The following is a 181,289-nucleotide window of genomic DNA, read 5'->3' as shown; positions in this document are numbered from 1 at the left end:
CAGACCAACCTGCTGGCGCTCAACGCCGCCATCGAGGCTGCGCGCGCCGGCGATCAGGGGCGAGGGTTTGCCGTGGTGGCCGACGAGGTGCGCCAGTTGGCGACCCGCACCCAGAGCTCGACCGGGGAGATCCAGACTATCATCCATCGCCTGCAGAGCAGTGCCAGCGAGGCCGAGCATGCCATGCAGGCGGGCTCGGCCCTCTCGTCCGGTTGTCAGATCAAGGCCAAGGCCAGCGGCGAGCTGCTCGAGCAGATCAACGCCATGTTGCTTCAGATGGCGGCCAGCAGCACCCAGATAGCCCAGGCCGTGGACGAGCAGTCTCAGGTGACGACCGATATGAACGATCGCATCCACACCATCAAGGTGCTGGCGGATGACTCCCGTGAGCGCAGTGGCGAGGCGGCCCATGGCATCGATCAGAGGGTGGTGCAGCTGGGTGAGCTGGAGCGGTTGGTGCGGCAGTTTATTCGGGGAAAGGGGAGAAGGGGCGCATAAACAACTCGGGCCCCTCGCGGGCCCGAACTGTTCTTTTGGCTTAGGCCAGCAAGAGATGGGGATCAGTAAACTCCAACCCGTGCGCTTCGGCCACTTCCTTGCAGGTGAGGCGGCCCTCCAGCACGTTAAGCCCGGCCAGCAGGTGGCGGTCCGCGCGCAGCGCGCCGCGCCATCCCTTATCGGCCAGCTTGATGATGTAGGGCAGGGTGGCGTTGTTGAGCGCGAAGGTCGAGGTGCGCGCCACCGCGCCCGGCATGTTGGCCACGCAGTAGTGCACCACGCCGTCGACGATGTAGGTGGGATCCTCGTGGGTGGTGGCGTGAGAGGTCTCTACGCAGCCGCCCTGATCGATCGCCACGTCGACGATGGCCGAGCCCGGCTTCATGCGTGCTATGTGGTCACGGGTGACCAGTTTCGGCGCAGCCGCGCCCGGAATGAGCACGCCGCCTATCACCAGATCGGCCGCCAGCACGTGGCGCTCGATTGCCTCGGCGGTGGAGTAGACCACCTTGGCCGCCCCCTGGAATTCGGCGTCGAGACGGCGCAGGGCATCGATGCTGCGATCCAGAATCGTCACGTCGGCGCGCATGCCGATGGCCATGCGGGCGGCGTTGGAGCCCACCACGCCGCCGCCGATCACCACTACCTTGGCCGGCTCGACTCCCGGCACGCCGCCGAGCAGCATGCCGCTACCCCCGCGGGACTTTTCCAGCGCCTGGGCACCGGCCTGGATCGACATGCGGCCGGCGACCTCTGACATGGGGGCCAGCAGGGGCAATCCACCCCGATCGTCGGTCACGGTTTCATAGGCGATGCAGACGGCGCCGCTCTCAATCAGCTCTTTGGTCTGGGGAAGATCCGGCGCCAGATGCAGGTAGGTGAAGAGAATTTGACCTTTCCGTAACATGGCGCGTTCCACTGTCTGAGGCTCTTTCACCTTCACGATCATCTCGCTTTGGCTGAATACCTCAGCAGCGCTTTTCAGCACCTCGGCACCGGCGGCCCGATAGTCATCGTCGCTGAAGCCTACCCCAAGGCCGGCGCGGGTCTCGACAAAAACTTTATGGCCTCTGGCCGTCAGTTCACGTACACTGGCCGGAACCATGCCTACGCGATATTCATGGTTTTTTATTTCTTTCGGTACGCCGATTATCATGTTGTCCCTCACATACGTCGCTGGTGGTTTATGTTGCCATTTTGTTAAGCAACATTTTGCGCCAAGTATACTGGGGTGTTGACAGGATTTGTCACTATTATTATAAAATCATTGGTGATTCTTACCAAAAAATAGCCAAAGGATGGAATAAATGATGGAAGTTAAGAGTCGACTGAAAGATTTGGACAGGATCGACCGCAACATTCTCAATGAACTGCAAAAGGATGGCAGGATCTCGAATGTTGAACTGTCCAAGCGTGTTGGTCTGAGCCCCACCCCCTGTCTTGAGCGTGTCCGCCGTCTGGAGCGCCAGGGGTATATCGAAGGCTATGCGGCCATTCTCAATCCCCATTTTCTGGATGCCTCCCTGCTGGTGTTCGTCGAGATCACCCTCAACCGCGGTGCCCCCGACGTGTTCGAGCAGTTTAACAAGGCGGTACAGGTGCTCGAAGAGATCCAGGAGTGCCATCTGGTCTCCGGTGACTTCGACTACCTGCTCAAGACCCGGGTAAGCGACATGTCGGCCTACCGCCGTCTGCTGGGGGAGACCCTGCTGCGCCTGCCCGGCGTCAACGACACCCGCACCTACGTGGTGATGGAAGAGGTCAAGCAGAGCAGCCGCCTGGTGATCAGCACCCGCTGATCCGATGGGAGTGCCTTGAGCAGAAACGAGCGGCCAGTCCGCTCGTTTCTTCTTCTGTCGTCCGCCGGGTGGCTGACAGGGAGGGGGGCTTTCAGTGATACTAGGGGCCCCCGGGCATAATGACGAGTACAAGGAGCCGGCGTTTGGCTGTCAAACCTCACATTTTCACTCCCCTTTCAGGCATGGCGCGCATTGGTGAAGCCCTTCTCATCGCCGTGACCATAGGGGCGGCGTTTCTCATGCTGGCCCTCATCAGCTATAACCCGGCCGATCCCGGCTGGTCCCAGACCGCGTGGGAGGGGGAGGTGCACAACCTCGCCGGCACCACAGGTGCCTGGGCGGCCGATATCACCATGTTTACCTTCGGCGCCTTCGCCTACCTGCTCCCGTTTGTCCTGGTGCTGCTGGGCTGGGGCCTGCTGTGGAAACCCAAGCGGCTGCTCGATGTGGACTACCTCACCCTGGGCGTGCGCATCATCGGCTTCATCCTGACCGTGTTCGGCATGTCGGCCCTGGCCAGCATGAATTTTAACGATCTGCACAACTTCTCTGCCGGTGGCACCGTCGGGGATGTGATCGTCAGCGCCGTGACCCCCCTCTTCGGACGGGTCGGCGCCAACCTGATGCTGCTCTGCTTCGTGGCAACCGGCGTGACCCTGTTCACCGGCTGGTCCTGGCTCACCATAGTCGAGCGGATCGGCGCCCTGGCCATCGGCACCGTCACCGGCATCTACACCTTCCCCATGACCCTGGGCAACTGGCTCACCGGCGGCTGGCGCCGCGATCCCCGTGAAGAGGGACCCGATCCCCTGCTCGATACCGGCGGGGTCGTCCTGACCCCGGAGGATGAGCAGGAGCTGGCACCCGAGCTGGGGCTACCGCGCGCCGCCTCCTCCAAGCGCCGTAAGGCTCAGGTGTTGCCCGAGCTCGACGAGGACACCTTCCAGTTTGATCCCGGCTTCGACGATGACGATGAACTTCTCCTGCCACGCAAGGCCGCGCCCAGCGCTGTAGAGGTAGACGAAGACGCCTTCGACGACGAGCTCGAAGAGATGCCCTGGGCCGGCGAGGCCGAAGCGCCCGACCCGGTTGCGCCCCTGCGCGCCTCGGCCCTCAAACCCAAGCCCAAGCGCCCGGCCAACCTGGCGCCGCTGCCCTCTCTCGAGCTGCTCGACCGCCCGCCGGCGCGCACCCAGTCCATGAGCAACGACGAGCTCGAACGCATGGCCCGTCTGGTGGAGGCGAAACTCGCCGACTATAACGTGCAGGCCAAGGTGGTGGGGGTCTATCCGGGCCCGGTCATCACCCGTTTCGAGCTGGACCTGGCGCCGGGCATGAAGGCGAGCAAGATCACCAACCTGTCGCGCGATCTTGCCCGCTCGCTCTCGGCCAGCAGCGTGCGCGTGGTCGAGGTCATTCCCGGCAAGACCTTCGTCGGCCTCGAGCTCCCCAACCGGGTCCGCCAGACCGTCTACCTGCGCGAAGTGCTCGACTGCCCGGGTTTTCGCGAGACCGACAACCCGCTGACCATGGTGCTCGGGCAGGACATCGCCGGCTCCCCTGTGGTGGTGAACCTCGGCAAGATGCCACACCTGCTGGTGGCCGGTACTACAGGCTCGGGTAAGTCGGTGGGGGTCAACACCATGATCCTCTCCATGCTCTACAAGGCGTCGCCGGACGAGCTGCGTTTCATCATGATCGATCCCAAGATGCTGGAACTGTCGGTCTACGAAGGCATACCGCACCTGCTCACCGAGGTGGTGACCGACATGAAGGACGCCGCCAACGCCCTGCGCTGGTGTGTGGGAGAGATGGAGCGCCGCTACAAGCTGATGTCGGCGGTCGGGGTGCGTAACCTCAAGGGCTATAACGCCAAGGTGCAGGCAGCCATCGACGAGGGTGATCCCCTGCTCGATCCCCTGTGGCGCCCGGGCGACTCGATGGATGCCATGCCGCCCGAGCTTGAGAAGCTGCCCCACATCGTGGTGGTGGTCGACGAGTTCGCCGACATGATGATGATCGTCGGCAAGAAGGTCGAAGAGCTCATTGCCCGCATCGCCCAGAAGGCGCGGGCGGCAGGTATTCACCTCATCCTCGCCACCCAGCGCCCGTCGGTCGATGTGATCACCGGCCTCATCAAGGCCAACATCCCGACCCGCATCTCGTTCCAGGTGTCGAGCAAGATAGACTCGCGCACCATCCTGGATCAGGGCGGCGCCGAGTCCCTGCTCGGCATGGGTGACATGCTCTACATGCCGGCCGGCACCTCGGATCCGGTGCGGGTGCACGGCGCCTTCGTCGATGACCACGAGGTGCACAAGGTGGTGGCCGACTGGAAGCTGCGCGGTGAACCCAACTATATCGAGGAGATCCTCGCCGGCGAGAGCGGCGAGGGGGGCGGCGGCGAATACGGCGGCGAGGGGGATGACGAGCTCGACCCTCTGTTTGACGAGGCGGTCGCCTTCGTGGTGGAGTCACGCCGTGGCTCGACCTCCAGCATCCAGCGCAAGTTCAAGATCGGTTACAACCGCGCCGCCCGCATCATCGATCAGATGCAGGACCAAGGGATTGTCAGCGCCCCCGGCAGCAACGGTCAGCGCGATGTGCTGGCCCCGGCGCCGATGCGTGACTAACGAGACGGCCAACCGAACGGTTGGCCCACTAACAGAGAGAATTTGATGAAAAAAGTCGTCGTCATGGGAGCCCTGCTGCTCGCCAGCACTCAATCCTGGGCCGCTGGAGCGGCCGATCAGCTCAAGCAGAAGCTGGCCGGGGTCAAGCTCTTCTCCGCCCAATTCGAGCAGACCGTGTATGACGTCAAGGGTCGCGAGCTGCAGAAGGCGGCCGGGACCCTGACCGTCTCCCGCCCTAACTGTTTCAACTGGCACACCACGACGCCGGACGAGAGCCTGATCGTCTCCGACGGCAAGGATGTCTGGCTGTGGGATCCCTTCGTCGAGCAGGCCACCGCCATGAGCCTCAAGGATGCGGTGGTCAACACCCCCTTCATCCTCATCTCGGGTACCGACGACCGATTCTGGAAGAACTACGACGTGACCCGTGAGGGGGATGTCTTCACCGTCGCGAGCCGCAACCAGAGCGAGCTCATCGCCTCCTTTCGGGTGACCTTTGATAGGCAGGACAACATCAGCCGCTTCGACGTGAAGGAGGCTCAGGGCCAGTGGAGCGAGTTTCGCTTAAGCCACTTCAACCGTCAGCCGGTGCTCAAGGGCAACGAGTTTATCTTTACCCTGCCCAAGGGCGCCGAGCTCGACGATCAGCGTCGCTGAGGCGCCCATGAGCAACCTCTCCCTCGATTTCTCCTCTGACTTTCGTCCCCTGGCCGCACGGATGCGGCCAGAGACCCTCGAGCAGTACATCGGCCAGCGCCACATCCTGGGCGCCGACAAGCCCCTGCACAAGGCCATTCGCGCCGGCCACTGCCACTCCATGATCCTCTGGGGCCCCCCCGGCACCGGCAAGACCACCCTGGCCGAGCTGGTGGCGCGCTACTGCAGCGCCGAGGTGGAGCGGGTCTCGGCGGTCACCTCCGGCATCAAGGAGGTGCGTGCCGCCATCGACAAGGCCAAGGAGAACGGTTGGCGCGGGGTGCGCACCATCCTCTTCGTGGACGAGGTGCACCGCTTCAACAAGAGTCAGCAGGATGTCTTCCTGCCCCACATCGAAGACGGCACCATCACCTTCATCGGTGCCACCACCGAGAACCCCTCGTTCGAGCTCAACAACGCCCTGCTCTCCCGCGCCCGGGTCTACCTGCTCAAGCGGCTGGAGGAGGAGGACATCCTCGCCATGATCGATCAGGCCCTGAGCGATCCACGCGGGCTGAACGACCCCGGCCTGACCTTTGCCCCTGGGGCCAAGGAGGCGCTGGCACGGGTGGTGGACGGCGATGGTCGCAAGGCCCTCAACTACCTGGAGCTGCTGGCCGACATGGCCGAGCCGGGGGAGGGGGGAAGCAAGGTGATCGACGCCACCCTGCTCTCGGCCGTGGTGGGGGAGCACATCGCCCGCTTCGATAACCGGGGCGATCACTTCTACGACCTCATCTCGGCGGTGCACAAGTCGATCCGCGGCTCGGCCCCCGACGCGGCCCTCTACTGGTATGCCCGCATGGTGAGCGCCGGCTGCGATCCGCTCTACATCGCCCGGCGCCTGCTGGCGATTGCCTCGGAGGACATCGGCAACGCCGATCCGCGTGCCATGCAGGTGGCGCTGTCGGCCTGGGACTGCTTCCATCGGGTGGGGCCGGCGGAAGGGGAGCGCGCCATCGCCCAGGCGATCGTCTATCTGGCCTGTGCCCCCAAGAGCAACGCCGTCTATACCGCCTGGAAGGCGGCCCTGAGCGATGCCAAGGCGCTGCCCGACTTCGAGGTGCCGCCGCACCTTCGCAACGCCCCGACCAAGCTGATGAGCGAGCTCGGCTATGGGGCCGAGTACCGCTACGCCCACGACGAGCCGGGTGCTTACGCCGCCGGGGAGGAGTATTTCCCACCCGAGCTGGCCGGTCGGCGTTACTACCAGCCGAGCGATCGCGGGATGGAGATCAAGATTTCGCAAAAACTCGATTACTTGCGGGATCTGGATGCACAAAGTTCGCGCAAACGCGGCAAATAGCCGCTGTTCGGGTAAGGTTGCTGCTGATACACTGTTTCGACTGCGCCGCGGGCACACCCGGGGCGAGCCAACCGAAGGTCAAATCAGGGATCTGTGTTTTCTGCCCGGTGCTTGGGCCCGGATCCCGTTTCATTACAAGTAGGATATATAATGCTGGATCCCAAATATTTGCGTGGCGATATCGAGGAAGCAGCTGCACGTCTTGCCACCCGTGGCTATACCCTGGACGTCGCTGCAGTGACCGCACTGGAAGAACAACGCAAGGATCTGCAGTCCCGTACCCAGGAGCTGCAGGCAGAGCGCAATGCCCGCTCCAAGTCCATCGGTGAGGCCGCCCGCCGCGGGGAAGATGTGGCTCCCCTCAAGGCCGAGGTGACCAAGATCAATGACGAGCTGGATGCCTGCAAGGCCAAGCTCGACGTGTTGCTCGCCGATATCAAGGCCATTGCCGATGCCATCCCCAACCTGCCGAGCGAGACCACTCCGGTCGGTCGCGACGAGAACGAGAACGTCGAGGTGCGTCGCTGGGGGACTCCCCGTGAGTTCGACTTCCCGGTGCGCGATCACATCGATCTCGGCGAAGGGCTCAAGGGAATCGATTTCGCCAATGGCGTCAAGCTCTCCGGCTCTCGCTTCGTGGTAATGCGCGGTCAGATTGCCCGCATGCACCGTGCCCTGGCCCAGTTCATGCTGGATCTGCACACCCAGCAGCACGGCTACACCGAGTGCTACGTGCCCTATCTGGTCAACCCGGACAGCCTGTACGGCACCGGCCAGCTGCCCAAGTTCTCCGAGGATCTCTTCAATACCGGGATCGAAGGGGAAGGGGAGCTGGAGGGGACGACCCGCAAGTTCTCCCTGATCCCGACTTCCGAAGTGCCGCTCACCAACACCGCCCGCGACGAGATCTTCGACGAGCAGGAGCTGCCCATCAAGATGACCGCCCACAGCCCCTGCTTCCGCTCCGAAGCCGGCTCCTACGGGCGCGACACCCGCGGCCTCATCCGCATGCACCAGTTCGACAAGGTCGAGATGGTGCAGCTGGTGCACCCGGCAAAATCCTGGGACGCCCTGGAAGAGATGGTGGGTCACGCCGAGAAGGTGCTGCAACTGCTGGAACTGCCCTATCGCGTCATGGCTCTGTGCACCGGCGACATGGGTTTTTGCGCCGCCAAGACCTATGACCTCGAGGTGTGGCTGCCGGCCCAGAACACCTATCGCGAGATCTCCTCTTGCTCCAACTGCACCGACTTCCAGGCGCGCCGCATGCAAGCCCGGGTCCGCATCGACGGCAAGCCCCAGCTGATCCACACCCTCAACGGCTCTGGCCTGGCGGTGGGTCGTACCCTGGTGGCCGTGCTGGAGAACTACCAGCAGCCTGACGGTCGCATCGAGATCCCGAGTGCGCTGCGTCCCTACATGGGCGGCCTGACCCACATCGGCTGATCTCCCCTGTGTTGATAACAAGGCCATGGCTCTGCCATGGCCTTGTTCGTTATGCAGGCTGTCAATCGTTTTCGTATGGAAAAAATGCGCATTAATCGGCGCTTTTTTGGTCATTTAACACATTTTTATCAAGCAATGCGCAATCGTTTTTGTTAGACTGCGCCGCAATTTGGAAGGACATCCGTTTCTATGGTCTGGATTGATTACGCCATCCTCGGCATCATCGGTTTCTCCGCCCTCATCAGCCTGGTGCGCGGCTTCGTCAAGGAGGCCATGTCGCTGGTCACCTGGTTTGTCGCCTTCTTCGTCGCCAGCCGTTTTTATCCCGACCTCGCCGTTTATTTCACCAGCTTCTCCGACGCCCTCATTCGCAACGGCCTGGCCATCGCGGCCCTGTTCGTCGCGACCCTGATCCTCGGTGGTGTGGTGAACTATGTGGTGGGTTTGCTGGTCGAAAAGACCGGACTCTCTGGCACCGACCGGGTGCTTGGCATCTGCTTCGGCGCGATCCGCGGGGTGCTGATCGTCAGTGCCCTGCTGTTTTTCATGGACACCTTTACCAGCCTCTCCCAGACCCCCTGGTGGCAGGCGTCGAGGCTGGTGCCCGAGTTTGGGTTGGTGATCCAGTGGTTCTTTGATTTCATGCAGAACTCATCGAGTTTTCTTAAACAGGTAACCTGACTTCGAGGTAGCAAGGACATGTGTGGCATTGTCGGTATTGTTGGCACTACTCCCGTTAACCAGGCGCTCTACGACGCCCTGACGGTGTTACAGCACAGAGGGCAGGATGCGGCCGGTATCGTGACCGTCGATGAGGGGCACTTTCGTCAGCGCAAGGCAAACGGCCTGGTGAAGGATGTCTTCGAGGTGCGTCACATGCAGCGCCTCAAGGGCCATATCGGCATTGGCCATGTCCGCTATCCCACCGCCGGCAGCTCCAGCGCGGCCGAGGCCCAGCCCTTCTATGTGAACTCCCCCTACGGATTGGCGCTGGCCCACAACGGTAACCTGACCAACGCCCAGTTCCTCAAAGAGGAGCAGTTCAAGCGGGCGCGTCGTCACATCAACACCACCTCCGACTCCGAGGTGCTGCTCAACGTGCTGGCCCACGAGCTGGATCTGCTCGACAAGATCTCCCTCTCGCCGGACGATGTCTTCACCGCGGTGCGCCGCACCCACGAGCAGGTGCGTGGCGCCTACGCCGTGGTGACCCTCATCATTGGCCACGGCCTGCTGGCGTTTCGCGATCCCAACGGCATTCGTCCCCTGATCCTGGGTCGTCGCAGCGATGAGCTGGGGCGCCAGGAGTATATGGTCGCCTCCGAGAGCGTGGCCCTCGATGCCATCGGCTTTGACACAGTGCGCGACGTCGCGCCGGGTGAAGCCATCTATATCACAGAGCAGGGCCAGCTCTTCTCCATGCAGTGCAGCGAGGCGCCCCAGCACAGTCCCTGCATCTTCGAGTACGTCTACTTCGCCCGTCCCGACTCGTTCATCGACAAGGTCTCGGTGTACGGAGCGCGCCTCAACATGGGGCGCAAACTCGGCGAGAAGATTGCCCGCGAGTGGGAAGATCTCGACATCGACGTGGTGATCCCCATTCCCGAGACCTCCTGTGACATCGCCCTCGAGATCGCCCAGCGCCTCGATCTGCCGTATCGCCAGGGGTTCGTGAAGAACCGCTACATAGGCCGCACCTTCATCATGCCGGGCCAGATCCAGCGCAAGAAGTCGGTGCGCCGCAAGCTCAATGCCATCAGCTCCGAGTTCAAGGGCAAGCGAGTGCTGCTGGTCGACGACAGCATAGTGCGCGGCACCACCTCGGAGCAGATCATCCAGATGGCGCGGGAAGCTGGCGCCGCCAAGGTCTACTTCGCCTCGGCCGCCCCCGAGATCCGTTTCCCCAACGTCTATGGGATCGACATGCCGAGCGCCAACGAGCTGATCGCCCACGGCCGTGAGGTGGAGCAGATCTGCAAGCTGATCGGCGCCGATGGGCTCATCTTCCAGGATCTCGAGGATCTGCAGGAGGCGGTGCGCGAGCTCAACCCCGACCTGCGTCACTTCGAGACCTCGGTCTTCAACGGCCACTATGTGACGGCCGACGTGGATCAGGGCTACCTCGACCACCTCAATGCCATGCGCAGCGATGACAGCAAGGCGGTGCGCGAGTGGCAGGAGGGAAGCAGCAACCTGGAGATCTTCAACGAGGGGAGTTGAGGGGGCACAGGGTGAAAGCGGGAGCCTTCGGGCTCCCGTTTTACTTGGTGGATAGCCGCAGATCCGCTAGGATAGCGCCCCCATGAAGTTGCCGATGAGACAGATGTGATGATGGATGAGTTGCTGGCGCCGGTGCGGGCCTTCTTGCACTGCGATACCCCGGATGAGTGGGTCGAGGTGGCCAGGCGCCCCGAGAACCTGCCGGTGCTGCTTATCGATCACGCCAACTGCGAGAATAAGGCCGCGCTCACTGCTCACAGCCTGGTGCGTCGCTACTGCCTGCCCAAGGGTAAACGCCACCTGCTGCCCAAGCTCGACTTCTATCGCGAGCTGGAGGCCATCCCCGAGAAGGCCGAGGTGCTCGGCAAGCGAACCCAGGGTGAGGCAGAGCGCAGCGTGTTTGCCGAGCTCGAGCGCAATCCGTTGCTGTTTCCCATGGTGCGCCTCATTCAGGAGGAGCTGCACCACTTCGAACAGGTGCTGGAGATCATGCAGGCGCGCGGTATCGAATACGGTGCCGTCACGGCCTCTCGCTATGCCCGTGGCCTGTTCAGCCATATTCGCACCTACGAGCCGGCGGCCATCGTCGACAAGATGATCATCGGGGCCTATATTGAGGCGCGCTCCTGCGAGCGATTTGCCAAGCTGGCGCCTTTCCTTGACGAGGAGTTGGGACGATTCTATGTCTCCTTGCTACGCTCGGAGGCGCGCCACTATCAGGACTATCTGGCCCTGGCCGAGGAGTTTTCCGGCGAGGACATCAGCGAGCGGGTCGCCTTCTTCGGCGCGGTGGAGGCGGAGCTGATTCGCTCGCCTGACCCGCAATTTAGGTTCCATAGCGGACTTCCTGTCAGATCTGACAGTTGTTGACGCGCGGTCTGACCACTACTCTTATTCGTGTTCCTACTACGAGCGACTCAATTTGTGTTTTTTCACTCAAGCCCGGCATTGCCGGGCTTTTTTTCGTCCTCGTCACCTTGAGGGAGCCGTTCGGGATCAACGCCGGTATTCGTTATCGTAGTTTTGAATCAGGCGTTTGGTGACGTCATGCTGGGGATCGGCGAACACCCGCAGGGTCTTGCCGCGCTCGACGATACGCCCCTCGTGCATCACCAGCACCTCGTCGCTGATGTGGCTGACCACCCCCAGATCGTTCGCCACCATGATGTAACTGAGCCCCATGCGCTCTTGCATCTCGAGCAGCAGGTTGATCATCTGGGAGCGCACCGAGATGTCGAGGGTGGCCAGGGTTTCGTCCGCGACCACGATCAGGGGATTGAGGATGATGGCACGAGCCAGGGCGACCCGCTGCTTCTGACCCGCCGCCAGCATGGAGGGGTAGAAGAGGGCGTGATCGGGCAACAGCCCCACCTGACGCAGGGTCTGCATCACGCGCTCCTCGCGCTCCTCCTCGCTCAGGCTGGTGTTCAGCCGCAGGGGGGTCTCCAGAATGCGTCCTATCCTCAGCTTGGGGTTGAGTGAGGAGCTGGGGTCCTGGAAGATCATCCGTAGCAGCTTGCAACGAGTCTGGTAGTCCCCGTGGATCATGGGGTCTCCGTTGATCCGGATCTCGCCACCGCTCGGCTCCACCACGCCGGCCAGGATTTTGGCCAGGGTGCTCTTGCCCGATCCCGCCTCGCCGACGATGGCCAGGGTCTGGCCCACGTCGAGATCGAAAGAGAGGGGCTTGATGGCCTCCACCGTCTGGCGTCTGAACAGGCCGATCTGGTTGTGGAAGGTCTTGCACAGACCCCGTACCTGCAGCAGGGCATTCTCTTCACTCACTTCTTGCTCTCCTCTAGGTTCAGGGGAAAGTGGCAGCTGAACTGATGGCCCTTGATCTTGACCATGACGGGGGTCTGTACGCACAGCTTCTGGGCGTAGGGGCAGCGCGGCCCGAGGCGACAGCCGATGGGCAGGTGCTGCAGGGGAGGGATGACGCCCGGCAGGGTGTGCAGGCGCGACTTGTGGCGTACCAGCTCGTCAAAATCCGGGCTCGACTTGAGCAGGGCATCGGTATAAGGGTGATGAGGGGCCGCCAGGATCTGCTCCCGGGTGCCCACTTCCACCATCTGGCCGCAGTACATGACGTTGATGTTGTCGGTCAGGTTGGCGATGGCATCGATGTCGTTGCTGATGAGCAGGATGGTGGTATTGCCCAGCTTGTTCATCTTGTCGAGCAGGCGCAGGATCTGGGATTCGGCCGTCGCCTCCATGGTGTTGGTCGGTTCGTCGGCCACCAGCAGGCGCGGCTGGTTGGCGATCGCCATGGCGATCATCACCTTCTGGCAGACGCCATCGGATAGCTCGTGCGGGTAGGCGCGCATCACCTTCTTGTGATCCTTGATGCCGACCCGGTGCAAGAGGGCCACGGCCTGTTTCTTGCGCCACTGGAAGCGCTGCCAGAAGCGCCCCTCGAAGGCCTCGGTCGGGATGGCCTCCTCAAGCTGTACGCCTATCTCTTCGGACGGGTCCAGGCTGCTGACCGGGTCCTGGAAGATCATGGCGATCTCGCGGCCCATCAGCTTGCGGCGGGCCCGAGGATCCATGGTCAACAGATCCTGGTCGTTAAAGCGCATGCGATCGGCACGCACCGTCCAGTTGTCCTTGGCCAGCCCCATGATCACTTTGGCAATCAGGCTCTTGCCGGAGCCGGATTCACCTACCAGGCCGCGGATCTCGCCCTCGGCCAGGGTCAGGCTCACCTTGTCCACCACCCTGACCTTACCCTGGGGCGTGTCGATCTCGATGGTGAGATTGCGAATATCGAGCAGGGGCATCAGTCCTCTCCCTCTTTGAGCGCTTCGCGGATCCCTTCACCCACCATGTTGGTGACCAGCACGGTAAAGAAGATGGCGATGCCGGGCAGGGTGACGGTCCAGGGGGCCAGATAGACCAGATCCCCCGACTCGGCGAGCATGGCGCCCCACTCCGGCTGAGGCGACTGGGCGCCGAGGCCCAGGAAACCCACCGCCGAGATGTCGAGGATGGCCGCCGACAGGGCCCGGGTGGTCTGGGTGACCAGGGTATCGACGATATTGGGTAACACGGCCAGACGCAGGATGCGAAGGGGAGGTGAGCCGTCGAGCTGACTGGCGATGACATACTCCTTCTGTATCTCGTCGTGCACCGCATTATGGGTGGCGCGAATAAACTGGGGGATCAGCGCCAAGGTGATGGCGATCAGGGTGTTGCCAAGGCCGGGACCCAGGATCGCCACCATGATGATGGCCAGCAAGAGCGACGGGATGGAGAGCAGGGTATCGAGCAGGTGATTGAGCACGCTCGACTTGATCCCGCGCGTCATGCCCCCCAGCACGCCGATCCCGGTGCCCAGCAGCAGGGCGATCACCACCGCCAGCAGGGCGCAGCCGAAGGTCAGTCGGGCCCCGACCACCAGGCGCGAGAGGATGTCTCGTCCCAGATCGTCGGTACCCAAGAAGTAGTCGATGCTCCCCTTGGTCGACCAGGAGGGGGGCATCAGCAGGGCACTGTTGTGCTGCTCATCGATGCCGTAGGGGACCAACCAGGGCCCCACCAGGGTGACCACCAAGAGTCCCAGCAGACACCAGAAGGCGGCCATGGCGAGGGGTTTCTTGCGAAACGAGGCCCAGGTCTGCTCGAAAGGCGAGAGGATCCGCAGCTCAGGGTAGAGATTATCTTGCATACAACTCCTTGCGGCGAACCGGATAGATCAGGGTCGCCAGCAGCTCGGTGACCACGTTGGCGAGGAGCACGAAACTGGCCACCACCAGGGTCCCACCCTGAATGGCAGCGTAGTCTTGCAGGGCGATGCTGCTCACCAGCCAGCGGCCAATCCCCGGCCAGTCGAAAATCACCTCGGTGATCATGGCGGCGGTCAGCATGCTGCCAAACTGCAGGCCGAGCAGGGGGATCACGGGCGGAAGGGCATTCTTGAGGCCGTGGCGCCAGACTATTTGTGGGCGCGAGAGGCCGCGGCTCGCCGCGGCCTTCACGTAGTTCTGCTTCATCACCACGATAAGGGCGCTGCGGACATGGCGAATCACCTCTGTGGTGGGGACGATGGCCAGCACCAGGCAGGGCAGTATCATGTGGCGCAGTGCATCCATCAGCGCCTCACGTCGCCAGGGCTCATCGCTGAGCACGATGTCGAGTATGGGAACGCCGGTGAGGGAGGGAAGGTCGTAACGCAGATCCAGCTGCCCCGACGAGGGGAGCCAGCCCAGCTCGAGGGAGAAAAACGACACCGCCAAGAGGGCGAGCCAGAAGATAGGGATCGAGTAGCCGATGAAGGCCCCCCCCATGATGGCCACATCGACCCCCTTGCCCTGGTTGAGCCCGGCCAGGGCTCCCAGAGGGACACCGACCAGCAGCGAGATAATGAAGGCGCTGAAGCAGAGCTGCAGGGTAACCGGGAAGTAGCGCTCGATAAGCTGGAGCACGGGCAGGCCTGAGGCCTGGGAGAGGCCGAAGTCACCGGAGAGGATGCGGGCCAGGTACTCCGGATAGCCGCTTAGCAGGGGGAGCTCCTGACTGAGCAGGCGATGGCCGAGCAGATAGGCGACCAGAGTCAGGACCAGTATGGTGATCAGCAGCAGGCTGATACGACGCAGGGTGTAGATCAGCATGATTTACTCCTGATAGGCTCCGTTAAAGAGGGTGCCGCCCAGCGGGTTCATCTGCACGCCCTGGATGTCGTAGCGACTGGCCTGGGTTTGCAGGGCATGAGCCAACGGGATGAGCGGCACCTCCTGCGCCAGCACCTTCTGGGCGTAATAGTAGTTTCGAATGCGAAAGCCGAGCTGCTGGGTGCTGACCGCATCGTCGAGCAGCTGCTCGAAGGAGGGGCTGCACCAGCGGCTCATGTTGCTGCCGCTGGCGATGGCCTGGCAACCGAGCAGCTGGCGAAAGAAGTTGTCCGGGTCGTTGTTGTCGGCCTGCCAGCCACCGAGTACGGCATCGTAACGGCCGTTGTCGATCGCGTGATCGAGTACCGACTGCTCGAGTTTCTGGATTTTCACCTTCACACCGATGAGCGCCAGATCGTTGCGGATAAGCTGGGCGGTCTTGAGCGGATCGGGATTGTAGGAGCGCGAGCCCACCGGGGCGAGCAGGCGCATCTCGAAGCCCTTGGCCATGCCCGCCTCCTTGAGTAACTGCTTGGCCGCCGCCACATCGCGGCGTACCGGCGGCTGCGCGGGGTCAAATCCCCAGGAGAGCGGGGGAAGCAGGCTGCGTGCCGGCTCGCCGGTGTCGTAATAGACGGCGTGCAGCAGGTTATCGCGATTGATGGCCAACGAGAGGGCCTGGCGTACCCGCACATCGTTCAAGGGCGGCTGGCGGGTATTGAGCGCCACAAACGCCACGTTCATTCCCGACTGCACCGAGAGGCTCAACTCGGGGTGGGATTGGATCACCCCTATCTGGCTGGCGGCCGGATAGCTCATCACGTCGCACTCACCGGTGAGCAACTTGGTCAGCCGTTTGGCCGAGCGAGGGATGATGTCGAAGATGAGCTGACCGGTACGGGCCGGTCCTTTCCAGTAGGCGTCGTGGCGCACATAGCGAATAAACTGGTTGTCTCTGTACTCCTTGAGCCGATAGGGGCCCGTACCGACCGGCGCCTTGTCGATACGATCCGGCGTACCCGCCAGCAGCAGCTTGTCGGCATATTCGCTCGAGAGGATCACCGAGTTGGCACTGGCCAGATCGGCCAGGAAGGCCGCATTGGGGCGCTCCAGCTCGAACTCGACCACCCGTTCCGAGCGTTTGTGGACCCCTTTTATCAGCCTGTCCAGCCCCAGATTCTTGAAGAAGGGGTAGCGCCCCCCCGAGACGTGGTAGTAGGGGTGACGCGGGTCCAGCACCCGGGCGAAGCTGAAGATCACATCGTCCGCATTGAGGGGGCGCGTTGGCACGAACTCGGGGCTGGCGTGAAACATCACCCCTTTACGCAGGGTAAAGCGATAGCGCAGGCCATCCTCGCTGACCGACCACTCGGTGGCGAGGGCGGGCTCCAGAGCCAGGGTGATGGGGTTGAGCTCGAGCAGCCGGTCATAGAGTGGATAGGAGACGGCATCGAGGGTCGTCCCCTGGTTGGTCAACTGGGGGTTGAAGGTATGAGGAGCCCCTTCCGCGCAGTAGATCAATCCCTCTGGACGGTGTTCGGTCCCTTGCGCCTGACCGCAGGCGATCAGCAGGCTGCAGGCGAGCAACAGCGGTGTGTTGGTGATCATGATTCAACCGTAGTGTGAAAATGGCTCAGGCATCGTCGCCATCTTGCAGTCGATATTTGCGTATCATGCCACGAAACTGGTGATAACTCAGCTCGAGCAGGTCGGCGGCCTTGCGCTGGTTGTATTGGGCCGTGCTCATGGCTTGTCGGATCAACCCCATCTCGAAGGCGGCCACCGTCTCTTTAAGCGGCAAGGGCAGTGTCAGGCTCTCTCCCTCGCTGGCCGGTTGTGACGCGCGGCGACGAGGGCGCCATGGCGAATCGAACGGGTCCAGCACCAGCTCGGCGATAGGCTCCTGGCTGCTGCCGTGGCGATAGAGGCTGCGCTCGATCACGTTTTTGAGCTCGCGCACGTTGCCTGGCCAATGATAGTCGCGCAGCGTCTGGCGAACCCGGGGGGTAAAGCCCGGAAACAGCTCGAGTTCGAGCTCCCTGGCCATCTGCAGGGCAAAATGGTCGGCCAGCAGCTCTATATCCTCGGGGCGCTCGCGAAGGGGGGGCAAGGTTATTACATCAAAGGCGAGGCGATCCAGCAGATCGTGGCGAAATTTTCCATCATCGGCCAAATGGGGCAGGTCCTCGTTGGTGGCACAGATGAGTCGCACATCGACCTTGACCGGGCGCGAGCCACCCACCCGCTCAAACTCGCCATATTCGATGACCCGCAGCAGCTTCTCCTGCACCCTGGCCGAGCTGGTGGCCAACTCATCGAGAAACAGGCTGCCGCCGTCGGCACGCTCGAAGCGTCCCTGGTGGCGCTTGCTGGCGCCGGTAAAGGAGCCGGCCTCATGACCAAACAGCTCGGTCTCAAGAAGGGATTCGCTCAGGGTGGCACAGTTGATGGCGACAAATTCCTGATCCCAGCGGCTCGAGAGATAGTGGAGGCGGTGGGCGATCAGCTCCTTGCCGGTGCCGCGCTCGCCGATGATGAGCACGGGCTTGCGCAGGGGGGCGAGGCGAGAGACTTGCTCGATCACCTCGAGAAAGGCATTGGACTCTCCGAGCAGGCTTTCCATGGCCGGTTGCATTGGGGCTCCTTGGTCAGTTGAACCAACAGTTGGTCTATTTAACCATGCTGCTCTAATTGTCACCAGAGCCTGAGAGGTGTTAGGCTTGATAAATCAGGGAATTAAGCATTTTTCATGAGTTGGCACAGGCTTTGCTCTACTGTGATGCACAGGATTACGCCAACCCATGAACGTATTACAGGAGTCTATAATGGGCATTTTTTCCCGGCTTGCCGACATCATCAACTCTAACCTCTCTGCCCTGCTCGACAAGGCGGAGGATCCCCAGAAGATGGTTCGTCTGATCATTCAGGAAATGGAAGATGAGCTGGTCAAGGAACGCTCTAACCTCGCTCGTTTCCTCGCCAACCAGAAAGAGCTGGCCCGCCAGATCGCCCGCCACGAGGAAGAGGTGCAGGCCTGGCAAGACAAGGCCGAGCTGGCGTTGACCAAGGGACGTGAGGATCTGGCCCGTGCCGCCCTCATCGAGAAGAAGAAGCAGGGCGAGGTGGTGGAGGCGCTCGGTCGTGAGCTGGCCGCTGCCGACAGCGGGATCGCCAAGCTGAGCGAGGAGATTAGCCAGCTGCAAGCCAAGCTGGAAGACGCCCGTGCCCGGCAGAAGGCGATGACCCTGCGCAGCGAGGCCGCCAGCAGCCGCATCAGCGTGCAGAGCACCCTGGAGCGGGGCAGCGGTCAGGCCGCCATGGAGAAGTTCGACCGCATGGAGCGCCGCATCGACGAGATGGAGGCCCGCGCCGACCTGGGAACCGACCGCACCCTCAAGGCGCAGTTTGCCGAGCTGGAGGTCGACGATCAGATAAGTCGTGAACTGGAGGCCCTGCGCAGTAAACTCGGTCAGGGCGACAACAAGCAAGGGGAGTAAAGGATGGAAGATCTGCTCGGAATTTTGATGGTCCCCATGGTGGTCTTCATGGTGGTGGTGGCACCCATTTGGCTCATCCTCCACTACCGGGCCAAGGGGCGTCTGGGAGAGGGGTTGGCCGAGGAGGAGCGGCTGCAGCTCCATGGCCTCGTCAGCCGCGCCGAGAAGATGCAGGAGCGGGTTGCCGCCCTCGAGTCGATTCTGGACTCTGAAGTCCCGGGCTGGAGGAGCCGCGTATGACCGGCCCCTACACCAGCGACGGGGGGCGTCGCCTCTACCGGGATCCCCGTAACGGCAAGATAGCCGGCGTCTGTGCCGGTCTGGCCGACTACTTCGGGCTCGAGACCTGGATCGTCAGACTGCTGGCCATCTCCGGGCTGATCTTCGCCGGCGTCATCGCCTTTACCGCCTACTGCGCCGCCTGGCTGCTCCTCGACAAGCGCCCGCCGCGCCTGATGGAGGAGGGGATCTTGATGAAAGAGCGCAGCTGGCAGTCGGGGGCAACTCCGCGCCAGGCGCTGGGCAAGGTGAGTGCCGAGCTCGATCGCCTCGAGCCCAGGCTGCAGGCCATCGAGAAGCTGGTCACCTCGCGCGAGTTTCATCTGCAACGGGAGTTTCGCAACCTCTGATGAGCCTCGAACACACACTGAGGCGTTGGCAGGACAAGGCCACGGATGCGGTCAACCGTGGCCTCGATCGACACGTTCGCCTCGCCGTCACCGGGCTGTCGCGCTCGGGTAAGACGGCCTTCATCACCGCCCTGGTCAATCAGCTCGAGCACGCCGCCCTCGATGCCCGTCTCCCCCAGTGGGAGGTGGTGCGCCAGGGGCGTCTGCTCGGGGCGCGCCGGGTGCCTCAGTTAAATCACCATATCCCCACCTTTGCCTACGAGCGGGGCATGCACTCCCTCTATGGTTCGCCCCCCGCCTGGCCGCAGGCAACCCGGGGGGTGGCCGAGATCCGGCTCGAACTGCGTTACCAGAGCCGCCATCTGCTGCGCCGCCAGTTTGCCGAGAGTAGCACCCTCTATCTGGATATCGTCGACTATCCCGGCGAGTGGCTGCTCGATCTCCCTCTGCTGGAGCAAAGCTTCGAGCAGTGGAGCGAGCAGGTGCGCCGTCAACTCGACGATCCTGCCCTGCGCCAGCTCGCTGCCCCCTGGCTCGATACTCGTTGGCAGCCGGATGCGCCGCTCGATGAGGGGCAACTGGCCCGGGTGGCCGAGACCTATACCCAGTGGCTGCATAGTTGCAAGGAGGCACTGGGACTGCACCTGATCCAACCCGGCCGCTTCGTGCTGCCGGGCGAATATGCGGGGGCACCCATGCTGCAGTTTGTGCCCTGGGTCTGGGCGACGCCGGTGGGCGAGTGCCCGGTGGGGTCTCTCTATCACACCCTGCGCGAGCGCTTCGAGCACTATAAGCAGCATCTGGTCAAGGGATTCTATGAGGAGCACTTCGCCGGCTTCGATCGCCAGATAGTGCTGGTCGACTGCCTGCAGCCCCTCAACGCCGGTCCCGGCAGCTTTGCCGACATGCAGCAGGCGCTCTCACGCATCATGGAGAGCTTTAGCTACGGCAAGAGCAGCTGGTGGCGACGCCTCTTCTCCCCACGTATCGACAAGCTGCTGCTGGTGGCCAGCAAGGCCGATCACGTCACCCCGGAGCAACACCCGGCGCTGCTCTCCCTACTGCAATCCCTCATTCGTACCGGCCGCGGTCAGGCGCGCTTCGAGGGGATCGAGACCGAATGCATGGCGCTCGCCTCGGTGCGGGCCACTGAGGTGGGGCAGGGACAGAGTCAGGGGCGCACCTTTCCCGCCCTCAAGGGGGAGGATCTGGCGGGTAATGCCTTGCTGCTCTTCCCCGGCGAGGTTCCTGCCAGCCCTCCCACCGCGGCCTGGTGGCAGAAGGGGTGCTTCGATTTTCATTCGTTCCGGCCCCTGCAAATGGATCCGCACAAGGCCATGCCCCATATTCGTCTCGATGCCGCGCTGGAGTATCTGCTCGGCGACAAGCTCACCTAAGGAGCCCCATGATCCAGGAAAAGCCTCGCGGCAAGATAGTCCTCGATACCCTGCCTCCCGAGCCGGAGCCCGCCCGCCCGGCGCCCGGCGCCCGGCTGGAGGCGTCGAGCTTTGCCCCTCTGGAAGAGGAGGTCGAGCAGACGCTGCGCCGTCCGGCGCGTCCCCGTCGTCGCCACCGGCTGCTCGCCTGGGGCGCCGCCGGGCTTGGGCTCCTCTCTTTGGCCCAATATGGTCACTTCTTATGGCAGCAGTGGTTGAGTGAGCCCCTCTGGGGCGGTGCCTGGTTGCTTGCCTCCGGGCTGGTCGTGTGCGGCGCCTCGTTGGCGCTGGGACGGGAATGGCGCCGGCTGCGCCGGCTGAAGAAGCGCCAGGACGTGCGCTCGCGCGCCGAGGATCTGCTGGCCCATCAGGGGGTGGGGAAGGGCGCCATCCTCTGCGAGCAGCTGGCCCGGGAGTCGGGTGAGCAAGGGAGCGAGGGCTATCGACGCTTCTGCGATCAGCTTGAGGCGACCCACAGCGATCGGGAGGCACTCACCCTCTACAGTCAGCTGGTGCTGGCCGAGCGGGATCGCCAGGCCCGGGGGCGGGTGGTCAAGTGGGCTGCCGAAGCGGCCGTCATGGTCGCCGTGAGCCCGCTGGCAGTGGTCGATATGGCCCTGATCCTGTGGCGTAACCTGCGCATGATCGATGATATCGCCGATGTCTACGGGATAGAGCTCGGTTACTGGAGCCGCATTCGCCTCATCCGTCAGGTGCTGCGTAATCTCATCTACGCCGGCGCCACCGAGCTGGTGACCGACGTGGGGATGGACGTGCTGGGGGCCGATCTGGCCGGTCGACTCTCGGTGCGGGCGGCTCAGGGGGTGGGGGCCGGCCTGCTGACCGCCCGCCTCGGCATCAAGGTGATGGAGAGCTGTCGCCCCATTCCCTGGCAGGGAGAGGAGCGCCCCCGTCTGGCCAGCTATCGCAAGGCGTTGGTGGAGAAGGTGACAGGCTACCTGACCCGGCGTGATGCGGAGTCAGAATAGACCTGTAACAATTTGATTACATCTTCGAGGGGCAGCCACCGTCAGCGGGTGGCTGCTTTTTTTCCGGCCGACTCGTTAACCTGACAACTAAGGGGGCGCTTGCCCTTGTCGGATCAGGATGATGTGATGAAAGGAACCCAGTATCACGCCAGGGAGAGTGGCCCGGATGGCCACATCGCCTGGAGCGAGCAGGAGAATGCCACCTGGCATACCCTGATAACCCGCCAGAGCATGGTGTTGCCGGAGCGGGCCTGCGACGAGTATATCGCCGGCCTGGATCGCCTGGCGCTGCCCAGCGGGCGGATCCCCCAGCTCGACGAGATAAGCCGGGTGCTGCGCGAATGCACGGGGTGGTCGGTGGCGGCGGTGCCGGCGCTGATCTCGTTTGATCGCTTCTTTTCCCTGCTGGCGGATCGCCACTTCCCGGTGGCTACCTTTATCCGCACCCCACAAGAGCTCGACTACCTGCAAGAGCCCGACATCTTTCACGAGATCTTCGGTCACTGCCCTCTGCTGACCAACCCGGCGTTCGCCCACTTCACCCACGTTTACGGCCAGTTAGGGCTGGCGGCGAGCAAGGAAGAGCGGGTCTTTCTGGCTCGCCTCTACTGGTTTACGGTGGAATTTGGCCTGCTACAGACCCCGCATGGTCCCCGGATCTACGGCGGCGGCATCCTCTCTTCCATCGGTGAGACCCGCTATGCCTTGAGCGAGACGGCGAGGGTGGAGCCCTTCGATCTGCTGGAGGTGCTGCGCACCCCGTATCGCATCGATATCATGCAACCTGTCTATTTCATGCTGGAGCGGCTCGAGACCCTGTTCGAGCTGGCCGACAGCGACATCATGGGGAGGGTGCGCGAGGCGATGCGCCTCGGGCTGCGTCCTCCCCTCTATCCCCCCAAGCCGGTGGTGACCGGTAACAAGGAGTTGAACCTATGAGTGAACTGGCTGCCGAGCGCTGTGAAGCCTGCCGTGCCGATGCCCCCAAGGTGAGTGAGGCCGAGCTCGCCGAACTGATGGGCGGCATCCCCGACTGGCAACCCGTGGTGGAGCAGGGGGTGCTGATGCTCAGGCGTGAGTTTGCCTTTCGCAACTTCAAGGAGGCGCTCGCCTTCACCAATCGCCTGGGTGAGCTGGCCGAGGCCGAGTTCCATCATCCGGCGATCCTCACCGAGTGGGGCAAGGTGACCGTCACCTGGTGGACCCACAAGATAGGCGGGCTGCATCGCAACGACTTCATCATGGCGGCGCGTACCGACGGCCTGCTCTGAGCCGGCAAAGAGCCCGGGCCTGACGGCAAATCGCCGTCGGGCCCGCATTTTTTCGGGTCAGGGCTCGCCCCGACAAGAGTGAGTCTGTATCATCCGCCGGTATTGAAAAGTCAGTAAGGAATTGACCCTCACATGCGTCTCGAAGTGAGCTGTGAAGACCGCCTGGGGCTGACCCGGGAGCTGCTTGACCGCCTGGTGGAGCGCAATATCGATCTGCGTGGCATCGAGATCGACACCTCCGGCATCATCTATCTCAACTTCCCCGAGCTGGAGTTCTCCGATTTTCAGCACCTGATGCCCGAGATCCGGCGCATCCCCGGTGTCTATGACGTCAAGACCATTCCCTATATGCCCTCCGAGCGGGAGCATCACGAGATCCGGGCCCTGCTCAAGGCGCTGCCGGATCTCATCTTCTCGCTGGATGTGCGTGGCCGTATCACCCAGGCCAACCAGGCGGCGCTGAGCGCCCTCGGCACCACCATAGAGGAGCTCAGGGGCGGTGCCCTTGGTCACCATATCAAGGGCTTTGCCTTCAGCCGCTGGTTGGAATCGAGCGACCCCAGGGCTCAGACCTGCAAGTTGGGACTCGGTGGGGAAGAATATCTGGCCGATCTCATCCCCCTGTTTGTCGATGAAGACAAGGGGCGTCAGGCGCTGGCCGGCGCCGTGGTGGTGCTCAAGTCTGCCCGCCGCGTCGGACTGCACTTCAGTGCCCTGCATGCCGACGAGATCGGTGGCTTCGAGCACATTCAGGCCCAGAGCAGCCGCATGAAGCAGGTGCTGGTCGAGGCGGCCAAGCTGGCGATGCAGGATGCCCCCTTGCTCATCATGGGTGAGACGGGCACCGGCAAGGAGCTGCTGGCCCGCGCTTGCCACGGCGCCAGCCTGCGCTCTAGCCACCCCTTCATGGCACTCAACTGCGCCGCCATGCCCGACAACGTGGCCGAGAGCGAGCTCTTTGGCTATGCCCCCGGCGCCTTTGGCAACAACACCGAGGGCAAGCGTGGCGTGCTGGAGCTGGCCAGTGGCGGCACCCTGATGCTCGACGAAATAGGCGACATGTCGCCGCACCTGCAGACCAAGTTCTTGCGGGTGCTGCAGGACGGGGTGTTTCGCCGGGTGGGTGACGAGCAGGAGGTGCAGGTCAATGTGCGCTTCATTTGCACCACCCAGAAGAACCTGCGTGAGCTGGTGGCCGAGGGTAAGTTTCGCGAGGATCTCTTCTATCGCCTCGACGTGCTCACCCTGAACCTGCCTCCCTTGCGCGAGCGCAAGGCCGATATTCTGCCCCTGGCCCAGCACTTCGTGGCGCGTTTTGCCAGCGAGCAGCAACGCAGCCGGCCACGGCTGACCCGCAACCTGGGTGACGTGTTGCAGGCCTATCGCTGGCCGGGCAATGTGCGCCAGCTGCGTAACTGCCTCTATCGGGCCATGACCCTGTTGGAGGGCGATGAGCTGGGCCCCGAGCAGATCGAGCTGCCCACCGAGAGCGACCCCATCCCCGTCATCGACGAGTGGTTCGAGGGGGATCTGGACGAGGCGGTCAAGCGCTTCGAGCGCCGCCTGCTGGAGCGGCTCTATCCCGCCTTCCCCTCCACCCGGCAACTGGCCAAGCGGCTTGGGGTCTCCCACACCGCCATCGCCAACAAGCTGCGCGACTATGGGCTCGGCAAGAAATAGCTGAGCCGGCCCCTGACCGATGGATGCTAGTAAAAAATCCGACCCCGTCTATGGGGTCGGATTTTTTCGTTTCAGGCAGGATGAGCGACAGATCGCTCAGGGCCTGGCTCTCACGGCTGAGGGCGCCAGCTGGCGGTCAGACGCACCAGCTCCACCAGGGTTGCCACCGCTTTTTCCATGGAGGGCACGGGGATGAACTCGTGCTTGCCGTGGAAGTTATGGCCACCGGTGAAGAGGTTGGGGCAGGGGAGGCCCATGAAGGAGAGGCGCGCCCCGTCGGTGCCACCACGGATTGGCTTGACTCTGGGGGTGACGTCGGCCGCCGCCATCGCCGCCCTGGCCAGCTCGATGATATGCATATGGGGCTCTATCTGACTGCGCATGTTGCGGTAACTGTCTTGCTGCGTCAGGGTGATGCGGGCCCCCGGGTTGGCCTGTTGCAGCTCCTGGGCTCGCTGCTCCATGAGGCGTTTGCGCGCCAGGAAGGCGTCATCGTCGAAGTCACGGATGATGTACTCGAGCCGGCTCTGCTCTACCGTCCCCTCGCTCAAGGCCAGGTGATAGAAGCCTTGATACCCTTCGGTGCACTCCGGGGTCTCATCGCCTGGCAGGCTGAGATGGAAGCGGGCGGCCAGGGTCTGACTGTTGATCATGGCGCCCTTGGCGCTACCCGGGTGCACGTTGTTGCCGGTGATGACCAAGGTGGCGCTGGCCGCGTTGAAGTTCTCGTACTCCAGCTCACCCAGCTCACCCCCATCGACCGTATAGGCCCAACGGGCCTTGAAGCGATCCAGCGGGAAGCGGTCGGCACCACGCCCTATCTCTTCGTCCGGGGTGAAGCCTATCCAGAGATCGCCGCGCGGGATCTCGGGGTGGGCGATCAGCTCCTCCACACAGGTGAGGATCTCGGCGATCCCCGCCTTGTCGTCGGCGCCGAGCAGGGTGGTGCCGTCAGTGGTGATGAGATCCTGCCCCAGATAGTTCCTCAGGCAGCGAAACTGACGCAGCGAGAGCACCTCGTCTCCCTTGCCAAGGCAGATATCGCCCCCTTGATAATTTTCCACCAGCTGGGGGCGCACCGCGCGGGCCTCATAGTCGGCGGTATCCAGGTGCGCAATCAAACCGATGGCAGGTGCCTCGGGGCAGTTGCCGGGCAGGCGGGCAGTCAGGTAGCCGTGCTCATCGAGCACTATCTCCTCGAGGCCAAGGGTCGTCAGCTCCTCTTTCAGGGCGCGGACAAGCTCCCATTGCCCGGGTGTGCTGGGACAAGCGGAGCTGGCGGCGTCGGAGCGGGTGTGAAACGTAACGTAATGCAGGAAGCGATCGACAACGCGGGTCATAAACGGGCTCTGAAAAGGGATTGAGAGTCGGCCATTGTGGGGAGGGTAGGCCGAGAAAACCTTGTTCCAAGACAGGGTTTGTGACGTTTTTGGCGCATTCGTAACAAGTCGGCAAAGGTCGAGGTCGCCGTTGCCGGCGGCAATAGAGGGCGCGGCTTGCGATGATTAGCCCTGTATAAATTGTGGTTGTTGCTGGTATGGTAGGGGCTGGACGCAAATCAATATGCAAGGAGAGTGCATGAAATATTCAGCATTGAATGACCAGCTTCAGGATAACCACCTCGATGAAGTGGCGGCCTTGAGCCTGCTCGACTGGATCGGGGAGTGGGGACAGCACTCCCCGCAAAGTGCCCTCAATCAGTCGCAATCCCTCGCGACGGTGGACTTCCACTGGCCCGAACGTCACCCCAAACCACTGCTTCAGGTCGATGGATATGGTCGCATCTGGTTCTATCACGAACGGATGGCTACCTCGGTGCTGCAACCCGAGCTGGAGGCCCACTTTGGCGATGTATTCGGAGAGCTGGAAACGGGGCCGGTCAGCTGCCTGCAACCCCACGACTGGCAAGGGCGGCTGCAGGATTTGACCCACTTATTAAAACGCCATCTTTGAACGCTATTTTTTATTGTCACTGAGCCGACTCTATGTGTAAACTCCGCGCCGATCCTGCTCCCCAACGGGAACGGGATCGAGCGCCTATAGGGCGAGGCATGCAGAAACGACAGACACTGCAGGGATCTGGTTTCTTTTATACCGGTCAGGATCCGGTATCAGGGAGAACAACAGCGACACGATGCAACCGATTGACCGAGTGAGCGACGCAGCTCAATCTTATCCCCTTGTCATGGGCGGTCAGTGGTCGTGGAGTGTGCTGTGGTGTGTTGTCGTCAACCCCTCCGCAATGGCGGAGCGACGCCGCGTCCCTCTCCTTTCGACCAATCCCGTCTGACGGCTCTGCGGCCAACCGGATGAGACGGCAGCGTGGCAACGAGCTGCCTCCATCAAAGCGTCGCGGAATACAGTTGTATCCCCCGCATACCGTTGAGCTTGATGTAAAGCCACCAGCCCCACATCAAGACTCGTTACTTCCCAAAATCCACCAGGCAGCCTTGGCTTGCCGCAAATGGTCTGGATGTGATCGAGGGTAACGAAGGCGGCCTTAAGCCGCTCATTAGCGAGGCATAGCCCATGACTAACTGGTCCAGCAAGGACTCTCTCAAGGTCTATAACGTCCCCTACTGGGGAGCCGGTTTTTTCGGCATCAACGAAGAGGGGCACGTCACCGTGTCTCCGGACAAGTCCCGTCCTGACGCGAACATCGTCATCTCCGATGCCATCGAACAGCTGCGTCAAGCCGGCTTGACCACTCCCGTACTGCTGCGTTTCCCCGACATTCTCAAGAGTCGGGTCGATGCCCTGTTCAATGCGTTTGGCCAGGCCATCGAGAAATCGGGCTACGAGGGTGACTACCTGTGTGTTTACCCCATCAAGGTGAACCAACAGCGTCGCGTTATCGAGACCATCAGCTCCGCCTATACCGACAAGCCGCGTCTCGGCCTCGAAGCCGGCTCCAAGCCGGAACTGTTGGCGGTGCTCTCCCACCATCACGAGCAGGGCTCGGTGATCGTCTGCAACGGCTACAAGGATCGCGAGTACGTGCGCCACGCGCTGCTCGGTAACCTGATGGGCCACAAGGTGGTGATCGTCGTCGAGAAGCCCTCCGAGCTGGATCTGGTGCTCGACGAGTCGGCCCGTCTCAACATCCGCCCGCACATCGGTGTGCGCGCCAAGCTCGCCTCCACCGGCTCCGGCATGTGGGAATCGAGTGGCGGCGCCATGTCCAAGTTCGGTCTGAGCGCCACCCAGATCCTCAAGCTGGTAGAGAAGCTGCGCAGCATCGGCAAGCTCGACTGCCTCGAGCTGCTGCACTTCCACCTCGGCTCCCAGATCGCCAACATCCGCGACATCCAGGGCGGTGTGCGCGAGTGCGGCCGTTTCTACGCCGAGCTGCGCCGTCTGGGCGCCAACGTCACCATCGTTGACGTCGGCGGTGGCCTGGGCGTGGACTACGAAGGGACCCGTTCCCAGAGCCACTGCTCGGCCAACTACAGCCTCTCCGAATACGCCAACAACGTGGTGTGGGGCATCGGCGACGTGTGCCGCGAGTTCGACTTGCCGCACCCGACCATCATCAGCGAGTCGGGCCGTGCCCTGACCGCGCACCACGCCGTGCTGGTCACCAACGTGATCGGCGCCGAAGGGGTGCAGATGAACGACATCAAGGCACCCGGTGACGACGAGCCGACCATACTGCAGAACATGTGGCAGAGCTGGGTAGACCTGCACGAGGAAGACCCCTCCCTGCTGGAGATCTTCCACGACTCCCAGGCCGATCTGTCGGACGTCAACGCCCAGTACACCATGGGCCTGCTCAACCTCGAGCAGCGCGCTTGGGCCGAGAGCCTGCATCAGAACATCAGCCTGGCCATCAAGGAGCGCCTCAACCCGGTTAACCGTAACCACCGGGATCTGGCCGACCAGCTCAACGAGCAGCTGGCCGACAAGTGCTTCGCGAACTTCTCCCTGTTCCAGTCCCTGCCGGACGCCTGGGGGATTGGTCAGGTGTTCCCTGTGCTGCCGCTCTCCGGTCTGGATCGCCCGCTGACCCGTCGCGGTATCCTGATGGATATCACCTGCGACTCCGATGGTCAGGTGGAGCACTACGTGGACGGCCTGGGGGTCGAGAGCACCCTGCCGATGCCCCACTACGGCGAGAACGAAGATTGCCACATCGGCTTCTTCTTGGTCGGTGCCTATCAGGAGATCCTGGGGGATCTGCACAACTTGTTCGGCGACACCCATTGCGCCGAAGTCTGGCTCGATGACGAAGGCCAGATGGACATTCGCAACATCGTCCGCGGTGACACCGTCGATCAACTGCTGCGCTACGTGAATATCGATCCGTCGGTCATTCGCGAGAACTACCAGAAGATTGCCAGCCACCCCTCCCTGAGCGACGACATGCGCAAGGCGCTGCTCGACGAGCTGGAGCTGGGCCTGCAGGGTTATGCCTATCTGGAAGAGGAGTGATCCTCTTCCCCTGACTAAAAGCGGCGCCGGATGGCGCCGCTTTTTTTATGGGTGGCCGCGCCGTGTTGCTCCGCTCGGACAGGGCGTTAGAATGGGTGCCGGTTAGACCAAAGGAGTTGGCATGTTTCGTCTCGGATTGATCATCAACCCCGTCGCCGGGTTGGGGGGAAGTGTGGCCCTCAAGGGCTCAGATGGCGTCGTCGAGCTGGCGCGCCGGCTCGGGGCCGTGCCGCGCTCGGCCGAGCGCGCCAGGGCGGCCCTCGCCGAGCTCGCCGGGCTCGATTATGAGCTGGTGACGGTGGCGGGCCCCATGGGAGAAGAGCTGGCCCGGGAGATGGGGATCCCCCATACCCTGATCGACCATCACCCAGCGGCCGAGAGCTGCGCCAAGGATACCCGCAGCGCGGCCCGTCTCATGGCCGAGATGGGGCTCGATCTGTTGCTCTTCGCCGGCGGCGATGGCACGGCGCGGGACATCTGCGCCGCCGTGGGGGAGCACGCCCATGTGCTCGGCATCCCGGCCGGTTGCAAGATCCACTCCGGTGTCTACGCCGTGACGCCCCAGGCGGCGGGGAGGGTGGTGGCCCGCATGATAGGCGGCGAGCTGCTCACCCTGGCGCAAGGGGAGGTGATGGACATCGACGAGGAGGCGTTTCGTGCCGGTCGGGTGCGGGCACGCCATTTCGGCGAGTTGATGGTACCCCAGGATCTGCGCTTCGTGCAGGCGGTCAAGGCGGGGGGAAGGGAGTCCGAGCCGCTGGTGCTGGCCGATATCGCCGCCGAGGTGGTCTCCAGGATGGAGCCGGACACCCTCTACCTGATGGGCTCTGGCACGACGGTGGCCGCCTGCATGGCGGAGCTGGGTCTGGAAAATAGTCTGCTCGGTGTGGATCTGGTGGAAAATGGCCGGCTGATCGGGCAGGATCTGCGCGCCGACGAGATCCTTACCCGGATAGCGGGGCGCCCCTGTAGCCTGATCATTACCCCGATCGGTGGGCAGGGACATCTGTTCGGACGAGGCAACCAGCAGTTAACTCCTGCCGTGCTTCGTGCGGTGGGCCTGGATCGCATCCTGGTGATCGCCACCAAGAGCAAGTTGGCTACCCTGGCGGGGCGGCCCCTGCTGGTGGATACGGGTGACAGGACGCTGGATCAGGCCCTGCAAGGCTATCGGCGCATCGTCACCGGCTGGCGGGATCAGGTCATCTATCCGGTCGCCAACCCGGCCTAGGTCCGACGCTTAACATCATAACCCTGTGTGCCGGAGATCCCGGCCAAAGAGGCTGTTCCATGTCGATTCTTAATTCCCTGTCGATTCAAGAGTATGAACACAAGCTGCTGGGGCTGATAGACAGCCAGGTGGCGACCGCTACCGATGACGAGCTGTTTGCCGGCGGGTATCTCAGGGGGCATATCTCCCTGGCGGTGGCCCGCGCCGAGCTGGAGGGGAAGACGCTGGTGCGTGATGTGAAGAGCTACGTGCTGCGCAGCCTCAACGAGGCGATCCTGCAAGGAGAGCTCTCCGATGAGGATCAGGCACATGTGATGGCGATGTGGGAGCAGTTACAGGAGCATGCTGAGTCCTGAATCACAATTCAAACTCGGGTTTGAATTAGTTCTTTCCTGAGTCTTTACATAGTGTTAATAATTGGGTTGCCTATTGTTGCAGGGAATTAACCATGGCCACCCGATCCAAGATTGCCCACAAGTTGCCGCTCGAAATGCTCTACCATTGGGAGCGGCAATGTCCCGATAGAATCTATCTGCGTCAGACCATCAACCGCCAGTATGAGGATTACAGCTGGGCGAGGGTGGCCGACGAGGCGAGACGCATCACTGCGGCCTTGCGTGCCCTGGGCCTGGTCCCGGGTGACAAGGTCGCACTCCTCTCCAAGAACTGCGCCCACTGGTTTATCGCCGATCTGGCGATGCAGATGGGGGGCTATGTCAGCGTGCCCATCTACCCGACCGCCAACAGCGATACTATCGAATACGTACTTCGCCACAGCGAAACCAAGGCGATCTTCGTCGGCAAGCTTGATGATTGGAAGAGTCAGGCGTCGGGGATCCCGCAGGAGCTGCTGCGGATCGCCTTCCCCTATGAGACCATGCCGGCCCAGCATCAGTGGGCCGATCTGATCCAGGCCCATGAGCCGATTGCCGAGAGCCCGGTGCAGGAGCCCGATAGCTTGCTGAGCCTGGTCTACACCTCGGGCAGTACCGGCAAGCCCAAAGGGGCCATGCTCTCGGTCGAGCGTTATGGCTGGTCTTGCGAGAAGCTGGTCGAGACGGTTGGATTGTGCGAGGAGGATCGCGGTTTCTCTTACCTGCCGCTCGCCCACATCACAGAGCGGGTCTATGTCTACGGTGGCAGCCTCTACAGTGGCGCCGTGATCGCGTTTCCCGAGTCCCTCGACACCTTCGTCGAGGACATCAAGCGTTGCCGCCCCACCGTCTTCATCTCTGTGCCCCGTCTGTGGGCCATGTTCCGCATCAAGATCTACGAGAAGCTCCCGCCCCAGAAGCTGGCGTTGCTGCTCAAGATCCCGCTCGTCTCTACCCTCATCAAGCGCAAGCTGCGCGAGGGACTGGGGCTGGATAAGGCCAGGGTGCTGGGCTGTGGCTCGGCGCCGGTCGCCCCCTCACTGCTGCAGTGGTATCGCAGCATAGGGCTCAACATCACTGAGGCGTGGGGCATGACCGAAAATCACGCCTACTCCACCCTCAACTACCCCTTCCGCGGTGACAAGATTGGCTCGGTCGGCAAGGCGGGGGCCGGGGTGACCATCCGCATCTCGGAAGAGGGGGAAATCCTCTGCCGCTGTGAGGGGATGATGGTGGGCTACTACAAGGATCCCGAGAGCAGTGCCACGGCCATCGACGCCGATGGCTGGTTGCACACCGGCGACATGGGCAAGATCGACGGCGAGGGTTATCTCACCATCACGGGTCGCATGAAGGATGTGTTCAAGACGGCGAAAGGCAAGTATGTGGCCCCTGTCCCCATCGAGGGCATGCTGGGTCAGGAGCCTCTCATCGAGCAGCTCTGCGTCATCGGCTATGGCATGCCTCAGCCCATTGCCCTGGTGCAGCTGACCGAGAAGGCGATGAAAGAGGGGCACAGCGAGATCGAGCGAGCCCTCGATCTGGCCCGGGCGCGGGTCAACGAGAAGCTCGAGGCTCACGCCAAGCTCAAGGGGCTGTTCGTGGTCAAGACCCCGTGGAATATCGAGAATGGGGTGCTGACTCCGACCATGAAGATCCGCCGCCACCTGCTCGAGCAGCGTTATGCGGATCTGGATAATCAGTGGCCTTCGAACAAGAGCATCGTCTGGGAGTCTTGATCCCGGGGCACACTGCATGGATGAGGGGAGCAGCAGGCTCCCCTTTTTTTATTTCGGCGGAGCGAACAGGTACAAATAAAAAAAGGGGCCCTGGTGGGCCCCAAAGCACATCACACGCATCCTTGGGTAAGGATGCGCATCATATCTGCACCGGTTAATAATGACAGTTGACGGATGTTGCCATTGACAGATTGGCCATTCATTGTTAGCCGAAAATGACAAGGTTTTCATATTTGATCTGTGTGGATGAAAACGAAATCATGCGGTTTTTCAGCGTGTTGAGTCGTGAGTCCATGGCCGGCTGACCTATATTTAATTCGATGCCATCCTGGTGAATTAAATAATCGATATGTCCATGTTGATTAAATCATGGGTGGATTTTTATCGATGCGGTGATTCGAGAGAAATAACGAGAGAAGATCGCCCCCATGATGGGGGCGATGTGATGAAGGTCAGAGCCAGAAGCTGATAATAAAGGAGCCGGCGAGGGTCAGCATGACGTTGGCGACCGCATAGGTGCCGGCGTAGCCGAGCGCGGGGATAGAGCTGTTGGCGGCCTCGTTGACCACGTCCATGGCCGGGGCACAGGTCCGCGCCCCCGTGATGGCCCCCAGCAGCAGGGCCGGGTTCATCTTCAGCACCCAGACGCCAAACAGATAACCGATGAGCACGGGCAGCGCCGTGACTATCATGCCGGAGAAGAGCACGATTCCCCCCACTTCACTCAAGTGATCCAGGATGCCGCCCCCCGCCTTGAGGCCTGTGCTCACCATGAAGACGGCGAGCCCGAGATCCTTGGCCAGCCGCAGGGCGCCCGGCGGCACATAGCCCACGGTCGGGTGGTTGGCTCTGAGGTAGCCCATCAGTATGCCCGCCAGCAGCAGCCCAACCGCATTGCCAAGGCCAAACTCGATCTGGCCGAACACCAGAGAGACAGAGCCTATCAGCAGCCCCAGCACGAAGAAGGTGGTGAAGGCGACCAGATCCGTGGTCTGGCTGTGGATGCTGATAAAGCCTATCTTGCCCGCCAGCTGTTTCACCCTCAGCTTCTCGCCGCTTATCTGCAGCACGTCGCCCTTTTGCAGCATGATGTTGCGATCAAATGGCATCTCTATCTGGGAGCGGACGATGCGGTTGAGGAAGCACCCCTTCTCGGTCAGGTTGAGCTCGGCCAGGTGGCGGCCGACGATGGCGTCGTTCTTGACCACTATCTCCTCAGTGACGATCTGCAGATCCAGCAGGTCCTTGTCGAAGACCTCCTTGCCGTTGCGATAGTTCACGTCCAGCTTCTCGTGGCTGGTGGGGTAGCCCACCAGGGCTATCTCGTCGCCTTCCTGAATGATGGCGTCCCCATCAGGGCTGGCCAGAATGCCGTTACGGCGGATCCGCTCCACATAGCAGCCGGTGTGAGGATAGATGCCGGTCTCACGCAGGGTGCGTCCGCCAATCCAGGCGGCGAGCTCGGGGCCGACCCGATAGGCGCGGATGATGGGCAGGTAGGTCTTGCGATTCTCGTTGTCTGACAGGCCGCGCTCGCGGGCGATCTTCTGGGCCTCGGTGGAGAGATCGAGGCGGGCCAGTGCCGGCAGGTAGCGCACCACCACCATGAGGCCGACCAGCCCCACCAGATAGGTCAGGGCATAGCCGATGCCCATGTTATCGAGCACCGCCTGCATGTCGGTCTGGTGAGGCAGGTTCAGCAGGCCGCTACGCAGGGCATCCTGAGCCCCCACCAGGGCCGGGGTCGAGGTGAGCGATCCCGCCAGTATGCCGGCGGCGAGACCGGGCCCCAGATTGAAGACCTTGGCCAGCCCCACCGTCAGCAGCAGGGCCGAGAGCAGGATCACCAGAGTCAGGGTGATGTAGTGGATCCCGTCGCGCAGGAAGACACTGAAAAAGTGCGGACCCGCTTCGATGCCGACGCAGAAGATGAAGAGCATGAAGCCGACGTTCTCGGTCGATGCCGTGAAGTGGAATCCCATCTGGCCGAACAGCAGGGCGGTGAACAACACACCTATGGTGTTGCCTATCTGAAAGTTGCCGATGCGCACCTTGCCGAGCAGCAGGCCGAAGGCCAGCACCACAAACAGCAGCAGGGAGTCGCTTTGATGAAGCAGGGTCACAAAATCAATGGTCATGCCCGGTGTAACCGAGGAAAGTTGCAAGGGGCCAACAGTATGCCCTGAAGCATGCCAACAAAGAAGCCAAAGCCCACGTTTTATCCCGTTTCAACCGGGTATAGCGGCAAGAGACGCTGTCATCAGGTAGCTACATTGTTTTGCAAATGTTGCGCGAGCTCACGCCGGGACGAGGCAGGAAGGTGCGACAATCTGGCCGCCCGATTCTCGGGTGGCTTTTAGGGTGCGCCTCCCGCCTCACCGCCTGTTGCACACCAGCGTGGTGAACCGGGTGGGAGAGTACGGAATACAATCACAAACAATAAGGAACAAGCATGTCAGGAAGATACACACTGCTCGCCTCGGCGGTGGCGTTGGCATTGGCCGGTCAGGCCCACGCCGAGCTGCTCATCACCGAGTATCTGGAAGGGAGCAGCAACAACAAGGCGGTCGAGATAAGTAACCTGGGGTCGGCACCGGTTGAACTGGCCGAGTATCGCCTCGCCCTCTACGCCAACGGTCTGGCCATCGACAAGAGCCCGACCGCGACGGTGACCCTGCAGGGCACCCTGGCCCCCGGCGCCTCCCTGGTGCTGGCGCACGGTAGCTCCAATGCCGAGATCCTGGCCAAGGCCGGTGTCAAGAGTAACGCCCTGACCTTCAACGGGGATGATGCCCTGGTGCTGTGGCATGGCAGCGAGGTGGCCGACAGCGTCGGTCAGGTCGGCGTGGATCCGGGCACAGCCTGGGTGTCGGGCAGTGTCAGCACCCTCGATCAGACCCTGCGCCGCAAGGCTACGGTGAACCAGGGGCGGGTAGATGCCGCCGCCTCCTTCGATCCGGCCGCCGAGTTTGTGGCCTACCCCAAGGATGACGCCAGCGGCCTCGGTTGCGGCGGGGAGGGGGCCTGCTCCGACGTGCCCCCCCCAGTCACCTTCGTCTGCCCGGTGGACAACCTCACCCCGATCCCGGCCATTCAGGGCAGTGGCGTGACCAGCCCCCTGGTGCCGGCCGGCAAGTTTGAAGCCGATGGCACCACCGCCACCCGCGGCGTGGTGACCCAGGTGGTGGGTGGCCTCTACAAGGGCTTCTTCCTGCAAGATGCGCAAGGGGACGGTGACCCGGCCACCTCGGACGGGATCTTCGTCTACACCACCAAGAGCGACCCGGCCATCAAGGTGGGGGCCGAGGTGTGTGTCTCGGGCAAGGTCAAGGAGTACTTCAACCAGACCCAGCTCGGCGCCGACCAGTGGGCGGTGAGCCCCACCCCGGCCACCCCGATTGCAGCCACTCCCCTTGTCGCCGAGCCGGGCGAGACCCTCGCCGCACTGCTCGAGCGCCACGAGGGGATGAGGGTGCGCCTGATGCCCGAGAGCAACCTGGTGGTGACCCGCAACTTCGGTTTTGACTACGACGGCAAGCGCAACAACCTGGCACTCGCCTACGGGGCGCCGCTCATCAAGTCGACCCAGAAGTTCCCGGCCATGAGCCAGCAAGCCAGCGACTGGCAGGCGCGCAACCTCGCCAACCAGCTGGTGGTGGAGACCGACGCCAAGGCACCGGACGGCGTGCTGCCCTGGTATCCGGGCTTTCACCCCGAAACCGGCTATCTGCGCGTCGGCGACAAGCTGAGCGGCCTCGAGGGGGCGCTGGGTTTCTCCTATAACCTGTTCCGTCTGGTGGCGGACAACACCATCACATCGAGTCAGGTGGATCATACCGGCTGGGATCGGGTGGAGACCCCCGAGCTGGCCCAGGCCGGCGATCTGCGGGTGGCGAGCTTCAACGTGCTCAACTTCTTCACGACCGTGGTCGGCGGCGACGCCAACCCGACCGGTGACAACCGTGGTGCCCTGACACTGTCCGAGTTCGAGTTGCAGCGCACCAAGATCGTCAACGCCATCACCCGCCTCAACGCGGACGTGGTGGGGCTGATGGAGATCGAGAACAACGGCTACGGCCCCAACTCCGCCATCGCCAATCTGGTCGATGCCCTCAACGCCGGTCTGCCGGGCGACGAGCAGTACCGCTTCGTCAGCTCCCCCGACGGTCAGCCCATCGGCGGCGATGCCATCACGGTGGGGCTGCTCTATCGACCGGCCCGGGTGTCGCTCTCGGGCGGTGCCGAGCTTATCGAGATGCCGCTGCAGGTGGCCGAGGCGGTGGACGCCAGCGGCAAGACGGTGAACATCAAGCAGGGGATGCGCGAGTCCTTGTTGCAACGCTTCACCTCGCCCAAGGGGGATGTGCCGCTCACCCTGGTGGTCAACCACCTCAAGTCCAAGGGCTCGGCCTGCTTCGAGGACTACCCGGACTACGCCAGCGCCGATCCCCTGGATCAGCAGGGGCACTGCAACGCCCTGCGCGTCTCGGCGGCCCGGGTGCTGGGTGAGCGCCTCAAGGGCGAAGGCGGCGATGTGCTGCTCATCGGCGACATGAACGCCTATGGCATGGAAGATCCCATCCGCGCCCTGACCGACTACGATCCGGCCAACACGCCGCGTCCCGTGGTCACCGCCTCCCACACCCGCCTGGCCGGTGTCGACTATCAGGTGCAGGGTGAGGCCATCGGCCTGGGGGCCGGCCTGGTCAACCTCAACACCCGCTTCCACGGCAGCGACACCTTCTCCTACAGCTATGAAGGGGAGCTCGGCAACCTGGATCACGCCCTGGCCAGTCCCGGGCTCGCCGCCAAGGTGATCGGGGTCGAGGATTGGCACATCAACTCGACCGAGAGCAACCTGTTCGAGTACGGCGTCAAGTACAGCGGCAAGCTGGCCAAGTCCGACAATCCGTTCAGCGCCTCGGATCACGATCCCCTGCTTATCGCCATCACCTATCCCGAGCCGCCGCGCGGCACCCTGAGCCTGGATCAGGAGGATGCCTTGGTGAAGGAAGGGGAGAGCCTGACCCTCGGCGTGACCCGTCGTGACGGCAGCTTCGGCGAGGCCAGCGTCAGCTGGCGCGTGGTGCCGGGCACGGCAGGGGCCGAGGATCTGGCGCTGGCCAGCGGCACCCTCAGCTGGGCTGACGGGGAGAGCGGCGGCAAGACACTGGTGGTGCCGACCAAGCCGGATGCCCTGAACGAAGGGGACGAGACCTTCACGGTCGAGCTCACCGACGCCAGCGGCGCCGTGCTGGGCGAGACCAGAGTGACCCGCGCCACCCTGAGCGATGTGGCCGCGCCGGCCAGCATCCAGATGGGGGCGAGTGAACTGACGACTCGCGAGGGGCTGTGGTTCGTCGAGATCCCCCTGGTGCGCAGCGGCGATCTCTCCCAGAGCGCCCAGGCCAGCGTCAGCTTTGCCTCGGGCTCGGCCAGCTGGCTGCTCGACTACCTGCCCTGGGGCAGCAGCACGGTGCGCTGGGCCCCGGGTGAGGGTGGCGTCAAGTCGGTGCGGGTGCTGGTGGTCGACGACTGGTTTGTCGAGAAGGCCGAGACCTTCACCGCCAGGCTCGCCCAGGTGCGTGGCGCCAAGGCCGGCAGCCCTGCCGCCACCCGTGTCACCATCGAAGATAACGACAAATCCTGGTGGCCCTTCTGATAGCACCATGATTATGGGGCGCCGCGGCGCCCCTTTTTTTATGCTGCCCGGATGCTTTTTGATGGCCGATCGCTAGAATGGCCGCGATTTTATCTGATGTGGACCTGCCCCTTGCTCGCCCAACGTTTTGCGCGTCTCGACGCCCTGCTTACCGCCACCGCCCCCTGGTGGCAGACTCAGCCCTATCATCACACGCGCCTCTGCTTTGCCGATGAGGCGCCTGCGCTGGCGGAGGCCCTGCTGGCCATGGATGATGAAGAGGTGCTGCGTCTGGATGGGGACGGCGCCGCCCTGTGCGATTTTCTCTCCCCTTGGATCCCCCAGGGGCACGAGCTGCATGCCCTGGCCGTCCTGCCCCCTCTGAGGGGGGAGCCCCCCGAGGTGGACGCCTTCCTGGCGCGCCATACGCCGGGGCGCAAGTGGTCCCAGATCCTCGCCTTCACCGGCGCATTGCCACAGCACGAGGGCCCCTGGCTCGAGTGGTGTGCCGGCAAAGGGCACCTGGGGCGTCTGGTCTCGCTCACCCGACACCAATCGGTCACCAGCCTGGAGTGGCAGACCGCCCTGTGTGAGGAGGGGCGACTGCTCGCCGAGCGAGACGGCGCCCATCAGCGCTTCGTGCAGGGGGATGCCTTCACGGCGCCGGCGGCCGACCTCATCACGCCAGCGCATCACGCCCTGGCCCTGCATGCTTGCGGCGAGTTGCACACCACGCTGATCGAGCAGGTGGCCAGGCGGGGGGCGCACGGGGTGACCCTTTCCCCTTGCTGTTATCATCTGATCCGCGGCGAGCACTATCGGCCGCTCAGTCGGGCGGGGCGAGAGAGCGCCCTGCGTCTGGGTAAATCGGATCTGCGCCTGCCTTTGCAAGAGACGGTGACCGCCGGCGCCCGGGTACGGCGCCTGCGCGAGCAGGAGGTGGTGTGGCGTCTGGGCTTTGACAGCCTGCAACGTGCGGTCCGTGCCGTCGATGCCTATCTGCCGGTACCCAATACCCAAAAGAGCCTCTTTAACGGCAGCTTCAGCGATTTTTGCCGTTGGGCGGCGGGGCTACGCGGCGTGACACTGCCGGATCGGATCGACGAGGCGCACTGGCTCTCCGTGGGACAGGCGCGGGCCGCGCTGGTCCTTCGTATGGAGCTGGTGCGCCACCTATTTCGTCGTCCTCTGGAGATGTGGCTGGTACTGGACCGTGCCCTGCGTCTGGAAGAGGAGGGATATGGAGTCGAGATCGGCGAGTTTTGCGATCGTCCCTTGACGCCGCGCAACATCCTGATCCGCGCCGTGCGCCGCTAAGTCGCCCCAAGCTGGGAGTTGGCCTGGGGCGCGCCATTTGTTAGGCTCGAAGGCCCTTGAAGGGAAGCAACGAACAACAACAAGAGCCAGCCTATGCGACGACTCGTCTGCGCCGCCTCCTTGTCACTCCTGTCGGCCTGCGCCGGGCAGGAGCGGGAGGCTTCATCCACTCTGTCAGGAAGACCCATGAATCACGTGACCTATCCCGCCACCCGTCAAGGGGAGGTGGTCGATACCTATTTTGGCACCCAGGTGGCCGACCCTTACCGCTGGCTCGAGGATGATCGCAGCCCCGAGACCGCCGCCTGGGTGACGGCGCAAAACGCCGTGACCTTCGATTATCTCGACCAGATCCCCTACCGGGCAGCCCTGCGCGAGCGCCTGGCCAGTGCCTGGAACTTCCCCCGCGAGGGGGCGCCCTTCACCGAAGGGGGGGTGAGTTATCTCTTTAAAAACGACGGGCTGCAGAACCAGTCCGTGCTCTATCGGCAGGGCGCGCAGGGGGAGGAGCTATTCCTCGACCCCAACGACTTCAGTCAGGACGGCACCAGTTCGCTTGGCGAGCTCGGTTTCTCCCGCGACGGTCGTTTGCTCGCCTATTCGGTTTCGGCCGGTGGCAGCGACTGGCGTACCGTGCAGATCATCGACACCCGCACCAAGGCGCCGGTCGATGCGCCGCTGACCGACGTCAAGTTCAGCGCCATCAGCTGGCTCGGTAACGAAGGCTTCTTCTATTCGAGTTATGACAAGCCCGGTGGCAGCGCGCTTTCGGCCAAGACCGACCAACACAAGCTCTACTTCCACCGCCTTGGTACCCCTCAGCGCGACGACGCCGTGATCTTCGGCGCCGCCCCCGGCGAGAAGCACCGCTACGTCGGGGCCCAGGTGACCGAAGACGATCGCTACCTGCTGATCTCGGCGGCCGAGGCGACCTCGGGTAACCGGCTCTATCTACGCTCTCTCCATCGTCCCGACGCGCCGCTGGTGACGATACAGGCGAGCCTGGAGGCCGACACCCACCTGGTGGGCAGCGACGGCGAGCGCCTGTTCCTGCTTACCAACCTCAATGCCCCCAACTACCGCCTGGTGGTGGCCGAGGCGAGCAACCCGTCGCCTGCGGCGTGGCGCGATCTCATCCCTGAGCGCGGCGAGGTGCTGAGCGTCACCACTGGCGGTGGTTACCTCTTCGCCCACTACCTGCGCGATGCGGTGGCTCGGGTCGAGCAATATGACTATCAGGGCAAGCGGGTACGCGAGGTGAGCCTGCCGGGGCTCGGCACCGTCAGCGGATTCGAGGGCAAGCGGGGTGAGACTGCGCTCTATTACAGCTTCACCAACATGGTGACCCCCTCCAGCGTCTATCGCTTCGATCCCTCCAGTGGTGAGTCGATGCTGCATAGCCGCCCCAAGACCCGTTTCAGCCCTGATGACTATGTCTCAGAGCAGGTGTTCTATCGCTCGAAAGACGGCACCCGGGTGCCCATGATCGTCAGCCATCGCAAGGGGCTCAAACTCGATGGCAAGGCGCCGGCCATTCTCTACGGCTATGGCGGTTTCAACGTCAGCCTCACCCCCGCCTTCAGTGTCGCCATTGCGGTCTGGATGGAGATGGGGGGTGTCTATGCGGTGGCCAATCTGCGCGGCGGTGGGGAGTACGGCAAGGCCTGGCACGAGGGCGGGATCCAGACCCGCAAGCAAAACGTGTTCGACGATTTCATCGCCGCGGCCGAGACCCTGATCGCCGAGGGGTATGCCACACCCGACACCCTGGCCATTCGCGGCGGCTCTAACGGTGGCCTGCTGGTGGGGGCGGCCCTGACCCAGCGCCCGGACTTGTTCCGGGTAGCGGTGCCGGCGGTCGGGGTGCTCGACATGCTGCGCTACCACACCTTCACCGCCGGTGCCGGCTGGGCCTATGACTATGGCACCGCCGAGCAGAGCCCCGAGATGTTTGCCTACCTCAAGGGCTACTCGCCCCTGCACAACGTGCGCACCGGGGTGAACCATCCGGCCACACTCATTACCACCGCCGATCACGACGATCGGGTGGTGCCGGCGCACTCGTTCAAGTTTGCCGCCGAGCTGCAGGCCAAGGATGGCGGCGCATCGCCCCAGCTCATCCGCATCGACGTCAATGCCGGCCACGGCGCCGGTATGCCGGTGTCTATGCTGGTGGATCAGGCTGCCGACGTGCAGAGCTTCATCCTCTGGAACATGGGCGTGAAGACGCTCGCGACAGAGTAAACCAGGGCCGGTCACTGACCGGCCTTTTTATTGCGGTCCTCATCGCCTGTCGGGCTGGATATACTCAGGGAGAGACACAGGGAGGGCGAGAAGATGGAACGATATCTGATAACCGGCAGCGATTTGGCACGCCTCGAGGGGATCCGCAAGACCCATTTCCTCAACCCCGAGGCCAAGCGGGTGAACAAGTCTCTGGGGGACATGACAGGCTTGACAACCCTTGGGATCCACCTGGTTGAGCTCGCCCCCGGTGCGCTCACCTCGGAGTTTCACCGCCACCACATGGAAGACGAGGCGGTCTTCATCCTCGAGGGGGAGGCCGAGGCGCGCATCGGCGATGAGACGGTGCGGGTGTCGGCGGGGGACTTCATCGGTTACCGCGCCGGGGGGCTGGGCCACAACCTGCGCAACTGCGGGGAGGGGGTGCTGCGCTGTCTGGTGATGGGCGCTCGCCTGGCGAGCGACGTGTGCGACTACCCCGACAAGCAGCAGCGGCTGTTTCGCCACACCGGCCTGCCCTGGAATCTGGTCAACATGGCCGATATCGACGAGCCGGCCGCAGGTCGTAAGGTGTGACGCGTTATTGTGCCTCTTGACTGCGATTGCGACCCTGTCGCTTGGCCATATAGAGCGCGGTGTCGGCCCGAGTCAGCATCTTGTCGGCGCTGTCGCCCTGATCCTGATAGCCGCTCACCCCGACGCTGATGGTCATGGGGATGGCCAGCTCGGCGCTCAAGGTGTGCGGTCTCGACTCCACGGCGATTCGCAGGCGCTCGGCGGTGGCCATGGCCAACTCCTGGGGTGTCTCGGGGAGCAGAATGATGAACTCCTCGCCTCCCCAGCGTCCCAGCAGATCAACCTCCCTTAGCTGTTCCTTGAGTCTGGCCACCAGGCTGATGAGCGCCTGATCGCCCAGCAGATGACCATGGGTGTCGTTGATGAGCTTGAAATGATCGATATCGAGCAGCAGCAGTGAGAGCGGGTGTTTGAAGCGCTGCGCTCGATTGATCTCCATGTTGACCTGCTCGTTAAAGCGGCGGCGATTGACGACCCCGGTCAGCGGATCCGTGGTCGCCGCGACTTTTAGCTCTTCGACCAGCTTGGCCCGCTCCGAGATGTCGCGCATGATGGCCGTCATCTCTGTGGTATGACCCAGATTGATCTTGGCGATGGTCACTTCGAGGGGGAATTCGCTGCCATCCCGGCGCAGCCCCACCACAGAGGCACGGGCATGCATGGGACGGGAGTTGATGGGGGAGTTGCTGAAGGCGTGAAAGTAGGTGTCGTGGTGGCTGCGAAAGCGCTGGGGCATCAGGGCGTCGAGGCGTTTGCCGATCACCTCCTGCCCCACGCCAAACATCTCGCAGGCCGCCGTGTTGATAAGCTCGATGCGGGTCTCATTGTTGACGCTGAGAATGCCGTCATAGGCCGAGTTGACGACGGCCTCGAACCGCTGACGGCTCATGATCAAGGCCTCTTCGAGCTGTTTCTTGCTGGTGATGTCGATGGCGGTCACCAGCACCCGCTCGATGCGACCCTGAGGCGGGATGATGGGGGAGATAATGAGGCGCCACCAGTGGGTGCGTGCCATGTGATCGATGGCCACTTCGCTCTCGAGTCCGAGCTGCTGATCCACGCACTCCTGCATGGGTGCCTCCATCTGCGGCAGCATGTAGCGGGGAAAGAGATGGCTCAAGGGTTGCCCCAGCGATCGCGTCACATCGACATCGAACTCCTGGATAAAGGTGTCGTTGGCCGAGACCAGCAAGAACTTGCCCTGACTGTCGAGCGCAAACAGGGCGACAGCGGTCCCTATGGCGTCGAGTGATGACTTGATCTCACCGTGGGCCCCCTGTGCAAACATGGCGCTCTCCCTCTGTTACGATGATCCCAGTATAGAGAGGTCGATGCCCTTGTCGCCGTGTTCACTCCTCCACGTCGAGCAACACCAGGAGGGCGCTGTCGCCACCCCATTCCCGCGACGCCTGATGGAAGGCGCGCACCCTGGGGTGCTGGGCCAGCCAGGCCGGGATGCGCTGTTTGAGGATGTGCTTGCCGATGCCATGCATCACGCAGGCCACGTGCAGGTTGTCGCGCTCGCAGGCCGACAGCAGCGCCGAGAGTTCCGCCTTGGCCTGGGTCTGGCTCATGCCGTGCACGTCCAGCAGGATCTCCGGCGGATAATCGCCGCGGCGCAGCTTCTTGAGCTCGAACCTGGAGACGTCGGCCCGCACATAGCGCATGGGACCGTCGCTCTCGAGATGGGGGTGAAATTCGTCGCTGAAATGGTGCTCAAGCCCAAGGTTTTCGCGCTCGAGACGCAGCTGGCGTTTCTGCTTGACCGGCTTGAAGTCGGCACTTATGGTATCTTGCCTGATTTGACGGGTACCCTTGACCGCATCGCGAAACAACTGGCGTTCATCGTCGGTTAGCGGCGGCGTCTTCTTCATTAGTGTGCTCGTCTGTTGGCTCTGGTTAACAATCTGGGCCGGATATTACTCGACTTGGAGGTGGTTTTGGACAAGATCTTTATCGACGAGGTGGTTGCCGAGATGCACACCATCCAGGACATGTTGCGCTGGGCCATGAGTCGTTTCAACGACGCCGGTATCTTTTATGGCCACGGTACCGACAATGCCTGGGATGAAGCCGTGCAACTGGTACTGCCCGCCCTGCACCTGCCGCCGGACGTCGACCCCGAGATGCGTCACTCCCGACTCACCACCAGTGAGCGTCACCGGGTGGCCGAGCTCATCATCCGCCGGGTGCAAGAGCGCCTGCCGGCCGCTTATCTGACCAACAAGGCCTGGTATGCGGGTTGGGAGTTCTATGTGGACGAGCGGGTACTGGTACCTCGTTCACCCATTGCCGAGCTCATCGCCAACCGCTTCGCCCCCTTCCTCAAGCATGAGCCGACCCGGATCATGGATCTCTGCACCGGCTCGGGTTGCATCGCCATCGTCATGGCGCATGAGTTCCCGGATGCCGAAGTGGACGCCATCGACATCAGCGTCGATGCCCTCAACGTGGCCGAGCGCAACATCGCCGATCACGGCCTCGAGCAGCAGGTGATCCCCATTCGCTCCGATCTGTTCCGCGATCTGCCGCTGGGCGACAAATACGACATCATCGTCTCCAACCCGCCCTACGTGGATGCCGAAGACATGTCGGATCTGCCGGACGAGTTCCGCCACGAGCCGGAACTGGCGCTCGCCTCGGGCTCCGACGGGCTCAAGCTCACCAAACGCATCCTCGCCAATGCGGCCGATTTCCTGACCGACGACGGCATGCTGATCGTCGAGGTGGGTAACAGCATGGTGCACCTGGAAGCCCAGTTCCCCGAGATCCCCTTCACTTGGGTGGAGTTCGAGAACGGTGGCCACGGCGTCTTCGCCATGACTCGCGCCGAGCTGGTGCAGTATCAGGAACATTTCGCCATCTACAAGAGCTAATAAGGACGCATCATGGCAGGGAACACCATTGGCCAGCTCTTTCGCGTGACTACCTTCGGCGAGAGCCACGGCATGGCGCTCGGCGCCATCGTCGACGGCTGTCCGCCGGGGCTCGAGATCACCGAGGCTGATTTGCAGCGCGATCTCGACCGGCGCAAGCCTGGCACCTCGCGCTACACCACGCAGCGCCGTGAGCCGGATGAGGTGAAGATCCTCTCCGGTGTGTTCGAGGGCAAGACCACGGGCACCTCCATCGGGCTGCTTATCGAGAACACCGATCAGCGTTCCAAGGACTACTCCGATATCAAGGACTTGTTCCGCCCGGGCCACGCCGATTACACCTATCACCAGAAGTACGGTCTGCGCGATTATCGCGGCGGCGGTCGCTCCTCGGCCCGTGAGACCGCCATGCGGGTCGCGGCCGGCGCCATCGCCAAGAAGTACCTGGCACAGGTGCACGGCATCGAGATCGTCGGTTATCTCTCTCAGCTCGGCCCCATCAAGGCCGAGGCCTTCGATGCGGCGCAAATCGAGCAGAACCCCTTCTTCTTCCCCGACGCGGGCAAGCTCGACGCGCTTGACGAGTTTATGCGAGCGCTCAAGAAAGAGGGGGACAGCATAGGCGCCAAGGTGCAGGTGGTGGCCCGCAACGTCCCGGTGGGGCTCGGTGAGCCGGTATTCGATCGCCTCGATGCGGACATCGCCCACGCCATGATGGGGATCAATGCGGTCAAGGGGGTCGAGATCGGTGACGGCTTCGCGGTGGTGGAGCAGAAAGGATCCCAGCATCGCGACGAGATGGGGCCGCAAGGCTTTGCCAGCAACCACGCCGGTGGCGTTCTGGGTGGCATCTCCTCGGGGCAGGAGATAGTGGTGAGCATGGCGCTCAAGCCTACCTCCAGCATCACTGTGCCGGGCAAGACCATCACCACCGACGGAGAGGCGACAGAGATGATCACCCGTGGCCGCCACGACCCGTGCGTCGGCATTCGCGCCGTGCCCATCGCCGAGGCCATGCTGGCCTTGGTGCTGATGGATCATCTGCTGCGCCACCGGGCACAGAATCTCGGGGTGCACACCGGCACCCCGCAGCTGCGCTGAGGCTCACTCCATTAGGGTGCAGGGGGAGGAGGACGTGCCTTCCTCCCTCTGCTGCTCGATGAGCAGGTTGATCTGCTTCAACCCCTCTTTCCCCATCCTCCCCTTGGTGAAAATCAGGTGCACCGGCGTGCGCTCGAGCAAGAGCTGGCAGTGAACCTGACTCATCTTCCCCGGCGTTTCCCTAAGCAGGGCCGAGGCGTTGTGACGCTCCATGATGATGCCGTCTACCCGATGGGAGAGGAGCAGCAGCAATAACCTGTCGTCGCTGTTTTCTTGCCGAAAGCGCTGCAAGGCGGGACAGGGGAGCTGACCGAGGATCTTGACCCCTCTCAGCCGGGCCCCACTCATCGCCCCCTGGCGGCAGAACTCTCGATAGTCGGTGAGCGAGCGCCATTTTTCCTGCTCTTCGCTGCGTAGCAGCAACACCAGATCGCTGTATCGATAGGGCTCGCTGTAGTCAAAGAGCCGGGCGCGCTCGGGCAGATAGCGGGCCCCCATGGCCACATCTATCTCGGAATATTGCAGGGCATGCAGTGAGCGGGCCCACGGCATGCTGACGAAGCGATACTCCCTGCCAAGCCGCTCCAGGACGGAGCGGGTGAGCTCGATGTCGATGCCCGTGAGCCGCTGACGGTGATCCTCATACTGAAACGGTGGCCAGGGTGACCAGCCGATCTTGAGGGGGGCCGCCCCGTAGCAGGGGAGGGCCAGGAGCAGCAAGAGAGCCGTGAGTCGTCTCATGGTGGTGTGGTGGCGTGATTGCGCGGTGGAAAAAGTATAGAGCAGGGTCGGCACCGCGATTTTTCACTCGTCACAGGCCCACAAAGTCGTTACACTCCCTCACCTTCTTGCCCCATCAGCTCTGCATCCTGGCGGCAACCGAACACTCTCCCGATCCGGCCGGTCGCGCCCCGCAGAGAAGCCGACCCGATTGCCGCGTCGTTTCCATCAAGGAATTCCATGCAATTTGACTCCCTGGGCCTGTGTGCTCCGCTGCTGCGTGCCGTGGCCGATCAAGGCTATGACACTCCGTCCCCGATCCAGCAGAAGGCCATTCCGGTCGTGCTCGAAGGGCGCGATCTGATGGCAGCCGCCCAGACCGGTACCGGCAAGACAGCCGGCTTTACCCTGCCCATGCTGCAGCGCCTCTCCGAGAGCCAGCGCCGCGTTTCTCCCAACCAGGTGCGCGCCCTGGTGTTGGCCCCGACCCGCGAGCTGGCCGCCCAGGTGGGCGAGAGCGTGCGTGAGTACGGTAAGTACCTGCCGATGCGCAGCCACGTGGTCTTCGGTGGCGTCAGCATCAACCCGCAGATGATGGCCATGCGCCGTGGTCTGGACGTGCTGGTGGCCTGCCCGGGCCGTCTGCTCGATCTCTACAACCAGAACGCCGTCAAGTTTGACGAGCTGGAGATCCTGGTGCTGGACGAAGCGGACCGCATGCTGGACATGGGCTTTATCCGCGACATCCGCAAGATCCTGGCCCTGCTGCCCAAGAAGCGTCAGAACCTGCTCTTCTCCGCCACCTTCGCCGACGAGATCCGCGAGCTGGCCACTGGTCTGCTGCACGAGCCGGCCGTGGTGGAAGTGACCCCGCGCAACAGCACCGCCGAGCGTATCGAGCAGCTGGTGCACCCGGTCGACAAGGGCAACAAGATCCCCCTGCTGACCCACCTGGTCAAGGCCAACGACTGGCAGCAGGTGCTGGTCTTCACCCGCACCAAGCACATCGCCAACCGCGTGGCCGAGAAGCTGGAGAAGGAAGGGGTGACTGCCGCCGCCATCCACGGCAACAAGAGTCAGGGGGCCCGTACCCGTGCTCTGGCCGGTTTCAAGGAAGGCACCCTGCGCGTGCTGGTGGCCACCGACATCGCGGCCCGTGGCCTCGACATCGACAAGTTGCCCCAGGTGGTCAACTACGAGCTGCCAAACGTGGCGGAAGACTATGTGCACCGCATCGGCCGGACCGGTCGTGCCGGCGCCGCCGGTCACGCCATCTCGCTGGTGAGCGCCGACGAAGGCAAGCTCATCAAGGGTATCGAGCGTCTCATCAAGCAGACCATCGACAAGCAGGCCGTGGCCGGCTATGAGCCCTCCCGCGAGACCCTGGACGCCATCGCCAAGGGGATCGGCCAGCCGCCGCGCAAGGAGCCCCGTGAGCCGCACGAGCAGCGCCAGCCGCGCCGCGCACCTCAGGGCCAACCCAAGGCGGCCAACGGTGCCCGCCCGCAAGCCGCCGGCAAGCCCCAGGCCCGTGCTGCCGACGGCGAGAGCCGCGCCGCCAAGCCGGCTCGTCGTCGCCGTCCCCGTGGACCGCGCCCGGCGCAAGCCTAAGCCAGGTCCGTATTCACAATGAGAAAGGCCACACCCGGGTGTGGCCTTTTTTGTTGCTCGGTGGCGCCTCACTCTTGCCCCGGTGCCGCACTCTGGAGTTTTATCCTGTCTCGGGCGGTAATGGCACGATAAGGTCGAGTCGGTGCCTCCATGCTGGTGGGGGCATAAGTGAGTTTTATTTTATGCTGTCACTATTGCGAAATAGGCGGGTTGGCGGAGGAAAATGCTGACCTGGCGCGCGAGCTTAAAACGTACGTTTATTGCACATTTTCATTCATCTCTGACCTGGCCGGCCCTCGATCGATTCTGTGATGCGGGTCACGCCGGATCCGGTTTGGAAGAAAATCGTTTTTTCGGCTTCAAACGATGATTTATTGGAGGGCAGGGCGGTAACCCGCATGGGCGCTGGGTTGGCGTAAGTTACCCACAGAAACTGTGGATAACCCTGTTTATGAAAATTGAAAACGGTGCTCAACCCCGCATGAATACTGGCGTTCAAGCCCTGTTCAAAAAATGACGAAGTGAAAAACTTGTCATAAAAAACAATAAGTTATATGTATCAGAGGAAAATGCTGCAGGGGGCGTCAAGGGGCAAAAAACCGGGGCTGTGCTACGGCTGTGCACATGTGCATTACTTCGGGGAGGGGGCTGCATCTAAGGGGATAAGTTGCACCAAAATGGCGATATAAGGTGGCTCCCCCGACTGGACTCGAACCAGTGACATACGGATTAACAGTCCGCCGTTCTACCGACTGAACTACGGGGGAATAGATAGCAGGGAGACGCATACTACAGAAAACCCCGATATGGGTCAAGCCTCTTGCCGCTCACATACGTACAGGGGGAGCGGGCCTTGAGCCCATAGGCAGTGATGGCGGATGGCGGTAGACTGTGCCCCTGTATCGTGACTCCGGAGATCCCATGAGCAAGACCTTCTCCCTATCCAGCCAGTTCCAGCCCTCCGGCGATCAGCCGGGCGCCATCGCACGCCTGCTCGACGGGATAGAGAGCGGCCTGGCCCATCAGACCCTGCTCGGGGTGACCGGGTCGGGCAAGACCTTCACCATGGCCAACGTGATTGCGACCCTCGGGCGCCCCACCATGATCCTGGCCCCCAACAAGACTCTGGCGGCCCAGCTCTATGGGGAGATGAAGGAGTTTTTCCCGGACAACGCGGTGGAGTACTTCGTCTCCTACTACGACTACTACCAGCCTGAGGCCTACGTCCCCTCGACCGACACCTTCATCGAGAAAGACGCCAGCATCAACGATCATATCGAGCAGATGCGCCTGTCGGCCACCAAGGCGCTGCTGGAGCGGCGCGACGTGGTGATCGTCGCCTCGGTGTCGGCCATCTATGGCCTGGGGGATCCCCAGGCCTACCTGCAGATGATGCTGCACCTGCGGGTGGGCGATACCATCAACCAGCGCGACATGCTGCGCCGGCTCGCCGAGCTGCAATACACCCGCAACGAGATGGCCTTCGCCCGTGGCACCTTCCGGGTGCGCGGCGAGGTTATCGACATCTTCCCGGCCGAGTCGGACAAGCAGGCAGTGCGGGTCGAGCTGTTTGATGACGAGATAGAGCGCATCAGCCTGTTTGATCCCCTGACCGGCGCCGTCGAGCAGACGGTGGCACGCTGGACCGTCTATCCCAAGACCCACTACGCCACCCCGCGTGAGACCATCCTCGGGGCCATCGACAAGATCAAGGAGGAGCTGCGCGAGCGCAAGACCACGTTGCTCTCCATGAACAAGCTGCTCGAGGAGCAGCGCATCAGCCAGCGCACCCAGTTCGACATCGAGATGATGCAGGAGCTCGGCTACTGCTCGGGGATTGAGAACTACAGCCGGTACCTGTCGGGCCGTGCCCCCGGCGAACCGCCGCCGACCCTGTTTGACTACCTGCCGGGGGATGGCCTGCTCATCATCGACGAGTCCCACGTCACCGTGCCCCAGATCGGGGCCATGTACAAGGGGGACCGCTCGCGCAAGGAGACCCTGGTGGAGTACGGCTTCCGCCTACCCTCGGCCCTGGATAACCGCCCCCTCAAGTTCGACGAGTTCGAGGCCCTGATGCCGCAGACGGTGTTCGTCTCGGCGACCCCGGGTGCTTATGAGCTCAACAAATCCGCCGGCGAGGTGGTGCAGCAGGTGGTGCGCCCCACCGGCCTGCTCGACCCCGAGCTCGAGGTACGTCCGGTCGGCACCCAGGTGGACGACCTGCTGTCGGAAATTCGCAAGCGGGTGGCGGTGGACGAGCGGGTGCTGGTCACCACATTGACCAAGAAGATGGCCGAGGACTTGACCGAGTACCTGGCCGATCACGACGTCAAGGTGCGTTATCTGCACTCGGACATCGACACGGTGGAGCGGGTCGAGATCATCCGCGACCTGCGCCTGGGCAAGTTCGACGTGGTGGTCGGGATCAACCTGCTGCGCGAGGGGCTCGACATGCCGGAGGTCTCTCTGGTGGCGATCCTCGATGCGGACAAGGAGGGCTTCCTGCGCTCCACTCGCTCCCTCATTCAGACCATAGGTCGGGCGGCGCGCAACGTGAACGGCAAGGTAATCCTCTATGGCGACACCATTACCGAGTCGATGCGGGTGGCCATCGAGGAGACCGAGCGACGGCGCGCCCTGCAGCACGACTACAACGTCCAGCACGGCATAGTGCCCAAGGGGCTCAACAAGAAGATCGTCGACATGATGGACACGGGCGGCGAGGGGAGTGGCCGCAGTCACGGGCGCAAGGGGCGCGACGAGCCACCCCGCCACGAGCGGCGCAGCGCCGCCGAGCTGGCCCGCGAGATCAAGCGCCTCGAGGAGCAGATGTTCGAGCACGCCAGGAACCTCGAGTTCGAGCAGGCGGCGGCCCTGCGCGATCAGGTGGCGCGCCTGCGCGCGGAGCTGATCGAGTGAGGCGGTTAACCCTCTTTCGCCGGTTGTGGCGCAGCTGGCGCCACCCGGCCACCCCGCTCTGGTGCAAGGGGCTGGCGGTGTTGTTGGTCTTGTATCTGCTCTCGCCCTGGGATCTGTTGCCTGACGTCATCCCCGTGCTGGGGTGGGTAGACGATATGTCACTGTTATTGCTGTTTATCTGGGGTTGGGAGCGCCTGCTACCGCCCGAGGTGAGTGCGACGGTCGGGGAGCGTGAATGAGGCATCTGGTGGGGATCTTGTTGTTGCTCGGCGGGCTGGCGCAGGCCAATCCTCTGGTGATCGCCGTCGGGGAGTCCATGCCCCCCTTCTTTATCGACGGTGAGACCCCCTCGGGCCTAGAGCTCGATATCCTGAAGGCGGCACTGGAGGGCTCGCACGAGCTGAAGCCCATGTTTGTCCCCTATGGCCGTGCCGAGCGTCTCTATCTGGCGGGCAGGGTTGACGCCTATGTCACGACGGAGCGCAATCTGCCCGGTTTCTACTCACTCCCGCACATCACATACGAAAATGTGGCCGTGACCCTCAAGTCGCGGGCCATAGCGCTGGGGAGCCTGGATAAGTTGGCGGGGATGCGGGTGCATGCCTTCCAGCATGCCCGAAGTCTGCTCGGAGAGCCGTTTGCCGCTGCCGTTAACAAGATGGCCAGCTATCAGGAGCGGGGGCGGTTGGAGGAGAGCCTGCGCATGCTGGAGAAGGGGCGGCTCGATGTGGTGGTGGTCGATATCAATATCCTGCGCTATCTGCAGCGAAAAGGGGTGGTGGGAGAGGACGTGGCGGTGCACTTTCTCTTTCCCACCCTGCACTTACGGCTCCTGTTCAGAGGCAGGGGAGACAGAGACTCATTCAATGAAGGGCTGCAGCGCCTGAGAGCCGGCGGTGGTTACTATCGACTGCAGGAGCACTATCTCGGTCAGTGAGGGGCGAGAAAAACAGAGGGTGGCGTTAGAGCCACCCTTTGCGTTTGAAGAAGAAGTAGGTACCAAAGGCCGACATCAGCATCAGGCCGATCGACATGGGGTAGCCATACCCCATGGCCAGCTCAGGCATATGGGCGAAGTTCATCCCGTAGATGCTGGCGATCAGGGTGGGGGGCAGGAAGACCACGGCTGCCACCGAGAAGATCTTGATCACCTTGTTCTGCTCCAGATTGGTGACCCCCATGGCGGCCTCCAGCTGGAAGTTGATCTTGTCAAACAGGAACTGGGTGTGGGGCAGCAGGGACTCGACGTCGTGGAGCATCTCGTCGATCCACTTGTGCTGCTCGCCGCTCATGGTTTGACGCATGCTGCGTTTCAAGAAACGCAGGGCCCGGCGGGTATCGTGCAGGGAGAGACGGATCTGGCCGTTGGTCTCTTCCTGAGCGATCAACTCTTTGAGGATGGGGGTGAGCTGATCGGCTTCGAACACCTGATCGGCGGTCCCTTCCAACGTCTTGTAGCCATCTTCAATCAGATCTGAAAGATATTCGACCTTGAGGTTTTGCACCTCCAGCAGCACGTCGAGGGCATTCTCCACCTCGAGGCGCTCCTGACGCATATAGTGGCGCAGCAGGCGTACCAGCCCGATGTCATCTTCACGAATGCTGATGAGCAGGTTGTTACGCAAGGTAAAGGAGACGTGCACCCCCTTGGTGTCACGGCCGATGCGTTGGGGGAAGAGCGAGTGAATGTGCAGACCGTCGGTGTCCCAGTAGAAGCGAGCCGATGCCTCTATGTCATCGAGCTCCTCCTTGTCGGGGACCTCTTCGAGGAAGAGCCCGGTCAACCACTCCCGCTCCTCTTCATCGGGTTTATAGACATCCAGCCAGATGGTGTTGTCGGGCAGTATGTCCTGCGGCCCGAGGTTGTGGATGTCGAGTACCTGGTTGTTGAGGATGTAGGCGGTAATCATCTGGTCCCCCTTGATGCGGTTGGGTTTGCAGGGATGGTCACTCAGGTTTATGCGCGCCCGGAGGGACGACAGGAGAATGCAAGAAGACGCATAGGCCGAAAGAAAACCTGACTGCGGCGAACTATACAGAGGTACGCCGCGCTTGTCAGGGGCTATTCAGCGAATATTCAACGACTTTGCCAGAAAAGGCGTGAGGTCCGATCACATGTTGGGGTAGTTGGGTCCCGACCCCCCCTGCGGCGGCGTCCAGCTGATGTTCTGACTGGGATCCTTGATATCGCAGGTCTTGCAGTGAATGCAGTTGGCCGCATTGATCTGAAACGCGGGTTCGCCCGATTGCTCCACCACCTCGAACACCCCGGCGGGGCAGTAACGCTGAGCCGGCTCGGCCCAATTGGCCAGATTGACCCTGAGCGGAATAGAGGGATCGGCCAGCTTGAGATGGCAGGGCTGATCCTCATCGTGGCTGGTGTTGGCCAGATAGACAGAGGAGGGGCGATCGAAGCTGAGTTTGCCGTCCGGCTTGGGATAGACGATGGGCCGGCAGCGATCCTGATGCTTGAGGCGGCGATAGTCGGGTTCGCCGTCGCGAAGGTGCAGGGGCAGCCCCTTGGGGAAGAAGCGCTGCTCCAGCCAGTTGAATGCCCCTCCGAGCCAGGGGCCGAAACGGTGCAGCGCGGCGCCGAAGTGGCGGCTGCGGCGCAGGGATTGGCCGAGCCAGCTTTGGGCGAGGAGCCGATCGTAGTGAGCGAGATCCTCCCCGCGAGAGTCCAGGGCGCCGCTCAGTGCCTCGGCCGCCAGCATCCCCGACTTCATGGCGGTGTGGATCCCCTTGATGCGCGAGAAGTCGAGGGTGCCGGCATCGCATCCCAGCAGCAAGGCACCGGGCACGTGCATGCGGGGCAGGGCGTTCCATCCCCCCTTGGTGATGGCCCGAGCCCCATAGCTGACGCGCTCTCCCCCCTCCAGCACGGAGGCGATGAGTGGATGGTGCTTGAAGCGCTGGAACTCGTCGAAGGGGCTGAGCCAGGGATTCTGGTAGTTGAGATCGACGATGAGGCCGACCGCCACCTGATCCCCCTCCTGGTGATAGAGGAAGAAGCCACCGTGGCTCTCTTGGCCCAGTGGCCAACCGCTGCCGTGCAGCACGGTACCTGGACTGGTGCGCCCGGCAGGAAGCTGCCACAGCTCCTTGAAGCCGATGGCATAGTGCTGGGCCTGGCGCCCCTCGTTCAGGGAAAATTGCTCGATGAGGCGTTTGCCCAGATGGCCACGCGCGCCCTCGGCCAGCAGGGTGTAGCGGCCGAGCAGGGCCATTCCGGGCACATGATCTGCCTTGGGATGGCCCTCCTTGTCGAGTCCCAGATCCCCGGTCACTACCCCCTTGACCACCCCCTCCTCGATGATGAGATCGCTCGCGGCGAAGCCGGGATAGATCTCGACCCCGAGCGACTCGGCCTCTTTGGCGAGCCAGCGGCAGAGGTTGCCCAGGCTGATGATGCGGGCATCTTCATTGTGCATGGAGGGGGGGACGGCCCAGTGGGGCAGTCGCAGGCTTCGTTTGTCGCTTTGCAGCAGATGCACCTGATCGTCGCTCACCGCCACACCGAGTGGCGCCTCCTGCCAGCGTTCGGGGAAGAGCTCACGCAGGGCCCGGGTGTCGAGCAGGGCGCCCGAGAGCAGATGGGCCCCCACCTCAGAGCCCTTCTCCAGCAGGCAGACCGAGCAGTCGGGGGCCTGCTGTTTGAGGGCGATGGCGGCCGCAAGGCCAGCTGGGCCTGCTCCGACCACTACCACATCGAATTCCATTACGTCGCGTTCCATCTTGCCCCTGCTCCCGAGTTGTCATAGGTTAGTAAGTGAAGTTTACGTAAACGTAAACCTGAATTCAAAAGTTGGTCGAGTCTCTCATGCTGGTCGGGGCAGTTGCCGCTGGGGTGAGTCGACCTGTGTTTCTCTCTATCAAGGAGTGATCATGAAGCTGCTGGTCCCAATCAAGCGGGTCATCGATTACAACGTGAAGGTGCGCGTCAAGGGGGATGGCTCCGACGTGGACCTTGCCAACGTTAAAATGGGGATCAACCCCTTCTGTGAGATCGCCGTGGAAGAGGCGGTGCGCCTGCGTGAGCAGGGCATCGCCCAGGAAGTGGTGGTGGTGACCCTGGGGCCGGAGACGGCGGCCGAGCAGTTGCGCCATGCGCTGGCGCTGGGGGCCGATCGGGCACTGCACTATGTCACCGACGAGCGACGGCAACCGCTGGCGGTGGCACGCGCTCTGGCTAAGGTGTGTGAGGCCGAGCAGCCGGATCTGGTGCTGCTCGGCAAGCAGTCTATCGACAGCGACAACGGTCAGGTGCCGGCCATGCTGGGCACCCTGCTGGAGTGGCCGGTGGCGCTCTATGCCTCAGCCCTCAAACCCGAGGGGGGGGAGCTGATGGTCACCCGTGAGGTAGACGGTGGTCTCGAGACGGTGACCCTGGGCCTGCCTGCCGTGGTGAGCGTGGATCTGCGCCTCAACGAGCCGCGTTTTGCCTCACTGCCCAACATCATGAAGGCCAAGCGCAAGCCCCTCGAGAGCCAGCCATGGTCGGCCCTGGGAGTGAGCGGTGAAAGCGCCATCGTTCCCCTCGGCGTGACCCCGCCGCCTCAGCGCAGCGGCGGAACCCTGGTCGGCTCGGTCGATGAGCTGCTGATCAAACTCAAACAAGAGGCCAAGGTGATCCCATGAAGGTACTGATTATTGGCGAACAGGATCAGGGGCGTCTCGCTCCCTCGGTACCGCGACTGGTGGCCGCCGCCGGGCTCTGTGGCGGCAGCTGTGACCTGTTGCTGCTGGGAGAGGGGGCCGAGAAGGCCGCATCGAGCGCGGCCGAACTGGCCGGGGTGAGCGCCGTGAAGGTGGCCGCCGGGCTGCCCCAGAGCGCCCTGCTTGGCATCGATAAGGCCTTGCTCCCCTTGGTGGCGGAGTATGAGATCTGCCTGATGGCCGCCGGTACCCTGGGGCGGGATCTCGTCCCAAGGCTCGCCGCCCGACTCGGCGTCGAGCCGCTGAGCGATGTGACCGGTGTCGAGGATGGGGAGACCTTCGTGCGACCCATCTATGCGGGCAATGCAGTGGCGCGCCTGCGCCTGACCTCACGCCATCGTCTCATGACGGTGCGCCCCACCGCCTTTGCGCCGATGGGCAGCCAGCCGGCCGCCCCGATTGAGCGCCTGGATCTCGAACCCGCCGCGGCGCGAGCCCGCATCACGGGCCGTGAGGCCAGCGTCTCGGCGCGCCCCGAGCTCACCGCCGCCCGGGTGGTGGTCTCGGGCGGGAGGGGGCTGGGCTCTCGTGAGCAGTTTGCCCTGATCGAAGCCCTGGCCGACAAGCTGGGGGCCGCCGTGGGGGCATCTCGCGCCGCAGTCGATGCCGGTTTTGTGGGCAACGATCTGCAGGTGGGCCAGACCGGCAAGGTCGTCGCCCCCGAGCTCTACATTGCGGTCGGGATCTCGGGTGCCATCCAGCATCTGGCCGGTATGAAGGAGTCCAGGGTCATCGTCGCCATCAACAAGGATCCGGAGGCCCCCATCTTCCAGATTGCCGACTATGGCCTGGTGGGGGATCTCTTCACCCTGCTCCCCGAGCTCACCGCCAAGTTGTGATGCGTACATGGGCGGGTCAGCTTCTGGCGACCCGCCCGTCTCTTTCTCTTTTGTGTGATCGCCCACGCAAAAAGCCTTTGCTCACCGCCGCCGGTTCGGTGTAAAAGCATGATTCTCATGGATCACGCCACGGAACTGTCATGAACCAAGCGATTTACAATTTCTGCGCCGGCCCGGCCATGCTGCCGGCTCCCGTTATGGCGCGCGCCCAGCGCGAATTTTGCAATTTTCAGGGGATAGGGGCCTCCGTGATGGAGCTCTCCCATCGCGGCAAGGAGTTCATGGCGGTGGCCGAGAAGGCCGAGCGGGATCTGCGCGATCTGCTGGCCGTGCCGGACAACTACAAGGTGCTCTTCATGCACGGGGGCGGCCGCGGCCAGTTTGCCGCCGTTCCCCTCAACCTGCTGGGGGGCGATAACCGCAAGGCTGACTACCTGCTGACCGGTGCCTGGTCCCAGGGCGCCCTCAAGGAGGGGCTCAAATACGGTGACCTACAGGGGCTGGGCGGCGCCGAGAAAGGGGAGGACGGGGTGACTCGCCTGCTGCCGACGCCGGCGTTTCGCCCGGATGCGGCCTATGTGCACTACTGTCCGAACGAAACCATCGAGGGCGTCGAGATGTTCGACATCCCCGAGACCGGCGACATCCCCCTGGTGGCGGATCTCTCCTCCACCATCCTATCGCGCCCCCTCGATGTGAGCCGTTTTGGCATCATCTATGCCGGCGCCCAGAAAAACATTGGCCCCTCCGGGCTGGCTATCGCCATAGTGCGTGATGATTTACTGGGCCAGGCGCGCGCCGACGTGCCCGCCATCCTCGACTATCGTCTCACCGCCGAGCACGCCTCCATGTTTAATACGCCGCCCACCTACGCCTGGTATCTGGCCGGCCTGGTGTTCGAGTGGCTCAAGGAGATCGGTGGGCTCGAGCAGATGGAGCGTCTCAACAAGGCCAAGGCCGAGCTGCTCTACGGTTATATCGACAGTGCTGATTTCTACCGCAATCGGGTCGACCCCGCCTGCCGCTCACGGATGAACGTGCCGTTCCAGCTCAAGAACCCCGAGCTCGATACCCGTTTCCTGGCCGAAGCCAAAGAGGAAGGGCTGCTCGCCCTCAAGGGTCACAAGCTGGTCGGGGGGATGCGGGCCAGCATCTACAACGCCATGCCCATCGAAGGGGTGCAGGCCTTGGTGGCGTTTATGGAGCGCTTTGCCAAGCAGCACGGCTAAGCGCCGGTCGCACGATGGCGCCGGGTCTCCCCCGGCGCCTTTTTTTATCCATTCAGGCAAGATCCTTGCCGATCCCTGCCCGGGCTGTTAACGTCCGAAGCAGGTCAAGTTTTATAGGTACCAGGAACAGGATGTCTATGAAGTCGTTATCCCTCGAGCCCATCACCCGGGTTGCCGGCACCGTCAATCTGCCCGGCTCCAAGAGTGTCTCTAACCGTGCCTTGCTGCTCGCCGCCCTGGCGCGTGGCACCACTCGTCTGACCAACCTGCTCGACAGCGATGACATCCATCACATGCTCGATGCCCTCACCCAGTTGGGGGTGCGCTATCAGCTCTCGGCCGACAAGACCGAGTGTACGGTGCACGGCCTGGGTCGCAGCTTCGCCGCCAGGGAGACGGTACGCCTCTTCCTCGGTAACGCCGGCACTGCCATGCGCCCCCTGTGCGCCGCCCTGTGCCTTGGCACCGGCGAATACTTGCTGACCGGTGAGCCACGCATGGAGGAGCGTCCCATCGGCCATCTGGTGGATGCCCTGCGCGAGGCGGGGGCCCATATTCAATACCTCAAGCGTGAGGGCTTCCCGCCCCTGGCCATCGACGCCAAGGGGTTGTGGGGGGGGGACGTGCACGTGGATGGGTCCGTCTCCAGCCAGTTCCTCACCGCCTTCCTGATGGCAGCGCCCATGGCGGCCGGCGATACCCGCATCCATATCAAGGGGGAGCTGGTCTCCAAGCCCTACATCGACATCACCTTGCACATCATGAAGCAGTTCGGCGTGGTGGTAGAGCACGACAACTACCAGCGTTTCTACATCAAGGGCAACCAGACTTACGTCAGTCCCGGCGATTTTCTGGTGGAGGGGGATGCCTCGAGCGCCTCTTACTTCCTCGCGGCCGGCGCCATCAAGGGCAAGGTGCGGGTCACCGGGATCGGCAAACACAGCATTCAGGGTGACATCCATTTTGCCGACGTGCTGGAGAAGATGGGGGCCCGCATCACCTGGGGTGACGACTTCATCGAGGCCGAGCAGGGTGAGTTGCAGGGCATCGACATGGACATGAACCATATTCCCGATGCGGCCATGACCATCGCCACCACGGCCCTGTTTGCCAAGGGACCGACCATCATCCGCAACATCTACAACTGGCGGGTGAAAGAGACCGATCGCCTGCACGCCATGGCCACCGAGCTGCGCAAGGTCGGGGCGCTGGTGGAGGAGGGGCAGGACTTTATTTGTGTCACCCCGGCCGAACACCTGCACCATGCGGCCATCGATACCTATAACGATCACCGTATCGCCATGTGCTTCTCGCTGGTGGCGCTTTCCGACACGCCGGTGACCATCAACGACCCGGGTTGTACCTCCAAGACCTTCCCGGACTACTTCGCCAAGCTGGCGTCCATCAGCCAGCGCGATTAATCCTCAGGCCCGTCTTTCGGCGGGCTTTTAGCATCCTTTCTGTAAGTTGCAATACCACAAAAACCACTTCTTTCATTTTTGATGTAATTTTCTATTTACACGCTGCCGTGTCGGGGCTAGATTGGAATTTCTCCGTTGTATGCAATCACGCAGGAAAGCCTTATGCAGCACCAGACCGACGACATTAGAATCAAGGAAATCAAAGAGTTACTGCCACCTGTCGCGGTGCTGGAGAAGTTTCCGGCCACCGAGACCGCCAGTCAGACCGTCTACGAGAGCCGTCAGGCCATTCATCGCATCCTGGCGGGTGACGATGATCGCCTGCTGGTGGTGATCGGCCCCTGCTCCATCCACGACCCGGTCGCCGCCGTCGAGTACGGTCAGCGCCTGCTGGCACTGCGCGAAGAGCTCAAAGGGGAGCTGGAGGTGGTGATGCGCGTCTACTTCGAGAAGCCGCGTACCACGGTCGGCTGGAAGGGGCTCATCAATGATCCCTACCTCGATGGCAGCTTCCGCATCAACGATGGCCTGCGGATCGGGCGCAAGTTGCTGCTCGATCTTAACGATCTCGGCATGCCGACCGCCTCCGAATTCCTCGACATGATCACCCCCCAGTACCTGGCGGATCTGATGAGCTGGGGGGCCATCGGTGCCCGGACCACAGAATCCCAGGTGCACCGTGAGCTGGCCTCTGGCCTCTCCTGCCCGGTGGGCTTTAAAAACGGCACAGACGGCACCATCAAGGTGGCCATCGATGCCATCGGCGCCGCCAGCGCACCGCACCATTTCCTGTCGGTGACCAAGTATGGGCACTCCGCCATCGTCTCTACCGCCGGTAATCCGGACTGCCACATCATACTGCGTGGCGGCCGCGAGCCGAACTACAGCGCCGCTCACGTGGCCGAGGTGTGCGGCGGGCTCGAGAAGGCGGGATTGCCGCCAAAGGTGATGGTGGACTTCAGTCACGCCAACAGCAGCAAACAGTTCAAGAACCAGATGCTGGTGGCCGAGGACGTGGCGGCTCAGATCGCCGGCGGCAGCCACGCCGTGTTCGGGGTCATGGTGGAGAGCCACCTGGTGGAGGGACGCCAGGATCTCAAAGAAGGATATGAGCTCACCGTCGGGCAGAGCATCACAGATGCCTGTATCGGTTGGGAGGATACCGAGACCCTGCTGCGCCGGCTGGCTGCGGCGATCCGCGCGCGCCGCGCCTAGTCGCGTCAGATCAAGAGGGCTGCCGGTGGCAGCCCTCTTTGTTATGCGGCGCCACGGGTGTAGGGTGGACTCAGACAGCCGTGAGGTGGAGCATGCGATCATGGTGGATAAGGCCAGACTGGCCCAGTGGCTGGCGACCTTGGGGATTCACCCCCAGGGGCGAGATCATCCACCCGTCTATACCTGTGAGCAGGCGACGGCCCTGATGGGGGATCTGCCGGGCATGCGGGTGAAAAATCTTTTGCTCACAGAGAGCCGCCGCGATCGCGTGATCCTCTTGATGGCCGAGGAGAGCACGTCCGTGGATCTCAAGCGCCTCGCCACTGCATTGGGCTGTCGGCGCCTCTCTTTCGCCTCGGCCGAGCTGCTCGAGCGTCACCTGGGGGTGAGCCCAGGCGCGGTCACGCCGCTGGCCCTGGTCAATGACGCCGAGCGGCAGGTGGAATTGGTGATGGAGCGCCGGGTGTGGGAGGCCGAGGCCCTTCAGTGTCACCCCCTGGTCAACACCACGACCTGGGTGCTACCCCAGGTGGCGTTGCAGCAACTGCTGGGTGCCCTCTCTCGCACCGTCGCCTTGGTCGAGCTCTAGCGTGCACACCAGAAAGCAGAGGGGCCCATTGGCCCCTCGTGCTTACTCGTCGTCCTCTTGCAGCAGCTGGCGACTCTGGCGGCGTACCGGCATAAAGCCGATCTCGTCGCCACCGGTATCGGCAGGCTTGCTCTTGGGAGCCGGTTTCGCGGCCTTGGCCGGCTTGGCGCTCTTGGGCGCGGCCGGTTTGGGGCCGGCTCCCTTGCCCTTGCGCGGCGGGTTTTGTACCGGCTTGCTGCCGGGCAGGGTCTGACGGGTCGGCTTGCCGCTTGGCTCGAAGCCCGGGATCTCCTCGCAGGTGAGTGACTCGCCAAGGAAACGCTCCAACGCCTTGAGCTGGGCCTGCTCCTCGGGGCAGACCAGCGAGAGGGCGACGCCACCACGGCCGGCACGGCCGGTACGGCCGACCCGGTGGATATAGTCCTCGGGGGATTGGGGCAGCTCGAAGTTCACCACGTGCTCGAGGCGATCGATGTCGAGGCCGCGTGCCGCCACGTCGGTGGCGACCAGCAGACGCACCTTGCCTTCACGAAAATCGGACAGGGCCTGGTTACGCACCCCCTGACTCTTCTCACCGTGGATGGCGATGGCGTCGTGGCCGTCGCTCTGCAGCTGGCGGGCCAGGCGATCGGCAATGTGGCGGGTGCGCACGAAGATAAGCCCCTGCTCCCACTGCTCTTCATTGATGAGGTGCGAGAGCAGCTCGCGCTTGCGCTCCCGGTCGACCCTGACGAGACGCTGGCGCACCTTCTCGGCCGTGGTGTTGGCGGGATCGACCTCGATGAGCTGGGGGTCCTTGAGCAGCTCGTCGGCCAGGCGTTTCACCTCGTCGTTGAAGGTGGCAGAGAAGAGCAGGGTCTGGCGCTCGCTCGGCAGGGTGCGCAGGATGCGCTCTATGTCCCGGATAAAGCCCATGTCCAGCATGCGATCTGCCTCGTCCAGCACCAGCACCTCGAGGCGCTCGAAGCTGAGGGCGCGCTGGGTCAGCAGATCCAGCACCCGACCCGGCGTGGCGATCAGCACATCAACCCCCTTCTTGAGGGCCTCGATATCCGGCTTGATGATCACGCCGCCATAGACGGTGAGGGGGCGCAGGGGGAGGTGACGGGCATAGTCGGTCACCTGCTGGCCTACCTGGGCGGCCAGTTCCCGCGTGGGGGTCAGGATGAGGGCCCGCACCGTGCGCTGACCGCGACCGTGGTTGTCGAGCAGCCGGTGCAGCAGGGGCAGGGCGAAGCCTGCCGTCTTGCCAGACCCGGTCTGCGCCCCACCCAGCACGTCCTTACCCGCCAGCACGGCGGGGATCGCCGCTTGCTGAATGGGGGTCGGGCTGGTGTAACCCAGCTCGTCGATGGCGCGCAGTAGATGAGGGGAAAGACCGAGTTCGTTGAAGGTCATGCAGACTCCGGGTTGGCAGGCCGGCACCCGGGTGCCGGCACATCACAGTTCAGGGGGGCGAACTATAGCAGAAGGCGAGAGAAGCCTCTACTCGCCCTGCGCCAGCAGGGTCTCGATATCGGGCACCAGACTCTCGGGCTTGGTGGTGGGGGCGTAGCGGGCCACCGGCTCCCCTTCGCGATCGAACAGAAACTTGGTGAAGTTCCACTTGACGGCTTCCAGCCCCAGCAGACCGGGGCAGCGCTGCTTGGCCCACTCGTAGAGGGGGTGGGCGTCGGGGCCATTCACGTCCCCTTTGGCCAGCAGGGGGAAGCTGACCGGGTAGGTGGTGGAGCAGAACTCGGCAATCTCTGCGGCGTCGCCAGGCTCCTGCTGACCGAACTGGTTGCAGGGAAAACCGAGCACCACCAGTCCCTTGTCACGGAAACGCTGCCACAGGGATTCGAGATCCCGGTATTGGGGGGTAAAGCCACAGTGGCTGGCCACGTTGACCAGCAGCACCACCTTGCCGTCCAGGCTCTCTACGGGGAAGGGGGTACCGTCGAGGGCGGTCAGTTCGAATTCGCTGATATGAGACATGAATCAACTCCCTTTTACATGACTAAACAAGCTGGTGAAGAGAAGAAGAATGGTTTGTCATCCTGTCTTGGGGACGCTGGAATGCGCACACCTCTCTCAATGGATTCGACATCTTGGATTTTCTTCCTCTCATGGATGCCATCGCCACCCGGGGTTGGGTAGTGGTGGATGATTTTCTCGAGCCGGCCATGGTGGCCGGATTGCGCGATGCGCTCCCCGAGACATGGCAGCCGGCAGGCATAGGCCGCGCCGCCCGGCATCAGACCAACAGCGAGGTGCGCCGCGACCAGATCCACTGGCTCGACGCCTCCGTCGCAGGGGTTGTGGCCGACTACCTGGGTATGATGGAGCAACTTCGCCTCTGTGCCAATCGAGAACTGATGTTGGGGCTCTTCGATTACGAGGCCCACTTCGCCCGCTATCGGGAGGGAGACTTCTATGGACGTCATCGGGACGCCTTCGCCGGGCGCTCCAATCGCCGTCTCACCACTGTCTGCTACCTCAATGAGGGGTGGCAGGAGGCCGACGGTGGCCTTTTACGGCTCTATGGGGATGACGAGCAGTTTCTGACGGACATCGCCCCCCGGGCGGGACGCCTGGTGGTCTTCCTCTCCGAGCCCTTCCCTCACGAGGTGTTGCCGGCCCGCGCCGAGCGTTTCAGCATCGCCGGCTGGTTTAGGGTCAACGGCCATGGCGCCGGACGGCTCGATCCCCCGCGCTAACCGCGTGGTCAATCGCGGGACTGTGGGCTGACAAGCCTTTGTCGACCTTGCTACACTGCCCCCCATCTTGCGCCGGTGGCCGATTGCAGCCCCCGGCCACTTCTCCCAAAGGGATCGCGAACGATGAAAAACATGCATGTATTGCTGCTGTGCGGTGGCGGTGGCGCCGAGCACCAAGTCTCCCTCGTCAGTGCCAATTATCTGGAGAGCAAGCTCACGGCCCTGCCCGGGGTCGAGGTGACCCGGGTCGAGATGCTTAAAGATCGCTGGATCTCCGCCGACGGTCGCGAGTGCAAACTGGGGCTCGATCGTCTGCTCTCTTTTGCCAGCGTGGCGCGTCCGGTCGACTTCGTGGTGCCCTGTATCCACGGCTATCCGGGTGAGACCGGCGATCTGCAATCCTTCCTCGAGCTGGCCGGCCTGCCCTATCTGGGATGCGGTGCCGAGGCGAGCAAGATCTGCTTTAACAAGATCACCACCAAGCTGTGGCTGACGGCCCTCGGCATCCCCAATACCCCCTATCGCTTCCTGACCGAAAACAGTGCCCAGAGCCTGGCCGAGGCCCGTGCGGCGCTGGCCGAGTGGGGAGCCCTCTTCGTCAAGGCCGCCTGTCAGGGCTCTTCGGTGGGTTGCTACAAGGTGACCGACGAGGCCTCCCTGGCCGCCGCCATCGACGGTGCCTTCGGCTACTCGGATCAGGTGTTGCTGGAGAAGGCCGTCAAGCCTCGCGAGCTGGAGGTGGCCGTCTACCAATATGGTGACGAGCTGGTTGCGACCGTGCCGGGGGAGATCTGCGCCCCGACCGATCACTTCTACACCTACGAGGAGAAGTACAGCAGTAGCAGCCATACCACCACCAGCCTGCGTGCCGAGGGGCTCAGTGAGCAGCAGATCGAGACCATCCGCACCTATGCGCTCAAGGCCTTCCGCCAGCTTGGCCTGACTCATCTCTCCCGGGTCGACTTCTTCCTGACCGAGGAGGGGGAGATCCTGCTCAACGAGATCAACACCTTCCCGGGCATGACCCCCATCTCCATGTTCCCCAAGATGCTGGAGCATCACGGACATGACGTGGGGCGTTTCCTCGAGCAGATCCTGGAGCAGGCCAGGAGCTGACCATAAAAAGGGCGCCATCGGCGCCCTTTTTCATTAACCCGCGTTGGCCACCATGGCCTTGAGCTGCTGGAAATACTGCTCATAGAGCACAGACGCCTCGCCCACGTCGGACTGGAAGTGCCCCTTCTGTTTGACCTCGTCGCCGGGGAAGATCATCGGATTGTCCCTGAACTCGGGCTTGAGCAGGGGCAGGGCATCCTTGACCGGGGTCGGGTAGCCGATCGCCTCGGCCACCTTGGCGGCCACGTCGGGGCGCATCAGGAAGTTGATTAGGGCGTGGGCCTCGCTCACGTGTTTGGCCTTGGCGGTGATGGTCAGGTTATCCATCCAGAGGATGGCTCCCTCGCTCGGCCAGGTATAAGTAATGCCGGGGTATTCCTTCTGGGCACCATACGCCGAGCCATTCCAGAGCATGCCGAGGTTCACCTCGCCGGCGATGTAGGGATCGGCCGGGTTGTCGGAGTTGAACGCCTTGACGTTGGGCATCAGCTGCTTCAGGTAGTCGAAGGCGGCCTTGATCTGGGCCGGATCCCGGGTATTGGGGTTGTAGCCAAGCTGCACCAGGGCGATGTGAAACACCTCGCGGGCGTCGTCCATCAGCAGCAGGCTCTCCTGCCACTCGGGGGCCCACAGCTGCTTCCAGCTGGTCACCGGCTTAAGGATGACGTCGCTGTTGCGGCCGATGCCGGTAGCCCCCCAGATGTAGGGGACCGAGTAGGTGTTGCCCGGATCGTATTCGTGGTTGAGCAGGGTCGGGTCCAGATGCTTGACGTTGGGAAGCTGTTTCTTGTCCAGAGGCTGGATCATCCCCTCCTTGGCCATCTTGGCCACGAAGTAGGTGCTCGGCACCACCACGTCATAGCCTTGCGGGTGGGTCTTGAGTTTGGCGTAGAGGGTCTCGTTGGATTCATAGGTGGAGTAGATCACCTTGATCCCGGTCTCTTTCTGGAATTGCTCGAGCAGGCCGTCGGGTACATATTCGGACCAGTTATAGAAGTAGACCACCTTCTCTTCGGCCAGCACCGGCTGGGTCACGAGAGTGGCCCCCAGCGCCAGGGCGGCGGCGAGGGGGGTCGCTTTTTTGAGTGCGCTGTGTGTCATCGCAAAACTCCTTGCGGGGTTTGGGGCCATGCAGGCCCGCTGTCAAAAAAGTCGCCCGTCCGGGCGACGGCTTATTTTCGGCGTAGTAACCACTGGGCGAGCAGCACCAGCGTCAGGGAGAAGCCGAGCATCAGGGTTGCCAGGGCGTTGACCTCGGGGGAGACCCCCACCTTGACCATGGAGTAGATCTTGAGGGGCAGGATCTCGTAGGCGGGTCCGGTGACAAAGGAGCTGATCACCACGTCGTCGAGCGACAGGGTAAACGCCAGCAGCCAGCCGGCGGCGATGGCGGGCATGGCCAGTGGCAGCAGAATGCGCCGCAAGATCACCCATTCGCCGGCGCCCAGATCGCGGGCCGCCTCCAGCATGCGCACATCGAACCCCACCAGGCGTGCATAGACGGTCACCACCACGAACGGCAGGCTGAAGGTGATATGGGCGATGAGCAGAGTCCAGAAGCCGAGCTTGACCCCGAGCAGCACAAACAGGGTGAGTAGGGAGATGGCCATGACGATGTCGGGGGACATCATCACCACAAACAGCAGGCCACTCACATAGGGTTTGCCGCGAAAGCGATAGCGAAACAGGGCCACGGCGGTGAGGGTGCCGATGATCACCGCGGCGCTGGCCGAGACGGCGGCGATGGCCATGGAGTGCTGGGCCGCCTGCATCAGGCTGGCGTTACCTATCAACTTCGCGTACCACTGCCAGGTGAAGCCGCGCCAGTCGATCCCGTATTTGGAGAGATTAAAGGAGTTGCCGATCAGCACCAGGATCGGGATATAGAGATAGGCAAAAATCAGGGCGAGATAGCCGCCCTTGAACAGGCGCATCATGCCAGCCCCTCCTGCTTGCTAAGCAACTTGCCGGCGCGCCAGTAACACCAGAGCAGCAGTCCCATCAAGAGGGTCAGTGTGACGCTGGTGGCGGCACCGAAAGGCCAGTCACGGGTGTGGAGAAACGCCGTCTTGATGACATTCCCGATGAGCAGGTGTTTGGCGCCACCGAGCAGATCGGAGACATAGAACATCCCCATGGCGGGCAGGAACACCAGCAGGCAGCCGGCGACTATGCCCGGCAGGGTCAGGGGCAGCACCACGTGCCGGAAGCGCTGCCAGCCGTTGGCACCGAGATCCCGGGCCGCCTCGAGCAGGCGCAGATCCAGCTTCTCCATGGCCGAGTAGAGAGGCAGGATCATGAAGGGGAGCAGCACATAGACCAGACCGATGATGACGGCGAACTCGGTGTACATCATCTGCAGTGGTCGCTCGATGAGGCCGAGATCGAGCAGTAGAGCGTTGATAAGCCCCCGGGTGCTCATCAGTACCTTGAGCGAGTAAGTACGGATGAGGGAGTTGGTCCAAAACGGTACCACCACCAGAAACAGCAGCAGGGGCCGCCAGCGCCCGGGCAAGCGCGAGACAATCCAGGCAAACGGATAAGCCAGCAGCAGGCAGCAGAGGGTGGCGACCATGGCCAGCCACAGGGAGTGGAGGATCACCTGCCAGTAGAGGGGGTCGATTAGTCTTAGGTAGTTGCCGAGGGTGAAGAGGGGGGCAATCATCTGGCTCTCGTCCCGGGTGAGCAGACTCACCGCCAGGATCATCAGGTTGGGAAAGAGCACGAACAGGGTGAGCCAGCCCAAAATGAGGGCGATCGCCAGATTGCGAAAGCCGTGGTGAGCAAAGCGCTTGTGCGAGAGATCAGTGCGGCTCATAGGGCAGTACCACCTCCCAGCTGTCGACCCAGTGAATGGCGACCCCTTGACCGAGACGGTAGTCAAAGTCAGGGTCATCCTCGTCGAAGAACTCCGAGACCAGTATGCGCTTGCCCGAATCGAGCTCGACCACCGAGTCCAGGGTCGCTCCCTTGTAGTTGCGATCCAGGATCTTGCCGGGCAGGCCGTCGGCGCGCTCGCCGGAGTCATCCATGCGCAGATCTTCCGGTCGCAGCAGCACCAGCACCCGTTGACCCGGTTTGAAGGGGAGGGCGGTGTGGATACGGCAGTCGCGTCCCTCGACCCGGGCCAGCCAGACATCCCCCTCCTGATGGGCGATGAGCTCCCCCTCCATCACGTTGATCTCGCCGATGAAGCGGGCGACGAAGAGGTTCGCCGGGGTTTCATAGATGTCGCGCGGGGTGCCGCTTTGGACTATGCGTCCGCCGTCCATCACCACGATGCGATCGGACATGGAGAGGGCCTCCTCCTGATCGTGGGTCACGAAGACGAAGGTGATGCCGAGGCGCCGCTGCAGCGCCTTGAGCTCGCTCTGCATCTGCTTGCGCAACTTGTAGTCGAGGGCCGAGAGGGATTCGTCGAGCAGCAATACCCGTGGGCGGTTGACCACGGCCCGGGCGATGGCAACCCGCTGCTGCTGCCCGCCGGAGAGTTGATCGGGCTTGCGATCGGCCAGTTCGCCAAGCTGCACCATGGCCAGCGCCTCGGTGACCCGCTCGTGGGTCTGCGCCTTGTCGATGCCCTGCATCTGCAGGCCGAAGGCGACGTTGTCGAACACCGTCATGTGCGGGAAGAGCGCATAGCTCTGGAAGACGGTGTTGATGTGTCTCTGCTCGGCCGGGATCTCCGTGATGTCATCATCACCCAGCAGAATGCGCCCCGCATCGACCGACTCGAGTCCGGCGAGCATCCTGAGCACTGTCGTTTTGCCGCATCCGGAAGGACCGAGCAGCGTGAGAAACTCGCCGTCCATGATCGCCAGATCCAAGCCTTCAATGACGGGTTTGCCGCCATACCCCTTGCTGATCCCCGTCAGCGAAACGATAGTCCTGGTGTTGTTAGTCATCTAAGCAGTCTCACCCCAGCCGGTGGCCATCAATGGAAAAGAAGCGCGCATTTTAGGGTTCCAACCCTTGAAATTAAAGCCTTTTCCCCTGCTGGGAGCACATTGTGCCACCCTGGTGTGGCGAAAAAGCTGACCCCGGCAACATTCAGGCTATAATGCGTCGCTCGGCCGTCATGCCTGTCAGTTGGATAATCACGTGAGTAACAGAATTCGTATCGGGGGCGATCTGGAGCGCTCCCTGAACCAGGGCTATCGCCTGGATATCAAAGGGATCTTGCAGGAGGGGTGGACGCAGACCCGCGCCAACGGTTTTGGACTCCTGCTGGCCATCGCCGGCGTCGTCGCCATCTGGCTGCTGTTGACCCAGACCATGGTGGCCCCCCATTTGACGGAGGAGGACGATCCTGGCTTGACCCTGCTGCTGAGCCTGCTCATCACCGTGCTGATCTCCCCTATGACGTCTGCCCTCGACATGCTTGGCGTGCAGCAATCGCTCGGGGTTCGCGCCCGGGCCGGTCAGGTGTTTGATTTTTTCAGGCACTTTGTGCGCCTCGGCTCTCTCTCCCTGCTCTCGACCCTGTGCACCAGCCTCTTTGGTCCTCTTTTTGCCGCCGTGGGCCTGCCGGTGATGCTGGCGCTGGTGCCCTCTACCCTGATCGGCATGGGGCTGCTGTTTAGCGTTCCCCTGATGCTGGAGCGAGGCGTCTCCCCCCCGCAGGCGATCCTGCTCTCCCTGCGCCTGTTCTTGCGCGGTCTACCCACTCTGCTGCTACTCCATGGCGTCATGCTCCTGCTCTTCTTCCTGGCTCTCATCCCGATGGGGCTGGGACTGCTCTGGGTAGCGCCGCTCTATTACAACGTCAAGGGGATCCTCTATCGGGATCTCTGCGGCATCGGGGTTGAGGTGACTGAAAAGCCTGCCTCCCCGGATCATTTCAACGCATAAGGAGGGACGATGAAGTCACCATGGATCGGGTTGTTGTTGCTGGCGGGCAGTGTCAGTGCCGTCCCCCTGGAGCTCGGTTACAGCGAGTTTTATAGCCAGATGAAGACCTTCGCCAAGGGCGAGTTTGGGATGGCGCGCCTCGGTTTCTATCTGACCGAGCCCCAGAGTGGTCGGCGCTGCCTCATTCGCAGCGCCAGCGTCGAAACCCTAGATCGGCATGAGCCGGCGACCGTCACCGCCGACGGGGAGCTGCGCCTGCTCTTCGATCCGGATCTCAATCTCGACAAGGCCAAGGTAGTGCTGGATATGATAGGCGAGGGGAGTGGCTGCAACATGTCGGTGCAGGTGATGGCAGATCTGCCCTCCGGTGAGGTGACGGTTGGCGATCTCGATGCGGCTCGGCAGGACATGCAGCGCCTGCTCGACAAGATGGCCGGCATGATAGGCAAACACTTCCTGCCACCGATGCGAGGGGTACACCTGGAGATGGCGCAGCCAGACGGTCGGGTTGCACTCATCGCCAAGCAGGGCGAACGCCAGCTCGTGTGGCAGAAGGGGCGCCTGGCCATCGATGATGAGACCCTCAAGGGGTCGACGCAGGATCGCCTCGCCTTTGACACGCCCCCCCTGAGAGTGACCCCCTGGCTTGGCCAATGAGCCGACAACCCATGAAAAAGGAGCCGTAGCGGCTCCTTTTTTTCACGCCAAGAGGGCTTAGCGCACCTCGATGACGTCCAGCATCTCCATCCCCTCGATGTCGAGCAGGGGGGAGGCGGGCAGCTCGGGCGGATCGAAGGCCTTGTCGCCCCCGTCGATGATGCCGGAGTCACGGTTAATGTTCTTGAAATCGAACAGCTTGTGATCGAGCAGATGGCTCGGGATAACATCCTGGATGGCGGTAAACATGGTCTCGAGACGGCCAGGGAAGCGGCGATCCCACTCCTGCATCATCTGTTTGATCGCCTTGCGTTGCAGGTTCTCTTGAGAGCCACACAGGTTGCAGGGGATGATGGGGAAGGCCTTGATCTCGGCGTAGCGAACCAGATCCTTCTCCTTGCAATAGGCCAGCGGGCGGATCACCACGTTCTTGCCGTCGTCACTCACCAGCTTGGGCGGCATGGATTTGAGCTTGCCGCCGTAGAACATGTTGAGGAACAGGGTCTCGAGGATGTCGTCGCGGTGGTGGCCCAACGCGATTTTGGTGCAGCCGAGCTCCTGGGCGGTGCGGTAGAGAATGCCGCGGCGCAGACGGGAGCAGAGGGAGCAGGTGGTCTTGCCCTCGGGGATCTTGTCCTTGACGATGGAGTAGGTGTCTTCCTGAACGATCTTGTACTCGATGCCGAGGGTATTGAGGTACTCGGGCAGCACATGCTCGGGGAAGCCGGGCTGTTTCTGGTCCAGGTTGACCGCCACCAGATCGAAGTGGATGGGGGCGCTCTGCTGCAGGTTCATCAGGATGTCGAGCATGCCGAAGCTGTCCTTACCACCGGAGAGGCACACCATGACCCGATCGCCCTCTTCAATCATGTTGAAGTCGGCGATGGCCTGACCCACGTTGCGGCGCAGGCGTTTTTGCAGCTTGTTAAAGTTGTACTTCTCTTTGGCGTTGAGCTCTTCTTGCATGACATCAAAAACCCGGGACAAAAACAGGCGGGTATTATAGCCGTGTCCCGGGTCAGGGCAAGTTAACCCTTGCGCCGCGCGTCGACCGGGCAGACGTAGCCGTCGGGTTTGAGGATCAGCATGTCGCAATCGAGCTGATCGACCACCTGCTCGGCCGTGTTCCCGAGCAGTGCCGCCGAGAGGCCGGTGCGTCCGACGCAGCCCATGATCATCAGGGTGGCGTTGAGCCGGTTGGCCATCTCGGGCAGCACCTCTTCGGGCAGGCCCTCTTCAACACGGGTCCAGGCTTCGTTGATACCATAGCGCTCGGCATGCTGGCGCAACAACTTCTCATGGTGTTGGCGAATGGCATCGTTATAGGCCTTGGGATCGAACTCGGGGAGCTCGATGGCGATATTGACCGGGGTGCCGGGATAGGTGTTGACCAGATAGAGGCTGGCATCGAGTAATTCGGCGACCTCGAGTGCCTCAGCGGTGATGCGATCGTTGAGGTTGCGCTGATCTTCGTCATCGCTAGAGCAGTTGATGGCGGCCAGTATGTTGCCACCGCGTACCCAGTGCTCCCCCTTGACCAGCAGGATGGGGCAGGGGCATTTACGCAGCAGATGCCAATCGGTTGGCGTAAAGATGAAGGTTTGCAGAAAACTGTGTCTATGGGTGGCTTTGACCACCAGATCGTGTCCTCCGGTCAGCACCTCTTGCAATATGCTCTCGAAGGGGCGGCTGTGCCAGACTACCTTGACCACTATCTTGAGTCCCTCGGCGCGATAGGGCTCCAGCAACTTTTCCAGCCAGTCACTGCGCTGGGCGATCACCCCTTCCTGCATCTCTTTGCGTTCATCGGCCGAGAGCATGGAGGTCATCTCATACGAGAAGTCGTAGATGGGCAGCAGCAGTGTCAGCTCGGCCTCTTTCTCTAGGCGGGCCACCCGCACGGCGCGATCCAGGGCAACTTGCTGCTCCAGCTCAGGATTTACGACTACCAGGATCTTGCGGTACTTGTCCATTTTCCCTCCTTGGCCCAGTCAGATGAGGCCATGACATCATTACCTTGCTACCTACAAGGTTAGATCAGACGGGAGGGAAAGGACGTGGGCCGGATCACCCTTTGGGATGCATTCCGGCCCAAAATGGATTAGCCGCAGTTGGGCTTGGCGTTGCCGCCCATGACGGCGAGTGCGGCTTGATCGAGGACGGTGATGTACTTGCCCTTGACGCTAATGAGGCCGGTCTTCTGGAAGCGGCCCAGCAGTCGGCTGATGGTCTCTACTGTGAGACCGAGGTAGTTACCGATATCGCCACGGGTCATGGAGAGGCGGAACTCCTTGGCAGAGAAACCACGTTCGGAGAAGCGCTCGGAGAGGCCGTAGAGGAAGGCCGCCAGGCGCTCCTCGGCATTCTTCTTGGAAAGCAGCAGGATCATCTCCTGATCGCCCATGATCTCGGTACTCATCAGGCGCATGATCTGCTGGCGCAGCTTGGGCATCTTGCCTGAGAGCTCGTCGAGTATATCGTAGGGGATTTCGCAGACCATGGAGGTTTCCAGCGCCTGGGCGAAGGAGGGGTGGTTCTGCTTGCTGATGGCATCGAAACCCACCAGATCGCCAGCCAGATGGAAGGCCGTGATCTGCTCGTCACCTTGCTCTGTGATGGTGTAAGACTTGATGGTTCCGGAACGGATGGCGTAGAGAGACTTGAGTTCATCGCCCGCTTTGAACAGCTCTTCGCCCTTCTGAATCGGCTTCTTGCGTTCGATGATGCTGTCAAGCTGATCCAGTTCACTCTCGTTGAGAGTAAAGGGAATACAGAGCTGACTGATACTGCAATCCTGGCAGTGAATGGCGCAACCACCACTCTGTATGCGTCTACCCGCTTTCTTTTCCGGAATCATAAGGCGCTTCGAAAGAATTGATTTATGTCAAAGAGTTTACCACTAACTACCGCCAGTTGGATAGAGTCTCAAAGTAGCCTGATGGCGACCCAGAGCGTATGTCCGCCGAGCAGCAGCATCAGTAACCCCCCCGCCAGACGCAGTTCGCGTCGGGCCAGCCAGTAACGTAGACGATCTGCCAATCCCCCCAGGGCAAACAGGGTCGGCAGGGTGCCAAGACCAAAGCTGAGCATCAGCAAGGCTCCTGCGCCAGCACCGCCAGAGGCGGCACTCCAGGTCAGTATGGAGTAGACCATGCCGCACGGTAGCCAACCCCAGATCATGCCGAAGGGGAGCGCGGCCAGAGGGCGCCGCAGAGGCAGGCAGCGCTGGGCCAGAGGGCGCAGATGCGACCACAGCCTGGCCCCCAGCTGCTCGATGCGCAGCACCCCTTGCCACCAACCGGCCAGATAGAGGCCAACGGCCAGCATCATGATTCCGGCAGCCAGTTGGAGCCAGACCAGGGCGTGTTTGCCTTGACCAATCTCGACGGCGGAGGCAAACACCCCGCCCACCAGGGCGCCGGCCAGCATGTAGCTCAGGATGCGTCCGAGGTTGTAGCAGAGCAGGTAGGCGAGGCGGCCGAGGGGATGCTGATGGGTGGCGGGAATCGCCATGGAGAGGGCGGCAGAGACACCACCGCACATGGCAAAGCAGTGGCTGCTGGCCGCCAGTCCCATCAGCAGGGCTCCCAACAGATCAAGGTTGGCGGTCATGCTCACTCTTGTGCTCTGGGGTGTGTTCGTCGAACAGGATGCTGGAGCCTTGCCGGTCGAGATCCTCGAACTGCTCGGAGCGGATCGCCCAGAAGAAGACCAGGGCGGCGATGACGACGAACAGGATGGCGATGGGGATCAGCACGAAGATGATGTTCATAGCTTGTTGAGCCTCATGGAGTTGCTCACCACGATGAGAGAGCTCAGTGACATGCCGGCCGCCGCCAGGTAGGGGGGCAACCAACCGCTGGCCGCCAGTGGCAGCACCAGCAGATTGTACCCCAGCGACCAGGCAAAGTTCTGCCGTATGATGCGCCGGGTGTGGCGCGCGAGGCGTCGAGCCTCAAGCAGTTTGCACAGGTCGTCGCCGAGCAGGATGGCATCGGCGCTGTTCTTGGCCAGATCCGTCCCGCCAGCCATGGCGAAGGAGGCGTGAGCGCCGGCCAGCACGGGGGCATCGTTGACCCCATCGCCGACCATGATGCTGATATCTCCCTTTGCCTCATGCTCCTTGAGGTAGGCGAGCTTGCCATCCGGGGTGACCCCCTTGACCAGTTCATCGATGCCGAGGTCGGCGGCGACGCGCTCGGCCTGGGCCGAGCTGTCACCGGTCAGCATAGTGACGGCGAGGCCTGCCTGTTGCAGGGCGCGGACGAGGGAGGGGGCATCGGGGCGCAGGGTATCGTCCAGCTCGAAGCGGGCCACCAGTAACCCCTCCTCCTCGAGCCATACGGTCAGTCCCTGCTCGAAGCTGGTGGGGGCCTTGAGCCAATGGGCGCTGCCGAGCCGATAGTGCTTGCCGCCTATGGTTCCCGCCACCCCACAGCCGATCTCCAGTCGATAATCGCTCAAGGGGAGCAGTATTTCATCCAGGCGAAACGCGCGGGCAATGGGGTGCTCGGAGCGTGACTCCAGGGTGGCAGCCACCCGGTGCAGGTAGTGACCATCCTGGCCTTCCATGGCTTGAATCCGCTTGAGACGGATCTCGCCGGTGGTGAGGGTGCCGGTCTTGTCGAGCACCACCCGGTTGGCCTGCGTCAGCACATCGAGCACATGGCCACGGCGCAGCAGAATGCCGCTTCGGGTGAGCCGTGCCGTGGCCGACGTGAGCGCCGTGGGGGTGGCGAGCGAGAGGGCGCAGGGGCAGGTGGCGACCAGCACCGAGAGGGTGATCCAGAAGGCCTTCTCGGGGGCATGGAAGTGCCAGAAGAGCCAGACGGCGGCGGCGATCAGCAGCAGCACCAGAATAAAGTAGCGGGAGATGATGTCCGCCATCAGGGCCAGTGCGGGCTTTTCGTCGAGGGCGCTGTCTTGCAGGCGCATGATCTGGGCGATGCGCGATTCGCTCATCTGATGGGATACCCGCAGCAACAGGGGGCTGTCACTATTGATGGTGCCGGCGAAGACCTGATCGCCCACCTGACGCACCTCGGGAATGGGCTCACCCGTGAGCATGGATTCGTCGATGCTGGCCCGCCCCTCGAGGATGATGCCGTCGGCGGGGAGGGTGGTGCCAGCCAGCACACGGATACGATCGCCAACCTTCAGGGTCTTGGCGACCACCTGGCGTTCCCCCTGTGCATCGACCAGGGTGGCCATCACCGGGATCATGCGGGCCAGGTTGGAACTCGACTCCGAGGCCTTGCGTCGGGCCCGCAGCTCGAGCAGACGGCCGAGCAACAGGAAGAAGACAAACATGGTGATGGAGTCGTAATAGACCTCACCCGTGTTGAAGACGGTGGCCCAGATAGAGGCGACAAAGGCGCCGATCAGCGCCAGTGAGACAGAGACGTCCATCGACAGATGGCCCTGACGCAGGCTGCGCCAGGCATTCACATAGAAGGGCTGGGCCGAGTAGAGCATGATAGGGGTGGAGAGCAGCAGGCTGATCCACTGGAAGTAGACGATGAACTCCTGCTCCACACTGATAAACAGATCCATGTAGAGGGCGACCGAGCACATCATCACCTGCATCGAGCCCAAGCCAGCCAGGCCCATGCGGTAGAGATAGCTCTTCACCTCCTTGGCGTAGAGCGCTTCCTGGCTGTGGGTCTGAAACGGGTAGGCGCGATAGCCCACCGCCGCAAAGCCTTTGAGCAGATCGCTTAAGGAGAGTTGTTCGGGATCCCAACGCACCTTGGCCCTGTGGGTGGTGGTATTGACGTTGATATAGCGCAGGCCAGGCAGGGTGAAGAGATGACGCTCGATGAGCCAGGCACAAGCGGCGCAGGTGAGCCCTTCTACGGTAAGCTGGATCTCTCGCTCTGTCCCCTGCTCGGTGACAAACTCCTGCTGTACCTCGGCCAGGTCATAGTTGGCCATGGCCGTCAGCTCTTCCGGTACCAGATCCCCTTTGGCACCAGGGGCTGTGCGGTGTTCGTAGTAACTGGCGAGGCCGCTGCCGAGTATGGTCTCGGCCACTGCCTGACAACCGGGGCAGCAGAAGGGTTGCCGGATCCCCTTTATCTCGAGGGCATAGTCCGCGGTGCCGAGGGGCTCACCGCAATGAAAGCAGCCACTCATCTCAACGCCCCTTGGGGTCGAGCACCTGCCCCTGTGGCAGCGGCAGGCGAACCGTTTCCTGCAGGCGCCACTCATGGTTAAAGGCATCGAGGCGTACCTGCCACTTGCCGGTGATAGGCGCATCGAGTACCAGACGATAGGTGCCGCTGGCATCGGCCGTCAGCAGGTGTTCGCTGTCGTGACCGGACAGGGTCGGGTGGAACAGAGAGAGAAAGAGTGCCTGGTTGGGGAGGATATCCCCTGTGAGTTTACGGACCGTGATGGTGTTGCCCTCGACGCGTAAATCGAAGGTGAGGCCGAGGGCCTCGGCACGGTGAAACTTACTGAGATCCTGATTGATCTCTTTACCTTGTTTGTAATAGTCCTCGGCCACCAGATTGACCCCCCCTCGACTGGCGATGATGGCTGTATAGACGCTGGCGACGACGGCACAGAGGGGAAGTGCGATGAGAAACCAGGGCCAGAACTGACGATACCAGGGTTGGGACATGATGCTACTACCGTGAAACGAATGGTTAACTAAGGGGGTTAAAAAGACCAACACAAGATAACAAAAAGCCTCGAAGAGTCGAGGCTTTTTGCTGATTACTCAAAGCGTTGTCACGCTTTAATTCTGATGGGAGAGGCTGTAGACATAAGAGGCCAACAGGTGAACCTTGTCTTCGCCCAACACATCTTTCCATGCCGGCATCACGCCCTGGCGACCATGGGTAATGGTCTCCTCGACGGTCTGACGCGAGCCACCGTAGAGCCAGGTGGTGTTGGTCAGATCGGGGGCACCGAAGGCCTCGCCGCCCTTACCCTCTGGACCATGACAGGCAGCACAGATGGCGAAGCGGGTCTGTCCCTTGCGGGCCAGCACCGGATCCACGGTACGGCCGGAGAGGCTCAGTACATAGGCCGCGACCTCCTTGACCCCATCCTTGCCCAGAGTTTCACCCCAGGCAGCCATGACGGCGTGACGACCGTTCATGATGGTGGTCTTGATTTGGTCCGGCTTGCCGCCCCATTGCCATTCACCGTCGGTCAGGTTGGGGAAGCCCTTGCCGCCGCGCGCATCTGAGCCGTGGCACTGGGCGCAGTTCTGCAGGAACAGACGTTGACCCACCTTGAGCGCCTCGGGATCCTTGGCGATCTCTTCGATGGCCTTATAGGTCTTGCCATCAGCGGTGTAGGTCAGTTCGCGGAACTTGGCGCCGAAGAGCTCGTCGGCCTTGGCATGCTCGCGGTCATACTGCACCGCCAGTCCCTGCTCCTGTGCCGAGGCAGTGGCCGCCTTGGACTCGGCCAGGGAGCGGACATCCTGGTTGGAACTCTGCCAGCCCAGCAGACCCTTCCAGTTACCCAGACCCGGGTAGGAGGCCAGGTAGATCAGGCCGAAGACGATCATGATGATGAAGAGATAGGTCCACCACTTGGGCAGCGGATTGTTGATCTCTTCGATGCCGTCGAAGGCGTGGCCCATGGGCTGACCCTCTTCGACCCCCATCTTGTCCTTCAGGCACCACCAGAGCAGGGCAAAGCAGCCCGCTATGGTCCCCAACGTGATGACGGTGACAAAAATACTCAACAGAGTGCTCATTATTGCTTCGCTCCTGCGTTCTTGTTATCGGCACTGTTTTGCTCGTCGGCAAAGATCAGGTTGGCGGCCTCGTCAAAGGCGGCCTTGCGGCGCTTGCTATAGGCCCACACGGCGATGCCGATCATGATGGCCATCAGCAGCAGGGTATAGAGTCCGCGAAAGGTGCCGTAATCCATATCCAATGTTCCTTATTTGAGGGCAGTGCCGATAGATTGCAGATAGGCAACCAGGGCATCGAGCTCGGTCTTGCCTTTCACTGCATCCTTGGCCCCGGCAATATCGGCATCCGTGTAGGGGACACCGAAGTGATCCCTGAACAGAGCCAGCTTCTTGCCGGTCAGGTCGCCGTCGATCTCGTTGTTGGCCAGCCAGGGGAAGGCGGGCATGTTGGACTCGGGGACCACGGAGCGCGGATCGATGAGGTGGGCACGGTGCCAGTCATCGGAGTAACGGGCGCCGACGCGGGCCAGATCCGGTCCGGTACGCTTGGAGCCCCACAGGAAGGGGTGCTCCCAGACGCTCTCACCGGCGACCGAATAGTGGCCATAACGCTCGGTCTCGGCACGGAACGGGCGGATCATCTGGCTGTGACAGACGTTGCACCCTTCGCGAATATAGATATCGCGACCTTCCATCTGCAGGGCGGTATAGGGCTTGAGGCCATCGACCGGCTCAGTGGTCTGCTTCTGGAAGAAGAGCGGGGTGATCTCGACCAGGCCACCCAGACTGATGGCGAAGACGATACCCAGCGCCAGCAGGGGGACGTTCTTTTCAAATATTTCGTGACGGTTATTGTTGCTCATGGATTACCTCTTCAAATCAGGCCGGCTGGGCGACGGGTTCCAGGGAGCCCTTGGGCGCAGTGATGGTGCGATAGGCGTTGTACGCCATCAGCAACATGCCGAGCACAAAGAAGCAACCACCCAGGAAGCGGACGAAGTAGAAGGGGTAGGAGGCCTGCAGGGCTTCCACGAAGCTGTAGGTCAGGGTGCCGTCATCGTTGACCGCACGCCACATCAGACCCTGCATCACACCCGAAATCCACATGGAGACGATGTAGAGCACTGTGCCCACGGTCGCCAGCCAGAAGTGGGTGTTGATGAGGCTCACGCTATACATGCGACCCTGACCGAACAGGTTCGGGATCAGGTGGTAGACGGAACCGATAGAGACCATGGCAACCCAGCCCAGTGCACCGGAGTGAACGTGACCTATGGTCCAGTCGGTGTAGTGGGAGAGCGCGTTAACGGTTTTGATCGACATCATGGGGCCTTCGAAGGTGGACATACCGTAGAAGGAGAGAGAGACGATCAGGAAGCGCAGGATCGGGTCATAGCGCAGCTTGTGCCAGGCACCCGACAGGGTCATGATGCCGTTGATCATGCCACCCCAGGAGGGGACAAACAGGATGAGCGACATGACCATGCCAAGGGACTGTGCCCAGTCCGGCAGCGCCGTGTAGTGCAGATGGTGCGGACCTGCCCAGATGTAGAGGGAGATCAGCGCCCAGAAGTGCACGATGGAGAGGCGATAGGAGTAAACCGGACGGCCAGCCTGCTTGGGCACGAAGTAGTACATCATGCCGAGGAAACCGGCAGTCAGCAGGAAGCCCACCGCATTGTGCCCATACCACCACTGCACCATGGCGTCCATGGCACCTGAGTACATGGAGTAAGACTTGGTCAGGGTCAGGGGGATCGACATGCTGTTGATGATGTGCAGCACGGCAACCGTGATGATAAAGGCACCGAAGAACCAGTTGGCCACATAGATGTGGGAGGTGGTGCGCTTCATCAGAGTGCCGAAGAAGACGATCGCGTAGGCCACCCAGACGATGGCGATGGCGATGTCGATCGGCCACTCCAGCTCCGCATACTCTTTACCACCGGTCAGACCCAAAGGCAGGGTGATTGCGGCAGAGAGGATGATCGCCTGCCAGCCCCAGAAGACGAAGGAGGCGAGCGGGCCACCAAACAGGCGGGCCTGACAGGTACGCTGAACGACGTAGAAGGAGGTGGCCATCAGGGCGCTCACGCCGAATGCAAAGATCACCGCGTTGGTGTGCAGAGGGCGCAGGCGGCTGTAGGTCAGCCAGGGAGTATCGAAGTTGAGGGCAGGCCAGATCAACTGGGCTGCAATCAGCACACCTACTGTCATGCCGACAATTCCCCAGATGATGGTCATCACGGTGAACTGACGGACAACGGTGTAGTTGTACTCAGGGTGGGTAGTAGTATGGCTCATCGTTGTTTTCCGCTTCCGATGCTGTTGTTCTAGATATGTGGCCCGAAGGCCGCTAGCAACCTTGGAGAAGTGGCCTCATTTGCCGCTCTCTTTAGGGCTTCGTTAACTGTTGTTAACAAAACGAAATCCAAAAGGGAGGTAAATGAAAACTCGGTGATGATGATAATGAAGTGACAGGTAAAATAACAGTATAAACAGTGATATATTTGAGCCCCGCCACAGCGCTAGGCGGAGTCAAAAGACCATGTTTTCGATCAAAAAAAGTACATATATTCGACATCTTTGGGGCGTTTTTTACGATGCAGGGCAAATTAACCCAGGCCAAGCTGATTCAAATTGTGATCGTGCTGGCAATTTTAATGGCGGCGTTCGCTTATCGGACCATGAGACATGAGTCCGAGCCCGCCAAACAGCCGGTAACGGATATTCAAAATTGTGATCTGTCGCACTCAGGTTGTCGGCTTAATCGCGATGGTTATTCCCTTGTCGTGACCGTCGAACCGCCGCCGATCAGGGCTGAATTGCCTTTTGTGATCAAGATTGAAGGGCTGCCAAGGCGCCCGGGCAAGGCCTGGATCGAAGGGCGAGACATGTTTATGGGGCGAATTCCCCTGACGCTCAGGCAGGAACAGGGAATATGGCTCACCGATGCCATGGTCGGAGCCTGTACCGAGCACAGCATGGTCTGGCAACTGGTGGTAGAGATAGAAGGGGAGACACCGCTTTATATTCCCTTCACTGTAACCCGTTAACACGCCTGAAAGGGGCTATTGATGCACCCTGAATGGCACTTTTGATTTTGTGATCGAGATGAGGAGCATGCCTCTGTGGTAGTGAGTGAAAAATACCGTTTTTATGATCGAGTGAGCCAGCAGGTGAAGGCGTTGATCGCGGGGGAGCCCGACATGACAGCCAACATGGCCAACGTCTCGGCGCTGCTGAACCTGGAGCTTGAAGAGATCAACTGGGTGGGTTTTTATCTGCTCAAAGGGGAGACGCTGGTGCTTGGCCCCTTCCAGGGCAAGCCCGCTTGCCTGCGAATTCCGATCGGGCGCGGGGTCTGCGGCACAGCCGTGGCCGAGAACGCGAGCCAGCTGGTGAGCGATGTGCATCAGTTTGCCGGCCATATCGCCTGTGATGCGGCCAGCAATGCCGAGGTGGTGATCCCGGTTCGGGCCCATGGCGAGGTGGTGGCGGTGCTCGATGTTGACAGTCCCCGCGTCGGTCGTTTCGACGAGCAGGACAAGGAAGGGCTGGAAAAAATCGTCTCCGTGCTGGAAGCTGAACTCTTCAAGGTTGCATGAGAGTTCGCAAACGCTCCCAACCTCTCTATAATGGGGCCCTTGTCGTCTCTGTGGGCTTGAGCCCCTGCTAATTAATAAATCAAGGTTATACATGGAAAACACTGAAAAGCTGAAGAACAGTAAAGAGGTCATCGCCTATCTGATCGAGAAGTTCCCTGCCTGCTTTATCGCAGAAGGGGAGGCCAAACCGCTCAAGATTGGTATCTTCCAGGATCTGGCGACCCGCCTGGCCGATGACCCCAAGGTCTCCAAGACCCTGTTGCGTTCAGCTCTGCGTCAGTACACCTCCAGTTGGCGTTACCTCCATGGCCTCAAGGCGGGTATCGCCCGTGTCGATCTCGATGGCAATCCGGGTGAGCTGCTGACCGAGGAGCATGTTGAGCATGCCAAACAGGCGCTCAAAGAGAGCAAGGATCGCGTCTTTGCCAGCCGTCGCACCAATAACAACGGCGACAAGCCCAAGAAGCCCCGTCGTCCGCAGCCGCGCAAGGTCTCTGCCGACGAGCTTAAGCTCGAGCAGGGCGTCAAGGTTGTGCTGGGCAAGTCCCCGGTTGCCGCTACCATCAAGGAAATCACCAAGGATGACGTGCAGGTTCAGCTGCAGACCGGCATGATGATGCGCGTCAAGTTCGAACACCTGGTCCTCTAAGGAGGCTTTTTTGAAGCAAGGTGTCATTCGTTATTCACTCATCGCCTGGAGCCTGGCTGTCGCCGGGCTCGCTCAGGCCGTCGAGCCGGTACTCAAAGAGAGTGATCTGCCCGTTCTCAGTCAGGAGAGCCAGCACGCCACGGCGAGCAAGCGGATCACCAATCTGTTCACCCGTTCCCACTACAAGCAGTTCAAGCTGGATGCGGCATTTTCTGCCGAGATCTTCGACAAATACCTAGAGGCGCTCGACTACAGCAGAAATCTGTTTCTCGCCTCCGATATCCAGCGCTTTGAAAAGTACCGCAAGGGTTTTGACAAGGATCTGGAGCGTGGTCGTCTCGACCCCGCTTACGACATGTTTAACCTGAGTCAGCAACGGCGTTATGAGCGATACGAATATGCCCTGAAGCTGCTCGATACCCCCTTCGACTTTACCCAGAAGGACGAGTATTTCTTCGACAGGGAAGGGGCGCCCTGGCCCAAGAGTGAGGGCGAGCTCAACGAGCTGTGGCGTCAGCGGGTCAAGTATGATGCGCTCAGTCTCAAGCTCTCTGGCAAGGAATGGCCCGAGATCAAGGAGCTGCTTGCCAAGCGTTACAATAACGCCATCAAGCGCATGTCTCAGACCGAGAGTGAAGACGTCTTCCAGCTCTTCATGAACTCCTTCGCCCGAGCCATCGAGCCTCATACAAGCTATCTCTCGCCGCGTAATGCCGATCGTTTCAACTCCGAGATGAACCTCTCCCTCGAGGGGATTGGTGCCGTGCTGCAGGCGGAAGATGACTTTACCGTGATCCGCTCACTGGTTCCCGGTGGCCCTGCCGCCAACTCGAACCAGCTCAAGCCCGATGACAAGATCACCGGTGTGGGTCAGGCCGACGGCAAGATAGTCGATGTGATCGGCTGGCGCCTCGACGAGGTGGTCGATCTCATCAAGGGGCCCAAGGGGAGCAAGGTCCGCCTCGAGATCCAGCGTGGCAAGGGTGCCGCGGCCAAGACCGAGGTGATCGAGCTGGTTCGCGACAAGGTTCGTCTCGAGGATCGCGCCGCCAAATCCAAGGTGGTGATGGCCGAAGGCAAGAAGATCGGGGTGCTCGAGATCCCGAGCTTCTACGTCAACCTGCACGAAGATGTGATCAAAGAGCTGGCTAGCCTCAACAGCAAGAAAATCGATGGTCTGGTGGTCGATCTGCGCGCCAATGGTGGTGGGGCCTTGACCGAGGCGTCGGCCCTGACCGGGCTCTTCATTACCGCAGGCCCAGTGGTACAGATCCGCGATCACATGGGGCGGGTGACCGTCAACGGCGACGACGATGGTCAGGTCTACTACGGTGGCCCCATGTCGGTGCTGATCGATCGCTACAGTGCGTCGGCCTCGGAGATCTTCGCCGCAGCCATGCAGGACTACGGTCGTGCTGTCATCATAGGGGAAAACTCCTTTGGTAAGGGGACGGTGCAGCAGCATCGTAGCCTGGCCAAGGTGTACGATTTCTATGATGAGCCGCTGGGCCATGTTCAGTACACCATCGCCAAGTTCTACCGCATTGACGGTGGCAGCACCCAAAACAAGGGTGTGGTCCCCGACATCGCCTTCCCGACACCGATCCCCCACGAAGAGACGGGTGAGAGTCAGGAGCCCAATGCCCTGCCTTGGGACAAGATTGCGTCGGCCAGCTACCAGCGGGTTGGCAATTTTGCCTCCGTGTTGCCCACGCTCAAGCAAGCTTACGAACGGCGGGCAGCCAGCGATCCCGAGTTTGCTTATGTCGAGCAGGACATTGCCGAGTACAAGCGCGAGAAGGACAGAAAGTCCGTCTCCCTTAACGAGGCAGAGCGCCGTGCCGAGCAGGAGAAGCAGGATGCATTGGCGCTGGTGCGCACCAATGAGCGTCTCAAGCGCATGGGTAAGCCCCAGGTCAAGTCCCTCGACGAGCTGCCCAGTGACTACGAGGCGCCGGATGAGTTTCTCAAGGAGGCGGCCAACATTACCGCCGAGCTGGGCCAACAGACGACCAAATCCTGAGTGATGCTGAATATCCACAACGGCCAACCCAGTGTTGGCCGTTTTTTTATGCAGCAAACAGGGCATTTATTTCTGGCTTGGACAATGACGCTGGCTGCGCGGATAAATCACCCTTTGGTGAGGGTGAATATCCTGATGTTTTGTTTTTCTTGATTTTTAAAACTAACTATTTCCTCTGCAATCAGTTGTAACAACTGCATTCTGAGGGTTTTGTTAGTTGAATGGTATTCTTCGGGCGTCGATTAAAAACCATGAGATAACAATAATGAAGTTCAGGTTTACCGTTCTGGCCAGCACGCTGGCCCTGCTCTCTGCCTGTGGTGGTGGTTCCGATAGCACCTCCCCGGCTCCCCAACCCAAACCCAAGCCGATGGCCATGCCCGAGGTTGGCGTCTATCTCCCCTACTTACTTGACGGATCCAACAAGGCGTTGGCATTGGATCCTGAGTTTCAGGTCTCCATCGTCTATCCAGCCGGTGAACAAGAGCAGCAGTGGGCCAGCCTGATCGCGCTGGAAAGTGCTGATGAAACAACCTTTTTGCAATTGACCGGTAGTGCAGGTCGAGTTACTGATGAGAGCGGACGTTACACCAACTCAATTTCTAACGCTGTTGAGCGAATTAAGCTGCCCGATAGTAGCCAGTTGTATATGGGAGACAAGATTCGTAATTTTGACTGGTCCCCCCTGAGCCGGGGTAGTGTGACTGTAGAAGGCCTGAGCGCACTACTTTGGATTGCAGATCACGAGACCGCATATAGCAACGCAGGTTCTTCACCATCCTTGGTAGCTGGTTGGAGGGGCAAGGTGGCGCTGAAACCCTACCCGACCCAGACACTGGACTCTCGCAACTGGAGCGACGAAGACGGTGATAACTCGACCCTGGTAAGCAGTGCCGAAACGACGGTCAGCGGTGGTAAGTTACATCTTGCCCTGAACCTGGCGCTTGCAGGTTGTAGCCTCGAAGGAAGTGGCATGGCCGGTAGTGGGCTGAATCGTATCGATCTGAGCGGTTTACAGCAGTGCCGTTTCGACTATTACGGCGATACCTCGTTGGTCAAGACCAACCTAGAGCGGGTGTGGCTGCTGGCTTTGCGAGAGCTGGCGAAGAAACAGAATACCCTGACAGTTTACGCCTTTGGTGTTCGCGATGATGAGAACAAGCCCATGTTGGGGATCGGTGTCCCGGGCGTGAAAGGAATGGTGCTGGATCTCGATTCGACCCAGTAACAACATCATCGATAATAAGAGAGGGAGGCCAGTGCCTCCCTCTCGTTTTTATTGCTTATCGCCCAGCGCCAGTCGAATGGTGCCTTGCGCCTGACAGCAGCAAGGAAGGCACTCTCCCGGCGCCACGAAGGCGAGGGGAGGGTGCAGGTAGCGCACCGTGCCGGCCAGCAGCGGTGTGCGGCAGGCGCCACAATAGCCGCTGCGGCATTGGTACTCCACTTCGACCCCGTGGCGCTCGAGGGTATCGAGCAGGGTCTCTGCGCCTTTCGGTAGCAGCAGGGTCGAGTCGGTCTCAATGGCGGGCTGCACATCGAGATCCGAGGTGACGGCGTGGGCGACGCTCATCAGAGTTCGAAGTCGCCCAGATCTTCGTGGCTCACTTCGCTGTCGATCTGGCCGACCAGGTAGGAGCTGACCTCAACCTCTTGCGGAGCGACTTGCACGTTGTCAGAGGAGAGCCAGGTGTTGATCCAGGGGATCGGATTCTGCTTGGCGGCAAACGCCGGTTGCAGGCCCACGGCACTCATGCGCAGGTTGGTGATGTACTCCACGTATTGGCAGAGGATGTCCTTGTTCAGACCGATCATCGAGCCGTCGCGGAACAGGTACTCGGCCCACTCCTTCTCCTGGATGGCGGCTTCCTTGAACAGATCGAAGCAGGCTTGTTCACACTCGCGAGCGATCTCGGCCATGTCGGGATCGTCGTTGCCGCTGCGCATCAGGTTCAGCATGTGCTGGGTACCGGTGAGATGCAGCGCCTCGTCGCGGGCGATCATCTTGATGATCTTGGCGTTGCCCTCCATCAGCTCGCGCTCGGCGAAGGCAAAGGAGCAGGCGAAGCTCACGTAGAAGCGGATCGCTTCCAGGGCGTTGACGCTCATCAGGCACAGATAGAGCTTCTTCTTGAGCTCGCGCAGGGTGAGGGTGACCGACTTGCCCTGGATGGTGTGGGTGCCTTCACCATGCAGGTGATAGAGGGCCGTGGCTTCAATCAGATCGTCGTAGAAGTGGCTGATGGAGCCGGCACGCTTCAGGATCTGCTCGTTGGTGACGATGTCGTCGAACACCTGGGCCGGATCATTGACGATGTTACGGATGATATGGGTGTAGGAGCGAGAGTGGATCGTCTCGGAGAAGGACCAGGTCTCAATCCAGGTCTCCAGCTCGGGAATGGACACCAGCGGCAGCAGCGCCACGTTGGGGCTGCGTCCCTGAATGGAGTCGAGCAGGGTCTGGTACTTCAGGTTAGAGATGAAGATATGCTGCTCGTGGGGCGGCAGGGCCTGAAAGTCGATGCGATCCCGTGAGACATCTACCTCTTCCGGACGCCAGAAGAAGGAGAGTTGTTTCTCGATCAGGCGTTCAAACACATCGTGTTTTTGCTGATCGTAGCGTGCCACGTTGACGGGTTGACCAAAGAACATGGGCTCTTTGAGCTGGTCATTCTTGATTTGGCTGAAGGTGGTGTAGGCCATGGTTACTCGGCTCTTCTCTGTGTGAACACTCAGTGTGGTTAGGGTTATCCGGGCGCAAAAGCAGCCGGGCGGGAGTCACGCTCCCGCCCATTTTCGTTAGATTTTGCACGCCCCGCTGGCACAACCGTCATCTTGCAGATCGGTCTGGGTGTCGTCGGCACCATCCCGGGTGTTGTGGTAGTAGAGGGTCTTGACCCCGTACTTGTAAGCGGTCAGCAAGTCTTTGAGCAGCTGCTTCATGGGGACCTTGCTGCCTTCGAAGCGGGCGGGATCGTAGTTGGTGTTGGCCGAGATGGCCTGATCCACAAACTTCTGCATGATACCGACCAGCTGCAGGTAGCCATCCACGCTCGGTTGCTGCCACAGGAGTTCGTATTGATCCTTGAGGCGACCATATTCGGGCACGACCTGCTTGAGGATACCGTCCTTGGACGCCTTGACGGAAACCAGGCCGCGCGGCGGCTCGATGCCGTTGGTGGCGTTGGAGATCTGGCTGGAGGTCTCGCTCGGCATCAGGGCCGTCAGGGTGGAGTTGCGCAGACCCACGGTACGGATCTCTTCACGCAGGGCTTCCCAGTCGTAGTGCAGCGGTTCGTTGCACAGGCTGTCCAGATCGGCCTTGTAGGTATCGATCGGCAGGACCCCCTGGGCATAGGTGGTCTCGTTGAAAGCCGGGCAGGGGCCAAACTCGCGGGCCAGCCCTACCGAGGCCTTCAGCAGATAGTACTGGATCGCCTCGAAGGTGCGGTGAGTCAGGGCCAAGCCGGATCCGTCGGAGTAACGGGCACCGTTCTTGGCCAAATAGTAGGCGTAGTTGATGACGCCAATCCCCAGGGTACGGCGATTCATGCTGCCCTTCTTGGCGGCGATGATGGGGTAGTCCTGATAATCGAGCAGAGCATCGAGGGCTCGCACGGCCAGATCGGCCATCTCTTCCAGGTCGTCGAGCTTCTCGATGGCACCCAGGTTGAAGGCAGAGAGGGTGCACAGGGCAATCTCGCCATTCTCGTCGTCGATGTTGTTGAGCGGCTTGGTGGGCAGGGCGATTTCCAGACAGAGGTTGGACTGACGCACCGGGGCCACACGTGGATCAAACGGGCTGTGGGTGTTGCAGTGATCCACGTTCTGGATGTAGATACGGCCGGTACCGGCGCGCTCTTGCATCATCAGAGAGAAGAGATCGACCGCCTTGAGGGTCTTCCTGCGAATAGACGGATCCTGCTCGTACTTGACGTAGAGCTCCTCAAACTTCTCCTGATCGGCAAAGAAGGCATCATACAGACCCGGAGTATCGTTCGGAGAGAACAGGGAGATATCGCCGCCCTTGATGAGGCGCTGATACATCAGCTTGTTGATCTGTACGCCGTAGTCCATGTGACGAACCCGGTTCTCTTCCACGCCACGGTTGTTCTTGAGCACCAGCAGGCTTTCTACTTCGATGTGCCACAGCGGGTAGAACAGAGTGGCCGCACCGCCACGCACGCCGCCCTGAGAGCAGCATTTAACGGCGGTCTGGAAGTACTTGTAGAAGGGGATGCAGCCGGTGTGGAAGGCTTCGCCGCCACGGATGGGGCTGCCCAGACCACGGATGCGGCCGGCGTTGATGCCGATACCGGCGCGCTGGGAGACGTAACGCACGATGGCGCTGGCGGTGGCGTTGATGGAATCCAGGCTGTCGTCGCACTCGATCAGCACGCAGGAGCTGAACTGGCGGGTCGGGGTGCGCACGCCACTCATGATCGGGGTCGGCAGCGAGATCTTGAAGGTCGAGACCGCATCATAGAAGCGTTTGATGTAGTCCAAACGAGTATCTTTCGGATACTTGGAGAAGAGGCAGGCCGCCACCAGGATGTAGAGGAACTGCGGGCTCTCGTAGATCTCGCCGGTGACGCGGTTCTGTACCAGGTACTTGCCTTCGAGCTGCTTGACGGCCGCATAGGAGAAGGTCATATCACGCCAGTGATCGAGGTGGGCATCGAGCTCGTCAAATTCGGCCTGGGTGTAGTCTTCCAGCAGGTGTTTGTCGTACTTGCCCATGTCGACCAGCTTGGCAACGTGCTGGTAGAGGTGGGGCGGCTCGAACCGGCCATAAGCCTTCTTGCGCAGGTGGAAGATGGCCAGACGGGCAGCCATGAACTGATAATCCGGGCTCTCCTGGGAGATCAGATCGGCCGCGGCCTTGATGATGGTCTCGTGAATATCGGAGGTGCGGATGCCGTCATAGAACTGGATGTGTGACTTGAGTTCGACCTGAGAGACAGAGACATTATCGAGTCCGTCGGCTGCCCAATCGAGCACGCGATGGATCTTGTCCAGATCGATGGGCTCTTTGTTGCCGTCCCGTTTCGTCACAAGCAAGTTCATGAGTGATGACCTTCTATTGTTAGTTTCCCGAAAATCCACACCCCATATTGGGAACAACATGGGGTGAGGCACAAGATGTAGATGTTTTTTGTTGGCTGGGCACAAGATAGTGAGGCAAACACGTCTTTGCAATCCATCTATACTGCATTTCCTGTGGATAAATTGTGGGTGTCTCAAGGTGGTTAGTGTCTGCTAACAAGGAGTGGTTTGCCCTCTCTTTCATGGCGTGATCATGTCAGTCGTCGCGGCGGCAGACAAAAAAAACCAAATTATTTGGCTTGACGACAAGGTGCTTCATCGCCCTGAAGAGAGGGGCGCCGCAGATTTCATCACTCGCTTCTTTTCGGCGATACGACTGGTCGATTTTCACTCGGTAATGCAAGGTCGCTTGCAAAAAACAGGAGGTGTAGCCGTTGATGTTGGCGTGATGCCGTAGCGTGTCTGACACACCAGTTGCTTTCATTCGTTGAGGCGATTGGATAGGGGTACTCCATACAGTGTGCGCGCGCAATGGACGGGGGTTAGCGCGGCTGGACAGTAGGTTGGTTTCTTAATGTTTATTTTGTCACTTAGACCATGAGGTTCGTTTTTACCTGCATTTTATTGAGGACTCACCCAGTTGGTAGGGAATCGTGGAACTCTCTTTGGTGCTCCTCATACTCTGGTGTCGCTCTTCACGATCCAGTCCAGCAGGAGAGTCCCATGGAGAAGCTGATCTCATCGCCTCTTGTACCTTGGTCCCGCCTCGGGATCCGCACCCGTCTCGTCGTCAGCATCACCTTGCTGTTGATGCTCAGCCTTGCAGTCATCACGTTGGTGCAGGAGCACCTCTCCCGCGATCAGGCGCAGGAGCGCATCGAGCGTTTCGAGTTGCCCAGCAGCGTCGAGCGCATAGCCAACGAGCTCTCCGCCGATCTGGTGCGTTACCTCACCGAGGCGCAAGCCCTGGCCAGCAATCCCTATCTGGTTGACTGGCTGGCGCAGGGCGCTCCCCAGGCTCAGTGGCATGCCCTTGAAGGATATCTTGCTAGCGTGCAGACCCGTTTGGGGGGGAACGTCTTTATCGCTCCCCTCGAGCAGGCGACGCTTATCAACCTGAGCCAGGAGGGAGTGGCCAGCAAGGTGCTGAACCAACAAGATCCCAAAGACAGCTGGTTCTATGGGTTTTTAGAACGCGGTAAGCCTTATGAGTTGAACCTCGATATCTCCGACTTCGATCGTAAGGCTTCCCTCTATATCAACACGGCCGTCACCTCGGCCGGGAAAACGCTCGGGGTTGCGGGCACCTCGGTCGATATGTCGCGGCTGACGAGTCTCATCGGTGGGTATCGCATCGGCAAGAGCGGCCGGGTCTATCTCGCCACTATGAGCGGCAAGATAGAAATTCACCCGGAAGGGGAGGAAGAGTTGGATGCGGCTCACCATCAGGCACGCTTTCTCGATGAGATCCGCCGCCTTATCCCGGCCTCGCGCGATAGTGTGGCCGTCGGCAATGTCACCTTGGGGGAGCGTCACTTTCTGCTGGCGGTTCGCTATTTGCCGACCCTGGATCGCGTCTTGATCGGTGAAATAGATCAAGGGGAGTTGAACGAAGGGATGGCCGCCGCCCGGCAGCAGGTGATCCTGGTATCACTCGGGATCGGCGTACTGGCCATGGTGCTCTCTATCTGGCTGGCACATACCATCAGTCGCCCCATCCGTCGCGCGGCCGACAGTATGCGTAGCATCACGGCCGATCGGGATCTGGGCACCCAGCTCGAGAGCTATGACGGTGCCGAGCTCGGGAACATGGCCGACAATTTCAATCGTCTGATCCAGACCCTCAACCAGAGTTTTACCCACTTCCAGAACTCTGGTTCGGCGCTCTCGGCCCAGTCCTCGCAAACCATGATCCAGTCCGAGGCCTTGGCTGCCGAGGCGCAGCAGCAGGCCAGCAGTATCGTCGAGTTGACCCAAGTGATGGACAGCATAGAGCACAATGCCCGCACCATTGCCGATCGTGCTCAAGGAGTTAACGATCAGGCCCAGAGTGCGGCCCGCGGGATGCTGCGTATCGAGCAGGATGTAGAGCGCAGCGCCACTTGCCTCGATACCCTGAGCGGCAGTATAGCGAGCTCTTCCACCATCCTCGAAAAGTTGGTGGAAGAGACCCACAACATCACCCTCATCATGAATCTGATCCGCGAGGTTTCGGATCAGACCAACTTGCTGGCACTCAATGCCGCCATCGAGGCGGCCCGGGCCGGTGAGCAGGGGAGGGGGTTTGCGGTGGTGGCCGATGAGGTGCGGCAGCTGGCCGTACGGACCCAGAGTGCGACCCTGGAGGTGCAAACGTTGATCCAGCTGCTACAGAAGGGATCGCAGGAAGCGAGCGAGGCGATGGCCGGTTCGCGCGCCCTGGGACAGGAAAGCCAGAAGCTGATGCACAGTGCTACCACTGCCCTGCTCGACACCAGTCGGCAGCTGAAAGAGGGCGCGGGCGAGATGAATGCCATGACGGAGCTGGCAAACAGTCAGTGTGAGCAAATGGCCGCGGCGCGGCAGGCGCTCGACGAGCTGGCCGTGGTGGCAGAGCATCAGGAAGAGCACGCCAGGCAGAGCCAGAGTGCCAGCCGTGAGCTGTTCGAGTTGGCCAAAGCCATCGAGGCGCAGATCCGTCAGTACCGGATCCGCTGATGCCCCATTTTGCGAGGCAATTTGGGAGTGTTGGTGAACGCGATAACTCCCGGTTTAGGTAATCTATTGATTCAATGAGAGATGATGGGGTGGATCGGGGCTTGCACTCTCGTGGGAAGGAACACCTAAAGGAGCCTTCCCATGAAACGAGTCGATACCGCCCCCCTCTCCATTCAAGATGGATTGGCACTGATGATAGGCGCAAACCTGGTCGTGCTCACCACCCTGCTTTTCGCAGCTTCGTTAAGTGGCATGCCGTGGATGGGGATGGCGTTGATTGCCTTGCCCCCTGCGTTGGCAGGTGCGCTGCTCTGTCATCTGCGGCAGCGAGAGAGGATGAAATAAAAAAGGCGGGGAATGTCCCCGCCTTCATCATTTAGAGTTGTCTTATTCGCAAGCGACTTGCATCACCTTGATGGCCAGGCCACCGCGGGAGGTCTCACGGTACTTGGAGTCCATATCCTTGCCGGTGATGTACATGGTCTCGATCACCTTGTCCAGCGACACGCGCGGCTTGGAGGTGCGGCGCAGCGCCATACGGGAGGCGTTAACCGACTTCATGGCAGCGATTGCGTTGCGCTCGATGCAGGGCACCTGGACCTGGCCAGCTACCGGGTCACAGGTCAGACCCAGATTGTGCTCCATGGCGATCTCGGCGGCTTCACAGACGTGCTCAGGGCTGCCACCCATCAGCTCGGTCAAACCGGCGGCGGCCATGGAGCAGGAGACACCCACCTCACCCTGGCAACCCACTTCGGCGCCGGAGATGGAGGCGTTCATCTTGTAAAGGATGCCGACCGCACCGGCCGCCAGATAGAAGCGGGTGTAGTCGTCACGGCCCACCGGCTGGATGAACTTGTCGTAGTAGGCCAAAACGGCCGGGATGATCCCGGCGGCACCGTTGGTCGGCGCGGTGACCACGCGGCCACCGGCGGCATTCTCTTCACTCACGGCCAGGGCAAACATGTTGACCCAGTCAACGATGTTCATGGGATCGTTGGAGAGGTTCTCGTTGGTGGTCAGCTGGCGGTAGAGAGGTGCGGCACGACGGGGAACGCGCAGGGGGCCGGAGAGCACACCCTCGGTGCGGCAGCCACGCTCGATGGCTTCACGCATGGTGTTCCAGATCTTGCCGAACTTCTTGTAGATCTCTTCCGGAGTGTTGAAGCACTTCTCGTTCTCCATCATCAGCGAAGAGACGGAGAGACCGGTCTGGCTGCAATGGGCGACCAGTTCGGCGGCACTCTTGAAGGGATAGCTGACCGGCATGTCACCGCTGTCGGCCTTGCCAAAGTTCTCTTCGTCGACGATGAAACCACCACCGATGGAGTAGTAGGTCTTGGTGTAGACGGCCTCATCCTCGATGAAGGCGGTCAGCTTCATGCCGTTTTCGTGCAGGGGCAGGGCCTCATCATGGAAGACCATGGCTTCACGGGGGAAGCTGACGGTGTGGCAGTGCAGACCGATGGGCAGACGGCCGGTCTGCTCGACCCGAGAGATAAAATCAGGAATGGCATCGATGTCCACTGTCTCGGGCAGGTTACCGGCCAGGCCCATGATGATGGCGGTATCGGTATGATGGCCCTTGCCGGTCCAGGAGAGGGAGCCGTAGACATCCACCTGAATGCGGGTGATGTCGCGGATCTTGCCGCCGGCACGCAGTTCGTCCACAAACTGCTTGGCCGCCTTCATGGGTCCCACTGTGTGGGAGGAAGAGGGACCAACACCGATTTTGAAGATGTCAAAAACGCTGATCATGTATTCATTACCTCGGGGTAGGGGCAGGCGTCTGCCTGCTCACCGGTTCTGTTACGGGCGACCCGCACTACCGTGTCGCACCGGTTATCAACCAACTGCGGCACAGTGTAACTGTTCCAAACTTAAAAAAAGTTGAAATGGATCTATTTTTGTTGAGTTTGGTGGCGGAGTATAAAATTATTTTTGGCTCACCGCCATTTTGTTAAGTGCCTATCAACAAAATCGGTAAGTGACGCCTGTCGGCGCATGATGACGCTGCTTGAAGGTGTGCCTAGAGGCCGGCCCACTCTTGCAAACTGCCCATGCGGGCCAACCTCGGCGCGCTGTCGATGACCCCCTCGCGCTGTAGCCGAGACAACACAGATGGAAGACGCTCGCTAACCTTGCCCCGGTGCATCCCGCTGCGAAGCTCAGGCGCATAGAGCATCCTCAGTAGCAGGTAATCGAGAGGGGTGATGAAGTGATCGACGCTGCGATCGTTGAAGATGGAGGGAAAAACGCGCGGCGAGTCGTTGGGCAGACCCATCACCTGGGTGAGTTCCTCGACCACACAGTCGAGAAATTTCCCCTTGTCCCTCGCCCGGTCGGTCGGGATCAGGACGGCCGCCGAATTGATGGCGCCCTGTTTGGTGGTGAAGTTGCCCAAGCAGAGGCCATCGACCAGGGCCGCGGGCAACTCCTCGCTCTGCCCCATCAGGGTGTGGGCCCAATCGGGCAGTGCGGCCTGACGTGTCATTACGACGATCAGATTGGCATCCTGGCGCTTCGCTACCCGGGTAATGGTGAGACCGGTAATGCGGGAGAGGTGGGCCATCTGCACCTTCACCAGCTCGCTCTGCAGGGGGCGATCGCCGCTCTCGTTGATCAGATGGTAGCGAATAGGCTGTTCCCAACGGCTCAAGGGAAGTTGTTTGCCCGGTGAGTACTCGCGGCGCAAGGCAATCTCGAGGAAGCTGGCCATCAGGTAGTCATGGCGCTGCCAGGGCGAGAGGGCCCAGAGCAGCGTGGGGAGAAACAGTAGCATCCATACCAACGGGCGCAAGGGTCACTCCTTGGTGAGGTCGCGCCAGGTGAGCCACAGGCGCAGATCGAACTCCCATTGATGATAGCCGGGGCACAGGTGGCAGCAGAGCTGGTAGAACCCCTTGTTATGATCCTTCTCCTTCAGATGGGCCAGCTCGTGCACCACGATCATCTCGAGAAACTCAGGCGGCGCCTCCTTGAACAGGGCGGCGATACGGATCTCGTTTTTGGCCTTGAGACGACTGCCTTGCACCCGGCTGACATAGGTGTGCAGCCCCAGCGCATCGCGCACTATGTTGATCTTGCCGTCGTACACCACCTTGGAGAGGGGGGCCGAGCTCTTGAGATAGCGGTTCTTGATGCCCTGCACATAGTCGCGCAAGGCGCCGTCGCTTTGGATCTGATGGCGGGCCGGGTAGCGTTTGGCCAGCAGGGCGCCGAGGCGATCGGTCTTGATAAGGTCGCGTACCTGCTCCTTGAGGGAGTCAGGATAACCGTTGAGATAGGGTAACTGCATGTTATCTCGTCGAAGAGGGGCCCGCTGGGCCCCGTTTGATTAACGCCGTTGATAGAGACCGTCGGCCACTTGCTCGTAGTGATCCAGCAGATAGAGGTAGAAAGCCTGGGTCGAGGGCGCCTGCTTTGGCAAGTTGGCGATGATGTCGTTGATACGTGCCTGTTTGCCGATAATGAAACGAGGCTGTTTGGCTTTGAGGTCGGCCAGGGTACGCTCGCGTACATCATAGGGAGGATTGACGTTGGCGAAGAAGAGATAGGCCGAGGCCGGCGTGCGATCGGTCCAGAGATAGTACTGGGGCCAGATCCCGTCGACCCAGATGGTATCGGTCGGGCTGCTCTTGGCCAGGATCTGGTCGACCCGTACTTGGGTCGGCTCGTTAAAAGGGCGGCCCTTCAAGGTGCCATCCCAGGCGTTATCCACCATCACGATCAGCATGGCGACCGAGGCGATCCAGGGGGTGACATTGCGCACATCCCAGGCTCGCCACAGGGGCAGCAGCAGCAGGACTGGCAAGGCCCAGAGCAGACTGATGCCCAGCACCTCGCGCACCCGCTCCAGTGACCACTCCTTGTTGCTCCAGCCAAAGCCGAGCTGCTGGGCGAGCAGCCAGGCAGCGGTGAGGATCACGCTGCCGACGCAGAGCAGGGCCAGGTTGTCCCCTTGCTCCTTGCAACGATCGAGCAGGCAGGCAAGGGGCAACAGACCCAGCTGCAGATATAGCACGTCGTAGTGATCGAACACATGACCCGAAACGGAGTTGGCCACCAGGGTGAAGAGGATCCCCAGCAGGGTGGCGCACAGCACCGGCATGCTCCAGTGCCAGCTGCGTCTGAGCATCAGCAGTACGAAGGCCGGCAGCAGCATGATGAGACCGGTACGAAACAGCCCCACGGCGCCGACGGCCAGCGAGGAGCCGTTACCGTAGCTCCCTTCAAAGAAGATGGCGAACGAGTAATAGGTGAAGGCTTCCATCACGCCATGATGCTGGAAGTAGGCCAGCAGCGGTCCCCCGACCAGCGCCAGCCCGGCGAGGCTGGAGAGCAGCAGCTGCAGGGCGCTGCGCCACTGGCCCTGGGTCAACCAGAGCAGGAACAGGGTCAGGTACCAGGCTCCCCACAGGGCGCCATTGTTGAGTCGCATCCAGGCGATCAGGGCAAAGGTGAGGGCCGCCACCAGCGCCGGGAAGAGGCGAAAACGCCCGTCCAGCAGCAGGGTGATAAAGGCCCATTGGCCGATGAGGGCGAGGTGGAAGGTCCAGTCCTCGGTCATGTTGCCGTAGTAGTATCGGGTGCCATACAGGGCCAGTATGGCCAGCAGGCTACCCAGACGCGCCCGCGTTGAGAGTCCGAGCTGCTCCAGCGCATGCCAGCTGGCCATTAACCCCAGCCAGCAGGCTAACCACTCCAGTCCCCAGATCCCGCGAAATCCGCCGAGCAGATAGCCCAGGGCGTCGATGGCGAAGATCATGGGTCCCTTGATGTCGATCATGTCCCGATAGAGGACGCCGCCGTCGGCCCACATCTTGCCCATCACCGCAAACAGAGAGGCATCAAATCCCGGCGCCATGCCATAGAAGAGGGGATTACGCAGGCCAAACAGCAGGGCCATCAGGGCGGTGAGTATCACGATCCCGGGGGTTAACGACGGGTAGTGACGGGGAGGGGCGAGGCGCATCGGACGATTCATGGATAGGGACAACTGACACTGAAAAAGGTGGGGGTATCTTGCCGATCCCGGCCCCTGCTGACAATGGGGCCGGAATGATTTCTTCGCGTTATTCAGGGCGAGGGCTGAAACCTGAGTCGAGGGGGTTGGGCTATCAGCACGGGTTGTTGCCGCGCCCAGTGGATAAAGGCATCGGCCAGGGTGATGCCAAGCTCCCGACGCTGATGGTTCAACGTGCGGCGCAGCGCCGTGTATCCCTCCTTGCCGGAGGCCGTATAGGCGCTTGAGACACCTCGATAGAGTGCCTGAGAGGCAACCCGCTGCCAGCCCTGGGCGGTTTCCATCTCGAGCCGGGTGATGCGTCGACCCAAGGGGGCGGCCGCATCATAGGTGTAACGCATCCCCGCCACATAGGGGAAGCTACCGCTGCCGTTGCCTGCGACGCCGTTATCGGTGGCGTTATTGATCGCCCCCTCCAGGGCATCCGCCAGCTCCTGGCCATACACCTCGTAGAGAATGAGTGGGATGGCGAAAGGAAGTAATCGTCCGGCCACGTCAGCCTCGGTGATGGTGCCGGCTTCAAACGAGCAGCGCACACCGCCTGCGTTATGCAGGGCAAAGTCGACCGGGCCACACTGCTCACGAGTGGTGTGCAGCATGGCACTGGCTACCAACGGCGCCAGCTCGCTGCCATGGGGATAACGCGCATCGGGTAGGCGCTGGTGGTGCAGGGCAGTGGGCAGTTGACTCAAGGGGCGGCGCCCCATCTCGCTCAGGATGGCGCGGTAGTGATGCGCCAGATGATGCTCTATCTGCGCGTCGGGGCACAGAGCGGGGAAGCGGGACAAGCCCGGCAGCGGTTGCCAGGGAAGCCATTGGGTCTCACCCACGGCGGAGGTGACGCGTCCGCGATCATCAAACTCGAGACGGCAGTGGCCCAGGGTTTGGGCACTGTGGCCTGCATGAAACAGGGGTATCCCGTTGTGCCACAGGGGATAGCTCTCTGACTGCTCGATCCCCAGATGTTGCAGGTCGCCGAGCAGGGTATGGGTGTGCCCCCCCACGATGAGGCTGAGCTCGGGAAAACGCTCGGCAATGCGCTTGTCTTGCTCAATGCCCAAATGGCTGAGCAGTATGATATGCACAATCCCAGCGGCCGCTATGTCACTCAGGGTTCGCTGGAGGGTCTCTTCAATGGAATGAAAACGAGTATGGGGATCGGGGTTGGCGATCTCGGCCATCTGCGCCAGGGTGATCCCCATCAGGGCAAAGCGCACATCTCCCAGCCGCTTTTCACACCAGGGGCGTTCATGGTCAAACAGGTTTGACTGGCCGCGCAGGGGGGCAGGACAGTCGGCGGGCTCGTGGCGATTGTCCATGTTGGCCGCCAGCACCGGGAAGGGCACGCTGCGGATGAAATGCGACAGGGCCTCGTTACCGAGATCGAATTCATGGTTGCCGAGCACCATAGCATCGGGGGCGAGCAGGGTGAGCAACTCGGCATTGGCCCGCTCCCGGAAGCGGTTGAAGTAGAGAGAGCCTTGAAAGGTGTCGCCCCCATGGACGAACAGCATCGGCTCCCCTTGCCGCTCTGCCTCGGTGCGCAGTTGCGTCAGGCGGGTAAGAATGCGCCCATAACCGCCACACTCGGTGATCCGGCTCTGGCCGTCGGGGAGCTGAAAACGCAGTGGGGCGCCATCGAAGTGGGAGTGACAATCGCTCATGTGAACGAAATGAAGGGGAACAGGCATGGGGCCTCCTTCGCAGCGGAAAGGGAGAGTCTAACGCAGGGAAGGGAGGGAGGGCCAGCCTCGGCTGGCCCTCACGTCGATCAGGCGGGTACCATGATCTGGGTGGCAACGATGACCACCAGCAGGCCGACGGCGACCGGCAGGCTGGTGCGCTTGACCACTTCAAACGGAGAGAGGTTGGCCATCCCCGAGCAGGCGACCACCACCCCGGAGACCGGAGAGATGGTGCGACCCAGGTTGGAGGCTTGCAACATGGGCAGCACCAGATAGGCGGGGTTGATCCCGAGGCTGGTGGCCAGGTTGGGGATGAGCTCCACGAAGGCGTAGAAGGGGGCGTTGCCCGATCCGGTGGTGAAGGCCGCCAGTGTGGTGATCACCACCAGGGAAAGCATCATGATCATGCCGCCCGAGCCCAGAACCTGGGCATGGGCCAGCAGGGTGTCGATGAAGCCGATGGTGATCAAGCCCTGGGCAAAGACGCCCGCACCCACCAGCAGGATGACCACGCCGGCGAAGGCATCGGCCATGCTGCGCCAGCATACCTGCAAGCCGTCGAGCAGGGTCTTGCCATTGCGGATACGCACCAGCTCGAGCAGGCTCGCCAGCACCATGCAGATGACGATGATGGTGACGATGTCGAGCTGAGGACCCCATTTACCGTCGAAGATCAGCACCCCAATGATGGGGGTGAAGGGAAGGATGGCATAGAAGGCCGGCGCCGTGGTCTTGAGCTCACCCGGAGCGACCGGGGCGTTATGCTCGCCGGACTTGCGATCCAGATAGCGCTGCCAGAAGAAGTGAGTCACCGCCATGCAGGCGATGGCAATCAGCGAGATGGGCAGGGTCAGCTTGAAGGCAAAATCCAACAGCTCCATGTTGGCGGCCTGGGCGGCCATCACCACGTCTCCGGAGGTGGGCGCCAGTATGATGGCGGCCGGGGAGGCGCACACGGCTGCCGCGGCGCCGCGAGAGATCCCCATGTTGACCATGAGCGGGAACAGGGTCGCCATCAACAGCACACCGAGGCCGGTGGCCGAACTGACCGCCAGTGACATGGCGCAGGCCACCAGATAGGCGGCGACCAGCAGGATGTAGGGGGACTTGATCACCCGTAGCGGCCGACTGGCCAGCTTCACCAGAATGTCGTTGGCACCGATGTGGCTCATGTAGCCGGCGAAGCCACACAACACCATGATCAGCATGCCGAGTCCGCCGCCACGATCGTTGAGCAGGAAGCGGACGTATTCGAAGATGTCGGTCACAATGAAGCCTGTGCTGGTGACCTTGGCAGGCAGCACAGGTTTACCCATCAGGGCTGTGATGGCCAGCAGCAGCAGGCCGCCGCTGAGCAGCACTCCGGTTGCCGAGTAGCCTTTGAAGATGGCACGGCCGACCAGCAGGGTCACGAGCGTGCCAATAATCAGCTCTATCATGTTGAGTATCCTGTTATGAGTCAGTGCGAGAGGATTCTATTCCCAAGGTGGTAGGTGCACGAGCGAAACGCGGGCCTATTGTGACGTGAAGCAGTATTTGAATTTAATCATCGTATTGCACAGGGGTGATCATGCACATAGGCTAGAAAGGAAGGGCCTTTGTGGGTCGTGCGGGTCATGGCAAAAAGGTTTGTAGCATGATGGGTTCGATGAAACTCTTGGGGTGGGGCTGTACACTGCTGCTACTCTCTCCAGTCACTTATGGCTCCATGGCGCGGCCTGCCGTGTTGCCAGAGACCGTCATTAACGTCCGATTTTATGATGTCAGTGCACCGGATCTGAAGTCGCTGGCAGCGGCGCTGGATCGGGTGGCTCCGCGGGATCAGGACAAGGTGGCGCTTGGCAAGGCCAGTTATCGTCTCGACTGGCGGCTCGAGCTCGATCAGGGCGAGAAGCAGTGTCTGGTCCGGCAGATTGTGGTCTCAACCGATGCGACCCTGCTTATCCCCCGTTGGTTGGAAAAGACCAAGGCGACCAAGCAGGATCGCCAGCGTTGGGAGCGGATCACGGCCAGCCTGCTCGACTATGAGGCCCGTCACAAGGAGATGGTGTTGCAGAGTGCGACCCGGATCGGCATCGCCCTGGCCGATCTGCCCGCCGAGTCCAGTTGCGATGTACTGCGCTACGGCGCCTGGAAGGCGGGTATGAAGGAGTTGGAGCAGGGACAACGGCGCATTGACTCCTTCCAACGCCAGACGCGCTATGGCGAGATGTTGGGTCTGCGTTGGCCCGGTGAAGGATAAGAGAGACTGTTAGATTACGAGAAGGCCGCCCGAGGGCGGCCTTTTTGCACGCGTCATCAGGGCGTGAGCGGCTTGCCCTTGAGCAGCTTGCGGGTCCAATAGCGGGCCGGGTGCAAGGCATCGAGCAGATCCCGCGCCAGGCCCAGGGGCTCGCCACAGATCTCGGCGGCCAGCAGTTCCCCGCACAGGGGGGCCGAGCACAGACCCCGCGAGCCGAGGGCGCCGAGCACAAACAGACCCGGCCAGGTGGGGAGTTGCCAGTCTGGGTCGGCGCCGTGATCGCGCCAGCGCTCTTCAAGATTATCGAGCACTGCCAACGGGCCCAGTACTGGCAGGTGATCACGGCTGGCCGAACGTATTCCGACGCGGGCCTCGCCGTCCGAGAGATCGACCCCTATGGGCCAGCGCTGATCGGGCAGGCAGGCGATAAGGCGATCCCGGTTGCTGGCCTGCTCGTCATTGCAATAGTCCAGCTCGGTGCGGTTGCGGCCATAGCTGGCGCCGATGCAGTGGCGCCCCTGGTGGGCTGGTGTGAGGTAGCCGTCGTAGCAGAGCACCTGCTTGAGGCGCGAAAGTTCGGGGTTGGTCCTGGCGTGGCTCACCTGGCCGCGCACCGGGTAGAGAGGCAACTCGGCCTGTGGCAGTAGCGCGGGCAGGCGATGGCCTGCGGCCACCACCAGGTTCGGGGCCTGCCAGCGGCCGCTCGGCCCTTCGGCGACCCACAGATCCCCGTGCTGGGACAGGCGGGTCACCTCGGCGTCGTAGTGCTGGGTCAGCAGACCGCTGGTTGCCGCCTCGGCCAGCGCGGCGCGGGTGAGCTCAGCCGGGCAGAGCCAACCGCCCAGCGGGTAAGCCACCCCGGCGCAGCCGGTGGGCAGGCCCACCTGCTCGGCCATCTCCTCGGCGGTTACCGGGTGTACCAGCTCGGCGGGGAAGGGGCCGGTCAGCAGCTTGGCGATCTTCTGGGCCGATTTGCCGTCGTAGCCGAGTTGCACCACGCCACAGAGATCGAAGGCCACCTCATGGCGGGCGGCCAGCTCGATGAGGCGCCCACGGGCATAGGGAAAGGCCGCGGCATAGAAGCGTGACAGGGTGTCGTGCTCGCCGCCGAGCAGGGGGTAGAGGGCCCCCTGCCGGTTGCCCGAGGCGCCGGCGGCGGGCGCCGCATCGGCGCACAGCAAGGTGACGGCGCGGCCGCGGCGCACCAGAGAGAGCGCCGTCATGGCCGAGGCGATGCCACCGCCGATGATGAGCACCTCACCCGTGCGCCCGGCCGGGCGCGGATAGCCCCGCTCTAGGCCGGTGCTGGGCACCTTGCCTTGCCGGGCGCCGGCCAGCATCTCGCGCTTGCTGCCATACCCCTTGACCTTCTGCATGGCCCAGCCTGCCTCGATGAGGCCGCGGCGCACGAAGCCGGCGCAGGTGAAGGTGGCGAGCGTCGCCGTGCTGCGGGCAAGGCGAGCCAGCCCGGCGAAGAGCTCGGGCGTCCACATCTCGGGGTTCTTGGACGGGGCGAAGCCATCGAGAAACCAGGCGTCCACCAGTCCCTCGGGGCCGTGGGGCACCAGAGGCAGGCTCTCCTTGATGTCGCCAAACCAGAGATCCAGGGTGACGCGTCCCTCATCAAACACCAGGCGATGGCAGCCAGGCAGTGCCAGCGGCCACTGGGCGACCAGATGCTCGCTGAAGGCCGACAGCTCGGGCCAGGCGGCCAAGGCTTTGGCCAGATCGGCGCGGGTGAGGGGAAATTTTTCGAAACTGGTGAAATGCAGGCGGCGCGCGCCGGCCTTGCCTGCGGCGATGTGCCCGGCAAACGCCTGCCAGCTGGCCAGAAAGTTGAGGCCGGTGCCAAAACCTGTCTCGGCGATCACGAACTGGTCGCGATCATGGCGCGAAAAACGCTCAGGTATTTGGTTTTGCTGCAAAAAGACGTAGCGGGTTTCGCTCAGCCCATTATCATTGGAAAAGTAGACATCCCCGAACTCGCTGGAGACAGGCGTGCCCGCCTCATTCCACTCCAGCCGGGCATGATGTAGCGATGTTTGGCTCACGTTGACTTCAAACTCCCGTCACAAATCGCGGGCATTCTACGTGAAAGCAGACCAGTTTGGCAGCCGAAAGCGGGTAGACTCGGTGCCAGTTTTACCAGACGAGATGGATTAATGAGAAGAGCAGTGATCACCGGTATCGGCGTCATCTCCAGTATCGGCAACAATAAGGAAGAAGTGCTGGCCTCCCTGAAAGCGGGTACCTCAGGCATCACCTATTCCGAGCAGTTCGAGCAGTACAACCTGCGTAGCCGTGTCTGGGGTAACATCAAACTCGAGCCGTCCGAGCTGATTGACCGCAAGGTCATGCGTTTCATGGGCAACGCCTCCGCGTACGCCTACCTCTCCATGCAGGAAGCGATCGCCGACGCCAAGCTGACCGACGACATGGTCTCCAACGACCGCACCGGTATCGTGGCCGGCTCCGGTGGCGCCTCTGCCAAAAACCAGCTGGAAGCGTGCGACATCGCCCGCGAGAAGGGCGTCAAGCGTGTCGGTCCCTACATGGTGCCGCGCACCATGTCCTCCACCGTATCTGCCTGTCTGGCCACCCCGTTCAAGATCCGTGGGGTCAACTACACCATCAGCTCCGCCTGTGCCACCTCTGCCCATTGCATCGGCCACGCGCTGGAACTGATCCAGCTCGGCAAGCAAGACATCGTCTTCGCCGGCGGCGGCGAGGAGCTGGACTGGTCCATGACCACCCAGTTCGACGCCATGGGCGCCCTCTCTACCAAGTACAACGACACCCCGGAAAAGGCCTCCCGCACTTATGATGCGGATCGCGACGGCTTCGTCATCTCAGGTGGCGGCGGTATCGTGGTGGTCGAGGAGCTCGAACACGCCCTGGCCCGTGGCGCTCACATCTACGCCGAGATCACCGGTTACGGTGCCACCTCCGACGGCTACGACATGGTTGCCCCTAGCGGTGAAGGCGCCATTCGCTGCATGAAGATGGCGATGGCCGGTGTCGACAAGGTCGACTACATCAACACCCACGGCACCTCCACCCCGGTCGGTGACGTGAAGGAGCTGGAAGCGATCCAGACTCTGTTCGGTGCCAACTCTCCCAAGCTCTCCGCCACCAAGGCGATGACCGGTCACTCTCTGGGCGCCGCCGGCGTGCATGAGGCGGTCTACTCCCTGCTGATGCTGGAGCACGGTTTCATCGCCCCGAGCATCAACATCGACACCCTGGACGAGAAGGCTATCGGCCTGCCCATCGTGCGTGAGACCGAAGCGGCCACCCTCGATACCGTCATGTCCAACAGCTTCGGCTTTGGTGGGACTAACGCCTCGCTGGTGTTCAGCAAGTACAAGGGCTGAGCGAGTCGAAATAAACAGAGGGCGCCATGATGGCGCCCTCTTCGTTTCTAATTCAGCTTGAGCTTCATAAACTCGGCGTCCTCGCCATACTCGGCCAGCGACTTGCTGGTGGGAGTGGCCACGAAGCCGTGTCGACGCCAATAGGCGGGGGCATCCTGCACTGCGATCAGGGCCACTTCGTCGTAGCCATCCTCTTTAGCGTGGTCGAGCGCCGTGTCGACGAGTCGCTGGCCTACACCCAGACCGCGCGCCTCATCGGCAATCGCCAGATCGTGCAGGTAGAAGATCTCGTCGCGCGTCATCTCGCCGATGGGGCATGAGAGAGAGGGGGGAGGGCCATAGTGCCAAGGATGACAGAGCAGATAGCCGAGCACTTGGCCACCTCGCTCGGCAACCCAGCAGGTCTGCGGTGAGAGGCCGACCTTCTGCTGCAGGATGTGGAGAGGCTCGGGGACCAGCTCATGGTAACACTGGGCCTGGATGTGCATGATGGCACTCCAGTCACCATATCGGATAGTTCGTATCGAAACCGGCATCTTGTCTGACGCTATGTTGAAAAACACACCAAATCAGACGCCATGCTAGCAAAGCGCAGCAGAAAAGATAAGGGGCCTATCGGCCCCTGGGTAGTATCAGTCGAGAAACTCGCACAGGTAGGCGGTGGCTTGCTTCACTTCCAGCTTGAAGGAAGAGTGTCCTGGGACGGCAAACGCCTGACCCGCCTCGTAGGTGTGCCACTCATCTTCATCCTTGAGCTGAATGGTGAGGGCACCCTTGATGACCGTCATCCGCTCGGGGGCGGCGGTATTGAACTCGTAGTGACCCGGGGCCATGACGCCGACGGTGGCCTTCTCACCCTTGTGCTCGAAGCCGATAGATTTGACGTTACCATCAAAATACTCATTGCTTTTCAACATCTTTACATCCTTGCATTGGCACTGTCCCTGGCACGTTAGCACGGGTGCCGATGGCTGTCATGAAGATTGTATGAAGGGACTCAGGAGGGAATAAGAGGCGCCTTAAAGGGCGCCTCTTGAACGGTCTCAACGGGCTCTGACCACCAGTCCCTTGAGGTAGAAGCCTTCCGGATAGGCGGTACCGATGGGGTGATCCGGTGCCTGGGAGAGGCGCTCGAGGATCTGGGCGTCGCGGCCGGCATCGAGCGCCGCGTCGGCCACTATCTTCTGGAACAGATCTGCCGGCATCAGGCCCGAGCAGGAGTAGGTGAGCAGAATGCCGCCCGGGGCGAGCAGCTGGAACGCCAGCAGGTTAATGTCCTTGTAGCCGCGGCAGGCGCCGTCGAGCTGGGCCTTGCTCTCGGCAAACTTGGGCGGATCGAGCACGATGACGTCGAACTTCTCGCCCTTTTCCCGGTACTCACGCAGCAGCTTGAATACGTCCTGACGCAGGAAGTGGGCGCGGGAGAGGTCCAGGCCATTGAGCTCGGCATTCTGGCGCGCGGTGTCGAGCGCCGGTTGGGAGACGTCGACGTTGACCACTTCGCTGGCACCACCCTTGAGGGCGTAGACACCGAAGCCACCTGTGTAGCAGAAGCAGTTAAGTACCCGCTTGCCGGCGGTGTATTTGGCGGCTGCCTGGCGGTTGTCGCGCTGATCCAGATAGAAGCCGGTCTTGTGGCCTCCCTGGATGTCGACCAGGATCTTGACCCCCTGGTTCTCTTCGATCACGACCGGCTCGGAGGGCGCCTCGCCGTGCAGCACACCGACAAACTCCTCAAGCCCCTCTTTCTTGCGTACTGCCACATCGGAGCGCTCGAAGATGTTGCAAGTGGGGAAGAGGGCGCGCAGGGCTTCGACGATCAGCGGACGCTGGTAGTCGGCACCGGCCGAGAGCAACTGGCACACCAGAAAATCACCGTAGCGATCGATGGTGACGCCGGGCAGGCCGTCGGATTCGGCGGCGCACAGGCGATAGCCGGTGAGCCCCTGGCGTGCGATTAGATCCTCGCGAGCGGCCTGGGCAGCGGCCAGACGGCGCAGGAAGAAGGCCTGATCGACCGCCTCGTCGCGATCGAAAGTCCAGATCCGCACCCGGATCTGGGAGCTGCCGGACCAGGCGCCACGGCCGAGCCACTGACCACTCTGGGCGAAGACGTCGACCGTCTCACCGTTAACCGGTTTGCCCTTGACCTTGTCGATAGCCTTGGAGAAGACCCAGGGGTGACGTCGAAGCAGGGATTTTTCCCGCCCGCCGGCGAGGATGATGGATGCGCTCATGGTGACAGCCGTTTAGGAGATAAGAAAAGGGGCCACATTCTAGGTGGCCCCTGGCTAAAAGACAAACCGACTCAGATCTTGAGCCCCTTGAGGGCGCCCGAGAGCTCATCGGCAGTCGTCTTGAGTCCCTGGGTGCCGGCCACCGAGGCAGAGGCTGACTCTTCCACCGAGCTTGCCTCACCACGCACCAGCTCGAGGTTGTGCGCTATGTCGGCGGCGACCGAGCTCTGTTGCTCGGAGGCGGTGGCGATCTGGGCGCTCATCTCGAAGACGCTGGCACTGACCTGGCTGATCCGCTCTATATCGGCGCCAACCTGAGTGATGAGCTCGCGGCTGTCGGCGGCACGGATCACCGTCTTCTCCATGATCTCGTTGAGGGTGGTGGTGCCCCCTTGCAGGGACTCGATCATCTGCTGGATCTCGACCGTGGCCTGTTGGGTGCGGCCTGCCAGAGTACGCACTTCGTCGGCGACCACCGCAAAGCCACGCCCCTGCTCGCCGGCGCGAGCGGCCTCAATGGCGGCATTGAGCGCCAGCAGGTTGGTCTGTTGGGAGATGGCATTGATGACGCTGACCACCTCGTTGATCCGGTTGGCGTTGTCGGTGAGCTGATCGACCGCGCTCGAGGCATTGGCAATCTCGTCGGCCAGGGTGCGGATGGATTCGATGGTCTTGCGTACCCGGGTGGCGCCCTTGGCCGCTTCATCGCTCGACTCGCGAGTCTGACTCAGGGTGTCGGCGGCGTTGCGAGCCACCTCGCGGATCGCCGCAGACATCTGCTCCATGGCGGCGGCCAGTGAGTCCATGTGGCTGCGCTGGGAGAGCGCCATCTGTTGCCCTTGCCGGGCGTGATCGCGAAACTCATCAGCCGCCATATGGAGGGCTTCGGCCGACTGTTCAACCAGTTGGACTATATTGTGCTGGCGCTCGGTGAAGCGGTCGATGCTGCAAGCGAGCACAGAAAACTCGTCGCGCACCGGGAAGAAGTTGAGCCGGAAGGTGAGGTCCCCATCGGCCACCTGCTGTAGCGCCTTGTTGGTGGAGTAGAGGGCGCCCGAGACGAAGGTCATCAGATAGTGGGTGATGAGAGCCATCAGGGCCGCCAGCACGGCGATCAGCCCAAGCATGGGCCCCTGATCGTCCCACATGGAGTAGGCGGCGCGATCGAGCGTGCCAACGAGCATGCCCGCTTGCCCCGCCTTGGCGGCGTAGCTGACGCGATCCCCCTGCTCCGAGAGGCCTTCGGTGGCATAGGGCTGTAGGGAGAGATGGGCCGGAAGGGTCAGCCCGGGCTCTTTGGCCACCAGTGCTGCCACTGTGTCGACCTTCTCGCGCATCAGCTCGACTCGCAGGTTCATCTCCTGCTCGTGGCTGGCTCGCAGCAGTGTAAAGCCGAGCAGGGCGATCACCAGCAGGGGAAACCAGAAGGTGATCATGAACTTTTCACTGATGGTGAGGTGAATGAGATAGCGGTCAATCCATCTGAACTTGACTTCTTTCATAATGATTAGGGTTCCTACAGCAATCCGTTGAGCGGGTGTCAGCATTATCGGCGAGAGTCGCCAGATCTTAATGACAAGGGTATAAAAATGGGAGAGCAATCGTTTGTTGTGCGTGTGTATGGAGTCGTTCAGGGCGTAGGGTTTCGCTATTTCACTCGTGAGCAGGCCCTGCGACTCAAATTAAGAGGGCATGCCTACAACCTGGATGATGGGTCGGTCGAGGTGTGGATCGCTGGACCCAGAGAGCAGGTGCAGAGTATGCTGAGCTGGCTGGAGCGTGGCCCACGCACCGCTCAGGTCTCACGCATCGAGGTGTGCGAGATGAGCGAGCTTCCGCCTCCCGGTTTTCATACCAACTGAGGCCCTGGCCATGGAGCATGAGCGGGATGTGATCCTGGCCTTTTCGCAGGCCACTGTGCACCTGCGCCAGGGGGCCGATGAAGAGGCGGTGCACGGTTATCGTATCGCAGGGAGGCGCGTGCTCTCGCTGCTTGCCTTGTGGCGTCCTCTCATCTACGAGCCACGGCTCGAGCGGCAGCTGGCCTCGGCCATCAAGGCGCTCTCGGCCTTGCGCGATGCGCAGGTTCACGCCCTGCACTTCGGTGATAAAGCCGGGACTCAGTCCGCAGTACCCGTGCCTGAGCTGGAGTCCGCCCTGCTTGCCTGGTGGCTGCGACGTGAAGAGTGGGGCCGGCAACCGCAACTGGCGCGATTCTATGCCATGAGTCTCGGGGCTGGCCTGCTCGAGAGGCTCGATGTGGACGGCCCGCTGGCCCTTCGCCAATGGCACGCACTGCGTCTGGCGGTGAAGGCGGGTCGTTATGGCGTCGAGCTGCTGGTGTCTCAGGGCGATGCGCCACTGGGTTGGTTGGCTGAGCTGTGCGAGTGGCAGGAGCTGCTGGGCCAATTACAAGACCGCCGCCAATGGCGCCGTCGCCTCGCCTTGGAAGGCGAACTTGGCACCGCCGACAAGCTGGCCACACAGTTGACACAAAGGCAGCGCCAGTTAGAGCGACGGCGTCCCGTGTTGCGGGAATTGGCGGTGCGTATGGCGCAACGTGGCGGATAAACGAAGAGGGACCCGAAGGTCCCTCTTGGTTCTTACTTGACTCGCATACCGGGCTGGGCGCCCTCTTGGGGCTCGAGGATCCAGAGATCCTTGCCGCCGGGGCCGGCGGCCAGCACCATGCCTTCGGACATGCCGAAACGCATCTTGCGCGGGGCCAGGTTGGCCACCATCACGGTCAGCTTGCCTTCCAGATCTTCAGGGTTGTAGGCGGACTTGATGCCGGCAAACACTTGACGGGTCTCGCCGCCGATGTCGAGCTGCAGTTTCAGCAGCTTGTCCGCTTCCGGCACCGCCTCGGCCTTCGTGATCAGCGCCACGCGCAGATCAATCTTGGCAAAATCGTCGTAGGCGATGGTCTCGCTGATGGGATCGTCGATCAGGGGACCGGTTGCTTTCGGTGCCTGCTCCTTGGCCAGATCTTCCTTGGAGGCGTCGATCATGGCGTCAATCTTGGCCGGCTCGATACGGGCGAACAGGGCCTTGAACGGGGCGACGGTGTGGTCGACCAGCGGAGCTGCGATACCATCCCAGCTGAGGGTCTCGGCCAGGAAGGCCTCGGCGCGCTCGGCCAAGAGCGGCATGACCGGTTTGAGGTAGGCCATCAGGACGCGGAACAGGTTGATGCCGACCGAGCAGACCGCTTGCAGCTCGGCATCTGCCCCTTCCTGCTTGGCGATGACCCAAGGGGCCTTGTCGTCCACGTAGCGGTTGGCCTTGTCGGCCAGCGCCATGATCTCGCGGATGGCGCGGCTGAACTCGCGGCTCTCGTAGGCTTCGGCGATCGCGGTGCGGGCGTTGGCAAACTCGGCGTAGAGCTCAGGCTCGGCGCAGGTGGCGGCCAGCTTGCCGTCGAAGCGCTTGGCGATGAAGCCGGCGTTGCGAGAGGCGAGGTTGACCAGCTTGTTGACCACATCGGCGTTGACGCGCTGCACGAAGTCTTCGAGGTTCAAGTCCAGATCGTCGATGCGGCTGTTGAGCTTGGCGGCATAGTAGTAACGCAGGCACTCCGGATCCAGGTGGTTCAGATAGGTGGAGGCCTTGATGAAGGTGCCCTTGGACTTGGACATCTTGGCGCCGTTGACGGTCACGTAGCCGTGCACGTTGACCTTGGTCGGCTTGCGGAAGCCCGCGCCTTCCAGCATGGATGGCCAGAACAGGCAGTGGAAGTAGGCGATGTCCTTGCCGATGAAGTGGTAGAGCTCGGCCTCGGAGTCCGCTTTCCAGTAGCTGTCGAAATCGATGTCATCACGCTTGTTGCACAGGTTCTTGAACGACGCCATGTAACCGATGGGGGCGTCCAGCCAGACGTAGAAGTACTTGCCCGGGGCGCCCGGAATTTCGAACCCGAAGTAGGGGGCATCACGGGTTATGTCCCACTGTTGCAGGCCGCTTTCGAACCACTCCTGCATCTTGTTGGCCATCTCTTCCTGGATGGCGCCGGAGCCGCGCACCCAGCCGGAGAGCCAGCTTTCAAACTGGGGCAGGTCGAAGAAGAAGTGCTCGGAGTCCTTCATCACCGGGGTCGCACCGGAGACGGCGGATTTCGGATCGATCAGCTCGGTCGGGCTGTAGGTGGCGCCGCAGCTGTCGCAGTTGTCGCCATACTGCTCCGGGGACTTGCACTTGGGGCAGGTACCCTTGACGAAGCGGTCCGGCAGGAACATGGCCTTTTCCGGATCGAACAGCTGGGAGATGGTACGGCTCTTGATCTTGCCAGCCTCCTTGAGGCGGGTATAGATAAGGCTCGCCAACTCGCGGTTCTCGTCGCTGTGGGTCGAGTGGTAGTTGTCGAAGCTGATGTTGAAGCCGGCGAAGTCCTGTTGGTGCTCTTCGGAGACGCGGGCAATCATCTCTTCGGGGGCGATCCCCATCTGCTGAGCCTTGAGCATGATCGGCGTGCCGTGGGCATCGTCGGCGCAGATGAAGTGGACCTGGTGACCGCGCATTCGTTGATAACGAACCCAGATATCGGCCTGGATGTGTTCCAGCATGTGGCCGAGGTGGATGGAGCCGTTAGCGTAGGGGAGGGCGCAAGTTACCAGAATTTTACGGGGATCAGTTGCCATAATGGGTTCTTGATATGCTGATTGGAGTGTTAGAGTGCCGAACATGTTACCCGAATCAGGCCGGATCTGCCTAGCCTCGAGACTCGCTGGCTGTCGCTTGGCGCGTGGCTGAGTCGGGCAGTAGCAATGGGACTTGAGCAAATAACAACGCAATGGGGTTTATACAGTGTTAGATGCAGTAAAACGTATATTGGCCGAATTTAAACCACGTTTTTGGCAAAGCGATCTGGTTGAGGCTGGCTTTGTTCATACCCTCACCCTGGAGGGGGGGCTGCTGACGGTGGGGGTGCGTCTGCCCTTCGCCGGTAGTAGCTGGTTCGATCAGTTGCGTGATGAGCTCGATGGCCGGTTGCGTGCCCTCGATGGGGTGCAGCAGATCCGCTGGAACTGCGATGCCGAGGTGGCCAGCCTGCCCCGTGCAGGCGGGCGTCCGGCGCTTCAGGGGGTTCGCAACATAGTGGTAGTGGCCTCCGGCAAGGGGGGCGTGGGCAAGTCGACCACGGCCGTCAATCTGGCTCTGGCGCTCAAGCGAGAAGGGGCCAGGGTGGCCCTGCTGGATGCAGATATCTATGGCCCCTCGATTCCCATCATGACCGGTACCCGTCACGAACGTCCCGTGAGCCACGATGGCAAAATGATGGAGCCTGTCATGGCCTGCGGCATGCCAAGCAACAGCATCGGGTATCTGGTTGGCGAGCAGGATGCCACCATCTGGCGTGGTCCCATGGCGAGCAAGGCGTTGGCCCAGATCCTCAATGAGACCCGTTGGGGTGAGATCGACTATCTGGTAGTCGATATGCCCCCCGGCACCGGTGACATTCAGCTCACCATGGCCCAGCAGGTCCCGACCACGGGGGCGGTGATCGTCACGACGCCCCAGGATGTGGCCCTGGCCGATGTTCGCAAGGGCGTCGCCATGTTTGAGAAGGTGGGGATCCCTGTGCTCGGGGTGATCGAGAACATGAGCTATCACATCTGCAGCGCCTGCGGCCACCACGAGCCTATTTTTGGCACGGGGGGGGGGCAGAAGATGGCGGAGCAATTTGGCATCAACCTGCTGGGACAACTGCCACTGCACATCGATATTCGTCAACATATGGATGACGGATGCCCCATCGTCTTCCAGGCGCCGGATCACGCGCTCTCTTTGAGCTACCTGAAACTGGCCCGCAACCTGGCTGCGGCGCTCTATTTTAGCGGAAAACCGGTTGCGACCCCGCTCTTCACGCGACAGCTGGATGAATAGTGGTCGAACGTGACGTATGACGCGCTTTGAGGGTGGGCATGGCCCACCCTTTTTCTTATAATGGATCGGTTTACATTCATTCCAACCGCTCTTCTTTTAGGTATTTGTCATGTCTGATACTCAACGTTCGTGTGTGATCATCGGTATTGCCGGGGCTTCAGCCTCGGGCAAGAGCCTCATTGCCCAGACCATCTATGAAGAGCTGGTGGCCGAACTGGGGGCAGGCGAGATCGGTGTGATCTCCGAAGACTGCTACTACAAGGATCAGTCTCACTTGACCATGGAAGAGCGGGTCAAGACCAACTACGACCATCCCAGCGCCATGGATCACAGTCTGCTAGTTGAGCATCTGGACTTACTCTCGCGCGGTGAGGGAGTGAGCATCCCTCAGTACTCCTATACCGAGCACACTCGTATGACCGAGACGGCTGATTTTGCGCCGCGCAAGGTGATCATTCTGGAAGGGATCCTGCTGCTGACCGATCCGCGTCTGCGTGAGCGCATGGATGCCACCATCTTCATGGACACCCCACTCGATATCTGCCTGATCCGCCGCCTGGTGCGTGATGTGCAAGAGCGGGGCCGTACCATGGAGTCTGTGCTCAAACAGTATCAGAAGACGGTTCGCCCCATGTTCTTGCAGTTCATCGATCCGTCCAAGCAGTATGCCGATGTGATCGTGCCCCGTGGCGGCAAGAACCGTATCGCGATCGACATGCTCAAAGCTCGAATCCGTCACATGCTGGTGGGCTGAAACAAGCCGGGTGACCCCGGCTTTTTTATATCCAAGGAGAAGTTATGCGCCTTTGTGATACCGACATAGAACGCTATCTGGACGAGGGAAAGATTGTCATCGAACCTCGTCCCTCACAGGAGCGTATCAGTGGGGTCAGTGTCGATGTCCTGCTGGGAAACGCCTTTCGCGTCTTTCGCGATCACACCGCGCCTTATATCGACCTCGGCGGTACCAGTGCCGAGATGGCGGATGCCATCGATCGGGTGATGAGCGAAGAGATCCACATTCCGGATGGGGAGGCTTTCTTCCTCCACCCGGGCGAGCTGGCACTTGCCGTCACCTATGAGTCGGTGACCCTGCCGGCCAACCTGGTGGGCTGGCTCGATGGCCGCTCCTCACTGGCGCGCCTCGGCCTCATGGTGCACGTGACGGCCCATCGGATCGATCCGGGCTGGTCGGGGCGCATCGTGCTGGAGTTCTACAACGGCGGTAAATTGCCGTTGGCATTGCGCCCCAAGATGAAGATTGGTGCGCTCAATTTCGAAGTCCTCTCCGGGGAGGCCGCACGTCCCTACAACAAGCGTGAAAACGCCAAGTACAAGAGCCAGCAAGGCGCTGTGGCAAGCCGGATCAGCCAAGACTGACCAGCGTCTTATCGCTGACTACCCTTTAAATGGCAGATGTTGATACATTTGCCATTTTTTTTTTGTCAGAAAATATCTCTTGGCCGTCTATTCACCCTTGCTTCATCTGGCATAATCCGCGCACTTCCTTAACAAGGTGTACCTTTGTAATGTTAACAGTCTTTGAAGGGATGAACGCGTGGCTGGCAATCGGCCTGGTGCTCTCCGTTGTCTTCGTCTTGGCCTACGAGTTTATCAACGGTTTTCACGATACGGCCAATGCCGTAGCGACGGTGATCTACACCAAGGCCATGCCGGCTCACATGGCTGTGGTTGCCTCAGGCTTCTTCAACTTCCTCGGTGTTATGTTCGGGGGGCTTGGCGTTGCCTATGCCATCGTGCATCTGCTTCCTATTGATCTGCTGTTGGGAATGGATTCGAGCCAGGGGTTGGTGATGATCTTCTCCCTGCTCTTCTCCGCCATCGCCTGGAACCTGGGTACCTGGTACTTCGGCATCCCGGCCTCCAGCTCTCATACCCTGATTGGCTCTATCTTAGGGGTGGGCGGTGCTTATGCCTGGCTGGTACACAAGCCGCTGAATGAAGGGATCAACGTGGGCAAGGCGATCGACATCATGCTGTCGCTCATCGTTTCGCCGACCGTGGGCTTCATCATCGCGGCACTTCTTCTGTTTGCCATCAAGCGAATCTGGAGTGGCCCCAAGCTGCATAAGACCCCAGAGGAGCGCCTCAAGGTCGACGGTAAGAAGCACCCGCCTTTCTGGGCGCGCCTTACCCTGGTGGCCTCTGCCATGGGGGTCAGCTTCGTGCATGGCTCCAACGATGGTCAGAAGGGGATTGGCCTGTTGATGCTGGTGCTCATCTGTATGGCACCGGCTCACTACGCCCTCGATATGAGTAGTAGCGCCTATCACCTCGATCGCACGCAGGATGCCGCTAACCGCATCGCAGATCTCTACCATCGTAACCAGGAGATGGTCAGCGGGCTGGTGAGTTTTGACCGTGAGGTGAAGGTCTCCGCCGAGTTGATGGAGCACTGCACTGCCGGTGATACTCTCTCTAACATTGCGACGCTGGATGAGCGTCTGGGTAAGGTCCGCACCTACAGTGAAATGAGTGTGGCCGACCGCCGTGAAGTTCGTCGCCTGCTGCTCTGCATCGACGACACCGCCAAGAAGGTCTCCAAGCTGCAATTGCCTGCGAAGGAGCTCAAGGATCTGGCCGTATGGCGCAAGGATCTGGTCTCTACCGCCGAGTATGCCCCCTACTGGGTTATCGTCTCCGTCGCCCTGGCATTGGGTTGCGGCACCATGATTGGGTGGCGTCGTATCGTCTACACGGTGGGGGAGAAAATTGGCTCCAAGGGCATGACCTACAGCCAGGGCATTGCTGCCCAGATCACGGCTGCCAGTGCCATCGGTATCGCCAGTGCAACGGGCATGCCTGTCTCCACGACCCATGTGCTCTCTTCGGCCGTGGCAGGGACCATGGTGGCGAACCGCTCTGGGCTGCAGACGCAAACCATCAAGACCATCTTGATGGCCTGGGTGTTGACCCTGCCACTGACCATGGCATTGTCAGGTGGATTCTTCCTGCTCGCCAACGCGCTCTTTACCTGACACTCTGAATCCTCAATGCAAAAGCCGGCGCAATGCGCCGGTTTTTTTATGTCTGGGTTCAGCCGCGGCTCTGAGTTACCCCTTCATGAACGGACGACAGATGCCGATGGCCGTAGGAGGTGAAAGCCCGGTCGCAGCGAGCGGTGCACATGCACTGCCTACACTCAACATATGCCATCACGCACATTTCAGTTAACACTGTTTTATCCATCTGGTGCTACGTTGAGTCGGCCGTGATGTAAGTAGGTCGGTCGGGGCCTCGCGGGCATATCTGGTTCTATGGTGAGCAGGCTGATGGCGCGCACAGGGAGAAGATCAGGGACGGTGCAACACCTTGTGACGGGGCTTACTTGATTGCACATCGGTGCGAGGGCTCATCCGGCTGTGTTGATAAGCGTGGAGCAAGGTCAAGCCATGCTTAGTCGGTAAGCTTCCCACAGATCAGACCCTGGCTCGGCTGTGTTCTCAAGAGGGCTATCTCGACGATGTACAACACGAGCAGGGGGCGCAGGCCCGAGAGGCTAATTAAGGTAAAAAAAATCCCCGAGCATGGCTCGGGGATTTGATATGGCGATTGGAAGCCTGGTTTAGGGGCGACCTGCCGGACTGGTTGCATGCATCTGGGCTGCACTCAAACCACCGTGACGGCCAGAGCTCTCCACGCCATGGCGCACCAGGGGCGGATATTCTTGCGCCTCTTGTTGGGGCAGGGCCGGGGCCGGCTCCGGCTTGGCCATGGGTGCAGAAGCACGACGAGCCTTGGCCAATACGCCGGAAGATGCCACTTGCTTCGGTGCACTCTGGGTTTGTACGCTGGCAACACGCGCTTGCTCAACAGGAGCAACCTGCTCAGCCTTGACGTCAGTGGTGACAGACGCAACCGGAGCGGCAACCGGGGACTGCGCCGCAGGCACCATAACCGCCTCAACCACGGCGACCGGCTCGGCAGCAACCTGAGCTACAGGCTCTTCTTCACGCTGGCGGCGAGCATCTTCGTTGATCCGCTTACGGCGTTGCATGCCTTCACGAGGAGTACGTTCGCTACGCTCACGTTGACGGCGAGGACGGGATTCACTCTCTTCCTCGGTAACAACGGGGGCGGGGACGTCTGCCTGTACATGGGCCTGGGTTCCCAGTACCGGCTCCAACTCGGGTTGGAATTCACGGACGATGGGCTCGGCTACGACAGCAGGAACCGGCTCGGCGACAGGTGCGGCAGTCTCAACGACTTGTGCTACCGGCTCTACGGCCACTGCATTCTCGCTGACGTCGACACGTACCTGCTTGCGCATCTGACGGCGCTCGCGACGCTCGGCAACGCGCTGCTCTTTCTCAACACGTACGCTCTGCTCTTCGCTCACGGTCTCGACAGCTTGCTGCACCGGTTTTTCAACACGGGGCTCACGCTCTTGACGCGGAGCTCGCTCGGCGCGAGGTTCGCGCTCTTGACGCGGCGCTCGTTCAGCACGCGGCTCGCGCGGTTGGCGTGGCTGGCGCTCTTCACGGGGCTCACGCTCCTGACGCGGACGTTTGCTGCGCTCGTCGCGAGCAGCGTCGCTCTTTTGCTCTTCACTCGGACGGGCAGGGCGCTCGTCGCGGCGACGATCGCGGCGTTGCTCGTTGCTGCGCTCACCACGGGGCTGGCGCTCTTCACGTGGTTGACGGCGGCGGTTGTCGCTCTTCTGATGGGCCTTCTGCTCCGGCTCGGCGGCAGGCGTTGCGGCTGCAGCTTTCGGTTGAGTGGAACCAAACAGGGTGCCAAACAGGCGGCTCAGGAAGCCGGGTTTGGCCTCTACGGCTTCAACCTTGGCCGGGGCAGCTGCAACCGGAGCAACAGGAGCCGGCTTGGACGGCTGGCTAAAGCCCTGCAGCAGAGGTTGATCGCGTTCGACAACCTGCACCTGACGGGGCTGGTAAGTCGGCTTGACCACTTCGGTCTTGAGCTCGTAGCTGGCAGCTTCCGGGATCTCGTTCTTACGGATCCGGGTGACCTCGTAGTGCGGGGTCTCCAGATGCTGATTCGGGATGATGTAGACACGCACGTCGTTGCGCTGCTCGAGGCTGGCGATGGCGGCACGCTTCTCGTTGAGGAGATAGGCGGCGACATCGACCGGTACCTGGCCATGCACCTGCTCGGTGTTGTCCTTCATCGCTTCTTCTTCGATCAGGCGCAGGATGGAGAGTGCCAGTGACTCGTTGTCACGGATCACGCCCTGACCCTGGCAACGGGGGCAGATGTGGCTGCTGGACTCGTTGAGGGAGGGACGCAGGCGCTGACGGGACATCTCGAGCAGACCGAAGCGCGAGATGCGGCCCAGCTGGATGCGGGCGCGATCCTGATGCACGGCTTCACGCAGACGGTTTTCCACCTCGCGCTGGTGACGCACCGGGGTCATGTCGATGAAGTCGATGACAATCAGGCCACCCAGGTCACGCAGGCGCAGTTGGCGGGCGATCTCGTCGGCCGCTTCCAGGTTGGTCTGCAGGGCCGTCTCCTCGATGTCACCACCCTTGGTGGCGCGCGCCGAGTTGATGTCGATAGAGGTCAGTGCCTCGGTCGGATCGATGACGATACTGCCGCCGGAGGGGAGGCGCACTTCACGCTGGAAGGCCGACTCGATCTGGCTTTCGATCTGGAAGTGGTTGAACAGGGGCACTTCGCCCTTGTACTGCTTGACCCGGTTGATGAAATCCGGGCGTACCAGCTCGATGTGGGCCTTGGCACGGTCGAACACGGTCGGGTTGTCGATCAGGATCTCACCCACATCGCGACGCAGGTAGTCGCGGATGGCGCGCACGATGACGTTGCTTTCCTGGTGGATCAGCACAGGCGCGGCCACGTTTTCGGAGGCCTTGCGGATCGATTCCCAGTGGTTCAGCAGGACGTTGAGATCCCACTCCAGCTCTTCCTGGGACTTGCCCACACCGGCGGTGCGCACGATGAGGCCCATGCCGTCCGGCACGGTCAGCCCGTTCATGGCTTCCTTGAGTTCGGTCCGCTCGTCACCCTCGATGCGGCGGGAAATACCACCGGCACGCGGGTTGTTCGGCATCAGCACCAGGTAGCTGCCGGCCAGACTGATGAAGGTGGTGAGGGCTGCACCCTTGGTGCCACGCTCTTCCTTGTCGATCTGGACGATCACTTCCTGGCCTTCGCGGACCACTTCTTTGATGTTGGGACGACCTTGGTAGGAATAACCGGAGGGGAAGTAAGTGCGGGCGATCTCCTTGAGAGGCAGGAAACCGTGGCGCTCGGCGCCGTAGTCGACAAAAGCAGCTTCGAGGCTGGGCTCTACGCGGGTGATTTTGCCCTTGTAGATGTTGGCTTTCTTCTGCTCGTGTCCCGGACTTTCAATATCGAGGTCGTAGAGCTGTTGTCCGTCAACCAGCGCTACGCGCAACTCTTCTTCCTGAGTCGCGTTGATTAGCATTCTTTTCATTGAGTTCTCATTGTTGTGTCATGTGTGTTCCTTCACACGCTCCTGTCCTGCGCCGGCCTCGGGTCTACAGCATACGGTGGCAACCTCCCGGTTGGGGTACGCATGAGGCGCAACAAACTTGGGCGCATCGGTCATGCCCTGAAAATGCAGGGGATGAAAAGGATTCCAGTGTGAAGACAAAACGGTTTTGTGCACTGCGCTCACCCTGCTGCAACATCGCTCCTTGGCACAGGGACTTCGCTTGGCCTGACGGGCGGAATGGGAGATGAAACGCCCACGTTGTACAAGGCTTGAGCGGTCTTACAAAACCACCCTTATTATCCCATTTAAATCGGTTTCATAGCAAGGCAGCAATTTTCACGCTTTTTGCAAAAACAGAGCAGCCAAGGGGAGGGGGAGAGTGCTAGAATTCGCGCCCTATGACACAGATCACACAACAAGTGCAGCTGCTCACCATCGAGGCTGAGCATGAAGGGCAGCGCATCGATAATTTTCTCAAGACTCAGCTTAAAGGCGTTCCCAAGAGCCTGATCTATCGCATCCTGCGCAAGGGCGAAGTGCGCGTGAACAAAAAACGGGTCAAACCCGAGTACAAACTCGAGGTAGGAGACGAGGTACGTGTTCCCCCCGTGCGAGTCGCCGAAAAAAATGAGTTGCCGTCGGCCAATCTGGGCAGCATCCAGCGACTCGAGGCGCAGATCCTGTTCGAAGACGATGCCATCATAGTGCTCAACAAGCCTTCCGGCATGGCGGTACACGGCGGCAGTGGCCTCAGCTTTGGGGTTATCGAAGGGCTGCGTGCCCTGCGCCCGGACGCGCGTTTTTTGGAGTTGGTACATCGCCTCGATCGCGACACCTCGGGCGTGTTGCTCGTTGCCAAAAAGCGCAGTGCCTTGCGAAGCTTGCACGAGCAGCTGCGGGTGAAAACCATGCATAAGCAATATTTGGCCCTGGTGCGTGGCCGATGGCAGCCTCACGTCAAGGTGGTCACCGCACCGCTCAAGAAAAACGAGCTGCAGTCGGGCGAGCGCATCGTTCGGGTTAACGCAGAGGGCAAGCCCTCCGAGACCCGTTTTCGCATCGTGCGTCAGTTTGCCGAGGCGACCCTGATGGAGTGCAGCCCGATCACCGGTCGTACCCACCAGATCCGCGTCCATACCCAGCATGCCGGGCATCCCATCGCCTGCGATGACAAGTATGGTGAGGCTCAATTTGATGAGAAGATGCGCGAGAAGGGGCTCAATCGCCTCTTCTTGCACGCCTTGCGTTTGACCTTTGCCCATCCTGCCGACGGGCGCGAGATCAAGGTTGAGGCCCCGTTAGGGAAGCAACTGGACGCCTTCCTCGACAAGCTGGATAAATAGCCTGATACGGCTCTCACGACTCATCCCTGATGAGACCTGAGAGCCGCACATCCTCTCTTGTCTGCTCTTTCCCTCCGCTTCTTCATGCCGATACGCACCCGTTTTATGACAATATTTGTCATATAAATTCAATGGGTTATGTATTTAATAGCGGTTTTGCATCCCGCTGTCATATCTGTCATTGATTAACTGTTCTCACATGAGATGCTGCGACGGTCGAACAAGGTCGCTCGTCGGCGTGCACGACGGATCCGGTCACTTGGCAAACTGACTCTCATGGTCAGGACGCAGAGCCTCCGGTCTAACGGCGTAAGCCCAGGATAGCGGGGCTGCCATCACCTACGAAGGAAGGTGAGGCCAAGTGACTGTCTTTCAACTCATTTCATGCGAGGAGTATATGACAGCCACCCATTTCAGATCCCTGGCACTGCTGTGTGCATTAAGCGCGAGCACCCAGGTGCTGGCCCACGGTTATATTAGCCTCCCCGAATCGCGCAGTTATCTGTGCAAGAGCGGCGGAAATATCGAGTGTGGCGCCATCCAGTGGGAGCCACAGAGCCTGGAGGCCCCCTCTGGTTTCCCTCAAAAGGGGCCGGCCGACGGACAGATAGCCTCGGCCGGTCACAAGCAGTTTGGTGAGCTCAACACTCAGACCAGCGATCGCTGGACCAAACGGGAGGTGAGCGCCGGTCCCTTTGCGTTTACCTGGACTTTCACCGCCAACCATGTCACTCGTCATTGGCGCTACTACCTGACGCGCCAGGAGTGGGATCCCAACCGACCATTGACGCGTGATGCCTTTGAGCTTACCCCCTTCTGTGTCATCGACGGTGGCATGAAGCAACCGCCCAAGGTGATGACCCACAACTGCACCCTGCCGACTCGCACCGGCTATCAGCTGATCCTGGGCGTATGGGAGGTCGGGGATACCAGCAACAGTTTCTATAACCTCGTTGACGCCCGCTTCCAGGGAGGCGATCAGCCACCGCAGCGGTGGCGCCAGGGCGGCACTCTCTATCCATCAGTCGATCTGACCCCGGGGGATCGGGTGCTGACCCGGGTGTTTGATGCCGCCGGCGAGCGTGGCGATCTGCAAACCGAGCTCACCATAGCGAGCGACGAGCAGGGGCTGAAAAACAACTGGACCCACGCCCTGGCGGGCCGCATCAATGCCGAGCAGGCCAGCATCCGCGCCGGGCAGCAGGGGGGCGATGGCACCTTCAATCCCGTGTTCGGTCAAAACCCTCTCTATCTCAAGCAGGGTAGTGGGCTTGAGCGGGTCGAGATCCAGATTGAGCAGCGACAGCCGCCAGCCGGCCAATCACTCACCGTGAGTGGTGTCGCGGGCGATCTGATGCTTGATGGCGGCAAGCTTGCCCTCGACGTCACCGTGGCGGTACAGGGGGAGATGGCAGTGAGCGCCACCTTGTACGATCACGCAGGGGTGGCCCGCGGCCAGTTGAGCGCCGAGCTGCGCGATGAACAGCGCGCCTTCACCCTGGTGCTGGAGGGATTGAGCGCCGGTCACCATCAGTTGGTCGTGAAGGGGGTTCCCAAAACGGGTGGTGAAGCGCAGCAGCAGACCGTCGACCTGATGCTGAGCGAGCCGGCGCAGAGGTACGACTACCGCTTCCCTGAGGGTCTCAAGGATTATGTTGCCGACACCCGGGTGCTACAGCCCAAGGATGGACGCATCTACCGCTGCAAGCCGTTTCCCTATAGCGGCTATTGCATCCAGTGGACCAGCAGTGCCACACACTATGAGCCAGGAATAGGTTCGCACTGGCAGAGTGCCTGGGATTTGGTTGACTAGCCGTCTATCGCAAAGAGAGGCCATTGGGCCTCTCTTTCATCGTGGTGGGGTCAGGGGAGAGAGAGACCGTGATGCTCAAAGAGCTCCACCAGTCCGATCAGGGGGAGTCCGATCAGGGCATTGGGGTCACGCCCCTCTAGCGCTCGAAACAGGGCGATCCCCATCCCCTCACTCTTGAAGCTTCCAGCGCAGTCATAGGGAGTCTCGGCCAGCAGATAGCGGGTGAGCGCCTCGTCGTCGAGAGAACGAAAATGGACGGTGAAGGGCTCAACCAGAGAGTGCACTTCCTGATTTGCGGCATTGATCACGCATAGGCCGGTGTAGAAGATCACCGACTGCCCCTGGGCGGCTTTGAGCTGGGCCAGCGCATTTTCGAAGTTGCCAGGCTTGCCGAGAATGCGGCCATCGCAGACACACACCTGATCAGAGCCGATCACCAGGCCGTGATCACGATCGGCGGCCACCGCTCGAGCCTTGTCGATGGCCAGGCGCAACACCAGCTCAGTCGCTCCCTCATAGGGCTGTGGTCGCTCATCGACATCGGGCGCTTCGGTGTCGAACGACATCCCAAGTTTGGCCAGCAAGGCTGCGCGATAACGAGAAGTGGAGGCGAGGATCACTTTTTCTGGCATACTGTTATTCCGATGAGGGCAGGTCCCGGCATTCTAGGGAGTTGTGCGTTAAAAATCATCGCAATATATGGTTTTTCCTTTGACTATAACCTCTTGGAACTATATCATTCGCGCCCTATGCAAAAGGTGAAGTTGCCCGTTAAGGTTGATCCGGTCCGTAGTGCCTTGAAGCTGCTCGACTATGTCGGGATAGTGGAAAAGTCGCAGATGCCCAGGCTGGAGGAATCAACCGCAGGCTTGCTCGGTGATGTGGATGTATCGCTGCACTTTGGCAAAGATGTCCAGAAGCTGACCGTTATGAAAGGCACTGCCCATGCCGAGGTCAATCTGGTTTGCCAACGTTGTGGAGAGTCGTTTACCCACCGCTGCGAAGCCGAATTTGTCTACACTCCGATGTTCGAAAGGACTGACGAGGAAGAGCTGCCGGAAGCTTATGAGCCCATTGAATTGGATGAAAACGGCGAGATAGACCTTCATCAAATCCTCGAGGATGAACTCATCCTCGCCCTGCCACTGGTACCCATGCATCCTATGGATGAGTGCCCGAGAGGGAAGATGGAGATGAGCTTTGGTCATATTGAACCTGCTGATGAGCGTCCGAATCCCTTTGCAGTTCTTGAAGAACTCAAACGTAAGTGAATTAGGAGTTAGCCTAAATGGCCGTACAACAGAACCGTAAAACCCGCTCCAAGCGTGGCATGCGTCGTTCCCACGATGCCCTGACCGCTGCTGCCCTGACTGTTGATCAGACCAGTGGTGAAATCCATCGTCGTCACCACGTGACTGCTGATGGTTTCTACCGTGGCAAAAAGGTTATCGCCTAAGGCGAGCCCTTGTCTGCGCTCACCGTTGCGTTAGACATGATGGGGGGAGACAACGGCCCCCCGGTTACAGTGCCTGCCTCCGTGCAGGCACTGTCGCTTATGCCCCAGCTCCACCTCGTGCTGATTGGTGATCTCACTCGTTGTCAGTCGCTGCTTTCCCGGCATGGCTTGCTTCATCATCCCCGCGTACGTCTTCTCCACGCCAGCCAGGTGGTTAGCATGGGGGACAAGCCTATTCATGCCTTGCGTCATCTGAAAGACTCCTCCATGCGTCTGGCGCTCGACCTGGTCAAACAGGGAGAGGCCGATGCCTGCGTCAGTGCCGGTAACACTGGCGCCCTGATGGCGATGGCAAAGTGCGTGCTCAAATCGCTCCCTGGCGTAGACAGGCCTGCCTTGGTCAAGGGGTTGCCCCATATCCAGGGCGGACGCACCTATCTGCTCGATCTGGGGGCCAACGTCAGCTGTGACGCCGATAGCCTGCTGCAATTTGCCGTCATGGGGGCCGTGGTCGCCGAGCGGGTAGAGGGGATCTCCCATCCCAGGGTCGCGCTGCTCAACGTGGGGGAGGAGGAGATCAAGGGCAACGATCTGGTGCGTCACAGCGCCGAACTCCTCGGCCAGTGCCCGGCGCTCAACTATATCGGTTATGTCGAGGGCAACGAGCTCTTCACCGGCAAGGCCGATGTCATCGTGTGCGACGGTTTTGTGGGCAATGTGGCCCTCAAAACGGCCGAAGGGGTGGCGCGCATGATGGGCCGCATGGTGGGTGTGGAGGGCGCGAAACGCACTTTTCTTGGCCAACTCGCCTCATTTCTGTTCAAACGACGCTTCAAAACCCTGAACCCCGACCAGTATAACGGCGCCAGTCTGTTAGGATTGCGCGGTATTGTGGTAAAAAGTCACGGCAGCGCCAATGAGCGCGCCTTATGTCATGCGATCATGCTGGCTGCAGAAGAGGTCAAAGCACAACTCCCTGCCCAGATAGCCGATCGCCTGGAAACTGTCCTCTCCGACAGGGATCAATAAACACACATATGCATAGCAAAATTCTGGGAACCGGCAGCTATCTGCCCGTTTCGGTGCGCACCAACGCCGACCTCGAACAGATGGTGGAAACCAGTGACGAGTGGATCGTGGAGCGTACCGGTATTCGCGAACGCCGTATCGCTGACGAAGGCGAAACCGTCGCCAGCCTGGGCTATAAGGCGGCGCTGCGTGCCCTCGAAGCCGCAGCCCTGACCCCTGCCGATCTCGACATGATAGTGCTGGCCACCACCAGCGCAGAGAATGCCTTCCCCGCCGCCGCCTGTGAGCTGCAGGCCATGCTGGGTGTCACCACCATACCCGCGTTTGATGTGGCCGCCGCCTGTGCTGGCTTCACTTATGCGCTTTCCATCGCCGATCAGTTCGTCAAGTCCGGTGCGGCGCGTAACGTCCTGGTGGTCGGTGCCGACGTGTTGTCGCGCATGTGCGATCCGAGCGATCGCAGCACCATCATTATTTTCGGTGACGGGGCCGGGGCTGTAATCATTGGCCGCTCTGACACGCCGGGCATCCTCTCGACCCATCTGCACGCCGATGGGCGCTATGGCGATCTACTCAAGCTGCCCCAGCCGCGTCGCGGCATGAGTGGCACCGAGATGGAAGCCTACATGTATATGAAGGGCAACGATGTCTTCAAGGTGGCAGTGACCCGCCTGAGCGAGATCGTCACCGAGACCCTGGACGCCGCCGGTATCGCGCCAAGTGAACTCGACTGGTTGGTGCCGCACCAAGCCAACTTTCGCATCATCAGCGCCACCGCCAAGAAGCTCGGCATGAGTCTTGACAAGGTGGTGTTGACCCTCGACAAGCACGGCAACACCTCTGCCGCCTCGGTGCCCATCGCCCTTGATGAAGGGGTGCGCGACGGTCGCATTCAGCGCGGCCAGCTGGTGCTGCTCGAGGCGTTTGGTGGCGGCTTTGCCTGGGGCTCAGCCCTGGTCCGCTTCTGATCCCGATTTCCTCTTCGCAAGGAGTTTGACATGACTCAATTCGCTATTGTCTTCCCGGGGCAGGGTTCCCAGTCCGTGGGTATGTTGGCCGAGCTGGCCGAGCAGTATCCCGTCATCAAAGAGACCTTCGCCGAGGCCAGCCAGGCCCTGGGTTATGATCTGTTTGAACTCGTTCAGCAGGGTCCTGCCGAAGAACTCGGCAAGACCTGGCGCACCCAGCCTGCCCTGCTGACCGCCTCGGTTGCCTTGTGGCGCCTGTGGCAGGCGCAAGGTGGCGCGCAGCCGGCCGTGATGGCCGGTCACAGCCTGGGCGAGTACTCCGCCCTGGTGTGTAGCGGTGCACTGGCCTTCACCGACGCCGTCAAGCTGGTTGAGCTGCGTGGTCTGGCCATGCAAGAGGCGGTACCGGAAGGGACCGGCGCCATGGCCGCCATCATCGGTCTGGACAATGACGCCATCGCCGCCAACTGCGAGCTGGCGGCCGAAGGCCAGGTGGTCTCCCCGGTTAACTTCAACTCCCCGGGTCAGGTCGTCATCGCCGGTCACAAGGAGGCCGTCGAGCGCGCCAATGCCCTGATGAAGGCCTCCGGTGCCAAGCGTGCACTGCCGCTGCCGGTCTCGGTGCCGTCCCACTGCGCCCTGATGAAACCGGCTGCCGAGAAACTGGCCGCCGCCCTCGAGCAGATCGAGGTCAAGAGCCCGGCGATCCCGGTTATCAATAACGTCGACGTGGCGCGCGAGAGCGATCCGGTTGCCATCAAGCAGGCGCTGGTTCGCCAGCTCTACAGCCCGGTACGCTGGAGCGAGAGCGTGGTAGCCATGGCCGATGCCGGCATTGATCTGACTATCGAGATGGGCCCGGGCAAGGTGCTCACCGGTCTTGCCAAGCGCTGCGACGCACGCGTCGAAGGGATCCACGCCAATGATACGACCTCTTTCGAGGCGGCATTGGCCAAGGTTAATTAAGCAGGAGTAACAAGATGAGCTTTACTGACAAAGTCGTTCTGGTGACCGGCGCCAGCCGTGGTATTGGCCGCGCCATCGCCGAAGCCTTTGCCGAGCGTGGCGCCAAGGTGGTGGGTACCGCCACCAGCGAGAGCGGCGCCGAGGCCATCAGTGCCTACCTGGGCGAGCAGGGCTGCGGCCTGGCGCTCAACGTGACCGACGCCGCTTCCGTTGAACAGGTGCTGGCCACCATCAAGGAGCGCTTCGGTGATGTGGACATCCTCATCAACAACGCCGGCATTACTCGCGATAACCTCTTGATGCGAATGAAAGATGATGAGTGGAACGACATCATCGAGACCAACCTCACATCTCTCTATCGCCTGAGCAAGCCGGTGTTGCGAGCCATGATGAAAAAGCGCTATGGTCGCATCATCAGCATCGGGTCCGTGGTTGGCATCATGGGCAACGCGGGTCAGACTAACTATGCCGCCGCCAAGGCGGGTCTGGTGGGCTTCACCAAGGCCCTGGCTCGTGAAGTGGCCTCTCGTGGCATTACTGTGAACGCCGTTGCGCCCGGATTTATCGAAACCGACATGACCCGGGCCCTGAACGACGATCAGCGTGCCGGCATCATGAATCAGGTTCCGGCCGCTCGCCTGGGTGATCCGAAAGAGATCGCGGCGGCGGTCGTCTTCCTGGCATCCGGCGACGCGGGTTACATCACAGGCGAGACCCTGAATGTTAACGGCGGGATGTACATGGTGTAACCATTTCGTCGCTATTTCTGGTCAATATGATGATTTTACGACGACGTTCGCGTATTTTCGTGGTTTGACCAGAAGCAAGTTGCTTGCAAACTCACGTCAATTGAATAAACTACTGCAACCAGACGCAATTGCGTATTTTTAAAGGAAAATTCAGGTCATGAGCAACATCGAAGAACGCGTAAAGAAAATCATCGTCGAGCAGCTGGGCGTTAAAGAAGAAGACGTCAAGAACAGCGCTTCCTTCGTCGACGATCTGGGCGCTGACTCCCTGGACACCGTTGAGCTGGTAATGGCCCTGGAAGAAGAATTCGATACCGAGATTCCTGACGAAGAAGCCGAGAAGATCACCACTGTTCAAGCGGCTATCGACTACATCAACGCCAACCAGGAGTAATTTCTCCTGTGTTGCGAGAAGCGGCCTGCGGGCCGCTTCTTCTATCCTGATTCCCCAAAATTCCCCTCGGAGACTACCTCAGTGTCTAAACGCAGAGTCGTTGTGACCGGCCTGGGCATGCTTTCCCCGGTAGGCAACAGTGCCGAAACCAGCTGGCAAGCCTTGCTTCAGGGCCAGAGCGGTATCACTCATATCGAGCACTTCGATACCACCGATTTCCCCACCCGTTTCGCCGGTCTGGTCAAGGATTTTGACGCCGAAGCCTATGGCATCAGTCGCAAGGATGCCCGCAAGATGGATCTCTTCATCCAGTATGGTATCGCGGCTGGTCTGCAGGCCATCGAGGATGCGGCGCTCGCCATCGACGAGAGCAATGCCGAGCGGATTGGCGTTGCCATTGGCTCCGGTATCGGCGGTCTGGGCCTCATCGAGGCGAATCACGAGAGCCTGACCAAGGGTGGTCCGCGCAAGATCAGCCCCTTCTTCGTGCCGTCCACCATCATCAACATGGTGGCGGGTCACCTCTCGATCATGAAGGGGATCCAGGGCCCGAACATCGCCGTGACCACCGCTTGCACCACAGGCACCCATGCTATCGGCATGGCCGCCCGCATGATCGCCTATGGTGATGCGGACGTGATGGTCGCCGGTGGCGCCGAGAAGGCCTCCACCCCCATGGGGATGGGCGGCTTCGCGGCGGCCAAGGCGCTCTCCACCCGCAATGACGAGCCGCACAAGGCGAGCCGTCCGTGGGACAAGGAGCGCGATGGCTTCGTACTGGGTGACGGCGCCGGTGTGGTGGTGCTCGAAGAGTACGAACACGCCAAGGCGCGCGGCGCCAAGATCTATGCCGAGCTGGTTGGTTTTGGCATGAGCGGTGACGCACACCACATGACGGCGCCCCCCGATGACGGCAGTGGTGCCGCCCGCGCCATGCAGGCCGCCATCAAGGATGCCGGCATCGATGCAGCCCAGATCGGCTACATCAATGCCCACGGCACCTCCACCCCGCTCGGCGACGTGGCCGAACTGCGCGGTGTGAAGAAGGTGATGGGCGAGCACGCCAAGCAGGTAATGGTCAGCTCCACCAAATCGATGACCGGTCACCTGCTCGGTGCCGCCGGCGCCATCGAGGCCATCATCACAGTGCTGGCGCTGCGCGATCAGATAGCGCCGCCGACCATCAACCTGGATAATCCGGACGAGGAGTGCGACCTCGATCTGGTCCCTCACGTGGCGAAGAAGGGGACGTTCGAGTATGCACTCTCGAACTCCTTTGGCTTCGGCGGGACCAATGGCTCGCTGATCTTCAAACGCGTATAATCGTCCGAGGGCGATCACCATCAAGCCCGATACCCCTGGTATCGGGCTTTTTTATCGGAGGCACAATGTCACTCATCAATGGCAGGAAGCTGGATCGAGTGGAGGTAACGGATCGCGGCCTAGCGTATGGCGATGGTCACTTCACGACCATGAAGGTGGTCGACGGTCGCATCGAGCGCTGGGAGGCGCACCTCGCCAGGTTACAGAAAGGATGCCAGCGCCTTGGCATTGTCGCGCCAGACTGGTCGCAGCTGGCGGCGAGTCTGCACGATGAGATAGCCGGGGTTGCGCTGGGTTGTGCCAAGGTGATGATCACCCGTGGCAGCGGCGGACGTGGCTACTCGCCCGCGGGCTGCCACGATACCCGCTGGATCGTGACCCTCTCACCGTTTCCCGAACACTATCTACAGTGGCAGAGCGAGGGGATCGAGGTGGTGGAGTGCCGGCAACGGGTTGCGGATCAGCCTATGCTGGCGGGGATTAAGAGCCTGAATCGACTCGAGCAGGTGCTGCTGCGACAAGAACTTAACGAGTCGAATGCAGTCGAAGGAGTAGTACTCAGCACGCGCAATGTGCTGGTCGCCGGTGTCAGTGCCAATCTGTTTTGGCGTCGTGACAAGACGGTGTTTACGCCGGATCTCTCTCATGGGGGAGTGGATGGCGTGATGCGCCGAACCGTCATGGGGATGCTCAAAGAGATGAGTATTGAGCTGCGCACGGTGGAGGCTCCATTGGAGTCGCTTTGGCATGCGGAAGAGGTGTGGATGACCAATGCCCTGATGGGTGTGGTGCCCGTAACCCGCATCGCCCAGCAGAGCTATCCCATCGGCGCGGTGGTTCGTTATTTACAGGAGCGTTTATTAATTGATGTCTAAACGACTCAAGGGGATCGTGGCCGCGACCTCCCTGCTGTTGGTCCTTGGCGGCGGTTACGCCTATCGGGAATACAGTGCCATCGAGCGTGCCGTGATCGAAGGCCCCACCCGCCTGTTCACGGTGGAGAAGGGGGATCATGCCAGCCGTATCATCGAGACGCTGGCCGAGGAGCATCTCTCCGATTGGGCGGTTCGCCTCTGGCTGCGCTTTCACCCCGACCTGGTACAGATAAAGTCCGGTACCTATGAGGTGAAAGAGGGGGCGCGGCTTACCGAGGTGCTCTCCCTGTTTGCCTCAGGCAAGGAGTTCATGTTTAACCTCACCTTCGTCGAGGGTTCCCGTTTCGAAGAGTGGCGCAAGCAACTCAATGCGGCCCCTTATCTGGAGCGTGTGAGCCGTGAGCAGAGCGATGAAGAGCTGGCCCGCGAGCTCGGCATCGAGAGCGGCAAGCCGGAGGGGTGGTTCCTTCCCGAGACCTATGCCTATACCAGCCACAGCTCGGATCTGGCGATTTTGCGACGCGCCCATCAAGAGATGGAGCAATTCCTCGAGCAGGCCTGGGAGAAGCGTCAGGCCGATCTTCCCTACAAGAATGCCTATGAGGCGCTGGTGATGGCGTCGATCATCGAGAAAGAGACCGGCCAGCCGAATGAGCGACCGCTCATCGCTTCTGTGTTCGTCAACCGGTTGCGTTTGGGGATGAAGTTGCAGACCGACCCCACGGTGATCTACGGGGTCAAGGATCGCTACGACGGCAATATCCGCAAGGCCGATCTCACCGACAACAACCCGTTCAACACCTATGTGATTAACGGTCTGCCACCCACGCCGATCGCCATGCCGGGCAAGGCCTCCATCGAGGCGGCGCTCAATCCGCTCAAGAGTGACTACCTCTATTTCGTGGCCAAGGGGGGCGGGGAGCACTACTTCTCCAAGACCCTGGCCGAGCATAACCAAGCCGTGCGCAAATACATTTTGAAGAAGTCCTGATGTCGAAATTTATCGTAATCGAAGGTCTGGAAGGGGCGGGCAAGAGCTCCGCCGTGGCCTATGTCACCGATTGGCTCAAGGCCAACGGCATTGCCGATATCGAATGCACAAGAGAACCGGGTGGCACTCCGCTTGCGGAACGAATGCGTGCCATCGTGAAAGAGCCCCATGACGAGCAGTTGACCATCGAGGCCGAGCTGCTGCTGATGTATGCCGCCCGGGTGCAGCTGGTTGCCAACCGGATCAAACCGGCCCTGGCACGCGGTGCCTGGGTAGTGGGGGACAGGCACAACCTCTCCTCGCAAGCCTATCAGGGGGGAGGGCGCGGCATTGCTGCCGAGCTTATCGATGGTATCAAGCAGGCGGTGCTCGGCGACTTCAAGCCCGACCTGACCCTCTATCTGGATATCGACCCTGCACTGGGGCTTGCTCGGGCGCGTCACCGTGGCGAGCTGGACCGCATCGAACAAGAGCAACTCCCGTTCTTCGAGCGAACCCGGGAACGTTATCTCTCACTGGCCGCCACCGATGCGTCGATCCGGGTGATCGACGCCAGCCTGAGCCCGGAACTCGTTAAGGCCGCTATTGAGACGGAACTAGAGCGCAGCCTATGTATCCCTGGCTGATCCCCCAGTGGCACTCCCTGCTCGAGGTCGCTCGCGGCGGTCGGCTGGGCCACGCCTGGCTGTTACTCGGTGATGAAGGGTTGGGAAAGGAGCAGTTGGCCGACGCCCTCGCTCAGCGCCACCTCTGCCAGCAATTGGTGGATGACCACCCTTGCGGCCATTGTCACGCCTGCCAGTTGCTGGCCAAGGGGCATCATCCCGATCTGGGCCGGGTTGGCCGCGAGGGTAAGAGTATCGGGGTCGACCCGGTGCGCGCCCTCTGTCAGCGTCTGGGTGAGAGCCCTCAGCTGGGGCGTGGCAAGGTGGTGATCATCGAACAGGCTGAGCGGATGACCGAGGCCGCCGCCAATGCCTTGCTCAAAACGCTGGAAGAGCCTGCCGGTAACAGCCTGATCCTGCTCTTGGCGAGCCAGTCCAGTCGCTTGCTTCCAACCATACTCAGTCGCTGCAACAAACATCTGTGCCCGATCCCGGCGGAGTCGCTCACCCTGCGTTGGCTCGAGGAGCAGGGCGTTCACGCCACGCCAAGCCAGGTGCGGATCTGTCAGGGGGCGCCGCTACGGGTCAAGGCCTATCTGGAGGAGGGCGGTGACGACGAGCGGCGTAGTCTGCTGGAGCAACTTTGCCGGCTTTCCCGTCACCCTGCCGAGTTACCGGGACTGGCCACTCGCATCGCCAACGATCTCGAACGTCACTTGCCTTGGCTGCAGCTGCTGATTAATGATGCCCTGAAGTTGCAAGCCAGGTGCCCCATCGAGCAGCTCTCCATGCCGGATCTCTCGCTTCCGCTGTCCGAGTTGGCCGAGAGTCGCTCCAGCGAGTTGCTGCTACATGCTCAGACTCAATTGCTGAGCGTGCGTGAAACCTGTCAACCCGGTCAGCTGGTTAATCCCGCCGTTCATCTTCATAAGTGGCTAGGCCACTGGTTATAAAGCGAAATTTTCATGTTACTCGTCGACTCACACTGCCATCTCGATCGTCTCAGCTATGGGGACAAACAGGTCGATATCCCCTCCGTGCTGGCCAAAGCGCAGGAACGGGGGGTCGGTTATTTTCTCTGTGTCAGCGTGACCCAGGATCAATTCCCTACCATGCTCGAGGCGATTTCTCCCTATCCGAATGTTTTCGCCTCCTGTGGCGTTCATCCGCTCAATCAGGAGCCCGGGGTGGATGTTGCACGGTTGCGTGTTCAGGCCGCAGATCCCAAGGTGGTGGCCATCGGTGAGACCGGGCTCGACTACTACTACTCGCCGGAAAACAAGACGGTGCAGCAGGAGTCGTTTCGCGAGCATATTCGTATCGCAAGAGAGCTGAACAAGCCCCTTATCATTCACACTCGAGATGCCCAGGTCGATACCCTGCGGATCATGGCAGAGGAGGGGGCCGAGCAGGTCGGTGGCGTACTGCACTGTTTTACCGAGTCCCTCGAGATGGCGGAAGCCGCGATGGCCATGGGCTTTTACATCTCCATCTCCGGGATTGCCACGTTCCGAAATGCCAAGGCATTGCAAGAGGTCGTGCGTGCCTTGCCCCTCGAGCGCCTTCTGGTCGAAACCGATGCCCCCTATCTGGCGCCGGTTCCCCATAGAGGTCAGGAGAATGAACCGGCCTTCGTGCGCGATGTCGCTCAGTTTGTGGCCGATCTAAAAGAGGTCTCTCTGGATTCTCTGGCACAACACACGACGCGAAATTTCTTCGAGCTCTTCACGCTCGCAAAGCAGAATTGAAAGAGGGGGCATCAGATGCCCCCTCTCTTTTTATATCAACAGGAGTTGTGACCCTCTCTCGCCGTTATTCCCACTCTCGTTATCTCTCACTCGTGGGGACGTTTGTCTTGGAGGACGGTTGATGGTTTCGCTATTCGTTGTTGGATATCCCGGTATGTCTCACGGGTTGTGTTACCAGCATCTTTAGTATCGATAATATTCATTATCGATAGTTGATCTTCTTTATTGATCCGGTAGGATCCTCATTAGATTCAATAAAAACATGATGTTACATGTCGCTATCCACTACGCTCAGCACGCAGGAGAGGGGGTTACAGAGTGCCTTCGATCCCGGACTCAACGAACGTGCTCGCCGTTTCTTACGCAGTGCAAAAGCCAATTCCACCCTCAATGCTTATGAGGCCGATACCCGCATTTTTGTGACCTGGTGTCAGCTAAACGGACTCAATCCATTGGCCGCCAGCCATCTGGAGATCATGAACTTTTTGGCCGATCAGGCTGACGGTGTCTTGGCGCATTGGGTCTGGCTTGATAAGGAGCGCAGCCGGGGCGAGCTTCGCAGCGGAGCGCCGCGCAAACCGGCCACTCTGGTTCGACGGTTGGCCGGGATCCGTTATGCCTTTCGCCAAAAAGGGATCCACCCCTTGCCGACGGAGCACAGCGATATCAAGGAGATGATGCGTGGCATAGTGCGCCTCGGTGATACACAAAAGGTAAAAACCGGGGCGCTCACCAAAGAGCCGCTCACTCGCGTGCTCGAGTGTATCGATACGCGAACCCTGGCTGGATTGCGCGACTATACCCTGCTGCTTCTCATGTTTGCCGGTGCGCTTCGTCGCTCCGAGGCGGCTCGTCTTACCCTGGATGATTTCCATTTTAGCCGTGATGGTGTGGTGCTCAGGATTAAACCCAGCAAGCACCAACTCAAAGAGAGCGAGATAGCCCTGGTCAGAGGGGGAAGGCACTGTCCGGTCACTGCGTTGGAGCGCTGGCTCCGCCAGGCCAGGATCACATCGGGCCCACTCTTTTGCCGGCTGACGCGTTGGGGTGAGTTGACACCGGATGCGCTGGGGCCACAGGGGATCAACCTTATGATCAAGCGGCGCAGCGCCAATGCGTTGGATGGGCTCGAGGTCAGTGGCCACAGTCTCAGGCGGGGCTTCATCACATCGGCCGTGACCGCCGGCAAGCCTCTTAACAAGATCATCGAAGTGACCCGTCACAGAGACATCAGAACCCTGCAGGAGTATTTCGATCAGGCCGATCGCTTCCGGGATCACGCCATGACGGGGCTGCTGTAGTGCTGGCCCAACGCTTACATCATCAATTCGCAACCACCTATATTATGGTAAATTGCAAATCATTGAATAAAAGGGATAATTGCGACGTAGTAGGGGAGAGGCCCCTGATGAGTGGCGTGAGAGATAACCCATGACCGAAATGATCATCGACGGTATCGAGTGTGAGAATGAACCGCGTCGAGAGGCGCTTGATAGCGCGACCCGGCAGCGGCTACATGTCCGGCGCAAGCAAGAGACTCATGCCCGTCTGCAATGTTGGATCAGCCGTCGCCATGCCAACCGCTTAGCGGTGCTGGTCGAGCGACTGGAAGATTCTCAGGCGTCACTCATAGAGCAAGCTATCGATCTGCTTTATGAACAAGAGCTTTCCGACCAGCAAGAAGGCTAACTATGGATGAAAAAAAGCCAGGCACGAAGTCCATGTACCTGGCATAGGGGAATTGGCTCCTTGCAGAGCCGTGCGCTAACTGGATGTTCGGGACATCATTAACGCAAGCATAGCCAGAAGAGGTGAGATTGCCACTTTCGCTGCATTTTTAAACTAGCGCTGTAATCACAGCTCGAAGAGGTTGCCGTCGCGCACCAGATCGCGTGGCAGGCCATTTTTCAGGCGGTTGCCCACCCATTTGCCCAGCCCCAGGGCATAACCCTGATAACGGACGACCACGTCACCCTGGCCACTTTCCCCTTCGGGGCGCACATCGCGTCCCATCATGTATTCCCGGGCCAGCTCCACATCGAGCTCCAGTGTGCCCCGGCTAGCATCATCCCCGTAGGCCAATGCCCACTCGTGAGTGAGGCGATATCCCTTCTTGAAGGTCTCGGCCAGTTTGAAGCCGATGCGATCGAAACGAATCTTGCCGATGACCCGCTCTACCGGCTCGGGGAAGAGCCAGATCTCTCCATCGCGGCCATAGAGCTTACCGCGCAGGGCTATCCCATATACCTGCTCAATTTCGCTGCGCAGCGTGTCGCCTTCCTTGGGCGAGAGGGGGGAGAAGGGGAACTTGCCGAGCTTGCCCGGCTTGAAGATATCGTTGGGCACGCTGGCGTGTTTGCGAAGACGTGCCACGAAGAAGCCTTCGCTGTCGTAGATCTGGGGCCAGATGTGCAGATAGCCCTCGGCGGTGCAGGCACGATCGGCCCCCGGGAAGAGATCAGCAAGGGATTCAAAGGAGAGGGCGTCGCCGAAGCGCGTCTTGATGTGCTCGCACACCTCCTGATTCTCCTGATGGCTCAGGGTGCAGGTGGAGTAGACGATGACGCCGCCGGGCTTCAAGGCATGGAAGGCGCTCTCGAGCAGGGCCTTCTGAGTGGTGGCGATGTCATTGATGCTCTCTATGCTCCAGTTGCGCAGGGCATCCTCATCTTTACGCAGTGTTCCCTCGCCAGAGCAGGGCGCATCGAGCAGAATGGCATCAAATGTCTCGGGTAACCACTGACCAAACACCCGCGCATCGAAGTGGGTAAGGGCCACGTTGGTGACACCACAGCGCTGAATATTGGAGAAGAGCCCCTTGATCCTACTGGCCGAAAATTCGTTGGCGATCAACATGCCGCGATTGCCCATGAGTGCCGCCATCTGGGTCGTCTTTGAGCCTGGGGCGGCCGCCGCATCGAGCACCATCTCGGCTTCCTCAAGGGCGCCCTCCAGTGCCGTGACTGGCATCATGGAGCTCGCCTCCTGAATGTAGAAGAGACCGGCCAGATGCTCGGCGGTGTTACCCAGGGGCACGGTTTCAGACTCGGGCCTAGTCAACCAGAAACCCGTGTTGCACCAGGGGACGGGCTCGAGATGCCAACCGCGGGCCTGCATGCGCTCGACAAAGGCCGCGACCGAGATCTTGAGGGTGTTGACCCGGATGCTGCGGCGCAGCGGGGTACGACAACTGGCCAGAAACGCCTCCATGGAGAGGTCGCTGGGCATGATCTTGGCAATATGGTCGATGAAAGCGTCGGGAATATAGCTGTTCTGGTGCACGAGTCCGGCTCTTGTTGATGCGTCACAGGGCGAAAAATTCTAGCACAGGGGGTGGGGGCAACAAACCGAAAGCTCACAGCGGTTGGCTTCACAGGCCGTAAGCCGAGACAATCCTTTGGTAGCTGCCATCGGCGTGCATGGATCGCAAGGCCTCATCGAAGGCGCGGCGTACCGGCTCGAGATGGCGCAGCTTACTGAATGCCAGATAGCTCGGGATCCTCTGGATCTCGGGCTTGAGGGCACGAACCCGATCTTGCTGCGCCAGACGAGCCAGGATGAAGTGAGCCCCGCCGCTGTTGCTCACCAAGATGTCGAAGCGTCCGCGCAATAACTTGTTCATGTTTGCCTCACCCGTGTGGCTGAGATCGCGCGCCAACTCGGGGCGCTGGCGAAGCCAACCATCGAAGCGCTCACCGTAACTGACATTGCGGACCAGACCAAACCGAAAAGAGGCGAGGGCGTCGAGATCCCCATCAAACGCGATCGTCGCGTCTTGTCTGACGAAGAGCGAGACGGACTGCTCCAGTAACACCTCCTCGCTGAAGTCGGCGAAGCGCTCTCGCTCTGGCGTTTTGAAGAGGGTGAAGATCCCGTCGGCTTCGCCGCTCTCGATAAGCTGTAATGCTCGCCCCCATGGCAGCACGCGCACGTCGATGGGATAACCGCTGCGATGGAACGCCTCTCTCACCAGCTCGAACGCCGCCCCCTGGATCTGCCCGTTCTCTTCGTAGACATACGGGGGATATTGAAGGGTCACCAGTCGCAAGGTGGTTGCCTGGAGAGGCAGACAGAGCAGGGTGGCCAAGAGCCAGACGCGCAACCATCCCATGGATAACCCCCGTCAACACCTACCAAGATTGAGTGTAGGTGTAAAAAGAGAGGGAGCCGTGGGCTCCCTCTCGCTGCTTAAGGTTGGATTTTGGGTTGCCACATCAACCACTGAGCCTCAGCCTCGGGATAGAGGGTGAAGCGATCGCCGGCCGCCGCTTTTGCCCCCATGCCGCTCTCGGGCGTGTTAAAGGCGATGCCTCCGGCCAGCAGGCTCTGCACGGTTTCCACTTCTATGGTGCCACCGGTCAACCCCACATCCGCCTTCAAACCGGAGACATTCCAGAAGCGGCTCTTGGCGCGCACCAGGTGGGCATATTCGGGAGCGATGGTGATCCGGGTCTCGACGCGGCTGCCGTCCCGGGCCAGGGCCACCGACTCGACCTGACCCACCGCGACCTTGCGAAACAGGATGGGCGCACCCACGCTGACGCCACGTAAGTCAGGACTGGTGAGCAACAACTTGAGACCGGCCGCCGGGGTGGTGAGCAGGGAAAAATGCTCGCTCAGCGCACCACTACCCGGGGAGGCCTCCACATAGGCCCCCTTGATGAGAGTATCGAGATGAGCGGCACCGGTCAGACCCAATTTAGCCTGCACCAGCTGATAATCGGCGCCGTCACGCAAGAAGCGATCGCCGTATCGTTCATCGATGCGCGCCAATAGCTCCACCCGCCCGAGCCCAGGGGAGAGTCCGATCGAGGTGATCTCCCCTATGGTGACCCCGCGATAGCGAATCGGGGTGCCGGTCGTCAGCCCGGGATTGCTGACCGAGGTGAGGTGAACCGTGCGACTGGTCATGGTGGCCTCATCCCGGCTGGCATAGAGATCGTGATTGCTGCGACGGGTACCGGGCAGATTGGCAAACTCGATGCCGCCACGCAGCAGGGTGGAGAGATTACCCATCTTCACCTTGACGCCATCACCGCCGAGGCGGGCATCCACCGCCGGCAATCGCCAGAAGCGGGTGTGCTCCCCCAGCAGGGGAGCGAAGGGGGGATCGAGTTCGACCGTGATGGAAACGCCCTGGGCATTACCTTTCAGGGCTCGCACCCTTCCTGCCTCGATGCCGAGGTAGTAGAGGGGAGTTCCCACACCCACGCCGTCGGCATGAGCGGTGTTCAGCGTCCAGCTGCGGGCAGTACGACCCGGTGTTGCCAGGGTTGCCAGCTCATGGTTTGGATAGAGGGTATCAATCCGTGGTCCGTTCACTTGCATCATCTTGATTCCGCCGCCGATCCACCCGCTGGCCGCCGTAGTATCGACCCGGATCCCGGAGAGATCAGCCTCCAACTGAAGGGGGCTGGCCTTGTAAAAACGGGCGCCCTTAAGCAGTGCTTGGTACTCGCCGGACAGCTTGACACGGACCTGGGCCTGACCACTTCGATCCAGAAGGAGACGCTCGATACGACCCACCGGCATCCCCTTAAACCAGAGGGGGGCCCCCTCGGTGATCCCCGACAAATCGCCGGCACTCAGGGTCAGGAGCGGACCATCGAGGGGAGTCTGCCCCACGACAGAGATGCTATCGCTGGGCTTGCCCGGCAGGCTCATCAGGCGCAATACGGGGCCCGTTAACAGACGCTCGGCATGGGCTACCCCCGAGAGCGAGATGTCGGCCCCCTCGAGCACCAGGGTGCTGCGTTCGGTAAAACGCCCCTTCTGCTCCGGGGCGACGAGGGCATGCAGGATGCGCCCCTGCCCATTCAGGGTCGGTGCCAGCACCCGACCAATTTCGAGGCCCTCATAGAGAATGGGCATCCCCTCCTTAACGGGAAGTTCACCGGCCTGCAGGGTGATACGCTCGCCGCGCTCTGCCTCAACCAGATTGGGGTAGAGCTCGAAACGCTGTTCACGGGAGGCGGCGGGTGAGTCGCTCGGCGCATCGAAGGCGATGCCTCCGCCGAGCACCGTCGCCAGGTTGCCCACCTCGAGTTTGACGCCACCGGCACCGAATCCGGCCCGGATCCCGCCGACGCTCCAGAAGCGGCTCTCCTTTTTCAGCAGATGGGCATAGCGGTTATCGATCACCAGATCGAGCTGGACCCGGCTGTCCTCATCGGTCAGCTGGGTGTTGAACACGCTCCCCACCTCGAGGCCACGATAGAAGAGCTTGGCGCCGTTTGCCGCACCGCTCAGGGTGTCGGTGAGCAGATGAACGACCCGACCATCGGCTTGCCAGCCGGGGGGAGGGAGACTAAGTCCGACGAAGTGAGAGGCCTCGGGAGCCTTCTCGCTGCCGGGCAGCAGGTTGATATAGTTACCCGAGACCAGGGTATCGAGACCGGAGATCTCGGTCAGGGATGCCTTGGGGCTGACCAGCCAGAATTGGGCATCCTTGCGAATGAGTGCCCGGGCACGCTTGTCAATCTTGACGATGACGGCAATGTTGCGGCCGTCATCGGCAAGATCGAGCTCGCTGACCACCCCGACGGCGACCCCCTGGTAGCGCAGCTGGGTCTTGCCAGGAAGAATGCCGTTCCCCTGCTCAAAGTCGATCTGGATGAGCTGGCCTGCATGCTGATACTGCTGGTAGAGAAAGCCGGCGGCCAACAGGCTCGCCAGTGCAGGTAATAACCAGACCGGAGATAACCAGCGACGACGATGAACAACGGGCTTGGCCCCAATCATAATGACTCCTTGAACGACGCGGCCTCAACGGTCCGCCTTATCCCACAGTAACCGGGTGTCGAGCATCTTGGCCGACAGCATGGTCAACACCACGACCCCGGCAAACGCGGTGGCACCGGGGCCGGCACTGACATCGAGCAGGATCCCCCGATCGACCAGCGCCACCATGAGAGAGATGACAAACAGATCCAGCATCGACCAGCGGCCGATGAAATCGATGATGCGATACATCCGAAGCTGACGCTTGCGACGCACCGGCTTGGTGCGCTGCAACTGCAGACAGATCCAGGCCAGCCCGATGATCTTCATGATGGGCACCACTATGCTGGCGACGAAGACGATGCCGGCGATGCCGCTCATGTGGCTGCGGATGAGCGACTGGATCCCGCTGAAGATGGTATCAGCCTGGAGGATCCCCTTGTTATAGAAGAGGGTGATGGGCAAGAGGTTGGCAGGCAATAACATAAACGTCGCGAGTGCCAGCAGTCCCCAGGTCCAGGCCAGGGAGTTGGGGATCCGCTGATGCAAGGCACTACCGCAGCGAGGGCAGTCGTGGTGTGGAACATACTCCACCAGCAGACCGCAAGTATGGCAGCGACAGAGCCCGGCATCGCGCGCGCTCTGCATCGACTCACTCATAGGAGACCTTCTGCCAGTAAGGCTCGGGGTCGAAGAGGATCAGCAGGGTGAGGTTGAGCAGCATCAGAATGCCAAGGCTCAGCAATCCTCCTCCCAGGTGAGTCTCGGCGATATCGACCAGCTTGAAGAGCGCCACCAGAAAACTCACCAGATAGACCTCGAGCATGGCCCAGTGACGGAACACCTCGACCGCCTTGAGGGTGATGGGCAGTATGCGCCAGCGCCTGGCAATGCCGGAGGCGAGCACAAAGATGCCGAGTAACAGACCAACAGGAGCCAGCACGGCGCACCAGAGCACCAGGCCTGCCACCCAGGGCTCATGCTCGACAAAGAGAATATGGATCCCCTCGAGCAGGCTCGCCTGAGAGTTGACACCCCCAAGGCGCATATAGAGGAGGGGTTCGAGCAGGGCGCTGGGCAGCAGCAAAAAACCCGTGATGGTAAGAGCCATCAGTTGGGAAGGGCGAAAGGAGTACCGGCCGTAGAGGTGCTGGCGACAGCGGGGACAATGGGCATCCCGCCGTAGCGGAAGCTCGGTGCGCTCGATCAGCAGATCGCAGGATGGGCAGGCGATAAAGCGCGGGGAGTGGGCCATGGGATGCACGTCAACCGATTGAACTGTCCCGCAAATTTATACTAAAGCGAGTTCATTGTCTCCCGGAGTACAACTGTTAACCAAAAGTTGAATTGACGTTAACGTCAACGTGAGGTTAGATCACTCCAGTCACAGCGTGAAAGGAGTCATGATGTCCAGCCTTACCCTCTCGGCCGGCAAGCGTTTCCGCCAGGCCATTGCCCAGGAGCGGCCCCTGCAGATCGTCGGTGCCATCAACGCCTACATGGCCCTGATGGCCGAGCGCAGCGGCTTTCAAGCCCTCTATCTCTCCGGTGCCGGGGTGGCCAACGCCTCCTTCGGCCTGCCGGATCTTGGCATGACCAGCCTCAATGACGTCTTGACCGATGCCGAGCGCATCACGGCGGCGACCCGCTTGCCGCTGCTGGTCGACATCGACACCGGCTGGGGTGGGGCGTTCAACATCGCTCGCACCGTGCGCGCCTTCGAGCGCGCCGGGGTGGCCGCCGTGCACATGGAAGATCAGGTGGCGCAGAAGCGCTGCGGCCACCGGCCCAACAAGGCGGTGGTCTCCCTCGACGAGATGTGCGATCGCATCAAGGCGGCGGTGGATGCCCGCGAGAATGACGAGTTCGTCATTATGGCGCGCACCGACGCCCTGGCGGTGGAGGGGATCGGCAGCGCCCTGGAGCGCGCCGCGGCCTATGTGGCGGCCGGCGCCGACATGATCTTCGCCGAGGCGGTGACCGAGCTCGGGCAATATGATCTCTTCGCCCAGGCCACCGGGGTGCCGGTGCTTGCCAACATGACCGAGTTCGGCAAGACCGAACTGTTTGACAAGGAGCAGCTCGCCGCCCACGGGGTGGCCATGGTGCTCTACCCCTTGAGCGCCAGCCGCGCCGCCAATCAGGCCGCGCTCAACGTCTATCAGCACATTCGTCGCGACGGCCATCAAAGAGCCGTGGTCGACACCATGCAGACCCGGGAGGCGCTGTACGACTTCCTTGGCTACCACCACTACGAGCAGACGCTGGATCGTCTGTTCGATCGCAATGAGGGAGAGTAACCATGGTTCAGAAAGCATTGGGGGGCGCCGGCCTGCGCGGCCAGAGCGCTGGCGAGACCAGCATCTGCACGGTCGGCAAGAGCGGCACCGGGCTCACCTACCGGGGCTATGACATCAAGGATCTGGCCGAGGGTGCCGACTTTGAGGAGGTCGCCCACCTGTTGCTCAAGGGCCATCTGCCCTCCGCTCAGGAGCTCGTTGCCTACCGCGGCAGGCTGCGCGGTCTGCGTACCCTGCCGCCGGCACTGCTCGAGGTGCTCGAACTCATTCCGGCCGATGCCCACCCCATGGATGTGCTGCGCACCGGCTGCTCCATGCTCGGGGATCTCGAGCCCGAGGATGGCTTCGAGCACGAGCATGAGGTCGCCGACCGGCTGCTGGCCGCCTTCCCGGGGATCCTGCTCTACTGGTACAAGTTCAGTCACGAGGGGGTACGCATCGCCCTCGACACCGACGAGGAGTGCATCGGTGGCCATTTTCTGGCCCTGCTGCACCAGCGCGTCCCAAGCGAGCTGGCACGTCGGGTGATGCACGTCTCCCTCATTCTCTACGCCGAGCACGAGTTTAACGCCTCCACCTTCGCCGCCCGAGTCTGTGCCTCGACCCTGTCGGACATGTTCTCCTGCGTCACCGCCGCCATCGGCACCCTGCGCGGTCCCCTGCACGGAGGGGCCAACGAGGCGGCCATGGCCCTTATCGAGACCTGGCAGGACGAGGCCCAGGCGCGCCGCGAGCTGCTCGCCAAGCTGGCGGCCAAGGAGAAGATCATGGGCTTTGGCCACGCGGTCTACCGCACCTCGGATCCGCGCAACGTCATCATCAAGGGGTGGTCCGAGAAGTTGGGTCAGGCGGCGGGGGACGATCGTCTCTACCGGGTCTCCTGTGAGGCAGAGAAGGTGATGTGGGAGGAAAAAGAGCTCTTCCCCAACGCCGACTTCTTCCACGCCAGCGCCTATCACTACCTGGGGATCCCGACCAAGCTCTTCACCCCGATCTTCGTCTGCTCCCGGGTCACCGGTTGGTGCGCTCACATCATGGAGCAACGCGAGAATAACCGCATCATCCGTCCGAGCGCGGATTACGTGGGGCCGGCGCCGCGCCCCTTCGTCTCACTGTCACAACGATAAGGAAATCCGATGTCTGCCAACGTCGACGTCAACCACAGACCCGATCCGGATGCAGTCCTGGTCCAGATCGCCGACTACGTCTGCAATCACCCAATCACCAGCCGTGAGGCCCTCGAGACCGCCCGCTACTGCCTGATGGATACCCTGGGCTGCGGCCTGCTGGCCCTGCGCTTCCCCGAGTGCACCAAGCATCTGGGGCCCATCGTCCCCGGGACCGTGGTGCCGCACGGGGCGCGGGTGCCGGGCACCCAGCTCTGCCTCGATCCGGTCAAGGCCGCCTGGGACATAGGCGCCATCATCCGCTGGCTCGATTACAACGACACTTGGCTGGCCGCCGAGTGGGGTCACCCCTCCGATAACCTGGGCGGGATCCTCGCCACCGCCGACTGGCTGTCGCGCACCCGGGTGGCACAAGGGGAGGCGCCGCTCACCATGGGCGAGGTGCTGGTCGCCATGGTCAAGGCCCACGAGATTCAGGGTGTGCTGGCGCTGGAGAACTCCTTCAACCGGGTCGGGCTCGATCACGTGGTGCTGGTGAAAGTCGCCAGCACTGCCGTGGTGACCCGCCTGCTCGGGGGCAGTCGCGAGCAGGTGATCGACGCCGTCTCCCAGGCCTGGGTCGATGGCCAGAGCCTGCGTACCTATCGTCATGCACCCAACGCGGGATCGCGCAAGAGCTGGGCGGCCGGCGATGCCACCTCGCGCGCCGTGCGTCTGGCCCTCATCACCCTGAGCGGTGAGATGGGTTATCCGGGGGTACTGAGCGCGCCCAAGTGGGGTTTCTATGACGTCCTGTTCAAGGGCAACCAGTTCGCCCTGAGCCAGCCCTACGGCAGCTATGTGATGGAGAACGTGCTGTTTAAAATCAGCTACCCGGCCGAGTTCCACGCCCAGACGGCGGTGGAGTGTGCCCTCAAGCTGCACGCCCAGGTGAAGGACAGGCTCGACGAGATAGACCGCATCGAGCTCACCACCCACGAGTCGGCCATTCGCATCATCAGCAAGGTGGGTGCCCTCAACAACCCGGCGGACAGGGATCACTGCCTGCAGTACATGGTGGCGGTGCCGCTCATCTTCGGTCGGCTGGTGGCCGAGGATTACGAGGATGCGGTGGCGGCCGATCCGCGCATCGACGCCCTGCGCGCCAAGATGGTGGTGCAAGAGGATGCGCGTTACAGCCGTGAGTACCTGGAGGCGGACAAGCGCTCGATTGCCAACGCCATCCAGATCTTCTTCAAAGACGGGACCCACAGCGCCAAGGTGGAGGTGGAGTACCCGGTCGGCCATCGCCGTCGCCGCGAGGAGGGGATCCCGCTGCTGGTCGAGAAGTTCGCCGCCAATCTGGCGACCCGCTTCCCGGCCAAGCGCGCCGAGGCAATCCTGTCCCTGTGTCAGGACGAGGCGCGGCTCACCGCCACCCCGGTGCACGCCTTCATGGACCTGCTGGTGATTTAACCCGTATCAACCGGAGCCTCAGGGCTCCGGTTTCAATTTATCCCCCCCGGTTTGACGCACGCCCACCTTTGACCTTAGCTAAACAACAGGCTGTCCAAGTGTGGTTGGTGTAGCAAAGCCTGGATCCTGGTCCCTCTCATCACCCTCCTGGAACATCCTCCCAAAAGGAACGATCTGTCTTGCACGGGTCAGAGATCTGCATCATCCAAGGAGAGTGAGATGAAACGCATCGTGATGTGGCTACAAGGTTTGGTGGCACTGCTCTTGTTGGCGGCCCCGTTACACGCCGCCCCCATCAAAGTGATGACCGAAGACTACCCCCCCTTCAACATGGCCGGAGAGGGGGGCAAGGTGGTGGGTCTGTCGACCGAGGTGGTCGAAGAGCTCTTCAAGCGGGCCGGGGTCGAATATACCCTGACCCTGATGCCCTGGAAGCGGGCCTATGAAGATACCCTGAGTACCCCGGGCACGGCGCTCTTCTCCACCACCCGAACCCCGGAGCGCGAGACACTGTTCAAGTGGGTCGGCCCCCTGGTCACCAACAACTGGGTCTTCTTTGCCAAGAGCGATGCCACCCTTTCAGTCAACTCCCTGGATGAAGCCAAGGCCTACTCGGTCGGCGGCTATAACGGGGATGCCGCAGCCGAATACCTGGCAGCCCAGGGATTTAGCAAACTGCAACTCGCCGCCAATGACGCCGCCAATGCCAAGAAGCTAGAGGCTGGTCGTATCGATCTCTGGGCGACCGGCGAATACCTGGCGCCCTATCTGGCCAAGAAAGAAGGGGTCGCCGCCCCCAAGGTCGTCTTCAAGTTCAAGGAAACCCAGATGAGCCTGGCCTTCAACAAGGAGACGCCGGACGACCTGATCCAGAAACTCAACGATACCCTCAAGGGTATGGTGGATGACGGCACCATGGCCAAGATCAGCGCCAAGTATCAGTAAATTCACGCATCAGGAGGTCGCCATGAGCTGGAACAGCTTAATGGTCAGAATCGCGCTGCTGACAACGCTGTCGGTTAGCCTGTTGTTGGTGATCTTCGGCGGCTATGACTACTACACCACCCATAACGAGAGTTATGAACGTCAGGCCCGCTTGATTGAGCGGGCCGTCGGCCGCCTTAAGCTTTCGCTGCCGGGCCCCTTGTGGAATTACGAGACGGGGTTCGTCACGGCTGCGCTCAAATCCGAGCTGGGAGACACGGCACTCGATGCCCTGATCGTCAAAAACAAGGAGAAATGGGTGGCGGGTTTTGCCCGCAATGAGGTCGGTGAAATCGTGCCGCTCAACCAGGATCCCGCCGATCTGGGTGCGCTGGCCAAACACGAGATCCTCTATGACGATGGCGGTAATCAGACCCCGGTCGCACAGCTATATGTGCGCGAGAGCGATACGGCCATCAAGGAACACCTGCACAGGCAGCTGATGGCCAGCATAGTGAAGATAGTGATCCTCGATTTCTGCATCATTGGGTTGCTGGTGGTGCTGATCCACGGCAATGTGCTGCGTCCCCTCAATCGCATGAACCAGGCGGTTTTTGACATCGCCCAGGGGGAGGGGGACCTGACCCAGCGCCTCGCCATCGGCAGGCGTGACGAGATGGGAGAGCTGGCAGGCAACATCAACCGTTTCATCGAAAAGTTGCAACAGATGGTAGGACGCATCAGCCAGCTCTCGATGAGTGTCTTGCAAACCGCGGATCAATGTAGCGCACTCTCCTCCGAGAACCGCAAGGGGATCGGAGAGCTACAAGCCGAGCTCGACCAAGTGGCCACCGCCATCACCCAGATGAGCCACGCAGTGGAAGAGGTCGCGGGCAATGCAGTGAAAACGTCGGAGGCGACCGATGAGGCCAATCATCACGTTGAAGCCGGGTTCCGTCAGGCGGGTCATGCCAATGAGGTGATCCATCAGCTGGTGGATGAAGTGGAGCGCGTCGCCGGACTCATCGAGTCACTGTCCAGTGAGAGCAGCAGTATAGGCACCATAGTTGAGGTGATCAACGCCATCGCCGAGCAGACCAATCTGCTGGCCCTCAATGCCGCCATTGAAGCGGCGAGGGCAGGCGATCATGGACGCGGGTTTGCCGTGGTGGCCGATGAGGTGCGCACCCTGTCGGGGCGCACTCGCAGCTCGACCGAAGAGATCAGTGCCAGCATACGGCGGTTACAGCAGGCCACCGGCAATGTGGTCAGCGGGATGACCCAGAGCCGCGATCGCGCCGCTGCGGCCGGCGCCGAAGCCGCAGCCGTGCAAGAGGCCATGGCGGGGATCAAGGGGCAAGTTGGGCTCATTCGCGAGATGAACATGTACATCGCCCAGGCCGCAGAGGAGCAACACTCGGTCGCCGAGGAGGTCAGTGGCAGTGTCAATCGTATCGCCAGTCTCAACAGTGATACGTCGGCCCGGGTCAATTCGACCGCCGAGGCGAGCAGCGATCTGCGCCACCTGTCCGGTGAGCTCGATCATCTGCTCAAGGAGTTCAAGATTTAACGGCCCGGACGGGCCGTTAGCACCTCGACCCGAGAAGCAAACAAGCCTTCAATCACGTCGTGTTCGCGCTCGGCAATCGTTGCGAGAAATGCATCGGCACGCCCCATGTGACGACAGGCTTGATAACCCCGCTCGACAAACGAGAAGAGCTCACCCAGGCCGGCGAGGTGCGCCGGCCCCGAGACCAGACGCAGGGTCGTTCCGGCCAGCGGCTTTCGTGCCAATCTGTCGAGCGTTTCTCCCAGCTCGATCACCAGCGTCAGCTGATGCTCCCGACGCGAACGTTCCCCCACATCCAGAAACGCATCGAGGTAGTGCTCTGGTGTGATCTCGTCAATGGTATTTTTGCGCCGTAGCGCCATCACCATGTGATAGTCGAGCTCCTCCGACAGGGCATCGAGCTCGATGGCCTTGGCCAACACCTCCAGCCCGGAGTGAGGCAGGACGCGTTCAGCCATGGGCATGATCCGCAGCAGATCTGCATCCCGACGCAGACTGTCCCCCGGACCATAGAGGTCGGTCAGAAAATAGCGGGCCGCTGGGGCATAACGCTTGCTCTCGAGCAGGTCGGCATAGGTATATGCGAGACGTTGGGCCTGCCACTGGCGCAGTCTGTCTCTGTCCCTGGCGTCTTCCGGATGAGCCTGCATCGAGGCCCGCAAGGTGGCGACTTGCTTGAGATTCAGCTCGATACTCTCCAAAGGGAGTAGACCCCGGTCTGAGGGGAGGAATTGGGTCATAACGCTTCCTTTAACCTTAGCGACAGTAATGCAGGGGCCGGACATGTTACCCCGCCGCTACTCATTTTTCCCCTCAACCTCATGTTTTGTGGGCTCGGGGAGATGAGTTTGTTAGGTAAATCCCACTTATCTTGCTGCATCTCTTCACATGTTGTTCTCATGTGCTTAGTATCAGTAGCGTTCGCCACCATTTGAGTATGATCCATGTTTCTCTATGAACCCCGTAGTAGCGGCTCTCTCTCCAGTATACAGATATCCCGGCAACATCAGTTGGGATTAGCCGGTGCTCGACTGGCCGCCGAGGCGATTGCCGCCGATCTGGCGAGCAATTATCAGCTCGATATCGAGTGGACTGATGAGCACGAACTCGAATTTAAGGGCAGTGGTGTTGATGGGATGCTGACCCTGGGTGAGACCCATCTTGAACTGGAGGTGAATCTTGGGCTGTTTTTGCTTCCCCTAAGAGGAACCCTGGAGCAAGAGATCCTCGAATATATGGCTCATCGTATTCCATGTCCGGCTGGTTAATGTCGTCAATCATATCAGCCAGTCATTGACATTCGTGTGCCGTATATATTGGCGTCACAATCCATCATTCAGAGATAATGGGGCCTTCGCCTCTGCTTATTTTTATCGATTTGCCATGAGCAAGGAAAAATCATAAGACCAGGACGCTAATTCAAACATTATATTTCTCTGCTAACCCACGGCAACGTGTCTCAGATGTAATGTTTGAAACAATTTAAGGGAACTAACATGTCGTTGTGTGAAATGATCACGTGTGTCGATACCGCATGGCTGCGGATGGACAGGCCCAATAATCTGATGCAGATAGTGGGCGTGTTGATGTTTGACGGTCAACTCGATGAAGAGCAGCTGCGCCACAACCTGCAGCACACCATAGCGCAGCAACCCAGATTCAGGCAGCGAGCCGTGCTTGAAGGGGGTGTCTACTACTGGCGCGAAGACCAAGATTTCGATCTCGATCTCCATCTCAAGCGCGTCATTTTACCCGGTGATGCCGGCCAGCATGAGCTCGAAAAGCTGGTGGCAGACTTTGCCTCAACCCCCCTCAATCCCCAGCGCCCCTTGTGGGAGATCCACCTGACCGACACCAGCCTGGGTGGTCAGGCGTTGGTGATGCGCTTCCATCATGCCGTCGGCGACGGTTTCTCCCTCATCAAGGCGATGCTGACCATGATGGACGAGACCCCCACACCGACCCAGGTCCGGGCTCTTGATTCGCTCGACCAGCGTACCGAACGAGGCGATGAAGAGGATCACCACGGCAGCCGGTTGCTGCGCATGGGCCTCAAGATGACCGGAAAAATCTGGTCGAAGTACATAGAGCTTGCCACCAATCCGGCCCGCATCATCGACTACGCCAAGGTCACCCGGGATGTGACCTCAGAGCTGCTGACCATCGCTACCCTGCCCGATGACAGCCAGACCCGCTTCAAGGGGGAGACCGGCAGCACGAAGCGGGTGGCCTGGTCAGAGCAGATCCCCCTGCCTGATGTGAAGGCGGTGGGGCGCGTGCTCGGCTGCTCCGTCAACGATCTGCTCATCGCCGCCGCAACGGGCGCATTTCGCGGCTACCTGGAAGAGAAGGGGGACCAGACAGAGGGGGTCTCTGTGCGCTCCCTGGTGCCGGTCAATATGCGCGGCCCCCACGACAAGGGAGAGCTCGGTAACCGCTTCGGATTGGTGGCGCTCGATCTGCCGGTCGATCTGGACAACCCGCTGCAGCGTCTCTACAAGGTGCGCGAGCGGATGCAGACCCTCAAGTCATCCTGCCAGCCTGCCGTGGTGCTCAATCTGCTCGAGGCGATCGGAATGGCGCCCAAGACGGTTCAGCAGCAGGTGGTGGATGTGCTCTCTGCCAAGGCGTCCATGGTGATTACCAATGTCCCCGGTCCCCAGCAGACCCTCTATCTGGCGGGGGCCAGACTGCGCCAACCCCTCTTCTGGGTGCCCCAAGCCGGTGACATTGGCATTGGGGTCTCTATCCTCTCCTATGACGGCAAGGTACAGCTGGGGCTTATCACCGACAAGAAGCGGATCCCTGATCCTGAGAAGATCGTCAACCGATTTGCCCATGAGTTTGAGCAGCTGTTGCTACTGGTGCTGCTGGAGCCGGCCGATCTCCTCGAAGATCCCGACGCTATCGAGCACTATCTCTGGGCCGAACAGGCGTAAAAAAGGGCAGGCCAATGGCCTGCCCTCCGTTTTTAACGAGTCTTTACTCTTCGGCGACCTCTTCGCGCGCAGCCTCCACATCGAGGCGCTCCATGGCATCGAGGGGTTCGCACTCGGCGGCTTCGGCGTAAAGCGCCTCGGCCTCCTTGAGGCGGCTCTTGCCATGCAGCATGGCAACGGCGTTGGCATACTCCATGCGCGCGATGGCAGAATCCGGCATCACACCCAGCGCCGCCTTGAAGTGGCGCTCCACTTCATCTTTCTTGGCCCCATAGGTGAGGCCGCCGATCATGGCCCCCAGCTTGTCGAGGATCTCCGCATGCCAGGCGCCGAAGGCGATGTGCGCCTCGGCGTGATCCGGCGCCAGTGCCAGCGCCTTCTCGAGACTGGCCCGCACCTTGTCGCCAAGCCCCTGTGAAAGCGCCTTGGAGACCGAGACCACCTGGCTGTAACGACCCAGTGCCAGGGCATGGAAATACCAGGCGTTGGCATTGTCCGGATCGTGCTTTTGCAAGCGCTCTGCCTGCGCCGCCGCCTGTTCGAAGGCCTCGCGCTTGGCGTACTTGTCATCGAGCAGGTAGGAGGCGTGGATCACCAGGGCCTTGTTGACCACGTTGATCCCCTCGTCACCGGCCGACAATCCCAACTCGACGGCGCGGCCAAAGTCGCCTGCATGGTAGGCAGCCCAGGCCTGCTGCACGGTTTCGTTTTCGGGCCAGGGCTCGGCGTCGCCACGGTGCAGACGCTCCCAATACTGAGCCAGCTTGTCACCAGAGTAGTCATAGGCCGGGAAGGGGAAGGGGATAAATTCAGCCATCTTGTTCTCCATGTTGGACATCATGTCTCTCCCTAAGAAGCGGGACGTTGCGAGGTGTAATGCTCCGCCAGCAGTTGCAGGTGCTCGCGGGCATCGGATCTGAGATGTGGGGCCACCAACTGCATCACCTGATAGACGCCGAGGGCGATGTCGGCGTCGCCTCTGGGGTTGAGGGCCCGTTGATACGAAATCCAGAAGGTGCCGACCAAGACCAGATTGCGCGACAGCGCCTCCATCTGGGCCGGGGTGGCAGTGAGTAACCTGGCCTGCGCCAGATGCTGGCACAAGGCGTGCGCCGTGCGCTGCTTGCGTGCCAGCAAGGCGCGAAAATGGCTCTCAACCTGCCGGTGGTTGCTCATCAAGGTGCTGATATCGTAGTAAAAAAAGCGATAATGCCAAATCGACTCAAACATCAGATGCAAAAACAGCCAGACATCTTCCGGCTCACCGGTCGGCTGGCTCATGGCATCGAGCAGGGGGGCCATCTGCTGCTCGAACTCGACCAGCAGGGCCTGAACCATCTCTTCTTTGTTGCGAAAGTGGTAATAGAGATTGCCCTGGCTTATCCCCATTTCGGCGGCAATCGCCGAGGTGGTCACCGTGGGCTCGCCCAGCAGATTAAACTGGGCCAGCGCCGTCTCGAGAATTCGCTCCCGGGTTCGGCGCTTGGGTTTACCCTGAACGCAGGTCTTAGCGTTGCTCGTCATGGTGTTGTTCTCTCAGGCGGTGGAGCCAGTCTCCCAGGGTGCGCTCGAGATCGGCGGCGGCGCTGCTCGAGGGAGAGATGAGGGAGCGCTCCTCCCGCAACAGCTCAAGATCCAGCTCCAGGCCATGGCGCGCCAGCTTGGGGGCAAGCTCAGTGGCCCGGCGCAGCAGCTCGGCACGGGTATGCTGATAGGCATGCTCGCAGAGACGACGGCGATCCCGATAACTGAAGACGTTGGTGAAGAACATCTCGCGATCGGCCGGGGAGGGCTCGAAGAGCAGGACATCCGCGTCCGGATATTGGTGGCGATAGCGATCCATCCCCACATGCATGCGCGAATGTATGATGGCGCGAAACGTTTGCGCCAGTACCACGGGTAGACCGCTCTCGACCAGACTCTGTGCCCCGACCTGGTGGCAACCGGCCAGCTCGGCATCGAAAGGCACCAGAGGGTTGATGCAGAGCACCAGATCCGCCCCCTCTTGCAGCGCAACCGAGGCGTGCAGCGTCTTGATGAGGGCCCCATCGACGTAGTAGCGCCCCTCGATGAACGAAGGGGGAAACAGGCCCGGCAAGGCCGCCGACGCCTGCACCGCAGCCGAGATGGGAATGTGATCCAGCCCGGCCCCACCGAATGCCACCGGGCGCCCGGTGTCGAGCTCGGTGGCAATCACATAGAGGGGGCTTCGCAAGGCACGAAAGTCGTTGCTCCGACCTGGCTTGGCGAAGAAGTCAGTCAGGATCCTGTCGACCCCCTGATTGTCGAACAGGCCGGCGGGGATGGATCGGGCCAGGTGCTGCATCGATTCAAACAGGGTGTGCTTCCAGGGGGTTTTTACATAGTCCCACAGGGACTCGGCCAGCAGGGCGGGAAACATCGCCAAACGCTGGGCAAACTCGCCGAAGGCGGGGCGTAGCAGGGTCGAGGGATCAAACAGATCGCCGCTGTCGTCGTTGAGAAGGATCCGTGCCAGCTTGTGGGGGGGAACGCCATTGGCCAGGATGGAGGCGATCACGGCCCCCGAGCTGACACCCACGTAGCCGTCGAGACGCTCGAGTCGCAATCCGTGGATTGACTCGGCCAGGGCGACACTGGCACCAATCTCATAGATCCCGCCGAGGGGACCACCCCCTGCCAGCGCTATTGCAATCTTGCTCATCTCACGCCTCCCATCGCTGCTCAAATTTCACTCGATGGACCGTTCAAATAAAAACCGGCCCTGGCGAGGGGCGAGGGCCGGTCTGTGCTCACGATAGAGGAGGGCATCAGGAAACGACGGCCTCATCCTTCTTGGTCTCATCCTTGGCGGGCTCGACGAGTTCCATCTCAACCACCAGATCCTTGGTCTCTTCTTTCACCGGAGCCTTTCTCGGCGGAGCCTTTTTCGGGGGCGCCTTGCGTGCAACCGGGGCGGCCTTGCTTTGCGGAGCCTCTTCTTCCTCTTGCGCCTCGATCAGCTGCTGCACCACCTCGGTCAGCTCGGCCATGCGCTTGGAGAGCTTGTCGATGTCCTTGCGAGTCGGGATCCCCAGGCTCGCTACGGCACGGGCCACACGCTCTTCGAACACTTGCTCGAGACGTCCCCAGGTGCCTGATGTCTTGTCGGCCATGGCGGCGATCTTCTGATCGGCGGCATGACGAGTCTTGGCTTGCAGGGCTTCACCTTCCTGAACCAGGGCGTCGAAGATCTTGCCGCCTTCTTCGTGGGCCTTGGCATAGGCACCGAGTCCGGCCAACCAGATCTGTTGAGTCGATTCCTTGATGGTGGAGGCGAGTTGGTTATCAGTCACAGAGCCTGCCAGCGCTTTGAGTTTCTTGGCCATGATCTTCTCCTTGGGTATCAATTTCAATAAACGTAACGGCGATCACAACATGATGAGGAGATGTTGTATCTCGGCACCTTTTTGCCTGCCTTCAACACCAGTCTAGGGATAAAAAATAGAGGGTTCTACCTAATAATGGAACCCATCAACACCATATATGCGGTATGGGTCATGTAATAAAACTGGCAATTTAAAATTGATTTAACTCATGTTATATCTAGCCAAGTAACGCCTTACTCAGTACGCCATGGATGTTTGCCATATGGAATATTTCATTACCGGTGGGAGCGGCTTTATCGGCCGCCGTTTGATAAAAAAACTGCTTGAGCGTGGCGAAAGCAGAGTTTATTTCTTGATGCGTGAACAACACAGGGAAAAGCTGGAAGAACTCTACCATTTTTGGCAGGTTGACGAGCAGCGCGCCATTCCTGTATTCGGCGATCTCACCGCCCCCATGTTGGGGGTCTCTTCGTCACAGCTCGAATCGATGCGCGGTCGGGTCGACCACTTTTTCCATTTAGCCGCTATTTATGATCTCAATGCATCGGCAGAGGTTCAGGAGCGGGTCAACGTGGAGGGCACCCGCCAGGCGCTGCTGCTGGCCGAGTCGTTGCAGGGCTGCCGTTTCCATCACTGCAGCTCGATCGCGGCGGCCGGTCTCTTTGATGGGCTGTTCCGGGAAGACATGTTCGATGAAGCCGAACATCTGGACATGCCCTACTTCAAGACCAAGCACGATGCCGAAGGGCTGGTACGCACCCACAGCACCCTGGCTTGGCGTATCTATCGCCCGGCTATTGTCGTCGGGGACTCCCAGACCGGCGAGATGGACAAGGTCGACGGCCCCTATTACTTCTTCAAGATGATCCAGAAGTTGCGTCGTATGCTGCCCCCCTGGATGCCGGCTCTGGGCATAGAGGGCGGTCGCATCAACGTGGTACCGGTCGATTTCGTTGTCAATGCCATGGACTATCTGGCCCATCTGGAAGGGGAGGATGGCAAGTGTTTCCACCTGACCGACCCGAACCCCATGCGCGTCGGAGACATGCTGGCCACCTTCTCCCGGGCCGCCCATGCCCCGGAGCCGGCCATTCGCATCAACGCCAGCCTCTTTAACGTGATCCCGCGCCATCTGATGACCATGGTGATGGCCCTCACCCCGGTGCGCCGCATTCGCGATGCGGCCATCGAGGATCTGGGATTACCCAAGGACATCTTCCGGCTCATCAGCTATCCAACCCGTTTCGACAGTCGTGAGACCCTGCGCGCCCTCAAGGGAAGTGGCATCGAGGTCCCGCCGCTGCACAGCTACGCCTGGCGTCTGTGGGACTACTGGGAGCGGCATCTCGATCCGGATCTCTTCATCGACCGCACCCTGCGCGGCCGCGTCGAGGGCAAGGTGGTGCTCATCACCGGCGCCACGTCGGGAATTGGCAAGGCGGCCGCCCGTCGCCTGCTCGAGGCCGGTGCCACCGTGGTGACCATCGCTCGCGATCCGGTCAAGATTGCCGAGACCCAGGCCGAGTTCGCCGAGGCAGGCTATACCCTGCACGCCTATCAGGGGGATATCGCCAATCTCGACGAGGCGAGCACCGTCACGGCGCAGATCCTGGCCGATCACGGCCCGGTCGAGGTGCTGATCAACAACGCGGGGCGCTCCATCCGTCGCTCCATCGAGGACTCCTTCGATCGCTTCCACGATCTGGAGCGCACCATGCAGCTCAACTACTTCGGTGCCCTCAAGGTCATCATGGGGGTGCTACCCACCATGGCGGAGCGCAAGCGCGGCCACATCATCAACATCTCGTCGATCGGTGTGCTCACCAATGCCCCGCGCTTCTCGGCCTATGTCTCGTCCAAGGCCGCACTGGATGCCTGGGTGCGAACCGCCGCCTCCGAGTTTGCCGACAAGGGGGTCAACTTCTCCATCATTAACATGCCGCTGGTGAAGACGCCCATGGTGGCACCGACCAAGGTCTATGAGCAGGTGCCCATGCTCACGGCGGAAGAGGCCGCGGACATGGTGTGCGACACCATCATCAACAAGCATGTGCGTCTGGCGACCCGTCTGGGCGTCTTCGGACAGCTGGTTCATGCGGTGGCCCCGCGGGTGGCGCAGGTGATCATGAACACCAGCTTTCGCACCTTCTCGGAGCCCAAGGATGGAGATCGCTCCAAGGCGAGCGCCGACCAGGCCGCCATCTCGACCCTGATCAAGGGCATCCACTTCTAGGGGGGAGGTGATGTCGCTATGCTGCAGAGGGCCTGATTTCAGGCCCTCTCTTTTTGCGTCTCTTCGTGGTGTTCGGCCAGGCACTGCTCGATGAGCGGGACCAGGGAGGGGAGATAGAGCAGGCTCAGGTGGCCCACCCCCGGAAGGGGGAGATCCTCAAGCCCCGTCATCCGCTGGCGATCCTGAGGCATGACAAAGTTGTCATGGGTGGTTCGCACCGAGACGCCGGCGACGGCGATCGGCATGGCCGCAAAGCGCTGCAACCAACCCGACCCAGGCTCCATCTCGCGGGCGTTGTCTCCAATTCCCAGGTTGGCCAGCTCGCTGCCCTGATGGGGGGTCGCCAGGGTGATGAGGCGAGCGACCTTGCCGGCCCCATGCAAGGCGAGATAGTCGCGGCACACCAACCCCCCCATGCTATGACCGATGAGCACCACCCGAGCGGCACCGGTGGCGATAAGCACGGCATCGATGCGCCGCGCCAGTTGGGGAACCATGTCATCGATATGACCAAATGGGGGGGTCAGCGAGAGGGTGGCCACCACGTGACCGCGTTGCTCCAACCGGCGCACCAGAGGCAGCCAGATCCCGCGGTTACAGCCATAACCGTGCACCAGTAGCAGTGGACGTGGGCTGGCCGCCAGTCGATCGCGCCTCATCAAGGGCTGTTCAAAGGGAATGAGCCAGTTAAAGGTGAGGATATAGGCGTAGATCTCAAACCCTATCATCCACAGCCATCCCCCCACCCCGAGTGACGGCGCCGGCGAGGCAAAAAAGCGGGAGAACCCCCAGGTGGCCAGCACCACCATGACCCTCAGCACCAGTTGCACCAGGAGCACAAAGAGCACGCTGCCTGCCAGACCCAGGCCAAAGAGCAGGTGCCCCAAGGCACCGAACATCACCACTTCGACCAGCAGCAACAGCTGCGTCTGCCGGTTTATCGTCACAGGCTTGCCTCCAGTAAAATGAGGGTCATGTCATCTTCGGGCCCATCGGGATGACGCCCATCAAACCAGGCCAGCAGGTCGTCGGCCGCCTGCTCGAGGGGAAGTGAGGCGGTCCTGGCCAACACCTGGGCCAGGCACTCCTCGACGCCGGTACGCGACTCCACCAGGCCATCGGTCAACAGCAAGAGGCGCTCGCCCGCCTTTAGTTGAACCTGCCATTCCTGATAACCGCCCTGCGCCAGCAAGCCGGGCAGAGGCCCCACTTCCCCCTCGGGCGTCGCCCCTGCGGCGGAGATCCGCCAGGGGAGGGGATGGCCGGCACTGGCGAAGCGACAATGGCCTTCTGGCTCGAGCTTTATCACCATACCGGTAATGAGGGCGGCCCCCAGGGTGGGATCATGGCGCACCACGCCAGAGAGATGCTCCAGCAGTGCGGCCGGCGGCTGCGCGCCCTGAGCGAGGAGCAATCCACGCAGATAGCCCGCGTAGGCATGGGCAAAAAACTTGGCCACCTCATCGTGCCCCATCACATCCCCCAGCCAGAGCAAGGGGCCGCGACTGAGTAGCAGATCGCCGCCACCACGCGAGGCATTACGGGTGCGAAGGGCGCCACGCCAGCCGATCGGCAGGGGCTCCAGCTCGGGTCTGAGCGCCGCCGTGAAGCGGCGATCCAGGGTATCGCCCCACTGCTGTTGCAGCTGATTGGCTCGCTTTAGCACCCGATCCACGGTGCGCAGCAGGGTCCTCTTGTCCACCGGCTTGGCCAGAAGATCATCGATCCCCAGGGCACTGACCCTGGTCTGGGTCTCTTCATCCTGATGGGCCGTGAGGAAGACAAAGGGGATGACGCCGGTCGCGGCGTCTCGCATCAGGCGGCGGCGAAAGGCGATCCCGTCGGTGCCTTCCATCTCAATATCTGACAGCACCAGATCCACCCTGCGCGCCGCGCCTGCCGCCGGGGCGATGAGGCTCAGGGCCACCTCGGTCGAGGCGACCGAGATCACCTGATAGTGCTCCTTGAGGTAACACTCGAGCAGCACCCGGGTTGCGCGGTCGTCATCGATGACCAGCAGGGTGGGGCGCACCGCAGCCAGGGCGCCGGCGCGTCTGAGCGTCAGCAGATTGAGGCCATCCCGGGTTGTGCTAGATAGCTCATCGAACAGGGTCGACAGCAGCAGCAGACCATAGCCCCCCTCGGCTACCCCGGGGTGACTGACCGGACCGATCGGCGCCGGAGCCCCACCGTCATCGAGCAGCTCCAGGCGCATCTCGTCACCTTGCTGGCGCAGGCAGAGGATGAGCCGGGTCGCCTCAGGTCGGGTGTGGCGAACCACGTTGGTGGCGGCCTCGGAGAGCCCCAGCAACCAGCGATCCTGCTCACGACTCTCCAGCCCCAGCTGCTCGAGACGCAGCAAGAGGCCACGGCGCAAGGCTCTTACCCCTTCCAGGGTGGCGGGCTCCGTCAGCTCAAGCAGGGGTCTGTCCATCTTAAAACGACACGTTGAGCAGAGGCGTTCGGCGCAGCCACCCTTCGAGCCAGCGCAGGGGGAGCCAGCGACGCCAGGGGGCCAGGGCCGCGAGCACCTGATCGCGCAGGGCCGGCGTGTGGCGATCGTTGTAGACACAACCCAGCAGCTTCGCCTCTCTGGTTCGCAGGCGAGCCACCGCCGCCTCCACCTGATGCGCCGGTGTCACGCCGCACAGCACCACCATCACGCAGGCCTCACACAGGGCACAGATCTGCTCGGCCGGGAGATTGCCATGATTGACCGCATTGAGCGGCGAGGTGTCGACCAGTACCACGTCATAGTCGTTTAACCAGCCGCTGAGCAGGCCCTCGATGGCCTCACGGCGGCGAAAGGGAAGCAGGATCTGGCTGGGGGCCGGCATCAGGGAGAGTCGCTCCTCTTGCAGCAGCGGAGTGGGCGGTGCATCCGGGGTCCAAGGGAGGGGACGCTCGCTCAGCCCGTGGTGGTGCAGATCGAAATCCACCAGCAGGGTCCGCAAGCCATCCAGGGCGGCGCGGCGGGCCAGAGCCCGACACAGGCTGGTGCTGCCCTCACCGCCACAGGCGGAGGTGACCGCCAGCGTGCGAACGCCGCTCGAGAGCGTGGCGGCGTAGATCCGCTCAATCTCGAGATAGTGAACCGGTATGCCCATCACAATCCCCCTATCAGCACGGCCACCGACAAGGTGGTGGCGATGTCACGCATGCCATCCATGAAAATGGCCCAACTGCTGCTCTTGGCGTCGGGAATGAAGACGGTGTCCCCGGCACGCAGCAGCGGCAACCGGGAGAAGTCGGGCTCCCGGACAAACCCGTCGAGATCGAAGCTGCGCGCCTGATCCCCCTCGGCACTGCTGGCCTGATTGACCACGATGATGTTCTTGATATACGCGGTACTGGTGGGCCCCCCCGCCTCGGCCAGCAGGTCGAGCAGGGTCATGGAGCTGGAGAAACGGTAGCGTCCGGGTCGGGCGATGGCCCCCAACACGCGAACCGTCTCCTCCTTGGGCTCGTCGATCCAGGGGCGATTCTTCTCGGGGACATAGATGGAGTCCCCCACCACGACCCTGGGCAACAGACTCTCGTCGCCGGTCTCGAAGTAGCGGGAGAGATCGAGCCGGGTCACGCGCGCCCGGGTGCCGTCCCGATGGGCGATCCGCACGTTGCGCAGATCTGCATTGACCGTGGGGCCGTCGGCGGCGGAGAGGATATCGAGAAACCCCATCTGATCGTTGAAGGCGTAGCGGCCGGGGGCCCCGACCTGGCCGAAGACATAGATGGAGCTTTGCGGCGATTGGCGCACCCACTGGGACTTGTTGTCGCTGGGATCGGTCGGCAGCTCGGGGATCATGATGGTGTAACCGGCGCGGATCTTCGGCAGTGCTCCCAGATCGCCCCCCTGATGGAGGAAGTGGTCGAGATCAAACAGGCTGGGGTTCGCCCGGCTGCCCTGTTTCTCGAGGATCTGCACCTTGGCGATATCGGCCCGCTCGCTGGGGCCACCGGCATGCGCCAGCAGATCGAGCAGGCTCATCTCATCAGACCATTCGTAGCGACCCGGCAGTCGCACCGCGCCCAGCACCATGACTGCCCGCCCGGGCGCCACCTTGAGCCAGGACTTCTCGTTGATATCGGTCTTCTCGGGGATGAAGATGGCATCCCCGGGCTGCACCTTGGGCAAGGTGGCCGACAGCCCCTCGGTGTAACCCTGCAGGTCAACGCCTTCGACCTGGCCGTTACTGCGCAGCAGGCGGATCTGCCGGCTCTCGGCATAGCGGGTCGGCCCCCCCGCATTGGCGAGGATATCGAGGAAGGTGTCTCCTTCTTTACCCTCATAGGCGCCCGGTTTGAACACCTCACCCATGATGTAGACGGTGCGCGCCCCCCGCTTTATCTGCTCCTCGTCCTTGGGCACGAAGATAGTCGCGCCCGGGGCCAGCTCGGGGAGCAGGGCGCTGTCACCGGAATCGAGATAGGCCTTGAGATCGAACAGCTTGGGCTCACTGCCGTTGATGATGCGAATGCGCTCCACCCCGGCGAAACGGGTGACGCCGCCGGCCCGCATCAGAAGATCGACCACGCTGTTGCCGCTCTTGAAGCTAAAGGCACCGGGGCTGTTCACCTCGCCAAAGACCTTGATCGCCTTCTGCGCATCACCCGCATCGCCCCCCGCCGCCAGGGTGGCCGCATCGAAGTCGATCTGCACGTTACCGATGAGCGGGGAGGCGGGTACGAACACCACATCCAGCGAGGCGAGGGGCGGGAGCAAGGCCAGATCGCCGCTGTCGAGGTAGCGCTTGTAATCGAAGCTCATCACCTCCTGACCACGCCGCACCTGCATGTTGTTGAGCTGGGCCCCCGGCACCAGACCGCCGGCGGCCTCGATGGCCAGCTGTACATTGCCATCGGGAGGGAGCTCATAGCTGCCCGGTTTACGCACATACCCCATGACGTTGACCAGCAGGCGCCGCTCGAGCTGGCGAATACGAAGGTTACCGAGATCGCTGAAGGCCTTGCCCAGCTGGGTGCGGATCGCCTCTTCGGCCTGGGGCAGTGACATGCCCGCCAGGGAGAGCTCGCCCACCTCGGGCAGACGGATGCGGCGCTCGCGATCGAGTGAGAAGGGCTGTGCAAAGGCCTCTTCGCCGGGTAGGTCGATCTGCAGGCGATCGCCGGGCTCAAGCAGCGCCGCGGCCTGACCCGGCAGGGCCAGAATGAGACAGACAATGCAGATCAGACGGCGCAGCAGGATCATCGGCGTTTTCATCCTTGTTAGCTGGGGGGAGTTGCGGCTCCCCATTCGTTGAGCTTGCGACCGCTCCAGTCACTACATCCCGTCTGCGCCTGCCACCTGGCAAGGCGGGCGCGCTCTCGCTCGATCTGCTGAGCCAGCTCGGCCTGGTGCTGCCAGGCATCGACCCAGAGCCGGCCATGGACTTCGCGCAGCAGGCCGCGGCGAAGATCCATCAAGTGGGCCTGACCCGCGGGAAGGCACGCCTCATAACCGAGAGCCGCCAGAGCGCTCAGGGCCTCGTCGATGCCGGCCTGGCGCCGGTTGAACGTTTGCCACGCATCGCGCTCATACTCGGCTCTGGGGTGGGCGGTGGGCCGCGACTCGGCCATGCCTCCCTCGCCGCCAGGCGGCCAACCGGCACATCCTTGCAACAGCAGTGGCCAGAGCCACAGCAGGCGCATCACGATGCCACCCGGGTACTCTGCTGCAAATAGGCCTTCTGGCTCTCGAAGCAGGGGATCACCTTGCAGATGTGCAGCATCTCCAGCAGATCCTTGGGTTGACCGGGTCCACAGATTAGGGTCAAACGATGCCCGTTCATTATCAAACGTTTATAGAGAAATACCAATGCCCCAATCCCCGAAGAGTCGATAAAGTAGACCTCGCTCAAATCGGCGACCACATCCCCCTCAAACACTGAGAGCTCGTCGAGCACGTTTCTGATCTCGTTGACCGTGACCGCATCGACCTCTTTGTCCAAGACCAGCACCTGGGCCCCGTTGAGTTCATATCGCATGGTGTTCATCGCCACTCCTCCCTGTCGTGGGGCTCTCCCCTCAAACCGGGTTCAGCAAGGAGCGTGCCGCCACGCCAAAAGGCCCGGCTTTTCCGTTTTCTTCCCAAAATGGCAAGGAGATAAGGGGAAGTGCTGTGCAAAATGCAATTTTCCCTCATCAAACTGCACATAAAGCGGGGAAAAAGCACCGCTTGAGGCTGGAATGATTATTGAATGAGGCCCCTTGTCCTTCGATGACATGGAGCCCTCATCATGAAAGTCCTTTCATTGTGTCTGACCCTGATGCTGTCGTTACCCACCCTCGCGCTCGAGGCGCCGACGGGCAAACCCATCCTGGCCATAGAGGGCAAGATCACTCAGACCAATGCCGGTGAGAAGGCGCTGCTCGATGCGGCCATGCTCGATGCCTTGCCCGACTCCGAGATAGTGACCCAGACCCCCTGGTTTGACACGGCGCGCACCTTCAAGGGGCCCACGCTCAAGGCGCTGCTGGCCCTGGTGGGGGCCAAGGGGCAATCGCTCAAGATCACCGCCCTGAACGACTACTCGGTAGTGATCCCGGTGGAGGATGCCGCGCTCTACGGGGTGATCCTCGCTCGCACCATGGATGGCAAGCCGCTCCAGGTGCGTGACAAGGGGCCACTGTTCATGATGTATCCCTACGACCAGGTCACCAAGTTGCGCAGCAAGCTCTACTACGATCGCGCCATCTGGCAGATCGCCACCATCAGGGTTGAATGAACCATGTCGTCGTTGCGGCCCTTTCATCGGCGCACGCTGATCGGAAGCGTGCTGGTGCTGATCCTGGCCATGGTGGGCATTGCTTTGGTCCAGTTTCACCAGCTGCGCGATCTGGAGCGGTACAGCTCCCAGGGCGAAGACAACGTGATGTGGAACTATTTCCAGCTCTATAACGAAGGGTTGCGTCTGCAGTTTGATGTGGAGAGCAAGAGCGATGAGGCGGTGTTGCTGCGCTACAGCATCTTCGTCAGTCGCATCGAGCTCATCTATCAGTCCCGCGATCGCCTCATCATGCAGCACACCCCCGCCTATCAGGCGGCGATACCGGCGCTGCAGCGCTTCGTGGATGAGGCCGACCCCAACATGGAGGAGGAGACCATCTCCCCGCAAACCCGCCGCTGGCTGGGGGAGCAGATGACGGTTCTGCTCCCTCTGCTGCACGACCTGACCCTGGCGATGAACAACCAGTCTTCCGTGTTTGATCAGCAGCGCAAGGAGACGATCAAGGAGCAGATCGTCATCACGGTGAGCATCGCCCTCTTTCAGTTTGGTCTGCTCACCTTCTTCGCCCTGATCGCCTGGCGCCAGTTCCGCCAGGTACACCGTCACCACTATGCCCTGCGCAAACTCAACGAGAAACTGGTGCGGGCCAATCGTGAGGCGGAGGCCGGCAAGCGTGCCAAGAGTACCTTCATCGCCAACATGAGCCATGAGATCCGCACCCCCATGAACGGGGTGATCGGCATGATCTCCCTGCTCGAGGATGAGCTCACCGAGCCCCGCCACGTGAGTTATATGCGCACCGCAAGGGAATCGGCCGAGTACCTGCTGGCCCTGCTCAATGACATCCTGGATCTCTCCAAGCTCGAGGCGGGCAAGATTGAGATCTGCCCGACCCCCTGCGGCCTCGAGCCCATGCTTGAGGAGCTCGGCGAGCTGGTCCGCCCCAACTATGAGAGCAAGGGGCTCAGCTTCTCATGGCACATCGCACCCAATGTGCCGCGCTGGATCCAGGCCGATGGATTACGGGTGCGACAGATCCTGCTCAACCTGCTCTCCAATGCCATCAAGTTCACGGATGAGGGGGAGATCAAGGTGCTGGTGGGGGCCGATCACCAGCTGGGAGAGTGCTGGCAATATCGCATCACGGTGGCCGACACCGGCATCGGAATAAGCCCCCAACAGCTGGCAACCCTGTTCAAGCGCTTCGTGCAGGCCGACCCCTCCATCACCCGCCACTACGGGGGCACCGGCTTGGGGCTCGAGATCTCCCGCTCCCTGGCGCGCCTCATGGGGGGGGAGATCCGGGTCGAGAGCGTACCGGGCCAAGGCAGCCGCTTTACCCTCATCGTCTCGGTGCTGGAGGCCAAACCACAGCCCATCACACCGCGGCCATTACCGGTTGCACGCAAGGTGACGGGGCAACTGGGCCAGGTGCTGCTGGTGGACGACAACCTCACCAATCTGACCGTGTTTGGCATCATGCTGGAGCAGGCGGGATACCTGGTCACCCGGGTCCAGAGTGGCGAGGCGGCCCTCGAGCAGCTGGCGATCGCCCCCTTCGACCTCATTTTGATGGACATACAGATGCCCGGCATCGGCGGGATCGAGGCGACGCGCCGCATCCGGGACGCCGAAGCGCCCTGGTCCTCCCTGCCTATCATCGCCTTGACCGCCGACGCCATGCCCGACGCCGAGCAGCGCTACCTGTCACTGGGGATGAATGCCTACCTCACCAAGCCCCTGCACCGGGATCAGCTGCTGCAGACCCTGGCCAGTCTGCGCCAGCTCCAGCCCGGGCAGCCTGCCTATGGCCAGGTGATGGTGGTCGATGACAATCAGGTCAATCTGAGTGTGGCCGGCGCCATGCTCAATAAACTCGGTTGGGCTGTTTGCGAGGCTCACTCGGGAGAAGAGGCCTATCGCCTCTGCTGTGAACGCCACTTCGATCTGGTGCTGATGGATATCCATATGGCCGATCTCGATGGCCTCGAGACCAGTCGCCGCATCAACACCCTGCCCGAGGGGCAGCGACCGGGCCAGATCCTGGCCCTCACCGCCGACTGTAGCCCCGAGCTGCCCCAAGCCTGCCTCTCCGCCGGCATGATGGGGATCCTCGCCAAACCCGTCACCCGCCAGGCCCTCGAGTCGGCCCTAGAGAAGCTGCACGCCTGACCCAACGCCCGTCAGAAAATACCTTCACCCAGGTCTCCTGCTGTACGTGGCTCACCGCCTGCGCGCACTGCTGTGCCAGCGTGTCATCAAGGGGCGAGACGTCGAAGGCGTGGTTATCCGACACAGGTGCCGTGATAAGAGAGGGTGGGCAGCACCAGCAGAGTTGACGCCCGCTATCCCACTCAGTCAACCGACGCATGGCCCACCATACGATAAGCCTATGCCGGCCCTTAACCAGGAAAGCGTTGCGGGGGAGAACTAACGCGATGAGAGCAAAGCGAAGGGGCGGAGCGCTCCGCCCCCGAGATTAACGACCCTTGAGCCCCACCATCACCATCAGGGTGAGCCAGACGATGGTCAGATCCTGCAGCAACCAGCGCCAGGGGTGGTGCAGCTGGACTATGTAGGCGAGATCGAAGGCGAGCTTGCTGCGCACGCTGGCCAGATCTTCGTCGTAGCCCTGCTTCACCTGGGCCAGGCCGGTGATCCCCGGCTGCACCTCGTAGGTGCGCTCGATAAAGAAGGGGATGGCCCCCTCCAGGCGGTTGGCGATACCGGGCCGCTCGGGACGCGGCCCAATCAGGGACATCTCGCCGCGCAGCACATTGATAAGCTGGGGCAGCTCATCGAGACGGCTGCGGCGCAAGAAGCGGCCCACCCGAGTGATGCGGGGATCTTCCTTTTGGCACCAGACAGGCCCGCTCTGCTGCTCGGCGTCGCTACGCATGGTGCGAAACTTGAGCATGTAAAAGAGGGTGCTGCGATCGGGCAAGGCGGTGCCGATACGCAGCTGGCGAAAGATGACCGGCCCTGGCGAGTCGAGGCGCACGGCCAACGCGATCAGGGGCCAGAGGGGGGCTGTGATCACCAGGCCTGCGGTGGCACCGGCCAGATCCATGCCGCGCTTGAGGCGGCGGGTAAGCAGGGAGAGACTTGTCTTCATCGTGATGACTCCATCTTTTTCCACATGAGAGGACGGCGCAGCAGGTAGCGCACCGCACCGAGACCGTTGTACCAGTGACCGAGCACCAGATAGTGCAGGCTCGCCACCTTGCCCGGCAGCGGCGCACGGGCCAGATGCAGCAGGGCCAGGGTGGTGTAACCGAGCGTCTGCAGCAGGGCCAGGACCAGGTAGAGGGGGTGTACCTGTGCCAGGGTCAGGCTTGCCCCCCAGATAAAGAGCAGGCACCAGGGCATCAGTACCCTGAGCCCCTTGCCGCTGGCGAAGTTAAGCGCCGTCCAGCCATGGCGCGGATGGAGCAAGGGGAGCAGGCGCAGCAGCTGTTGCAAGTTGCCGGCGCCGATCCGCTGGCGGCGGCTGGCCTCCAGCTCGGGATGGGAGACCTCCAGCTCCAGCGCCGGTATCCGCGGCTCATAGCGGGCATGAAACCCTCTGAGCAGCGCCAGGCAGGGGAGCATGAAGTCATCGTTGATGGTATCGCCGGGCAGGGTCGTCACGGCCGAGCGGCGCACCATGTAGCAGGCGCCGTGCGCCCCCAGCATGTCGCCGCGCGTGGCCTCGTCGAGTTTGATGCGGCTCTGATAGTGCCAGTAACGCTCCTCACCGGGCGATCCGGCTTGCCAGAAGCGATAACCGCCGCCCACCACGCCGACGGCGCCATCTTGAAAGTGCGCCACCATCAGCAGCAGGGTATCGGCCGGCAGCAGCGCGGAGAGATCGGTCAGGCAGATAAGTTCGCTGTCACACTGGGCCAGCGCCTCGTTGAGCACCGCCACCTTGCCCCGGTTACGTTCGTGGACTGCCAAGGTCACTGACAAGCCGGCAAACTCGGGCCGGGTCAGCAGCCCCCGGGTGATGGTGGCGCTCTCGTCCGTGCAGCCATCAAAGTGGACTGCCACCCGCAGGCGAGAGGGGGGATAGTCGAGGCAGATAAGGTTATAGAGCTTGGCCTCCATCAGGGCCGCTTCGTTATAGACCGGCATGATGAGGGTCACCGTGGGCAGCGCCACATCCTCGTCACGGTCGCGATAGCCCCGAACCCGGTGGGGCACAGGCGCAGGGGCGGCGCGCCCTTCCCATCGCAGCAGCAGGGGATAACCCAGATGGTGATAGACCACCAGGAAGGCGGCCAGCCACAGGCTCCATGCCAGCAGCGTGTTCATGCCCATTGCTCCTCTATCCGGGGAAAATAGGTGCGGCCATAGGCCGCCACCATGGCCTGCTCGCTGCCATGGTGCAGCACAAAGTGCCGGGGTGCGCCGCCTCTTGGATGCTGCAGGGCTGCCCGCAGCGCCGTGGCCAACGCATGGTCACTGCGCTGTGCGAGCAGATAACCGGTATCGGGGCAGATCGCCTCGGCGCAGCCCCCCACGTCGAAGGCCATGACCGGGGTATTGCAGGATTGGGCCTCGAGCAGGGTCAGGGGCAGCCCCTCGGCCAGGGAGGGCAGCACCATCAGATCGAGCGCCCGATAGAAGTGGGGCATCTGCTCGACCTGACCGAGAAAATGAACTCGATGCGCCAGCCCAAGGTGAACCGCCTGATCGCGCAGTGCATTTTGCAACGATCCATCCCCCGCCAACGCAAGATGCACCTCATCGGGCAACATGAGCAGGGCGCGCAGCAGCAGGGCGTGATCCTTGACGGGCTCGAGCCGGGCCGCGCAGCCGAGCAGGGGCCCATGCAGCGGCAAGGCGAGGCGCTGACGGGCTGAGTGCCGATCGCCCGGGGTGAAGCGGGTGGTGTCGATGCCATTGCGGATCACCGTCGGCTGCGCCCACGGAAACCAGCGCCGCAGCCCTTTGGCCACCTCATCGGCGTCGGCGATCAGGGTCGGGCGCAGCATACGCAGGGCCGTGCCGGCCAGGGCGCGGGCGCGCGGCGAGTCGAGGTACCAGGCGTCGTGCTCTGTGTGGACCAGGCGACACCCCGCCAGCCTAGCGGCCAGGCCGCCATAGAGCAGGGGGCCGAGGTGGTGGGTGTGAACCACAGAGATACGGGCTTGTTTGAACAGCCTGGCCAGCTGCCAGCAGAGGGTGGGGGTGACCCCTTGCCCCTTGTCGGCGAAGTGCAGTTCGCCCGAGCCCAGCGGCAATCGAGACCAGTGGGCAAAGGCGCTGGAGGCATCCCCCTCGAGGGCAATCACATGGGTGGACCAGGGGCTGGCCTGCTGCATGTTGAGCACCATGGTCTCGAGCCCGCCGGGGGCCAAATGTTGCACTATCTGGGCGACTGCCCCTGACGTCGTGACCATCTTGTTCACCCCCAATTGCCATCCTGAGAGCACATCCAGCGAAACTCATGCCAGCTTGTTCGGCCTCAATCTTGCTTGCACCGGACATGGTCGATAGCAGAGGAGGACAGAACATGGGTCAGGGCTGGAGCCAGCGTCTCTATCTATTGCTCTGCGCCGCCTGGCGGCAGCGTTGGCGGATCCTCATTCCTGTGCTCATCTTCCCCTGGGTGGGGCTCGCCGTCGGCTTCTTCTCTCCCAAGGTGTACGAGAGCCGCACCACCTTTCTGCTGCCCCAGGAGCTCTCCCAGGTGCCGAGCCTGCGCGATCTGATGCTGAGCGACTCGAGCCTCAAGGATCGCTTTCAGGTGCTCGAGGCCCTGCTGCGCAGCCGCTTCGTGATGGATGGGGTGGCGAAAGAGAGCGGCCTTATCAGCGACGAGACGCCGCCCAAGACCCGTGATGCCATCGTCGAGGGGCTCTCGGCCTCCGTCTCGCTCTCCCTCATCGGCAATGAGGTACTCGCGCTCACGGTCAAGTCAGACTCCCCCCAGAAGAGCGCCGATCTGCTCGAGGCCATCTCCCGGCGCTTTCTCTACAACATCATCAGCCGCGACAAGCAGTCGGCCGAGACCTCAGAGCGCTTCTTGCAGAGTCAGCTCAGCGAGCGCAGCAGCGCCCTGCAAGAGGCCGAGCAGGCGCTGGCCGGCTATCGCGCCGAGCACTCGGCCTCGCTGCCCGAGCAGCAATCCCTCAACGCGGCGCGCCGCTACGACTTGCAGAGTCGTCGCAGCGAGAAGGCGACGGCCCTCGAGGTGGCCCGTGAGGCCTTGGCCCAGACCGCCAACAGCCGCAGCGATGCCATGCGCCTGCTCGACGAGAACATCGCCAAGCTGGAGAGCGAGCTGATGCTGCTGCGCAGCCGCTACACCGAGCAACACAGCGAAGTGCAGGCCATGAACTACCGGCTCGGGCGCCTCAAGGCCGAGCGGCAGAAGACCCCCGAGCCCGGTACCCTGCAAGAGAGCGAGAGCTGGCGGCAGGCCAAGGCCCGTGTCGATGCCCTGACTCAGGAGCTGGCCGGCATCGATCAGCAGAGCGCCGCCCTCGACAGCGCCATCACTCAGGAGGGGGAGGTCGCCCAGGCCATTGCCAGGATGGAGCGCGACGTCGCCGTGCGCCGCGAGCTCTATCAGGATCTCTCCATCCGCCTCGAGAAGAGCCGTCTCTCGGGAGCGCTGGGGGGCTTTGAGCAGGGGGACAGGGTCAAGGTGATCGACCGCCCCTATGCGGGGGGCTCGCCGGTCAACAAACCCCTCTGGCTCTTCCTGCTGGCCGGCATCATAGGGGGCATCGGCATCGGCCTCTCCTTGGCCATCGCCGGCGAGTTGCTCGACACCAGCCTGCGCCGCACGGATCAGCTGGCCCGTCTGACCGGGGTGCCCGTGCTCGGCCGCATTCCCGCCATCACGCCGGAGCGCTGGATTGAGGGCTAACGGCGATGCGGTCAAACGAAGAGGGGGGCAATGCCCCCCTCGCTATCAGACGGCCCACCCCGTCGTCATGACCGGCGTGAAGCTCGCTCGCCAACGCCAGGCCAGCAGCAGGGGCAGCCCCAGCAACAGCTGGGCGGGGAGGGGGAGCTCTTCGATGGGCGCCGCCAGGGCTCCCTCCGGAATGATCCCCCCCTGGATCTCGGCCGAGAGCTTGCGCTCCAGCGCCGTCCCAAAGTCGGCGAAGGTGGTGGCATTCATGACGAAGGCATCCTGCCCTCCCGCTATGTTATCCAGATACCACTGCTGCAGCTCACCCGCGGCATAATCCTGCCCGATGGCGATGCCATTGATGGTGTCGATCCCGGAGGCCAGCAACTGATCCCTGACCGTCGCCGTTTCCAGCCCCGCATTGGCCATGCCATCCCCCGACACGTCCATCACCTGGCGGGCCGAGGTGAAGTCGTTGCTATCGAACTGGAGGCCGCCAAAGGCCATGGCCGAACCCGGCGCCGTCATCCCCGAGTAGGGGCGCACCAGGGCATCCAGGGTGGCGGCGAACTCGTTGATGGAGGTCATGTCATAGAGGTGGAACCAGTCGGTCATCACCGACTGCTGGGTCGCCCCGCTCCACATGATGAGCTGAACGGCGATGGAGCCGGTCTTGCCGTCACCGGTATCGAGGATGGCGTTTTGTACCTCGCTGCTGTAGAAGGCATCCACATATCCCTGTAGCTGCAAGTTGAACTCACTGGCCGAGACACTGCCCGAGACATCCATCAAGAGCTGCAACTCGGTGTCCACATAGGTCAGGGCCTGCGCGTACAGCGGGGTGAGCAACACCCCGCACAGCAGGCCGACTCGTTTATAGCGCATATCACCTCCTCCTTGGTCATGATTGGCCTGGAGGCAATGGATAAATCGTGCCAGCGGCGTGCTTCTTGCTTTCTCTGCACCAATCTCCCCGAGGAGCAAGCTATGGCCGAGCGTGTCGCTCTCCCCAGCTGGCGCTGGGCCCCCTGGTGGCTGCTGCTTGGCCTCATCGCCCAGTGGCTCAGCGCCTGGTTCAACTATCACAACGTCAGCCTGCTGGTTGTGCTGCTGCTGGCCATGTGGTTTGCAATTGCATTGCAAAGTGCACCCCAGCTTTGCGTTTCGCCCGGGATCATCGCCCTGGTGGCGCCGCTGCTGCTGATCCCGAGCGCCACCTTGCGCGCCATCGCCACCTTGCTGATGCTGGCCAGCCTCTTTCCACGCGCGAAGCGGAGGGAGCGCGCCATGCTCGCCATCGCCCTGGCCTTCACCCTGGCTGTGCTTTGGGGGCACCAGCTGTTTGGGCTGCTCTCCGGTTGGTTGCTCACCCTGGATGCGAGGGGCGTGGCGCTGTGGCTGGATCTGCTGGGTGTGGCCCCCCAGATAGAGGGCAACCGGGTGGCGCGGGCCGGGGGCCACACGCTCGTGGTGCTCAAGGGGTGCTCCTCCTTTGCCCAGCTCTATCTGGTGGTGATCGCCTGGCTGGTCGCCCGCCTCTGGTTTGACAACCGAACCCCACGGGCCGAGCTCGGCCGGCTGCTGCTCTGCCTGCTCATCTATTTGGGGGCCAATCAAGTTCGCTTGCTGCTGATGAGCCTGGATCTGGGCTGGTACCGCCTGCTGCACACTGGCGGCCTGGCCCAGCTCTATCAGTGGTCGGTGATGATGGGGATCCTGCTGCTGCTGTTTCTGCCGCCCGGGCGCAGGGGGCGGCCATGAGCGCGGGCCGCGTCCTGGCGGGTTATCTGCTGCTGGGGGGGCTGCTTGCAGGGCAGGGGGCCACCCTCTGGTGGCGCCATCAGCGCCCGGCACCCGAGCCGCCCCATCGCCTCATCATGGTCGAGCTGGCTGCGCTGGGATGGATGCCCTATCAGGCCGAGCCGCTTCTGGGTGGCAGCTATGCCCGCTGGATCTTTCGGCACCCCGGCTGCGCTCATCCGCTGAGCGTGCTCCCCATCGAGGCGGATCGGGAGGCGATGGGGCTGGCACTGGGCCAGGCTGGCGATTGGCAGGGAGTGCGCTTCGCCGGCCAGCAGCGCGAGGGGCTGCCCCTGGTCACCTATCGGCTGCGCCAGGGTTGGCGCGGATGGTGGGGGCTGCCACGGGAGCCACTCTATCGGATCAGTCTGGCACCCGGCTGTCTTGCGCTGCTCAAGGACGGGACACCACCCGCAGGGCATTGACCGGCAACGCCGGATCGTAACGCAGCTCCAGCGTCACGGCGCGGGGCGCCAGCAGCCTGGCCAACTGGCTCAGCCGATTGCTGGCGAGCCGGGCATCGGCCAGGGAATCCCCCTGATCCGCCGGTCCCGCGCTCAGGGTCAGCGTCGCCGGGTCCCGCTCGGCGATATAGCGGTGCAGGGTCTGCTCCTGCTCGGGGTTGAGGACCAGCGCGCTCTCCCGATACTCCAGGGTGAGCGGGGCCGACTCCTGCTGTTGGCCGCGCAGCTGTTGGATCATCTGCAAGGTGGCGGCCGGATCGGTCTGGGGCTTGGTGCTGCAACCGGCCAGCAGGCAGGCGGTCAGCACGGCGAGGGCGCGTGTCATAGGGGTCTCCGGCGCAGTGTCTCTCCCGATTCAATCACCGAACCGGCGCTGAATGCAACCTTGCTGCCAGCCGGATGATGGCGAGGCGATCGCGATCCCACTGCTGCTCGGGGCGAGCGGCGGCCTCGACCCAGCGGCTCGGGGTGCGCTGCCAGAGCTGCGCCAGCAGGGCCGCCGCCTCGCTCTCATGCTGGGCGGCCTGGGCCAGCCAGCGCAGCCAGCGGCCATCTTCGATCCCCTGTTGCAGCCGCAGGAGATCGAGCCCGATCTCGCGCCGCTGGCACGACTGCGCCCCCAGCAGCAGGAAGTCCTGCTCGCGCCCGTCGGTGGGATCGAAGGGGCGGGCGGTGGGCATGCGCCCGTGCCACTGGATCATCCCCTCGGCCCCGCTGCGCCACAAATAGAAGCCGGCGGCCGCACGCGGGGTGCCCAGGTTGTAGAGCCACACCCGCTTGCCCATCCCCTGCAGCCGCTCGACCTGCTCCCGATCGGCGCCGAATCCGGCGTTGATCAGCGCCAGATCCACCTGGGCGAGCAGGGGGGCCTGACTGGGATGGTTCAAATGCGCCGCCAGGCGAACCCCGGGAATGGCGCGATGCAGCAACGCGGCCTCGGCCAGCAAGGCGGTCAGGGTTTCGGGCCTCGGCTCATCGGCCAGGCTCCAGTAGAGGGGGGGCAGCCCCAGTTCGCGCCAGCGCCGCTCACTCGCCGCGACCGCCTCGATGGCGACAGCGGCCCCCTGCGCCCACCAGCGTTTGAGGGGGGTATAGGCGAGCAGGGGCCAGCTCATGCCGTGCCCGGCCAGCCCCTGCCCGACGCGCCCCAAGGCGGCCGGGTCCTGCGCCAGAGGTGGGGAGAGCGGCGCCACACCGAGCGCCTCGAGGCGCTCGAGATCGCACGCCAACGCGGCCTCTTGATCGCCGCCAAACCAGGAGAGCGCGGGGGCGAGCTCGAGATAGATCCCCGCCGGCCGCTCCGGCTCGGGCAGGGTCATCGGCAGCACCCGGATCCGCAGCGGACGCACCACCAACTCCCCCTTGCTCAGCAGTTGCACGGCGCCCTCATAGAGGCCGGGAGGGGCATCGGCAGGCACCTGGATCGTCAGATGCAAGCGGCGGGGTAAGCCGGGTGGCAGGGTGACGGCGGCAAGCCCCTCCTGCAGCTGATCATCGCTCAGGCGCAGCAGGCTGGAGGCGGCCGCCTCCCGCAGCCAGCGCCAGAGGCCGAGATAGGGCACCATCCTCAGGGTGTGTCCCTGCTGCTCGGGGGGGGTGATCAACAGGGTGGGGGACTCGTCGCCGGCTGGCGACATCATGGCGTAGCTCAGCAGCAGGCGCGATCCTGCCGCGGCGATTGCCTCCGGCTCGCTGGCCTGCCCCTGCGGGATCAGACGCAGGGCCGGGCTGCTCACCGGCTCGGGCCACTGCACCTGCCAGCGCTCGAGAAAGAGCTGGCGACGCTTGCGTTCCACCCGCTCTTCGTCGGCGGGGCCGTTGAGCGGGCGCAGCAACAGGCCGGCGAGGAAGCGGGCATCCGGGCTATGGCCCAGCGGGCGGATCACCAGGGCTCCCCCTGGGTGCACCAGGGTCAGGCTCACTCGCCCTCCCTGGCGCGCCCCGAGCTGGCGCCAGGGATCGGCGGGCCAGATCTCCTCGCGCCCCGCCAGATAATGCTCTTCTTGCCAGCGCTGGGCATCGAGCCGCTGCTCCCAGAGCCGCTCGCCGTTGACGTCGACAGCCCGCTCCAGCGGGTGCGGCAAGAGCTCCCACTCCCCGGGCTCCTCGAGCCAGAGGGTGAGACGATAGGTGCCGGGCGGCGCCTCCAGGGTGACGCGCTCCACGCCGCGCAGGCCATCGCGTACTAGGGCATCCCCGGCGGGGCGCAGCACCGGGGTGAGCTTTCCCTTGATGCGCGGATCGCCAGGCGTCAGGGGGGCAAAACCCGCCATCAGGGGGCTGTCCGTCCCCCCCAGATCCAGGGCCTGGGTGGTGGGGGCAAGGCGAAGACCCGGCTCGAGGCGCCAACTGTGCACCAGCAGGGGCGGATCGTCGTCGGCCATGAAGAGGGTGATCCGCTTGAGCTGGCCGAGCGCCAGCGCCCTCGGCTCCTGGGTACGCCACTCGCTTAAGGGGAAGCGCAGCAAGAAGTGGCCGGGGGGAAGACGCCGCTCCAGATTGACCCGGGTGCGGTAGTTGACCGAGCGCGCGTCGTCGACCTGAAGGATCAGGGTCACCAAGCGTTCGGCGCGGCTCTCTCCCTCGATCACCAGCTCGTGCTGTTCGTCGAAGGGGGCGTCGAGGGTCTGCGGATCCAGGCGCTGCGGGGTGGCCGTCCCGGTTAAGGGCAGCAGCAGACTCAGCCCAAGGAGTGCAGCCAGCACCTGAGTGTCTCCCCTCGTTGCCCCCAACACTCGCCACTCACCTGCTGGCGTCGCAGCTGACGCCCGGGATGCTGGGTCAAGGCCGACCAGGTCTCGCGCTCGAGCCAGGGCCCCTTGGGGGCATCCAGGGCCGCCCGGGTGATCGCCTCGGCCAGTCCCTCTGCCGTGCGCTCGGCCACCACCACCCGCTCCCGATAACCGTCGAGAGCGGGAAAATCGGTGCTCACGACCGGCTTGCCTGCGGCCAAATACTCGCGCAGCTTCAATGGATTACAGGCGCGGATCTGCGGCGTGTCGCGAAACGGGAGCAGGCTCACCTGCCAATGGTGCAGATAGGCCGGCAGTTGGGCATGGGGGCGCGGCCCGAGCAGGTGAACATTGGCGATGCCGCGCAGCGCACCGAGATCGCACTGATGCGGGCCGATGAGCACCAGATCCCAGTGGGGCAGGGCGCGGGCCGTCTCGGCCAGCAGGGGCACATCGATCCAGCTCGAGAGACTGCCGTAGAAGCCGGCGATGGGACGGCCACGGGGCAAGTCGGCCGGTCTCTGCCCCCCCGCCGAGAAGCGATCCAGATCCACCCCATGGGGCAGCAACCGGGTCTTGTGGGCCGGAAAGCGCGCCGCCAGGGCGGGGCTGGCCGCGATGATGAGGTGGGCGCGCGCCACCAACTCCTGCTCGCACTCCCGGGCCATCGCATGATCGACCCCCGCCAGGGCGCCGAAATCATCGCCGCAGTAATAGATGAGGGCCCGCTCCGCAAGATGCCCTGCCAGGGCGATCCCGCTCGGTAGAGAGAGCCAGAGCAGGGGGTCCTCGAGCCAGGGGGCACGCCGCCGGATCTGGCTGGCGAGCCAGGGGCCGTTGATGCGCCGCGCCCACGCCTGATCGTGCCAGGGCAGCGCCAGGGGGGCCAACACCTCGAGCCCCTCCGGGATTGCCTGCGGCGCAGAGCGCGTGCTGGCTGCCCCGAGCTTGCGCCCGATCCGGCCGAGATCGCGCCAACCGGGGGCACGCAGGCCGATGGAGTTGACCCAGAGCACCCGATAATCGGGTAGCAGACGGCGGATAAGATGCTGGGTGCTGGAGGGGTGAGCCCCCCAATCCTCCCCGAGGACCACCAGTTGACGACTCATGCCGGCTCCTCCTCTGAGATGGCCGCCACTGCGGGCGCATCCTCTCTGCCCAGGCTGCGGATCACGCGAGCCGGATTACCGGCTGCCACTACGTTGGGGGGCAGATCCCGGGTCACCACGCTGCCTGCCGCCACCACGGTGCCGCGTCCTATCCGTACGCCGGCCATCACCATGACGCCGGTGGCCAACCAGACGTGATCCTCGAGGATGATGTCCCCCACCTGACTCTCACGATCGGGCTCCCCCCTGGCCCTGGCCTCGGCCTCGAGGGGGTGGCCGGGGTAGCCGGCGAGAAAGGCGCGCCCGGCGATGCGAACGTGATCCCCCAGCACCACCCTGCACCCGACGGCGATGGTGGTCTGCCAGCCAATCCCCACGTTGTTGCCTATCTCCAGGGTGGGGCGCGAGGGCCCACTGGTGCGACCGCTGAGGGTGGTGGCCGCGCTGAGGCGGCAGTCACTCCCGACCCGGATGGTAAGGGGGCCCGTCACCAGCGGCATGCCGCCATAGAGATAGAGGCGTGGGGCGCTCGCCTCCAGACGCGATTGGAAGAGGGGCGTCCAGTAGAGGGCGCGCAGCAGGTTGCTACCAAGCCCGGTGAGGAGCAGATGCAGTCGTAACAAGGCGGCATGCAGGGGCGGGATCACCGGCACCTGGGCACAGCGCATCCCCTTGGCCAGTCGCCATAGTGTGCGCGCCAGCGGGCTCTCGCCGCGCTTGATCCACTGTTTTAGTCGCTGTGCAGCTTGCATAGAGGCTCCTTCGGCTGATCAGAGATCTGTAGGGGGCTTAGCAGGGTTCGGGCCAACCCGACAGGGAGCGTGACGGCGCGCGTCTGCGCTCGCCTGAGCGCAATTTGCGATGCGAACTCGGCCGCTCGCCTGTGCATTTTGCTCATCCATGGCCGGAAACCCCCGTCACAGCAGGCTGCCAGCCGCGTGGCCCACTCCTTGCACCTGCCGGTGAAACCAACCAGGGGGACTCGCGCATGCTCTCTATCGCTCTGTCGACGCGCTGGCACGCACTCAAGCCACAGCTCACCGTCATGGGCTACTACGGCGTCGGACTGCTGCTGATGCGCGGCGTCTCGCTGCTGCTGCTGCCGCTGCTGACCCACGCGCTCACCCCCGACGAGTATGGCGAGCTCGAGCTGCTGCTCTCTGTCATCAACCTGGGGTCTCTCTTGCTGGGATTCGGGCTGGTCGAGGCCCTCTATCGCTTTGCCGGCGTGGTGGCACAGAGCGAGCGACGCGCCGTGGTGGCGCGCGCCATGGGGCTGGCCTGGCTCATCGCCCTGGCCGCCCTGCCGCTGTGCTGGCTGGCAGCCCCTCTGGTGCAGGGATGGCTGCCCTTGGCCACGCCGCTCTCACACCTGCGCTGGGTGCTGGTCGCGCTCCCCTTCGAGGCGGTGATCGCCATCCCGCTGGCCTGGCTGCGGATGCGCGATCAGGCCCGTCTCTTCTTTCTGGCCACGGTGGGCAAGACCCTGCTGCAGACGGCCATGACCCTGGGCGGCCTGGCCCTGGGCTGGGGCGTCGGCGGGGTATTGGCCTCCGGCACCCTCAGTTGCCTGTTGCTGGCCCTCTGGCTGACCCGCTGGCAGTGGCGCGACAGCGGCATCGCCTGGCCCGGTGCCATGTGCTGGCGCCTGCTCGGCTATGGCGGCCCCGTGCTGGTGAGCGGTTTGGCCGGCTTCGCCCTGAGCGGCGTGGATCGCTTCTGGCTGGCCGACGTCGCCGGCAGCAGCGAGCTGGCTCAGTATGCGGTGGCCAGCAAGCTGGCCCTGGCGGTCGGGATCTTGCTGCAACCCTTCGGGCTCTGGTGGTACCCGAGACGCTTCCAGCTGCTGGGCGAGGCCAACGGCCGGGAGGATAACGCCCGCATCAGCGTGCTCGGGGCGACCATGGGGTTTCTTATCGCCGGCCTGGTCGGCGTGAGCGCCCCCTGGCTCATCACCTGGCTCACCCCGCCGAGTTACCACGGCGCCAGCCAGTGGATCCCGCCGCTGGTGCTGGCCATGGCCGTGCGCAACGTCTCGGATCTGCTCAACCTGGGCTGTTTCTTCGGGGAGCGCAGCCACAGCCAGATGGCGATCAATCTGGGCACCAGCCTGGCGGGTCTGCTGCTCTTCAGCCTGCTGATCCCCGCGTACGGGGTGGCCGGAGTGGTGTGGAGCCTGCTGCTGGTGTACGGGGGGAGGGCGGTCGCCTTCTATCTGGTGAGCCAGCGCCTGCTCTGGCTCCCATATCGCCTCTCGCCGCTGCTCGCCAGCGCCTTGCTCAGTCTGGTATTGGTCGGAGCCGGGCAATGGCACGCCTGAGCCCCTTGTGGCTGCCCCTCTTGTGCGTGGCGATCGCCTCGCTGCTGTGGTGGAAGCTGCCGCACCCCTTGCTGCTGCCCGCCCTGGGGCTGGCGTTGCCGGCCCTGCTGGTCGCCCTGCGCAGCCCCATGTGGATGGTGCTCGGCTTCATCGTCTTCTCCTTCTTTCGCCTGCACGAGGTCTTTCCCTTCCTCTACAACCTGCGGATCCCCCAGTTGCTCGCCATGGCGGCCATCGCCGCCCTGCTCTGGCATATCCTCTGGACCGGGCAACTCACCCCCTGGTGGTCACCCCAGCTCACCTGGCTCACCCTCTTCTTCGTGCACGTCACCGTCGGTGCCCTGCTGGCCGCCAACCGGGGCGAGGCCATGGCCAACTGGAGCGGCAGCTATGTGAAGATCTATCTGATGACCCTGGCCTGCGCCTGGCTGCTGCGCACGCCGCGCGAGTTTAGCCGGGTGGTGCGAGTCATCTCCCTCGCGGCAGCCCTGGTCGCCGTGGTGGCCCTCTACAACAAGAGCGCCGGGATCGGCCTGGTCGAGGGGACTCGGGTCACCATAGGGCGGGAGCTCGGCTCCGTGTTGGGGGACCCGAACGATCTCTCCCTGGTGCTGCTGTTCGGGGCCGGTTTCTCCCTGAGCCTGCTCTTGGCAGGCCCGGCGGGCAAGGGATGGCATGGGATCGGCGGCCTCTGCTTTGTGCTGGTGAGCGCCGCCATCATCGCCACCCAGAGCCGGGGCGGCCTGCTGGGCCTGTGCGCCGTCAGCGCCCTGTTTGCGTGGCACCGGGTGCGCTCCAAGGCGCTGCTCATCACGCTGGGTGTGGTGGCCCTGATGGTGCTCTTCGTGCTGGCCGGGATCAGCGGACGCGCCTCGGGGGGGGCCGCCGAGAGTGGCGTCGATGCCTCGGCCATGGGCCGCCTCTACGCCTGGCAGGCGGCCTGGGGCATGGCGCTCGATCACCCGTTTCGTGGCGTGGGTCTGAGTAACTTCTATTACAACTACTTCTTCTACAGCCCCCACTGGGACGGGCTCAACCATGCGGTCCACTCCACCTGGTTCGGGGTGCTGGCCGAGACCGGATTTGTCGGCCTCAGCCTCTTCGTTGTCATGCTGGTGTCGACCCTCAAGGGGGCGTGGCACGCACGGCAAGCGGCCCAGGGCGCAGACCCTTCCATCCAACAGGCCCTCGAGGGCGTGACCGCCTCCCTGTGCGGTTTCATCATCTCCGGCTCGTTCCTGACCCAGGGCTTCACTTGGCCCGTCTACATCGAGCTCTCCATTACGGTGGCGCTGCTGCGTTACCTTCAACACCATGAGAAGGAGCAACCCCATGGCTGAGACCCTGCTACTGGTCCACTATGGTGACGACTGGATCCGCGGCAGCGAGCGCTGCCTGCTCGACCTGCTGACCCACATGGATCGCCAACGCTACCGCCCCCTGCTCTGGACCAACTCGCCCGCCTTGCTGCGTGAGGCTGAGGCACTGGGGGTGACAGGAGAGCTCGACGACTTTCCCCTGCTGCTCGGCTGGCGCGCCCCCCGTTTCGATCTCGCCGGCTACGCCCGTCTGCGGCGCAAGGCGCGCCACTTGATAGCAACCCACGGGGTGAGCCTGATCCACGTCAACAGCGCCGCCCCCTGTCAGTGGTTGGTGCCGGTGGCGCGCTCTGTGTCGCTGCCGCTCTTGTGTCATCTGCACGCCCGCTATCTGCCGCGCGATCGCTACAGCCTGAGAGTGCACGGCGCAGATCGCCTCATCGGGGTGAGCAGCGTCGTCCTCGAGGCCTGGTCGCGCGACGGCGTGGCTCCGGCGCAACTGGGCTGCATTCCCAATGCCGTGGATCTGCCGCGCCTGATGCAGGGCTCGCCCATCCCGCTGCGCCAATGGCTCGAGATCGCCCCCGACACCCTGCTGATGGCAGCGGTGGGCTCGCTCATCGCGCGCAAGGGCATCGACCGGCTGTTCGAGGCGATGAGCCTGGCCAGGGAGGCGGGGGCAAATCTGCATCTGGCCCTGCTCGGCAGCGGACCGGACGAGGCGAGCCTGAAGGCGCTCGCCGAGGAGCGGGGGCTGGCCTCCTGCGTGTCTTGGTTGGGAGAGCAGCCCGAGGTGGGCCGCTGGCTGCGCGGCGGGGTCGATCTGGTGGTGTCGGGAGCCAGGGAGGAGGTATTCGGCCTCACCCTGGCCGAGGCGGCGGCGTTGGGACTGCCGACCCTGGCCTTTCGGGTCGGTGGCATCCCCGAGGTGATCCACCACGACCGCACCGGCCTGCTCTGCCCGGACGCAGACACGGCCGCCATGGCCGGGGCCATGTTGCATCTGACCGACTCGACCGTGCGTCAGCGCCTCGGGGAGGAGGGCAGAGCCCATGCCCTGCGCCACTTCACAATGGCCCGCTATGTGGGCGCCATGGAGCGCGAGTGGCAGGCTCTGTTAAAGACCCGGCCGGAGTCTCACCCCGGCACCCCAGGGCTGTGGCGCTGGCTGGGCCGCTGCATCGGGCAGGGGGGCTGAGCCATGGCACTGCTGATCGTCGATCCCATCGCGTTTCGTGGCGGCTCCAAGGTGGCCACCGAGACCCTGCTCTCCCTGCTACCGGCCGAGGGCGCCCGGGTGCTGACCCGGGACTCCGACTCCTGGCGCGCCCAGACCTGCCGCCGGCTCTGGTTGCCCACCTGGTTACAGGGGTGCGAACAGGGATGGCGCTATCTGCTCAAACAGGGGGTGATCCTGCTGCAGATCCTGTGGCAGGCCAGAGGCGGGGTGACTGCCTTGGTCGGCGCCTCGGGCCCCGGCGTCGATCTGGCGGTCCATTGGGCCGCCCGGCTCTTGGGTCGGCCTGCGGTGCAGTTTGTCCATGGCCCTGTTGGTAGCTCGGGCGTCGCCCGCCGAGCGCTGGCGCGGGTCGACCGGCTCTTCTATCTCGAGAGCGCCCGGCCCAGCCTCGAGCGCCTGCTCGGTCGGCCGCTACCGGCGCACTGGCATCCGTTTCAAAA

The 181,289-nt window shown here is 61.9% G+C and carries 164 protein-coding genes, 1 tRNA gene and 1 riboswitch (1 of these 166 only partly in view); of the genes, 92 read left to right on the top strand and 73 right to left on the bottom strand.

The features are described 5' to 3' along the window. A partial coding sequence (locus BN1121_RS15655; RefSeq protein WP_043598048.1) for a methyl-accepting chemotaxis protein occupies nt 1-498 on the top strand: 498 nt, incomplete at its 5' end. A 40-nt stretch (nt 499-538) separates the two neighbouring features. On the opposite strand, the gene ald is transcribed toward BN1121_RS15655, so the two are convergent. Beyond that, entirely contained in the window at nt 539-1,654 is a 1,116-nt protein-coding gene (ald, locus tag BN1121_RS15650) for an alanine dehydrogenase (RefSeq protein ID WP_005363784.1), read from the bottom strand. Between the two features lie 151 nt (nt 1,655-1,805). Here ald and lrp point away from each other — a divergent pair, with 151 nt between their 5' ends. The 8 genes from lrp (at nt 1,806) to miaE (ending at nt 11,468) form a co-directional block, all read left to right on the top strand. Next, nucleotides 1,806-2,297, top strand: coding sequence for a leucine-responsive transcriptional regulator Lrp (gene lrp / locus BN1121_RS15645; protein ID WP_005363787.1), 492 nt, complete (start codon nt 1,806-1,808; stop codon nt 2,295-2,297). Between the two features lie 119 nt (nt 2,298-2,416). Continuing rightward, nucleotides 2,417-4,930, top strand: coding sequence for a DNA translocase FtsK (locus tag BN1121_RS15640; protein WP_043598046.1), 2,514 nt, complete (start codon nt 2,417-2,419; stop codon nt 4,928-4,930). A 45-nt stretch (nt 4,931-4,975) separates the two neighbouring features. Beyond that, the gene (lolA, locus tag BN1121_RS15635) at nt 4,976-5,587 is read left to right on the top strand and encodes an outer membrane lipoprotein periplasmic chaperone LolA (protein WP_005361349.1); all 612 of its coding nucleotides are present in this window, start codon (nt 4,976-4,978) and stop codon (nt 5,585-5,587) included. A gap of 7 nt (nt 5,588-5,594) precedes the next feature. After that, nucleotides 5,595-6,932 (top strand): replication-associated recombination protein A, encoded by a 1,338-nt coding sequence (locus BN1121_RS15630; RefSeq protein WP_043598044.1) that lies wholly within the window; start codon nt 5,595-5,597, stop codon nt 6,930-6,932. A gap of 150 nt (nt 6,933-7,082) precedes the next feature. Next, nucleotides 7,083-8,378 (top strand): serine--tRNA ligase, encoded by a 1,296-nt coding sequence (gene serS / locus BN1121_RS15625; protein ID WP_005361343.1) that lies wholly within the window; start codon nt 7,083-7,085, stop codon nt 8,376-8,378. Between the two features lie 189 nt (nt 8,379-8,567). After that, nucleotides 8,568-9,059, top strand: a complete 492-nt coding sequence (locus BN1121_RS15620) for a CvpA family protein (RefSeq protein WP_005361341.1) — start codon at nt 8,568-8,570, stop codon at nt 9,057-9,059. Between the two features lie 18 nt (nt 9,060-9,077). Then, on the top strand, nt 9,078-10,598 hold the full coding sequence (purF, locus tag BN1121_RS15615; protein ID WP_005361339.1) for an amidophosphoribosyltransferase: 1,521 nt from the start codon (nt 9,078-9,080) through the stop codon (nt 10,596-10,598). A 111-nt stretch (nt 10,599-10,709) separates the two neighbouring features. Beyond that, the gene (miaE, locus tag BN1121_RS15610; protein ID WP_043158174.1) at nt 10,710-11,468 is read left to right on the top strand and encodes a tRNA isopentenyl-2-thiomethyl-A-37 hydroxylase MiaE; all 759 of its coding nucleotides are present in this window, start codon (nt 10,710-10,712) and stop codon (nt 11,466-11,468) included. A gap of 126 nt (nt 11,469-11,594) precedes the next feature. On the opposite strand, the gene BN1121_RS15605 is transcribed toward miaE, so the two are convergent. Genes BN1121_RS15605 through pspF form a run of 6 tightly spaced genes read right to left on the bottom strand, consistent with a single transcriptional unit; the run spans nt 11,595 to nt 17,843 of the window. Then, on the bottom strand, nt 11,595-12,383 hold the full coding sequence (locus tag BN1121_RS15605; RefSeq protein WP_005361335.1) for a peptide ABC transporter ATP-binding protein: 789 nt from the start codon (nt 12,381-12,383) through the stop codon (nt 11,595-11,597). Beyond that, nucleotides 12,380-13,378 (bottom strand): peptide ABC transporter ATP-binding protein, encoded by a 999-nt coding sequence (locus BN1121_RS15600; RefSeq protein WP_005361332.1) that lies wholly within the window; start codon nt 13,376-13,378, stop codon nt 12,380-12,382. The genes BN1121_RS15605 and BN1121_RS15600 overlap by 4 nt, the downstream gene beginning before the upstream one ends. Further along, entirely contained in the window at nt 13,378-14,265 is an 888-nt protein-coding gene (locus BN1121_RS15595; protein ID WP_005361329.1) for an ABC transporter permease subunit, read from the bottom strand. The genes BN1121_RS15600 and BN1121_RS15595 overlap by 1 nt, the downstream gene beginning before the upstream one ends. Next, nucleotides 14,255-15,208 carry an ABC transporter permease gene (locus BN1121_RS15590; protein WP_005361327.1) on the bottom strand — a complete coding sequence of 318 codons (954 nt, stop codon included), beginning with the start codon at nt 15,206-15,208 and terminating at the stop codon, nt 14,255-14,257. The genes BN1121_RS15595 and BN1121_RS15590 overlap by 11 nt, the downstream gene beginning before the upstream one ends. A 3-nt stretch (nt 15,209-15,211) precedes the next feature. Beyond that, nucleotides 15,212-16,816, bottom strand: a complete 1,605-nt coding sequence (gene sapA, locus BN1121_RS15585; RefSeq protein WP_005361326.1) for an ABC transporter substrate-binding protein SapA — start codon at nt 16,814-16,816, stop codon at nt 15,212-15,214. A 25-nt stretch (nt 16,817-16,841) separates the two neighbouring features. Beyond that, nucleotides 16,842-17,843 (bottom strand): phage shock protein operon transcriptional activator, encoded by a 1,002-nt coding sequence (gene pspF / locus BN1121_RS15580; RefSeq protein ID WP_005361325.1) that lies wholly within the window; start codon nt 17,841-17,843, stop codon nt 16,842-16,844. A gap of 190 nt (nt 17,844-18,033) precedes the next feature. Between pspF and pspA the strand changes: the two genes are divergently transcribed. From pspA to tyrR, 8 genes are all read left to right on the top strand, one after another. Next, nucleotides 18,034-18,705, top strand: coding sequence for a phage shock protein PspA (pspA, locus tag BN1121_RS15575; protein WP_005361324.1), 672 nt, complete (start codon nt 18,034-18,036; stop codon nt 18,703-18,705). A gap of 3 nt (nt 18,706-18,708) precedes the next feature. Continuing rightward, nucleotides 18,709-18,945 carry an envelope stress response membrane protein PspB gene (gene pspB / locus BN1121_RS15570; protein WP_005361323.1) on the top strand — a complete coding sequence of 79 codons (237 nt, stop codon included), beginning with the start codon at nt 18,709-18,711 and terminating at the stop codon, nt 18,943-18,945. Continuing rightward, nucleotides 18,942-19,334: an envelope stress response membrane protein PspC gene (pspC, locus tag BN1121_RS15565; RefSeq protein WP_005361322.1), complete on the top strand. Its 393-nt coding sequence runs from the start codon at nt 18,942-18,944 to the stop codon at nt 19,332-19,334. Before pspB ends, pspC begins: the two co-directional genes overlap by 4 nt. Further along, the gene (locus tag BN1121_RS15560; protein ID WP_005361320.1) at nt 19,334-20,731 is read left to right on the top strand and encodes a YcjX family GTP-binding protein; all 1,398 of its coding nucleotides are present in this window, start codon (nt 19,334-19,336) and stop codon (nt 20,729-20,731) included. Before pspC ends, BN1121_RS15560 begins: the two co-directional genes overlap by 1 nt. An 8-nt stretch (nt 20,732-20,739) precedes the next feature. Next, entirely contained in the window at nt 20,740-21,759 is a 1,020-nt protein-coding gene (locus BN1121_RS15555) for a YcjF family protein (RefSeq protein ID WP_043598042.1), read from the top strand. Nucleotides 21,760-21,885: 126 nt separating this feature from the next. After that, the gene (phhA, locus tag BN1121_RS15550; RefSeq protein WP_005361797.1) at nt 21,886-22,698 is read left to right on the top strand and encodes a phenylalanine 4-monooxygenase; all 813 of its coding nucleotides are present in this window, start codon (nt 21,886-21,888) and stop codon (nt 22,696-22,698) included. Next, nucleotides 22,695-23,030: a 4a-hydroxytetrahydrobiopterin dehydratase gene (locus tag BN1121_RS15545; protein WP_005361800.1), complete on the top strand. Its 336-nt coding sequence runs from the start codon at nt 22,695-22,697 to the stop codon at nt 23,028-23,030. The genes phhA and BN1121_RS15545 overlap by 4 nt, the downstream gene beginning before the upstream one ends. 132 nt (nt 23,031-23,162) lie before the next feature. Continuing rightward, nucleotides 23,163-24,710, top strand: coding sequence for a transcriptional regulator TyrR (tyrR, locus tag BN1121_RS15540; RefSeq protein ID WP_005361803.1), 1,548 nt, complete (start codon nt 23,163-23,165; stop codon nt 24,708-24,710). A 110-nt stretch (nt 24,711-24,820) separates the two neighbouring features. Here the strand turns inward: tyrR and pepT are convergent, their stop codons facing one another. Continuing rightward, the gene (pepT, locus tag BN1121_RS15535) at nt 24,821-26,050 is read right to left on the bottom strand and encodes a peptidase T (protein ID WP_005361805.1); all 1,230 of its coding nucleotides are present in this window, start codon (nt 26,048-26,050) and stop codon (nt 24,821-24,823) included. 238 nt (nt 26,051-26,288) lie between these two features. On the opposite strand from pepT, the gene BN1121_RS15530 reads away from it, so the two are divergent. The 5 genes from BN1121_RS15530 (at nt 26,289) to BN1121_RS15510 (ending at nt 32,485) form a co-directional block, all read left to right on the top strand. Next, nucleotides 26,289-26,663 (top strand): hypothetical protein, encoded by a 375-nt coding sequence (locus BN1121_RS15530; RefSeq protein WP_043158217.1) that lies wholly within the window; start codon nt 26,289-26,291, stop codon nt 26,661-26,663. Nucleotides 26,664-27,239: 576 nt separating this feature from the next. After that, nucleotides 27,240-29,141, top strand: coding sequence for a biosynthetic arginine decarboxylase (speA, locus tag BN1121_RS15525; RefSeq protein ID WP_005361813.1), 1,902 nt, complete (start codon nt 27,240-27,242; stop codon nt 29,139-29,141). Nucleotides 29,142-29,262: 121 nt separating this feature from the next. Beyond that, the gene (locus tag BN1121_RS15520) at nt 29,263-30,372 is read left to right on the top strand and encodes an ATP-NAD kinase family protein (RefSeq protein ID WP_043598040.1); all 1,110 of its coding nucleotides are present in this window, start codon (nt 29,263-29,265) and stop codon (nt 30,370-30,372) included. Nucleotides 30,373-30,449: 77 nt separating this feature from the next. After that, nucleotides 30,450-30,728: a YfcL family protein gene (locus tag BN1121_RS15515; protein WP_043158221.1), complete on the top strand. Its 279-nt coding sequence runs from the start codon at nt 30,450-30,452 to the stop codon at nt 30,726-30,728. 92 nt (nt 30,729-30,820) lie between these two features. After that, complete coding sequence (locus BN1121_RS15510; RefSeq protein WP_005361822.1) at nt 30,821-32,485, top strand: AMP-binding protein; 1,665 nt, start codon at nt 30,821-30,823, stop codon at nt 32,483-32,485. Between the two features lie 452 nt (nt 32,486-32,937). Here the strand turns inward: BN1121_RS15510 and BN1121_RS15505 are convergent, their stop codons facing one another. After that, complete coding sequence (locus tag BN1121_RS15505; RefSeq protein WP_005361825.1) at nt 32,938-34,623, bottom strand: aspartate:alanine antiporter; 1,686 nt, start codon at nt 34,621-34,623, stop codon at nt 32,938-32,940. A 314-nt stretch (nt 34,624-34,937) separates the two neighbouring features. On the opposite strand from BN1121_RS15505, the gene BN1121_RS15500 reads away from it, so the two are divergent. From BN1121_RS15500 to BN1121_RS15485, 4 genes are all read left to right on the top strand, one after another. After that, nucleotides 34,938-38,147, top strand: a complete 3,210-nt coding sequence (locus BN1121_RS15500) for an ExeM/NucH family extracellular endonuclease (protein ID WP_043598038.1) — start codon at nt 34,938-34,940, stop codon at nt 38,145-38,147. A gap of 96 nt (nt 38,148-38,243) precedes the next feature. Beyond that, nucleotides 38,244-39,443 carry a methyltransferase gene (locus BN1121_RS15495; RefSeq protein ID WP_005359590.1) on the top strand — a complete coding sequence of 400 codons (1,200 nt, stop codon included), beginning with the start codon at nt 38,244-38,246 and terminating at the stop codon, nt 39,441-39,443. Between the two features lie 93 nt (nt 39,444-39,536). Next, complete coding sequence (locus BN1121_RS15490) at nt 39,537-41,687, top strand: prolyl oligopeptidase family serine peptidase (protein WP_043158109.1); 2,151 nt, start codon at nt 39,537-39,539, stop codon at nt 41,685-41,687. Between the two features lie 93 nt (nt 41,688-41,780). Beyond that, the gene (locus BN1121_RS15485; RefSeq protein WP_005359592.1) at nt 41,781-42,263 is read left to right on the top strand and encodes a cupin domain-containing protein; all 483 of its coding nucleotides are present in this window, start codon (nt 41,781-41,783) and stop codon (nt 42,261-42,263) included. Nucleotides 42,264-42,267: 4 nt separating this feature from the next. On the opposite strand, the gene BN1121_RS15480 is transcribed toward BN1121_RS15485, so the two are convergent. Next, nucleotides 42,268-43,551, bottom strand: a complete 1,284-nt coding sequence (locus BN1121_RS15480) for a sensor domain-containing diguanylate cyclase (protein ID WP_005359593.1) — start codon at nt 43,549-43,551, stop codon at nt 42,268-42,270. A 61-nt stretch (nt 43,552-43,612) separates the two neighbouring features. Continuing rightward, on the bottom strand, nt 43,613-44,137 hold the full coding sequence (gene smrB, locus BN1121_RS15475; protein ID WP_005359594.1) for an endonuclease SmrB: 525 nt from the start codon (nt 44,135-44,137) through the stop codon (nt 43,613-43,615). A gap of 66 nt (nt 44,138-44,203) precedes the next feature. Here smrB and prmB point away from each other — a divergent pair, with 66 nt between their 5' ends. Then, nucleotides 44,204-45,139, top strand: coding sequence for a 50S ribosomal protein L3 N(5)-glutamine methyltransferase (gene prmB, locus BN1121_RS15470; protein WP_005359595.1), 936 nt, complete (start codon nt 44,204-44,206; stop codon nt 45,137-45,139). Between the two features lie 12 nt (nt 45,140-45,151). After that, the gene (gene aroC, locus BN1121_RS15465) at nt 45,152-46,240 is read left to right on the top strand and encodes a chorismate synthase (RefSeq protein ID WP_005359597.1); all 1,089 of its coding nucleotides are present in this window, start codon (nt 45,152-45,154) and stop codon (nt 46,238-46,240) included. 3 nt (nt 46,241-46,243) lie between these two features. On the opposite strand, the gene BN1121_RS15460 is transcribed toward aroC, so the two are convergent. Beyond that, on the bottom strand, nt 46,244-46,981 hold the full coding sequence (locus BN1121_RS15460) for a substrate-binding periplasmic protein (protein WP_152424739.1): 738 nt from the start codon (nt 46,979-46,981) through the stop codon (nt 46,244-46,246). Between the two features lie 219 nt (nt 46,982-47,200). Between BN1121_RS15460 and BN1121_RS15455 the strand changes: the two genes are divergently transcribed. Next, nucleotides 47,201-48,571: a DEAD/DEAH box helicase gene (locus tag BN1121_RS15455; protein ID WP_005359610.1), complete on the top strand. Its 1,371-nt coding sequence runs from the start codon at nt 47,201-47,203 to the stop codon at nt 48,569-48,571. 691 nt (nt 48,572-49,262) lie between these two features. On the opposite strand, the gene BN1121_RS15450 is transcribed toward BN1121_RS15455, so the two are convergent. After that, nucleotides 49,263-49,338: transfer RNA gene (locus BN1121_RS15450), tRNA-Asn, on the bottom strand. A 154-nt stretch (nt 49,339-49,492) separates the two neighbouring features. Between BN1121_RS15450 and uvrB the strand changes: the two genes are divergently transcribed. The 3 genes from uvrB to BN1121_RS15435 are packed head-to-tail and all read left to right on the top strand — an operon-like array spanning nt 49,493 to nt 52,430. Further along, nucleotides 49,493-51,493, top strand: a complete 2,001-nt coding sequence (uvrB, locus tag BN1121_RS15445) for an excinuclease ABC subunit UvrB (RefSeq protein ID WP_005359613.1) — start codon at nt 49,493-49,495, stop codon at nt 51,491-51,493. Further along, nucleotides 51,490-51,732 carry a YkvA family protein gene (locus BN1121_RS15440; RefSeq protein ID WP_005359617.1) on the top strand — a complete coding sequence of 81 codons (243 nt, stop codon included), beginning with the start codon at nt 51,490-51,492 and terminating at the stop codon, nt 51,730-51,732. Before uvrB ends, BN1121_RS15440 begins: the two co-directional genes overlap by 4 nt. Then, nucleotides 51,729-52,430, top strand: a complete 702-nt coding sequence (locus tag BN1121_RS15435) for a substrate-binding periplasmic protein (RefSeq protein WP_005359627.1) — start codon at nt 51,729-51,731, stop codon at nt 52,428-52,430. The genes BN1121_RS15440 and BN1121_RS15435 overlap by 4 nt, the downstream gene beginning before the upstream one ends. Before the next feature lie 25 nt (nt 52,431-52,455). On the opposite strand, the gene corA is transcribed toward BN1121_RS15435, so the two are convergent. Next, nucleotides 52,456-53,403 carry a magnesium/cobalt transporter CorA gene (gene corA / locus BN1121_RS15430; RefSeq protein WP_005359628.1) on the bottom strand — a complete coding sequence of 316 codons (948 nt, stop codon included), beginning with the start codon at nt 53,401-53,403 and terminating at the stop codon, nt 52,456-52,458. Nucleotides 53,404-53,604: 201 nt separating this feature from the next. Then, nucleotides 53,605-55,227 carry an electron transfer flavoprotein-ubiquinone oxidoreductase gene (locus tag BN1121_RS15425; protein ID WP_043598036.1) on the bottom strand — a complete coding sequence of 541 codons (1,623 nt, stop codon included), beginning with the start codon at nt 55,225-55,227 and terminating at the stop codon, nt 53,605-53,607. Nucleotides 55,228-55,378: 151 nt separating this feature from the next. Here BN1121_RS15425 and BN1121_RS15420 point away from each other — a divergent pair, with 151 nt between their 5' ends. From BN1121_RS15420 to BN1121_RS15395, 6 genes are all read left to right on the top strand, one after another. Continuing rightward, the gene (locus tag BN1121_RS15420) at nt 55,379-56,131 is read left to right on the top strand and encodes an electron transfer flavoprotein subunit beta/FixA family protein (protein WP_043598034.1); all 753 of its coding nucleotides are present in this window, start codon (nt 55,379-55,381) and stop codon (nt 56,129-56,131) included. After that, the gene (locus BN1121_RS15415) at nt 56,128-57,048 is read left to right on the top strand and encodes an electron transfer flavoprotein subunit alpha/FixB family protein (RefSeq protein ID WP_005357479.1); all 921 of its coding nucleotides are present in this window, start codon (nt 56,128-56,130) and stop codon (nt 57,046-57,048) included. Before BN1121_RS15420 ends, BN1121_RS15415 begins: the two co-directional genes overlap by 4 nt. 140 nt (nt 57,049-57,188) lie before the next feature. Beyond that, a complete protein-coding gene (gene serC / locus BN1121_RS15410; RefSeq protein ID WP_005357482.1) occupies nt 57,189-58,277 on the top strand; it encodes a 3-phosphoserine/phosphohydroxythreonine transaminase in 1,089 nt (362 codons plus the stop codon). Between the two features lie 137 nt (nt 58,278-58,414). Continuing rightward, nucleotides 58,415-59,698, top strand: coding sequence for a 3-phosphoshikimate 1-carboxyvinyltransferase (gene aroA, locus BN1121_RS15405; protein ID WP_005357484.1), 1,284 nt, complete (start codon nt 58,415-58,417; stop codon nt 59,696-59,698). Nucleotides 59,699-59,860: 162 nt separating this feature from the next. After that, nucleotides 59,861-60,913 carry a 3-deoxy-7-phosphoheptulonate synthase AroG gene (aroG, locus tag BN1121_RS15400; protein ID WP_005357488.1) on the top strand — a complete coding sequence of 351 codons (1,053 nt, stop codon included), beginning with the start codon at nt 59,861-59,863 and terminating at the stop codon, nt 60,911-60,913. 100 nt (nt 60,914-61,013) lie between these two features. Next, a complete protein-coding gene (locus BN1121_RS15395) occupies nt 61,014-61,502 on the top strand; it encodes a prolyl-tRNA synthetase associated domain-containing protein (protein WP_005357491.1) in 489 nt (162 codons plus the stop codon). Nucleotides 61,503-61,544: 42 nt separating this feature from the next. On the opposite strand, the gene BN1121_RS15390 is transcribed toward BN1121_RS15395, so the two are convergent. Both BN1121_RS15390 and BN1121_RS15385 read right to left on the bottom strand, forming a co-directional pair. Further along, complete coding sequence (locus tag BN1121_RS15390) at nt 61,545-62,900, bottom strand: DEAD/DEAH box helicase (protein ID WP_005357494.1); 1,356 nt, start codon at nt 62,898-62,900, stop codon at nt 61,545-61,547. Between the two features lie 87 nt (nt 62,901-62,987). After that, on the bottom strand, nt 62,988-63,479 hold the full coding sequence (locus BN1121_RS15385; protein WP_005357496.1) for a glutathione peroxidase: 492 nt from the start codon (nt 63,477-63,479) through the stop codon (nt 62,988-62,990). Nucleotides 63,480-63,592: 113 nt separating this feature from the next. Between BN1121_RS15385 and BN1121_RS15380 the strand changes: the two genes are divergently transcribed. Further along, on the top strand, nt 63,593-64,201 hold the full coding sequence (locus BN1121_RS15380; RefSeq protein WP_197065766.1) for a 2OG-Fe(II) oxygenase: 609 nt from the start codon (nt 63,593-63,595) through the stop codon (nt 64,199-64,201). 123 nt (nt 64,202-64,324) lie between these two features. Beyond that, nucleotides 64,325-65,317 carry a D-alanine--D-alanine ligase gene (locus tag BN1121_RS15375; protein WP_005357502.1) on the top strand — a complete coding sequence of 331 codons (993 nt, stop codon included), beginning with the start codon at nt 64,325-64,327 and terminating at the stop codon, nt 65,315-65,317. A gap of 33 nt (nt 65,318-65,350) precedes the next feature. On the opposite strand, the gene BN1121_RS15370 is transcribed toward BN1121_RS15375, so the two are convergent. From BN1121_RS15370 to potA, 4 genes are all read right to left on the bottom strand, one after another. Then, nucleotides 65,351-66,418, bottom strand: coding sequence for an extracellular solute-binding protein (locus tag BN1121_RS15370; RefSeq protein ID WP_005357505.1), 1,068 nt, complete (start codon nt 66,416-66,418; stop codon nt 65,351-65,353). A gap of 71 nt (nt 66,419-66,489) precedes the next feature. Further along, nucleotides 66,490-67,254 carry a spermidine/putrescine ABC transporter permease PotC gene (gene potC, locus BN1121_RS15365; RefSeq protein WP_005357509.1) on the bottom strand — a complete coding sequence of 255 codons (765 nt, stop codon included), beginning with the start codon at nt 67,252-67,254 and terminating at the stop codon, nt 66,490-66,492. Beyond that, nucleotides 67,251-68,135 (bottom strand): spermidine/putrescine ABC transporter permease PotB, encoded by an 885-nt coding sequence (potB, locus tag BN1121_RS15360; RefSeq protein WP_005357512.1) that lies wholly within the window; start codon nt 68,133-68,135, stop codon nt 67,251-67,253. Before potB ends, potC begins: the two co-directional genes overlap by 4 nt. Beyond that, nucleotides 68,122-69,222 (bottom strand): spermidine/putrescine ABC transporter ATP-binding protein PotA, encoded by a 1,101-nt coding sequence (potA, locus tag BN1121_RS15355; RefSeq protein ID WP_005357515.1) that lies wholly within the window; start codon nt 69,220-69,222, stop codon nt 68,122-68,124. The genes potB and potA overlap by 14 nt, the downstream gene beginning before the upstream one ends. Nucleotides 69,223-69,430: 208 nt before the next feature. Between potA and BN1121_RS15350 the strand changes: the two genes are divergently transcribed. Together BN1121_RS15350 and BN1121_RS15345 are read left to right on the top strand one after the other, a co-directional pair. Then, nucleotides 69,431-70,168: a hypothetical protein gene (locus BN1121_RS15350; RefSeq protein ID WP_043157934.1), complete on the top strand. Its 738-nt coding sequence runs from the start codon at nt 69,431-69,433 to the stop codon at nt 70,166-70,168. Between the two features lie 9 nt (nt 70,169-70,177). Then, complete coding sequence (locus BN1121_RS15345; protein ID WP_005357524.1) at nt 70,178-70,825, top strand: DUF2987 domain-containing protein; 648 nt, start codon at nt 70,178-70,180, stop codon at nt 70,823-70,825. A 57-nt stretch (nt 70,826-70,882) separates the two neighbouring features. On the opposite strand, the gene ttcA is transcribed toward BN1121_RS15345, so the two are convergent. From ttcA to ccoN, 11 genes are all read right to left on the bottom strand, one after another. Beyond that, a complete protein-coding gene (gene ttcA / locus BN1121_RS15340; RefSeq protein ID WP_005357526.1) occupies nt 70,883-71,791 on the bottom strand; it encodes a tRNA 2-thiocytidine(32) synthetase TtcA in 909 nt (302 codons plus the stop codon). Nucleotides 71,792-71,853: 62 nt separating this feature from the next. After that, a complete protein-coding gene (uspE, locus tag BN1121_RS15335) occupies nt 71,854-72,798 on the bottom strand; it encodes a universal stress protein UspE (protein ID WP_005357528.1) in 945 nt (314 codons plus the stop codon). A gap of 128 nt (nt 72,799-72,926) precedes the next feature. Continuing rightward, complete coding sequence (gene fnr, locus BN1121_RS15330) at nt 72,927-73,682, bottom strand: fumarate/nitrate reduction transcriptional regulator Fnr (protein ID WP_005357530.1); 756 nt, start codon at nt 73,680-73,682, stop codon at nt 72,927-72,929. A gap of 68 nt (nt 73,683-73,750) precedes the next feature. Then, nucleotides 73,751-74,437 carry a sulfite exporter TauE/SafE family protein gene (locus BN1121_RS15325; RefSeq protein WP_005357534.1) on the bottom strand — a complete coding sequence of 229 codons (687 nt, stop codon included), beginning with the start codon at nt 74,435-74,437 and terminating at the stop codon, nt 73,751-73,753. Then, nucleotides 74,421-74,597, bottom strand: coding sequence for a cbb3-type cytochrome oxidase assembly protein CcoS (gene ccoS, locus BN1121_RS15320; protein WP_005357536.1), 177 nt, complete (start codon nt 74,595-74,597; stop codon nt 74,421-74,423). The genes BN1121_RS15325 and ccoS overlap by 17 nt, the downstream gene beginning before the upstream one ends. After that, nucleotides 74,594-76,960: a heavy metal translocating P-type ATPase gene (locus tag BN1121_RS15315; protein ID WP_005357539.1), complete on the bottom strand. Its 2,367-nt coding sequence runs from the start codon at nt 76,958-76,960 to the stop codon at nt 74,594-74,596. Before BN1121_RS15315 ends, ccoS begins: the two co-directional genes overlap by 4 nt. 1 nt (nt 76,961) lies before the next feature. Beyond that, complete coding sequence (locus BN1121_RS15310; protein WP_005357542.1) at nt 76,962-77,450, bottom strand: FixH family protein; 489 nt, start codon at nt 77,448-77,450, stop codon at nt 76,962-76,964. 117 nt (nt 77,451-77,567) lie between these two features. Next, entirely contained in the window at nt 77,568-78,542 is a 975-nt protein-coding gene (gene ccoP / locus BN1121_RS15305; protein ID WP_005357545.1) for a cytochrome-c oxidase, cbb3-type subunit III, read from the bottom strand. Next, complete coding sequence (locus tag BN1121_RS15300) at nt 78,542-78,718, bottom strand: CcoQ/FixQ family Cbb3-type cytochrome c oxidase assembly chaperone (protein ID WP_005357548.1); 177 nt, start codon at nt 78,716-78,718, stop codon at nt 78,542-78,544. The genes ccoP and BN1121_RS15300 overlap by 1 nt, the downstream gene beginning before the upstream one ends. 12 nt (nt 78,719-78,730) lie before the next feature. Continuing rightward, nucleotides 78,731-79,345 carry a cytochrome-c oxidase, cbb3-type subunit II gene (gene ccoO / locus BN1121_RS15295; protein WP_005357551.1) on the bottom strand — a complete coding sequence of 205 codons (615 nt, stop codon included), beginning with the start codon at nt 79,343-79,345 and terminating at the stop codon, nt 78,731-78,733. 16 nt (nt 79,346-79,361) lie between these two features. After that, nucleotides 79,362-80,786 (bottom strand): cytochrome-c oxidase, cbb3-type subunit I, encoded by a 1,425-nt coding sequence (ccoN, locus tag BN1121_RS15290; RefSeq protein WP_005357554.1) that lies wholly within the window; start codon nt 80,784-80,786, stop codon nt 79,362-79,364. 299 nt (nt 80,787-81,085) lie between these two features. Between ccoN and BN1121_RS15285 the strand changes: the two genes are divergently transcribed. From BN1121_RS15285 to BN1121_RS15265, 5 genes are all read left to right on the top strand, one after another. Further along, nucleotides 81,086-81,538: a hypothetical protein gene (locus tag BN1121_RS15285; protein ID WP_005357558.1), complete on the top strand. Its 453-nt coding sequence runs from the start codon at nt 81,086-81,088 to the stop codon at nt 81,536-81,538. Between the two features lie 81 nt (nt 81,539-81,619). After that, nucleotides 81,620-82,090, top strand: coding sequence for a free L-methionine (R)-S-oxide reductase MsrC (gene msrC / locus BN1121_RS15280; RefSeq protein ID WP_043157939.1), 471 nt, complete (start codon nt 81,620-81,622; stop codon nt 82,088-82,090). 91 nt (nt 82,091-82,181) lie between these two features. Further along, nucleotides 82,182-82,739, top strand: coding sequence for an RNA chaperone ProQ (gene proQ, locus BN1121_RS15275; protein WP_005357563.1), 558 nt, complete (start codon nt 82,182-82,184; stop codon nt 82,737-82,739). A gap of 10 nt (nt 82,740-82,749) precedes the next feature. Beyond that, complete coding sequence (prc, locus tag BN1121_RS15270; protein ID WP_005357579.1) at nt 82,750-84,762, top strand: carboxy terminal-processing peptidase; 2,013 nt, start codon at nt 82,750-82,752, stop codon at nt 84,760-84,762. A 265-nt stretch (nt 84,763-85,027) separates the two neighbouring features. Continuing rightward, nucleotides 85,028-85,990 carry a hypothetical protein gene (locus BN1121_RS15265; protein ID WP_005357581.1) on the top strand — a complete coding sequence of 321 codons (963 nt, stop codon included), beginning with the start codon at nt 85,028-85,030 and terminating at the stop codon, nt 85,988-85,990. A 48-nt stretch (nt 85,991-86,038) separates the two neighbouring features. On the opposite strand, the gene yfaE is transcribed toward BN1121_RS15265, so the two are convergent. The 3 genes from yfaE to nrdA all read right to left on the bottom strand — a co-directional run bounded on the left by yfaE (nt 86,039) and on the right by nrdA (nt 89,829). Continuing rightward, the gene (gene yfaE, locus BN1121_RS15260) at nt 86,039-86,335 is read right to left on the bottom strand and encodes a class I ribonucleotide reductase maintenance protein YfaE (protein WP_005357583.1); all 297 of its coding nucleotides are present in this window, start codon (nt 86,333-86,335) and stop codon (nt 86,039-86,041) included. Next, nucleotides 86,335-87,465: a class Ia ribonucleoside-diphosphate reductase subunit beta gene (gene nrdB, locus BN1121_RS15255; RefSeq protein ID WP_005357585.1), complete on the bottom strand. Its 1,131-nt coding sequence runs from the start codon at nt 87,463-87,465 to the stop codon at nt 86,335-86,337. Before nrdB ends, yfaE begins: the two co-directional genes overlap by 1 nt. A gap of 96 nt (nt 87,466-87,561) precedes the next feature. After that, complete coding sequence (nrdA, locus tag BN1121_RS15250; RefSeq protein ID WP_043598032.1) at nt 87,562-89,829, bottom strand: class 1a ribonucleoside-diphosphate reductase subunit alpha; 2,268 nt, start codon at nt 89,827-89,829, stop codon at nt 87,562-87,564. 232 nt (nt 89,830-90,061) lie between these two features. Here nrdA and BN1121_RS15245 point away from each other — a divergent pair, with 232 nt between their 5' ends. The 3 genes from BN1121_RS15245 to BN1121_RS15235 all read left to right on the top strand — a co-directional run bounded on the left by BN1121_RS15245 (nt 90,062) and on the right by BN1121_RS15235 (nt 92,850). After that, the gene (locus tag BN1121_RS15245) at nt 90,062-90,265 is read left to right on the top strand and encodes a hypothetical protein (RefSeq protein WP_043157498.1); all 204 of its coding nucleotides are present in this window, start codon (nt 90,062-90,064) and stop codon (nt 90,263-90,265) included. A gap of 266 nt (nt 90,266-90,531) precedes the next feature. Next, on the top strand, nt 90,532-92,505 hold the full coding sequence (locus BN1121_RS15240) for a methyl-accepting chemotaxis protein (protein ID WP_005352570.1): 1,974 nt from the start codon (nt 90,532-90,534) through the stop codon (nt 92,503-92,505). 141 nt (nt 92,506-92,646) lie between these two features. Continuing rightward, nucleotides 92,647-92,850, top strand: coding sequence for a hypothetical protein (locus BN1121_RS15235; RefSeq protein WP_005352573.1), 204 nt, complete (start codon nt 92,647-92,649; stop codon nt 92,848-92,850). Nucleotides 92,851-92,892: 42 nt separating this feature from the next. Here BN1121_RS15235 and BN1121_RS15230 read toward each other — a convergent pair whose 3' ends face one another. The 6 genes from BN1121_RS15230 to dcuC form a co-directional block, all read right to left on the bottom strand. Then, on the bottom strand, nt 92,893-94,263 hold the full coding sequence (locus BN1121_RS15230) for an L-serine ammonia-lyase (protein WP_005352578.1): 1,371 nt from the start codon (nt 94,261-94,263) through the stop codon (nt 92,893-92,895). 271 nt (nt 94,264-94,534) lie between these two features. Further along, nucleotides 94,535-95,305 (bottom strand): DUF2927 domain-containing protein, encoded by a 771-nt coding sequence (locus tag BN1121_RS15225; protein ID WP_005352581.1) that lies wholly within the window; start codon nt 95,303-95,305, stop codon nt 94,535-94,537. 3 nt (nt 95,306-95,308) lie between these two features. Beyond that, nucleotides 95,309-95,803 (bottom strand): M48 family metallopeptidase, encoded by a 495-nt coding sequence (locus BN1121_RS15220; RefSeq protein WP_005352584.1) that lies wholly within the window; start codon nt 95,801-95,803, stop codon nt 95,309-95,311. A 39-nt stretch (nt 95,804-95,842) separates the two neighbouring features. Next, nucleotides 95,843-97,492, bottom strand: coding sequence for a hypothetical protein (locus tag BN1121_RS15215; protein WP_043157502.1), 1,650 nt, complete (start codon nt 97,490-97,492; stop codon nt 95,843-95,845). Between the two features lie 92 nt (nt 97,493-97,584). Next, nucleotides 97,585-99,222, bottom strand: coding sequence for a bifunctional metallophosphatase/5'-nucleotidase (locus BN1121_RS15210; protein WP_005352589.1), 1,638 nt, complete (start codon nt 99,220-99,222; stop codon nt 97,585-97,587). 80 nt (nt 99,223-99,302) lie between these two features. Next, entirely contained in the window at nt 99,303-100,655 is a 1,353-nt protein-coding gene (dcuC, locus tag BN1121_RS15205) for an anaerobic C4-dicarboxylate transporter DcuC (RefSeq protein ID WP_005352595.1), read from the bottom strand. 197 nt (nt 100,656-100,852) lie between these two features. Between dcuC and BN1121_RS15200 the strand changes: the two genes are divergently transcribed. Continuing rightward, nucleotides 100,853-101,458 (top strand): DUF922 domain-containing protein, encoded by a 606-nt coding sequence (locus BN1121_RS15200; RefSeq protein ID WP_005352599.1) that lies wholly within the window; start codon nt 100,853-100,855, stop codon nt 101,456-101,458. A gap of 56 nt (nt 101,459-101,514) precedes the next feature. Here BN1121_RS15200 and mnmC read toward each other — a convergent pair whose 3' ends face one another. Then, the gene (mnmC, locus tag BN1121_RS15195) at nt 101,515-103,509 is read right to left on the bottom strand and encodes a bifunctional tRNA (5-methylaminomethyl-2-thiouridine)(34)-methyltransferase MnmC2/FAD-dependent 5-carboxymethylaminomethyl-2-thiouridine(34) oxidoreductase MnmC1 (protein WP_005352601.1); all 1,995 of its coding nucleotides are present in this window, start codon (nt 103,507-103,509) and stop codon (nt 101,515-101,517) included. A 111-nt stretch (nt 103,510-103,620) separates the two neighbouring features. Here mnmC and fabB point away from each other — a divergent pair, with 111 nt between their 5' ends. Beyond that, the gene (fabB, locus tag BN1121_RS15190; RefSeq protein ID WP_005352603.1) at nt 103,621-104,832 is read left to right on the top strand and encodes a beta-ketoacyl-ACP synthase I; all 1,212 of its coding nucleotides are present in this window, start codon (nt 103,621-103,623) and stop codon (nt 104,830-104,832) included. Between the two features lie 47 nt (nt 104,833-104,879). Here fabB and BN1121_RS15185 read toward each other — a convergent pair whose 3' ends face one another. From BN1121_RS15185 to BN1121_RS15170, 4 genes are all read right to left on the bottom strand, one after another. Beyond that, nucleotides 104,880-105,368, bottom strand: a complete 489-nt coding sequence (locus BN1121_RS15185) for a GNAT family N-acetyltransferase (RefSeq protein ID WP_043157504.1) — start codon at nt 105,366-105,368, stop codon at nt 104,880-104,882. A gap of 96 nt (nt 105,369-105,464) precedes the next feature. Continuing rightward, nucleotides 105,465-105,749 carry a pyrimidine/purine nucleoside phosphorylase gene (ppnP, locus tag BN1121_RS15180; protein ID WP_005352607.1) on the bottom strand — a complete coding sequence of 95 codons (285 nt, stop codon included), beginning with the start codon at nt 105,747-105,749 and terminating at the stop codon, nt 105,465-105,467. A 126-nt stretch (nt 105,750-105,875) separates the two neighbouring features. Next, nucleotides 105,876-107,069, bottom strand: a complete 1,194-nt coding sequence (locus BN1121_RS15175; protein ID WP_005352608.1) for a class I SAM-dependent methyltransferase — start codon at nt 107,067-107,069, stop codon at nt 105,876-105,878. Nucleotides 107,070-107,140: 71 nt separating this feature from the next. Next, nucleotides 107,141-108,571, bottom strand: a complete 1,431-nt coding sequence (locus tag BN1121_RS15170) for a methyl-accepting chemotaxis protein (RefSeq protein WP_005352611.1) — start codon at nt 108,569-108,571, stop codon at nt 107,141-107,143. Nucleotides 108,572-108,658: 87 nt separating this feature from the next. Here BN1121_RS15170 and yccX point away from each other — a divergent pair, with 87 nt between their 5' ends. Together yccX and BN1121_RS15160 are read left to right on the top strand one after the other, a co-directional pair. Continuing rightward, a complete protein-coding gene (yccX, locus tag BN1121_RS15165; protein WP_005352612.1) occupies nt 108,659-108,931 on the top strand; it encodes an acylphosphatase in 273 nt (90 codons plus the stop codon). A gap of 10 nt (nt 108,932-108,941) precedes the next feature. Then, nucleotides 108,942-109,640, top strand: coding sequence for a CHAD domain-containing protein (locus BN1121_RS15160; protein WP_005352617.1), 699 nt, complete (start codon nt 108,942-108,944; stop codon nt 109,638-109,640). 32 nt (nt 109,641-109,672) lie between these two features. Here the strand turns inward: BN1121_RS15160 and metG are convergent, their stop codons facing one another. Next, a complete protein-coding gene (metG, locus tag BN1121_RS15155) occupies nt 109,673-111,706 on the bottom strand; it encodes a methionine--tRNA ligase (RefSeq protein WP_005352618.1) in 2,034 nt (677 codons plus the stop codon). Between the two features lie 166 nt (nt 111,707-111,872). On the opposite strand from metG, the gene apbC reads away from it, so the two are divergent. The 4 genes from apbC (at nt 111,873) to BN1121_RS15135 (ending at nt 115,951) form a co-directional block, all read left to right on the top strand. Continuing rightward, nucleotides 111,873-112,952 carry an iron-sulfur cluster carrier protein ApbC gene (gene apbC / locus BN1121_RS15150; protein WP_043598029.1) on the top strand — a complete coding sequence of 360 codons (1,080 nt, stop codon included), beginning with the start codon at nt 111,873-111,875 and terminating at the stop codon, nt 112,950-112,952. Between the two features lie 109 nt (nt 112,953-113,061). Next, nucleotides 113,062-113,706 (top strand): uridine kinase, encoded by a 645-nt coding sequence (gene udk, locus BN1121_RS15145; RefSeq protein WP_005352620.1) that lies wholly within the window; start codon nt 113,062-113,064, stop codon nt 113,704-113,706. A 44-nt stretch (nt 113,707-113,750) separates the two neighbouring features. Further along, nucleotides 113,751-114,332: a dCTP deaminase gene (gene dcd / locus BN1121_RS15140; protein ID WP_005352622.1), complete on the top strand. Its 582-nt coding sequence runs from the start codon at nt 113,751-113,753 to the stop codon at nt 114,330-114,332. Between the two features lie 149 nt (nt 114,333-114,481). Next, nucleotides 114,482-115,951, top strand: a complete 1,470-nt coding sequence (locus tag BN1121_RS15135; protein ID WP_005352624.1) for an inorganic phosphate transporter — start codon at nt 114,482-114,484, stop codon at nt 115,949-115,951. Between the two features lie 587 nt (nt 115,952-116,538). Here the strand turns inward: BN1121_RS15135 and rne are convergent. After that, nucleotides 116,539-119,391 carry a ribonuclease E gene (gene rne / locus BN1121_RS15130; RefSeq protein ID WP_043157505.1) on the bottom strand — a complete coding sequence of 951 codons (2,853 nt, stop codon included), beginning with the start codon at nt 119,389-119,391 and terminating at the stop codon, nt 116,539-116,541. 419 nt (nt 119,392-119,810) lie between these two features. Between rne and rluC the strand changes: the two genes are divergently transcribed. Then, complete coding sequence (gene rluC, locus BN1121_RS15125; protein ID WP_005352627.1) at nt 119,811-120,755, top strand: 23S rRNA pseudouridine(955/2504/2580) synthase RluC; 945 nt, start codon at nt 119,811-119,813, stop codon at nt 120,753-120,755. A 251-nt stretch (nt 120,756-121,006) separates the two neighbouring features. Then, a riboswitch (cyclic di-GMP riboswitch) is annotated at nt 121,007-121,092 on the top strand. Nucleotides 121,093-121,152: 60 nt separating this feature from the next. Further along, the gene (gene gbpA, locus BN1121_RS15120; RefSeq protein ID WP_005352628.1) at nt 121,153-122,568 is read left to right on the top strand and encodes an N-acetylglucosamine-binding protein GbpA; all 1,416 of its coding nucleotides are present in this window, start codon (nt 121,153-121,155) and stop codon (nt 122,566-122,568) included. A gap of 50 nt (nt 122,569-122,618) precedes the next feature. On the opposite strand, the gene BN1121_RS15115 is transcribed toward gbpA, so the two are convergent. Next, nucleotides 122,619-123,200, bottom strand: coding sequence for a Maf family protein (locus tag BN1121_RS15115; RefSeq protein WP_005352629.1), 582 nt, complete (start codon nt 123,198-123,200; stop codon nt 122,619-122,621). Nucleotides 123,201-123,317: 117 nt separating this feature from the next. Between BN1121_RS15115 and yceD the strand changes: the two genes are divergently transcribed. From yceD to BN1121_RS15040, 15 genes are all read left to right on the top strand, one after another. After that, complete coding sequence (gene yceD / locus BN1121_RS15110) at nt 123,318-123,839, top strand: 23S rRNA accumulation protein YceD (RefSeq protein ID WP_005352630.1); 522 nt, start codon at nt 123,318-123,320, stop codon at nt 123,837-123,839. Between the two features lie 17 nt (nt 123,840-123,856). Then, a complete protein-coding gene (rpmF, locus tag BN1121_RS15105) occupies nt 123,857-124,024 on the top strand; it encodes a 50S ribosomal protein L32 (protein ID WP_005352632.1) in 168 nt (55 codons plus the stop codon). A 9-nt stretch (nt 124,025-124,033) separates the two neighbouring features. Beyond that, the gene (gene plsX / locus BN1121_RS15100; RefSeq protein ID WP_005352633.1) at nt 124,034-125,053 is read left to right on the top strand and encodes a phosphate acyltransferase PlsX; all 1,020 of its coding nucleotides are present in this window, start codon (nt 124,034-124,036) and stop codon (nt 125,051-125,053) included. An 8-nt stretch (nt 125,054-125,061) separates the two neighbouring features. Further along, entirely contained in the window at nt 125,062-126,021 is a 960-nt protein-coding gene (locus BN1121_RS15095; protein ID WP_005352634.1) for a beta-ketoacyl-ACP synthase III, read from the top strand. 30 nt (nt 126,022-126,051) lie between these two features. Then, nucleotides 126,052-126,987: an ACP S-malonyltransferase gene (gene fabD, locus BN1121_RS15090; RefSeq protein ID WP_005352637.1), complete on the top strand. Its 936-nt coding sequence runs from the start codon at nt 126,052-126,054 to the stop codon at nt 126,985-126,987. Nucleotides 126,988-127,001: 14 nt separating this feature from the next. After that, on the top strand, nt 127,002-127,736 hold the full coding sequence (gene fabG, locus BN1121_RS15085) for a 3-oxoacyl-ACP reductase FabG (RefSeq protein ID WP_005352641.1): 735 nt from the start codon (nt 127,002-127,004) through the stop codon (nt 127,734-127,736). 157 nt (nt 127,737-127,893) lie between these two features. Then, complete coding sequence (gene acpP / locus BN1121_RS15080; protein WP_005352645.1) at nt 127,894-128,130, top strand: acyl carrier protein; 237 nt, start codon at nt 127,894-127,896, stop codon at nt 128,128-128,130. A gap of 81 nt (nt 128,131-128,211) precedes the next feature. Then, on the top strand, nt 128,212-129,453 hold the full coding sequence (gene fabF, locus BN1121_RS15075; RefSeq protein WP_005352648.1) for a beta-ketoacyl-ACP synthase II: 1,242 nt from the start codon (nt 128,212-128,214) through the stop codon (nt 129,451-129,453). A 65-nt stretch (nt 129,454-129,518) separates the two neighbouring features. Then, nucleotides 129,519-130,328 carry an aminodeoxychorismate lyase gene (gene pabC / locus BN1121_RS15070; RefSeq protein WP_005352650.1) on the top strand — a complete coding sequence of 270 codons (810 nt, stop codon included), beginning with the start codon at nt 129,519-129,521 and terminating at the stop codon, nt 130,326-130,328. After that, nucleotides 130,321-131,319 carry an endolytic transglycosylase MltG gene (gene mltG, locus BN1121_RS15065; protein WP_005352652.1) on the top strand — a complete coding sequence of 333 codons (999 nt, stop codon included), beginning with the start codon at nt 130,321-130,323 and terminating at the stop codon, nt 131,317-131,319. Before pabC ends, mltG begins: the two co-directional genes overlap by 8 nt. Continuing rightward, nucleotides 131,319-131,945, top strand: a complete 627-nt coding sequence (gene tmk, locus BN1121_RS15060; protein ID WP_005352655.1) for a dTMP kinase — start codon at nt 131,319-131,321, stop codon at nt 131,943-131,945. The genes mltG and tmk overlap by 1 nt, the downstream gene beginning before the upstream one ends. Continuing rightward, on the top strand, nt 131,930-132,877 hold the full coding sequence (holB, locus tag BN1121_RS15055) for a DNA polymerase III subunit delta' (RefSeq protein ID WP_005352658.1): 948 nt from the start codon (nt 131,930-131,932) through the stop codon (nt 132,875-132,877). Before tmk ends, holB begins: the two co-directional genes overlap by 16 nt. Nucleotides 132,878-132,889: 12 nt before the next feature. Continuing rightward, nucleotides 132,890-133,672 carry a TatD family hydrolase gene (locus BN1121_RS15050; RefSeq protein ID WP_005352690.1) on the top strand — a complete coding sequence of 261 codons (783 nt, stop codon included), beginning with the start codon at nt 132,890-132,892 and terminating at the stop codon, nt 133,670-133,672. 272 nt (nt 133,673-133,944) lie between these two features. After that, nucleotides 133,945-134,973, top strand: a complete 1,029-nt coding sequence (locus BN1121_RS15045; protein ID WP_043157507.1) for a site-specific integrase — start codon at nt 133,945-133,947, stop codon at nt 134,971-134,973. Nucleotides 134,974-135,103: 130 nt separating this feature from the next. Beyond that, nucleotides 135,104-135,361 (top strand): RepB family protein, encoded by a 258-nt coding sequence (locus BN1121_RS15040; RefSeq protein ID WP_005352692.1) that lies wholly within the window; start codon nt 135,104-135,106, stop codon nt 135,359-135,361. A gap of 165 nt (nt 135,362-135,526) precedes the next feature. On the opposite strand, the gene rsmF is transcribed toward BN1121_RS15040, so the two are convergent. From rsmF to BN1121_RS15015, 5 genes are all read right to left on the bottom strand, one after another. Further along, nucleotides 135,527-136,954 carry a 16S rRNA (cytosine(1407)-C(5))-methyltransferase RsmF gene (rsmF, locus tag BN1121_RS15035; protein WP_005352693.1) on the bottom strand — a complete coding sequence of 476 codons (1,428 nt, stop codon included), beginning with the start codon at nt 136,952-136,954 and terminating at the stop codon, nt 135,527-135,529. Nucleotides 136,955-137,042: 88 nt separating this feature from the next. Then, entirely contained in the window at nt 137,043-137,783 is a 741-nt protein-coding gene (locus BN1121_RS15030; RefSeq protein WP_005352694.1) for a substrate-binding periplasmic protein, read from the bottom strand. A gap of 77 nt (nt 137,784-137,860) precedes the next feature. Beyond that, a complete protein-coding gene (locus BN1121_RS15025; protein WP_005352696.1) occupies nt 137,861-140,413 on the bottom strand; it encodes an MlaD family protein in 2,553 nt (850 codons plus the stop codon). A 24-nt stretch (nt 140,414-140,437) separates the two neighbouring features. Next, nucleotides 140,438-141,052: a paraquat-inducible protein A gene (locus BN1121_RS15020; RefSeq protein WP_231553044.1), complete on the bottom strand. Its 615-nt coding sequence runs from the start codon at nt 141,050-141,052 to the stop codon at nt 140,438-140,440. Further along, complete coding sequence (locus tag BN1121_RS15015) at nt 141,045-141,647, bottom strand: paraquat-inducible protein A (RefSeq protein WP_005352702.1); 603 nt, start codon at nt 141,645-141,647, stop codon at nt 141,045-141,047. Before BN1121_RS15015 ends, BN1121_RS15020 begins: the two co-directional genes overlap by 8 nt. 151 nt (nt 141,648-141,798) lie before the next feature. On the opposite strand from BN1121_RS15015, the gene prpB reads away from it, so the two are divergent. The 5 genes from prpB to BN1121_RS14990 all read left to right on the top strand — a co-directional run bounded on the left by prpB (nt 141,799) and on the right by BN1121_RS14990 (nt 147,768). Beyond that, nucleotides 141,799-142,692: a methylisocitrate lyase gene (gene prpB, locus BN1121_RS15010; RefSeq protein WP_005352705.1), complete on the top strand. Its 894-nt coding sequence runs from the start codon at nt 141,799-141,801 to the stop codon at nt 142,690-142,692. Between the two features lie 2 nt (nt 142,693-142,694). After that, a complete protein-coding gene (gene prpC / locus BN1121_RS15005) occupies nt 142,695-143,819 on the top strand; it encodes a bifunctional 2-methylcitrate synthase/citrate synthase (protein WP_005352708.1) in 1,125 nt (374 codons plus the stop codon). A 9-nt stretch (nt 143,820-143,828) separates the two neighbouring features. Beyond that, complete coding sequence (locus tag BN1121_RS15000; protein WP_005352710.1) at nt 143,829-145,274, top strand: bifunctional 2-methylcitrate dehydratase/aconitate hydratase; 1,446 nt, start codon at nt 143,829-143,831, stop codon at nt 145,272-145,274. Between the two features lie 234 nt (nt 145,275-145,508). Beyond that, nucleotides 145,509-146,219, top strand: coding sequence for a substrate-binding periplasmic protein (locus BN1121_RS14995; RefSeq protein WP_326929281.1), 711 nt, complete (start codon nt 145,509-145,511; stop codon nt 146,217-146,219). A 22-nt stretch (nt 146,220-146,241) separates the two neighbouring features. Further along, complete coding sequence (locus BN1121_RS14990) at nt 146,242-147,768, top strand: methyl-accepting chemotaxis protein (RefSeq protein ID WP_005352716.1); 1,527 nt, start codon at nt 146,242-146,244, stop codon at nt 147,766-147,768. Here BN1121_RS14990 and BN1121_RS14985 read toward each other — a convergent pair. Further along, nucleotides 147,765-148,508: a DUF8198 family protein gene (locus tag BN1121_RS14985; RefSeq protein WP_005352718.1), complete on the bottom strand. Its 744-nt coding sequence runs from the start codon at nt 148,506-148,508 to the stop codon at nt 147,765-147,767. The two genes, BN1121_RS14990 and BN1121_RS14985, sit on opposite strands and share 4 nt — an antisense overlap. A gap of 204 nt (nt 148,509-148,712) precedes the next feature. Between BN1121_RS14985 and BN1121_RS19525 the strand changes: the two genes are divergently transcribed. Then, nucleotides 148,713-149,036 carry a polyhydroxyalkanoic acid system family protein gene (locus BN1121_RS19525; protein WP_081606432.1) on the top strand — a complete coding sequence of 108 codons (324 nt, stop codon included), beginning with the start codon at nt 148,713-148,715 and terminating at the stop codon, nt 149,034-149,036. 228 nt (nt 149,037-149,264) lie between these two features. Beyond that, nucleotides 149,265-150,707: a wax ester/triacylglycerol synthase family O-acyltransferase gene (locus BN1121_RS14980; RefSeq protein ID WP_043157511.1), complete on the top strand. Its 1,443-nt coding sequence runs from the start codon at nt 149,265-149,267 to the stop codon at nt 150,705-150,707. Nucleotides 150,708-150,750: 43 nt separating this feature from the next. Here BN1121_RS14980 and BN1121_RS14975 read toward each other — a convergent pair whose 3' ends face one another. The 4 genes from BN1121_RS14975 to BN1121_RS14960 all read right to left on the bottom strand — a co-directional run bounded on the left by BN1121_RS14975 (nt 150,751) and on the right by BN1121_RS14960 (nt 154,054). Continuing rightward, complete coding sequence (locus BN1121_RS14975) at nt 150,751-151,524, bottom strand: tetratricopeptide repeat protein (RefSeq protein WP_043157515.1); 774 nt, start codon at nt 151,522-151,524, stop codon at nt 150,751-150,753. A 32-nt stretch (nt 151,525-151,556) separates the two neighbouring features. Then, entirely contained in the window at nt 151,557-152,231 is a 675-nt protein-coding gene (locus BN1121_RS14970; protein ID WP_005352723.1) for a TetR/AcrR family transcriptional regulator, read from the bottom strand. Continuing rightward, nucleotides 152,215-153,390 carry a patatin-like phospholipase family protein gene (locus tag BN1121_RS14965; protein WP_043598026.1) on the bottom strand — a complete coding sequence of 392 codons (1,176 nt, stop codon included), beginning with the start codon at nt 153,388-153,390 and terminating at the stop codon, nt 152,215-152,217. Before BN1121_RS14965 ends, BN1121_RS14970 begins: the two co-directional genes overlap by 17 nt. A 106-nt stretch (nt 153,391-153,496) precedes the next feature. Further along, complete coding sequence (locus tag BN1121_RS14960) at nt 153,497-154,054, bottom strand: phasin family protein (protein WP_043598024.1); 558 nt, start codon at nt 154,052-154,054, stop codon at nt 153,497-153,499. A 262-nt stretch (nt 154,055-154,316) separates the two neighbouring features. Between BN1121_RS14960 and BN1121_RS14955 the strand changes: the two genes are divergently transcribed. After that, entirely contained in the window at nt 154,317-156,287 is a 1,971-nt protein-coding gene (locus tag BN1121_RS14955) for an SDR family oxidoreductase (RefSeq protein WP_043598022.1), read from the top strand. Between the two features lie 38 nt (nt 156,288-156,325). Here the strand turns inward: BN1121_RS14955 and BN1121_RS14950 are convergent, their stop codons facing one another. The 6 genes from BN1121_RS14950 to BN1121_RS14925 are packed head-to-tail and all read right to left on the bottom strand — an operon-like array spanning nt 156,326 to nt 162,280. Then, nucleotides 156,326-157,234 carry an esterase/lipase family protein gene (locus BN1121_RS14950; protein ID WP_082038248.1) on the bottom strand — a complete coding sequence of 303 codons (909 nt, stop codon included), beginning with the start codon at nt 157,232-157,234 and terminating at the stop codon, nt 156,326-156,328. Further along, nucleotides 157,231-158,721 carry a SpoIIE family protein phosphatase gene (locus BN1121_RS14945; protein ID WP_043598021.1) on the bottom strand — a complete coding sequence of 497 codons (1,491 nt, stop codon included), beginning with the start codon at nt 158,719-158,721 and terminating at the stop codon, nt 157,231-157,233. Before BN1121_RS14945 ends, BN1121_RS14950 begins: the two co-directional genes overlap by 4 nt. A 1-nt stretch (nt 158,722) precedes the next feature. After that, on the bottom strand, nt 158,723-159,394 hold the full coding sequence (locus BN1121_RS14940; protein ID WP_005364172.1) for a CpsD/CapB family tyrosine-protein kinase: 672 nt from the start codon (nt 159,392-159,394) through the stop codon (nt 158,723-158,725). After that, nucleotides 159,394-161,496, bottom strand: coding sequence for an SLBB domain-containing protein (locus BN1121_RS14935; RefSeq protein ID WP_043598019.1), 2,103 nt, complete (start codon nt 161,494-161,496; stop codon nt 159,394-159,396). Before BN1121_RS14935 ends, BN1121_RS14940 begins: the two co-directional genes overlap by 1 nt. A gap of 17 nt (nt 161,497-161,513) precedes the next feature. Then, nucleotides 161,514-161,939: a hypothetical protein gene (locus BN1121_RS14930; protein ID WP_043158230.1), complete on the bottom strand. Its 426-nt coding sequence runs from the start codon at nt 161,937-161,939 to the stop codon at nt 161,514-161,516. Continuing rightward, nucleotides 161,936-162,280 (bottom strand): STAS domain-containing protein, encoded by a 345-nt coding sequence (locus BN1121_RS14925; protein ID WP_005362337.1) that lies wholly within the window; start codon nt 162,278-162,280, stop codon nt 161,936-161,938. Before BN1121_RS14925 ends, BN1121_RS14930 begins: the two co-directional genes overlap by 4 nt. 243 nt (nt 162,281-162,523) lie before the next feature. On the opposite strand from BN1121_RS14925, the gene BN1121_RS14920 reads away from it, so the two are divergent. Together BN1121_RS14920 and BN1121_RS14915 are read left to right on the top strand one after the other, a co-directional pair. Then, a complete protein-coding gene (locus BN1121_RS14920; protein ID WP_005362340.1) occupies nt 162,524-163,012 on the top strand; it encodes a putative pterin-binding protein in 489 nt (162 codons plus the stop codon). 3 nt (nt 163,013-163,015) lie between these two features. After that, on the top strand, nt 163,016-165,187 hold the full coding sequence (locus tag BN1121_RS14915; protein WP_043158232.1) for a response regulator: 2,172 nt from the start codon (nt 163,016-163,018) through the stop codon (nt 165,185-165,187). 307 nt (nt 165,188-165,494) lie between these two features. Here the strand turns inward: BN1121_RS14915 and BN1121_RS14910 are convergent, their stop codons facing one another. The 3 genes from BN1121_RS14910 to BN1121_RS14900 are packed head-to-tail and all read right to left on the bottom strand — an operon-like array spanning nt 165,495 to nt 168,402. Then, nucleotides 165,495-166,130 (bottom strand): sugar transferase, encoded by a 636-nt coding sequence (locus BN1121_RS14910; RefSeq protein WP_005362347.1) that lies wholly within the window; start codon nt 166,128-166,130, stop codon nt 165,495-165,497. After that, entirely contained in the window at nt 166,127-167,311 is a 1,185-nt protein-coding gene (locus BN1121_RS14905; RefSeq protein ID WP_005362348.1) for a glycosyltransferase, read from the bottom strand. Before BN1121_RS14905 ends, BN1121_RS14910 begins: the two co-directional genes overlap by 4 nt. Beyond that, entirely contained in the window at nt 167,308-168,402 is a 1,095-nt protein-coding gene (locus tag BN1121_RS14900; RefSeq protein ID WP_043598081.1) for a glycosyltransferase, read from the bottom strand. Before BN1121_RS14900 ends, BN1121_RS14905 begins: the two co-directional genes overlap by 4 nt. Before the next feature lie 113 nt (nt 168,403-168,515). Between BN1121_RS14900 and BN1121_RS14895 the strand changes: the two genes are divergently transcribed. Beyond that, the gene (locus BN1121_RS14895) at nt 168,516-169,877 is read left to right on the top strand and encodes a GumC family protein (RefSeq protein ID WP_005362350.1); all 1,362 of its coding nucleotides are present in this window, start codon (nt 168,516-168,518) and stop codon (nt 169,875-169,877) included. Between the two features lie 45 nt (nt 169,878-169,922). Here the strand turns inward: BN1121_RS14895 and BN1121_RS14890 are convergent, their stop codons facing one another. Beyond that, nucleotides 169,923-170,750, bottom strand: coding sequence for a DUF1194 domain-containing protein (locus BN1121_RS14890; RefSeq protein ID WP_005362351.1), 828 nt, complete (start codon nt 170,748-170,750; stop codon nt 169,923-169,925). Between the two features lie 102 nt (nt 170,751-170,852). On the opposite strand from BN1121_RS14890, the gene BN1121_RS14885 reads away from it, so the two are divergent. Then, on the top strand, nt 170,853-171,626 hold the full coding sequence (locus BN1121_RS14885; RefSeq protein ID WP_005362352.1) for an archaeosortase/exosortase family protein: 774 nt from the start codon (nt 170,853-170,855) through the stop codon (nt 171,624-171,626). Beyond that, a complete protein-coding gene (locus tag BN1121_RS14880) occupies nt 171,623-172,090 on the top strand; it encodes a hypothetical protein (protein ID WP_005362353.1) in 468 nt (155 codons plus the stop codon). Before BN1121_RS14885 ends, BN1121_RS14880 begins: the two co-directional genes overlap by 4 nt. Here the strand turns inward: BN1121_RS14880 and BN1121_RS14875 are convergent. The 4 genes from BN1121_RS14875 to BN1121_RS14860 are packed head-to-tail and all read right to left on the bottom strand — an operon-like array spanning nt 172,059 to nt 176,722. Next, entirely contained in the window at nt 172,059-172,454 is a 396-nt protein-coding gene (locus tag BN1121_RS14875; protein WP_005362354.1) for a hypothetical protein, read from the bottom strand. The genes BN1121_RS14880 and BN1121_RS14875 overlap by 32 nt on opposite strands. A 34-nt stretch (nt 172,455-172,488) precedes the next feature. After that, on the bottom strand, nt 172,489-174,834 hold the full coding sequence (locus BN1121_RS14870) for a hypothetical protein (protein ID WP_231553042.1): 2,346 nt from the start codon (nt 174,832-174,834) through the stop codon (nt 172,489-172,491). Beyond that, on the bottom strand, nt 174,810-175,970 hold the full coding sequence (locus BN1121_RS14865) for a glycosyltransferase (RefSeq protein ID WP_043598017.1): 1,161 nt from the start codon (nt 175,968-175,970) through the stop codon (nt 174,810-174,812). The genes BN1121_RS14870 and BN1121_RS14865 overlap by 25 nt, the downstream gene beginning before the upstream one ends. Further along, nucleotides 175,967-176,722, bottom strand: a complete 756-nt coding sequence (locus BN1121_RS14860; protein ID WP_005359526.1) for an acyltransferase — start codon at nt 176,720-176,722, stop codon at nt 175,967-175,969. The genes BN1121_RS14865 and BN1121_RS14860 overlap by 4 nt, the downstream gene beginning before the upstream one ends. A gap of 236 nt (nt 176,723-176,958) precedes the next feature. On the opposite strand from BN1121_RS14860, the gene BN1121_RS14855 reads away from it, so the two are divergent. The 4 genes in view from BN1121_RS14855 to BN1121_RS14840 are tightly spaced (at most 3 nt apart) and all read left to right on the top strand, a layout consistent with a single transcriptional unit that may run on beyond the window. Beyond that, nucleotides 176,959-178,290: a lipopolysaccharide biosynthesis protein gene (locus tag BN1121_RS14855; RefSeq protein WP_005359528.1), complete on the top strand. Its 1,332-nt coding sequence runs from the start codon at nt 176,959-176,961 to the stop codon at nt 178,288-178,290. Beyond that, nucleotides 178,278-179,630: an O-antigen ligase family protein gene (locus BN1121_RS14850; protein ID WP_005359531.1), complete on the top strand. Its 1,353-nt coding sequence runs from the start codon at nt 178,278-178,280 to the stop codon at nt 179,628-179,630. Before BN1121_RS14855 ends, BN1121_RS14850 begins: the two co-directional genes overlap by 13 nt. Further along, entirely contained in the window at nt 179,623-180,807 is a 1,185-nt protein-coding gene (locus BN1121_RS14845; protein ID WP_005359535.1) for a glycosyltransferase family 4 protein, read from the top strand. Before BN1121_RS14850 ends, BN1121_RS14845 begins: the two co-directional genes overlap by 8 nt. A gap of 3 nt (nt 180,808-180,810) precedes the next feature. Continuing rightward, on the top strand, nt 180,811-181,289 hold the start of the coding sequence (locus tag BN1121_RS14840) for a glycosyltransferase family 4 protein (protein WP_005359540.1). Its footprint extends 577 nt past the window's final position; 479 of the gene's 1,056 nt are visible here — the first part of the coding sequence; the start codon lies at nt 180,811-180,813; its stop codon lies off the right edge, out of view.

Origin of the sequence: Aeromonas diversa CDC 2478-85, assembly GCF_000819805.1 — a bacterium.
GTDB lineage: Bacteria > Pseudomonadota > Gammaproteobacteria > Enterobacterales > Aeromonadaceae > Aeromonas > Aeromonas diversa.
The sequence above is the reverse complement of the archived record's forward strand: the minus strand, read 5'-3'. Positions and strand labels throughout refer to the sequence as shown.

Bases quoted from the DNA above. Each gene is read 5' to 3' on its own strand.
- ald (WP_005363784.1), bottom strand. From the start codon at position 1,654: ATGATAATCGGCGTACCGAAAGAAATAAAAAACCATGAATATCGCGTA.
- lrp (WP_005363787.1), top strand. From the start codon at position 1,806: ATGATGGAAGTTAAGAGTCGACTGAAAGATTTGGACAGGATCGACCGC.
- BN1121_RS15640 (WP_043598046.1), top strand. From the start codon at position 2,417: ATGACGAGTACAAGGAGCCGGCGTTTGGCTGTCAAACCTCACATTTTC.
- lolA (WP_005361349.1), top strand. From the start codon at position 4,976: ATGAAAAAAGTCGTCGTCATGGGAGCCCTGCTGCTCGCCAGCACTCAA.
- BN1121_RS15630 (WP_043598044.1), top strand. From the start codon at position 5,595: ATGAGCAACCTCTCCCTCGATTTCTCCTCTGACTTTCGTCCCCTGGCC.
- serS (WP_005361343.1), top strand. From the start codon at position 7,083: ATGCTGGATCCCAAATATTTGCGTGGCGATATCGAGGAAGCAGCTGCA.
- BN1121_RS15620 (WP_005361341.1), top strand. From the start codon at position 8,568: ATGGTCTGGATTGATTACGCCATCCTCGGCATCATCGGTTTCTCCGCC.
- purF (WP_005361339.1), top strand. From the start codon at position 9,078: ATGTGTGGCATTGTCGGTATTGTTGGCACTACTCCCGTTAACCAGGCG.
- miaE (WP_043158174.1), top strand. From the start codon at position 10,710: ATGGATGAGTTGCTGGCGCCGGTGCGGGCCTTCTTGCACTGCGATACC.
- BN1121_RS15600 (WP_005361332.1), bottom strand. From the start codon at position 13,378: ATGCCCCTGCTCGATATTCGCAATCTCACCATCGAGATCGACACGCCC.
- BN1121_RS15595 (WP_005361329.1), bottom strand. From the start codon at position 14,265: ATGCAAGATAATCTCTACCCTGAGCTGCGGATCCTCTCGCCTTTCGAG.
- BN1121_RS15590 (WP_005361327.1), bottom strand. From the start codon at position 15,208: ATGCTGATCTACACCCTGCGTCGTATCAGCCTGCTGCTGATCACCATA.
- sapA (WP_005361326.1), bottom strand. From the start codon at position 16,816: ATGATCACCAACACACCGCTGTTGCTCGCCTGCAGCCTGCTGATCGCC.
- pspF (WP_005361325.1), bottom strand. From the start codon at position 17,843: ATGCAACCGGCCATGGAAAGCCTGCTCGGAGAGTCCAATGCCTTTCTC.
- pspA (WP_005361324.1), top strand. From the start codon at position 18,034: ATGGGCATTTTTTCCCGGCTTGCCGACATCATCAACTCTAACCTCTCT.
- pspB (WP_005361323.1), top strand. From the start codon at position 18,709: ATGGAAGATCTGCTCGGAATTTTGATGGTCCCCATGGTGGTCTTCATG.
- pspC (WP_005361322.1), top strand. From the start codon at position 18,942: ATGACCGGCCCCTACACCAGCGACGGGGGGCGTCGCCTCTACCGGGAT.
- BN1121_RS15560 (WP_005361320.1), top strand. From the start codon at position 19,334: ATGAGCCTCGAACACACACTGAGGCGTTGGCAGGACAAGGCCACGGAT.
- BN1121_RS15555 (WP_043598042.1), top strand. From the start codon at position 20,740: ATGATCCAGGAAAAGCCTCGCGGCAAGATAGTCCTCGATACCCTGCCT.
- phhA (WP_005361797.1), top strand. From the start codon at position 21,886: ATGAAAGGAACCCAGTATCACGCCAGGGAGAGTGGCCCGGATGGCCAC.
- BN1121_RS15545 (WP_005361800.1), top strand. From the start codon at position 22,695: ATGAGTGAACTGGCTGCCGAGCGCTGTGAAGCCTGCCGTGCCGATGCC.
- tyrR (WP_005361803.1), top strand. From the start codon at position 23,163: ATGCGTCTCGAAGTGAGCTGTGAAGACCGCCTGGGGCTGACCCGGGAG.
- pepT (WP_005361805.1), bottom strand. From the start codon at position 26,050: ATGACCCGCGTTGTCGATCGCTTCCTGCATTACGTTACGTTTCACACC.
- BN1121_RS15530 (WP_043158217.1), top strand. From the start codon at position 26,289: ATGAAATATTCAGCATTGAATGACCAGCTTCAGGATAACCACCTCGAT.
- speA (WP_005361813.1), top strand. From the start codon at position 27,240: ATGACTAACTGGTCCAGCAAGGACTCTCTCAAGGTCTATAACGTCCCC.
- BN1121_RS15520 (WP_043598040.1), top strand. From the start codon at position 29,263: ATGTTTCGTCTCGGATTGATCATCAACCCCGTCGCCGGGTTGGGGGGA.
- BN1121_RS15510 (WP_005361822.1), top strand. From the start codon at position 30,821: ATGGCCACCCGATCCAAGATTGCCCACAAGTTGCCGCTCGAAATGCTC.
- BN1121_RS15505 (WP_005361825.1), bottom strand. From the start codon at position 34,623: ATGACCATTGATTTTGTGACCCTGCTTCATCAAAGCGACTCCCTGCTG.
- BN1121_RS15500 (WP_043598038.1), top strand. From the start codon at position 34,938: ATGTCAGGAAGATACACACTGCTCGCCTCGGCGGTGGCGTTGGCATTG.
- BN1121_RS15495 (WP_005359590.1), top strand. From the start codon at position 38,244: ATGTGGACCTGCCCCTTGCTCGCCCAACGTTTTGCGCGTCTCGACGCC.
- BN1121_RS15490 (WP_043158109.1), top strand. From the start codon at position 39,537: ATGCGACGACTCGTCTGCGCCGCCTCCTTGTCACTCCTGTCGGCCTGC.
- BN1121_RS15485 (WP_005359592.1), top strand. From the start codon at position 41,781: ATGGAACGATATCTGATAACCGGCAGCGATTTGGCACGCCTCGAGGGG.
- BN1121_RS15480 (WP_005359593.1), bottom strand. From the start codon at position 43,551: ATGTTTGCACAGGGGGCCCACGGTGAGATCAAGTCATCACTCGACGCC.
- smrB (WP_005359594.1), bottom strand. From the start codon at position 44,137: ATGAAGAAGACGCCGCCGCTAACCGACGATGAACGCCAGTTGTTTCGC.
- aroC (WP_005359597.1), top strand. From the start codon at position 45,152: ATGGCAGGGAACACCATTGGCCAGCTCTTTCGCGTGACTACCTTCGGC.
- BN1121_RS15460 (WP_152424739.1), bottom strand. From the start codon at position 46,981: ATGAGACGACTCACGGCTCTCTTGCTGCTCCTGGCCCTCCCCTGCTAC.
- BN1121_RS15455 (WP_005359610.1), top strand. From the start codon at position 47,201: ATGCAATTTGACTCCCTGGGCCTGTGTGCTCCGCTGCTGCGTGCCGTG.
- uvrB (WP_005359613.1), top strand. From the start codon at position 49,493: ATGAGCAAGACCTTCTCCCTATCCAGCCAGTTCCAGCCCTCCGGCGAT.
- BN1121_RS15435 (WP_005359627.1), top strand. From the start codon at position 51,729: ATGAGGCATCTGGTGGGGATCTTGTTGTTGCTCGGCGGGCTGGCGCAG.
- corA (WP_005359628.1), bottom strand. From the start codon at position 53,403: ATGATTACCGCCTACATCCTCAACAACCAGGTACTCGACATCCACAAC.
- BN1121_RS15425 (WP_043598036.1), bottom strand. From the start codon at position 55,227: ATGGAACGCGACGTAATGGAATTCGATGTGGTAGTGGTCGGAGCAGGC.
- BN1121_RS15420 (WP_043598034.1), top strand. From the start codon at position 55,379: ATGAAGCTGCTGGTCCCAATCAAGCGGGTCATCGATTACAACGTGAAG.
- BN1121_RS15415 (WP_005357479.1), top strand. From the start codon at position 56,128: ATGAAGGTACTGATTATTGGCGAACAGGATCAGGGGCGTCTCGCTCCC.
- serC (WP_005357482.1), top strand. From the start codon at position 57,189: ATGAACCAAGCGATTTACAATTTCTGCGCCGGCCCGGCCATGCTGCCG.
- aroA (WP_005357484.1), top strand. From the start codon at position 58,415: ATGAAGTCGTTATCCCTCGAGCCCATCACCCGGGTTGCCGGCACCGTC.
- aroG (WP_005357488.1), top strand. From the start codon at position 59,861: ATGCAGCACCAGACCGACGACATTAGAATCAAGGAAATCAAAGAGTTA.
- BN1121_RS15395 (WP_005357491.1), top strand. From the start codon at position 61,014: ATGGTGGATAAGGCCAGACTGGCCCAGTGGCTGGCGACCTTGGGGATT.
- BN1121_RS15390 (WP_005357494.1), bottom strand. From the start codon at position 62,900: ATGACCTTCAACGAACTCGGTCTTTCCCCTCATCTACTGCGCGCCATC.
- BN1121_RS15385 (WP_005357496.1), bottom strand. From the start codon at position 63,479: ATGTCTCATATCAGCGAATTCGAACTGACCGCCCTCGACGGTACCCCC.
- BN1121_RS15375 (WP_005357502.1), top strand. From the start codon at position 64,325: ATGAAAAACATGCATGTATTGCTGCTGTGCGGTGGCGGTGGCGCCGAG.
- BN1121_RS15370 (WP_005357505.1), bottom strand. From the start codon at position 66,418: ATGACACACAGCGCACTCAAAAAAGCGACCCCCCTCGCCGCCGCCCTG.
- potC (WP_005357509.1), bottom strand. From the start codon at position 67,254: ATGATGCGCCTGTTCAAGGGCGGCTATCTCGCCCTGATTTTTGCCTAT.
- potB (WP_005357512.1), bottom strand. From the start codon at position 68,135: ATGAGCCGCACTGATCTCTCGCACAAGCGCTTTGCTCACCACGGCTTT.
- potA (WP_005357515.1), bottom strand. From the start codon at position 69,222: ATGACTAACAACACCAGGACTATCGTTTCGCTGACGGGGATCAGCAAG.
- BN1121_RS15345 (WP_005357524.1), top strand. From the start codon at position 70,178: ATGAAGTCACCATGGATCGGGTTGTTGTTGCTGGCGGGCAGTGTCAGT.
- ttcA (WP_005357526.1), bottom strand. From the start codon at position 71,791: ATGCAAGAAGAGCTCAACGCCAAAGAGAAGTACAACTTTAACAAGCTG.
- uspE (WP_005357528.1), bottom strand. From the start codon at position 72,798: ATGGACAAGTACCGCAAGATCCTGGTAGTCGTAAATCCTGAGCTGGAG.
- fnr (WP_005357530.1), bottom strand. From the start codon at position 73,682: ATGATTCCGGAAAAGAAAGCGGGTAGACGCATACAGAGTGGTGGTTGC.
- BN1121_RS15325 (WP_005357534.1), bottom strand. From the start codon at position 74,437: ATGACCGCCAACCTTGATCTGTTGGGAGCCCTGCTGATGGGACTGGCG.
- ccoS (WP_005357536.1), bottom strand. From the start codon at position 74,597: ATGAACATCATCTTCGTGCTGATCCCCATCGCCATCCTGTTCGTCGTC.
- BN1121_RS15315 (WP_005357539.1), bottom strand. From the start codon at position 76,960: ATGAGTGGCTGCTTTCATTGCGGTGAGCCCCTCGGCACCGCGGACTAT.
- BN1121_RS15310 (WP_005357542.1), bottom strand. From the start codon at position 77,450: ATGTCCCAACCCTGGTATCGTCAGTTCTGGCCCTGGTTTCTCATCGCA.
- ccoP (WP_005357545.1), bottom strand. From the start codon at position 78,542: ATGAGCACTCTGTTGAGTATTTTTGTCACCGTCATCACGTTGGGGACC.
- BN1121_RS15300 (WP_005357548.1), bottom strand. From the start codon at position 78,718: ATGGATTACGGCACCTTTCGCGGACTCTATACCCTGCTGCTGATGGCC.
- ccoO (WP_005357551.1), bottom strand. From the start codon at position 79,345: ATGAGCAACAATAACCGTCACGAAATATTTGAAAAGAACGTCCCCCTG.
- ccoN (WP_005357554.1), bottom strand. From the start codon at position 80,786: ATGAGCCATACTACTACCCACCCTGAGTACAACTACACCGTTGTCCGT.
- BN1121_RS15285 (WP_005357558.1), top strand. From the start codon at position 81,086: ATGCAGGGCAAATTAACCCAGGCCAAGCTGATTCAAATTGTGATCGTG.
- proQ (WP_005357563.1), top strand. From the start codon at position 82,182: ATGGAAAACACTGAAAAGCTGAAGAACAGTAAAGAGGTCATCGCCTAT.
- BN1121_RS15265 (WP_005357581.1), top strand. From the start codon at position 85,028: ATGAAGTTCAGGTTTACCGTTCTGGCCAGCACGCTGGCCCTGCTCTCT.
- yfaE (WP_005357583.1), bottom strand. From the start codon at position 86,335: ATGAGCGTCGCCCACGCCGTCACCTCGGATCTCGATGTGCAGCCCGCC.
- nrdB (WP_005357585.1), bottom strand. From the start codon at position 87,465: ATGGCCTACACCACCTTCAGCCAAATCAAGAATGACCAGCTCAAAGAG.
- nrdA (WP_043598032.1), bottom strand. From the start codon at position 89,829: ATGAACTTGCTTGTGACGAAACGGGACGGCAACAAAGAGCCCATCGAT.
- BN1121_RS15245 (WP_043157498.1), top strand. From the start codon at position 90,062: ATGTCAGTCGTCGCGGCGGCAGACAAAAAAAACCAAATTATTTGGCTT.
- BN1121_RS15240 (WP_005352570.1), top strand. From the start codon at position 90,532: ATGGAGAAGCTGATCTCATCGCCTCTTGTACCTTGGTCCCGCCTCGGG.
- BN1121_RS15235 (WP_005352573.1), top strand. From the start codon at position 92,647: ATGAAACGAGTCGATACCGCCCCCCTCTCCATTCAAGATGGATTGGCA.
- BN1121_RS15230 (WP_005352578.1), bottom strand. From the start codon at position 94,263: ATGATCAGCGTTTTTGACATCTTCAAAATCGGTGTTGGTCCCTCTTCC.
- BN1121_RS15220 (WP_005352584.1), bottom strand. From the start codon at position 95,803: ATGCAGTTACCCTATCTCAACGGTTATCCTGACTCCCTCAAGGAGCAG.
- BN1121_RS15215 (WP_043157502.1), bottom strand. From the start codon at position 97,492: ATGAATCGTCCGATGCGCCTCGCCCCTCCCCGTCACTACCCGTCGTTA.
- BN1121_RS15210 (WP_005352589.1), bottom strand. From the start codon at position 99,222: ATGCCTGTTCCCCTTCATTTCGTTCACATGAGCGATTGTCACTCCCAC.
- dcuC (WP_005352595.1), bottom strand. From the start codon at position 100,655: ATGATAGAGCTGATTATTGGCACGCTCGTGACCCTGCTGGTCGGCCGT.
- BN1121_RS15200 (WP_005352599.1), top strand. From the start codon at position 100,853: ATGATGGGTTCGATGAAACTCTTGGGGTGGGGCTGTACACTGCTGCTA.
- fabB (WP_005352603.1), top strand. From the start codon at position 103,621: ATGAGAAGAGCAGTGATCACCGGTATCGGCGTCATCTCCAGTATCGGC.
- BN1121_RS15185 (WP_043157504.1), bottom strand. From the start codon at position 105,368: ATGCCGGTTTCGATACGAACTATCCGATATGGTGACTGGAGTGCCATC.
- ppnP (WP_005352607.1), bottom strand. From the start codon at position 105,749: ATGTTGAAAAGCAATGAGTATTTTGATGGTAACGTCAAATCTATCGGC.
- BN1121_RS15175 (WP_005352608.1), bottom strand. From the start codon at position 107,069: ATGAGCGCATCCATCATCCTCGCCGGCGGGCGGGAAAAATCCCTGCTT.
- BN1121_RS15170 (WP_005352611.1), bottom strand. From the start codon at position 108,571: ATGAAAGAAGTCAAGTTCAGATGGATTGACCGCTATCTCATTCACCTC.
- yccX (WP_005352612.1), top strand. From the start codon at position 108,659: ATGGGAGAGCAATCGTTTGTTGTGCGTGTGTATGGAGTCGTTCAGGGC.
- BN1121_RS15160 (WP_005352617.1), top strand. From the start codon at position 108,942: ATGGAGCATGAGCGGGATGTGATCCTGGCCTTTTCGCAGGCCACTGTG.
- metG (WP_005352618.1), bottom strand. From the start codon at position 111,706: ATGGCAACTGATCCCCGTAAAATTCTGGTAACTTGCGCCCTCCCCTAC.
- udk (WP_005352620.1), top strand. From the start codon at position 113,062: ATGTCTGATACTCAACGTTCGTGTGTGATCATCGGTATTGCCGGGGCT.
- dcd (WP_005352622.1), top strand. From the start codon at position 113,751: ATGCGCCTTTGTGATACCGACATAGAACGCTATCTGGACGAGGGAAAG.
- BN1121_RS15135 (WP_005352624.1), top strand. From the start codon at position 114,482: ATGTTAACAGTCTTTGAAGGGATGAACGCGTGGCTGGCAATCGGCCTG.
- rne (WP_043157505.1), bottom strand. From the start codon at position 119,391: ATGAAAAGAATGCTAATCAACGCGACTCAGGAAGAAGAGTTGCGCGTA.
- rluC (WP_005352627.1), top strand. From the start codon at position 119,811: ATGACACAGATCACACAACAAGTGCAGCTGCTCACCATCGAGGCTGAG.
- gbpA (WP_005352628.1), top strand. From the start codon at position 121,153: ATGACAGCCACCCATTTCAGATCCCTGGCACTGCTGTGTGCATTAAGC.
- BN1121_RS15115 (WP_005352629.1), bottom strand. From the start codon at position 123,200: ATGCCAGAAAAAGTGATCCTCGCCTCCACTTCTCGTTATCGCGCAGCC.
- yceD (WP_005352630.1), top strand. From the start codon at position 123,318: ATGCAAAAGGTGAAGTTGCCCGTTAAGGTTGATCCGGTCCGTAGTGCC.
- rpmF (WP_005352632.1), top strand. From the start codon at position 123,857: ATGGCCGTACAACAGAACCGTAAAACCCGCTCCAAGCGTGGCATGCGT.
- BN1121_RS15095 (WP_005352634.1), top strand. From the start codon at position 125,062: ATGCATAGCAAAATTCTGGGAACCGGCAGCTATCTGCCCGTTTCGGTG.
- fabD (WP_005352637.1), top strand. From the start codon at position 126,052: ATGACTCAATTCGCTATTGTCTTCCCGGGGCAGGGTTCCCAGTCCGTG.
- fabG (WP_005352641.1), top strand. From the start codon at position 127,002: ATGAGCTTTACTGACAAAGTCGTTCTGGTGACCGGCGCCAGCCGTGGT.
- acpP (WP_005352645.1), top strand. From the start codon at position 127,894: ATGAGCAACATCGAAGAACGCGTAAAGAAAATCATCGTCGAGCAGCTG.
- pabC (WP_005352650.1), top strand. From the start codon at position 129,519: ATGTCACTCATCAATGGCAGGAAGCTGGATCGAGTGGAGGTAACGGAT.
- mltG (WP_005352652.1), top strand. From the start codon at position 130,321: ATGTCTAAACGACTCAAGGGGATCGTGGCCGCGACCTCCCTGCTGTTG.
- tmk (WP_005352655.1), top strand. From the start codon at position 131,319: ATGTCGAAATTTATCGTAATCGAAGGTCTGGAAGGGGCGGGCAAGAGC.
- holB (WP_005352658.1), top strand. From the start codon at position 131,930: ATGTATCCCTGGCTGATCCCCCAGTGGCACTCCCTGCTCGAGGTCGCT.
- BN1121_RS15050 (WP_005352690.1), top strand. From the start codon at position 132,890: ATGTTACTCGTCGACTCACACTGCCATCTCGATCGTCTCAGCTATGGG.
- BN1121_RS15045 (WP_043157507.1), top strand. From the start codon at position 133,945: ATGTCGCTATCCACTACGCTCAGCACGCAGGAGAGGGGGTTACAGAGT.
- BN1121_RS15040 (WP_005352692.1), top strand. From the start codon at position 135,104: ATGACCGAAATGATCATCGACGGTATCGAGTGTGAGAATGAACCGCGT.
- BN1121_RS15030 (WP_005352694.1), bottom strand. From the start codon at position 137,783: ATGGGATGGTTGCGCGTCTGGCTCTTGGCCACCCTGCTCTGTCTGCCT.
- BN1121_RS15025 (WP_005352696.1), bottom strand. From the start codon at position 140,413: ATGATTGGGGCCAAGCCCGTTGTTCATCGTCGTCGCTGGTTATCTCCG.
- BN1121_RS15020 (WP_231553044.1), bottom strand. From the start codon at position 141,052: ATGAGTGAGTCGATGCAGAGCGCGCGCGATGCCGGGCTCTGTCGCTGC.
- BN1121_RS15015 (WP_005352702.1), bottom strand. From the start codon at position 141,647: ATGGCCCACTCCCCGCGCTTTATCGCCTGCCCATCCTGCGATCTGCTG.
- prpB (WP_005352705.1), top strand. From the start codon at position 141,799: ATGTCCAGCCTTACCCTCTCGGCCGGCAAGCGTTTCCGCCAGGCCATT.
- prpC (WP_005352708.1), top strand. From the start codon at position 142,695: ATGGTTCAGAAAGCATTGGGGGGCGCCGGCCTGCGCGGCCAGAGCGCT.
- BN1121_RS15000 (WP_005352710.1), top strand. From the start codon at position 143,829: ATGTCTGCCAACGTCGACGTCAACCACAGACCCGATCCGGATGCAGTC.
- BN1121_RS14995 (WP_326929281.1), top strand. From the start codon at position 145,509: ATGTGGCTACAAGGTTTGGTGGCACTGCTCTTGTTGGCGGCCCCGTTA.
- BN1121_RS14990 (WP_005352716.1), top strand. From the start codon at position 146,242: ATGAGCTGGAACAGCTTAATGGTCAGAATCGCGCTGCTGACAACGCTG.
- BN1121_RS14985 (WP_005352718.1), bottom strand. From the start codon at position 148,508: ATGACCCAATTCCTCCCCTCAGACCGGGGTCTACTCCCTTTGGAGAGT.
- BN1121_RS19525 (WP_081606432.1), top strand. From the start codon at position 148,713: ATGTTTCTCTATGAACCCCGTAGTAGCGGCTCTCTCTCCAGTATACAG.
- BN1121_RS14980 (WP_043157511.1), top strand. From the start codon at position 149,265: ATGTCGTTGTGTGAAATGATCACGTGTGTCGATACCGCATGGCTGCGG.
- BN1121_RS14975 (WP_043157515.1), bottom strand. From the start codon at position 151,524: ATGGCTGAATTTATCCCCTTCCCCTTCCCGGCCTATGACTACTCTGGT.
- BN1121_RS14970 (WP_005352723.1), bottom strand. From the start codon at position 152,231: ATGACGAGCAACGCTAAGACCTGCGTTCAGGGTAAACCCAAGCGCCGA.
- BN1121_RS14965 (WP_043598026.1), bottom strand. From the start codon at position 153,390: ATGAGCAAGATTGCAATAGCGCTGGCAGGGGGTGGTCCCCTCGGCGGG.
- BN1121_RS14960 (WP_043598024.1), bottom strand. From the start codon at position 154,054: ATGGCCAAGAAACTCAAAGCGCTGGCAGGCTCTGTGACTGATAACCAA.
- BN1121_RS14955 (WP_043598022.1), top strand. From the start codon at position 154,317: ATGGAATATTTCATTACCGGTGGGAGCGGCTTTATCGGCCGCCGTTTG.
- BN1121_RS14945 (WP_043598021.1), bottom strand. From the start codon at position 158,721: ATGGACAGACCCCTGCTTGAGCTGACGGAGCCCGCCACCCTGGAAGGG.
- BN1121_RS14940 (WP_005364172.1), bottom strand. From the start codon at position 159,394: ATGGGCATACCGGTTCACTATCTCGAGATTGAGCGGATCTACGCCGCC.
- BN1121_RS14935 (WP_043598019.1), bottom strand. From the start codon at position 161,496: ATGATCCTGCTGCGCCGTCTGATCTGCATTGTCTGTCTCATTCTGGCC.
- BN1121_RS14925 (WP_005362337.1), bottom strand. From the start codon at position 162,280: ATGAACACCATGCGATATGAACTCAACGGGGCCCAGGTGCTGGTCTTG.
- BN1121_RS14920 (WP_005362340.1), top strand. From the start codon at position 162,524: ATGAAAGTCCTTTCATTGTGTCTGACCCTGATGCTGTCGTTACCCACC.
- BN1121_RS14915 (WP_043158232.1), top strand. From the start codon at position 163,016: ATGTCGTCGTTGCGGCCCTTTCATCGGCGCACGCTGATCGGAAGCGTG.
- BN1121_RS14910 (WP_005362347.1), bottom strand. From the start codon at position 166,130: ATGAAGACAAGTCTCTCCCTGCTTACCCGCCGCCTCAAGCGCGGCATG.
- BN1121_RS14905 (WP_005362348.1), bottom strand. From the start codon at position 167,311: ATGAACACGCTGCTGGCATGGAGCCTGTGGCTGGCCGCCTTCCTGGTG.
- BN1121_RS14900 (WP_043598081.1), bottom strand. From the start codon at position 168,402: ATGGTCACGACGTCAGGGGCAGTCGCCCAGATAGTGCAACATTTGGCC.
- BN1121_RS14895 (WP_005362350.1), top strand. From the start codon at position 168,516: ATGGGTCAGGGCTGGAGCCAGCGTCTCTATCTATTGCTCTGCGCCGCC.
- BN1121_RS14890 (WP_005362351.1), bottom strand. From the start codon at position 170,750: ATGCGCTATAAACGAGTCGGCCTGCTGTGCGGGGTGTTGCTCACCCCG.
- BN1121_RS14885 (WP_005362352.1), top strand. From the start codon at position 170,853: ATGGCCGAGCGTGTCGCTCTCCCCAGCTGGCGCTGGGCCCCCTGGTGG.
- BN1121_RS14880 (WP_005362353.1), top strand. From the start codon at position 171,623: ATGAGCGCGGGCCGCGTCCTGGCGGGTTATCTGCTGCTGGGGGGGCTG.
- BN1121_RS14875 (WP_005362354.1), bottom strand. From the start codon at position 172,454: ATGACACGCGCCCTCGCCGTGCTGACCGCCTGCCTGCTGGCCGGTTGC.
- BN1121_RS14865 (WP_043598017.1), bottom strand. From the start codon at position 175,970: ATGAGTCGTCAACTGGTGGTCCTCGGGGAGGATTGGGGGGCTCACCCC.
- BN1121_RS14860 (WP_005359526.1), bottom strand. From the start codon at position 176,722: ATGCAAGCTGCACAGCGACTAAAACAGTGGATCAAGCGCGGCGAGAGC.
- BN1121_RS14855 (WP_005359528.1), top strand. From the start codon at position 176,959: ATGCTCTCTATCGCTCTGTCGACGCGCTGGCACGCACTCAAGCCACAG.
- BN1121_RS14850 (WP_005359531.1), top strand. From the start codon at position 178,278: ATGGCACGCCTGAGCCCCTTGTGGCTGCCCCTCTTGTGCGTGGCGATC.
- BN1121_RS14845 (WP_005359535.1), top strand. From the start codon at position 179,623: ATGGCTGAGACCCTGCTACTGGTCCACTATGGTGACGACTGGATCCGC.